177 protein-coding genes, 8 tRNA genes, 1 pseudogene and 1 riboswitch (1 of these 187 only partly in view) are annotated in these 213,196 nt (G+C 40.2%); of the genes and pseudogenes, 107 read left to right on the top strand and 79 right to left on the bottom strand.

Going from position 1 to position 213,196, the window contains the following annotated elements; translation table 11 throughout:
• Nucleotides 1-173: 173 nt before the first annotated feature.
• Nucleotides 174-545 carry a hypothetical protein gene (locus tag AKG98_RS10050; protein ID WP_067045071.1) on the bottom strand — a complete coding sequence of 124 codons (372 nt, stop codon included), beginning with the start codon at nucleotides 543-545 and terminating at the stop codon, nucleotides 174-176.
• A gap of 339 nt (nucleotides 546-884) precedes the next feature.
• On the opposite strand from AKG98_RS10050, the gene AKG98_RS10045 reads away from it, so the two are divergent.
• Nucleotides 885-2,087 carry an EAL and HDOD domain-containing protein gene (locus tag AKG98_RS10045; protein ID WP_198155472.1) on the top strand — a complete coding sequence of 401 codons (1,203 nt, stop codon included), beginning with the start codon at nucleotides 885-887 and terminating at the stop codon, nucleotides 2,085-2,087.
• 628 nt (nucleotides 2,088-2,715) lie between these two features.
• Nucleotides 2,716-4,077: an ABC transporter ATP-binding protein gene (locus AKG98_RS10040; protein ID WP_228140267.1), complete on the top strand. Its 1,362-nt coding sequence runs from the start codon at nucleotides 2,716-2,718 to the stop codon at nucleotides 4,075-4,077.
• Between the two features lie 56 nt (nucleotides 4,078-4,133).
• Here the strand turns inward: AKG98_RS10040 and AKG98_RS10035 are convergent, their stop codons facing one another.
• Entirely contained in the window at nucleotides 4,134-5,312 is a 1,179-nt protein-coding gene (locus AKG98_RS10035; protein WP_198155470.1) for a multidrug effflux MFS transporter, read from the bottom strand.
• Nucleotides 5,313-5,556: 244 nt separating this feature from the next.
• Here AKG98_RS10035 and AKG98_RS10030 point away from each other — a divergent pair, with 244 nt between their 5' ends.
• Nucleotides 5,557-5,853, top strand: a complete 297-nt coding sequence (locus AKG98_RS10030; RefSeq protein ID WP_067045066.1) for a Dabb family protein — start codon at nucleotides 5,557-5,559, stop codon at nucleotides 5,851-5,853.
• 79 nt (nucleotides 5,854-5,932) lie between these two features.
• On the opposite strand, the gene AKG98_RS10025 is transcribed toward AKG98_RS10030, so the two are convergent.
• The gene (locus tag AKG98_RS10025) at nucleotides 5,933-7,111 is read right to left on the bottom strand and encodes a multidrug effflux MFS transporter (RefSeq protein WP_067045063.1); all 1,179 of its coding nucleotides are present in this window, start codon (nucleotides 7,109-7,111) and stop codon (nucleotides 5,933-5,935) included.
• 174 nt (nucleotides 7,112-7,285) lie between these two features.
• Between AKG98_RS10025 and AKG98_RS10020 the strand changes: the two genes are divergently transcribed.
• Nucleotides 7,286-8,068, top strand: a complete 783-nt coding sequence (locus AKG98_RS10020; protein WP_067045060.1) for a helix-turn-helix transcriptional regulator — start codon at nucleotides 7,286-7,288, stop codon at nucleotides 8,066-8,068.
• Nucleotides 8,069-8,146: 78 nt separating this feature from the next.
• Complete coding sequence (locus AKG98_RS10015) at nucleotides 8,147-9,184, top strand: helix-turn-helix domain-containing protein (RefSeq protein WP_067045057.1); 1,038 nt, start codon at nucleotides 8,147-8,149, stop codon at nucleotides 9,182-9,184.
• Between the two features lie 81 nt (nucleotides 9,185-9,265).
• Here AKG98_RS10015 and AKG98_RS10010 read toward each other — a convergent pair whose 3' ends face one another.
• Nucleotides 9,266-10,285: a prolyl oligopeptidase family serine peptidase gene (locus tag AKG98_RS10010; protein ID WP_067045054.1), complete on the bottom strand. Its 1,020-nt coding sequence runs from the start codon at nucleotides 10,283-10,285 to the stop codon at nucleotides 9,266-9,268.
• Between the two features lie 165 nt (nucleotides 10,286-10,450).
• On the opposite strand from AKG98_RS10010, the gene AKG98_RS10005 reads away from it, so the two are divergent.
• Nucleotides 10,451-10,870 (top strand): hypothetical protein, encoded by a 420-nt coding sequence (locus AKG98_RS10005; protein ID WP_067045051.1) that lies wholly within the window; start codon nucleotides 10,451-10,453, stop codon nucleotides 10,868-10,870.
• 89 nt (nucleotides 10,871-10,959) lie between these two features.
• Here AKG98_RS10005 and AKG98_RS10000 read toward each other — a convergent pair whose 3' ends face one another.
• Together AKG98_RS10000 and AKG98_RS09995 are read right to left on the bottom strand one after the other, a co-directional pair.
• A complete protein-coding gene (locus tag AKG98_RS10000; protein WP_067045176.1) occupies nucleotides 10,960-12,201 on the bottom strand; it encodes an SGNH/GDSL hydrolase family protein in 1,242 nt (413 codons plus the stop codon).
• A 428-nt stretch (nucleotides 12,202-12,629) separates the two neighbouring features.
• Nucleotides 12,630-14,282 (bottom strand): response regulator, encoded by a 1,653-nt coding sequence (locus AKG98_RS09995; RefSeq protein WP_067045048.1) that lies wholly within the window; start codon nucleotides 14,280-14,282, stop codon nucleotides 12,630-12,632.
• Nucleotides 14,283-14,580: 298 nt separating this feature from the next.
• Here AKG98_RS09995 and AKG98_RS09990 point away from each other — a divergent pair, with 298 nt between their 5' ends.
• Nucleotides 14,581-15,069, top strand: coding sequence for a type II secretion system protein (locus AKG98_RS09990; protein ID WP_067045045.1), 489 nt, complete (start codon nucleotides 14,581-14,583; stop codon nucleotides 15,067-15,069).
• Nucleotides 15,070-15,203: 134 nt separating this feature from the next.
• On the opposite strand, the gene AKG98_RS09985 is transcribed toward AKG98_RS09990, so the two are convergent.
• The 5 genes from AKG98_RS09985 to AKG98_RS09965 form a co-directional block, all read right to left on the bottom strand.
• Nucleotides 15,204-15,288: transfer RNA gene (locus AKG98_RS09985), tRNA-Tyr, on the bottom strand.
• A 99-nt stretch (nucleotides 15,289-15,387) separates the two neighbouring features.
• A tRNA-Tyr gene (locus AKG98_RS09980) sits at nucleotides 15,388-15,472 on the bottom strand.
• 137 nt (nucleotides 15,473-15,609) lie between these two features.
• Nucleotides 15,610-15,694: transfer RNA gene (locus AKG98_RS09975), tRNA-Tyr, on the bottom strand.
• 138 nt (nucleotides 15,695-15,832) lie between these two features.
• A tRNA-Tyr gene (locus AKG98_RS09970) sits at nucleotides 15,833-15,917 on the bottom strand.
• Nucleotides 15,918-16,024: 107 nt separating this feature from the next.
• Nucleotides 16,025-16,109, bottom strand: a tRNA-Tyr gene (locus AKG98_RS09965).
• A gap of 159 nt (nucleotides 16,110-16,268) precedes the next feature.
• Here AKG98_RS09965 and AKG98_RS09960 point away from each other — a divergent pair.
• The 9 genes from AKG98_RS09960 (at nucleotide 16,269) to guaD (ending at nucleotide 27,582) form a co-directional block, all read left to right on the top strand.
• Complete coding sequence (locus AKG98_RS09960; RefSeq protein WP_369814923.1) at nucleotides 16,269-16,784, top strand: VC2046/SO_2500 family protein; 516 nt, start codon at nucleotides 16,269-16,271, stop codon at nucleotides 16,782-16,784.
• 55 nt (nucleotides 16,785-16,839) lie between these two features.
• A riboswitch (Fluoride riboswitch) is annotated at nucleotides 16,840-16,906 on the top strand.
• 122 nt (nucleotides 16,907-17,028) lie between these two features.
• Nucleotides 17,029-17,721 carry an iron-sulfur cluster assembly scaffold protein gene (locus AKG98_RS09955; protein ID WP_067045039.1) on the top strand — a complete coding sequence of 231 codons (693 nt, stop codon included), beginning with the start codon at nucleotides 17,029-17,031 and terminating at the stop codon, nucleotides 17,719-17,721.
• Between the two features lie 15 nt (nucleotides 17,722-17,736).
• Complete coding sequence (locus AKG98_RS09950) at nucleotides 17,737-18,726, top strand: GGGtGRT protein (protein ID WP_067045036.1); 990 nt, start codon at nucleotides 17,737-17,739, stop codon at nucleotides 18,724-18,726.
• Nucleotides 18,727-18,935: 209 nt separating this feature from the next.
• On the top strand, nucleotides 18,936-19,661 hold the full coding sequence (locus AKG98_RS09945) for a GntR family transcriptional regulator (RefSeq protein ID WP_067045033.1): 726 nt from the start codon (nucleotides 18,936-18,938) through the stop codon (nucleotides 19,659-19,661).
• A gap of 151 nt (nucleotides 19,662-19,812) precedes the next feature.
• Entirely contained in the window at nucleotides 19,813-21,075 is a 1,263-nt protein-coding gene (locus tag AKG98_RS09940; protein WP_067045031.1) for a heparin lyase I family protein, read from the top strand.
• Nucleotides 21,076-21,436: 361 nt separating this feature from the next.
• On the top strand, nucleotides 21,437-22,882 hold the full coding sequence (gene xdhA / locus AKG98_RS09935; RefSeq protein ID WP_083543926.1) for a xanthine dehydrogenase small subunit: 1,446 nt from the start codon (nucleotides 21,437-21,439) through the stop codon (nucleotides 22,880-22,882).
• Nucleotides 22,875-25,289, top strand: coding sequence for a xanthine dehydrogenase molybdopterin binding subunit (gene xdhB, locus AKG98_RS09930; protein WP_067045025.1), 2,415 nt, complete (start codon nucleotides 22,875-22,877; stop codon nucleotides 25,287-25,289). Before xdhA ends, xdhB begins: the two co-directional genes overlap by 8 nt.
• Nucleotides 25,290-25,348: 59 nt before the next feature.
• Nucleotides 25,349-26,185: a xanthine dehydrogenase accessory protein XdhC gene (gene xdhC / locus AKG98_RS09925; RefSeq protein WP_067045022.1), complete on the top strand. Its 837-nt coding sequence runs from the start codon at nucleotides 25,349-25,351 to the stop codon at nucleotides 26,183-26,185.
• Nucleotides 26,186-26,274: 89 nt separating this feature from the next.
• Nucleotides 26,275-27,582 (top strand): guanine deaminase, encoded by a 1,308-nt coding sequence (gene guaD, locus AKG98_RS09920; protein WP_067045019.1) that lies wholly within the window; start codon nucleotides 26,275-26,277, stop codon nucleotides 27,580-27,582.
• Nucleotides 27,583-27,656: 74 nt separating this feature from the next.
• On the opposite strand, the gene AKG98_RS09915 is transcribed toward guaD, so the two are convergent.
• Entirely contained in the window at nucleotides 27,657-28,820 is a 1,164-nt protein-coding gene (locus AKG98_RS09915) for a glycosyltransferase (RefSeq protein ID WP_067045016.1), read from the bottom strand.
• 210 nt (nucleotides 28,821-29,030) lie between these two features.
• On the opposite strand from AKG98_RS09915, the gene AKG98_RS09910 reads away from it, so the two are divergent.
• A complete protein-coding gene (locus tag AKG98_RS09910) occupies nucleotides 29,031-29,963 on the top strand; it encodes a glycosyltransferase family A protein (protein ID WP_067045013.1) in 933 nt (310 codons plus the stop codon).
• A gap of 2 nt (nucleotides 29,964-29,965) precedes the next feature.
• On the opposite strand, the gene AKG98_RS09905 is transcribed toward AKG98_RS09910, so the two are convergent.
• Nucleotides 29,966-30,601, bottom strand: a complete 636-nt coding sequence (locus tag AKG98_RS09905) for a TetR/AcrR family transcriptional regulator (protein ID WP_067045009.1) — start codon at nucleotides 30,599-30,601, stop codon at nucleotides 29,966-29,968.
• A gap of 375 nt (nucleotides 30,602-30,976) precedes the next feature.
• Nucleotides 30,977-31,879, bottom strand: coding sequence for a LysR substrate-binding domain-containing protein (locus tag AKG98_RS09900; RefSeq protein WP_067045006.1), 903 nt, complete (start codon nucleotides 31,877-31,879; stop codon nucleotides 30,977-30,979).
• 97 nt (nucleotides 31,880-31,976) lie between these two features.
• Here AKG98_RS09900 and AKG98_RS09895 point away from each other — a divergent pair, with 97 nt between their 5' ends.
• Both AKG98_RS09895 and AKG98_RS09890 read left to right on the top strand, forming a co-directional pair.
• Nucleotides 31,977-32,972 carry a TDT family transporter gene (locus tag AKG98_RS09895; RefSeq protein WP_067045004.1) on the top strand — a complete coding sequence of 332 codons (996 nt, stop codon included), beginning with the start codon at nucleotides 31,977-31,979 and terminating at the stop codon, nucleotides 32,970-32,972.
• 89 nt (nucleotides 32,973-33,061) lie between these two features.
• Entirely contained in the window at nucleotides 33,062-34,240 is a 1,179-nt protein-coding gene (locus tag AKG98_RS09890; RefSeq protein ID WP_067045000.1) for an HD-GYP domain-containing protein, read from the top strand.
• A 52-nt stretch (nucleotides 34,241-34,292) separates the two neighbouring features.
• Here AKG98_RS09890 and AKG98_RS09885 read toward each other — a convergent pair whose 3' ends face one another.
• The 6 genes from AKG98_RS09885 to puuE all read right to left on the bottom strand — a co-directional run bounded on the left by AKG98_RS09885 (nucleotide 34,293) and on the right by puuE (nucleotide 39,164).
• The gene (locus tag AKG98_RS09885; RefSeq protein WP_067044997.1) at nucleotides 34,293-34,865 is read right to left on the bottom strand and encodes an undecaprenyl-diphosphatase; all 573 of its coding nucleotides are present in this window, start codon (nucleotides 34,863-34,865) and stop codon (nucleotides 34,293-34,295) included.
• A 142-nt stretch (nucleotides 34,866-35,007) separates the two neighbouring features.
• Nucleotides 35,008-36,159 carry a urate hydroxylase PuuD gene (locus AKG98_RS09880; protein ID WP_067044994.1) on the bottom strand — a complete coding sequence of 384 codons (1,152 nt, stop codon included), beginning with the start codon at nucleotides 36,157-36,159 and terminating at the stop codon, nucleotides 35,008-35,010.
• Between the two features lie 15 nt (nucleotides 36,160-36,174).
• Nucleotides 36,175-36,711 (bottom strand): ureidoglycolate lyase, encoded by a 537-nt coding sequence (locus AKG98_RS09875; RefSeq protein ID WP_067044991.1) that lies wholly within the window; start codon nucleotides 36,709-36,711, stop codon nucleotides 36,175-36,177.
• Nucleotides 36,711-37,706 (bottom strand): allantoicase, encoded by a 996-nt coding sequence (alc, locus tag AKG98_RS09870; RefSeq protein ID WP_067044988.1) that lies wholly within the window; start codon nucleotides 37,704-37,706, stop codon nucleotides 36,711-36,713. Before alc ends, AKG98_RS09875 begins: the two co-directional genes overlap by 1 nt.
• 14 nt (nucleotides 37,707-37,720) lie before the next feature.
• Complete coding sequence (uraD, locus tag AKG98_RS09865) at nucleotides 37,721-38,248, bottom strand: 2-oxo-4-hydroxy-4-carboxy-5-ureidoimidazoline decarboxylase (protein WP_067044985.1); 528 nt, start codon at nucleotides 38,246-38,248, stop codon at nucleotides 37,721-37,723.
• Between the two features lies 1 nt (nucleotide 38,249).
• On the bottom strand, nucleotides 38,250-39,164 hold the full coding sequence (gene puuE / locus AKG98_RS09860) for an allantoinase PuuE (protein ID WP_067044982.1): 915 nt from the start codon (nucleotides 39,162-39,164) through the stop codon (nucleotides 38,250-38,252).
• Between the two features lie 388 nt (nucleotides 39,165-39,552).
• On the opposite strand from puuE, the gene uraH reads away from it, so the two are divergent.
• Nucleotides 39,553-39,906, top strand: a complete 354-nt coding sequence (gene uraH / locus AKG98_RS09855; protein WP_067044979.1) for a hydroxyisourate hydrolase — start codon at nucleotides 39,553-39,555, stop codon at nucleotides 39,904-39,906.
• Between the two features lie 72 nt (nucleotides 39,907-39,978).
• Complete coding sequence (locus AKG98_RS09850; protein WP_067044976.1) at nucleotides 39,979-41,343, top strand: NCS2 family permease; 1,365 nt, start codon at nucleotides 39,979-39,981, stop codon at nucleotides 41,341-41,343.
• 117 nt (nucleotides 41,344-41,460) lie between these two features.
• On the opposite strand, the gene AKG98_RS09845 is transcribed toward AKG98_RS09850, so the two are convergent.
• Nucleotides 41,461-42,720 carry a dicarboxylate/amino acid:cation symporter gene (locus AKG98_RS09845; RefSeq protein WP_067044973.1) on the bottom strand — a complete coding sequence of 420 codons (1,260 nt, stop codon included), beginning with the start codon at nucleotides 42,718-42,720 and terminating at the stop codon, nucleotides 41,461-41,463.
• A gap of 498 nt (nucleotides 42,721-43,218) precedes the next feature.
• Between AKG98_RS09845 and AKG98_RS09840 the strand changes: the two genes are divergently transcribed.
• Nucleotides 43,219-45,438, top strand: coding sequence for a transporter substrate-binding domain-containing protein (locus tag AKG98_RS09840; protein WP_067044970.1), 2,220 nt, complete (start codon nucleotides 43,219-43,221; stop codon nucleotides 45,436-45,438).
• Between the two features lie 135 nt (nucleotides 45,439-45,573).
• Nucleotides 45,574-46,440, top strand: a complete 867-nt coding sequence (gene menA / locus AKG98_RS09835; RefSeq protein ID WP_067044967.1) for a 1,4-dihydroxy-2-naphthoate octaprenyltransferase — start codon at nucleotides 45,574-45,576, stop codon at nucleotides 46,438-46,440.
• A gap of 96 nt (nucleotides 46,441-46,536) precedes the next feature.
• On the opposite strand, the gene AKG98_RS09830 is transcribed toward menA, so the two are convergent.
• From AKG98_RS09830 to AKG98_RS09820, 3 genes are read right to left on the bottom strand one after another with little or no spacing between them, the layout of a single operon-like run.
• Complete coding sequence (locus AKG98_RS09830) at nucleotides 46,537-46,995, bottom strand: LPP20 family lipoprotein (protein ID WP_067044964.1); 459 nt, start codon at nucleotides 46,993-46,995, stop codon at nucleotides 46,537-46,539.
• A gap of 9 nt (nucleotides 46,996-47,004) precedes the next feature.
• Nucleotides 47,005-47,691, bottom strand: a complete 687-nt coding sequence (locus AKG98_RS09825) for a FlgO family outer membrane protein (protein WP_067044961.1) — start codon at nucleotides 47,689-47,691, stop codon at nucleotides 47,005-47,007.
• Nucleotides 47,692-47,730: 39 nt separating this feature from the next.
• Nucleotides 47,731-48,000, bottom strand: coding sequence for a hypothetical protein (locus AKG98_RS09820; protein ID WP_067044958.1), 270 nt, complete (start codon nucleotides 47,998-48,000; stop codon nucleotides 47,731-47,733).
• 207 nt (nucleotides 48,001-48,207) lie between these two features.
• Here AKG98_RS09820 and AKG98_RS09815 point away from each other — a divergent pair, with 207 nt between their 5' ends.
• The 12 genes from AKG98_RS09815 to AKG98_RS09760 all read left to right on the top strand — a co-directional run bounded on the left by AKG98_RS09815 (nucleotide 48,208) and on the right by AKG98_RS09760 (nucleotide 59,529).
• Nucleotides 48,208-49,371 carry a flagella assembly protein FlgT gene (locus AKG98_RS09815; protein ID WP_067045173.1) on the top strand — a complete coding sequence of 388 codons (1,164 nt, stop codon included), beginning with the start codon at nucleotides 48,208-48,210 and terminating at the stop codon, nucleotides 49,369-49,371.
• Between the two features lie 244 nt (nucleotides 49,372-49,615).
• The gene (locus tag AKG98_RS09810) at nucleotides 49,616-50,698 is read left to right on the top strand and encodes an alpha/beta hydrolase (RefSeq protein ID WP_067044955.1); all 1,083 of its coding nucleotides are present in this window, start codon (nucleotides 49,616-49,618) and stop codon (nucleotides 50,696-50,698) included.
• A gap of 92 nt (nucleotides 50,699-50,790) precedes the next feature.
• The gene (locus AKG98_RS09805) at nucleotides 50,791-53,124 is read left to right on the top strand and encodes an amidohydrolase family protein (protein ID WP_067044952.1); all 2,334 of its coding nucleotides are present in this window, start codon (nucleotides 50,791-50,793) and stop codon (nucleotides 53,122-53,124) included.
• A 50-nt stretch (nucleotides 53,125-53,174) separates the two neighbouring features.
• Nucleotides 53,175-54,011 (top strand): YbaY family lipoprotein, encoded by an 837-nt coding sequence (locus AKG98_RS09800; RefSeq protein WP_067044949.1) that lies wholly within the window; start codon nucleotides 53,175-53,177, stop codon nucleotides 54,009-54,011.
• Between the two features lie 322 nt (nucleotides 54,012-54,333).
• Nucleotides 54,334-54,753 carry an organic hydroperoxide resistance protein gene (locus AKG98_RS09795; RefSeq protein WP_067044946.1) on the top strand — a complete coding sequence of 140 codons (420 nt, stop codon included), beginning with the start codon at nucleotides 54,334-54,336 and terminating at the stop codon, nucleotides 54,751-54,753.
• 1 nt (nucleotide 54,754) lies between these two features.
• Nucleotides 54,755-55,159, top strand: coding sequence for a DoxX family protein (locus tag AKG98_RS09790; protein ID WP_067044943.1), 405 nt, complete (start codon nucleotides 54,755-54,757; stop codon nucleotides 55,157-55,159).
• Nucleotides 55,160-55,442: 283 nt separating this feature from the next.
• The gene (frdA, locus tag AKG98_RS09785) at nucleotides 55,443-57,230 is read left to right on the top strand and encodes a fumarate reductase (quinol) flavoprotein subunit (protein ID WP_067044940.1); all 1,788 of its coding nucleotides are present in this window, start codon (nucleotides 55,443-55,445) and stop codon (nucleotides 57,228-57,230) included.
• Nucleotides 57,230-57,982, top strand: a complete 753-nt coding sequence (locus tag AKG98_RS09780) for a succinate dehydrogenase/fumarate reductase iron-sulfur subunit (protein ID WP_067044938.1) — start codon at nucleotides 57,230-57,232, stop codon at nucleotides 57,980-57,982. Before frdA ends, AKG98_RS09780 begins: the two co-directional genes overlap by 1 nt.
• Before the next feature lie 59 nt (nucleotides 57,983-58,041).
• A complete protein-coding gene (locus tag AKG98_RS09775; protein ID WP_067044935.1) occupies nucleotides 58,042-58,431 on the top strand; it encodes a fumarate reductase in 390 nt (129 codons plus the stop codon).
• Between the two features lie 9 nt (nucleotides 58,432-58,440).
• A complete protein-coding gene (gene frdD / locus AKG98_RS09770) occupies nucleotides 58,441-58,818 on the top strand; it encodes a fumarate reductase subunit FrdD (protein WP_067044932.1) in 378 nt (125 codons plus the stop codon).
• A 146-nt stretch (nucleotides 58,819-58,964) separates the two neighbouring features.
• A tRNA-Ser gene (locus AKG98_RS09765) sits at nucleotides 58,965-59,055 on the top strand.
• 376 nt (nucleotides 59,056-59,431) lie between these two features.
• Nucleotides 59,432-59,529 (top strand) — tRNA-Ser (locus AKG98_RS09760).
• 92 nt (nucleotides 59,530-59,621) lie between these two features.
• On the opposite strand, the gene AKG98_RS09755 is transcribed toward AKG98_RS09760, so the two are convergent.
• Nucleotides 59,622-60,509 (bottom strand): GyrI-like domain-containing protein, encoded by an 888-nt coding sequence (locus AKG98_RS09755; protein WP_067044929.1) that lies wholly within the window; start codon nucleotides 60,507-60,509, stop codon nucleotides 59,622-59,624.
• A 208-nt stretch (nucleotides 60,510-60,717) separates the two neighbouring features.
• Here AKG98_RS09755 and AKG98_RS09750 point away from each other — a divergent pair, with 208 nt between their 5' ends.
• A complete protein-coding gene (locus AKG98_RS09750) occupies nucleotides 60,718-61,869 on the top strand; it encodes a PLP-dependent aminotransferase family protein (protein WP_067044926.1) in 1,152 nt (383 codons plus the stop codon).
• Between the two features lie 128 nt (nucleotides 61,870-61,997).
• Nucleotides 61,998-63,104 carry a conjugal transfer protein TraF gene (locus AKG98_RS09745; RefSeq protein ID WP_067045169.1) on the top strand — a complete coding sequence of 369 codons (1,107 nt, stop codon included), beginning with the start codon at nucleotides 61,998-62,000 and terminating at the stop codon, nucleotides 63,102-63,104.
• A 69-nt stretch (nucleotides 63,105-63,173) separates the two neighbouring features.
• On the opposite strand, the gene yegD is transcribed toward AKG98_RS09745, so the two are convergent.
• Nucleotides 63,174-64,526, bottom strand: coding sequence for a molecular chaperone (yegD, locus tag AKG98_RS09740; protein WP_067044923.1), 1,353 nt, complete (start codon nucleotides 64,524-64,526; stop codon nucleotides 63,174-63,176).
• Between the two features lie 225 nt (nucleotides 64,527-64,751).
• On the opposite strand from yegD, the gene AKG98_RS09735 reads away from it, so the two are divergent.
• The 5 genes from AKG98_RS09735 to AKG98_RS09715 all read left to right on the top strand — a co-directional run bounded on the left by AKG98_RS09735 (nucleotide 64,752) and on the right by AKG98_RS09715 (nucleotide 68,745).
• The gene (locus tag AKG98_RS09735; protein WP_067044920.1) at nucleotides 64,752-65,603 is read left to right on the top strand and encodes an alpha/beta fold hydrolase; all 852 of its coding nucleotides are present in this window, start codon (nucleotides 64,752-64,754) and stop codon (nucleotides 65,601-65,603) included.
• 63 nt (nucleotides 65,604-65,666) lie between these two features.
• The gene (locus AKG98_RS09730) at nucleotides 65,667-66,563 is read left to right on the top strand and encodes a DMT family transporter (RefSeq protein WP_067044917.1); all 897 of its coding nucleotides are present in this window, start codon (nucleotides 65,667-65,669) and stop codon (nucleotides 66,561-66,563) included.
• An 80-nt stretch (nucleotides 66,564-66,643) separates the two neighbouring features.
• The gene (locus AKG98_RS09725) at nucleotides 66,644-67,882 is read left to right on the top strand and encodes a hypothetical protein (RefSeq protein WP_067044914.1); all 1,239 of its coding nucleotides are present in this window, start codon (nucleotides 66,644-66,646) and stop codon (nucleotides 67,880-67,882) included.
• A gap of 179 nt (nucleotides 67,883-68,061) precedes the next feature.
• Nucleotides 68,062-68,529 (top strand): DUF1456 family protein, encoded by a 468-nt coding sequence (locus AKG98_RS09720; RefSeq protein ID WP_067044911.1) that lies wholly within the window; start codon nucleotides 68,062-68,064, stop codon nucleotides 68,527-68,529.
• Nucleotides 68,530-68,541: 12 nt separating this feature from the next.
• A complete protein-coding gene (locus AKG98_RS09715; RefSeq protein ID WP_067044908.1) occupies nucleotides 68,542-68,745 on the top strand; it encodes a DUF2986 domain-containing protein in 204 nt (67 codons plus the stop codon).
• 75 nt (nucleotides 68,746-68,820) lie between these two features.
• On the opposite strand, the gene AKG98_RS09710 is transcribed toward AKG98_RS09715, so the two are convergent.
• The 9 genes from AKG98_RS09710 to AKG98_RS09670 all read right to left on the bottom strand — a co-directional run bounded on the left by AKG98_RS09710 (nucleotide 68,821) and on the right by AKG98_RS09670 (nucleotide 79,571).
• On the bottom strand, nucleotides 68,821-69,777 hold the full coding sequence (locus AKG98_RS09710) for a GGDEF domain-containing protein (protein ID WP_067044905.1): 957 nt from the start codon (nucleotides 69,775-69,777) through the stop codon (nucleotides 68,821-68,823).
• Nucleotides 69,778-69,849: 72 nt separating this feature from the next.
• Nucleotides 69,850-70,929 (bottom strand): response regulator, encoded by a 1,080-nt coding sequence (locus AKG98_RS09705; protein WP_067044901.1) that lies wholly within the window; start codon nucleotides 70,927-70,929, stop codon nucleotides 69,850-69,852.
• Between the two features lie 166 nt (nucleotides 70,930-71,095).
• Nucleotides 71,096-71,530 carry a universal stress protein gene (locus AKG98_RS09700; RefSeq protein ID WP_067044899.1) on the bottom strand — a complete coding sequence of 145 codons (435 nt, stop codon included), beginning with the start codon at nucleotides 71,528-71,530 and terminating at the stop codon, nucleotides 71,096-71,098.
• 82 nt (nucleotides 71,531-71,612) lie between these two features.
• Nucleotides 71,613-74,195 (bottom strand): TRAP transporter permease, encoded by a 2,583-nt coding sequence (locus AKG98_RS09695; RefSeq protein WP_067044896.1) that lies wholly within the window; start codon nucleotides 74,193-74,195, stop codon nucleotides 71,613-71,615.
• 311 nt (nucleotides 74,196-74,506) lie between these two features.
• A complete protein-coding gene (locus tag AKG98_RS09690) occupies nucleotides 74,507-75,490 on the bottom strand; it encodes a TAXI family TRAP transporter solute-binding subunit (RefSeq protein ID WP_067044893.1) in 984 nt (327 codons plus the stop codon).
• Nucleotides 75,491-75,941: 451 nt separating this feature from the next.
• The gene (locus AKG98_RS09685; protein ID WP_067044889.1) at nucleotides 75,942-76,889 is read right to left on the bottom strand and encodes a biotin-dependent carboxyltransferase family protein; all 948 of its coding nucleotides are present in this window, start codon (nucleotides 76,887-76,889) and stop codon (nucleotides 75,942-75,944) included.
• On the bottom strand, nucleotides 76,889-77,584 hold the full coding sequence (locus AKG98_RS09680) for an allophanate hydrolase subunit 1 (RefSeq protein ID WP_067044886.1): 696 nt from the start codon (nucleotides 77,582-77,584) through the stop codon (nucleotides 76,889-76,891). Before AKG98_RS09680 ends, AKG98_RS09685 begins: the two co-directional genes overlap by 1 nt.
• Nucleotides 77,585-77,587: 3 nt before the next feature.
• Nucleotides 77,588-78,328, bottom strand: a complete 741-nt coding sequence (locus tag AKG98_RS09675) for a 5-oxoprolinase subunit PxpA (RefSeq protein ID WP_067044882.1) — start codon at nucleotides 78,326-78,328, stop codon at nucleotides 77,588-77,590.
• 499 nt (nucleotides 78,329-78,827) lie between these two features.
• The gene (locus AKG98_RS09670; RefSeq protein WP_067044879.1) at nucleotides 78,828-79,571 is read right to left on the bottom strand and encodes a YciK family oxidoreductase; all 744 of its coding nucleotides are present in this window, start codon (nucleotides 79,569-79,571) and stop codon (nucleotides 78,828-78,830) included.
• A gap of 113 nt (nucleotides 79,572-79,684) precedes the next feature.
• On the opposite strand from AKG98_RS09670, the gene sohB reads away from it, so the two are divergent.
• The 9 genes from sohB (at nucleotide 79,685) to AKG98_RS09625 (ending at nucleotide 93,561) form a co-directional block, all read left to right on the top strand.
• Nucleotides 79,685-80,764, top strand: coding sequence for a protease SohB (gene sohB, locus AKG98_RS09665; protein WP_067044877.1), 1,080 nt, complete (start codon nucleotides 79,685-79,687; stop codon nucleotides 80,762-80,764).
• A gap of 321 nt (nucleotides 80,765-81,085) precedes the next feature.
• Nucleotides 81,086-83,770 (top strand): type I DNA topoisomerase, encoded by a 2,685-nt coding sequence (topA, locus tag AKG98_RS09660; RefSeq protein ID WP_067044874.1) that lies wholly within the window; start codon nucleotides 81,086-81,088, stop codon nucleotides 83,768-83,770.
• Nucleotides 83,771-84,412: 642 nt separating this feature from the next.
• A complete protein-coding gene (locus tag AKG98_RS09655; protein WP_067044871.1) occupies nucleotides 84,413-85,309 on the top strand; it encodes a porin in 897 nt (298 codons plus the stop codon).
• A gap of 274 nt (nucleotides 85,310-85,583) precedes the next feature.
• Nucleotides 85,584-87,950: a mechanosensitive ion channel family protein gene (locus AKG98_RS09650; protein WP_067044867.1), complete on the top strand. Its 2,367-nt coding sequence runs from the start codon at nucleotides 85,584-85,586 to the stop codon at nucleotides 87,948-87,950.
• Between the two features lie 117 nt (nucleotides 87,951-88,067).
• A complete protein-coding gene (locus AKG98_RS09645; RefSeq protein WP_067044864.1) occupies nucleotides 88,068-89,246 on the top strand; it encodes a glycosyltransferase family protein in 1,179 nt (392 codons plus the stop codon).
• 48 nt (nucleotides 89,247-89,294) lie between these two features.
• Nucleotides 89,295-90,446, top strand: coding sequence for a glycosyltransferase family protein (locus AKG98_RS09640; protein ID WP_067044861.1), 1,152 nt, complete (start codon nucleotides 89,295-89,297; stop codon nucleotides 90,444-90,446).
• An 85-nt stretch (nucleotides 90,447-90,531) separates the two neighbouring features.
• Nucleotides 90,532-91,761: a glycosyltransferase family 4 protein gene (locus AKG98_RS09635; protein WP_067044858.1), complete on the top strand. Its 1,230-nt coding sequence runs from the start codon at nucleotides 90,532-90,534 to the stop codon at nucleotides 91,759-91,761.
• Entirely contained in the window at nucleotides 91,754-92,983 is a 1,230-nt protein-coding gene (locus AKG98_RS09630; RefSeq protein WP_067044855.1) for a glycosyltransferase family 4 protein, read from the top strand. The genes AKG98_RS09635 and AKG98_RS09630 overlap by 8 nt, the downstream gene beginning before the upstream one ends.
• Nucleotides 92,980-93,561: a histidine phosphatase family protein gene (locus AKG98_RS09625; RefSeq protein WP_067044852.1), complete on the top strand. Its 582-nt coding sequence runs from the start codon at nucleotides 92,980-92,982 to the stop codon at nucleotides 93,559-93,561. The genes AKG98_RS09630 and AKG98_RS09625 overlap by 4 nt, the downstream gene beginning before the upstream one ends.
• Before the next feature lie 75 nt (nucleotides 93,562-93,636).
• Here AKG98_RS09625 and AKG98_RS09620 read toward each other — a convergent pair whose 3' ends face one another.
• From AKG98_RS09620 to AKG98_RS09580, 9 genes are all read right to left on the bottom strand, one after another.
• A complete protein-coding gene (locus AKG98_RS09620) occupies nucleotides 93,637-94,929 on the bottom strand; it encodes an OmpP1/FadL family transporter (RefSeq protein WP_067044849.1) in 1,293 nt (430 codons plus the stop codon).
• A gap of 113 nt (nucleotides 94,930-95,042) precedes the next feature.
• On the bottom strand, nucleotides 95,043-96,338 hold the full coding sequence (locus AKG98_RS09615) for an outer membrane protein transport protein (protein WP_067044846.1): 1,296 nt from the start codon (nucleotides 96,336-96,338) through the stop codon (nucleotides 95,043-95,045).
• 548 nt (nucleotides 96,339-96,886) lie between these two features.
• Nucleotides 96,887-97,903 carry a class 1 fructose-bisphosphatase gene (gene fbp / locus AKG98_RS09610; RefSeq protein ID WP_067044844.1) on the bottom strand — a complete coding sequence of 339 codons (1,017 nt, stop codon included), beginning with the start codon at nucleotides 97,901-97,903 and terminating at the stop codon, nucleotides 96,887-96,889.
• Between the two features lie 331 nt (nucleotides 97,904-98,234).
• Nucleotides 98,235-99,968 (bottom strand): BatD family protein, encoded by a 1,734-nt coding sequence (locus AKG98_RS09605; RefSeq protein ID WP_067044841.1) that lies wholly within the window; start codon nucleotides 99,966-99,968, stop codon nucleotides 98,235-98,237.
• Nucleotides 99,962-101,803, bottom strand: coding sequence for a VWA domain-containing protein (locus AKG98_RS09600; RefSeq protein WP_067044838.1), 1,842 nt, complete (start codon nucleotides 101,801-101,803; stop codon nucleotides 99,962-99,964). Before AKG98_RS09600 ends, AKG98_RS09605 begins: the two co-directional genes overlap by 7 nt.
• A complete protein-coding gene (locus AKG98_RS09595) occupies nucleotides 101,796-102,770 on the bottom strand; it encodes a VWA domain-containing protein (RefSeq protein WP_067044835.1) in 975 nt (324 codons plus the stop codon). Before AKG98_RS09595 ends, AKG98_RS09600 begins: the two co-directional genes overlap by 8 nt.
• Nucleotides 102,770-103,249: a DUF4381 domain-containing protein gene (locus AKG98_RS09590; protein ID WP_067044833.1), complete on the bottom strand. Its 480-nt coding sequence runs from the start codon at nucleotides 103,247-103,249 to the stop codon at nucleotides 102,770-102,772. The genes AKG98_RS09595 and AKG98_RS09590 overlap by 1 nt, the downstream gene beginning before the upstream one ends.
• 5 nt (nucleotides 103,250-103,254) lie before the next feature.
• Nucleotides 103,255-104,202, bottom strand: a complete 948-nt coding sequence (locus tag AKG98_RS09585; protein WP_067044830.1) for a DUF58 domain-containing protein — start codon at nucleotides 104,200-104,202, stop codon at nucleotides 103,255-103,257.
• Nucleotides 104,203-104,215: 13 nt separating this feature from the next.
• A complete protein-coding gene (locus tag AKG98_RS09580; RefSeq protein WP_067044827.1) occupies nucleotides 104,216-105,172 on the bottom strand; it encodes a MoxR family ATPase in 957 nt (318 codons plus the stop codon).
• 339 nt (nucleotides 105,173-105,511) lie between these two features.
• On the opposite strand from AKG98_RS09580, the gene fadI reads away from it, so the two are divergent.
• Together fadI and fadJ are read left to right on the top strand one after the other, a co-directional pair.
• The gene (gene fadI / locus AKG98_RS09575; RefSeq protein WP_067044824.1) at nucleotides 105,512-106,822 is read left to right on the top strand and encodes an acetyl-CoA C-acyltransferase FadI; all 1,311 of its coding nucleotides are present in this window, start codon (nucleotides 105,512-105,514) and stop codon (nucleotides 106,820-106,822) included.
• A complete protein-coding gene (gene fadJ / locus AKG98_RS09570) occupies nucleotides 106,822-108,954 on the top strand; it encodes a fatty acid oxidation complex subunit alpha FadJ (RefSeq protein WP_067044821.1) in 2,133 nt (710 codons plus the stop codon). Before fadI ends, fadJ begins: the two co-directional genes overlap by 1 nt.
• Before the next feature lie 83 nt (nucleotides 108,955-109,037).
• On the opposite strand, the gene AKG98_RS09565 is transcribed toward fadJ, so the two are convergent.
• The 6 genes from AKG98_RS09565 to nrdD form a co-directional block, all read right to left on the bottom strand.
• Nucleotides 109,038-109,385 (bottom strand): hypothetical protein, encoded by a 348-nt coding sequence (locus AKG98_RS09565; RefSeq protein ID WP_067044818.1) that lies wholly within the window; start codon nucleotides 109,383-109,385, stop codon nucleotides 109,038-109,040.
• 10 nt (nucleotides 109,386-109,395) lie between these two features.
• Entirely contained in the window at nucleotides 109,396-109,725 is a 330-nt protein-coding gene (locus AKG98_RS09560) for a hypothetical protein (protein ID WP_067044815.1), read from the bottom strand.
• A gap of 176 nt (nucleotides 109,726-109,901) precedes the next feature.
• Nucleotides 109,902-110,342 (bottom strand): GspH/FimT family pseudopilin, encoded by a 441-nt coding sequence (locus AKG98_RS09555; protein ID WP_067044812.1) that lies wholly within the window; start codon nucleotides 110,340-110,342, stop codon nucleotides 109,902-109,904.
• Nucleotides 110,343-110,470: 128 nt separating this feature from the next.
• The gene (locus tag AKG98_RS09550; protein WP_067044809.1) at nucleotides 110,471-112,468 is read right to left on the bottom strand and encodes an SDR family oxidoreductase; all 1,998 of its coding nucleotides are present in this window, start codon (nucleotides 112,466-112,468) and stop codon (nucleotides 110,471-110,473) included.
• Between the two features lie 833 nt (nucleotides 112,469-113,301).
• A complete protein-coding gene (nrdG, locus tag AKG98_RS09545; protein WP_067044807.1) occupies nucleotides 113,302-113,817 on the bottom strand; it encodes an anaerobic ribonucleoside-triphosphate reductase-activating protein in 516 nt (171 codons plus the stop codon).
• Nucleotides 113,818-113,913: 96 nt separating this feature from the next.
• Entirely contained in the window at nucleotides 113,914-116,049 is a 2,136-nt protein-coding gene (nrdD, locus tag AKG98_RS09540; RefSeq protein ID WP_067044804.1) for an anaerobic ribonucleoside-triphosphate reductase, read from the bottom strand.
• Nucleotides 116,050-116,356: 307 nt separating this feature from the next.
• On the opposite strand from nrdD, the gene AKG98_RS09535 reads away from it, so the two are divergent.
• From AKG98_RS09535 to AKG98_RS09515, 5 genes are all read left to right on the top strand, one after another.
• Nucleotides 116,357-116,460, top strand: a tRNA-OTHER gene (locus tag AKG98_RS09535).
• 147 nt (nucleotides 116,461-116,607) lie between these two features.
• Nucleotides 116,608-117,123 carry a TlpA disulfide reductase family protein gene (locus AKG98_RS09530; RefSeq protein WP_067044801.1) on the top strand — a complete coding sequence of 172 codons (516 nt, stop codon included), beginning with the start codon at nucleotides 116,608-116,610 and terminating at the stop codon, nucleotides 117,121-117,123.
• Between the two features lie 21 nt (nucleotides 117,124-117,144).
• A complete protein-coding gene (locus tag AKG98_RS09525; protein ID WP_067044798.1) occupies nucleotides 117,145-117,357 on the top strand; it encodes a DUF4266 domain-containing protein in 213 nt (70 codons plus the stop codon).
• Nucleotides 117,348-118,616 (top strand): DUF3570 domain-containing protein, encoded by a 1,269-nt coding sequence (locus AKG98_RS09520; protein WP_067044795.1) that lies wholly within the window; start codon nucleotides 117,348-117,350, stop codon nucleotides 118,614-118,616. The genes AKG98_RS09525 and AKG98_RS09520 overlap by 10 nt, the downstream gene beginning before the upstream one ends.
• A 36-nt stretch (nucleotides 118,617-118,652) precedes the next feature.
• Nucleotides 118,653-119,594, top strand: a complete 942-nt coding sequence (locus tag AKG98_RS09515) for an FAD:protein FMN transferase (RefSeq protein ID WP_067044792.1) — start codon at nucleotides 118,653-118,655, stop codon at nucleotides 119,592-119,594.
• 17 nt (nucleotides 119,595-119,611) lie between these two features.
• Here the strand turns inward: AKG98_RS09515 and AKG98_RS09510 are convergent, their stop codons facing one another.
• Nucleotides 119,612-120,004, bottom strand: coding sequence for a hypothetical protein (locus AKG98_RS09510; protein WP_067044789.1), 393 nt, complete (start codon nucleotides 120,002-120,004; stop codon nucleotides 119,612-119,614).
• A gap of 159 nt (nucleotides 120,005-120,163) precedes the next feature.
• Nucleotides 120,164-121,117 carry a D-2-hydroxyacid dehydrogenase gene (locus AKG98_RS09505; protein WP_067044786.1) on the bottom strand — a complete coding sequence of 318 codons (954 nt, stop codon included), beginning with the start codon at nucleotides 121,115-121,117 and terminating at the stop codon, nucleotides 120,164-120,166.
• A gap of 252 nt (nucleotides 121,118-121,369) precedes the next feature.
• On the opposite strand from AKG98_RS09505, the gene trpS reads away from it, so the two are divergent.
• The 5 genes from trpS to AKG98_RS09480 all read left to right on the top strand — a co-directional run bounded on the left by trpS (nucleotide 121,370) and on the right by AKG98_RS09480 (nucleotide 124,411).
• Nucleotides 121,370-122,428: a tryptophan--tRNA ligase gene (trpS, locus tag AKG98_RS09500; RefSeq protein WP_067044783.1), complete on the top strand. Its 1,059-nt coding sequence runs from the start codon at nucleotides 121,370-121,372 to the stop codon at nucleotides 122,426-122,428.
• Between the two features lie 13 nt (nucleotides 122,429-122,441).
• A complete protein-coding gene (locus AKG98_RS09495; protein ID WP_067044781.1) occupies nucleotides 122,442-122,753 on the top strand; it encodes a cupin domain-containing protein in 312 nt (103 codons plus the stop codon).
• A gap of 20 nt (nucleotides 122,754-122,773) precedes the next feature.
• Entirely contained in the window at nucleotides 122,774-123,334 is a 561-nt protein-coding gene (locus AKG98_RS09490) for a dienelactone hydrolase family protein (protein WP_067044778.1), read from the top strand.
• 78 nt (nucleotides 123,335-123,412) lie between these two features.
• Entirely contained in the window at nucleotides 123,413-123,871 is a 459-nt protein-coding gene (locus AKG98_RS09485) for a GNAT family N-acetyltransferase (protein WP_067044776.1), read from the top strand.
• A gap of 30 nt (nucleotides 123,872-123,901) precedes the next feature.
• Nucleotides 123,902-124,411: a GNAT family N-acetyltransferase gene (locus AKG98_RS09480; RefSeq protein ID WP_067044773.1), complete on the top strand. Its 510-nt coding sequence runs from the start codon at nucleotides 123,902-123,904 to the stop codon at nucleotides 124,409-124,411.
• Here AKG98_RS09480 and AKG98_RS09475 read toward each other — a convergent pair.
• Entirely contained in the window at nucleotides 124,404-125,075 is a 672-nt protein-coding gene (locus AKG98_RS09475) for a LysE family translocator (RefSeq protein WP_067044770.1), read from the bottom strand. The genes AKG98_RS09480 and AKG98_RS09475 overlap by 8 nt on opposite strands.
• A 240-nt stretch (nucleotides 125,076-125,315) precedes the next feature.
• Here AKG98_RS09475 and AKG98_RS09470 point away from each other — a divergent pair, with 240 nt between their 5' ends.
• Nucleotides 125,316-125,660 carry a hypothetical protein gene (locus AKG98_RS09470; protein ID WP_067044767.1) on the top strand — a complete coding sequence of 115 codons (345 nt, stop codon included), beginning with the start codon at nucleotides 125,316-125,318 and terminating at the stop codon, nucleotides 125,658-125,660.
• 138 nt (nucleotides 125,661-125,798) lie between these two features.
• On the opposite strand, the gene AKG98_RS09465 is transcribed toward AKG98_RS09470, so the two are convergent.
• Nucleotides 125,799-126,626, bottom strand: a complete 828-nt coding sequence (locus AKG98_RS09465; protein WP_067044764.1) for an AraC family transcriptional regulator — start codon at nucleotides 126,624-126,626, stop codon at nucleotides 125,799-125,801.
• 266 nt (nucleotides 126,627-126,892) lie between these two features.
• Between AKG98_RS09465 and AKG98_RS09460 the strand changes: the two genes are divergently transcribed.
• The gene (locus tag AKG98_RS09460) at nucleotides 126,893-128,590 is read left to right on the top strand and encodes an acyl-CoA synthetase (RefSeq protein ID WP_228140266.1); all 1,698 of its coding nucleotides are present in this window, start codon (nucleotides 126,893-126,895) and stop codon (nucleotides 128,588-128,590) included.
• A 299-nt stretch (nucleotides 128,591-128,889) separates the two neighbouring features.
• Nucleotides 128,890-130,152 (top strand): aromatic amino acid transport family protein, encoded by a 1,263-nt coding sequence (locus tag AKG98_RS09455; protein ID WP_067044761.1) that lies wholly within the window; start codon nucleotides 128,890-128,892, stop codon nucleotides 130,150-130,152.
• 109 nt (nucleotides 130,153-130,261) lie between these two features.
• On the opposite strand, the gene queC is transcribed toward AKG98_RS09455, so the two are convergent.
• Nucleotides 130,262-130,990 (bottom strand): 7-cyano-7-deazaguanine synthase QueC, encoded by a 729-nt coding sequence (queC, locus tag AKG98_RS09450; RefSeq protein WP_067044758.1) that lies wholly within the window; start codon nucleotides 130,988-130,990, stop codon nucleotides 130,262-130,264.
• A 261-nt stretch (nucleotides 130,991-131,251) separates the two neighbouring features.
• Here queC and AKG98_RS09445 point away from each other — a divergent pair, with 261 nt between their 5' ends.
• On the top strand, nucleotides 131,252-131,878 hold the full coding sequence (locus tag AKG98_RS09445) for a tetratricopeptide repeat protein (RefSeq protein ID WP_067045164.1): 627 nt from the start codon (nucleotides 131,252-131,254) through the stop codon (nucleotides 131,876-131,878).
• Between the two features lie 191 nt (nucleotides 131,879-132,069).
• Here AKG98_RS09445 and AKG98_RS09440 read toward each other — a convergent pair whose 3' ends face one another.
• Nucleotides 132,070-132,951 (bottom strand): LysR family transcriptional regulator, encoded by an 882-nt coding sequence (locus tag AKG98_RS09440; RefSeq protein WP_067044755.1) that lies wholly within the window; start codon nucleotides 132,949-132,951, stop codon nucleotides 132,070-132,072.
• Between the two features lie 110 nt (nucleotides 132,952-133,061).
• Here AKG98_RS09440 and AKG98_RS09435 point away from each other — a divergent pair, with 110 nt between their 5' ends.
• The 4 genes from AKG98_RS09435 (at nucleotide 133,062) to AKG98_RS09420 (ending at nucleotide 135,988) form a co-directional block, all read left to right on the top strand.
• Nucleotides 133,062-134,435, top strand: coding sequence for an MFS transporter (locus AKG98_RS09435; RefSeq protein WP_067044752.1), 1,374 nt, complete (start codon nucleotides 133,062-133,064; stop codon nucleotides 134,433-134,435).
• An 11-nt stretch (nucleotides 134,436-134,446) separates the two neighbouring features.
• Nucleotides 134,447-134,830: a DUF4440 domain-containing protein gene (locus AKG98_RS09430; protein ID WP_067044749.1), complete on the top strand. Its 384-nt coding sequence runs from the start codon at nucleotides 134,447-134,449 to the stop codon at nucleotides 134,828-134,830.
• A gap of 83 nt (nucleotides 134,831-134,913) precedes the next feature.
• The gene (locus AKG98_RS09425) at nucleotides 134,914-135,108 is read left to right on the top strand and encodes a DUF4250 domain-containing protein (RefSeq protein ID WP_067045161.1); all 195 of its coding nucleotides are present in this window, start codon (nucleotides 134,914-134,916) and stop codon (nucleotides 135,106-135,108) included.
• A gap of 103 nt (nucleotides 135,109-135,211) precedes the next feature.
• Entirely contained in the window at nucleotides 135,212-135,988 is a 777-nt protein-coding gene (locus AKG98_RS09420; RefSeq protein WP_067044746.1) for a M48 family metallopeptidase, read from the top strand.
• A gap of 35 nt (nucleotides 135,989-136,023) precedes the next feature.
• On the opposite strand, the gene AKG98_RS09415 is transcribed toward AKG98_RS09420, so the two are convergent.
• Nucleotides 136,024-136,779, bottom strand: coding sequence for an MBL fold metallo-hydrolase (locus AKG98_RS09415; RefSeq protein ID WP_067044743.1), 756 nt, complete (start codon nucleotides 136,777-136,779; stop codon nucleotides 136,024-136,026).
• A 170-nt stretch (nucleotides 136,780-136,949) separates the two neighbouring features.
• Between AKG98_RS09415 and sbcD the strand changes: the two genes are divergently transcribed.
• From sbcD to AKG98_RS09320, 19 genes are all read left to right on the top strand, one after another.
• Entirely contained in the window at nucleotides 136,950-138,188 is a 1,239-nt protein-coding gene (gene sbcD, locus AKG98_RS09410) for an exonuclease subunit SbcD (RefSeq protein WP_067044740.1), read from the top strand.
• Complete coding sequence (locus AKG98_RS09405) at nucleotides 138,188-141,859, top strand: AAA family ATPase (RefSeq protein ID WP_067044737.1); 3,672 nt, start codon at nucleotides 138,188-138,190, stop codon at nucleotides 141,857-141,859. The genes sbcD and AKG98_RS09405 overlap by 1 nt, the downstream gene beginning before the upstream one ends.
• A gap of 149 nt (nucleotides 141,860-142,008) precedes the next feature.
• The gene (locus AKG98_RS09400) at nucleotides 142,009-142,449 is read left to right on the top strand and encodes a YtoQ family protein (RefSeq protein WP_067044734.1); all 441 of its coding nucleotides are present in this window, start codon (nucleotides 142,009-142,011) and stop codon (nucleotides 142,447-142,449) included.
• A gap of 245 nt (nucleotides 142,450-142,694) precedes the next feature.
• Entirely contained in the window at nucleotides 142,695-143,075 is a 381-nt protein-coding gene (locus tag AKG98_RS09395; protein WP_067044731.1) for a VOC family protein, read from the top strand.
• A gap of 833 nt (nucleotides 143,076-143,908) precedes the next feature.
• Complete coding sequence (locus AKG98_RS09390) at nucleotides 143,909-161,218, top strand: LamG domain-containing protein (RefSeq protein WP_157534099.1); 17,310 nt, start codon at nucleotides 143,909-143,911, stop codon at nucleotides 161,216-161,218.
• A 73-nt stretch (nucleotides 161,219-161,291) separates the two neighbouring features.
• Nucleotides 161,292-161,696, top strand: coding sequence for an NUDIX domain-containing protein (locus AKG98_RS09385; RefSeq protein WP_067044725.1), 405 nt, complete (start codon nucleotides 161,292-161,294; stop codon nucleotides 161,694-161,696).
• A 175-nt stretch (nucleotides 161,697-161,871) separates the two neighbouring features.
• Nucleotides 161,872-162,735: a formate/nitrite transporter family protein gene (locus AKG98_RS09380; RefSeq protein WP_067044722.1), complete on the top strand. Its 864-nt coding sequence runs from the start codon at nucleotides 161,872-161,874 to the stop codon at nucleotides 162,733-162,735.
• A gap of 84 nt (nucleotides 162,736-162,819) precedes the next feature.
• Complete coding sequence (locus AKG98_RS09375) at nucleotides 162,820-164,076, top strand: hypothetical protein (protein WP_067044719.1); 1,257 nt, start codon at nucleotides 162,820-162,822, stop codon at nucleotides 164,074-164,076.
• Between the two features lie 47 nt (nucleotides 164,077-164,123).
• The gene (locus tag AKG98_RS09370; protein WP_067044716.1) at nucleotides 164,124-164,717 is read left to right on the top strand and encodes an HAD-IB family phosphatase; all 594 of its coding nucleotides are present in this window, start codon (nucleotides 164,124-164,126) and stop codon (nucleotides 164,715-164,717) included.
• A 27-nt stretch (nucleotides 164,718-164,744) separates the two neighbouring features.
• Nucleotides 164,745-165,056, top strand: a complete 312-nt coding sequence (locus tag AKG98_RS09365) for a cupin (protein WP_067044713.1) — start codon at nucleotides 164,745-164,747, stop codon at nucleotides 165,054-165,056.
• Between the two features lie 76 nt (nucleotides 165,057-165,132).
• On the top strand, nucleotides 165,133-165,438 hold the full coding sequence (locus AKG98_RS09360; protein WP_067044711.1) for an NIPSNAP family protein: 306 nt from the start codon (nucleotides 165,133-165,135) through the stop codon (nucleotides 165,436-165,438).
• A 33-nt stretch (nucleotides 165,439-165,471) separates the two neighbouring features.
• Nucleotides 165,472-165,876, top strand: coding sequence for a VOC family protein (locus tag AKG98_RS09355; protein WP_067044708.1), 405 nt, complete (start codon nucleotides 165,472-165,474; stop codon nucleotides 165,874-165,876).
• A 28-nt stretch (nucleotides 165,877-165,904) separates the two neighbouring features.
• Nucleotides 165,905-166,396, top strand: coding sequence for a GNAT family N-acetyltransferase (locus tag AKG98_RS09350; protein WP_067044705.1), 492 nt, complete (start codon nucleotides 165,905-165,907; stop codon nucleotides 166,394-166,396).
• A gap of 104 nt (nucleotides 166,397-166,500) precedes the next feature.
• Nucleotides 166,501-167,094 (top strand): DUF1287 domain-containing protein, encoded by a 594-nt coding sequence (locus AKG98_RS09345; protein WP_067044702.1) that lies wholly within the window; start codon nucleotides 166,501-166,503, stop codon nucleotides 167,092-167,094.
• A gap of 217 nt (nucleotides 167,095-167,311) precedes the next feature.
• Nucleotides 167,312-167,479: a hypothetical protein gene (locus AKG98_RS22225; RefSeq protein ID WP_157534098.1), complete on the top strand. Its 168-nt coding sequence runs from the start codon at nucleotides 167,312-167,314 to the stop codon at nucleotides 167,477-167,479.
• A gap of 129 nt (nucleotides 167,480-167,608) precedes the next feature.
• Complete coding sequence (locus AKG98_RS09335; protein WP_067044696.1) at nucleotides 167,609-168,961, top strand: SPFH domain-containing protein; 1,353 nt, start codon at nucleotides 167,609-167,611, stop codon at nucleotides 168,959-168,961.
• Between the two features lie 90 nt (nucleotides 168,962-169,051).
• Nucleotides 169,052-169,330 carry a peptidylprolyl isomerase gene (locus AKG98_RS09330; protein WP_067044693.1) on the top strand — a complete coding sequence of 93 codons (279 nt, stop codon included), beginning with the start codon at nucleotides 169,052-169,054 and terminating at the stop codon, nucleotides 169,328-169,330.
• A 188-nt stretch (nucleotides 169,331-169,518) separates the two neighbouring features.
• Nucleotides 169,519-170,433, top strand: a complete 915-nt coding sequence (yddG, locus tag AKG98_RS09325; protein ID WP_067044691.1) for an aromatic amino acid DMT transporter YddG — start codon at nucleotides 169,519-169,521, stop codon at nucleotides 170,431-170,433.
• Nucleotides 170,434-170,646: 213 nt separating this feature from the next.
• Nucleotides 170,647-171,087 carry a YccF domain-containing protein gene (locus AKG98_RS09320; protein ID WP_067044687.1) on the top strand — a complete coding sequence of 147 codons (441 nt, stop codon included), beginning with the start codon at nucleotides 170,647-170,649 and terminating at the stop codon, nucleotides 171,085-171,087.
• A gap of 80 nt (nucleotides 171,088-171,167) precedes the next feature.
• Here the strand turns inward: AKG98_RS09320 and AKG98_RS09315 are convergent, their stop codons facing one another.
• The 6 genes from AKG98_RS09315 to AKG98_RS09290 form a co-directional block, all read right to left on the bottom strand.
• A complete protein-coding gene (locus AKG98_RS09315) occupies nucleotides 171,168-172,406 on the bottom strand; it encodes a leucine-rich repeat-containing protein kinase family protein (protein WP_067044685.1) in 1,239 nt (412 codons plus the stop codon).
• 111 nt (nucleotides 172,407-172,517) lie between these two features.
• A complete protein-coding gene (locus AKG98_RS09310) occupies nucleotides 172,518-173,357 on the bottom strand; it encodes a siderophore-interacting protein (protein ID WP_067044682.1) in 840 nt (279 codons plus the stop codon).
• Between the two features lie 21 nt (nucleotides 173,358-173,378).
• Nucleotides 173,379-174,140 carry an ABC transporter ATP-binding protein gene (locus AKG98_RS09305; RefSeq protein ID WP_067044680.1) on the bottom strand — a complete coding sequence of 254 codons (762 nt, stop codon included), beginning with the start codon at nucleotides 174,138-174,140 and terminating at the stop codon, nucleotides 173,379-173,381.
• Between the two features lie 37 nt (nucleotides 174,141-174,177).
• Nucleotides 174,178-175,134: an iron chelate uptake ABC transporter family permease subunit gene (locus tag AKG98_RS09300; protein WP_067044677.1), complete on the bottom strand. Its 957-nt coding sequence runs from the start codon at nucleotides 175,132-175,134 to the stop codon at nucleotides 174,178-174,180.
• Nucleotides 175,127-176,062 (bottom strand): iron chelate uptake ABC transporter permease subunit VctD, encoded by a 936-nt coding sequence (vctD, locus tag AKG98_RS09295; RefSeq protein WP_067044673.1) that lies wholly within the window; start codon nucleotides 176,060-176,062, stop codon nucleotides 175,127-175,129. The genes AKG98_RS09300 and vctD overlap by 8 nt, the downstream gene beginning before the upstream one ends.
• 12 nt (nucleotides 176,063-176,074) lie before the next feature.
• On the bottom strand, nucleotides 176,075-176,980 hold the full coding sequence (locus AKG98_RS09290; protein WP_067044670.1) for a siderophore ABC transporter substrate-binding protein: 906 nt from the start codon (nucleotides 176,978-176,980) through the stop codon (nucleotides 176,075-176,077).
• A 277-nt stretch (nucleotides 176,981-177,257) separates the two neighbouring features.
• On the opposite strand from AKG98_RS09290, the gene AKG98_RS09285 reads away from it, so the two are divergent.
• The gene (locus tag AKG98_RS09285) at nucleotides 177,258-177,596 is read left to right on the top strand and encodes a DOPA 4,5-dioxygenase family protein (RefSeq protein WP_067044666.1); all 339 of its coding nucleotides are present in this window, start codon (nucleotides 177,258-177,260) and stop codon (nucleotides 177,594-177,596) included.
• 132 nt (nucleotides 177,597-177,728) lie between these two features.
• Here the strand turns inward: AKG98_RS09285 and AKG98_RS09280 are convergent, their stop codons facing one another.
• The 4 genes from AKG98_RS09280 to AKG98_RS09260 form a co-directional block, all read right to left on the bottom strand.
• The gene (locus tag AKG98_RS09280) at nucleotides 177,729-178,301 is read right to left on the bottom strand and encodes a hypothetical protein (RefSeq protein WP_067044663.1); all 573 of its coding nucleotides are present in this window, start codon (nucleotides 178,299-178,301) and stop codon (nucleotides 177,729-177,731) included.
• A gap of 177 nt (nucleotides 178,302-178,478) precedes the next feature.
• Entirely contained in the window at nucleotides 178,479-179,015 is a 537-nt protein-coding gene (locus tag AKG98_RS09270) for a hypothetical protein (protein WP_067044657.1), read from the bottom strand.
• Nucleotides 179,016-179,233: 218 nt separating this feature from the next.
• The gene (locus AKG98_RS09265; RefSeq protein WP_067044654.1) at nucleotides 179,234-179,839 is read right to left on the bottom strand and encodes a LysE family translocator; all 606 of its coding nucleotides are present in this window, start codon (nucleotides 179,837-179,839) and stop codon (nucleotides 179,234-179,236) included.
• 46 nt (nucleotides 179,840-179,885) lie between these two features.
• Nucleotides 179,886-180,737, bottom strand: a complete 852-nt coding sequence (locus AKG98_RS09260; RefSeq protein WP_067044651.1) for an AraC family transcriptional regulator — start codon at nucleotides 180,735-180,737, stop codon at nucleotides 179,886-179,888.
• A gap of 257 nt (nucleotides 180,738-180,994) precedes the next feature.
• Between AKG98_RS09260 and AKG98_RS09255 the strand changes: the two genes are divergently transcribed.
• The 3 genes and pseudogenes from AKG98_RS09255 (at nucleotide 180,995) to AKG98_RS09245 (ending at nucleotide 182,708) form a co-directional block, all read left to right on the top strand.
• Nucleotides 180,995-181,414 (top strand): hypothetical protein, encoded by a 420-nt coding sequence (locus AKG98_RS09255; protein WP_067044648.1) that lies wholly within the window; start codon nucleotides 180,995-180,997, stop codon nucleotides 181,412-181,414.
• A 73-nt stretch (nucleotides 181,415-181,487) separates the two neighbouring features.
• Nucleotides 181,488-181,649 (top strand): annotated as a pseudogene (locus AKG98_RS21885) (IS6 family transposase); the annotation flags it as partial.
• Nucleotides 181,650-181,766: 117 nt separating this feature from the next.
• Complete coding sequence (locus AKG98_RS09245) at nucleotides 181,767-182,708, top strand: hypothetical protein (RefSeq protein WP_067044642.1); 942 nt, start codon at nucleotides 181,767-181,769, stop codon at nucleotides 182,706-182,708.
• Nucleotides 182,709-182,916: 208 nt separating this feature from the next.
• On the opposite strand, the gene AKG98_RS09240 is transcribed toward AKG98_RS09245, so the two are convergent.
• Nucleotides 182,917-184,086 (bottom strand): FAD-dependent monooxygenase, encoded by a 1,170-nt coding sequence (locus AKG98_RS09240; RefSeq protein ID WP_067044640.1) that lies wholly within the window; start codon nucleotides 184,084-184,086, stop codon nucleotides 182,917-182,919.
• A 176-nt stretch (nucleotides 184,087-184,262) separates the two neighbouring features.
• Between AKG98_RS09240 and AKG98_RS09235 the strand changes: the two genes are divergently transcribed.
• Nucleotides 184,263-185,168: a LysR family transcriptional regulator gene (locus AKG98_RS09235; RefSeq protein ID WP_067044637.1), complete on the top strand. Its 906-nt coding sequence runs from the start codon at nucleotides 184,263-184,265 to the stop codon at nucleotides 185,166-185,168.
• 241 nt (nucleotides 185,169-185,409) lie between these two features.
• On the opposite strand, the gene AKG98_RS09230 is transcribed toward AKG98_RS09235, so the two are convergent.
• From AKG98_RS09230 to AKG98_RS09215, 4 genes are all read right to left on the bottom strand, one after another.
• Nucleotides 185,410-188,418: an Ig-like domain-containing protein gene (locus AKG98_RS09230; protein ID WP_067044634.1), complete on the bottom strand. Its 3,009-nt coding sequence runs from the start codon at nucleotides 188,416-188,418 to the stop codon at nucleotides 185,410-185,412.
• A gap of 790 nt (nucleotides 188,419-189,208) precedes the next feature.
• The gene (gene cfa / locus AKG98_RS09225; protein WP_067044631.1) at nucleotides 189,209-190,357 is read right to left on the bottom strand and encodes a cyclopropane fatty acyl phospholipid synthase; all 1,149 of its coding nucleotides are present in this window, start codon (nucleotides 190,355-190,357) and stop codon (nucleotides 189,209-189,211) included.
• 74 nt (nucleotides 190,358-190,431) lie between these two features.
• Complete coding sequence (locus AKG98_RS09220) at nucleotides 190,432-190,665, bottom strand: GTP-binding protein (RefSeq protein ID WP_067044628.1); 234 nt, start codon at nucleotides 190,663-190,665, stop codon at nucleotides 190,432-190,434.
• Nucleotides 190,666-190,868: 203 nt separating this feature from the next.
• A complete protein-coding gene (locus tag AKG98_RS09215) occupies nucleotides 190,869-191,777 on the bottom strand; it encodes a LysR family transcriptional regulator (protein WP_067044626.1) in 909 nt (302 codons plus the stop codon).
• Nucleotides 191,778-192,096: 319 nt separating this feature from the next.
• On the opposite strand from AKG98_RS09215, the gene AKG98_RS09210 reads away from it, so the two are divergent.
• Nucleotides 192,097-193,299 (top strand): MFS transporter, encoded by a 1,203-nt coding sequence (locus AKG98_RS09210; protein ID WP_083543925.1) that lies wholly within the window; start codon nucleotides 192,097-192,099, stop codon nucleotides 193,297-193,299.
• On the top strand, nucleotides 193,296-193,760 hold the full coding sequence (locus tag AKG98_RS09205) for a chorismate lyase (protein ID WP_067044623.1): 465 nt from the start codon (nucleotides 193,296-193,298) through the stop codon (nucleotides 193,758-193,760). The genes AKG98_RS09210 and AKG98_RS09205 overlap by 4 nt, the downstream gene beginning before the upstream one ends.
• Before the next feature lie 70 nt (nucleotides 193,761-193,830).
• On the opposite strand, the gene AKG98_RS09200 is transcribed toward AKG98_RS09205, so the two are convergent.
• Nucleotides 193,831-194,118 (bottom strand): DUF3622 domain-containing protein, encoded by a 288-nt coding sequence (locus AKG98_RS09200; protein ID WP_067044620.1) that lies wholly within the window; start codon nucleotides 194,116-194,118, stop codon nucleotides 193,831-193,833.
• A gap of 349 nt (nucleotides 194,119-194,467) precedes the next feature.
• On the opposite strand from AKG98_RS09200, the gene AKG98_RS09195 reads away from it, so the two are divergent.
• The 4 genes from AKG98_RS09195 to AKG98_RS09180 all read left to right on the top strand — a co-directional run bounded on the left by AKG98_RS09195 (nucleotide 194,468) and on the right by AKG98_RS09180 (nucleotide 198,554).
• Nucleotides 194,468-194,932 carry a hypothetical protein gene (locus tag AKG98_RS09195; RefSeq protein WP_067044617.1) on the top strand — a complete coding sequence of 155 codons (465 nt, stop codon included), beginning with the start codon at nucleotides 194,468-194,470 and terminating at the stop codon, nucleotides 194,930-194,932.
• Between the two features lie 159 nt (nucleotides 194,933-195,091).
• Entirely contained in the window at nucleotides 195,092-197,179 is a 2,088-nt protein-coding gene (locus AKG98_RS09190; protein WP_198155467.1) for a protein-disulfide reductase DsbD, read from the top strand.
• 78 nt (nucleotides 197,180-197,257) lie between these two features.
• The gene (locus AKG98_RS09185; protein ID WP_067044612.1) at nucleotides 197,258-198,019 is read left to right on the top strand and encodes a DsbA family protein; all 762 of its coding nucleotides are present in this window, start codon (nucleotides 197,258-197,260) and stop codon (nucleotides 198,017-198,019) included.
• 37 nt (nucleotides 198,020-198,056) lie between these two features.
• The gene (locus tag AKG98_RS09180) at nucleotides 198,057-198,554 is read left to right on the top strand and encodes a protein disulfide oxidoreductase (protein WP_067044609.1); all 498 of its coding nucleotides are present in this window, start codon (nucleotides 198,057-198,059) and stop codon (nucleotides 198,552-198,554) included.
• A gap of 148 nt (nucleotides 198,555-198,702) precedes the next feature.
• Here AKG98_RS09180 and AKG98_RS09175 read toward each other — a convergent pair whose 3' ends face one another.
• The gene (locus AKG98_RS09175) at nucleotides 198,703-199,878 is read right to left on the bottom strand and encodes a hypothetical protein (RefSeq protein ID WP_067044606.1); all 1,176 of its coding nucleotides are present in this window, start codon (nucleotides 199,876-199,878) and stop codon (nucleotides 198,703-198,705) included.
• 17 nt (nucleotides 199,879-199,895) lie between these two features.
• Between AKG98_RS09175 and AKG98_RS09170 the strand changes: the two genes are divergently transcribed.
• From AKG98_RS09170 to AKG98_RS09160, 3 genes are all read left to right on the top strand, one after another.
• Nucleotides 199,896-201,323, top strand: a complete 1,428-nt coding sequence (locus AKG98_RS09170) for a hypothetical protein (protein WP_228140265.1) — start codon at nucleotides 199,896-199,898, stop codon at nucleotides 201,321-201,323.
• A 33-nt stretch (nucleotides 201,324-201,356) separates the two neighbouring features.
• A complete protein-coding gene (locus tag AKG98_RS09165; protein ID WP_067044602.1) occupies nucleotides 201,357-201,881 on the top strand; it encodes a hypothetical protein in 525 nt (174 codons plus the stop codon).
• Nucleotides 201,882-202,304: 423 nt separating this feature from the next.
• Nucleotides 202,305-203,399 carry an acyltransferase gene (locus tag AKG98_RS09160; protein WP_067044599.1) on the top strand — a complete coding sequence of 365 codons (1,095 nt, stop codon included), beginning with the start codon at nucleotides 202,305-202,307 and terminating at the stop codon, nucleotides 203,397-203,399.
• Nucleotides 203,400-203,435: 36 nt separating this feature from the next.
• Here AKG98_RS09160 and AKG98_RS09155 read toward each other — a convergent pair whose 3' ends face one another.
• The gene (locus AKG98_RS09155; RefSeq protein WP_228140264.1) at nucleotides 203,436-204,734 is read right to left on the bottom strand and encodes a phosphoethanolamine transferase; all 1,299 of its coding nucleotides are present in this window, start codon (nucleotides 204,732-204,734) and stop codon (nucleotides 203,436-203,438) included.
• A gap of 597 nt (nucleotides 204,735-205,331) precedes the next feature.
• On the opposite strand from AKG98_RS09155, the gene AKG98_RS09150 reads away from it, so the two are divergent.
• Together AKG98_RS09150 and AKG98_RS09145 are read left to right on the top strand one after the other, a co-directional pair.
• The gene (locus tag AKG98_RS09150; protein WP_067044592.1) at nucleotides 205,332-206,723 is read left to right on the top strand and encodes an O-antigen ligase family protein; all 1,392 of its coding nucleotides are present in this window, start codon (nucleotides 205,332-205,334) and stop codon (nucleotides 206,721-206,723) included.
• A gap of 179 nt (nucleotides 206,724-206,902) precedes the next feature.
• The gene (locus AKG98_RS09145; protein WP_228140262.1) at nucleotides 206,903-208,942 is read left to right on the top strand and encodes a UvrD-helicase domain-containing protein; all 2,040 of its coding nucleotides are present in this window, start codon (nucleotides 206,903-206,905) and stop codon (nucleotides 208,940-208,942) included.
• Between the two features lie 38 nt (nucleotides 208,943-208,980).
• On the opposite strand, the gene rsmS is transcribed toward AKG98_RS09145, so the two are convergent.
• The 4 genes from rsmS to dinG are packed head-to-tail and all read right to left on the bottom strand — an operon-like array spanning nucleotide 208,981 to nucleotide 212,648.
• Nucleotides 208,981-209,145: a pleiotropic regulatory protein RsmS gene (gene rsmS, locus AKG98_RS21880; protein WP_083543924.1), complete on the bottom strand. Its 165-nt coding sequence runs from the start codon at nucleotides 209,143-209,145 to the stop codon at nucleotides 208,981-208,983.
• A gap of 46 nt (nucleotides 209,146-209,191) precedes the next feature.
• The gene (gene priC, locus AKG98_RS09140; RefSeq protein WP_067044586.1) at nucleotides 209,192-209,818 is read right to left on the bottom strand and encodes a primosomal replication protein PriC; all 627 of its coding nucleotides are present in this window, start codon (nucleotides 209,816-209,818) and stop codon (nucleotides 209,192-209,194) included.
• Nucleotides 209,806-210,585, bottom strand: coding sequence for a TSUP family transporter (locus tag AKG98_RS09135; RefSeq protein WP_067044582.1), 780 nt, complete (start codon nucleotides 210,583-210,585; stop codon nucleotides 209,806-209,808). Before AKG98_RS09135 ends, priC begins: the two co-directional genes overlap by 13 nt.
• Entirely contained in the window at nucleotides 210,585-212,648 is a 2,064-nt protein-coding gene (gene dinG / locus AKG98_RS09130) for an ATP-dependent DNA helicase DinG (protein WP_067044579.1), read from the bottom strand. The genes AKG98_RS09135 and dinG overlap by 1 nt, the downstream gene beginning before the upstream one ends.
• A 539-nt stretch (nucleotides 212,649-213,187) precedes the next feature.
• On the opposite strand from dinG, the gene AKG98_RS09125 reads away from it, so the two are divergent.
• On the top strand, nucleotides 213,188-213,196 hold the 5' end (the start) of the coding sequence (locus tag AKG98_RS09125; protein ID WP_067044576.1) for a response regulator transcription factor. 690 nt of this gene lie beyond the right edge of the window; only the first 9 of its 699 coding nucleotides appear in the window; the start codon lies at nucleotides 213,188-213,190; its stop codon lies off the right edge, out of view.

Genomic DNA, 213,196 nt, shown 5'->3' with positions numbered 1-213,196 from the left:
ACAAGAATCCCCTTCCTTCCCCGACTTGTCGGGCGCGAAGCGAGGTGGGGGAGCTTCAATAGGATGAACGTTCTAAGACCATATCTACATCACAGTGAGTTAAGTGAGCATAAATCACCTAGCGTATAGTTCAAGGTCTCGAAATCACAGCAGATAACGCATGTTATATTAGATTATGATTGCGTATTAGCAAGCCAGTCCAATGCTAAATGACGGTCACTGAAGATTTTGATATTCCAGGGCATTGGCCTAGGAACGTCCACAAGACTTTCTGTACATTTTTTTGTGACAGAGCTATAAGCAACTACAGCCATTGAACCTATTTGCGCGAGTGTGGCTAAATGTTGTTGAGCTTCAAAGGTATAAGTGTATTGATGGACTTTATTGATTAACAGATTAAAAGGGTATTCAAGTTTGGAGAGTAAAAATTCATGGTATTCTTCAACCATTTCTAAATTCATCTCAACATTATTGTCGACTATCACTTCAGCTAAATTTGGCTTCAGTATAATTATTTCACCAAACGATAATTTATATTTAGACATTGGGATCCATCCCTGTTAATTATTAACAAACAAAACATATAATTTATTCTATTATCATTTTTGTTTACAGCAAGAAAAACAAGACTATTTTTTGAAAAACTGTGACTCAACTGAGAAATAAGAATAATACGGTATAAAATCATCGTTCCTGATTAAAAACGGCGGCATAATAGCGGCGTTGAATCGGTAGAATAGGCAACATATTGACGGTTCCCCCAAGATACGTACACTACAAATAGGTATTTTGATAGTAATATCAAGTAAGATTTAGCTTACTTTTGATAACAACGATACAATACTCATAATATTGTAGGCTTTTGTATAAAAAGGTAATAACGCATGTATTCATACGTAGCCAGACAACCGATCTTAGATACTGATAAAAATACCATTGGTTATGAACTGCTATTTCGGGATGGTCCAAAAAATTCGTTTCCCGATATAGATGCAGAGCAAGCAACCAGTCGCCTGCTATCAGATCAGTTCATGAATTCATGTTGGAATACAACAGGGAATAAACTTGCTTTTATCAATTTTCCATACAGTAGTTTAATTAGGTTAATACCTACCTTACTCCCCAAAGATAAACTTATTATTGAGATTCTGGAAGATTGCGAACCGACGGATGAACTATTACAAGCGGTCGTTATTTTTTATGAAAAAGGCTACAAGATGGCCCTTGATGATTTTATCCCAGATGCTCGCTGGGACAGATTCTTACCTTACATCACCTTTATTAAGTTTGATATCCAACTTTTTCCACTCTCTGAGGCAAAGTCTTTTATTCATAATAATCGCAATTATAAGATAAAATTCTTAGCTGAAAAAGTAGAAACCTACGAAGAATTTCAGCAAGCAAAACAAATTGGATTCAGTTACTTTCAAGGCTATTTCTTTAGTAAACCAGAAATGGTGCAGCAACGGACTATTGAACCATCAGAACTGGTCACATTGCAATTGTGCACTGAAATTGCCACTCCAGAACTGGACTATGATGCGATAGGGAAATTGATAGCCAGCGATGTTACCCTATCTTATAAACTCCTGAAATATGTAAATGCATCGTCTGCTATTAGCAAAACCATTACTTCATTTAAGCATGCTTTGATTTATCTAGGGCAGGATAAGCTGCGCCGATTTATATCTTTAATGACAGTCGCTCATGCCAATCAGCATAAACCTCAGTCTCTCTATGTTCTGTCTATCCAACGGGCGCGAATTTGTGAACAGCTCGTTACTAAAGGATCATTTAAAGCAGAGCCAAACCAAGCCTTTTTAATGGGGATGTTTTCTTTGCTAGATGCTTTATTGGATAAACCCCTGTCTCAGCTTCTAACTAATTTACCTCTCAGTGACGAACTTAAATTGGCATTGAACGAAGGTAAAGGTGAGCTTGGACATCTGCTTAATGCAGTAAAAGCTTATGAGAACGCTGATTGGGAACAAGTCAATAATCATTGTAATGTACTTGGTATTTCGGAAGAACTCTTTGCCAGTCAGTATGCTGATTCGGTCAAATGGGGCGATGACTTCACTGTCTAAGTTTCACCATCGATATCTAATAAATAACCGCTTGATGTAGGTTCCGCTTCTTCTTGAACGGAACTAACTACCTAGTGCTGAGTAAAGCACCAATGGTACGTATCTAATTTGTATTAGTTTTTTTGGAATTAACTTTAAATTACCTCCTATCTACATGATAAGTAAAGTTAAATTTACATGAATGTAGTAATTCTTGTATGTCTGAAAAATATAAATTAATGAACTCACCAAACAACCTAAAATGACTTAAGTAAGTCATAAAAGCCATTGATTATTCTTAAAAATATCATACAGATGGTGTTGTTCACCATGATTAGATCGAAATTACATTTAAACATGCTATATCAATGGTGATGCTAATCATATGGCAATAGCCTATATTTGAGATAAGTGTGTAAAAAATAAGTTAATTATCAATGTTTTGGTACTCATAGTGATGGCTACACCACTGGGAACGACCTTGCAGCTTCTCATGTCGCACAATTTACAAATCATTTAAAGCGGCTATTTCAAATGGACTAAAGTTATAACGTGCCAGATTCATAAACATAGATGTTATCCACTTAAAACATTAAATGGCCTGTAAATGTGTGGCATATCTACTAATCCTGCAAGAGGAGCTCGAAAAATGGAAAAGAGCATTTTTCAATTTATCTGGAAGTATTCAAAAAGAAATCAGTTGGCCCTAACCGCTACCACGCTCCTGACTTTCCCTATTTTGTACGTTTCGCTGGAGTTACCTAAGCGCATTATTAACGATGCTATTGGTGGAACAGGGGAAGACGTTTTTTTGCTGGCCATGAAACTAAGTCAGACCCAGTTTTTGATGCTTCTTTGTGTCGGATTTCTATTATCGGTATTAGCCAACGGGTTATTGAAGATGCACTTAAACACCATGAAAGGTGTGTTGTCGGAACGATTATTACGGCGATTTCGTTTTCAACTTGTCGCCCGGATGTTGAAGTTTCCACGCTCATATTTTCGCACTACAAGTCAAGGTGAGTTGGTCTCTATGGTGACATCTGAAGCGGAACCCATGGGATCATTTATGGGGAATATGCTATCGCAACCTGTCTTTCAGGCTGGGCAGATGCTGACAATTCTTGTGTTTCTATTTGCCCAGAGTTTCTGGTTTGGGATCGCGTCCATAGCGCTAATTCCATTGCAGGCATGGATTATTCCTAAATTACAGCGCCAGATTAATGTGTTGAATAAAGAGAGGATAAAAGAGGTTAGAAAATTTGCTGCTGATATTGGTGAAACCGCAGCAGGTGTCAGTGATATTCGTATGAACGGTGGAACACGTCATAGATTGTCATTGTTTTCTAATCGTTTGGGGAACTTGTTCAGCATTCGTTTTAAGATTTATCAAAAGAAGTTCTTTATGAAGTTTTTGAACAACTTTATCAATCAATTGACACCCTTCTTTTTTTATTCTGTTGGTGGTTATTTAGCGATTAAAGGAGAAGTAACAGTAGGCGCCTTGATTGCTGCGCTTGCAGCTTACAAAGATCTGTCGTCGCCATGGAAAGAGCTGTTAGCTTATTACAACCAGACCCAAGATATGGCACTGCGTTGGGAGCTAGTAACCGAACGTTTCGCACCAACAAACCTGGTGAAAGACACGTTGTTTGATGGCGAGCCAGATACGTTTACGAGCCTTAGTAGAGGCATCGATCTTGTGCATGATAAAGATGGGCATTTGATACTGGAAGATATTAGCTTGACCATTCCAAAAGGCGCGTTTGCTGATATATTAACGCGTGAGGTTACTCCACAGAAGGGAACCGTGAAGATTGCCGGGCATGAGGTGAATAATTTACATCAAACAGTTGTTTCTAATCGCATCGGTTATGCCAGTTCCAAGCCTTATATACTCGGTGAAAATCTATTCATGCCATTTAATTATGACCCTGAGGATATATCGGTTGATGTCGCAGTCAATCAGCGGCTAACAAGTCAATCTCTTCATCGTTATAAACCTTGCTAGAACCAGTACTCTAACAAGGTTTTATCTAAAGTGAGCAGGGGTGTATGGTGTTGTGTTTAAGATTTTGTTCGTTGACCAAGTTCACTGCTTTTTAAGCCACATGTTAATTTTAGTCCTACAAGTATACAGGCGACTAGCCCACATATAAGTAACGTGATAGCGAGGCTGCCAAAGTCACTTGCGGCATGTAAACCGAAACCAATGAGGAGATAGTAAAACAGGCCAAGTAGTGCACCTGCGCTGCCTAAGTGATCACGGTAATCCGTTAATGCGCCACTTAACAGGTTGGGTAACGCGAGTCCAAAAGATAAATAAACCAACATCATTGGGATGAAGAACCATACTGAGTCCTGCAGAAGGTACACACAGATACCACTGAGTAAAAGCAAGGCGGTCCCAAGACTAACGATACGATCATGGCTTAAGTGGTGGCGGATTAATCGCATGTTGATCATTGACCCTACAATAGATCCTGCAGCAAGTAAAAAACCAGTATAACCAAAGTATTCAACACTGACACCAAGCTTTTCAAACATAAATGGCGCAATACTGTAGTATGAAAAAAGCGAAATATTAAAAACAGCGACCATCAGTGTGATATACCAAATATGGCCATCTTTTAACATTTTTAAACCGACCGTTAATAAGCTATCACGACGATTGTTGACTGGTTTCGTTTCTGGCAGCTGAATAAATGCCCATACTAAGAGCGCCGCGACAAATATAACCATGGCAGAAAACACCCAAGTGTATCCACCGTGTGTCGTTAGCCAGCTGCCTGTTAACATACCAATCACTGGGCTCAAACCAATCGAGGTCCCCACGATTGAGAAAACATGTGAAAGCTCCATACCATGGTAGCCATCACGAATAATAGTTTGGGTACAAATAGAACCTACCGCTGCCCCAAAAGCGCAACAAGCAAACCCTATAAGCAGCATGTTGAAACTTGGTGCCATTAACGTAAACACGGCCGCTACAATAAAGACCATTAAGCCTGCTAGTGTTGAGATACGTCGACCAATGACATCACACATACGACCCCAAAAAATAACCCCGACAGCAAAAGCAATAAAAAAAATCGATAGTGCTTGTGCCGCAGCGGCAGCCGAAACACCAAAGCTATCTTTAATGGATGTCAGTGCTGGACTGTACATGGTTTCAATAATTTGCGGAAACATCAGTAATATGACCGCTAAAGGAATTGAAATCTTTTTTACTTCTGTATTCATCATTTTCCTGCTTTTTATTGCCTCTTTAGTGCTAGCGAAAACTAACGTTAGAGAATTTACTTTATTAAAATCAACCTTCTTGTTAGTGCCAAGGTGGTCTTTGCCTGATTTTTGTTTACATAAAAAGTGTTTTTATGCGTCATAAATCACATCAGTTACGATAATGAGGAGTATATAATATATAGGCCACTGTTAATGTTAACATTGGGACAATAAACATCGACTTAAGGACAAGGTGATTCGCGATATGATAAGACATATATTACTTATTAAGTTTAAAGATTCAGCTGAACTATCACAAATAGATAAACTTAGTGCTTTATTTGAGTCAATGCCGAATAAAGTTGAAGGCGTAATTGCAGTAGAGTGGGGGCTGAACGATAGCCCTGAGAATAAGAATAAAGGTTATACGCATTCAGTTGTCATGACTTTCGCTAATGAAGAGGGTCGCCAAAACTATCTGCCGCATCCAGAACATGAAGCATTGAAGGAAGTACTTAGGTCTTTGTTGGAAGATATAGTGGTATTTGATTATCAAGTTTAGATTTGAGAATGTGATGCATTGTGATTGAGTTAAACGAAAAATGCCGCAATATTTACGACATTTTTCGTTTTATAGTGAGTTAGAAATCGATGTCTTTAAGGTCTATGTCAATGTCTATTAAACTGAGTGTCAATTTTAGCCCTACAAGTATACAGGCGACTAACCCACATATAAGTAAAGTGATGGCGAGGCTGCCAGAGTCACTTGCGGCATGTAAACCAAAACCAATAATGAGATAGTAAAACAGACCAAGTAATGCGCCTGCACTGCCTAAGTGATCTCGGTAATCGGTTAATGCGCTACTTAATAGATTAGGTAATGCTAATCCAAAAGACAGAGAAACCAACGTCATTGGGATAAAAAACCATACTGAGTCTTTTAAAAGGTACACACAGATACCACTGAGTAAAAGCAAGACAGTCGCAATGCGAACGATACTATCATGGCTTAAGTGGCGGCGGATCAATCGCATGTTGATCAATGACCCTGCAATAGAGCCTACTGCAAGTACAAAACCGGTATAACCAAAGTACTCAACACTGACACCAAGCTTTTCAAACATAAATGGCGCAATACTGTAGTATGAAAACAGCGAAATATTAAAAATTGCGACCATAAGAGAGACATACCAAACATGGCCATCTTTTAGCATTTTTGAACCGACGGCCAATAAGCTATCACGACGGTTGTTGGCTGGTTTCGTTTCTGGTAGTTGAATAAATGCCCATACTAATAGCGCTGCGACAAATATGACCATGGCAGAAAATACCCAAGTGTATCCACCGTGTGTCGTTAGCCAGCTGCCTGTTAACATACCAACTACAGGGCTTAAGCCAATCGAAGTCCCCACGATTGAGAAAACGTGTGAAAGTTCCATACCATGGTAGCCATCACGAATAATGGTTTGAATACAAATAGAACCTACCGCTGCCCCAAAAGCGCAACAAGCAAACCCTACAAGCAGCATGTTGAAACTTGGCGCTATTAACGTAAAAACGGCCGCTACAATAAAGACCATTAAGCCTGCTAATGTTGAGGTACGTCGACCAATGACATCACACATACGACCCCAAACAACAACCCCGACAGCAAAAGCAATAAAGAAAATAGATAGTGCTTGTGCGGCAGCTGCAGCCGAAACACCAAAATGATTTTTAATGGATGTCAGTGCTGGACTGTACATGGTTTCGATAATTTGCGGAAACATCAGTAAGATGACCGCTAAAGGAATTGAAATCTTTTTTACTTCCGTATTCATTATTTTCACCTACTTTTTATTGCTTCTTTAGTGCTAGTACAAGCTAACGTTAGAGAATTTACTTTATGAGTCAGAAATCACATCTGTTACGATAATGAGAAGTATATAGTACATAGAAGGGTGTTAATGTTAACATTGGTACAATAAACATCGATTTAAGGACAGGGAGGGGAAATGGCTTTTATTTCGAAAGCATCTGACTTCAATGTAGATGAGCATTCAGCTTTAGTCGTTGGCGTTGCATCTATCTTGGGCGATCATGACTCGGGGCGACATACACATACAAAAGATCAATTACTGTTTTCTCAGCACGGTTGCATGGTGATAACAATGGCAGGGATGAAGTGTGTTCTTCCTCCGATGCGCGCCGCTTGGATCCCTGCCGGTATTGAGCATAGTGCTCAAATGACGAACGTGAACCATTATCGGTCACTGTTTTTTAATGAATCGCTACAATCAAGATTATCACGTGAAATGAGGATATTGGATGTTAATCCGTTATTTATAGCCTTGATTGAGAGAATGGCAATGTGGTCATTTGATAAACCAGAAGATGAAATGATTAATTCTCTGAACCTATTTATTGAAGAATTGAATGCCGCTAAAGATACACATTTGAATTTACCTTTACCTTATGATTATCGATTAAAAGATTGGTTACTTAAGGTGAATAACGACGACTTTCTCGCCCCCACGTTGACACAGTTAAGCACCGAAGTAGGAGCCAGTGCTAAGACGATTACGCGTATTTTTACAAAAGAGACCGGGATGCCTTATCAAAGTTGGCGTCAACAATGGCGGTTGCTAGGGGCGATAGAATTATTATCAAAGCAGCTACGTGTTACTGAGATTGCTTATCGTCTCGGTTTTTCGAGCGATAGTGCTTTTATTAGTTTTTTTCGTCAAAAAACAGGATTTACGCCGCTTCACTTTATCGCTAAATCGACAAAAGATTAACGCTAGCATCAAACATCCCATTTTAACAATCGGTGACTTTGCTAACTTGCCTATCTTTAATATCTAAACGGAATTTTAATGATTGCTATTCCACTGCCTTTTATCATGTCACTGTTACTGGTGATCATTGCAATTACTTTATTTGCTAAGAAACCAATTGAGGGAAAAGTACCTTCTTTATTTATCACTTTATGTGCGATAAGTACGGCGGTGGTTGGACTTCGCTGGACCTTTGATATCGCCATTTTTAGGTTTTTACAGCCTGTTTTTGCATCGTTTTTACCTGTGATGGCCTGGTGTTGTTTTTCTAAAACATACAATGCAGGACGTCTTTCATGGTTACATCTTTCTGGACCCCTTGTGATTATTATATGTTCGTGGTGGCCCGAATTATGGTTGAACGCGATAGATGTTATTTTGACTACGCTTTATCTTAGCTATGGCACTTTACTCATTCGTTCCTCATTCGTGATGCCGGACGATGTTCGGCTTTCTCATGTTGAGCGGGTTCTTTTTGCGCAGCGTGTTGCAGGTATCACCTTGCTTGTGTCTGCCTGCATTGATGGCGTACTGTCTTTTGATTTTATGGTGTATGGTGGAGAGCATGCGCTATATATTTTATCGCTCAGCTATCTAATCCTTATTCCGAGCGTCGTTGTTGCTGTGATTATTGTTGGTTTTAGCACACTCAGTACGGAGTCAGAGGCATTGTCAGATGTAGAGGAAAAGTCGTTGCTAGATGCTAGCATCGAGCCCCCTTCGAAAAGGGTTGGATTATCTGAACAGGATGCTAAGGACATCGTGAGTAAAATTGATACCTTGATGAAGGATAAAGAAGCGTTCCGCGATATGAATTTAACCTTGGGTCGTTTGTCGCGAAAAGTCGGCATTCCTACGCGGCAAGTTTCTATGGCTGTAAATCAGGTGTGCGGCATGAATATTTCGAAAGTGCTTAATGAATACCGAATTACTTATGCGAAAAAGCGACTTGTAGACAGTGAAGATAGCATTACTGATATCTATCTTAGCGCTGGCTTTCAGACCAAGTCCAACTTTAACCGTGAGTTTACGCGCATCACAGGCCAAACACCGAGCACATATAGAAATGACGCTTAGTGCTTTGCGAAAAATAACAGTATGATGTCAATGCAGGGCACTATCCGGTGAAGAGAGAGCCCTGTATATTAGACTACTTTACTATGCATGAGTGAGGAAGCTAAAAATATCCTTAAACATTTGCTGATGGAGCTTGAGTCGACTTGTACCTGAACCATCCTTACATACAATACCATCACCCGGCACTTCTTCTTCTATGAGCGTTATCGCTCCCGGTTTGCACACCTGTAAGAAGCTGAAATGCATTGCTTGTTCATACACCTTATAATGACGATTAAATAATGGTAGATGTTCGGCCAGATAACCAGATTCCATTGCTTGAGGCAAGTCTCCAATATCGATCCCTGCACCTAATATCAGCACGGGTGTCTCCACTTTTGCCATACTTTTTAAAGAGAAGCTACGTGCACCACCGAGATCTAAAATCACCGCTTTTTTGATTCGTGGATCATAGAAATTAAAGAATTTTGGTTCTCCCGGTTGTGATGATGTGAGTCCCAGTTCGTCTGCTAGGCCACATGTTTTGGGATTGGCATACAGCTGACACTGAGCTTTAAATGCGTCTCGGTCAAGTTGTGCGCCGACTAATTGCATAACACTCCAGCCTCCTAAAGAGTGACCGATAGCAGATACGTTTTCTGCATCAATCGAGGCGCGCCAAATCGTATCTTCGAGTAGGTAATCTAATACACGCACCAAATCGTGAGGTCGTTGCCACCACTGCGATGCCTGTAGTCTAGAATGATTAAATGTTGTGGTTCCAGGATGATTGATAGCTGCGACCACATAACCTTTTAGTGCCAACGAATTTGCAAGCCAGCTTTGGTTTCTCCAGTTTCCGCGATATCCATGTGAGAGTAATACAAGAGGATGCTTTGTGGGTAAAACCGAAGCATCTTTGATCACTTCAGTTCCAATAAACGCTAAATTTTCGGCAACTGATTCTGAGGGGCTATTTTGTGAGGTGGGATACCAGAGGCTGACTTTTAATGGGCGGCTGGTATCACTAGCTAACTGAAACTGTTGAAATCCAACAGACTCTGCGAAGGCTAACTTACTAATACATAAAAATAAAACAGTAAGGACGGCGGATAATTTCATTTAACGATTCCTGATTTAGGCTAAAAAGTGACGCTAGTATGTCAATAAGCATGAGTGTAGACGCCCTGGAATATGATTTAGGACGACCTAAAACAGGTTTTAGTACCTATTTCCTTGCGTTTAATATACAGAACCATAGAATCCGTCTGATATTTAGGTTCGTTGATGAATACAACAGACTTAAATCGTGTTTACTTTAATTTATGGTATATCAGAATGAAAAGTTTAGTTTTAGCAATTATGGTTTTAATGTCTTTCGGGAAGGTAAGTGCAAGCGAAGTTTCCGATGCTGCTGCATTTAAGGATCTAAAAAAAGAAGTGCGGATGCTTAGAAAAGACATTCGAAGATTAGAAACGTTAATTATAAGGTTATCAGATAAAATTGATGACGATGAAGATGACACTGTTCCTACTCCAACGAAGAAAGATGTATGGGGATGCTATATCAAGGATATTTCTGCTGGTGCGGTATATGGTACAGGTCGTACAGAAGCTGAAGCTAAAGGTAAAGCATTGGAGAAATGCGAGTTAAAAGGTGGAGCGTGTTGGGAAAGCAATTTGAAATGCTCTTCTGATAATTCGTAATATCGAGACAAGCGCTATATAACTATTTTGGCGCTTGTCTAAATTTATTATTTTCAATAAGTGCTGACGATCATGTTCACTGACGCCTATTAGAACTTAAATTGTTTCAGTTTAGAGCCTGATATTTGTTCGGCAATTACCTTATGAGTTTTTGTTGTCGGGTGAGTCACCCCCCAGAAAACATAATTATCAGAGCCATCCGAATCGCACTCACTTGTTAATGCATGACTTGTAAAATAATCGGCAGTTGATGACCTGTTGATGTTTAAGCAGGCATCTTTAGCATTGCTAAAGCCATATTTTTCAGGTGTATTAATTATGTTTTTAATTAATGTATTTGTATCAAATAGGACTATATTTACACCTTTATTTTGATATTCATTAATTAATTTTTTAATAAATAGGTTAAAACTTGTGATCTTTTGTTTTACTATTTTTGCATGTTCCTCAGTACTGTATTTAAATTGAGGAGATTTTGTCGCGTCAGGTAAGTTGAGAATAAGAATGTTCTGTGCACCATTATCCGTTAGTACCTTCAATGCGTAACTAAAGTCATTACTTACATCGATAACTGAACGGTCATAGTTTACAAAATCATTAAGCCCGAACTCGAGTGTAAATAGGCTGTTTTCCGGCTGATAATTTTTTGCCATAGCTACATAGTTAAGATATGAGTCTATTTGGTCATGGATACCTGACAGTACTTTTTTTTGTGTATTTCCTGCAGCCCCACCAACAGCCCATGTGTATAGAGGTAGCGCTTTTTCTTTTGCAAGGTACTCTGTCCATACAAAACCGTTAGTGAAGTGACCTAAAAACCATGAATTTTTATTTGGAGCTTGCCATTGTGCGCCATTAAAGAAATTCCCTGTATCTGAGATACTATCGCCAAAGCTCACAATTTTATTGATCGCATCTGGTTGTGCATTGATGTCATTTACCCAAATTGAGTGATTATAAGAGTACTTATTATCAGCGGCGAAATACGTAATATCTGCGGTGTCGTGAGTAACATCTAAAGTTTCTGCGCATTTCTCCATAATTTGTTTTTGAGGTGATGTCGTATAGAACATATTCATAAATGAAGTTGACGAGTACCAGTAACCAGATATGGTGTAATAGCTGCCATTTTTATTTAATGCCCATTTCCAATCTGTTGCTGGATCGTCATGGTTATAATGAGGACGATACCAGCACCTCACATAGGTATAAGTCTCAGAGGATTGAACATATTTAATGTCTTCAGGGGTTATGCTTTTAATTAGTTCATTGCCAGATGCAAAAGCAGCAACGGGCAAAAGTAATAATGTGGCAAGTATTATTTTTTTCATATTGGTATTTCTCATATTATATTTGTGGTTAAGCATATACAGAAACCTAAAGATTTTTTGTAATGCTCAATTATTGGTAAATATGTTCGCTAAGAATAAAGTACCTTGTAAACATGCCTATGTTAATACAGTAATTAGTATGCCGATCAAAATTAATTAATAATTAAAAATCAAATAGTTAGATGTTCTTAACAAGGTGGGGGGATGTTAGGTGATATGGTTCACGTAATGTAGTGTTTATAATTGGTTAAGCATGTAATTGAATGATATATCGCTAGCTTAAAAGTTATATCTAGTGGTAACACGTCGCTTTCTAATTAAACCTTAGATTATATGTCTTTCGCCTCAGGGCGGGAGTGGCTATGGCAGGTGTTCCTGCCTGAAATAGACTGTAGTAGATGCAATTGTGGTTAGATAAGTCTTCAGACTTAGATTTTGTTTGCTCTTTTCTTCTCTTGCATACGCTGAATATTGAACTCTTTTCTCAATTCTGCTTTACGCTCTGCTTGTTGTTCAGACAGAGGGAAGTTTTCTAGTTCGGTAAAGGTATCTGCTATTTTCTTGGTTACTTCTGGCCATGGTCGCTCGACTTTGACGAGTAGCGCGATACACACTTGCACTTTATTCAGCGCTGCACCAGTATTGAGTGGCGCGATAGAAAGTGCGGTTTCAAAGTGCTGTAATGCGACGTCAAGATTGCCTTCAGTAAATGCTTCAATACCCAGTTTGTTGTGATGCTGAAATTGAACCTCTTTACTGTCTTCTTCACCACTGATACTCGCAAGTAACTTTTCGCCGTGTACGTTGGAGTGTTGAATATAAGGCTGTAGTTTTTCAGCAAATTCAAATTCTTCTAACTCGACAAGTAGATTTACCAGTTGTGGCCCTAACCATTCTGGTGTGCCTTCGGGTTCCATTAAGTATGCTTCATTACTTTTTAGCAAGGTGTGTTTCGCTTTAACTTGGTTGCCTTTCACATTATGAATAGACGCTAAACTGTAACCTTCCAATGCCAATAACTCATCTTCTTCAACATAGGGGTGTTGTTGCGAAGAACGGTGAAACAAACCGCTAATCTCTTGTAATAAGCGGCCTTGTTTAAACTTGTCTTCTTCGTTTTTCGCGACAAGAATAATAGCTTGAACATAATTAATCAGATGTTGGGGATCTTGATGTATGGTGTTTTTGGTCTGCATTAAAATAGCGAAAAAGGCTTCTTTGGCTATCGTATTCATATGTGTATCAAGTGCCAATTCTGCGAGTAGTCCTTGACGGTCTAATGACAAGTGGGAATGTTTGATCGCGCGTTGCACAATTTGCAGTGCTTTTTCACTGTCGCCACCGTCCCTAAAGCAATGTGCTAACCAATCATAACCATCTAGCAGCATTGGATTATATTTAATGATCTCGGATAACAGTGGAATCGCTTGTTGGTAATTTTTCTCTAGATAATATACTCGACCTAACAGCAGTTGTGCTTGGGTATGCGGATGGTCCTCTATAAATTCTTCTAAGATAGTACGCGCTTCAGCGTACTTTTCCTTTTCAATTAACAGCTCTGCTTTAAACAAACGACAGAAATTACGATGGCGTGCTGAATAGATTATTGCGTTATCACATTCTTCCATTACCTGAGCAAAATCGTCATTCTTAATTGCTTGGTAGATAGGTAGCAGAGCCTCTTTTTTATTGAATGCTTTTTGAATACGTAAATTAAGTTCGTTTTGTGAAAACGGCTTCATTAAATAATCATCGGGTGTCATTTGAATTGCGCTTAATACAATCGCTTTCGAATTATCACCTGTTACTAGGAAAAACACGGTGTGGATAGGTAATAGGTTATTCACTTTTAATGCTTCAAATAACTGACGCCCATTAAGGCCAGAGCCAAGATTGTAATCAACTAACAGTAAATCATAGGTATTGTGGCGGCACAATTTTAATGCGTCTTCGGCACTACCCACATGCGTGACATCTTTCGCCCCAAAGTTAAGCAACATGGTTTTGAGCATGATCTGAAAAGCACGTTGGTCATCAACAATGAGTACGCGTTTTTTTCGATAGTCAAAATTATGATTCATGTTTATTGAGTGCTCAAGGGTGATGGATAAATTTAGACGTTAATGATTAGCATTAACAACAATAACAGGTATGCATAATACTGTCTTGAGAGGAACACCATTTTGTTAATCAGAACTGTTAACTGAGTGTTTTTTGTGCGAAAAAATAAGAGTCTTAATGCATTGGAATAGCCTATTAATCTAGTCGATAGTAACAGACATAAACTACTTTATGGTTTGCGGTAGGTGAATTATAATACTGCCACTATATGGGTAGTTGATACCATGCGCTAAGTTATTAGTTTAAAAAAAGGTTTATATGCAGTCTAGAACGAAAGGTTTTACCCTTATTGAGATGGCGATTGTGATCGTGATCCTAGCGATTATGTCGGCAGTTGCAGTACCTAAGTTTATTGATCTTTCGAGTGATGCGAAAAAAGCTAAAATCGCTAGTGTTGCGGCAGACCTGCGTATTGCTATTGATTTGATTTATTACAAGGCGCTTATCTTAGGTGTTGATAATCTTTGTTATGAGGAAAATAGTGATCATGAATCTAAGGTTGAAGGTTACTATACTTGTCATGGTTACCCAGTCGCTTATATCAGTTCTATTCAAAGGCTATTAAGTTTGGAGAATTCGGATGGGTTCATTTTTAATAATTATGAGGATAACGCTGGTTATCGGACATTAATTATTTCATTAAATGAAGATTATACTAACAATGAACTTGTGGCAGGTGCTTATTGCCAATTGATTTATCAGCCGCATAAAACGAATCAGATTGTGGTGTTTGATAGCGGTTGTTAGTAGGTGGCATTTTTGTGTTGGAATTGATGTTATATGAAATATTCATTTGGTTAGAGAAAGTATTGATATAGAAAAATAGAAGAGATTTAAGTATGGGAATAATGACGTAGTATATTCTGAATTGAAATAGAGAGTGGTGGAGGGAGAAGGATTCGAACCTTCGAAGGCTGAGCCGTCAGATTTACAGTCTGATCCCTTTGGCCACTCGGGAACCCCTCCACATTTTTCTCTATTTTTGTCATCTATTGCTAGATGGATCTTTTACGATGATGACTGCTTTTACATTGACCAGAATGTAAAATCATCAAAGTAGAATGATGGTGGAGGGAGAAGGATTCGAACCTTCGAAGGCTGAGCCGTCAGATTTACAGTCTGATCCCTTTGGCCACTCGGGAACCCCTCCACAAGTAATGCTTTTTCATCTACTCGCAATGGTAGATGTTGTCTTCATTTTGTTGATTACTTTAAGTTCATATTTAATACATACTACATTGGCCACAATGTACTGCTTTTATATAAGTAATCAGCAAAACTAAATGTTGGTGGAGGGAGAAGGATTCGAACCTTCGAAGGCTGAGCCGTCAGATTTACAGTCTGATCCCTTTGGCCACTCGGGAACCCCTCCACAAGTAATGCTTTTTTCATCCACTCGCAATGGTAGATGTTGTCTTCATTTCGTTGATTACGTTAAGTTCATATTTAATAAGTAGTAAATTGGCCACAATGTACAGCTTATATATAAGTAATCAGCAAAACTAAATGTTGGTGGAGGGAGAAGGATTCGAACCTTCGAAGGCTGAGCCGTCAGATTTACAGTCTGATCCCTTTGGCCACTCGGGAACCCCTCCACAAGTAATGCTTTTTTCATCTACTCGTAATGGCAGATGTTGTATCATGTCGACCTTTTAATTCATTTTAAAAATGAGTTTATGCAATCAACATAATTTAAATATTGTGGTGGAGGGAGAAGGATTCGAACCTTCGAAGGCTGAGCCGTCAGATTTACAGTCTGATCCCTTTGGCCACTCGGGAACCCCTCCACAAGTACGAAACGGATAGTATCAGAAAATTTCTGTATGTGAATAAAAAATTCGAATAAACAGCTAAATATTTATAAAAACAGGTCGATAACTTACTAGTTGATTATTTCGCGGCAAATTTTGGTTGTTCTGCGCGCAATATTGTTCAAGAGGTAACTTATTTACGTTCAATCGATACGACAACATGCCTTAATTGATGAGCTGCAACTTGGCCAACAGTTAAATAAATGTACTTTAAATGGTGATAGAGCTAAGTTTTCTCTGTTATTGAGTATGTTGTCATCTGATATTACAGATCAGAAACAAATCGAAATTAAGCACACTGCCGTTGATACGTCAGCGTATGATGCTGCGCGAATGGCAAGGTTAAATGAGTACGCTGCAAACAATAATATGGCCGCATTGCGTTTAGAGATCTGCTTTTCACCTGAAGTCGGTGCTGGGGTGGGTGATGCTAAATATGTTGCAGAATCAGTACTACAAAACAGTTCCCACTTATTACAGCAAAAATTAGCGCACGGTTCGCTAATTAAACCAACGGCGAACGAGCGTGCTCAAGCAGCGCAATCTTCCACATCCCCTCAAGATCTTGTATTACCACTGGAAAGCCAATCGAGTACGGCAAGCTTATTAGATGTATTAAATAGTTATGATGCTTATATAAGAAAGGTTTAATATAAAAAACGAGTCTAAAGCAAGGCTTGCTTAACATTATGATTAAGATCTATTATGGTTTCAAGGTGATGGGGTGCCACCTACTTAACCGCCAATTGTTGGCTGATGACTCCTATTAAATTTGAAAACAAGTGAATCTGTAAAATAACATGAACTGAATAGTGGCTGTATGTATGCTATTTGTTGATACTGTTATTTATGCCTCGATGACACCTTGTTTTCCTAAATCTAATAGGAAAATTGTATGCACTACTCTTCTGAAATTCAATCCATGTGCCCGATTCAACGCGGCGATCTCCATGCATCTTCTCCTATCCCTATTGAAGGTCGAATGATCAATCCTAAAGAAGTGATTGCGATTTCAGGCTTAAGTCACGGTGTCGGAACTTGTGCGCCTCAGCAAGGTGCTGCCAAACTCACTCTCAATGTTAAAGAAGGCATTATTGAAGAAGCCTTAATTGAAACAATTGGTTGTTCAGGCATGACTCAATCAGCCGCGATGGCTGCGGAAATCATAACCGGTAAAACAATTCTTGAAGCAATGAATACTGATTTGGTGTGCGATGCGATCAATGTTGCAATGCGAGAGATCTTCCTCCAGTTTGCTTATGGTCGTAGCCAATCCGCGTTTTCTGAAGGTGGACTAGAAATAGGTGCAGCTTTAGAAGATCTTGGCCAAACTCAACGCAGTCAAGTTGGTACTAGTTATGCGACAAGCGCAAAAGGCGTTCGTTACATGGAAATTGCGGAAGGTTATGTTACTAAGCTAGGGTTAGATGAAAATAATGAAGTGATTGGTTATGAATATGTAAACCTCGGGAAAATGATGAAAGCCGTCAGCAAAGGTGCCCAAGCAGATGACGCCATGAAATCTGCTGCAGGTACATATGGTCGTTTTGACGAAGCAGTTAAAACTATCAATCCACGTGAAGCTTAACCTGAGGATACTATTATGACTAATCGCACTATTACAAACCCAATTACAGCAGTACTAAACGAAATGAACTTGTCTTCAATTGAAGATGCTTATCAATATTGCCTCGCTAAAGGAATCGACTCTAAGTCGGTAGTGATGGACACGCAGCCTATCGCATTTGATAGTGCCGCTGAAGCTTATACTGTTGGCACTGCATTGGCGTTATATCGTCAAGCAAGTTCAGCTGAAGAGGCTGCTAATATTATAGGTGAAGGACTGCAATCATTCACCAAAGAGGGGAGTGTTGCTCGACAACGTCAAGTCGGTATTGGGCATGGTGCACTTGCAGCTCGATTATTGAATGAAGAAAGTCAATGTTTTGCATTTCTTGCTGGTCATGAGTCTTTCGCTGCAGCAGAAGGTGCGATCAAAATTGCGCTGAATGTGAATAAATCTCGTCAATCACCCCTTAAAGTTATTTTAAATGGTTTGGGTAAAGATGCCGCATATTTGATCTCTCGTATCAATGGGTTTACGTATGTCAGAACTCAATTTGATTATCAAACGGGTGAGTTAAAAGAAGTTAGCCGTCGTTCATTTTCAACGGGCCCTCGTGGTGACATTCTTTGTTATGGCGCTGATGATGTACGTGAAGGTGTTGCTATTATGCAGGCCGCTGGCGTTGATGTGAGTATTACGGGTAACTCCACAAACCCAACTCGATTCCAACATCCTGTCGCGGGTATTTATAAATCAGAGTGTATTCGTTCGGGTCATCCTTACTTCTCGGTAGCCTCGGGTGGTGGTACGGGTCGTACTTTACATCCAGATAATGTTGCGGCAGGACCTGCGTCATATGGTATGACAGATACAATGGGACGTATGCATGCCGATGCGCAATTTGCTGGTAGTTCGTCGGTGCCATCTCACGTTGCTATGATGGGGTTTATTGGTATGGGTAATAACCCAATGGTTGGTGCAACGGTAGCATTAGCTGTTGAGGTTGATCAGTTACTAAACCGATAAAAATAGATAACGGTAAACGTAAATCTATCTATCCTCAACACGGAATGTCAGGCTAAAGATTGTTTTCAATTTTTTTAAGATGGTATACAAAATAAGGCTAGATTGTTACACAGCGTTAACATATTATGACTTTATATCAATAAACATCAGGTTATAGCGATACTTAGTTGTATTGAGATAACCAAATTGGATTAACAATGGTGAAAATAATGTCTGAGCTAAGTAGTTCTGTAGAAACAGAAGGCAAGTCAGGCTCAATGGCTCAAGACGATATCGTCTATGCGCATATCTTTGATGCCATTCTTGAACGTCGTCTTCCGCCTGGAACAAAGTTAAACGAAGAAGCATTGGGTGATATTTTTAGTGTAAGTCGCACTATTGTACGTCGTGCATTATTACGCTTGTCACACGAACAAGTGGTGGTGATCCGTCCTAACCGCGGTGCTATTGTTGCATCGCCTTCTGTTGAAGAAGCAAAACAAGTCTTTATTGCCCGACATACACTCGAAGATGCTATTACTAAGCTTGCTGTTGAGAATGCATCAAATAAGCAGATTACGCATTTACGTCAATTAATAGTGGAAGAAAATGAAGCTACCAAACAAGGTGATTTAGGTAAAGCGATCCGTTTATCGGGTGAATTTCATCTAAAACTGGCTGAAATGTCCGGTAATGTGCCTTTATTTAATTTCCAGCGTAGCTTGGTCTCGTTAAGCTCGTTAATTATTGCGCAATACGAAGTCGCGACCAGTACGCATTGTGTATTGGATGAGCACAGTGAGTTACTCGATGCGATTGAAGAAAAAGATGCTGAAAAAGCCTGCTTATTAATGCGTGAGCATTTAAAACATATCGAGTCTAAACTGAATTTAGATGGCGAGACCGTTTCCAGCGATCTGCATGTTGTCTTTTCTAATGTGTTAAATAAAAAATAAAATAACGTTAATTTTTATAATGTTGTATACAAACAATGCCAAGTTCGATGTAACTTGGCATTGCTATTTCTGCCTGCCACACCTATTGTCTTATCTAACCTTTCACCCAACACCAATCTAATTGATTATGCTTATTAAAAGGGAATTTATTATGCTTAGGAAACAGGGTTCAACATTATACTTATTTGTACTTATTTATATTACATTCATAACAATGTTACACGCTGAAAGTATGGCTGTGGATAAAGATTATTATTATCTACAGCCTGAGTCTCATGATATAGATATTGCCGTTGAAGCTGAATATGAGGTTGCTTGGTATGCGGTGGTTGATAAGGACAGTCAATGGCTAACAATTACACATCAAAAAAATAAAATGATTGTGGCTCACATTCAAAAAAATACAGCGGGCCCAAGACAAAGTAAAATTAATATTATTTCAGATAATGACGAGTCCATTTTAGCCTCTATCGTTTTATCTCAGTCACCTGCAAAAACATATAGTAATAGTAAAGGAATAAATGATTTAACAACGTGGCAAGATTGGGAAGATAAGACGGGATGGATTATGGAGTATGAAGCACATACATCAAAATCTAGAAATTATACACATATAACATCTATGCTAACTGATTCTCCAATACGTTATGGATCAAACTCAGAACATTTTAAATTAACATTCGATGATACGAGTAATGAAGAGTGTGATGTAGAACATGAAAGTTGTAACTGTAAAGGACGTGACTGTGAGAGAGGATACGAACGAGCTGAAAATGTGCAAATATGGCGTCCAACTTATCAGAAAGAAGGGGATGAATTTTGGTATTCATTCTCATTCTATGTATCTAAAAAATATACTTATGAACCTATAGATAGCGATATAAATAATAATGGGATTGAGGATCAAATAGAACCTGAACTCGATGATGAGACAAAACAAGAAATGTATCGTCGGGCAGGGTGCTTGTGCATTAGTTTATTCCAATTTCATCAAGTTCCCGAAGAGGGGCATGCTTGGATACCTGCCTGGGGATTTAATAAATCTTATGGCGGTGCCTTTTTTGTCCGTCAATTTCCAACATTAAAAGGGGCTGAAGAGAGAACTCATGAGCTAATTGATAATGAATCGTTTACAGGACGGTGGCATGATATTGTCATTAATGCGCATTGGAGTACAAATGCACATGAGAATGAAAATGAAAATAAAGGATTTATGAAAATATGGGTCAATGGTGAGTTAAAACTTAATTACGTAGGTAAGACTCGTACAGAGAATAATCAGTCTGTTTATTTTAAATATGGACTTTATAGGACAATAAGTGCGTCAGATGTAGAGATATATATGGATGAATTATATCGAGGGACGAGTAGAGAGGATGTTGACATACGCATGAGAGAAATGGCGATAAATTAATTAGAAAATACGACTCTGTAAATGATTCTGTGTAATTACCATTTTAGAGATGGTCTTTTAATCGGTCTTCAAATTCAATGTTGAAACGATTCATAGCTGCTTTCCAGTTATGGATCGGCATCGACCAAAGTTAGCTCCTCAGTATAGCCTTATTTAATCTTCACTATAATTGTATATATAATCCTTAAATTATTTTATTAAATTGTGTCTCAATTGTTATTTTTATGTAACAATAAGTTGACTTTAGAGTCAGGTTTCTAATCTAACAGGCTCGATTAGTCAGTCAAAACACAGCTAATAATAAAAAATAATAGCAATTAATGTCAATGTCAATGTTACGGAATAACGCAGGAGGTACGACTTGATTAAGTTTCTACTTAACCAAAAGATGTGTCAGGTATCTGACCTTTCACCCAATACCACGGTACTTAATTTCTTACGCCAGGAAGAAGCGAAGAAAGGTACTAAAGAAGGTTGTGCATCAGGAGACTGCGGAGCGTGTACCGTTGTGCTTGGTGACGTTGTCGATGGGAGGATCCGCTATACATCAGTAAATGCGTGTATTACGTTTATATCCGCGTTGCATGGTAAGCAACTGATCACGGTCGAAGATCTTAAATCAAAAGACGGTGCCTTACATCAGGTGCAACAAGCACTTGTTGATTTTAACGGTACCCAATGTGGTTATTGTACCCCTGGGTTTGTCATGTCTATGTTTGCATTAAGCAAGAATACACCGTCAGCCGACAAGCATGCCATTTTTGAAGCATTAGCAGGTAACCTATGTCGTTGTACGGGTTATCGCTCTATTATTGATTCGGCAATGGCGTTGGCAGAGCAAGACCATATTGTTGATGCGTTTGAACGCCTAGAAAGTGAAACTGTTGCGAAACTTAATACGATTGAGCGCAGCGGGACACAAGAATTAACGGGTAACGGTCAATCATCTTACTCGCCTGATAATGTGGCTGACTTGGCGGCGTTATTAGTGAAGTACCCTGATGCACGTATTATTGCCGGTGGTACAGATTTAGCCTTGGAAGTAACCCAATTCCATCGTCCGATTAATACCTTGATTTCGGTTGGTAACGTGGCGGAAATGAAAGACATCAGTGTGACTGATACCCATATCGAAATTGGTGCTGCACGCAGCTTAACGGATAGTTACAGCACCTTGGCATTATACTTCCCTGATTTTGGTGAGTTATTACATCGCTTTGCTTCGCTGCAAATCCGTAACCAAGGCACGATCGGTGGCAACATAGGTAACGCATCGCCAATTGGTGATACACCGCCAGCGTTAATCGCGCTGAATGCACAAGTTGAATTGCGTTGTGGTGATGGTGTGCGCTTAATGGATTTAGAAGACTACTTCATTGGTTATAAGCTAACAGCGCAGAAAGCAGCGGAGTTTATTACCAAAATTATTATTCCATTACCGACGCCAGAACAAGTATTCGGCATTTATAAACTATCAAAACGTATTGATGATGACATTTCAGCTGTGTTAGCGGCATTTAATATAACCCTGGAAAATAATGTTATTACGGATGTGCGTTTAGCATTTGGAGGTATGGCTGCGACGCCGATGCGTGCGCAACTTGCTGAGAAAATATTGCTGGGTGCAGCGTGGGAATACGACAGTATTTATGCGGCGATGCAAGCGTTAGATAAAGACTTTTCACCCTTATCCGATTTTCGGGCAAGTAAAGAGTATCGTTCACTAGCCGCCAAGAATCTACTGAAGAAATTTTATTTAGAACAGCAAGATACAACAATTGAAACGCGGGTAACGTCTTATGTCTAATCACAATAAAGTGCAACTATCACAGCAGCAATTGTTAGCGCAAGCGAATCGTTCAATCAAGACTGGTGTGGGCAAAAATGTAAAACACGACAGTGCCGGTATTCAGGTGACGGGCGAAGCGGTTTATGTCGATGATCGTCTTGAATACCCTAATCAGTTACATGTGTATGTACGCATGAGTGATGTAGCACATGCCAACATTACGAAAATTGATTTAACGCCGTGTTATGAATTTGACGGTGTCGAATTAGCAATTGAAGCCAAAGATGTTCCGGGCGAACTCGATATCGGTGCTATTTTACCGGGTGACCCATTATTAGCTGACGGCAAAGTAGAATACCTTGGTCAGGCTGTGATTGCAGTCGCGGCCAATTCGATGGAGATGGCACGTCAAGCTGCACAAGCGGCAATCATTGAATATGAAGAGCTACCAGCGATTTTAGATGTGGAAGAAGCATTAGCCAAAAAGAGCTTTGTGACGGAATCGCATCAACAAAAACGCGGTGATTCGGCTGCGGCATTGTCAGCAGCAAAGCACATTTTAGAAGGTAGTATTCATATTGGTGGCCAAGAGCATTTCTATTTAGAAACGCAAGCGGCGTCAGTGATGCCAACGGAAGATGGCGGCATGATTGTATATGCATCAACGCAAAATCCCACCGAAGTACAAAAGCTGGTCGCCGAAGTGATTGGCGTACCTATGCATAAAGTTGTTATTGATATGCGTCGTATGGGCGGTGGTTTTGGTGGTAAAGAAACCCAAGCCGCAGGACCTGCGTGTTTATGCGCCGTGTTTGCTAAGCTAACGGGACGACCAACTAAGATCCGCTTACCACGTGTTGAAGACATGATGATGACAGGTAAACGCCACCCCTTCTTCAATCAATACAAAGTGGGCTTTAATGATGATGGCCAAATCAACGGTATTGAAATTATCGTGGCGAGTAACTGTGGTTATTCACCGGATTTATCAAGCTCGATCACTGACCGTGCGATGTTCCATTCAGATAACGCCTACTATTTAGGTGACGCGACAATCACTGGTCACCGCTGTAAAACTAATACCGCATCAAACACCGCATTCCGTGGTTTTGGTGGCCCTCAAGGCATGATTACGATTGAACATATTATGGATGAAATTGCCGGTAAGTTAGGTAAAGATCCATTAGATGTGCGTAAAGTGAATTTTTATGGTATCGAAGACAGAAACATTACGCATTATTATCAAAAAGTAGAAGATAACTTTATTCATGATTTGGTTGCCGATCTTGAAGCGACAAGTGAGTATGCGGCGCGCCGTAAAGCCATTAACGAATATAATAAAAACAGCCCCATTTTGAAAAAAGGTATCTCGTTAACACCGGTTAAATTTGGCATTTCGTTTACCGCTACCTTCTTGAATCAAGCGGGGGCATTACTGCACGTTTATACTGATGGCAGTATGCAGTTAAGTCACGGTGGGACCGAAATGGGCCAAGGGCTTAATACCAAAGTGGCGCAAATTGTCGCACAAGAATTCCAAGTAGATATTGAGCATATTCAAATTACCTCGGCGAATACCAGTAAAGTACCGAATACTTCACCGACAGCGGCATCGTCAGGCACCGACTTAAATGGTAAAGCGGCACAAAATGCAGCACGCACTATTAAGCAACGTTTGATTGATTTCTGTGTGGCGCACTTTGGTGTGACAGACGAAGAGGTTGTCTTTAGTAATAATACGGTGACGATCAGGGAACAGATCATGACGTTTACTGACTTGATCCAACTCGCTTACTTTAACCAGATTTCGCTATCGAGTACTGGCTTCTATAAAACGCCTAAAATCTATTATGATCACGCGACAGCGAAAGGGCGTCCGTTTTATTACTTCGCTTATGGAGCATCGTGTTCCGAAGTGCTGGTAGATACCTTAACTGGTGAATATAAAACCCTGCGTGTGGATATTCTGCATGATGTTGGTGCGTCACTGAATCCAGACATTGATATAGGCCAAATTGAAGGTGGTTTTATTCAAGGCATGGGTTGGTTAACCACCGAAGAGTTAGTCTGGAATGACAAAGGTAAGTTAGCGACTAATGGCCCTATGGGTTATAAGATCCCTGCGATTGCAGATACGCCAATTGATTTTAGAACGCACTTGGTTGAAAACCGCAGCAACCCAGAACAGACCGTTTACAACTCAAAAGCGGTGGGTGAACCGCCGTTTATGCTAAGCATGTCGGTGTGGAGTGCATTACGTGATGCGGTTGCGAGTGTGACTGACCATCAGTATGTACCGCATCTTGATACGCCAGCAACACCAGAGCGTGTGTTATGGGCAGTACAGGATGCAGAGCATTATAAGTTTGATGAGGCTAAACGTACTCAGGTTGTTGAGTCCGAAGTAGTAAGTGTAACTGTGTAGCCTGTTAACCATGTAGTCTTTTAATTATGTAAGAATACGGTTTAGCAAGGAGATTGGTGATGTTTAAAGACAATTGGATTGATCCACTTGCAGAATTAAAACAGCGTGGTGAAGTGTGTATCATGATCACGGTACTTGAACATCATGGTTCGACTCCGCGTGATGCTGGTACCAAGATGCTGATCACGCAGGATCAACAATATGCCACCATTGGCGGAGGTCATTTAGAGCATCTCGCGACTAAAATGGCGCGAGAAATGCTCACTGAAGGCAAAGAGTCACTGGTCGTAGAGCGCTTTGATTTAGGCGCTCGATTAGGTCAATGTTGTGGTGGTAGTGCGACTTTGATGTTTGAACCGATTGGGCAATCACTACAGCATTTAGTGGTGTTTGGCGCAGGACATGTGGCGAAAGCTTTATTGCATGTTGTGGCAACCTTGCCATTCCGCGTTACTTGGATTGATGAGCGTGAAGAACAGTTTCCGGCGCAGTTATCTGATAATGTCACTAAGTTAGTCAGTGATGATCCGGCGGGGGATGTGCTTGATATGCCCAAAGATAGCTACTATTTGGTGATGACACATAATCATCAACTGGATTTTGATTTAGCCAGGGCAATTTTAAAACGTGGTGATGCTAAATATTTTGGCATGATAGGCTCGCAAACCAAGAGAAAACGTTTTCAATATCGGCTACGGGCGCGTGATTTCACTGATACCCAGATAAATCAAATGATTTGTCCTATTGGGATTAGTGCGGTGGTGGGCAAGCATCCCGCAGAAATCGCGATTTCGGTTGCTGGTGAATTAATTGCAACCTACCAAGGTCGAGCGTTAGAAAACAAACAAAAACCTAACTTGGTTCAGGTAAATACTGAGATCGCTAAGTTAGCCTAATATAGGCAACGTATTGTTATAGACACGCTATCACCAGAGTATTAGGATAGCGCGAGATACGATGCAGTAGCATAATGAAGGAAGTTTAAATGAGTACAATTCGAACCGCATACCGATCAGCAATATTACACAGCATTGGTGACCCCGATAAAGTCGGTATGGAAAATTCGTACGAATATTTTGCTGACGGAGCCATGATTATTGAAAATGGTATCGTGCAAGCAATCGGTAACGCAGATGAAATTCTAGCGAATGAAAACAGTGATATCGATATTAAAGTGTATGAAAATAAGATCATCACATCGGGTTTTATCGATACCCATGTGCATTACCCACAAACGGGTATGATCGCGTCGTATGGTGAACAATTACTGGATTGGTTAAATAATTATACTTTCCCTGCCGAGGGTAAGTTTGATGACCCAGAGCATGCGACTAAAGTTGCTGAAATTTTCTTACAAGAGTTAATGAGTAACGGTACCACGACAGCGTTAGTATTCGGTACTGTGCACAAACAATCGGTTGATAGCTTCTTCACTCAAGCGCAATTACGTAATTTACGTATTATCTGCGGTAAGGTAATGATGGATCGTAATGCGCCTGATTTCTTAACTGATACCCTTGAAAGTTGCTATGAAGACAGTAAAGAGCTAATCGAGCGCTGGCATCTGAAAGGGCGTTTACACTATGCGGTTACGCCTCGGTTTGCACCGACAAGTACCCCTGAGCAGCTTGATGTAGCGGCGCGTTTGTTAAGTGAATATCCAGATCTGTATATGCACACGCACTTATCAGAAAATTTAAAAGAGATTGAGTGGGTTAAAGAGTTATTCCCTGAACGTGCTAATTACTTAGACGTTTACGACCATCATGGCCTGCTAGGTGAACGTTCGGTATTTGCCCACGGTATTCATTTGTGTGACAGCGAATGTCAGCGTTTGGCTGATACGGGGTCGGCGGTGGCATTCTGTCCAACGTCAAACTTATTCTTGGGTTCAGGCCTATTAGATTTACCACGCCTAGAAGCGTTTGGTATTAATGTGGGCATGGGTACGGATGTAGGCGCGGGTACGTGTTTCTCATTATTATCAACAATGAATGAAGCGTATAAAGTATTACAGCTGCAGGGCAAGGCGTTAAGCCCGTTTAAATCATTATTTTTAGCGACATTAGGCGGCGCGAAAGCATTACGCTTAGAAGACAAAATTGGTAACTTGGCAGTCGGTAAAGAAGCTGATTTTGTGGTATTAGACTTGGCGGCTACGCCGTTACTTAAGTTCCGCATGGAAAACTCGACGTCATTAGAAGAAACCTTGTTTGCATTAATGCTAATGGGTGATGATCGCGTTGTATGCGAAACTTATGTGTATGGTGAGAATCGTTATAGTAGTCTTTAATCGCTAAGCATAAATATTTAAAATGAAGGTACAAGCGTATACTGAAAGGTGTGCGCTTGTATCTTATCTTCAGGTTATCTTGCACAGTTTTCAATCCAATACGACAGGCTTTTTGCTTGATTCAATGCATCAAAATTATTTTCTATATTTAATCGCGCCAAGCGTCCCATGTCTTGACGTTTTTCTGCTGGGTAATTGATAAATTCGGTAATCGCTTGGCTCAGCGCTTGGGTATTTTTTTGTTTTACTATCAGTCCTGTTCCCGGTGCTACAATCTCTTTACAGCCCATTAGGTCCGTTGTTATTACTGGAATGCCAACTGCCATCGCTTCTTTGAGCACGAGAGGTCCTGTATCGACACAGCCCGATCGTGAAATACAAAATGGTGCAACTAAACAATCAAACCTAGAGAGATTATGACTAACCCAACGCGGTGATTTCGAACCAAGGAAATGTACAAGTTTTGATAAACCTAAGCGTTCTACTTGCTGTTTTAAATTTGATAATTGATCCCCATCCCCAACAATATCCAATGTGACTGAGTAATTATGATGTAGCTCGTGCAGGCTTTGAATAAGGTAATTAATGCCTTTTTGCTCGACTAACCGGCCTAAAAAAATCAATCGTAATGGACTAAGTTCATGTTGTTTTTCTGAAGGGGGGAAGGGGGGCTTAAATTCATTCGTTTTGACGCCGCAGTGTAATAGTCTAATTTTATCGTGGTTGATTTTTTTTAGATCTTCTGCCATGTCTTTGCAAACGGCAACAACAAAGTTACTGTTGTGTATTTTTAAATTTACATCATAAGGCGTTTCGTAAATATCGTGACCATGGGCAACAAAAGAGCAGGTGATATCCATCATTTTGGCTGCCACTATTGCGTGGGCGCAGGTGTGCTGAGCAAAGTGTGCATGAGCATGACTGACGCCTTCTTTACGCATTTGAAGCGCGAGTCTTAAGCTGTATCGAAATAAGGATAATTTGGGCATTGCACGTTGCTTCGCAATAAAGTGAAGGGCTCTCATTATACCGATTGGACTAAGTGTGGAGATTAGTGAGAAATAAGCTTTTGCACCGATAACATGAATATCATATTCAAACTCGCCGCAGTCGTGGTATTTGGTAAATGTCATGACACAAACTTCATGGCCATATGCACTTACCGAGTCAACTTCGGTACGAATAAATGTTTCAGTGAGCACTGGGTATGAAGGGGCTAAAAATGCCACTTTTTTCATTCTAATACCCCTACCTTTTGCATTTAAACGCCCTTACTTTTATTCCAATGAATGTAATACTGCTGTTTTGCATTCAAAAATAAATTTCTTAACTACTCTTAATTTGATCGCCAAAGTAAAGCCTATACCGAATGATAGTCTATATAAATGCGATTGTTTCTTTAGTGAACTGAAAATAAGGCGTTGGCAGATAGCATAAGGAGTGGTGTTATGATGTATACAGTCTCTGTAATTATTCCTAGCTATAACTGTTTGGAATACTTGCCGAAAGCGATAAGTAGTATTTACCAGCAAAATAGAACCGATATTGAAATTATCATTATTAATGATAATAGTAGTGATGGTAGCGCAGAATATCTTGCCGCGTTAAGTCAGAAAGAGCCTTGCGTTAATGTGATTACGGCTCATGGTGTGGGTGCCGCTGGGGCGCGAAATCTTGCAATAGAAGAAGCGAGTGGTGAGTACATCGCTTTTTTAGATGCCGATGATTATTGGTATCCTAATAAATTATTAGCCCAGCTGGCATTGCATGCGGAAAATCCGAACGTTGCCATGTCGTTTACTAACTATGATCATGTTGATGAGCAATATCAATATACTGTTGATTGCTTCGGTTATTGGAATCAATTTACTGACATTAGCACGCCGACTTATCATATCAGTCAACCGTTAGCGCAAGTATTAGGCCATAATGTTGTAGGTACATCGACAGTGATGGTTAAAGCCTCTGTATTTGAGACTGTCGGGTTGTTTGATACCAGCATGAGTTATTGTGAAGATTGGCAATTGTGGCTAAAGATATGTGAGAACTTTGAAGTCGCGGTATTAACTAAAAGCTACACGGGTTATCTTGTGCGTAGAGACTCTATTACTCAGACAGATAGTAAACGTTTACAACACCTTGAATGTATAGAGCATATTATTACAGGTTATAAGCAACGTGATATCGGATTAAGTCGGCATACATTTGCCTTGGCGGATGCAAAATTGAAAGAAGGCTACGCAGACTATTACCGTACGCAAAAAAAATTCATCAATGCGCTGTGTTATGAGGGTTATGCTTTTTTGCTTAACCCTCAAATTAGACGCATTAAAAATGGCTTGGGAGACATTAAAAAACTAATTCTTAGCCCAATTACTTAGTGTTACTTAGTCTGTGCCGTCACTTCGTCACAAGACTTCACATTGCAGCCTTTTAGTACAAGTTGACTAATCAGCTGTGCAGCATCGTCATAGTCACTTGCAGTCAGTGATGTTTTTCCCATTACAGCATTGATCTGCCAACTAAAGTCAGCATAAGTTTGGGTCGAAGACCAGATCATGAATAACAGATGGTGTGGCGATACATTGTCCATTTGACCAACTTCAATCCACTGCGTAAATTTATCAAGTAAAAACGTACTCTGATTCATTAAACGCTGTTTTATTTCAGGAGAAAGCAATGGCGAACCTCGCATGATTTCATTCGCGAATACTTTGGAAGCATAAGGATAATCTCGAGAGATGGTTAGCTTTGTTTTAATGTATTCGGTTAATGCGACTGCGGGGTTATTGATGGTTTCGATAGGGAGGGTTGCACTGAGTAATGGTTCGATGATTGTTTCCAGTACTGCAGAGTATAAAGTCTCTTTATTACCAAAATAATAATAGACGTTGGCCTTAGGCACACCGGCAAGTTTCGCGATATCAATAGTTTTTGTTGCTGCATAACCTTCACTGGCAAACACTTGACTGGCAGCCTTTAAAATCTTTCCTTCGTTTTTCTTCCGTATGGTAGACATTCTTATATTCATCCCTTCGCAGTTATTTTATAGAAAGTTATAAAAATTAACAATAACGCCACAAGTAACTTGACCTTTGGGTTAGCTTTTTGTTTAATAGTCTTGGCACGAATACTCAAGCTTTGCAAGGGCTTTGAGTATTATGTTTACTTATTTGGCAACGGTATTTTATTCCTTTCTACCGATTGCCTAGCTATCGCTATTTGAATTTTTTATCAAAGAAGTAAGTATACTTTATCCTGTAATTTCCAGCTAGCTTGGATATATAGTGGGCGTAATAATTTGATTAAATATTACGACAGGAGTAGCAATTGCTACTCCTTTTTTTTACCTAATATTAGGGACTAAAAGTACAGTTATTGATTTTATGCCATTTTATTTACGGATTAATTGGCTACTATCCCACTGCTGGCTGAACTCGATAAACGCTGTAATTAATTCACTTTTGAATTTTTGTTTATGCATAATGATTTTGTATTGGCGTTCTAGTTTCGTATTGAGTGATAATATTTTTACCCGGTTGTTTGCTAAAGCGTGCGTCGCACTGAATTTAGACACGCAGGCGAGTCCGAGTCCCGCTGCGACAAAATTGAGTTGTGCTTCAATTGAATTAAGCTGGTAAGCGAGTTGCCATTGTTGAACCGCTGGTGCAATATGATTATCAAAGAATGCGCGACTGCCTGAGCCTAATTCACGTAACACCCAAGCATTGTCGGTTAAGTCTGTTAACTGCAATGCTGTTTTTTCTTGTAGTGGATGATTTGATGCTGCAATGATACACATTTCATCTGTTATCCAAGGCGTTTTTTCAATGTCATTGTGCTTAACATCACCTTCGATAAGGCCTATATCTAATTGATAACTTAATATCATTTTAGCAATGTTGGCGCTGTTACTGATATGCAACGTTTGCTGAGTATGTTCTGTTTGTTGCCTAAATTGTGCAATTAACCAAGGACATATCTGGTTACCAATCGTCTCGCTTGCACCAATGGCGAGATTGCCAATAAGCTGCCCTGATTGCTGAAACAAGGTATCAATACTGGCCGCGCGGTGCAGTAATTCATCGGCGATAGGTAATAAACGTTGACCATATGGATTGAGGTGTAGCCGGTTATTGGTACGATCAAATAATTGTTGACCTAATTGATTCTCAAGTTCACTTAATGCCATACTTACGGCTGCTTTGGTTAAGAATAAGCTTTTTGCAGCGTGGGTGATACTTTGCTGCTGGCTGACAGCAACAAATACACGTAATTGTTTTAATGATAAATTCATATACGTTCAACTTTTATTAACTATATGTTAAAAACATACAGGTTTAATTAACGTATGGCTATGTTTATAATGGCTGCATCAACGAGAGAGGTGCATTATGTTAAATCAAATTAGAATTAACTTTAAGTTATTACCAACCCCAGTCGCTGGCCTTGCCTTAGGCATATCGTCATTGGGGGCTCTATGGGAGTCGGTGTATGGTTTTAATGGTTATCTTCAGACTGTAACAGCGGTTGTTGCTGCTGGGATCCTACTCTCTTTGTTATTACGTTTTATTATTCATCCACAAACGTTATGGAATGACCTTTCTCATCATGTTGTTGGTAGTGTGGTTCCAACGTTTGCAATGGCGACTATGGTGGTATCAAATTCGTTAATTACGTCGTCATCCGCGTTATCGACAATCATATGGTTGACTGCAATCGTCGTTCATTTGGTATTTTTAGTCGTGTTTCTTTATCATCGTGTTAAAGATATGCAATTACAGCATATGGTGCCGAGTTGGTTTGTGCCACCAATTGGTTTGATTGTTGCTGTATTTACTTGTCCTCAACCAGAAAAATTTGAATCTCTTTGTTATGCAATTTTGGTTTTTGGTATGGTTAATTATGCACTGTTATTGCCCGTGATGCTTAATCGCCTTATTTTTGGTGAAAAAGTTCAGACTGGCGCTAAACCGTCAATTGCCATATTAGCGGCGCCAGCGAGTTTATGTCTAACTGGATATTTAGCCTTTATGTCTGAGCCATCACCAATTATTGTTGCTGTTTTATTAGGTATAGCAGTGTTGATGACTGTGGTTATCTATATGGCGCTTCTACATTTATCTCGCTTAACTTTTCACCCTGGTTTTGCTGCCTTTACATTTCCGTTAGTGATTAGTGCTAAGGCTTTATATAGCATTGGTGATTGGCTTGAAAAAGTCGGTATTTCTGAGCATTACATCTCTCAATTACATGTTGTTGCTTTATTTGAATTAGGGGGATCAACCGTAGTCGTTGCTTGGGTTAGTGCATGTTATATAAAATGTTTGGTAGCTAAATTACAAAGTATGTATATTGCGCATAAAACGCAGATAGTAGTAACTGTATAAATAAGTGGTTTGTTATTTGGTGTATTTACACGTTATATGGTGATAGAGTAGCTTTTGCTAAAACGGTTCCCTTTCTTGAGTTACACATTATGCTTATAGAGCAAGATATTACCTGTATCACTATTGGTGCTTACATCGAAAGAATAACCCTTCAAACAGGTAATTTCAGGCTTACTCAACCTGAATGGGTGAAAAACGAAATAGTGCTTAATAAGCTTATTAAGCTGGGAATCAAGCGCGTATTAGTTAATACTGACAAATTTGATGCGAAAATGGCGGCTGCAGCTGTCTCTGCGACTTCAATAACGACGAAGCGAAAGCAAGCGTTTAATGTGAAAATGATGCAAGCTAAAGCGCTCATTTTAACGTCTAAAGATATACAGAGAAAGATATTTCAGCATATTGAAGAGGGGTCTCAAATTGACCTTTGTTCAGTAAAAAGTCTCACCACAGAATTAATCGATACCCTATTTACCAATTCTGATGCGCTAATGTGCGCGATAAATATTCGTAATAAAGATGAATATTTATTAGAACACTCCTTTGCTGTTTCTATGTTAATGGCGTTATTTTCTCGTTATCTTGGTATTGAAAAAACAGTGATCAGAGAGTTGGCTATCGGTGCTTTTTTACATGATATTGGTAAGATCCGAACACCTGATCATATTCTTAATAAACCGGGTAAATTGACACCCGATGAGTTTGGAATTATGAAATTACATGTCAATCATTCTATCGATATTATTAAATCAATCTCTGGTATTTCTAAAATCAGCTTGGATGTTGCGGCCATACACCATGAAAAATTAAATGGTGAAGGCTATCCATATGGTTTGATGGGACAACAAGTATCTCGATTTGGCCGTATGCTTTCTATCTGTGATATATACGATGCACTAACTGCAAACCGCTGTTATAAAAAAGGTTTAACCCAGCTAAAATCATTCGGTATTCTGCGTAGTCTGGCTCAAGATGGACAATTGGATTTGAACTTAGTCCATGCTTTTATTAAATGCATGGGAATCTATCCCGTTGGCTCACTGGTCAAGCTAAACTCTAATCGTTTAGCGATTGTCGAAGGTTATAACAAAGCAGATCCGATTCGACCTAAAGTGAATTCGTTTTATAGCTTAGATAAACGGGATTTTGAGCTAACGAATCAGATTGATTTGTCTATGGTTGATGATGAAATTTCAGAGTCGGTGAGAGCGGATGATTTTGATTTAGATATGGAAGAGATCATGCGATTTTTAGTCAGTGAAGCGTAACGACCAGCAACCGCAACGTGCTGCTGGTTTCATTATTAGCTTCTTATTCTTATTATAGAACTCGCCCTGTTAAACGATCACCAGTGGAAATAATAACGTTATAACAGACGACTAATTTATCTCGGGCAGCATGTACCATCATGGCTGAGAATGCTGCGACAACGGATGCTGCGGCAATGTCGAAAGGAAAATGCACACCAATATACACACGAGATAACCCACCTATCACCGCTAATACCGTTAACCCAAGCGCCAATTTTCTTGTTGCTCGATGAAACAATAAACTAAATGCAATGCAAAACATAAATGTGGTGTGATCAGAGGGAAACGACGAATTTGCAGCGTGTTCAACAAGTGTTGTACCCAAATCGTTCATAAAAGGGCGAGGGTGGAAATAAACCTGAGCAATAAGTGTATTAATCGTGATACCAACGACAGAAGTCAGCGTCGCACCAATAAGATAACGCTTCGATTGCTCTTTACTGCGAAACCATAAGGTTACGACCAATACGATAAATACATAAGGCATCGCTTCTGCTAAGAAAATGAAAAGGTAGTCAAAGAATTGGTTTTGGCCAGCGAATTGATTAATTGCAGAAAAGAGTAGATTGTTTAATTGTTGCATGTAGAGGCTTATCTAAATAAAGTATTAAAGGTAAGACCTTTATTTTGATGAAATGTTCAATCTAAACATAAAAACCTATATGAAAGGGAGTACTCAGTTCATTCATCATCAACTGAGCACTCATCGTATTATTGGTTAGCGCTTATATTTTTGCGCCCTGGTTTATCCAGTTAATCACGACGGTACGTTCATCATCGGTCATTTTGGTGATATTGCCTTGGGGCATAACGCGGTTACGCACTGCCGATAACACTCTGTCTGAATTGAGCTTAATGTTTTCAGCTGTATCAAGGTGTACACCAGCCATAGGAGCAACACCTGCGGTTGCATGACATACGGCGCAACGTTCTGCGACAATACTTTGTACTTCACTAAACGCGACTTGTGGTGCGCTGTTATCTACAGTTGGTTTAGTGACAAATGCTAACGTGATCATAGCAAAAGCGGCAAACGGTAATGTCCATGCGTATTTCTGATGCTGGTGACGCGTATTGAAATAATGACGTACTAACACACTGATAATTGACACTGCGGCTAATATTAACCAGTTGTACTCGCTCCCATAGGTACTTGGGAAGTGATTACTGATCATGATGAATAACACAGGTAATGTTAGGTAGTTATTATGACGCGAGCGTAATAGTGCTTTTGCAGGATCTTTCGGATCGGGTTGTTCACCTTTCGATACTGCCGCAACCATTTTTCGTTGACCCGGCATAATCACAAAAAACACGTTGCCGACCATGATCGAACCTATCATCGCGCCAACATGGATATAGGCTGCACGGCCTGTGAATACCAGTGATAGACCATATGCCACGGCAATGATCATTAACATCAGTACTGCGCCCATTAATACGGGTTTCTGCGCTAATGGTGATTCACATAATAAATGATAAACAATCCAACCAACCACAATGGTCGCGATTCCAATCGCAATACCTTGCCATTCAGTTAAGCCTGATTCGGGTGCGATAAGCATCGATTGCGCATTAAAGTAATATACGACGGTTAACAGTGAGATACCGCTAAGGAAAGTTGTGTACGCTTCCCATTTAAACCAATGTAGTGTTTCAGGCATTTTTGCTGGCGCAAGTTTGTACTTCTCTAAGTGGTAAATACCACCGCCATGAATAGCCCAAAGATCGCCGGCGAGTCCTGTTTTGGGATTGATGCGATTAAGATGGTTTTCTAGCCATACAAAATAGAATGAGGCACCGATCCAAGCGATACCAAAAATCATATGCATCCATCGAATCGCAAGATTCAGCCATTCCGTAATATGCGGATCCATAAATACTCCCTGTTATTATAGTTGCGTACCGAGTACGTCTTTATGAAATATGCGTGTTTCAGCATCGGTAAAATGTACTTCTTCGCAGTTATTACCCGGTCCAGCGCGATCGACGATCAAGAATTGATCTTGATCTGTTAACGCGAGGATGGGGTGGTGCCAAACACCTTTGTGATAATTAATACCCTGTGACCCATAGCTGATAAAGCCACGAATGGTTTGACTATCTAATCGTTCTTGCTTTAGATCACCGGTTGGCGCGGCTACTAAAATTAAATACGTATTGCCAAATAAAGGAATAAACGCCTGTGAACCTAACGGGTGGCGCTCCATCATGCTTACCGACAATGGATAAGTTAATGGTGTTGCCTGAAAGATACTGATGATTGTACGACCACCCTCTGTTTCAGTGTCTACATCGGCAAGCTGATGGTAGCGACGCGTAGAACCATTGTTGATCATGAAATAATCACGATCCGTAGTTGCGATCACATCCCCGTAAGGCTTAAACGCTTCTGCTGTTAATGGTTCAAGTGTAATAATGTGAGTCATTATTTCGACACAGTGCCGAACAGTCGTACTCGGCTAATGCCACCATCAGGGTAAATATTTACACGAATGTGAGTAATATCACCCAGCGCATTCACTTGTTTTTGGTAATGATGAATATTATCTGCAGATAGTTTTTGTGCTGGTAACAGTTCGCGCCAGAATAAGCTTTGTGCTTGGATCTGTTCTTCGGTACCGCCAGCCACACAAGCAGCTTGAATGTTGACTGAATCTGGGAAGTTACCTTTAAAGTGCGCAGTATCAATTTCGATACGATTAATACTGCCTTTATTACCTAATGCGATAATTACCCAGTCATTACCCGGCGTACGACGACGTGCAGTTTCCCAGCCATCACCCATGTTCACACCACGACCTGGGTTTAATAAATTACCCATCACACCAAAGTGTTCATCGTTACAAGCAATTGCACGGCCACCGTTAATCGTTGCCGCTAAATCAATTTCTTGGTCGGATCCGATAGTGTCCCAGTTAATGCTTGGCTTACCGTAAACGCGTAAACGTGCAACACCACCGTCTGGATAAATGTTAAGACGTACGTGGGTATAAACAGCAGTACCTGTTAGGCTAAACAAATGTTCGCTATCACCTTGTAATGATTCTGAAGCTAGAATCTCTGTCCACTTTGTTCCTGCTTGTGGATCTTGGCCATCAGCAACAAAGCATGCGTCAACGGACGCCGAAGGCGCATAGTTGCCAGTGAAGTTTGATGTATCAATATTCAGACCTTCAATTGAACCTGCTAGACCCAGACGTACGATACAGTAATCATAACCTTCATGGCGTTTACGACGAGATTCCCAACCGTCCATCCATTTACCATTGTCATCATATAGATCAGGTATAAATACGGCTGCTTCTGTTTTTAGCATACGTTGCTTATCAGCAAAAAAATCATCCGTTGCAAAAATGGCTTCTGCACCAAGCTTTTCATCAGCAAGGTTAATATGGCGGTCAAAGTTTAATTCAGTAGTCATTGTAGTCGTCCTTGTTATAAATCGTTTAAACGAAATGCGGCGATTTTGTTTATTTCTAATAATGCTTGTTTGAACTCGGTGTCGATATTATGTTGAATACGACGTTTAAAGTCCGCTAAGATTAAAAAACGGTTAGCGCCGCGCACTGCTTTGATGAAAGGGAAATTAAATTTCGCTTTATAGGCATCATTGAGCTGTGTGAAATGGGCAAATTCATCGGCGGTACATTGATCGATGCCTGCACCAGCTTGTTCAGAGGTTGATGCGGTGGTCAGTTCACCATTAACGGCTGCGCGGCCTGCTAGATCTGGGTGGGCATTGATTAATGCAAGCTGTTGATCCGGATTAGCTGCAAGTAAAATGTCCGCCATGCATTGCTGTAATGTGGCAATGTCATTGATATCGCCATCGATACCTTGATGTTGGTATTGTTGATAGGCTTCTTCTGCTACCCAAGGGCTGTGCTCATAGATATCAGCAAACATCGCCACAAAATCGGATTGCGATAGTTGACTTGGGATGCAGGTATTAAAACGTGTCATGTTACGCGTCCTTGTATGGGTGATGTTTGATCCAGTGATTTGCTATTTGCTCTCGTGTACATAGCCACACATCATCATGCTGTTTTACGTAATCTAAGAAGCGCTTTAGTGATGCCACACGACCCGGACGGCCTATTAAGCGGCAATGTAGCCCGACTGACATCATTTTTGGCGATGTTATACCTTCAGCATAAAGGGTGTCGAAGCTGTCTTTTAAGTATTGAAAGAATTGCTCACCACTATTAAAACCTTGTGGTGTAGCAAAGCGCATGTCATTGACATCTAGGGTGTAAGGGATCACTAGGTGCGGTTGATTGTTGGCTTTAACCCAATACGGTAGGTCGTCATCATAAGCATCTGAGTCATACAGAAATCCCCCTTCTTCAGCCACTAAACGTCGAGTATTAGGACCTAGTCTACCCGTATACCAACCCGTCGGACGTTTTCCTGTTAGCGTTTTGATAATGTCGATAGCTTTATGTAAGTGTTCACGCTCTTCGGCTTCATCGGTATATTGATAATCAAGCCAACGATAACCATGGCTGCAAATCTCGTGGTTTGCAGCAACAAATGCTTTGGCGACATCTGGGTGTCTTTCTAAGGCCATTGCGACGGCAAATATAGTGAGCGGTATTTGATAGTCTGCGAATAAGCTTAATAAGCGCCAAACCCCCGCACGGCTGCCATACTCATAGCAAGACTCCATACTGAGATTACGCACACCTTGTAAGGGTACTGCGCCCGGCATTTCGGATAGAAAAGCTTCTGATTCACTATCCCCATGTAATACGCAACGTTCGCCACCTTCTTCATAGTTAAGGACAAATGAGATCGCTAAGCGTGCTTTGTTAGGCCAGTTGGCATTTGGTACATTTTGGCCATAACCAATCAGATCTCTGGGATAGGCAACAGTCATCATGACTCCTTATTCTGCGTATATTTCGATAATCACTCTTTAAATTATAGATAAGCAATCACGTTGTTATACAATTATTACAACTATTGTATACAAAATCCATATAAATATGTAACAAGTTTGTAATTGTTGGTTTTGTACCTAAACGGGGCTGGTTATTGGTATATTCTTGTTTTTTTCTATTCATTAGTGATTATTATGGAATTAATTAGGCATTTTTTTGTGTTTTAAAAACAAAAATAAGATTAATAATTTAACTTTTGAGTGTTTTTCTGCAATTATGTGATACATAAGTTTAACATTTTGTATTAATCTATGTATTGAATTTGTCGTTTAGACGATATTGTAAGCCGTGATATTTATGTGTGACAGTAAGGTATTTTTGATTATGAGTGGACTCAGTACACATGTACTTGATACAGCCAATGGTGTTCCAGGTGCAGGTATCAGTATTAAATTATATAAGGTAGAAGCAGATCAATTAGAGTTAGTCGCTTCAGCTATCACTAACAGTGATGGGCGAACTGATTCTTTATTATTAACCAGTAATGAATTGCGTGTTGGTAAGTATCAACTGCAATTTGATACGGCAGATTATTTCCGCGCACGTGGCGCGATGGTGCCAGAAACTGCTTTTTTAGATGACATTGTTATCCGCTTTGGTATTAGCGATACACAAGCGCATTACCATGTACCGCTGTTGGTATCCCCGTTCAGTTATTCGACTTATCGTGGGAGTTAGTTGAAACGAATAATAAAATTAATATTATAAAAACGTAAAATCGGTAAACCCGAATACAATAAGGGAAGTATGATGGATAAAACACAACAAGGATCTGAGTTACAGGGATCAGCTAAAGGTGGCATATTAGAGCGGTTATTTAAACTCTCTGAGCATGGCACTACGGTGAAAACTGAGCTTATGGCAGGTTTAACAACCTTCGTTACTATGGCTTACATTATTTTTGTAAACCCAGACATTATGGCGAAGACTGGCATGGATAAGGATGCGCTGGTCGTTGCTACCTGTATTGGTGCTGCAATTGGCTGTATGTTGATGGGACTATACGCGAACTGGCCAGTGGGACTTGCGCCGGGTATGGGCCTTAATGCTTTCTTTACTTATACAGTCGTATTTGACATGGGTTACACATGGCAGGTCGCGATGGCGGCTGTGTTTGTCTCGGGTGTACTCTTTGCGTTAATGAGTTTTTATAAGATCCGAGAATGGATATTAGACAGTATTCCGCAGAGCTTACGCTATGCGATGACAGCAGGCGTGGGTCTGTTCTTAGGCATTATTGGTTTTAAAAGTGCGGGTATCGTCGTTGCTTCTCAACCGACCTTAGTGACCATGGGGAATTTTACAGAGCCGAGAGTATTACTTGCCGCATTAACCTTCCTTATTATTGGCTCATTATTCCGTCGTAATCTATTTGGTGCGGTATTAATCGGTATGTTAGTGACAACGCTTGCTGGCATTCCACTGGGCCTGGTTTCTGCACCTGCGTCAATTATTTCTATGCCGCCAAGCATTGCGCCATTATTCATGGAAATGGATTTTGAACATCTGTTTTATAATGCAGAAGGGCTATTTAATGTCGGTATGATCAGTGTCATTATCTCGTTCTTATTTGTGAACATGTTTGATACGGCAGGCACATTAATGGGGGTTGCGGATAAAGCAAATCTGATTAATGAAAAAGGTGAAATTGAGAACCTGAAAAAATCACTGAAAGCGGACTCTGTATCAAGTGTATTGGGCGCATGTGTGGGTTGCCCACCAGTAACGTCTTATGTTGAAAGTGCGTCTGGTGTTGCGGCTGGTGGCCGAACGGGTTTAACTGCGGTGACGGTTGGTGCGTTATTCTTAGCGGCGACATTCTTCACGGATGTGGCGTTAATTATTCCAAGTTATGCGACTGCCGGTGCACTTATCTTCGTTTCTTTCTTGATGATGAGTGGTCTGAGTAAAGTGAACTGGGATGAGTTTACCGATTATGTACCAGCCTGTATTACGGCAATCATGATGGCTTTCACGTTCTCTATCGCGAATGGTATTGCACTTGGTTTTATCGCTTATACTTTCTTAAAAGTAGGTTCAGGTAAAGCAAAAGAAGTATCGATTAGTATCTGGGTATTAACGGCGGTGTTTGTTGCTAAATTAGCATTTATGTAAACACGAGTTTAAACTAATAAAAAAGCCACTGATATTGTCTCCAATAATAGGATACTTATCAGTGGCTTCTTTGTTTGTACGGTTTAGGTATAACCGTACCGCTATATCACGTTATCACTATTTTGCGTTATAAATCGAGGTATCTAATTCTTTTTCTGATTTAGCAATGATCACCGATGCGGCGATGTCACCAGAAATATTAACGGTGGTACGTGCCATATCCAGAATACGGTCGATACCAGCAATCAGTGCGACACCTTCAACAGGTAGGCCAACAGTAGTAAGTACTAACGTTAGCATGATAAGACCCGCACCAGGCACACCGGCAGTACCAATAGATGCTAATGTCGCTGTTAAGATAATAGTGATGTATTCAGGCATGCCTAAATCAATACCGAATGCTTGCGCGACAAATAATGTTGTTACACCTTGATAAAGCGCCGTACCATCCATGTTGATAGTGGTACCTAGTGGCAATACAAAGCTTGATACGCCTTTCGATACACCGAGGTTCTCACGAGCACATTTCATTGATACTGGTAACGTACCTGCACTTGATGTCGTGGTGAAAGCAACAACTTGCGCATCAACAATACCGCGGAAATATTGTACTGGGCTTAGTTTTGCAATAAATAGGATCAATGCGCTATAAACACCTAACACATGCAAGATGCTACCAAGGTAAACCGCACCAATTACTTTCATTAGTGGTAATAGTAGCGCTAAACCAAATTTACCTGCCACCCATGCCATTAACGCAAATACACCGTACGGTGCGAGTTTCATCACTAGATCCGTTAGCTTGTACATTGCTTCTGCAAGGCTTTCGAAAACCGCGATCGCTGGTTTTCCTTTTTCACCAATCAGGGTCAGTGATACACCAAGTGCCACGGCAAACACGATGATTTGTAGGATATGACCTTGAGCTAGCGCACCTACTGGGTTAGTTGGTACTAACCCAACAATTGTGTCAGCTAAGGAAGTTGTTTCTTTTACCGCTTCTGCTTGTTGGGCTACGAGCCCTAAACCTGCACCAGGCTGTAATAAATTACCTAATAATAGGCCGATGGAGATAGCAACCGCAGTAGAGATAAGATAGAACATCACTGCTTTAAAACCAATGCGTCCCATTTTACTGGTATCTTGCATCGAGGTGATACCAACAATGATTGAGCAGAAAACCAGTGGCACAATTAACATCTTAATGGTGTTAACAAATAATGACCCGATTGGTTTTAGAATGACAGCATCTTCACCAAAGGTTATACCCACGGTAATACCGAGGATCATACCGATAACAATTTTCTGCCAAAGGGGTAAGTTAAACCATAGTTTTTGGCTTAAAGTTGGGGTACCTACTGATTCAGTATTACTCAAAATTGACGTCCTCTACTTTTTCTATCGTAATGTGGAGCATAACCTGCTGTGAATTCATTCATTCAGCACAGTTGAGAGCGGTCAGTTTATCGGTCATGTTGTAAATGTAAAGCCATTCATGCTTTCCTTTTGGTAATACTTAGTTATATGCACTATATCATGCGTTTTTATTGGTTTTCTTGTTGGTAAAGTGAACTTTACATAACCAAAATGAGTTACTGTTGACGATTCTATTGTTACTGTGTAATTATTTCATTATCTTTTTAACATCAGTAATCAGTGATTTATAACCATCGGTAATTAACATAACTATCGTATCTTTTGAGTTTGGCTTGAGTGCTTTTTGCTTAATGTAAACAACCAAGGTAACACCAACAAAGAAAGAAATAAGCATAATTAGAAAGCCCTATATAGAGTGTGAGTTAGGTTATCGATAATAACATAATCAGATAGCCACGAAATACTCGAGTGGTACTATAAACATTATAAAGGAATGTAATGTATAAATTTTTAATAACCAAGACAGCCCAAAAGATTTACTTTGTGCTGGTTACTATGCTGATTATTGGTACGTTTGTCGTATTTTTACAGCCAAATACAGTAGCAAATTCAAATCCTACAATCAGTATCGAGTCTGCTATTCAGTCGATTGTTGCTAACAATTATTCTGTAGTGGCAACCAATGGCGTGACACCTGATGTCGCCGTTGTACCCGTTCCACTTGTCGCCGTGCCAGCTCAGAAGGTATTACGTGTGTTAACGTGGGCGGGCGGTGAAATTATTTTCCCTCGTCGCGGCCACCCACAAAATATTGAATTAGAGTATCTGCAACGATTTGCTGACGAAAATAATTTAAAGATTGAAAAAATTCGTGTCAAAAAGTTTGTTGATCTTATTCCTATGCTGCTAAATGGCAAAGGCGATCTTATTGCTGCAAATTTAACGAAAACACGTGATCGGGCCAAATTGATTAGTTTTACAGACCCTTATTTACTCACTAAAGAGTTTTTGGTGATGGGCAGTCAAAGTCAAAACTTAAATTCAGGTAACGATTTGAATGGCCGTGAAATCGTTATCCAAAGGGGAAAGAGCTACGAGTCGACAGCGTTAGGATTACAAAAAATATATCCGAAGCTTAAAATTCGTTTAGTTGATAGTGCGGTTAGCCACGAAGCCTTATACGATAAGCTGGCCAGTGGTGAGTATGATATTACCATCCAAGATAAAAATTTAATTCAGTCAGCAAGTGCTTATCGTGATGACATTAAAATTAGCTTACAGGCAAGTGCGACGCGTTATCTTGGCTGGGGCGTTGCCCCGAGTAACAAGAAATTATTAATAGAGCTAAATCAATTTTTAAAAGAACAAAATCTAGTCGCTAAAATTAAGAAAAAATCAAAATATCGTAATAAAACCCAATGGCAGAAAATTCAAGAGTCGAGAACCGTCCGCTTTGTATTACGTAATAACCTTTCTTCTTATTATATCTGGCGTGGTGAGTTACTTGGTTTCCATTATGAGTTAGCGAAACGCTTTGCCAAAGAGCATAAGCTGCGATACGAAATTATTGTTGCGCCGAACAATGTCGCTTTACTTGATTATTTGCTTGAGGATAAAGCAGATATTGCGTTGGGATTTTTAACCCCGACGGCACAGCGACGAGATAAGGGTATCGCTTTCTCTCGCCCTTATCATTATGCCTCGGAGTTAGTGATTGCCCATAAAGATCACCCTGAAATTAGTTCTGCCGTCGATCTCGCTAATAGTAATATTTATATTAGACCATCGAGCTCGTATTGGGAGAGTGCTGTGGAATTGAAAAAAACGGTCAAAAATATTAATTTGATTGGTGTGCCAGAAAGTCAGGAAACAGAGTCGATCATTGATAAAGTGGGGAGGAAAGAATATGAAATGACGATCGCAGATAGTCATATTGTTGATATTGAAATGACTTTTCGTGATGATATTCAGTCGTTAATGGCATTAGGTGCACCTAAATCCCAGAGCTGGGCGGTTGCATCGGGAAATAATAAGCTATTAGAAAAATCGAATGCCTTTATTAGAAAACATTATAAGGGGCTATTTTATAACGTTATTTACAACAAATACTTTAAGAATCAAAAACGTTTAGATACCCATTATAAAGATTACGTTCGCCAAAATAATTCGGGTGTATTATCCCCTTATGATGACATTGTTAAGCAATATGCGAGCCAATATGATTTTGATTGGCGTTTGTTAGTATCACAAATGCATCAAGAAAGTCGTTTTAATCCTAACGCTAAATCAATGGCGGGCGCGAAAGGCTTGTTCCAATTAATGCCGCGTACAGCGAAAGAATTAGGGATCCTTAATGTGCATATTCCTAAGCAGGGTATTAAAGCCGGTGTTTTGTATATGAATTGGGTGCGTGAACGTATGCGTAAAGATGAAGTTAAAGATAATCAGTTAATCTGGTTCACGTTAGCGTCATATAATGCCGGGGCTGGGCATGTTCGAGATGCAATGCGTTTAGCTAAACAAAAAGGGTGGCGTGATGATGTCTGGTTTGGCCATGTAGAGAAGGCCATGTTATTGCTGTCTCAATCTAAATATGCAGCTAAAGCACGTTATGGGTATGTGCGCGGACAAGAGCCTGTGCATTACATTCGTGAGATTAAGCGACGTTTTGAAACGTATGATAATATTTTTAGAAAAGAGCGATTTACGAGTAATTAATCGTCTATTATTACACTTAATATTGCGTAAGGTCATTCCATTTGGGATGACCTTTTTTATCCCCCTAATAAAAGTGGACATCACTAAAGGGGTATTTTATGCTAGTTTCATTCCCTTTTTACGTCGTTAAATACTATGAATTCATTATCCTCTTGGTTTCTTGTTACACGTCCAAAAACGTTACTGGTCGCACTGGCGGTTATTTTACTTGGGCAAACGCTAGCTTGGGTCGACTCCCCACATAATTTCAGTTTTTATATCGCCATTCTTTGCATGATCTGCTGCATGACATTACAAATTGCGGTTAACCTTTCTAATGACTATTTTGATGGCAAAAATGGTGTCGATGGTGATGATAGGCTAGGCCCTGATCGTGCGTTACAAAAAGGACTCATATCGGCTGAACATTTGCGCGTTGGTATCATTACTATGTGTATTCTGGCTATTGTTAGTGGTTGCTATCTTATCTATGTGGGTGGCTGGATTTATGTTTTGTTAGGGTTGCTATCATTAGTTGGCGTGTATATTTATAGCGGTGGCCCTAGACCACTGGCTTCGCATGGACTTGGTGAAGTGGCTGTTTTTCTTTATTTTGGTTGGCTAGCCGTTGTCGGAAGTTATTATCTGCAGGCACAAGTGCTGACTATCGATGTCTTTATTCCGGCTAGTCAGATAGGCTTTCTCGTTGTCGCAATCATGCTGGTGAATAACATTCGTGATATTACTTCCGATCGTCGCGCGAAAAAATTTACCTTAGCAACCCGTTTGGGCGTGAAAGCAAGTAAGCACCTTTATTGTATAAGCATGCTATTACCTTCGTTATTAATGATTGTGGACCGTTACTCTGTACTCATTATGATTTTAGTATTGCCAGTGCAACTCGCATTGTGTATCGCGATTTATCAACGTAATGGCAAACAGTTAAATTTACAGCTAGCGCAAACCTCGATGACGGTATTATTGTGGGGGGGATTGTATTCGGCGGATTTGGTCGTTGGTTAATGCAGAATAGATGGGTTATTCATTGAGTGGAAAAAATACCGAGTTGGGATGTAACTCGGTATTTATATTTTAGGTTGTCTTCAAATATGGATGTACTTAATAGCGTGTTTTTTGCACGCGAGTTGGCATTGACGATGTATTCTTATATAACTCAAAAACGCGTTTAAAATCGAGCTCTAGCTCTGTTGCGTATACATCTTCATTAATTGGGTAAGTTTGCACCACCCGTGCACCACGGATGATACCAGATACTGATGCTTCCATTGTCTCGCCTTGCAGCGTTCGCGATCTATAGTTGGTATCACTATAAATTTCTTGGCCACTGACTTGCTCTGCTAACTCTCGATAAGCATCTAATTTAGATGCACGCATTGCATTAAGCATGCGTTCACTTTCACTATTGCCTGGCTGAGAGCTCAACGCAGCATAGCCAACTGCTTTGAGTACAGGGAAGGATTTCGGTTCTTTGATATCATAAACCGTGTTTTTTTCTAATAGTGTACAACCTGTTAAACTAACCAGAGTTGCAAGCATAAGCAAACGCAGATATTTCATTGATAAACCTTAATTAGTAATACGAACAGAAGGCGCTGAACCAGTACGATAAATATAACGACCACGGCCTTTGAGTGGCCCCATGCTATTTGAACCACCAATCACCAAATGGTTAGGGATAATGCCTTGCGCTGTTGACTCAACAAAACCTGATTCCATATTAATGACACGCATATTAACGATCACACCTTCACTGTTACGTGACATCGTGCCAGTTAAGATGCGTGATACAGGTAATTGACCGCGTAATTTTTTCCAATCACGGGTGAATACAAAATCCCCCTGGCCAGTCACACTGATAGTACCTGTGGTTTTATAATCAATCACTGGAATACGACGAATGGTTAATTCGTGAATAAAGGATTCCGATAGCGTTTGGCCGAGCCAATTTGTTGTCGACAGATCGTCAAGATTGACGAAAGAAGTGACGGCAATCGGTTCATTATTGGGAATAATAGACAAATCATTGACGATCAATTGATCCGCTAAACCACGGATGATAAAACTTAACTCTTGGGTATAGTTTATCGGCTGGTTTGGTAACAAACTTCTTGGATATTTTGGCTCATAAGAATTACCGCCCCAAGTTGAATGAGGCGGTGTTTCTTTATCCGCATTTGAGGTACTAGGTGGCTGCTTTAATGCACAACCGTTGAGTAAGGTAATTAGGCTGATAGCTATGACTGCCTTTTTCATATTACTTCCTTAAGTGCTTTAATTATTGTCGTTAAACCGTTATTTATCGCTGGTTGAGATGTCTCGGCGGTAAGGATAGGTATAAGGACTTCTGAATATATTATTGTACTGTTCTTTAGTAAGCACACTTTGTGCCATGTTGGCGTTATAGCCATTTGGCTGGTAAACAGGTTGAACAATAATTTGTTTAATAACGACAGGTTGTACTGTGGTATTTGAGCCCGTTAATAAAACATGTCCAGGTTCTTCTATCACGGTGCATGCTGAAGTCAACACAACCGCTAATGACGGTAGTAAAAAACGCTTCATATTTGTTCCTAAAGTTGCGCGATACGTGATTATAGATAAATATAAGCAAATTACTTGCCAATAAGATAGGTTCGGTATTATTTATTATTATAATAGCGTTTTTATCTATTAAATTAACCTCGATACTGTTTTATTTTTATAAAAATTTGATCTGGTACAAATTTTGCTTTTAAAATAGACATATTCAGAATTCATATGCGATTAAAAATGAAAAACGTTCTCCTACTATTATTGGTTTGTTGTTCTTTCACTCTACATGCTGAATGGTATGAGGTTGAGGGTGAGGCTATTATTATTGATGGTGATGTTGATATTGCTCGCGAGTTAGCAGTACGTAATGCATTGAAACAAGCACTGTTATATGCTGGCGCATCGGTCTCAAGCTTACAAACCTTTAATGGCGGTAGAATATTATCTGATCGATTTCAGATCCGTATGGATGGCGAAGTGAGAGATATTCGCTTAAAAAGTGAGTCGGTAAAATTAGATAAAATCACCGTTCAGATTGTCACTGATATTGTTGCAGACCGTAATAAATGCTTGAGTGCAGGGTATCAAAAATCTGTGTCTTTACTGCGTTTTGGTATTAGGCATCGTGAACAAGCCAGCTATGGTGGTATCTATAACATAAACGAATCTTTCAGCCGTTTGTTGTACCAAAGTTTACGTAAAAATAGTCAAACATTTGATGCGCGTGAATTCATTAATCAAAATATTGGTTTTAGCGGCAGCGCTTTGCCGCTGCGTGGTAATTTAACAGCACAAGAAATTAAGCAAATTAGTAAGTCAGCAGATAGCCAATATATTATTTTGGGCTCGATTACCGACTTATCGACATTTAAACCAGTTGTGAATGGTATCGCGAAGATATTTGCCGGTGATTTACCGGAACGTAATTTTCGACTGAATATACAAGTTTTTGATGGTTTTAATGGCAGTTTATTGTTTGATCGTAACTACAGTAAAGTGACAAAGTGGGAGTTTGCTAAACACCGTATTGTGGATACGGATACGTTAAAATTTTGGCGCTCTAAGTTTGGTGTATCTTTACAACTAATTATTGACGATGTATTGTTTGATTTAGATGCAAGTTTGCAATGTAAATTGGTGGAAGCACGAGTTATTGCTGTTGATGGTAATGAAGTGAACATTAATATCGGTCGTAATAATGGCTTAAAATTAGGTGATCAATTTATGATTAAACACACCGGCAGTTATGTTGATCAGTTTGGTATCAGCCGTAAAAAAGAGACCAATAGTAGTAGCCAGGTTGAAGTAACCAAACTGTATGATCAGCAAGCAAGTTTGATGACGGTTGATAGACAACCTACTGCCAATGTACAAATAGATGATTTGGTGATTTTAAACTAGTTAATTTAGTGGTTGTGACGGTTTGTCTACAACCACTTTAGGTAAATGCTATTGGCTTACTTGACTGTAGCTGATCGTAGGGTTTGTGATATAGCGCTATATTAACGTTAATATTTTGAGGCTAATCTTGTGTTATTGTTATATTTTTTATACGGCCTGATTACTTTTTAAAATAAAACTGCTATTGCTTTTATTCCAGTTTATTGCTTGATTAGTGGTTGTTCAAACACGGGATATTATCATTATGTGGTTTTTGGTTGTTGCTATTACTGTTTTAGTTCTTTTTCTTTTTATTCGTAATCTGTATGGCGAAGATCTTCGTCAATACGATAGTGCGGATTTAAGTGCGACGTTTTATCGTCCGACACCTTCGTATAAATACCCTCAAGCGCTAGAGCTGCTCGAAAGTATTCAAGAGCCAATCGATTTTATTAAACCGAATAAATATCTTTATGCATTGCGCAAAAATATTGATCGTTTAGGAGATGTTGAATTAGATTGTAAGATCATTCCTGTCTCGACTAGCTTTCAAGGCCATAACATTATGGGCGAGTGGATTATGAATAAAAAAAGTGATGTAAATAAGCGCTTACTTTACATTCATGGTGGTGGTTTTGCGGTGGGCAGTGCGAAGAGTCACCGGGTGGTCACAGAGCGTTTAGCACGTGAACTTGGTGTTGTAGTGTTTGCTGTGAATTATGCAATGATCCCCGATGGTAAGCGTGAACAGGGGATCTATGATTGCCGTTATGCGTATCAATGGCTACTCGCCAATAACCCAAATAATAAACAGGCATGTCATCGTATTTATGTGGCTGGAGATTCTGCAGGTGGTAATTTAACATTATCCTTAATTGGCTGGCTAAAGCATCAAAAAATCCGTCAGGTTGATGCTGCCATTGCGATATGTCCTTGTATTGATAGTACCTTTAGTTATGACAGCTTGAGCTATAATGCTAAAACTGACTTTTTGCTTAATCCATTCATGGGTAAGTTTCACCATTTCCCTCAATTAATATTACTTATCTGGATCGCTATTCTTTTCCGTATGAATCCTAGCGATCCGAGAGTATCGCCAATTTTTGGTGATTTATCTGGTTTACCGCCAATTTTGATTCATGCAAGTGATACCGAAATGATGGTGGATGACTCGCGACGTTATATGAATAAAGCGTGCTCGCAAGGTTCTGATGTACGCTTGCAAACATGGTCTAATATGTTGCATGTGTGGCATTTATTTGATTTAGAAGAGGCCGATGAAGCGTACGCTGAAATCCGTCAATTTGTGCAACAATGTGAAGATGAGTTGGAGATGATGGCAAGTTAGCTATCCGGTTAACGCAACGTGATCTTATGGTTTTATAGCGTCTGTTATGTTATTTTATTTATAATTTCGCTGACTTATAAAGGAGTGGCTGAATGTCAACTCAAGGCTTAGCTAGCCCTATCCGATTGTTTTCTGTTTCTGTGCAATGGTTTATACAAATTATATTATTGTGCGGCCTACTGTTCAGCATGCACGTTAATGCCACAGTGGCGGCATCGGCGATCACTGTGTCGGATGAAATGATAGCCACTCAATTAACAGACAAACAATCACAGCCCGTAGATATAGCCCATGTGACTGATAGCGCCGCGTTGAAAACACCTGTTTCTAGTGATTTACCAATACAGATTCCCACTACTTTACCTGTAAAGACATTACCTATCATTGCTGATTCTATTTATTTTGGTGGTGATATTTTGACGATGGAAGGGCTTGCGCCGACTTATACTGAATCAGTTGCAACGAAAGATAAAAAAATCATTTTTGTTGGTTCTAAAATAGAAGCAATGAAATTCAGTGGAGATAATACCAAGCTAATTAATATTAGCGGGAAAACCATGTTACCTGGTTTTATCGAACCGCACGTACACCCTTCAATCGCGGCTGTTATTTTGCCGAATGAGATTATTGCTCCTTATGATTGGGTGTTACCTAACAAAGTTAAAAAAGGGGTATCTGGTCATTTCGCTTACCTTGAACGTTTAAAGCAATCAATTGATGATAATGCCGAGAAAGATAGCGTCTTTTTTGTGTGGGGTTATCATCAACTTTGGCACGGTGAATTAACACGTGAGATATTAAATGAACTGGCACCAGACAAACCTGTTGCTGTTATTCACCGTTCTTTCCACGAAATATTCTTGAACGATGCTGCGATTAACAAATTAGGTCTTAAGCAAGGCGACTTTGCTGACAATCCGCAAGTTGATTGGGACAAAGGTCATTTTTATGAAGGTGGCTGGTTAGCATTATTACCTAAGATTACGGCTGATTTAATTAATCCTGAAAGTTATAAATTAGGGTTAAATATCATGTCTAAATTAGTGCTTAAAAATGGCATTACAACGATAGCTGAACCGGGTTTTCCTAGTTCTAATTTTGATTTAGAATATCAATTATTAAAATTAGAAATGGATCAAAAACCACCTTATGATGTCTTTCTCATCCCGAGTGGTACGTATTTATATAATGCCAATGGGCAGAGTAATCAGAAAGCATTAGATTTCATCGAAACCTTGGAAGAGGAATATAATACCGAGAATATTAAATTTTTGCCTAAGCAAATTAAGCTGTTTGCGGATGGTGCTATTTACTCTCAGCGGATGCAAATGCAAGATGGTTATTTAGATGGCCATGAAGGTGAGTGGATGACGCCATTGGATTTATTCCAGCAACAACTCAGTTTTTATTGGAAAAATGGTTATCAGATCCACGTGCATGCTAATGGTGATTTAGGTATTCAGAAAGTATTGGATTTTAATCAAGCTGATCAAGTTCAATTAGCGCGAAAGGACCATCGATTTACTTTGCACCACATGGGTTATTTCACCAAGAAACAAGTAAAAAAGATGGCTGAATTAGACATCGAAGCATCTGTGAATCCGTATTATTTATGGGCCTTAGCGGATAAATATTCGGAAGTTGGGTTAGGCAGTTATCGTGCAGAAAACTTGGTGCGTGTTAATAGTTTGATGAAGAAAAATATTCCAGTTTCATTTCATTCTGATTTTGCTATGGCACCTATGGAACCCCTAACACTTGCTTGGACAGCGGTTAACCGAGAAACATCGGAGCTTAACAAAGTATCGCAAAAAGAACGTATTACTGCCTATCAGGCGATGCAGGCTATTACCATTAATGCAGCCCATACGTTAAGACTGGAAGATAAAATTGGCTCTATCGTTGTGGGTAAAACGGCTAATTTCACCTTGCTTGAGCAAAACCCATTAAAGGTTATGCCAATGCAGATTAAAGATATTCCTGTGTGGGGCGTGGTCTTTGAAGATCAGGTCAATAGGGTCGTGTCTGTGCCAAAAAAGAAGCATCTAGAAACACGTGTTATCTATTTAGAGCGTCAGAGCTTACCGCCATCTTCAACGGTGACGATTACGTTGGAAGATATCTCTAAAACAGATATTAGCAGTTCAATACTCGGTCAAAAAACGATCGTAGCCCATACGCCCCCCCCTTATAATATTTCGTTACAATACGATCCCGCATTATTTGATAACAATGGTCAGTACGTTGTAAGAGCGAGAATTGAACATAATGGTAAGCTACTGTATTCAGCTACTCTAGATTTACCTGAGTTGGATAAGCTGTCAGGACAGTTATTTGAATTGCTGCTTAAGCCTATTTCTATTCCACAGCAATCTGACACCGTCAGTGATACTGTACAGACGCCTCAATCAACGCCTGCGCAGTAAGTTTGTAAGCTGATGATTAATATAAAAATTATTTTAAGGTAGTTATTTACATGCAAAAAAATAGACGTCTGCTAAATCGTAAAATGCTTTTAACCACCGCGGTTATTACTAGCTTGTTAATGGGCTTGAGTGGCTGTGCAATTACCGAGCAGGGAAGTGCTAGAGTTGGGAGCGGGGCCACTATCCAGCAACACAGTATTGCTGCGAACGTATTCTACCTACAACGTATTGCTTTACCACCGGGTGCACAAGTGAGCTTGATATTGGAAGATATTTCGAAAATGGATGTGGCAGCGGAAGTTATTGCTCAGCAAACGATCACTGCTGTCGGGTCTCCACCCTATAAAATGGATTTACGTTATAACGCTGCGAAAATAAAGCCGCAGCATCGTTATGCGTTACGTGCGCAGATTGAGCTGGATGGTCAATTATTATTTATCAATACAGAGCAAGTTGATGCGTTTACTAACCAGAGTGCGAAACCAACCGAAATTTTGGTGTCGCAAGTACGTGCTGGAATCAACGGTGATGGACAAGTACGTTTAACGGGAACGCACTGGCAGTTATCTATGTTAGGTACAGAGGCGATTACTACAGATGTTACTCTACACACACCTTATATTACATTCAGTCAAGATGATAATAAAGTGATGGGGTTTGCGGGTTGCAACCGTTTTAGTGGTAATTATGACAGACAGGCGAATAACGTTAATCTGACGCAATTATTAACAACTAAAAAGCTATGTTTTCAACAAATGAATTTAGAAACGCAATTCTTAACGGCTTTATCAGAAGCTGATAATTATAGCGTAATTGATAATACTTTAACGTTATACAGTAATAGCGGTCTTGCGTTAGGGCAATTTACAGCCCAAAAAAAGAAGTAATAATGTAGCTTTCTATAACGAAGGTTGGTTAGTTGCTGTTGCCGATAACCAGCAGTTATTAGATCATCTAGCAAGCATTTAGCCCCTACTTTCTTTCTGATTATATAAGCACTGTCATGTTCCTCGTGATGGTGCTTTTTTTTATTCATGATTAATTAAATTTAAATTGCGCACAATCTAGTTGTAATTTATCGTGTTCAGGATTATAGTGAATGCAACTGAATTGCGCGCAATGTAATTTGGGTTTTTTACACGACACTGCGCAGCAAGCACTGATACATGATTTATTGAACAGCTATTTTGGCTAATGAAGGAATTTATGATGACAACACTTTATACAACAACTGCAACAGCATCAGCGGGTCGTAACGGTCAAGTAGCGACTGATGATGGCATGTTATCGCTAGAATTAAGCTATCCAAAAGAAATGGGTGGTACGGGTGCTGCAACCAATCCGGAGCAGTTATTTGCTGCTGGTTATGCAGCTTGTTTTTCTAATGCTATCTTGCATGTTGCGCGCGAAATGAAAATCAAAATTACAGCTGCACCTGTAGCTGCAGAGGTTGGTATTGGCCCTAACGCGACGGGTGGTTTTGCGTTAACAGTAAGCCTTGCTATTGAGTTAGCATTACCGCAAGCGGAAGCAGAGATGTTGGTGGCTGCGGCACATCAGGTTTGCCCTTACTCAAACGCGGTACGCGGCAATATTGATGTTCAACTTAGCGTAAAGGGTCAAGCATAAGATGAATACTGTGCTACTTACCACTGGCCGCATCATGTTGGCGCTGTACTTCTTAATTCCTGGCATCATGAAGTTTGTGTCTTGGGACATGCACATTGGCTTAATGGAAAAGCATAACATGCCATTTGTGCCTGTATTACTCGCGGCGGCAGGCATATTTCAGATTGTTGCTGCGCTCTTACTGATTGTTAATCGTTATACCGCTATCGTTGCTTTACTGCTAGCAGGCCTTGTGCTGGTTATTAATGTTAATTTGCATGATTTTTGGAACTTAGCTGGTCTTGAAGGGGCGCATGAAATGCAAAACTTCATTAAAAACCTCGGTATTTTTGCAGGGTTATTGGTGTTATCAGGCCATTATTGGCCATCATTTAAAGTGGTTAACACTGATAGTACTGAAAAGTAACGTCGTTATTCTTTGATAACTCATGTTGTCGAGGGATGACAGTCCTGTTATTTATTATGTTGAAAGCACTAAATCTGAAAAATAGCTTTAGTGCTTTTTTATAACCTCTATTTAATAATATTAACGCTCAAAACTAAAACTAGATCACAAAATATAATTCAATTTATATACTTGAATATTTAGGTATTGTTATTGATTCACATCAAACGGCACTGTCACAATTCACATTAAAATACCTCTTAATGGCTACTTGTTTGTGAGCTGACTTTTGATGTGAGTGAAAATGCATAAATTTAAAATAATTAAAACAGATGTCGCCATTATTGGTGCCGGGGGCTCGGGATTACGAGCTGCAATTGAAATAGCTGAAAATCATCCAAATCTTGATATTGCACTTATTTCCAAGGTCTATCCGATGCGCAGCCATACCGTCGCAGCAGAAGGCGGTGCCGCGGGTGTAGCACAAGATCATGATTCTTTAGAAAACCATTTTAACGATACGGTTTCCGGTGGTGATTGGTTATGTGAACAAGATGTGGTCGAGTACTTCGTAGAGAATGCTGCGAAACAACTCACGCAATTAGAGCATTGGGGCTGTCCATGGAGTCGTAAACCAGACGGTTCAATTAATGTTCGAGCCTTTGGCGGCATGAAAATTGAACGCACTTGGTTTGCAGCCGATAAAAGTGGATTTCATATTTTACATACACTGTTTCAAACTTCGATACAGCACCCTAAGATAACCCGATTCGATGAACACTTTTGTTTAGACTTAATTGTTGAAGATGACAAGATCCAAGGTGTGGTGATTCTTGATATCGCTGAAGGTGAAATCAAACTGATCCAAGCCAAGTCGGTGATCATGGCCACCGGTGGTGCAGGGCGGGTCTACAGCTACAATACTAACGGCGGCATTGTTACTGGTGATGGTATGTCACTGGCTTATCGTCATGGTATTGCATTGCGTGACATGGAGTTCGTGCAGTATCACCCAACGGGCTTACCGGGTAGCGGCATTTTAATGACAGAAGGTTGCCGTGGTGAAGGCGGTATCTTAGTGAACAAAGATGGCTATCGCTATTTACAAGATTACGGTTTAGGACCTGAAGTACCCGTAGGCCAAACAAAGAATAAATACATGGAACTCGGCCCCCGTGACAAGCTCAGTCAATGTTTCTGGCAAGAACAGCAAAAAGGCAGGGTAGTCGAAGGTGAACGTGGTGATTATATTTATTTAGATCTGCGTCACCTCGGTGAAGAGAAAATTAATGAGCGCCTGCCATTTATCCGTGAATTAGCAAAAGCCTATGTCGGAGTTGACCCCGTGTATGAACCAATACCAGTACGACCAACCGTACATTACACCATGGGTGGTATTACCACGGATGCTAAAACCGCAACGTCTCTAGCAGGCTTATATGCCATCGGAGAGTGTGCTTCGGTCGGTTTACATGGTGCGAACCGTTTAGGTTCTAATTCATTAACAGAGCTGGCAGTATTTGGTCAATTAGCAGGACAGGAAGCGGCTAACTATGCCAGTAATAATCAACATCAAGATATTGCGCCACTTGAAGCACAAACTGAAGCGGTGATTAAACGCATGGATGACCTGTTGCACAGTGATGGTACCGAGAAGGTGGCTGTGATTCGTCAAGAGATGGGTGATTGTATGGAAGAGGGCGTTGGTATCTACCGTACTCAGGCATCGATGCAAAAGACCATTGATAAATTAGCCGAGCTAAAACAGCGTTATAAAAACGTCAAGGTCGAAGATAAATCCAGCGTATTCAATACTGACTTCTTATACACAATTGAATTGGGTTATCTACTCGATACTGCCGAAGCCATGGCGCACAGTGCGATTCAGCGTAAAGAATCTCGTGGCTCACATCAACGAATTGATGGTTTTGAGCAGCGTGATGATGAGAAATTCTTGAAACATTCTCTGGCTTATTATCAAGGTGATAAAGCGCCTAAAATTGAGTATAGCGATGTGAAGATCACCAAGAGCCAACCTGCCGTCCGTGCTTATGGTGCTGCGGGTGAACAGTTAGCGCAGGAGGCAAAATAATGACTCAGCAAAGTATCAAAATAGACATTATGCGTTATCGCCCAGAGATGGACGATAAGCCTTTTACCCAAACGTTTGAACTGCCTTATAGAGCCGATATGTCTGTGTTAGAAGCGTTGCAATATATTAAGGATAACCTCGATAGCACGCTTAGTTTCCGCTGGTCTTGCCGTATGGCTATTTGCGGCAGTTGCGGCTTGATGGTTAATGGCGTACCAAAATTGGGCTGCAAGGTGTTTCTACGTGATTATTATCCTAAGACGATCAGCTTAGAACCACTGGCTAACTTTCCTATTGAGCGTGATTTAGTGGTGGTGATGGATGACTTTATTCAAAAATTGGAAGAGATAAAACCTTACATTATCCCAGATAAAACCGGATCTAAAGAAAATAAATGTTTATCCGAAGGTACTTATAAGCAAACGCCTGAGCAAATGGAAAAATATAAAAAGTTCTCAATGTGTATCAACTGCGGGCTTTGTTACGCTGCTTGTCCGCAATATGCGTTAGATACTAAATTTATCGGACCTGCTGCCCTTGCATTACTGGCGCGTTATAACCGTGACAGTCGTGATGCCGGTACAGCTGAACGCATGAAAATAGTGAATCAAGAAGAAGGCGTTTGGGGTTGTACGTTTGTTGGTTACTGCTCCGTGGTTTGTCCAAAAGGGGTTGATCCTGCAGGAGCAATTCAGCTGTTAAAAGTTGAAAGCAGTAAAGACTATCTAATTGGTATGTTTAAACCTGAATAGTCGCGGTGAATAGTAGTCGTAAATAGTAGCAGTACAGCAATACATAGTGAGGAGTAGCAATGAGTAAACGTAAACCATATACAAGAGAACTGCCTATTGACTGGTGGATGAAACAACTTTTCTATACTAAATATATGATCCGCGAAGGCAGCAGTGTGTTCATCACTATTTATAGCTTGATACTTGCGTGGGGACTATTGAGATTAAGCCAAGGTGAAGTCGCTTTTAATGCGTGGATGACGTCATTACAAAGTCCGCTTGCAGTCGTTGTGCATGTAATCGCATTAAGCCTAGCGCTGTATCATACGATTACCTGGTTTTCTTTAGCGCCTAAAGCCGTTGATTTATGGGTCAAAGGCAAGCGACTCGATGACAAGGTGATTGTCTCGGGACATTATGCGGCTTTTATTGCCGCGACTGTTTTTTGTCTATTAGTGATTATGCTGTAAGGAGCCGTTATGTCTGAGATGAACAAGAAAACCTACATACGATCTCATGAACCTGTTTTTTGGGGATTGTTTGGTGCTGGAGGCATGCTAACGGCGTTTTTAACGCCAGTGATGATTTTAATTACTGGGTTGTTAATTCCGTTGGGGGTCATAGGTCAAGGTAATTTCAATTATCAAACCTTGCATGGTTTTGCGACGACCTGGTATGGCGCGGCAATTATCCTCGTGTTAATTGCGCTACCACTATGGCACACCTTGCACCGAATTTTCCATGCATTACATGATTTAGGCATTAAACGTGGTCGAGATTGGCAGCAAGTACTAAGCTATGGTTTTGCTTTTGCGGTGAGTGTGTTTGTGTTTACCCTGTTATTACAGATGTATTAGTTATTACGGATGTACGAATAGCTAAATACATTGTGCTTTTTATACAAAACGTTCGTTATTTATCATATTAGATTTGGTTGTGAGCGAATTAACAAAACAGTATTTACATGTCACTGAACTTACTCTATTATTCGCTCCATTGCTGCGGAGGGGTGGCAGAGTGGCCGAATGCACTGGTCTTGAAAACCAGCAGGGGTTAATAGCTCCTCGAGAGTTCAAATCTCTCCTCCTCCGCCATCTATATAGAGAAGCCGGAACTTATTCATTTAAGTTCCGGCTTTTTGCTTTCTACTCGTTTATCCATTTAAAATCATTCTGTACTGAGTGTTCAATTTTAAATTCCATCGACATCCATATCCAAGCTTTAGCATCCAATATCAATATCAATGACAATGACAATTATCCTCGTGCTTATGTGTATATCAGTACAGCGGGATTAGGAATGGCTGGCGCAGAATTTAGTGGCTATATTTAGATGTGGCACTAAAGATGGCTAGTCGCGTTGTTTTCATACAATTGGTTGTTTATTTAACTCTTTGAAATGAATTTATAATTTATTCTGTGAGGTGTATTTACAAACCACGGTGTTTACCCTATTATTCGGACCTGCTGCGGAGGGGTGGCAGAGTGGCCGAATGCACTGGTCTTGAAAACCAGCAGGGGTTANNGGTTAATAGCTCCTCGAGAGTTCAAATCTCTCCTCCTCCGCCATCTATTAGAGAAGCCGGAACTTATTCATTTGAGTTCCGGCTTTTTGCTATCTGGGTTTTAATAATGCAGAGCAACGTATGAATGATAAAGCATTAAAAGAAGGTTGATACGGGTAAACAAAACTGTAATTCGAATTGCTCATCACCGTTTAAAAAGTGATTCTTCTGGTAATGCACATAAGCCGGTGTTGATTGCATTTTAAATCCAGATGATGGTAGCCACTGTTCAATTATCTTACTTAAATACGGCAGTAATTCACCATACTTACCCGTTAGTTTAAACACTGCGTGTAAGCCTCCAGGGATCACCATACTGTTCACCATTCCACGGCGCAGCAAAGGTTTATCTATTGCTAGGCATGCCACATAGCGACATTGTTCTAAGCCGACAAAAGCGGGGTTGGAATGATGCAAGCCAAACTGTTGTTGATAACTTCTACCTTCTACATTTGCCCATGCCACCAGTGTTTGCCAAGCGAGACGAATGGATCGGCCATAACCTTGATGGCGGACATAAGCCACATGCCTTTCGGGTAATTCAATAATTTGGACTCGTGGCAATATGCGGCTTTGAATTCGTGAGTAAGCTGCTGCAATTTCTGGATCGCGTAAATAAGGCGGAGTGCTGGTGGCTAAGTCTTTACTGCGCCATTCTCCCGGTGACATGGCAAAGGTGGCTTTAAATGCACGGCTAAAAGAGGATACCGAGGCAAAACCTGATTTTGTGGCGACAGTGACGACCGAACTTCTGGTATCAAACATGAGTTGGTTAGCGGCAAACTCTAAACGGCTACGGCGAATGTATTGGTGGACGGATTCGCCGACAACACTTTTGAACACGCGATGGAAGTGTTGTTCAGAATAAGCGGCGATCTCAGCCAGCTTTCTAGCAGGCAGTTCAGCACTAATATCACTATGGATAAAATAGAGTACATCGTTTATTCGCGATGTTTGATGATTTAAAGATGGGCTTATCGACATAGTGATCTTATAAAAGCATAAATGGACATCTATAAGCGCATAAATGGACATGCCATGTCAAATTTATCTCCGTACTATAATGGATAGCTATTTCGTTATTAATCACTTTTTTATCAGTTTTTAAAGTTAATTTAACTAAAAAACTATATAACATGTGACTAGTTAGCGATTAAAACCAATAAAAATAAAATAACCAGAGAGATACACTATGCAGTTAGCGAAATCATTACAAGCCATTAAACCGTCTTATATAAGAGAAATTTTGAGTGTCGCTAACTCTGCAGATGTCATCTCATTAGCAGGGGGACTGCCTGATGGTGATCATTTCCCTTTAGCGCTAATGGAGAAAAGTATCCAACAATTGAGTACGCGTGCAGAATTATTCCAGTATGGCAGTACTGCGGGTTATGGGCCGTTATTAACTTACTTCCGTGAATGTTATCAATTATCTGAGCAGCAAGATGCGTTGGTTTGTACGGGATCGCAGCAAGGACTTGATTTGATTGCGCGTGCATTTTTAGACGCTGGCGATAAAGTGGTAATGGAAGCGCCAAGCTACTTAGGTGCTCTGCAAGTATTTGGATTAGCACAGGCAAGTATTGAGAGTATCAAACAATGTGCTGACGGCCCTGATTTACAAGAACTAGAGAAATGCTTTGCGGATAAGACAATCAAGATGTTTTATGCAGTACCTGATTTCCATAATCCAACGGGTGTATGTTGGTCACTTGAGGTGCGTAAAAAAGTCGCGCAACTGTGTCAGCAATATAATGTTGCACTGATTGAAGATGCCCCTTATCGTGAGTTACGTTTTGCAGGGACTGAATTACCTTTGGTATCAAGTTTTTGTCCTGAACAGACAATCGTATTACGTTCATATTCTAAGATAGCAACGCCTGGCATTCGCTTAGGTTTAGTGAGTGGTCCTAAAGCGTGGATCTCGGCACTTGAACGTGTAAAACAAGGTGCAGATTTACATTCAAGCCAACCAATGCAAGCGGTATTATTAGATCTGTTACAGCATGAAGACTTTCCTAAGCACTTAGATGGACTGCGTAAGTTATACCGCCAACGGTATCAATACCTAGCGGATCTATTAACCGCGCAATTACCTGATGATTGTCAGTTTGAACAAGTTGAAGGTGGCATGTTTATTTGGTTACGCTTACCAGAGTGTAATGTTGATAAGCTTGCCAAAGACATGCTTGCGGTGGGTGTTGCTGTCGTCCCTAGCTCTGTATTCTACCAATCAGAAGCAGGAAAGGGCGCTGCATTTAGGTTAAATTTTACCAATGCTTGTGATTCAGACTTGGCATTAGCAGTTAATCGATTGGTACAAGTATTGAAAAAAATTAAATAGTGCTTCCAATGCTTTTGTATTAATTATTTTGGATGAAGTTTTTAACTAAAGTATTAATATTGCTGCCATAAAATGAATTCATGGATTACAATGAGCCTAATTTAAAATACATAGGCAACGCTGTTAATATGTCGAAAAATGGAATTTCACTCGGTCTCGCACTCGCATTCACGTCTTTTGCATCATCAGCAGCGAGTTATGCTCCTGATGGTCGAACTAATGCGATGGGTAATGTCGGGGTGGCGACAGCTGATTATGTAACCGCACCACTTTATAACCCTGCATTAGTGGCTGTGTTTCATAAATCGGATGATATCGGTATTTTGTTACCAGCCATTGGTGTTAATGTAAAGAATATAGACCACTCGTTAAAAACAATCATAGATTTACAAGGTGCGATTGATGATTTTGAGAGTAGTCGATCTCAAGATGATTTAGATAAAATTGATGCTTATCTTGCTGAGTTAGATGGTAATGCCCCTATCAATGTAACAGCTGGTATTGCGTTTGCTATCGCGGTTCCAAGTAAAAATATTTCGGTTAATCTATATGGCCGTGGATATGTTGAAGCCATCGCAAGTGTTGATATTAAGTCTGACTATCAATCATCAACGGTTAGCGTTACAGGCTTTGGTTATTCTGAACTGGGACTTGCATTGGCTAAGCAGTATAAAGTTCACGGTGAATCATTCTCATTTGGTATCACACCAAAATACCAAATATTACAGACCTATTCATATTTAACGAGTATTGAAGATTTAGACCTTGAGTTAAAAGATGCCGATTCAGAATTAACAACGTTCAATTTCGATTTAGGTGCCGTATGGATGAAAAACAATTTCCGTACAGCATTAGTAGTAAAAGACGTATTATCACAAGAGATCAAGTCTACAGCGACAGGTTATACGTATGAAATGAATCCACAAGCGACACTTGGTTTAGCCTATGCTGTGGAGTATTTCACTTTCGGTGTTGATGTCGATTTAACAGAGCAAACACGTTATGTTGAATTAGAAGATAATACACAGTTTGCACGTGTTGGTGTTGAATTGAATGCATGGCACTGGGCGCAATTACGCGCAGGCTTCGAGCATGACATGCAAGGCTCTATAGAGGATGCTTTAACCGCTGGTATCGGTATTAGTCCCTTTGGTATACTACATCTTGATATCGCTGGTTCTTACGCGAGTAATAATCAAGTAGGGACTTCAGCTAGCTTAAGCTTCACTTTCTAAGTAAGGTTATAAACCCAGCATAGTTTAGCGTGAATAAACGAAGGGCTGTATCACACTGCCCTTCGTTAATTAAGAAAAAATCTTATCAGCCCAGCGGGTTAGGCCTTTAGTTACACTGCCAAAATGATCACCAATAATGATTTCACAGTTTGGATAGTGCTGTTGGATATATTGGAAGATGATCGGTGATTTGGCTGTACCACCCGTCACAAAGATAACATCCGGTATTGTTTGTGCCTGGGTAATTGTCTCATCCATTAATGCTTTTATTTTTGTTAACTGTGGCGCATTGGCGAGTTCCAGCGCTTGACGTTCTAGCGCTAAAGTTAATCCGTTTTCAACAAAGCCTAAATCTGCGATTGTGCTAGACGCTTCTGATAGTTGCTTTTTCATTTGTTCTGCAAGATTCACCACTTGATACGTCTGTTTTTGTTGTTGTACCTTGAGTAAACGGGTAATTAACTGTTTTTGTTCCGCATTTTTATACAGTTCTTTTAAGCCGATAAGGCTACGCTGACTATAAAAGTCGGTTTGACTGCCGATGTCATTAATCGCAACCGCATCCCAGAAAGGTTTAACAGGCATAGGCAGGCCACTTATTAAGTGCGAGCCTAGACCGAAAAGTGGCATTAATGATTTTTGTGCAAAATGAATATCAAAATCATTACCACCAATACGTTCACCTGAGTAACCTAAAACATGTTGAAAGCGATCACTCAGACCGCAATTATCGGGTCCCATTTTAAGTAATGAACAGTCAGTTGTACCACCACCGATATCGACCACAAGTACGGTTTTTTCTGTTGTTAGACTTTGTTCATAATCAAAACCTGCAGCAAGCGGCTCATACAGAAACTCAATATCTCGAAAGCCTGCACGTTGCGCTGCTGTTGTTAATAGTGATAACGCTTGTTGGTTACTCTCTTCGCCTCTAAGGCCTTGGAAGTTAACTGGCTTACCCATCACAACTTGGGTTATTTGCTTATCTAACTGTGTTTCAGCTTTATGCTTGATATTGCAAATCATCGCGGTGACAACATCTTCCATTAAGGCAAGTTGTAGCGGACTTAAACTGGTCGCACCTAAGAATGATTTTGGTGATTTTATGTAATAGCCTTCTTCGGGATCTTCTAGGTAAGTATCAAGCGCTTCTTGGCCAAAAAATAATTGGTCTTCATAGCCATCATTAATCAAGTTACGGCCAGCTTGGATAGGACCGCGGCGTAATTGCAGATAATTTGGTTTTGCTACTGAATCAGGTAAGTGACGCGCGAGCCAGTTAGGGATCATATTTCGATGCGAAGCATATAGCGTAGATGCTAGATAAGAACTGTTCTGGCCAAGAGAAACAAGTTCTGGGTTGGCATTATTAACATACCCAACAGCACAGTTAGAAGTACCGTAGTCAAAACCGACAAACATAAATCTTTCCAATTAAATCACTCAGCCGCGCATTGTACACTGCTGCGATAAGCGAAACCAGATTGAAATTAGATCTTGTTTAATCGGGGGCTGATTAGCCATTTTGCGTCAATATAAGGCAATGATGTTTAAACGTTATGTTGTCATTTAGGCGAATGTAAATAGGACGTAAATATGGTTAAATTTCAACTTTATGAATTTATTTTTGTTTAATGGATTAAGATCATGATAAATACAGTTGAGATTAATACTGCTGATGGTTATCAGCTTGTTGCGAGCGAATTCAAACCGAGCCATAATAATGGCCGCGTTGTTATTATTAATGGTGCAACGGGGGTACTACGTAAATATTACCAAGCATATGCAGAATTTTTATGTGCACGGGGTTTTACGATTATTACTTACGATTACCGAGGTATTGGAGATAGTAAACAAGCGAGCGTAAATGCTAAGCCGGCAAGTATGATGCATTGGGGACAGCTTGATATGGATGCAGTGTTAACTTGGACGCAAGCTTGCTATCCCGCTATGAAAATTTCAGGTGTTGGTCATTCTATCGGTGGACAACTACTTGGTATTACTCCAAATAATAATCGTTATGAATCTTTTCTAAATATTGCTGCACAACAAATCCACTGGAAAAACTGGGAACGTAAAGATCAACCATTATCTATGTTGTTCTTTTATTGTGTTTTACCTTTGTTTTATAGTGCGAACAAAGGGCTACCAAAATGGGTGCTTGGCGCTGAATATTTACCGCAACAAGTCATTCGAGATTGGAGTCGTTTTGGGCGTAAACCATTCTATACTGATGAACAAGGTAACGAACTGCACGATGGTTATCATCAGTATAAGGGCAATATGCGATTTTATGCCATGGCAGATGACAATCGATTTGCTCCTCCAAGCTGTGTTAAAGCGCTGCAACGTCATTTTAAAAATGCAGCATCGGATATGGTGATCATTGACCCTAAACAGGTCGGCATGAAATCGATTGATCACTTTGGTTTTTTTAAACGTTCGATGACAGAATCAGTATGGCAAGATACATCAGATTGGCTACTCATATCTTCATAGCGTTGGAGTTAGTATTGCTTGCGTGCTAATCTTGCCGAAAATACCATTTATTAAGGCCTAGGCTTGGCACAATCTAATATAAAATTTCACCTTCTTGTCATGCTTGCTACTACATTGGTCGCAGGATCATTTCTGGCATCGGCAAATCTTGCAGGTCTTGTAAACCCATTCTCTCTCACCTTATTACGATTTACTGGCGCGGTTAGTCTATTGTTACCGTTTATTCTGGTGACTAAAAAATGGCGTAATAAGGTATTACGAACGTTACCGCGGTCGATGGTGATCAGTTTATTTTATTCTGTGTTCTTTATTTTCCAGTTTGAAGCATTAAAAATAACGACAACGTTAAACACGGGGACTTTATATACTTTAGTGCCATTTATAACTGCGATGCTGTGCGTGTTGGTATTTAAAGATAAAATCAAAGTTAAGCAGTTGATGATTTATTTACTTGGTGCCTTGGGGACTTGCTGGGTTATTTTTGGCGGTGACTTGTCTCGATTGGTCGATTTCTCTTTAAACAGTGGTGATCTGTTATTTATTGCGGGTTGTTTTTCCATGTGTTGTTACTCTATTTCGATGAAACGTCTTTATCGAGGTGATGAGCTAATTGTGATGGTATTCAGCACGCTACTTGGTGGTTGTATCTGGACGGGGCTAGCTCTGTGGTTATCTGGATTACCATTAGAATGGCATTTGATCCAAGGTGAATCTGTATTTTACATGGCATATTTGGTTGTGGGTGCCACACTCATGACAGTATACTTATATCAGAAAACAACGGTTGCATTGGGGCCTACACGGGTAATGGCATACATCTATATGAACCCTGCCGTTGTTGCTTTGTTATCGCTATTGGTGAACGGACAAAGCATTAGTTTACAAGTTATTCCTGGTATTTTGTTGTCAGCCTCTGCGACCTTATTATTGCAACGTCAAGCAAACGCCAACAAAACCTAGATTGTGTATTCAAGTATTTCGCGTTACAACAGTGCAAAGATCTTAATTCGTCGCTAACGAAAACTAGAAAAAGGTACTGTATGTTTAACACACGCAGAAAAGCAAAAAAGTTAGAAATCCAAGCGTCGCCCTCGGATCGCGCAAATGATATGCGCGGTATTAATCAGCTTGCGGTTGATGCCGTAACTGGTTTAACAGATATCGTGGAAGCGCTCCATTACACAATTTTAAGTTTGGGTCTTAATGACCAAAATACACAACCAAGAACACGGGGTGTTACAGGGTTTGTATATCGAAACATTCGAACGGTTACCGCATTCGTCGGTGACAAAATAGATTTTTCTTTATCTCAATTAGGCACTGCACTTGGACAGCATGAATCGTCGCTAAGCCGTGAAGTTGCGATCTCTATGCTGAATGGTGTATTGGGGGACTATTTACTCGAACGTGAAAACCCGCTGGCGGTGATCATGCAATTAAGGCGTGATGGTAAACCATTATCTGATGTGGCCTTACGCAATTTGATTGAGAAATCTAACGGCAAGATATTGTTGATGGTACATGGGTTGTGCATGAACGATTTACAATGGCAAGTTGATGAGCATAATCATGGTGTTGAATTAGCACGTGATCTTGGCTATGAACCAATTTATTTACACTATAATACGGGTCGACATATCTCGGAAAATGGCCGTGATCTATCAGCATTATTAGAATACTTAGTGGGAATATCTCCGCAGCCTTTATCCTTGTCTATTCTTGCTCATAGTATGGGAGGCTTAGTGTCTCGCAGTGCTTTTTACTATGGTGAAAAAGCGAAACATACTTGGTTAGAACAAGTAAATAAAATGGTGTTTTTAGGTACACCGCATCATGGTGCTGCGCTTGAAAAGGGTGGTAATTTGATTGATGTATTACTTGGCTCAAACCCGTTCAGCAAGCCATTCGCTAAGTTAGGGCAAATCCGTAGCGCAGGGATCACCGACTTACGTTATGGTTCGATTATTGATGAAGATTGGCAAGGCAAAGATCGCTTCAGCTATGCAATGGATAATAGAGGCACGTTAGCCTTACCTAATGGTGTGCATTGTTATACGCTTGCCGCTGTAAAAAGCAAAGAATCAACGGTTGTTGGTGATGGTTTAATTGGTGATGGTTTAGTGAATGTTGATAGTGCGTTAGGTCGACATAATGATGATTTACTTCATCTTACGTTTCCTGAACACCATCAGTGGATTGGACGCGATATGAATCACATGGATTTGTTATATCATCCCGATGTCTATAGAAAAATTAGACAGTGGTTACTGGATCCTTAAAAAGGTTAGTTGTAACGTAGTCGGTATAGAAGAATAATGTGATTGATGTCGGGATATAATGTTATTGGTCCCGAGGATAAACTTGCATGTCATCAATCCTCGGTTATCTGCTATACTGTGCGCCATAACTAAAATTGTGAGTCATAACGACATCACGCTAGCCTTATTAGGACTAATTAATGACCAATAACGATATTCTACGCCGTATTCGCTACACTTTTAATTTCAGTGACGACAAGATGATTGCTTTGTTTAAACAAGCTGAAGCTGATGTTACACGTGGCGAAATCAGTGATTGGTTAAAAAAAGATGACGATCCAGCATATGTGAGTTGTAGTGATACGCAGATGGCGACTTTTTTAAATGGTTTGATTAATGCAAAACGCGGTAAAAAAGACGGTCCTCAACCTGAACCTGAACACGCGATCAATAACAACATTATTTTACGTAAGTTAAAAATTGCTTTAGATCTTAAGAATGAAGATGTTCTTGAATTATTAGAACTTGCTGAATTCCGTTTAGGTAAACACGAACTAAGTGCATTTTTCCGTAAACCTGATCACAAACACTTCCGTGAATGTAAAGATCAAGTATTACGTAACTTCCTTGCAGGCATGCAAGTAAAATATCGTTCTGAAGACAAGTAATAAGATTAAATAATGAATAGAAAGAAAAAAGTTGTTTCGACATTAAAGAAAAAAGCTAAAAAAGCGAATGCTAAATTGGCTCCTCACTCTAATAAACCTCGTTATATTTCTAAAGCCGAACGTGAAAAAATGGCTTTAGAAGCAGACGTTATTCAGAAGGAAGAGAGTATTCAGCAAGCTGGGAAGACTCAGGAAGAGCAAATTTCGGCAGGATAAATTTTCTTAGCTGAAATGTAAGAATGATAAATATAAACAGGTATAGCATTTCGCTATACCTTTTTTGTTTTTAGCTTAATATTTAAATATAGAGTACTGGTTTCGTCCATTTTCTTTACTTTGATACAATGCGCTGTCGGCATTCTTCGTCCATGTATCAACAGCGTCTGTAGTAGGGGTAAATTCAGCCATACCAATCGATATTGTTACTTTAATCGTCTTACCATCATCTATGATAGAAATATCCTCAATCGCTTTACGAAGACGATCTGCTAATATCACCGAATTTATTGCGGAGGTGTTAGTCAAACAAATTGCAAATTCTTCACCACCATATCGCGCCGCAAAATCAGTTTCTCTGACATTATCTCGCATTACTTTAGACACGGCAGCAATCACCTTATCTCCGGCAACGTGGCCATAGGTATCATTTACATTTTTAAAATGATCAATGTCTAACATCATCAATGTTGATACTTGTTCGTAGCGTTTAACACGCTTAAATTCGTGATCAATCAGGCTATTCCAATGATGACGATTATTTAACTGGGTTAGGGCATCTGTTTGACTCAGATGTGCTAGCTTTTCATTTGCTTTATCGAGTTGTAAACGGTTAATCGCAATATCGGTCACATCATAAATAATCAAACTTACGTGTGTCACTTCACCTGTGAGGGATGCTAACGGTATGATGGTCATATTCTGAAACATAAATTCAGAAATACCAGTCACCGGGCGGTAATTATTAAAACGGAAAATATAAGGGCGTTGTTCCCAGCTGGTGAATGCGTTATTTTTTAATAAAAATACGGACTCTATTTTACTTCGTAACCATGTTTCAGGTAACTCGGAAAAATGCGAGAACAGATTTGAGTCTTGAACAGTCCTTGAACTCAGGCCGCTGTGGTTACTCATAAAGCCATTCCACAGTTGGACTTTGAAGTCTTTATCTAGAACCACGAGACCCGCATCAATGGTTTGTACCATATCCATGATCCAATGAAACTCATGCAATGAATGTTGATTATCCATGTTAACAATTCCTTGTAACTGTCTGGTCATTTGATCGGTTTGACGTTAAGTAAACGATCAAAAGACAATCAGTTAATCGATGAGGTAAGAAAGACTATTAAGTAAACTCGGTAGTGATTTCTCAGTAAAGAGTAATAACAGGTCACATTGCACATTATGGTGCTTAATTTGATAATTAATTTCAATTGCGACCGTTTTTTGTTTACGGAAGTTATTGGCGTTAATCATTTCTTTTACTGTACTGTGTTGACCCAGAACAGAAGGGTGACCTTGACTAAAGCTAACGTTTAACTGTTGGCTAAAGCCTTGTAAAAATGCACCGATCAGGATATTGGCGGTATCCATGAGAATTTCTTTCTCTTGGAAATTTGAGTCTTGATTTTCAAGGCCCATTAGTTTCGCCATGTCATCAAAGCTTGAATCATGGAATAGCAGTAATGCTTCACCAGAAATACCAGAGCAAATAAAGCCTTGGCACACGGTTGAGATAGACGCTTGTTCAGATGCAGCTGATAATGCCATGGTTAATTCACTGGCTTCAAAGACATTTACATTCGGTACGGGTAACAGTACAAATACATCAAGTAAACGTGCTAACAAATCGGCAGCTTGACCCATCGCTACATTGGCTACTTCCTGCAGTGCATCACGGAATTCAGCGGGTAACTCTAGTTCATTACTTAATGTAGGCAAGCTGTCCGGAATTGATTGTATTAAATCGTGCTGTCTTTTTTCAGCCGATTGTTGGGCAATTAATCGTGCTTCTGTTTGAGATAATTCATCTTTTTCGACAATACCATAATTAATCAGGATGGTTTCTATTTGCTGACTTGTTACCGGTTTTTTGATAAAAGCAAGTGCACCTAATGCAGTTACGCGTTGGTGCGCTTCAGCTTGAATATCACCCGATACGACAATCACAAGCGCATTAAGTTGCTCTTTTTGAATGGCTTCTAAAACTTGATAACCATCCATCACTGGCATGTTAAGATCGAGAAATACGATGCTACCTTTACCAGCCTTGATTGCATCAATACCTTCGGCGCCGTTAGATGCAAAACTCACATCAACATCCCAATAAAGAGGCAGTGTTTTGGCCATTTGTTTACGAGCTAGGTTTGAATCATCACAGATTAGTATGGAGACTGACATGAATATCCTTTTTCATCTTCAGTGAAATAGCAAAGATTTATTACGCAATAATAACGAAAAAAGAGGGGAAGTAAAAGAATTAGAAGGGATATTCTTAAAAATAATAACAGCTAAACATATCGACTTGTGATTTATGAGCAGTGAATTACACTGCTCATAAATCTGTTTATTGTGGTTTAACAACCATTACACTCATTGAGGCTGAGCTGACAACTCTTGCTGCAACAGATCCGATAACGGCAAGTTCTAATTTAGCTCGTTTATGGCTAGGCATTACAATTAAATCTGCCTTGTATTTATTTGCAGCTTTGATAATTTCTTTTGACGGTTTGCCTTCCATTAGATGTAATTGCACTGGTATGTCGCCTGCAATGTGTTTTTTGGCAAATTGTTGCAGGGCTGTTTGAGTTGAACTACGAATTTGTTGTAAGACCGACGTTGGGAAGTGTGCAGATACCATTGGCATTTGCGTGGTCGGTAGTACATTAAGCAAATGAATCGTTGCGCCAGACATTTTTGCGAGTGCGCAAGCGTGTTCGGCAGCCACGTGGCTAAAGCCTTCTTCGTTAAGGTCAACGGGTAGTAAGATTATTTTATACATAATGAGTTACTTATTTAAAGTGGTTTGGGTATATATGCAGTGTGGATAAACACACTGCATATATGTTTTTTACCGATGATGATTACTTATTACTAGCAATACGACGGCGTTGACCAACTGCGATACCTGCAAGTAACAGTAACGCCGGAATAAACAGAAACTCTTTAGCTGGGCGGTCTAATGGACGTTCTACCATTAGGATATTCCAGTCAAAATCAATGCCTGATTTTTCGGCTGGAGAACCAAAACCAATCATATCTACGATAGTTTTGTCATCCTCAAAACGTAATTCTAAACCAGTACTCAATAATCGTTCTGCACCTGTGATCGCATCTTCAGCAAAAGGTAGTTGTACAATCTTGGTTTGGAATGCACCGTCTAATGTTTCACCTTCAACACGTAAACGCACGTTACTACCGTTTGGTAATTCAGCAAGTACTTGCTCGATATGTTGTGGGGCAACCTCTTCAATTGGTGGATAAACCATATCCCACCAGAAACCGGGACGGAACAGTGTGAACGTGATTAATAATAATCCGATCGTTTCATACCATTTTGATTTAGTGAACCAGTATCCCTGCGTTGCGGCTGAGAATACTAACATCGCAGTTGTTGCAGAGAAGATAGTCAGTAATAAGTGACCCCAAGAATCCACTCCAATCAATAATAGCTGGGTATTAAAGATAAACATGAAAGGTAAGATCGCGGTACGAATATCGTAGGTGAAACCTTGAATACCCGTCTTAATTGGATCTGCTTTAGCAATGGCTGCGGCTGCAAACGCGGCGAGACCTACGGGTGGGGTATCATCGGCGAGAATACCAAAATAGAATACAAACAGATGCACTGCAATTAATGGTACGATCAAGCCATTTTGAGCACCAATTTCAACAATAACAGGTGCCATTAAGGTAGATACAACGATGTAGTTAGCTGTTGTCGGTAAACCCATGCCCAAGATCAAGCTGATCAAAGCAGTGAATACTAACATTAGCATGATGTTACCGCCGGAAATAAACTCAACAAACTCGGTCATCACTAAACCGATACCCGTTAAGGTTACAGTCCCTACAACAATACCTGCAGCAGCTGTGGCCACGCCGATCCCGATCATATTGCGTGAACCCGTGATCATACCGTCAAACAGTTCGATAAAACCTGTTTTAACCGCGCCTGATATTGATTTATTTTGTTTGAAGTATGCTTGTAATGGACGTTGTGTTACCACAATGAAAATCATAAACATCGTTGCCCAAAACGCGGATAGACCAGGTGAAAAACGTTCAACGGTTAAGCACCATACTAGTACCACGATCGGCAATAGGAAGTATAAACCTGCTTTCGCTGTGGGACCTGGTTCCGGTAATATCAGCAATGGACTATCTGGATCATCAATTTCCAGTTCAGGGAAATTAGTGGAGTATTTTACTAAGCCAATATAAATAGCAATGGTAATAATACCAAGCACCCAAGTTGCATTACTGCCAAATACATCTTTCGTCCAGCCGATACCGTAGTAAACCGCAAGACTTAAGACGAGGATTATTATCGCAACAGTCATAAACGAGAATAAGCTTTCTGCCATCGTCGGCTTATGACGGCGCGGTAAACCTTCCATACCCGCTTTACATGCTTCTAAATGCACGATGTAGATCAGGGCAATATAAGAAATAAGCGCAGGTAAAATAGCGGCTTTAATTACTTCGATGTATGGGATGCCAACATATTCCACCATCAAGAATGCAGCTGCACCCATAATTGGAGGTGTTAACTGACCATTCGTTGATGCTGCAACTTCTACTGCGCCCGCTTTCGTTGCGGAGAAGCCAACGCGTTTCATTAGCGGAATCGTGAATGTACCTGTTGTCACCACGTTCGCAATGGATGAACCAGACACTAAGCCACTTAAACCTGATGCAACCACCGCTGCTTTTGCAGGACCGCCACGCATGTGACCAAGTAGCGAGAATGCAACTTTAATGAAGTAGTTACCAGCACCTGCTTTATCTAATAGCGAACCGAATAGTACAAATAAGAATACAAATGATGTTGATACACCAAGCGCAACACCAAATACACCTTCGGTTGTTAACCACTGGTGAGACATTGTTTTCGTTAAACTTGCCCCTTTGTGGGCAATAATGTCTGGCATGTGAGGACCGGCAAAGGTATAAGTCAAAAATACCAGTGCCACGATCATCAGCGGTGGACCTAATGAACGACGTGTTGCTTCAAGTAGCATCAACATACCCGTTACTGCAACCGCAGTATCAAAGGTAGTTGGTGCGCCTGAACGACCAGCCAATTCATTATAAAATAGGAATAGATAACCAGCACTGAATGCACCTGCGAATGCAAAAATCCAATCGGTCAACGGCACATGGTCACGCGGTGACGATTTCATTGCAGGGTAAGCGGTAAATGCTAAAAATATAGCAAATGCTAAATGAATAGAGCGAGCTTCAGTATCGTTAATAATACCAAAATTTAAAACGAACGGCAGAGGAGAGGCATACCATAATTGAAATAGCGCCCAAATAAATGGCACAATTAACAATACTTTTTTAGCAAAACCTTGGGGATCGCGCGCACCAGTATCTGATTGTGCAAGCATTTCCTGCAGTTCAGCATCCATGCTAGTGGTTTGATTTTCTGTTTTAGACATTTGTCCTCCATCATTCTGCGATATTTTAATCACAAGAAGTGGCTCGGTTATTCGTTAGTAGAGTAATTAATAATTACTGAACTCTTAATTTCAGAAAGGGTGTACTGCTTATTGCTTCACTAATCCGTAGTGTAAGAATAGTCAGTAACTTGAGTAAGAGTAGTAAAAATTAAATAATGATTTATACCCAAGTTACTTCAAAATGCTGATTGTGTATCTTGAAGTAGCTTGGTTGTAAAGCTAGGTAATGTAATTTTCTTGAAAAATTAAGGGGACAATGTCCCCTTAATTTTTTTTAATGAAAAGTCGACTTATCTTAGGCCAACTTCTTTGTAGTATTTTAGTGCGCCAGGGTGAACAGGTGCACTAAGCGCTGCATTCGCCATATCTTCTTTCGTTAGCGATGCAAATGATGGGTGTAGACGCTTAAATGTATTGAAGTTTTCGAATACAGCTTTCGTTACTTCATATACGATCTCGTCAGACATTGATTTTGGTGTAACGATTGTTGCACGCGCACCAAATGTTACAGTGTCTTTTGGTGTACCAGTGTAAGTGCCACCAGGGATTACAACTTGGCTGTAGTAAGGGTTATCAGCAACGAGTTTTTGTACTGTTGCATCGTTAACCGTTACAATAACAGCGTCACACGTTGTTGTTGCTTCTTTAATTGAACCGTTAGGGAAACCAGCGAAGAATACAAATGCGTCGATTTTGTTATCACAAAGTGCTTGAGATTGTTCGTTCGCTTTTAGTTCTGATGTTAGTGAGAACGCGCTGTTATCCCAGTTGTAAGCTTTCATTACAACGTCCATTGTGCTGCGTTGACCTGAACCTGGGTTACCCACGTTCACACGCATACCTTTAAGGTCTTTAAAGTCTTTAATGCCTGAATCTTTACGAGCAACAATTGTTAGTGCTTCAGCGTGTAGTGAGAATACTGAGCGTAGGTCAGTGTAAGCACCTTGATTTTTGTATTGGTTTAAACCGTTGTAAGCATAATACTGTTGATCAGATTGTGCTACACCGAAATCAAGTTCACCAGAACGCATCGTGTTGATGTTATAAGCTGAACCACCAGTACTTTCTACTGAACAACGAATGTTGTGCTCTTTACGGTTGCGGTTTACAAATTTACAAATTGCACCACCGGCAGGGTAATAAACACCTGTAACACCACCAGTACCGATTGTAATAAAGTCACTTGTTTTCGCTGTTGCGATACTTGGCGCAGCAGCTGCTAGTGTTAAACTTGCTACAGCAAGTGATTTTGCAATTGTTTTTGTAATAGACATGTTATGTTCCTTTTTATTAGTCATTAGTCGCTTGTTTACTTCAGGGCATTCTATGGCCATGAAATTAAATCCGTAAATTCAAGAGGGTGTATTTAATCAGCAAAAATAAATAATGCAATACTTATGATACAGCAAAATAACCCATCATTATCTGTTTGGACCATACTTTGTGACACTGGATTAACAAAAAACAAACATCCACTTGTTTTGTGCGAATTTAAGCTGAATTCTAGTACACACTGGGCTTTAAGATGGATTTATTTTTATAAAAATACGCATTTGTAAATTCGAAAAGCGCGTTTTTTGACTGATATTATATTTTGTTAAATCTTCATAACATAACGCAATTATTTTTACTTATGGTTAAATACGTGAAGTTCATCACTGAATTGATTGACTGTTTTATGTTCATTTCATGAGTTTGTCATTATTAAAATGGTTTTATTCATAACTAAAAGTCGAAAAAATGTTTGAAAGCTTGCATTTTATAGCGTGAGATAAGGGGGTTTTCGAGTTTGAAAGATATTTCTTCCCCCTGTTGGCGTTGCGATAACTGACTGCAATCTAAAGCCGAAATAATACCTGCTTTCGGGTATCCGCCAATCGTTTGCCTGTCTTGAAGTAGAACAATTGGCTGTCCATCTGCAGGGAGTTGTACACTGCCTAATGCAACCCCTTCTGACGTCAATGTTGCTGGCAAATCGGCAATCATGTTACCTATTAGTTGATAGCCCATACGATTGGCTTGCGGACTTATTTGATATTTATTGGTGAGTAGTTGCTGCTGTTGTTTTGAAGTGAGTAGCGGCCATTGATAACAAGGTAATAACCCGAGGGTTAATGGCGCAGAATAATTTGGAATATAATGTCGAGGAACCGCGCGTTGTACTTGTGATTGTGCTGCTTGTTGTGCAGGGGTTTGGGTTGTTATAGGCAAGCGCTGTCCTTCATATAATGATGAACTCGTTATTTCACTGAGTTCATCACGTATGACGGTACTTCGACTATGGTGGCTCATTTCTGTCTGCAGACCACCGACAATGGCCAGATAACCACATTTACCTGTTCTTGCTCCACCATACTGAATAATGTCACCCGTCTTAACGTTATACGTTTGCCAATTAAAAGCGGGGTTGTCATTAATATTCACCCCAAACTCGGCACCACAAATCGCAATTTTTGTATCCGTTAATGCACGTAATGTCATTAATCCATAATGTATTTCAAGGCTGGCCATATTGCTGTCATTACCGAGTATCTTATTTGCCCATAGATAAGCATGAAGATCGGCTGGACCACCGGGCGTGATACCTAAATGTTGATATCCAAAACGCCCTAGATCTTGAATTAAAGTATGAACGCCTGGTTTGATAACGTCGAATGCAGGAGTAATATTCATTATGCGTCAGCCTTTTGGTCGTAACGATTAAACTCATCCAGTGAGATCGCACTAAATTTGACTTGGCAGCCAACAGATAATGTATTCAGTGCTGCAGGGCTCTGACCTATGATTTGCCAACCACCAGGACTGGATTTAGGATAAATAGCAGTTTGGTTATCTGCAATGCCTAGACTACCCGCTGCGACTTGGTCTTTTGGCTTGGCATGCCTTGGTATTTGTATCCGTTTATCAACATCACCCAAATAGGCAAAGTTAGGCATAAAACCAATTGCATAGCAGCTATATATAGTAGAAGAATGGATCTGGATGATGTCATTGATACTCAGTGCTGAGTATTGTGATAAGGATTCAAGATCCGGCGCAAGACTTTCGTGGTAACAAACAGGAATAGTGATTAAATTAACGGTATTGGGAGAGGCATGATTAGATTTTGGTGATGCTGTATTTAATAGTCGCTTAACATAAGCGTGAAGTTTATCTGCCAGCTGATGCTGTTCCATATTGAGTATATTAAAGCTGACAAGTAATGTTTGATATGAAGGGATAATATCAATAATCACTGTGCTTAAATTTGGGGCACTTTTTAGTTGTTGATTTAGGGTGTAAATCACCGGTAATAGTTGAGTATTATCGGTATCGGTAAAGCGAATCATAATTGCATCATAACCGATCATATCGAGCTGATATTGCATACCTCACTCCTTGTTTTCTGTAAGTGCTAACTTTATCTGTGCGATGGCTTCGATGGATTGGGCGTTATCGCCATGTACACAAAGCGTATCAACTTTTAACTTAATTAGATTGCCGTTATTACTTGTCACATTACCGTGTTGCGCGAGCTGTATTGCTTGGTTAATAATTTGGCTGGGCTCGGTAAATACCGCCCCAGGTAGATTTCTAGGTTGTAATAATCCGTCATCGGTATAACAACGATCTGCAAATGCTTCAAACAGTAGTGGTACATTAAATTGTGCAGCAAGGGCTTCGCTGCGACTGTTGTCTGCTTGTGCCATTAGCATCAGGGCTAAATCGGGACTAAAAGCAGCTACTCCTTTTAAAATAGCAATTAGAATGGCTTCATCTTGCATCATGTCGTTATAAAGTGCACCGTGAGGTTTAACATAACTTAAGGGAATATGTTGCTGATCGCAGAAAGCGGCGAGGGCGCCAACTTGATATAATATAAAGGCTTGGATTTCATCAGGTGTGCAGCGCATATGGCGACGACCAAAACCAACCAGATCGGGATAACCAGGATGAGCGCCGACGGCTACATTATAGTGTTTAGCCAGTGCCACTGTTTGCTGCATGATCAGGGGATCGGAAGCATGGAAACCGCAAGCGATGTTCGCCATATCAATATGTGGCATCACCGCTTCATCCATACCAAGCTGCCAAAGGCCAAAACTTTCACCCATATCACAATTCAATTTCACTGGTTAATATCCTTATTAACAAAGTCTTTCTATATATAGAGAAGTATATACCCAAGCTACTTCAAGATGCGCAATCAGCAAACCGAAAGGAGAGGATATTCAAGGCATGGAGTCGAGGATTTAGTTATTCTAAATCAAGACTTCATAACGCCGAAGATTCCTTCGTTCGGCTTGCCCTACGGGAGGCGAGCAGGAATAGCAGCACAGCGTTACAATATTTGAAAATGGAATAACCATTCTCTACATATTGCGCCTTGTTCTGTTATCCCTGCACGTCTCTGATATAGCATCTTGAAGTAACTTGGGTATAGGCATTAGTTATTGCAGTAATTATTTACGATAGCAAGTTTTTTATAGGGAAGAGGGCGATCAAAGATACAAGTAGGTGAGTCGGCAGAGCCAAATAGAGCAGGAAAAGTAGGAAAGAACTGAAAATATAGGATAACAATTCCCAAATAATGAAGAACAGCATTATTTGGGACGTTATGTAGCTAACCGATTATCTGTTTGGCTGAGCTTTAAATGTTTTACCTGTTTCAGCAACGCTGTCATTACCCATCAAATAAAGGTAAAGCGGCATAATATCTTCTGCTGTAACAAGGGTATTCGAGTTTTCACCAGGGAAGGCTTTTGCACGCATACCGGTACGCGTTGCACCTGGGTTAATGCAGTTCGCACGGATACTGGTATTTTCAAATTCGTCTGCAAGGGTTTGCATCATGCCTTCGGTCGCAAATTTTGAAATTGCATATTCAGCCCAGTAAGCACGGCCTTTTACACCGACACTTGATGAAGTGAAAATGATAGATGCTTTATCTGCTTTTTTCAGTACTGGTAATAACGCACTTGTCATGAATAACTGTGCTTTTACATTGACCTGCATAACTTCGTCATAGCTCTTTTCATCAATTTGATGAAATGGACCCAACACGCCTAATTGACCAGCATTGTTCAATAAACCGTCTAGTTTACCGAATTGCGTATCAATGGTGTCAGCCATGTCTTTATAGTTTTCAACAGTCGCACCTTTCATATCAAGCGGAATAATCGCAGGCGTCGGTGCTCCAAGTGCTTCAATTTCGTCATAAACAGCTTCAAGTTTAGCGACCGTTTTACCCAGTAATATCACTGTCGCGCCATGTGCTGCATAGGTTAGTGCAGCTTGACGACCAATACCGTCACCGGCACCGGTTACTAAAATAGTTTTGTTTTCTAATAGATTTTTTTCTGCTTGATAATCCATTTTCTGGTTCCATGTCGACTTATCTGGCAATATTGTAACCTGCAAAGCTTGTAGATGCGATGTTGTAAATGATATAAAGGGCAAAATCGATATAACCGACCGAGGATTAGGATTTGGAATTTTTAAGTGAATACGGTATTTTTTTAGCAAAAACGGTAACATTCGTTTTAGCGTTATTATTTGTAGTGGTCAGTATAATCAATCTTACGTCTAAGCAAAAAAAGAGTAATGGACGTTTGGAGATCACCAATTTATCAGAGCAATTTAAAGACGTTGAAGATGAACTTCAGTTACACCTTGTGTCTGAAGATGAAGCGAAAGTATTAGAAAAAGAACAGCACAAAGCAGAAAAGAAAAAACATAAAGAAGAATTAAAAGCATTTAAAAAGGCCCATAAAGATAAAGCCAATGATAAAGATGCAGCTACAAAAGAAGACATTGAACCACGTCTTTTTGTACTTGATTTTACCGCCGGTATTGATGCCAAAGAAGTTGCATCATTACGTGAAGAGATTACCGCTATCTTGTTTGTTGCTAACGAGCATGACGAAGTCTTAGTGCGTTTAGAAAGTGGTGGTGGTGTTGTGCATGGTTATGGACTTGCAAGCTCACAGCTAGAACGTTTAAAACAAGCTAATATTAAGCTAACTATCGCGGTGGATAAAGTGGCGGCAAGTGGCGGTTATATGATGGCATGTATTGCTGATCATATTATTGCGGCCCCATTTGCAATCGTTGGTTCTATTGGTGTAGTGGCTCAAATACCGAACTTTAACCGTCTATTGAAAAAGAACAATATCGATGTCGAACAACTGACCGCGGGTGAGTTCAAACGTACATTAACGATGTTTGGTGAGAATGATGACGCTGGACGTGCAAAGTTCCAACAAGAACTTGAAGAAACGCATGTGTTATTTAAAGACTTTGTGAGCGCTCACCGACCGGATATGGATATTGAAAAAATAGCCACTGGTGAGCATTGGTTCGGTACTCATGCACACGAACGTGGGTTAGTGGATACCTTACAAACCAGTGATGATTACTTATTAAAAGCGAATAAGTCGAAAACGATTTACATCGTTAAATATGTCGTGCGTAAAAAACTGGCTGAAAAATTAGCCCAAGCGGCATCACTGGCTATTTCGACAAGCCTAAATAAGTTTTTACAGCAGAGTAAGTACCCACAATTATAGAATTGTAGGTTCATAACTGTAAAATATGCATTGAAACATAAACCACGTATTTCAAGTGTATGTGGTTTATTAGTTTGATTTTTATGTTTTTTGTGAATAATTATGTCAGATAGTTATTGCTATTCTTATGTAATATTTTTGTATGAAATATAGACATAAAAAAAATAATTAAAAAATTATTGACTACTATAAGTGTATTCAATGTATATATATAAATAGAGTACAAATATAAGATGATGCTTTTTGACTATCCTTAAGCGATAAATTATCAATTGTATTCATCAATTTCATATTATTCATAAATTAAAAGAATCCGTCTGTATGGGAAGATCTCTGGTAATTGTGGAATCGCCAGCAAAAGCGAAGACCATTAATAAATATCTCGGTAAAGACTACATTGTTAAATCAAGTGTGGGACACGTACGTGATTTACCGACAAGTGGTGGAGCAGCCAAAAAACGAGCTGGTGCACCGACGCTTGCGCAACAAACTAAAGGCATGACGCCAGAAGCTAAAGCTGCATTTAAAGAAAAACGTGATAAAAAATCGTTATATTCGCGTATGGGCATAGACCCAGAAAATGACTGGGCAGCAACGTATCAGATTTTACCTGGTAAAGAAAAAGTCGTTGCTGAATTACAACAACTTGCTGAAAAAGCAGATGTTATCTATCTCGCAACCGATTTGGACCGCGAAGGGGAAGCTATTGCATGGCACCTGCGGGAAATTATTGGTGGTGATGATTCACGTTTCCAACGTGTAACGTTTAACGAAATTACCAAAACAGCGATCCAAGAAGCATTTAAACAACCGTCAGAATTGAACATTGATTGTGTGAATGCACAACAAGCGCGTCGTTTCTTAGATCGTGTTGTTGGCTATATGGTATCGCCGTTACTTTGGCAAAAGATCGCGCGTGGCTTATCTGCTGGACGTGTTCAGTCGGTAGCGGTACGTTTAATCGTAGACAAAGAGCGTGACATTAAAGCGTTCATTCCAGAAGAATTTTGGGATGTCCATACAGATTTAGTGACGTCACTGGGTGAGCCATTACGTGTTGAAGCGGTTAAATATGCCGGTGAAGCATTTAAACCTGTTAATGAAGCACAAGCGACCAAAGCGGTTACTGACTTACAAAACGCAAGTTATTCGTTATTAAAACGCGATGACAGAGCGACAAGCAGTAAGCCTAAAGCACCTTTTATTACGTCAACACTACAGCAGGCGGCTAGTACGCGTCATAGCTATGGTGTTAAACGTACAATGGGTCTGGCACAGCGCTTATATGAAGGCGGTTACATTACCTATATGCGTACTGACTCAACAAACTTGAGTAAAGACGCTGTAGAAAGTGCCCGCGGTTTCATTGAAGCAAAATACGGTAAAGATTACTTACCTGCAGAACCGAATTTATACGGCTCTAAAAAAGGCGCGCAAGAAGCCCATGAAGCGATCCGACCTTCTGATGTAAATATTATGTCAGGCGATTTGAAAGGCATGGATGATGACGCTAAGAAATTATACGAACTAATTTGGCGTCAGTTTGTTGCTTGTCAAATGGTGCCTGCACAATACGATTCAACGAAATTGACGATTGCTGCTGGCGAGTATCAGCTTACCGCGAAGGGACGTACTATACGTTTCCCTGGTTGGACTAAAGCGTTACCACCAATGAGCAAGAAATCTGAAGATGAAAGTAATTTACCCGTACTGGAAGTCGGTGAAGCACTTGACCTGATTACTGTTGATCCTTTGCAACACTTCACTAAGCCACCTGCGCGTTTTAATGAAGCGTCATTGGTTAAAGAATTAGAGAAACGTGGTATTGGTCGTCCATCGACATATGCTTCGATTATTTCAACAATTCAAGATCGTGGTTATGTAAAAGTTGAAAACCGTCGTTTCTTCGCTGAAAAAATGGGTGAGATTGTTACTGAACGTCTGACTGAAAGTTTTGAAGAGTTAATGAACTTCGATTTTACCGCAAGCATGGAGTCTCAACTTGATGGCGTTGCTGAAGGCAAGCTGAATTGGATTGATGTACTTAATGACTTCTTTGGTGACTTTAAGAAGCAGCTGCTCACAGCCGGTGCTGAAGTGTCTGAAGGCGGTATGCGCTCGAACGAAATGGTTATCACGGATATCGAATGTCCAACATGCCAACGTGAGATGGGTATCCGTACTGCGACAACGGGTGTTTTCCTCGGTTGTGCGGGTTATAATTTGCCACCAAAAGAACGCTGTAAGAAAACCATTAACCTCGTATCAGGCGAAGAAGCGATTGATTTGCTGAATGAGGACGCTGAAACTGAAGCGCTGATGGCAAAACGTCGTTGTCCTAAATGCAGTACTGCAATGGACAGCTACCTGATTGACGAAACACGTAAACTGCACGTTTGTGGTAATAACCCTGAATGTACGGGCTACGAAGTCGAGAAAGGTGAATTCAAGCTAAAAGGCTATGATGGCCCAGTGGTTGAGTGTGACCGTTGTATGTCTGATATGCAGCTTAAAAATGGCCGTTTTGGCAAATACATGGGCTGTACTAACGAAGAATGCAAAAACACCCGTAAGATCCTGAAAAGTGGTGAAGTTGCGCCGCCAAAAGAAGATCCTGTTTTCCTTCCTGAATTGGAATGTGAAAAATCGGATGCTTACTTTGTGCTACGTGACGGTGCTGCGGGCATCTTCTTAGCGGCGAATACTTTCCCTAAATCTCGTGAGACACGTGCTCCGCTGATTGAAGAGTTAGTTCGCTTCAGAGACCGTATCTCATCGAAATTTTATTACTTAGCAGATGCGCCAGCGCAAGACCCTGCAGGTAATAAAGCGATAGTACGCTTTAGCCGTAAGACCAAAGAACAATATGTAATGACGGAGGTAGAAAAGAAAGCTACTGGTTGGACTGCGCATTATATTGATGGTAAATGGGTTGAAGAAGAGAAGAAGAAAGCGGTGAAGAAAAAGCCTGCTGCTGAGAAGAAGAAGCCTGCTGCTGAAAAGTAGTTAACGATTCTTTCTAGCGCTCAACCTATGCCTTTATAGGCAGCTATGTGGTTATAAGATACCTCAGTATTGCTGGGGTATTTTTTTACGTATTTTTCGACCTCTATTTTGCTGCCTATATATAGATAAAAGAAATTAACCTTGCCGAAATTTTATATTCTCCTATCCTAGAAACTAACCCTAAATCATTATCGGCATATTAAATTGAACTTTAGAGCATTTTATCGTTCTGAATAGTTAGCAGATTGAATGGAATATAGTAGTTAGAATAGTAAACTTAACATACGTGTTCTTTTTAACCATTTAGCTTGAAAAAAGCTCTCCTTAGGGGTGTCTGTAATTCCAGCTGTCAAGAAATTTCTAGATGTCATACCTTTTTTTGTGTCCATGATCTTGTTTTTGATCTCCGATTGATTTTCCTTATAGTTTTCAAAAATATATTGTGAGTATAATCTATACCAAGTTTTAAGCGTAGTTGTTAAATCTTATTCAAATGGTTTAATCAGATGAATTATTGGTTTAACTCGCTACTTGTTAGAGTACATTAACTCTTGGTTTAACCGATCATTACCAGATAAAATCATCTCAGTGAGAGATTTAAGTAATGAGTGAGTTAACTTATAAATCATAAAGGATTTCAAAATGAAAAAGACTATTCTTGCTACTGCAATTTTACTAGCTGGCGCTGCAAACGCTGCTGAAGTTTATAACAACGAAGGTACTTCAGTTTCTCTAGGCGGTTCTTTCCGTGGCCACGTTCTAGTTAACGATAAAGATAACGTTAAATTTGAAGATGCTGGCTCACGTTTCGATATTAAAGCATCTAAAGAATTAAGCGAAGGTGTTAAAGCATTCGGTCAGATGGAAATCAAATATAAAGACGTTAATTCTCTTGATACTTTATACATCAACAATGCTTTCGTTGGTTTCGAACATGACGTATACGGTAAACTTGTTCTTGGTAAAAAACTTGGTCTAAATGATGACTTAGTAATGAACGATTTCTCATACGAGAATGGCGTTTATAACCACCAAAATGCTGAAGCTGGTTCAGATACACAAGATCAACTTGAATATACTAAAACATTCGGTGGCGCATCAGTAGTTGTTGGTCTAATGGACAAAGATACTTACTCTATCGGTGGTACATACGATGTTGCTGGCCTATCTCTTGGTGTTGCTTACAACATTAAGAACGATAATGCAGCTACTAATAACTCAGATAATTCAGCTCTTATCGTTGGCGCACAATACTCTCTTGACGCATTAACGTTAGGTGCTCAGTACCAAACATTAGAAGTTGACAACGTTGATACTTCTGCATACGGTTTCGGTGTTCATTACGCACTAGGTCAAGCTGGCGTATACGCTATGTACGATATCCTAGAAGTTGCAAAAGTTGATGGTTCAGAACTTGTAATCGGTGCTGACTACGAAATCGTTAAAGACGTAAAAACATTCATAGAATTTAATTCTTCAGACACTGATACAACATCTTCAGATCAAAAAGTTGCTATCGGTGGTCGTGTATACTTCTAATCAACCCTGTTGATTCGTTGCTATAAACAACACTGACTAATGAAACCGCTCACTGCTAAAGTGGGCGGTTTTTTTTCAGCTATTGATTGTACTACTGTATTGTATTAACGAATTTTACAGCCAAATAATTTTACCCTATCTATTACTACCTACTTATTTTATCAATCAAATTCGATATTCATGAAATGAATTAGTAATGTGCGGATCTCATATCATTCGTTCATAAAGTTTTGATACTATAGTTATTCTTATCAATCAATATTTGGTTATTACTATGCCCAAACGTATTACCTCAAGCGTCTTTAGTCGCACACTCGTCGCTACAATATTGATCTATATGCTCTTGATGCTGAGTAATACAAGTTTTGCTTATGCGCAAGAGGCCGAGTTATCACTGACAAAAGAAACGGTTGATATAGTAAAGACCAGCCCAGTCAGTAACGAGAGTGATTACCTGTCAGCTGATTACCAACCTGTAAATAATGATAATGACCCTTTCGTTGCAGATAGAAAAAACGCGCGTAAGGCGAAAAACTGGCGTGTTACAGAGGCGTCGGCACAACGTGGGAGTAATAAAGAATACGGTTATCGAAATGATGAAATGGCTCGTTTTATTTTTTTAATGGATGCCAGAGATCGTAAAGCAAAATTATTAGCCAGTTTAGCGTTGTGGCCTCAACACCAAGCGCAATTAATTAATAATCTGACGAATGAAGAAGGTGTAGGGCGTTTCACCTCTTTGTTTACTATTTTTGTGTTGATGCTTGTTTCTGGTTTTATTGTAGAGCGTGTTGTTAGTCTGAAAATGGATTCTTTTTCTGAGAGTGTTGCGAAAGAAAAAGATTCGAGTTTTAAAGACAATCTTGATTACATACTCATGCGTGGATTTTTTCAATATGTAGGCATTGCTATTTTCGCCTTAATTGCCGCGCTGATTGCGGTTTACAACTATAATGAAACCGACCCATTTCGTGTACTAAGCCTGCATGGGCTAGGTCTTGTTGTTAAAATACGTGCATTAATGATTATATTACGACTTATCTTTGCTCCCTATGCTAAAGGTAATCGATTGTTTAAAATTGACTGTTCGTCGGCGACTCGACTGTATTGGTCAATTCTTATTTTTATGTCGATATATCTTACTATTACAACACTCTGGTATGTCCTCATATTATTCTCGTTAGACACGATCCTATTTGCACTGATTATTCCAGCAACAGGGATGATCTTAAATATTTTATCAATTGCCTTTATTTGGTTTAATCGTAAAACCATTGAAGGTATGTTTATTGATGCAAAAGAAACCAGTTCAGCATTTACCCGATTTTTACGTCAAACCTGGGCGACCATTTTTACTATCTGGTTGTTTGTGGCTTGGGTATTCTGGGCTACGTACGAATTTTTAGGCTATTACGAGCAAGCAGATAACTTTACGCCTATTTGGTGGCTGACGTTTACCTATCCTATATTAGACCGGTTGATCTTTGTTCTGCTTAACCAGCTTAAGCGTATCACATGGTTGCAAAGCCATTCTTTTGAAATGCGTTGTGATAAATTTATCCGCAGAGTCATTATTGCTTTCCGCATCATATTCGTCGCTGTTATTTTCTATCACATTGATGCCAGTTTTGATCATAACGCCTGGGAGAAATTAGCGAATAGCCTTGGCGGTTTTATTCAAATGTTTGTAGATATTATCGTTGTTGTTATTATCGCATCCGCTGTGTGGGAAATTATTCAGTCTGCAATTGAGCGTCACCTTCCTTACGATGCGTGCGTGAATAATGACTCAGGTACTTCAACGCTTGAAGGTGAAGGTGGTGGCGCTGGTGCATCTCGTTCAGAAACATTGCTACCGCTTGTCCGTTCATTTTTATTAGTGTTCTTGTTTTCATGTGTTGTATTGATGATTTTGAGTATTATGGGTGTCGAAATAGCACCGTTACTTGCTGGTGCGGGTATCGTCGGTATCGCCGTTGGTTTTGGTGCTCAGAAACTCGTACAGGATGTAATTTCTGGTATCTTCTTTTTACTTGATGATGCATTTCGCCGTGGTGAATATATTGAGGCTGCAGGCTTACGTGGTACTGTTGAACGCATTTCTATTCGTTCAATTACATTACGTCATCACCTTGGCGCAGTACAAACGATCCCTTTTAGCGAAATGGCAACCGTCAGTAACTTATCCCGTGATTGGATCACTAAGAAATTAGAGTTTAGATTAGATTACAAAACTGACGTTGAAAAGGTACGTAAGTTGATCAAAAAAGTGGGGCAAAAAATGCTGTTGCATCCTGAATATGGGCAACATTTTTTACTTCCATTGAAATCGCAAGGGGTGACGAGGGTTGAAGAGTCCGCGCTTATCTTCCGGATGAAGTTTACGTGTGTACCTGGTGAGCAATGGGTCATTCGCCGTGAAGCATTTAGACTTGTACAAGAATCATTAAAAGCCAATGGTATTGAGTTTGCTCATCGCTCTGTACATGTGTTAACTCAGCATGCAGGTAAAGACAAAGAAGACCTGAAGGATATGATTGAAAAAAATGATGAACTTGCTGAAACATTGGGTGCTGCTGCCGCATTAAGCGTCTCTACAGAGATAAAAAAGAACGACAAAATAGACTCTGATTATAACTAATCGAGTGTTTATTTTTAATAAAATGAAAGGTTTATTAAGTGAGTAGTTAGCTATCTTAGCCAACTCTTTTTTGATAACCTTATCCATCTTAATAATATTTAGTTAAAGAGAATTCAAGTGCGCAGTAAATTAAATAATAGCCGTTTGCTTATTTATAGTCACGACTCTTTCGGTCTTGGGCATTTGCGGCGCTGTAGAACCATCGCGCATGAGCTTGTTGACCGATACAAGGGCTTATCTGTTTTAATTATTACTGGTTCACCGATTATTGGTCGCTTTGATTTTAAAGCCCGTGTTGATTTTATTCGTATTCCAGGCGTTATTAAGCTTCACAATGGTGAATACACCTCACTTGGCTTACTTATCGATCTTGCTGATACTCTGGCATTACGTGAAGCCATCATTTTGAATACGTCTAAAGTCTTCAAACCGGATATTTTCCTTGTCGATAAAGAGCCGGGTGGATTGAAAGATGAAGTCGTTAGTACGCTAGCCTATTTTAAAGATACGAATACCAAATGTATTCTCGGTTTACGTGATGTGATGGACTCTCCCGAGCTTTTAAAAAAAGAATGGCAGAAGAAAAATGTGATGCCATTGCTTGAAAATCTTTATGATGAGCTTTGGGTTTATGGTCCAGCTGAGGTATCTAATCCATTAAAGGGGCTAGATATAAAGCAAGTCGTCACAGATAAAACCTTATTTACTGGTTATTTGCCAAGGCAGTTACCACAAAAAGTCGATACTGATGCCATTAATTTTCCTGATAGGCCTTATATTTTGGTCACCCCTGGTGGTGGCGGTGATGGTGTTGAAATGATTGACTGGGTGTTACGTGCTTATGAGAGTAGCTCAACACTGATGCCTGCCTTGTTTGTACTTGGTCCTTTTATGCCTGCTGCGGATCGTAATGCGTTTTTGCATCGTGCAGAGTTGTTACCGCATGTCGATGCGATCACATTCAGTAATCATCTCGAGCATTTGATGAGCGAAGCTGAGGCGGTGATTGCCATGGGTGGCTACAATACGTTTTGCGAAATACTGTCGTTTGATAAGCGTGCATTAATTTTACCTCGTAGCTACCCACGCAAAGAGCAGCTAATTCGAGCAAGTAATGCAGCAGACGTTGGCCTGTTATCTATGCTTGATTTGGAGTCTGAACGTTCAGTTGAAGTGATGCGCGACAGTATTATTAAATTATTGCTACAAGATAAACCGAGTACACATAGACTTGATAACTTGATGAATGGTTTAGACTTTGTTGCTGATCGATTTGGTGAGTTGGTATCAAAATAATCTAATTTAGTTCTTTTTAATTTGTGTTTTTAGTAAGGAATTAGGCATATGTCAGCGCCACGTATTATGTATTATGTGCAATATTTATTAGGTATTGGCCACGTTCGTCGCTCTTCTCTTATTGTTCAAGCATTGTGTGAGAAGGGTGCTCATGTAGATGTTATTTTTGGTGGTATGCCTGTTCCGAGCATGTCTTTTGGTGATGCGACGATGCACCAGTTAATGGCGGTTAAAAGCGCTGATTCAGGTTTTAGTGGTTTAGTTAAAGCAGATAACACTCCTGTTAATGATGATGATAAAAAAGAGCGTACACAGGCTCTATTAGCCCTTTGCGAGACCTTGCAACCTGATTTAATTGTTACTGAAACGTATCCTTTTGGTCGCAGGCAAATGCGCTTTGAGTTGTTACCGCTCCTTAATTGGGTTAAGTCACAAAGTAATCCCCCTGTACTGGTTTCTTCTATCCGAGATATTTTGCAACGTCGTTCAACAGTAAGAGAACAAGAGTACGTTAACCTTGTAAAAACGTATTACCAGCATGTATTAGTGCATGGAGATAAAAACTTTTACCCATTAGAAAAAAGCTTTCCAGTTGCCGGTATGATTGCCGATAAAATCAGTTATTCCGGATATGTTTGCCCGACCATGGCAAATGGTGATAAGTCGCAGAAAACACGGGATACGATAGTTGTGTCTGTCGGAGGCGGCAGTATCGGTAAAGATATTTTAGTTGCAGTGATGGCGTTATTTAATAGTGGATTTGCAGCGGATAAAAAGTGGTTATTGATTACAGGTCCAAATATGGACAGTGCCGACAAAGCTTATTTTAAAGCGCAGCAACAATCAAACTTGCAAGTTGTTGATCTCGCAGATGATTTTTTAAAAGCATTGAGTAATGCGTATGTGTCTATTTCAAGAGCGGGTTATAACACTGTGATGGATCTGTTATTGACTGCGGTTCCTGCAGTGGTAATACCGTTTGAAGGTGAAGGCGAAACAGAACAGTTGGCGCGAAGTGAAGTGTTAGCACAAAGCAATGTATTACAATTAGTTAAGAATAGTGAATTGAGTATCGAGACGTTAAAAACTGCGATTAATAAAGCATTAGCCAGTCCTGCAGAGACGATTAATATCGACAATCAGGGCGCCCATAAAAGTGCGGAACTGCTTATTGAATGGGCTTCCTCAAGACATTCGTAAGTCATTAAAGTAATGCTCAAGCTCGATATATGTTTTTATGACGTCTCATCGCGTTTTAATTATCAAAGTTTAAGGTAAGTCAGTAGTGAAAAAAATTGCATTAGTACTTAAAGGTTATCCACGCCTCTCTGAAACATTTATCGCTCAAGAAATTCGCGCATTGGAGTTACGTGGGTTTGATATTACATTAGTTTCATTACGTCATCCGACAGATACCAGCACGCATCCTATTCACCAACAGATTGAAGCGGATGTATTATATTTACCTGAATACTTACATGTTGAACCATTACGGGTACTAAAAGCGTTTTTTCATGTCGTCAAACGCTATTCATTAACCAAAGTGGTTAAGCAGTTTATTCAAGATATTAAGCGTGATACTAGCCGTGGACGGGTTCGTCGCTTTGGTCAAGGCATCGTACTTGCAGCCGAAATGCCAGACGGTATCGAGCAAATGTATGCGCATTTTTTACATACTCCGGCATCGGTAACACGCTATGCCGCATTAATTAATGATCTGCCTTGGTCGTGCTCGGCACATGCCAAAGATATTTGGACATCAGAAAAGTGGGATCTTGCCGAAAAACTGACAGAGTTACAGTGGTTGTCTACGTGTACCGCCGCGAACCATCAGTATTTACAATCCCTTGCTCAAGATCCAAGTAAGGTACACTTGGTTTATCACGGTTTAGACTTTACCCGTTTTCAACATGTAGAGCGTCTATCTCGCGCCAATGTTAACGGCAGTTTGGCAGATAACCCGGTTAAAATTATCAGTGTTGGTCGAGCGGTTCCGAAGAAGGGGTACGATGATTTACTGAATGCGTTAGCTAAGTTACCAAAAGATTTACATTGGCAGTTAACGCATATTGGCGGTGGCGGTATTTTAAAGAGTTTGCGACAGCAGGCGAAAGCGTTAGGTATTGATAAACACATTGAGTGGCAAGGCGCACAGCCACAACTAACAGTACTTGAAGCTTACCGAGAAAGTGACCTATTTGTACTGGCAAGTAAAATTGTTGCCGATGGTGACAGAGATGGGATGCCGAATGTGTTGATGGAAGCACAAAGCCAATCTGTATGTTGTCTGGCGACGGATATTTCAGGTATCCCAGAGCTAATTGATAATGGTGAAAATGGCGTACTCGTTGAGTCGAATAATGTTGATCAATTAGCGTCTGCATTAGATGATTTATTACGAGATGGTGAAAAACGAGAACGTCTAGGATTAGAGGGGCAGAAGCAACTTCACCGACGCTTTGATGTTAAAATTGGTATCGATCAATTAGAAAAGCTTTTTGATAGCCGTGACTGATACAAACGTAAAAACAGGCATCGCATTTTATGCGCCGCTTAAATCGCCCTTACATCCGATACCCTCGGGTGACCGAAAAATAGCGCGTTTATTTATACGTGCGTTGGAGCAGGGCGGTTATCATGTTGAACTTGCGAGCCAGTTGCGCACTTTTGATAAGCGAGGTGACAGTCATCGTCAGCAACGCTTGATTATTATTGCTAAAAAAGAAGCGACTAGAATTATGCGCCGCTGGAACAAGCAAGGCTTTAGACCGCATGCTTGGTTTAGTTATCACCTGTATTACAAAGCACCAGACTTAATTGGTCCAATCATTTGTCAGGCGCTTCATATCCCTTACATTGTGGCTGAAGCTTCATGGGCAGAGAAACGTGCCAAGGGGGGCTGGGCTCTGTATCACCAGCAAGTGGCTACAGGATTAAAACTAGCGAGTAAAGTCATCTGTATTAACCCAAGAGATAAAGTAGCACTTGTTGACTTTTATTCTCAGCGGCAGAAACAAAGTCATTCTCCACTTGTGTCACTTAATGCTTTTATCGATGATCTCCCTGTTAATCATGACGGTTCTTATGTAAACAGTGAGCATTCTCAGGTAAGCAAAGATAGCGGCGAATTAACTGCGACTTTAACGCGAGAAGGCATCGCTGCTAAATACGGTTTAGATAGTCACTTACCTTGGCTTATCACAATAGCAATGATGCGCAGTGGTGATAAGCACCATTCTTATCAGCAATTAAGTTCAGTGGTCAATTTTTTACAACAGCCTCACCAGTTATTGATTATCGGTGATGGAATAATGGAAGCAGAAGTCCGAACTCTTTTTGTTCGGCACAGGCAAGTCAAGTTTGCAGGTGCACTTGAAAACAGCCAAATACGACAACTATTACCGCATTTCGAATTACTCGTTTGGCCTGCGATAAATGAAGCGCTTGGCATGATCTTCTTAGAAGCCCAGCAAGCGGGTGTTGCCGTTGTTGCAGGTGATCAGGGGGGCGTGAGCTCAATTGTGAATAACAATGTCACAGGCACCTTGGTCGATGCGTATAATGCGCAAGAAATGTCAGTAACAATTGACGGTTTACTGAAAAATAATGAAAAATTGAAAACAATGAAACACGCGGCCAAGCAATACGTTACTCAGCATCATTCTATCGAGGCCAGTGCTCGGCAGCTTAATTGTGTTATCCAAGATGCGATATCAAATCCGTTGGATAATATATGATCCACGTTTATTTTATCCGTCATGGGCAAACGCAATGGAACTGTGAACGGCGTTTACAGGGGCGTACAGATATTCCGTTGAATGAGGCGGGAAGGCAACAAATTAGCGCTTATCAGTTACCGTCGAATTTGTCATCGTTGCGATGGTTTCATAGCCCGCTGTTAAGAGCCCAACAAACGGCCGAATTACTCTGCGTTGATGCACAGACGGAAATGGCTTTGATCGAAATGAGTTGGGGTGAGTGGGAAGGTAAAACCTTACAACAATTAAGATCCCAAGATCCCTGTTATTTTGCGAAACAAGAAGCGCTAGGGTTAGATCTAAAACCGCAGAATGCTGAGTCGCCAAGGTTGGTTGCTGCGCGAGTAAGTACTTGGGTTGAGTCACTGGCCATTGATAACGAAGAACATTATATAGGCTGCGTCAGTCATAAAGGTGTTATCCGTGCGATATATGCGCTCGCGACGAATTGGAACATGTTAGGAAAAGCACAGCATAAAATGGACTATCATTGCGCTCAACACTTTTGTTTTGATCGCGGGCGCTGGTCTATTGTTGAGCTTAATATTCCGCTATAAGCGTATATCTTCAAGTTGGTTTGTGTAAGGCTCCCAATTGTTAAGGGAGCTTGTTATTAACATTGTGATAATAGATTAATCTATTAATTGGTAATTGAGTTGAAACCCAAGCATAGTACTATTGCCTTCGGTACTTATATCGAAGCTATCTTGGCCAACTGTATCTTTAATTCGCGTGGATTCATATTTTGCATAGGTAAGGCCGATATCGAAACTTAATGAGCGACTTGCATAATAGGATAACCCAAAACTGAAGTTTGTTTTTTTATCAAAAGGTATCGAGAAGGTTGCGCTTTCAGTTGACTTTTCTGTTGACGTCCCACTTCGTAACCAGACAACATCATTTAATTTATAGTTAACGGCGAATGCAACTTTCCAACCATCCTCTGCGTTAACAGACTCTGTCAAGCATTGACCTTGTGGTAGATTAAACCCCGAGTTAGCAGGACAATCTGGATGTGATACTGAAATGGAATCTAGGCTTCCCCATCCATACCAGGCTAATGAATACTGTACTGATAGTCGCGGATCAAGTAGGTGAAAGCCTGAAAATGTTAGCTCACTCGGAATTGCCATCGTCAGCGTTGTCGTATCTTGAAATACTAAATCATTATTACCCGCCAATGTGGTAAATGGACCTTCTGTTTCAATGTCACTCGCAGAGCGATAGGATAGCCCAAATTTATGGTGTGTGTTTAGTTGATAAAGTATGCCGATATTAAACCTAAAACCGATATCCGTACCATTATAATCTTGATAAATCTGACTTGGGTTATTGGTATTTTGTGCGCCATAGTTTGTTGTTAATTGATAGTTACCATAAATAGCACTTACACCCGTACCAAGATAAAAATAGTCAGTTAATTTGAGGGCTATATTTGGGCTAATTTCATAGGTGAATAAAGAGCGCCGCCCAGCAAGAAGACCTACGGGATATTCAGTATCATAGTTGTTACGGACGTTATAATTAGAAAAAGTAGCAAACCCAAATGACCATTTCTTATTAATGGGAAATGCAAAGTAACCAGAAGGAACGACATAATCGCCACCGATTCCAGCGTTATCTAATGCTTCAGGATCACCATTGGAATAATATTCACCGATAATGTCTTTTTCAGATTGAACTAAGATACCAGCGATAGCCATACTCGGATATGAAAACGCAGCGATGATCGCGGGGTTAACTGCTATATTTGCTAGGTTAGTAGAGTCTGCTGCTGCGCCTGCACCTGCATTGCTGAGTTCGATGGCTGAGGTTGTTGAGGATTGATATGATGCCGCGTAGATTGAAGGGCTGTAATAAGATATGAAGCTAAGGAGAGCGCTTAGGTAGACGATGGACGAATCACTGCGACAACTTTTTTTCATATTTATTCCCTTAAAATAACGTTTATCTTAAGGTTAGCCGAAAATAAAAATAGCGCCATAAGGCGCTATTTTTATTACTGTATTTAAGTATTAAGTTACTTATCTAAATACGCTTAGAAACGGTAGTTTGCTTGTGCTGATACGAGGATCGCATCACCTGAAGATTTAAAACCGTATTCCATATTTGGAACTGGCGTTTCTGTAAATTCAACTTCTTCTACATAGATATAAGCAACACCAAAATCAAGGCTTAGATTACTACTTGCATTATATGTTGCACCTACTGTATACCAAAATCGATCTGATTCGGGGATACTTAGTGTTGTTTCACCTGCTGACTCGTCTAAAGCGAAGCCTGCGCGTAATATTACTTTATCTATCGTATATTCAGCACCAATAGCATAACGCATACTGTCATCAAAGCTTTCTTCTTTTAAGAAACACTCGCCACCTTTGCAAGATGAACTTGTTGCTCGAAGTTCTTCAAACTTGCTCCATTCTGTCCAAAGTACGCTATAAGATACGGCAAATGACTCATTTAAAGCATGATAGCCAGAAAATTCAGCGGTGGCAGGTAATGGAAGGTCAAGTGATGCTTTAACTTTATTACCGCCGCTTGTTGCACCGGTAAAGTCACCTTCAAAGTCAAGATCTACTTGTGAGCGATAAGCTAAGCCAATGCGGTTATTTTTATTGATTTCATATAATGCACCCGTATTCCAGCCAATAGCCCATGCATCACCTTCTAAAAGGAAGAGTTCTTTACTTGGATTATTTGCAGCTCTTGCTGCTGCGGCACCAGCACCAGCAGCATAAGTTTTAGCAGCAATGATATCACCATAGTTACGCTTGATTGTCGCTTTGCCATAAACAGCGCTAACACCAAAACCTAAACTTAGTTGTTCAGTTGCTTTAAAAGCAATATTCGGATTGATATTTAATGTTAATAAGTCAGTTTTACCAGCCGCTGCACCCGCAGCATAGTCATCCTCAAATTCTGTTGTTACACCGTAGCTTGAGAAAATTCCAAGACCAACAGTAAATTTGTCATTGATTGGTTGGATAAAATAGGTAGCAGGAATAAAAGCACTATGTACCATATCATTAGCATTTAGTTCGTTTACATCACGGCCTAAAACTGTACCGACGCTAGTATCTTTCACACCTGTAATATCAACATTAGGATCAACATAAGAACCAGCGAAAGATAATTCAGCTTGTTTAAAGCGTGTCATTGCAGCGGGGTTACGTGCAAGTACTGATGCGTTATCAGCAACGGCTGCTTCACCAGCAAAAGCTCGTCCAAGACCAGATGCTGAATGTTCGCTTACTTGGAAACCTGCCGCAGAAGACTGTGCAGTTACCAGCAGTAGGGCTGTAGCAAGCGTTGTTTTTTTAAATTTAGACATAGTTAATTACTCATCTTTATAAGTTTTATTTTGTTTAACTCGTGACTGGTTTAGATCTCTGAATAGAAAAACAAAGTTCCTTTTGTTTATCCTTTAAACACCCAGGTCAGACCAGTTGTCGATAGTATGAATAAATAATAACTGCTTGTTCATGCTTTGTAATTAAGAATAATTACAGTGTGTAATGTTTGGTTATTAAGGCTTGACGTTTAATTGAAAAAATAGTGGAGGGTAAGAGGATTGCTAAGTCATTGATAAGCAGCTATTTATTTCAGCGTACACGTGTTGTTATTAAATTGTTATCGCTACCAAATAAATTAGAGTAGTTGTTCTTATAGTTATCAAGTCAAAATCAATGTTTGAATTTGTGATCTGTATCATATAACTGTGTCAATCTTTTTTGAGACAATTTTTTATTAAGTGTCACGTCTGTCACGTTTTACTATGTTGTTGTTTATAATACACACACCCTTGATAACAAAAAAGCCACGTCACCTTCTCGAATAGAAGATGACGTGGCTTAATAGGGGTAGTTAAAGAGGCTTGAATTACGCTTCTTCTTTATGCTCTTGCATGAACTGGTGTACTGTATCCATCATATCCACAGAACCTGTAAAGAAAGGTACACGTTGGTGTAACTCTGTAGGCTTAAGATCTAGGATTGGTGTATAACCATCTGTCGCTAGTGCACCCGCTTGTTCAGCAAGGAAAGCCATTGGGTTGCACTCGTATAATAAGCGTAGTTTACCCGTTGGTGCTTGTGCTGTTTGTGGATAAATGTAGATGCCACCCTTAAGCAGGTTACGATGGAAATCAGATACGAGAGAACCAATGTAACGTGAAGTATAAGGACGGTTCGTTGTTTCGTCTTCTTCTTGGCAATACTTAATGTATTTCTTCACACCAAGTGGGAATTTGCTGTAGTTACCTTCATTGATCGAATAGATTTTACCAGATTTAGGGAAGGTTAATGCTTCATGAGATAAGCAGAATACGCCAATTGATGGGTCGTAAGTGAAACCATGAACACCATTACCAGTTGTATATACCAACATGGTTGATGAACCATATACAACATAACCCGCTGCAACTTGTTTACGGCCAACTTGTAAGAAGTCATCTATTGAAACTGGACCACCAACAGGTGATATGCGACGGTAAATAGAGAAAATAGTACCAACTGATACATTTACATCGATGTTTGATGAACCGTCTAGTGGATCCATTAATACTACATAGTTAGCATTACGGCTGTTTTGGTTGTCGAAAAATACATAATTATCTTCTTCTTCAGAAGCAATACCACAAACTTCACCACGTGCAATCAACGCATTTTTAAATACTTCGTTCGCATACATGTCTAATTTTTGTTGCTCTTCGCCTTGGATATTTTCAATGCCACTTGCACCTGTTATGTCAACTAGGCCTGCTTTATTGATCTCGCGGTTTACAATTTTAGCCGCAAGTTTGATTGCACTTAGTAGTGCAGTTAATTCACCTTTCGCATGTGGAAAATCAGATTGATTTTCAATGATGAACTCACCAAGAGTTTTATGTATTAACATTCCAATTCCTTAATAAAGCAATAATTAAATCCGATAGCTGCCACTATTTTGCGCTTTTTTAAGGTGGAGATCTAGTGTGGGCTAGTAGATAAATGTATGTAATTTGTAAAATCAGTTGTTAACTTTCAGTTAATGCTGGCAGGCTTTCAGTTGAAAGTGCTAAATGCTCATATGAATCTTTGATTTTCATACTAGAGATATATTGTTTAATGTTCGAGCATTATTTAGCGGGGTTTATATGTTCGAAAGCGAACTTTATGGGCGTGTTGTTATTTTCTTAAACGAAGTTGGCGCTATGTTAAAGCGCCAACTTTGTATTTTTTAGTGAAAACTATGGGTTAAGTTGAGTTTTTATCTCGGATTGTTGTTTTTTTGTTACTGCGTTTTTAGCGTTTTTAAGTTTGGTTAATTGTGCTAATAATACGTGTCCATTCCAATTCGTTATGTCCGCATTTTTACCGTAAGTAAACGTAAATAGAGCCTGGCAAGCTTGCTGGCATTCTTTATTCATCGGCAGTGAGGTTAGCTGTGGGTCTTTGATCTCAGGCCAGTACTGTTTAAACCACAAATGTAATAATTGGCTACTTTGGTTCGCATCATTATTTTTCAGTGCGGTTTGTAATTGCGGCCAGATATTACCTGTTTTAGTTGCAACGGTTATTTCGGGGCTAGGCGATTGATGGTTGCGTTTACGTAAGATAAGCCAAGCTACACAGGTTAATATCCATAAGCCCGCAAAAATAAAGGTTAACCAACGCCATACTGGTGATTCAGTTGGTGCTGCCGGTAGGGTTTGTATATTATCCTGATTACTACCATTAGATGCATCAAGTGGAGTTTGGTCGTTTGGATTCGCTACATTATTTTCACTCGGTAGTATGGTCACTGTTTTAGCGGGTAGCGTCGTCCATTCTTGTTGTTGTGTTTTACTATTAAACCAAGGCACTGATATTTCTGGTAGTGTTAGTTCACCAAGTTGATTAGGGATAATGGCAAAACTTAATACCTGTTGCGCGAAGTAACTTTTTTGTTGTGCAAAACTAGCCAACTGTGGTTTATCCGGGTAGACCTTGACGGTTTGTGGCCAGTTAACAGCTAAGTCGGGTAGAGCGGACTTATTTACATTTGCAACGGTTAGTGTGATCGTTCGGGTTATTGGCTCACCTTGTTGATAGCTGTTTTGCGATGGTTGAAACTCTTCGTCGAGTTGCACAAAATCACTGACTAACCAGTCACCTATATAGTCCGCTGGTTGTTGCTTAATATTTAAATCTAAAGTATCAGCTTGGATAATTACTGGCGTAACCGACCCAAAACGATAGCCAGGTTTAACTGTACTCACTTGTCCTTCAAATCGACTTGGAGTAATCGTGGTTGCTCCTGCTGTGTTGATGGTAATAGCATATTGACGTGTAATTGTTTTAAAGCGTCGGCCGTTAATGATTTGGTTCGCATTTTCATCTTTACCTACTTGTTTTACTACGCCGTCAATCACTGTCGGCTCGATTAGATTACCAGCTTGCATCTGGGTATTTTGCGCAATATATAAGGTTGTCGTATAGATAAACTGCTGATCAACATAAATGTTTTTCTCCGAAATATTTACTTTTAATTCGATATTTCGGTTATTGAGACCGCGACTATTTGCAGTCGCCGATGAGATGACATTTATTTTAATTGGTTGTGTTGTAGCCCCATCAATCGTAAAGGCAGGAATGGTATAAGCACCTATATTTCGAGCCATTAATACGGTTGTCAGGGTTGTTATATGTGTTGTCTTGCCATTGAAATAACTGCTTCGACTATTGCTCGATGTTCTACCCACGACAAAATTAGCCAGCAGTGCAGAATTATCCCAGTCACTGGCGCTAATACTCTCATTAGCGCGGATTTCAAGGATAAAGCTACTGCCTTGTACAACGGGGCTCTGGTTGATAGATGCTGTCATCTTTAACGCAGCATTCGCCTGAAAGCTAAGTATAAATAACAAGCTTACAAGAATGAGAAAATTCGCCATTAGTGAGAATTTAGAAACCCGGCGATGTGTCTGAATTGCCTTTACCATATTTGCTCCGAACTATTTTGCTGATTTGATTCAGCTTTACGTTGCTGACTTTCTATGTACATTTTATTTCTTAATAACCGCGAAGGATCATCGGGGATATTCCGAAGCCATTTTTGTAAGCGTTTTTGTTGCTCTTTTTCTAATGGCGTCTGTTGTGCTGCCGACAGCCCTTGGGTATTACCTTCATCCGAATTATCGTCGGTTTCATCTTGTCCTGCTACACCCGCGTTATCTTGACTGTCTTGCTGGCTTTGACTGTCTTGCTGGCTTTGACTGTCTTGTTGGCTTTGACTGTCTTGCTGGCTTTGACTGTCTTGCTGGCTTTGACTGTCTTGCTGGCTTTGACTGTCTTGCTGGCTTTGACTGTCTTGTTGGCTTTGACTGTCTTGCTGGCTTTGACTGTCTTGCTGGCTCTGACTGTCTTGTTGGCTTTGACTGTCTTGCTGGCTTTGACTATCTTTGCCTTTGTCACCTTGCTGCTGTTTCTGTTGCTGCTTCATTTTTTTAGCGAGTGCCAAGTTACCTTTCGCATCGTTATTTTTAGGATCTAGTTTTAACGCTTGTTCGTAGGCTTTAGTGGCTTCATCAATATTACCGAGCTGCATTAAAGCATTACCTTGATTATAAGAGGAATCACTGCTTGGCTCATTCGCCCACAGATCGATAGCTTGTTGGTATGCTCCCGCTTCATATAATGCGCTGGCCTGCCATTTTTCGTCAGAGAAAGTATCAGCAGCTTGTTGGTATTGCTTATCTTGATACAGCAATGCACCATTTTCGTTACTGTTATTCCATATAGAGGGTTCGGCTGCATAGCTTGATTCTGGCTGTAGTAAAAACACCAAGAAAAAGCTGAAAAATAACTCTTTCCGAAAACTAAAGGCAGCTAACAATGCGATTAAGGGTAATAGCCAAATACCATCGTCATTACGTTGAATCGTGGTTAGATCTGTTTTTTGGTTATTTTGGAAATTTAAAGGATGATTAAATAAATCGGCTAACGCTTGACTGCCGTGGGTTATTACTTGCACTTGCCCTGAATTCGATTGTGCCGTGTCTTTTAGTAAAGCTGCATCAAGCTGAGGCACGACGATTGTCCCTTGGTTGTTTTTAAGTAACTGGCCATTAGGCATTTTAATCGGTGCACCTTGAGCGGTACCGATACCAAGAATCGATAAGCTGTAATCCGTGTCTGTTAATAATGCATTGATACTATCTGCTTGCGTTGAATTAATACCGTCGGTCACCAGTAATATTTGTCCTTGCTGATAACCTGCGTTGGTGAGTAATTCGATTGCCTGACGAATACCTGCTTCTGGCTTAGAGCCTCTTACAGGCATAATTTCAGGAGACAGATTTGGTAACAAGTTTAACAAGGTGCTTGTGTCTGTGGTTAATGGTGAGATAACAAATGCATCACCCGCATAAGCGACTAACCCTATTTCACCTTCTTTAACATCGTTCAGAATATCCGTGGTTTTAAAGCGAAGTTGCGCTAAGCGATTGGGTTTAAGATCAGTTGCACGCATAGACAGCGACATATCTAATACCATGACTTTTGCTTGCGAGATACTCGCAACAGGACGTTCTGTATAGCTAAAGCTAGGGCCTGATAATGAAATTGTGGTGAGTACCCAAATACTGGCTAATGGTATAAAGAAATGCTTGGATTTTGTTGTTGGTTGATGCTGCGCTAATAAGAACTGCGCGATCTCAGGTGAAAGCATTGTATGCCAGCCTTTAGTCTGGCTGTTTTTACGGAAGTACCAAGCAAGGGCGATGAGCGGTAATAGCGCCAGTAACCATAATGGCCGTAATAATATAAAATCAGACATGGTTCGCTCCTTGGCGTAGGTAGCATGCGAAAATTGACAATAATAACGCGATTGATAATGGCCAATGAAATAGATCGGTTTGTGGTCTAAATTGTTGCTGAGCTTGCTCTACTGGTTCTAGTTTATCAAGTTCGGTATAGATAGCCGCTAAGCTACTCGCATCACGCGCGCGAAAGTATTGGCCTCCTGTTTGTATTGCGATTGTCTTTAAGGTGGCTTCATCGAGATCCCGTGAAGGATCTACTTTCTGATTACCGAATAACGTGCGTTTATAATAAGCATCGGCACCGACACCTATTGTGTAGATTTTAACACCTTGCTCTTGTGCAAATTTAGCGGCTTCTAGCGGTTTTACTTCACCGGCGTTATTCTGACCATCGGTGAGTAATATCAATACTTTTTGGGGATTGTCTGCAGCATCAAAACGTTTGAGTGCTAAACCAATACCTTCACCAATCGCGGTTTGTTCACCGACAAGACCAAGTACGGCTTGTTGCATGTAGCCACTAACGGTTTTCAAATCGAAAGTGAGCGGTGCTTGTAAATAGGCATTATCAGCAAAGAAGATAAGTCCGACACGGTCGCCTTTACGTTGTTTAATAAAGTCCGCTACAACGTTTTTCACCAGTGATAAACGATCAACCATACGGTTATTAATTTGCATATCTTCAATCTGCATTGAGCCTGACAGATCTACTGCAAGCATCATTTCACGACCTTGTTGTGGAATTGACTGCGGTTCACCTATCCACATTGGACGGGCAGAGGCGATAACCAGGCATAGCCACATTAAGATTAATGGCCAGATTGCATGGGGCTTTTTGGTGGCAGTGCCCGTTGCTGTCTCTATATAAGGTAAGTTAGGTAATACTAATGGGGTTTGTGCTTGACCCGCGCGGCTAAAAAAGCGAATAAGCAGAGGTAATGGCAATAAGAGTAAAAGCCAAGGCCAATTAAATTCAAACATTACTGTTTCTCCACAGGCATAAGCGGGGTTCTCTTGATCCAGTCTTGGCACGTTTTAAAGTGTGAGGATTCGGCAATCATATTGGGTTTAGCGCTATACAAATCGAGAGTCCATGCTGCGTTATTATTTGAGAACGCAGTGAATTTCCGCTTGCTCGAACTGGCTTGTTGATCGAGGAAACTTAACCATGATTCACCGTGTAAAGAGGCCGCTGCTTCACGTGGGAAACTGGATAAAACGATGCGTTTGAGTAGATGGTGTAAGTCGTTTATCTCACAACCCTGCTGCTGTAATTGTGTTAATTCAGCGAGGGCTAAGCGGGTTAATTTAGTTTTTTCGATGTAGCGAAATACACCGTAAATAGTCAATCCAATTATCAATAATACAGCGATAATAACTAGCCACCAATACAGTGACAGTGGCCACGTCGATACTGGCGCTGGTAAATGAATATCTTTTAATTGTGCTAACGGATCCATGCGCTTTATTTACCCTTACCTTTAATTTGACTCAATAATGACTCGCCACTGCTGATCCTGTGGTGACGAATACCGTATCGGTTCATTATTTGTCTTAATGCTTGTTGTTTAATGTCTGCATGTTGTTGATATTTTTGACGACTCTTTGCGTTACTCGGGTTAACAAAACCATGTTGTTGGCCATTTGATACCGCGAGACGGACATTACCAGAGATGCTAGGAAGAGCGAGTTCTAAAGGATCATAAATTTGCCAAGCTTCAACTTCATTATGGCGTTTTAATAACGCTAATTGTTTTTGTGCGTTGTCATCAAGATGAAGAAAATCGCTGATGATCATGATATGGCTACCGGTTTTACACAGTAAGCGTAAACGGGTGAGGGCGCTGGTCAGCGACTCTTTCAGAACTGTATTTGTGTTCGTTACATTAGCTGCATTAATACGATCGGCTTGAGATAGGGTCAGTTGCGTATTATGTAAGGTTACTGTTTCACTGAGTAATTGCATAATACCGCGTTGTTGCCGTTGTGGTTTTAGTTCTTTGTGCCCAAAATCCCCAATGATAATACCGCCTACACGATCACTTTTATGTTTTGTTGCCCACGCCAGTAATGCCGTCAGGTGACAGGCTTGTACTGACTTTAGTCGGTATTGACTGCCAAAATACATGCTTGATGACAGGTCAAGTAAGATATAAACAGGCCGCTCTTTCTCTTCACTGAATAGCTTGCTGTAGGTTTTACCTGTACGTGCGGTAATACGCCAATCAATACTCCGAATGTCATCACCGGGTTGGTATTGACGACACTCACTAAACTCCATACCGCGGCCTTTGATTGGCGAAAGGTGACCACCAGCCAGCCGTGCTCTGGCTAAGGTTTTGCTCGCTAACAGGCTATTGGTTTGGTAGCTGTATTGTTGTAGCTCTTTTATCGTAACGTCGATTGCTGACATAGACTAACTCAGTTTACGAAAATGCAATTAATGACAAGATTCGGTCAATAACTTGGTTTGCAGTAATGCCGTCAGCTTCCGCTTCAAAGCTCAGTAGTAAACGATGACGTAGGATAGGGTAGAGGCAGGTTTGGATATCTTCGGGTAATACATGATCACGACCGTGTAACCAAGCGCGAGCACGTACGCAACGGGCAAGAGAGATAGTCGCACGTGGACTTGCACCAAAGTTGATCCAACTGGCGAGTTGAGGATCTAAGGTATCAGGATTTCGTGTGGCCATGATCAAATCGACAAGGTAATGCTCGAGGGCAGGGGCAAGGTGAATATTAAGTACTTCTTTTCGCGCTTGCATGATCGCTTTTTGACTGATTTTTGTAATCGGTGCAGCCGTGTCTTGCTGTGCTTCTTGCGTGGTTAAACGTAAAATTTGTAATTCTGTGTCTTTATCTGGGTAGTCAATTTCTAGATGTAGCATAAAACGATCAAGCTGCGCTTCGGGTAATGGGTACGTACCTTCTTGCTCAATTGGGTTCTGCGTTGCCATTACCATAAATAGCGTTGGTAATAACATGGTTTTGTTGCCAACCGTTATCTGCTGTTCGGCCATAGCTTCTAGCAGCGCAGACTGTACCTTAGCTGGTGCACGGTTAATCTCGTCCGCAAGCACAATATTGTGGAACAGAGGACCGGGTTGAAAATCAAAGGTGCCGGTTTCGGCGCGATAGATATCAGTACCGGTTAAATCTGCAGGCAGTAAGTCGGGTGTAAACTGAATACGATGGAAGTTGGCATCTAAACTATCGGCAAGTGCTTTAACTGCACGAGTTTTGGCCAATCCGGGTGGACCTTCTACTAAGATGTGACCATCTGCGAGAAGCGCGATTAATAAATTGTCGACAAGTTTTGCTTGCCCAAGAATTTGGCTGTTAAGATAGCCGCGTAATTGATTAAAGTTTGATTTTGGCATAATTATCTATCGTATAAAGTTAATATAAACACTACTTTACCGACAATACGTTGACTGTAAAAGTTCAAAACTAAATTTTAATTTTTTTTACAGAACTTTACTGGTAATGACTATTTTATAGTGCAGATGGTGAGTAATATACCTACAGATATTTTATCTTTAGGTTGATATGACTACTATTAAGCATTATTTTTTCACACAATATTTTCTTTTGGGTCACAGTTCTAAGATGAAAGACTCAATATTCAAACTAATGTTTGAATATTGTGACTAAAAGGTTAATATTGACTTAATTTTATGAGGTCTGACCTCTTTTACTTAACGGAATGAGGATAAGTGATGGCTAAACCACAAAGCCTAACCACCCGCAACGGCGATCGTATCGCGGTGGTCACTGGATTACGTACCCCGTTTGCTAAACAAGCAACAGCGTTTCATGGGGTTCCAGCATTAGATTTAGGCAAAATGGTTGTTAATGAGATGCTTACTCGTAACGACATTGATCCTAAGATTATTCAGCAAGTTGTATTTGGACAAGTTGTTCAAATGCCTGAAGCGCCAAACATTGCGCGTGAAATCGTATTAGGCACTGGCATGGACATCGGCACCGATGCATACAGTGTATCGCGTGCATGTGCTACAAGTTTCCAAGCTATTACAAATGTTACCGAGTCTATTATGGCTGGCTCGATTGACTGTGGTGTTGCTGGTGGTGCTGATTCATCTTCAGTTGTGCCAATCGGCGTATCTAAAAAGCTTGCTCATCAGTTAATTAACTTAAGCAAAGCAAAAACGACGGGTGATAAACTCAAGATCGCTCGCCAACTAAGCTTGAAAGATTTACTGCCTGTCGCACCTGCTGTTTCAGAATACAGTACCGGTATTACGATGGGACAAACTGCGGAACAAATGGCTAAGTCTTATAACATCTCGCGTCAAGCGCAGGATGAATTAGCGCATCGTTCACATACTCTTGCAGCTAAAGCATGGGAAGAAGGTAAGTTAAAAGATGAAGTAATGACGGCTTATCCAGAGCCAATGAAGTCATTTATTTCTGAAGATAACAACATTCGTAAAAACTCATCAGTTGAAGGTTACGCTAAATTGCGTCCTGCATTTGACCGTAAACACGGTACTGTGACTGCTGCAACAAGTACGCCACTAACAGATGGTGCTGCTGCGGTATTATTAATGAGTGAAAGCCGCGCGAAAGAACTTGGTCTTGAAGTACTTGGTTATATTCGTAGCTATGCTTATGCTGCTGTTCCTGCTGATGTTGATGGTCTAATTGGCCCGTCATATGCGATACCTGAAGCGTTAGACCGTGCAGGTATTAAATTTGATGACTTAGCGCTATTTGATATGCATGAAGCATTTGCTGCACAAACATTAGCAAACCTAAAATGTTTAGAGTCAGATACGTTTGCACAGGAAAAACTAGGTCGTCCAGAGCGCGTTGCTAATATCGATCAAAGTAAGTTCAACGTACTTGGTGGTTCACTTGCATATGGTCATCCATTTGCAGCGACTGGCGCACGAATGATCACGCAAACATTGCATGAATTGAAACGTCGTGGTGGTGGTCTAGGGTTAACGGCTGCATGTGCTGCTGGTGGTCTAGGTGTAGCAATGATTGTGGAGAGCGCGTAATGAGTCAGCAAGATAAAACATTTTCACTTGAGATCCGTGAAGATAAAATTGGCGTTCTAACAATGGACGTACCCGGCGAAACGATGAACACTTTACGTGCAGAGTTCGCTGATGAAATTTCTGATTTGATGAAAGAGATTAAATCTAATTCCGATCTACAAGGTCTAGTACTGATCAGTGGCAAGAAAGATAGCTTTGTTGCTGGTGCTGACGTTACTATGATTGATGCGTGTGAAACGGCTGCAGATGCAGAGAAGTTATCACTGGAAGGTCACCGTGTTATGGGTGAACTGGAAGCATTAAATATTCCTGTTGTTGCTGCTATTCACGGCCCTTGTTTGGGCGGTGGTTTAGAACTCGCACTTGCTTGTCATATCCGAGTCTGTACAGAAAGCACTAAAACAGTATTAGGTGTACCAGAAGTGATGCTAGGTCTATTACCTGGCAGTGGTGGCACACAACGTTTACCGCGTCTTATCGGTGTGGCTAAGTCGCTTGACCTAATGTTAACAGGTAAACAAGTACGTGGTAAACAAGCGCTTAAAATGGGCCTTGTTGATGATGTTGTGCCTGAAACTGTATTACTTGAAGTTGCAGTTAAGCTAGCGAAAAAAGGTAAGATCCAGCGTAAACTAAAACTAGATCTGACTGGTAAGCTATTAGAAACAAATAAAATTGGTCGTAAGATCATGTTTGACCAAGCTAAAAAACAAACACTTTCTAAAACGCGTGGTAACTACCCAGCACCAGAAGCCATTCTAGAAGTGGTTAAAGTTGGTCAAGAAAAAGGTTTTGAAGCAGGTTTAAAACTAGAAGCTAAACGTTTTGCAGAACTTGCAATGACATCTGAATCAGCATCACTACGTGGCATTTTCTTTGCGACAACAGAGATGAAGAAAGAAGATGGCGTTGAAGGCGTTGCGCCGAAAAAAGTGAAAAAAGCGGTCGTACTTGGTGGTGGTTTAATGGGTGGCGGTATCGCTAACGTTACTGCAACGAAAGCGAAAGTACCTGTGCGTATTAAAGATATTGCACCACAAGGTCTGCTTAACGCACAAAAGTATACGTATGATATTCTAAACAAGAAAGTTAAACGTCGCTTTATGTCTAAAGCTGAAATGCAAAGTCAACTTGCTATGATCACCGGTACAACTGAGTACACTGGTGTGAAAAATGCTGACATTGTTATTGAAGCGGTATTTGAAGATCTAAAATTGAAGCACCAAATGGTGGCTGATATTGAAGCTAACTGTAACGAAAATACTATTTTCGCATCAAACACGTCTTCTTTACCAATTACACAGATTGCTTCTGAAGCGAAGCGCCCTGAAAATGTAATTGGTCTGCATTACTTCAGCCCAGTGGACAAAATGCCACTTGCTGAGATCATTACGCATGAAGGTACGTCTGACCAAACTATTTCGACAACGGTTGAATTTGCCCGTAAACAAGGCAAAACACCTATCGTCGTTAAAGATGGTGCTGGTTTCTATGTAAACCGTATACTTGCGCCTTACATGAATGAAGCTGCACGTATCATCTTAGAACAAGAGCCTATCGAAGCGGTTGATAAAGCGCTTGTTGATTTTGGTTTCCCTGTTGGTCCTGTAACACTTCTTGATGAAGTTGGTATCGATGTTGGTGCTAAGATCGGTCCAATCTTAACGAAAGAGCTAGGTAGCCGTTTTGAAGCACCTGCAGCGTTTGATAAGCTATTGGCTGATGATCGTAAAGGTCGTAAGAACGAGAAAGGTTTCTACCTATACGGTAAGAAAGCGAAGAAAGGTAAGAAGCAAGTTGATGAATCAATTTACAAGCTATTTAACCTGAAGCCTGAAGTGACAATGAAGCCTAAAGCACTTGCAGAGCGTGCAGTATTATTAATGCTGAACGAAGCGGCGCGTTGTCTTGATGAAGGTATCCTACGTAGTGCGCGTGATGGTGACATCGGTGCAATCTTCGGTATCGGTTTCCCTCCTTTCTTAGGTGGTCCATTCCATTACATGGATTCAATCGGTATTGCTGAACTTGTTGACAAGCTAGAACGTCATCAAGATAAATACGGTGAGCGTTTTGCACCGTGTGAATCGCTTAAAGCGATGGCGAAAGAAGGTAAAAAATTCTATAACTAATTGCGTAATGCATTAGCTTATATAATTTAAAGCGGCGTTAGATGTAAATCTAACGCCGCTTTTTTATGTTAGTTGGTGCTTCATTATTCAACATATAAAAAGTAGTAAATGCCCATAAACGAAAACATAAGGAAACTCGATATATGCAGTAAGCATGCTAAAACGATATCTTTTTTTCGTGCAATTCGTTGAGCATCTATACCAAAATAAGCATACATAGAACGGCTAATTCGTGATTTAGGTATCAATAATACTATCGCATAATTAATTTCAATCGACCCCATAGCCCGTCGTGGTGGTAAAATACAGCCGTCTTTAACCATTTTCGATTCAATGTAACGCACCGAAATAAGACCAAAAACCTTTAACATAATGGCCCAAAATAGGAATGCAAAAAAACCACCGAAACCTAATATCGCTTGATTATCCATATATTATCCTCTAATCAAACCATCTTATACTTGAACTTGTCTCATATGTTTTTCCTGCTACATATTGACCTATACCATCACCAAATTTAGATGCCCCATAACCGGCCGTGATACCTAGGCCGATTAATATAATCCATCCCGCAGGCGTACTCGCAAGAAATACACCAACAGCAGAACCAATCACATACTCACCAGCGGCAATTCCTGCTGCGGTTCCTAATCCAAAACCAGCAGTTTCCTTCACCATGGTTTTTTCCCATTCTTTACCTTGTTCTTTTGCCTTTAGTACTTTGCTAACACGAAACCCTGCATCAAGCGCAACGAGACTATTGCCTATCACCTTGATACCTGTCCGAGCCTTTTTAGTTTGGCGACTTCTTGTGTGTTAGTCAGGTTAATTGGCGCATCACTTCTCGCACCCCTCGCTAATATTCGTCACTTTATCACAGGGAGGAAAAGTAAAAGTATGGTTTTATTCTTTGAATCTATTTATAGAAATAGAAGACTTATCCGTGACTAGCAGGTGACGGAGGTCGTGACAGCATCACCATTTAATCCGATAGCTATTTCAATACCTGAATCACCGGTGCAGAAACTAATCGTATTGCCCGTAGCGACAGTGCCATTAGCACGAAAGGTGATGGGGGTATTTGGCGTAGTAAACGATAAGATTGAGCTCGTGTCAGTCGTGATTGTGGTTTTATTAATAATTTCAGCCGTAGTACTTGTGGCTAAAGTAAGTGTGTTACTCGATATCGTCATATCCAAAGGACGGTTATGCGCAATCGCGGTGTTTTTAGCATAGCTAAGCGCGCTATTAATCAATGTGGTCGCATCGTCTATGCGGCTTTGTTGTATGGTGTTTCGGTAACTGGGAACGCCAATGCCAATGAGTATGGCAAAGATCGCGATTGTGATCATTAATTCGATGAGTGTGAAACCCAATGATTTGTTCATTCTTATACATCCTTGTTAAAGAAAACAATAGATTAACATGATAAGAACGATCAAAAAAGGGACCACTTTTAGTATATAGAGTGGTCCCTTTTTATTATCTTATTAGCGTCTGTTCAAGACTGGTTAGATTACCAATGCACACCGCGCATGATAGCTGCAAATGCAACTTGTTCAGTGCTTGCTTGTGTCGGTTCATCTTTATCTTCTAGTTTACCTTTAGCCGCTGCTGAATCATTAAACATACGGTAGCCCGTGTTCATTATGATCTCACTTACTTTAGGGAATAGTGAGTAAAGTACTTCAGACATAATACCGACTTTCGTCGCGATACGTTTAGGCTTACGAATAATCGCTTGTACAATTAAATCAGCCGCTTCTGACGGTGCAAGTGTTGGTACATTTTCATATACTTTTGTTGGACCAATCATAGGTGTACGTACTAACGGCATGTTAATCGTCGTCATGTTTACGTTACGGTCAGAAAACTCGGATGCTGCACAGCGCGTAAAGGCATCAAGTGCTGCTTTTGATGCAACATAAGCAGAGAAACGCGGCGCATTTGTTAACACACCAATTGAAGAGATGTTAATTACATGCCCTTTTTTACGCTCTAACATACTTGGTGTGAAGCCCATGATTAAACGAATTGAACCAAAGTAGTTTAACTGCATCGTTCTTTCGTAATCGTGGAAACGGTCAAATGATAAATCAATTGAACGACGGATTGAGCGACCTGCGTTATTGATTAAGATATCCACAAATTCATGTTCAGCAAGTACTGACTTAACTAATTCATCACATGATTCCATGTTTGAAATATCACATGAATAGATGTGTGCTTCACCACCAAGTTCTTGGATTTGCGCCTGTGTTGCTTCTAATTTTGTGACATCACGTGCGACAAGGATTAATTTAGCGCCTGTTGGTGCGAGTTTTAATGCCGTTGCCTCACCAATACCAGAACTTGCACCTGTGATGATAATTGTTTTACCACTGACATTACCTTTCAGGGTCATGTCATTGATTAGATCATCATTTAGGTTACGTTCCCAATAGTCCCATACCGCAGGTGCGTATGCGTCTAAGCGAGGCACTTTGATATTAGAACCTTCTAGAGCACGTGCTGTTTCACGGTCATCGAAGCTCGTTGGGTAGTTAAGGAAGTTCAATACGTCTTTTGGAATACCAAGGTCATTTAATACCCCTTCAGTAAGCTGTTTTACTGCGGGTAAATGGGTGATTGCTTGGCGAACAGAAGCCGGTAAGAAATTAGCGATTCGAGAATCAATTCGGAATGCCGTTCTTGGTGCGTTCCCTGCTGTTGCGAAGATATTAAGTACTTCGCCCACTTTAAATGGTTTTGGATCAACAAGGTGGAAGCAGTTACTGTGTACTTCTTCTTTATGGCTAATGTAGTCAATCGCATCTGCAACATAGTCGACAGGGACAATATTCAGACGACGGCCTTCAACACCTATCATAGGCATCCACGTTGGAATTGTCTCACGGATTTTTTTCAATAGTTTGAAGAAATAGTATGGACCATCTACTTTATCGATTTCACCTGTTTTAGAGTGGCCAACAACCATCCCTGGACGATAAATACGGAAAGGAATTGAGCATTCATCACGCACTACTTTTTCAGACACATGTTTAGTGCGAAGATATGGGTTATCCATATTTTCAGCTTCTTCAAACATATCTTCGTAGAAAGTACCATTGAACAAACCAGCCGCTGCAATCGAACTTACATGATGGAAGCTTTTTGCTTTAATCTTTATAGATGCTTCAACGGCATTACGTGTACCAACAACGTTTGCCGTTTCTTGTGACTCAGCATCAGCCTTCATGTCATAGATTGCAGCAAGGTGGTAAACATTATCAATTTGGTCCGTGTGTTCTGCTAACCATTGCTCATCAATCCCTAAATTCGCTTTAGTGATATCACCAGTAACCATTTTGATACGACTTTTAACACTTTTATGCACTCGATCCTTTAATGCATTGAACTTGTGTTCTGAGCCTTGGCGAGTTAATACATAAACTAACGCATCTTCTCTCTCTACTAGACGTTCAATTAAGAATCGACCAATAAATCCTGTACCACCGGTAACTAAGTATTTCATTCCATTATCCTCAATTAAACTGTGTTTGCTTTTTGTTAAATAAAAACGACTTTTCGATTTTATAACAATGAGTGTATATCACTTATGTAGTAGTAATATCATCGATTTGAAAATAAATGTCAATGATGTTCCCTTAACGTAACTGGATATTTAACTTTTCTAACAACACCTTGTCAGTATTTTATGACGCGTTGTTAGGTTTTTGTGTTGGTAAGTTCTGTTAACTAAATATTAACGTTTAGTGTAAAAGCTCTGTTTTTTCAATCGTCATTATGCTTCGTTTCTACAACGTAAAAGTTTACTTTTTTACGTGTTATTGACAAGTATTGACGTGTGAAATTAAAAATAATGCTTATTTTGGATGGTATATTCTAAATATTGTTGTTAGCTATTATTTGGTGGTAGGGTATTAGCATAAATTTAATCATTTAAAATAAAAACAGGTAATTATCAACGGCTTACTGTTTGTTTTATATTTTATATTTATTTATAGGTAGATTGGTGGACTTTTTCACTAATACTTTTGCGTTAGATTTTATAAAACCTAACCGTTTTCAACCTAGATTATTGATGATTTTGGTGTGATTTAAGTCAAAAAAATTAATTTTAGATGACTTATTTTGGTAAGGTGTTTTGACCTTGCAACATATATTATTAATTAAGTAATAGTACATCGTAGGACTTTAATATTAGAATATTTATTCAATAGCCCAGATCTATCCCAAAAGTATTAAATTCTGAAATTAACCTTTTCACAATTAATAATTTTTTAATTGTGTTTCTGTAATTGATAGCGCTATCATTTGTGATGCGACTAATTTACTTGTGGTTGTTTAATATTTTCCTTCGTTAATAATGTGCTCGACGTCGCCAATCTTTTTACTTTTTGTGATTGTGATGATTCGTTGATTTCTGCTACCTCTAAATTTTAAACTTGGGTCTACTTGTTGCTGTTCAAATTTACCGTCAACAAGGCAATCAATGTATTGAACTATGCATCTTTGCTGAGGTGTTAACTGCTCTATGGTATAACCAGTCCATAGCCATATATCCTTGCCAATACATTCTTTTTTAACTCTTTTTACTAGTTTTAATACAGCGTTTAAGTTTGCTGGGTAGAGTGGATCACCGCCGCTTAAGCTTAATCCTCGGCGATGTATACGCGTATCATTTAAATCATTAATTATCTTGTCTTCTATCTCTTGATCGAATGGGGAACCATTGCGTGGAGACCAAGTCGATTGGTTATAGCAGCCTTTGCATTGGTGTTCACAACCACTGACAAATAAGGTGACCCTTGTACCTGGGCCATTGATGACATCAAGGTTAAAATATTGAGAATAGTGCATCTTTACTTCTTAAACGCTAGCCAATAAGCAATTGGCTAGCTAGTTAATTAATCTGAATATGGTTTTTTATAAATGTTTTGTAAAAAATTGAATAATTTATAAATGTTTAACGCGGCGTTTTACTTCTTCCTGTTTACCTTCATTAAAAGGACGCGCATCCGGACTGCCTAAGTAACCACAGACTCGACGGGTAACAGAAACTTTCGCAACATCGTGATTACCGCACTTAGGACAGGTGAACCCTTTACTGGTACATTCAAACTCACCGGTATAACCACAGGCGTAACATTCATCAATCGGTGTATTAGTGCCATAATAAGGAACCCGTGAATAACTGTAATCCCAAACGTTTTCTAATGCCTCTATGTTGTGCTGCATATTCGGGTATTCACCGTAGCAGATAAAACCACCGTTACTAATCGCAGGATAGGGCATCTCAAAATCAATTTTGTCATATGGATTCACTTGCTTCTCAACATCTAAGTGGAAACTGTTGGTGTAATAACCTTTATCTGTCACATCCGTGATATCACCAAAGGTGATTTTGTCTAATTTAGCAAAACGACTACACAAATTTTCACTCGGTGTTGCATACAAACTAAATGCGTAACCAGTTTCAGCAGTCCACAGCTCTGTAATAGCTTTCATATGGGTAAGCATGGCAATGGCTTTTTGTTGCAATGTTTTACTATCAAAAGGGTGTGTTTGATTGCCAAATAGTGCATTGATTGCTTCGTGTAAACCTATGTAGCCTAAAGAAATAGATGCACGACCATGTTTGAAAATGTCTAATACGTCATCATCTTCTTGCAGACGAACACCGCAAGCACCTTCCATGTACAAGATTGGCGCAACACGCGCTTTGACACCTTTAAGGCGAGATATTCGAGTTTCCAGCGCGCGTTTACACAGGATTAAGCGTTCATCGAGTAATTGATAGAATCGCAATTCATCACCGTTTGCTTGAATGGCGATACGCGGTAAATTTAGGCTGACAACACCTAGGTTATTACGGCCTTCATGTACTAATTCACCTTGCTCTTCATAGTTTCCTAAGAAACTACGGCAACCCATGGGTGTTTTAAATGACCCCGTAACTTTTACTACTTGGTCGTAATTTAAAATATCTGGATACATACGTTTACTTGCGCACTCTAGTGCAAGTTGCTTAATGTCGTAATTTTCATCGGCGGATTTATGGTTTAAACCATCTTTGATCGCAAAGACCAGTTTTGGAAAAACAGCCGTTTTATGATTCTTACCTAAACCCGCAATACGGTTTTTAAGAATAGATTGCTGAATTAGACGTGCTTCCCAAGTCGACCCTAAACCAAAACCAAAGGTGACAAAGGGCGTTTGGCCATTGGCGGTGTGTAAGGTATTAACTTCATATTCCAACGATTGGAACGCATCGAAACATTCTTTTTCTGTGCGTGAACGAGCAAACTTCTCTTTATTCGGGATATCCCATTCTTCTGCTAATAAGGTGTTTTTGTTAAAACTTGCGGTGACATATGGCGCTAAGATCTCATCAATACGGTTGATCGTGGTACCACCATAAATATGGCTGGCCACTTGTGCAATAATTTGTGCGGTAACTGCCGTTGCTGTGGTAATTGATTTAGGTGTTTCAATCTCAGCGTTACCCATTTTAAAACCATGCGTTAACATGCCATCAAGATCGATCAGCATACAGTTAAACATCGGGAAGAAAGGTGCATAATCAAGATCATGATAATGAATGTCGCCAGATTCATGCGCATGAACAATATCACGTGGCAAGATATGCTGCTTGGCATAATGTTTCGCGACAATTCCCGCCAGTAAATCGCGCTGAGTAGGGATCACTTTACTATCTTTATTGGCATTTTCATTAAGCAGTGATTCGTTACTTTGTTCAATAAGCCCTTTGATCTCGTTGGTTAGAATACTTTGCGTTTCACGGGCTATATCGCGCTGATGACGATACTCGATATAAGCGCGGGCAATGGGTTTGTTGCTTTCTTGCATCAACACATCTTCAACGGTGTTTTGAATCGTATGAATCTCGATAGCATGTTCGCTGGAAACATCTTGCTGGATGAGGGCTTGATGAACCTTATTTGCCATTTCTATCGCATAACAACGGCTTTCTTGTTGCACTGATTTAGCTGCTGCGAAAATGGCGTTTTGTATGCATTGAATGTTAAACGGCACACGACAACCATCTCGTTTAATGACAAAAAAATCCACAAAATACTCCTTCAGTTTAAAATATATATTAGTGTGTGATACCACATATAGGTGTTATTTAAACAAGTGGCACAACATGTAGTATATTAGGCTTTAAATTTATTGTTGGCGCATTGATTTTGATCAACAATTATCACGCCAAAATATTGGATTGATGAGGGATGTATTCTCGATCAATAAATAGCACTATTGTGCTTGTAAGTTTATTTTTGAACGATATTTAAACGTAAAGTGAGCAGCAAAGTGCTTATGATGAATAAAGCTTTACAACTTCAAGTGCTTGCTCTAATATTCGCTCCATTGCTGCGGAGGGGTGGCAGAGTGGCCGAATGCACTGGTCTTGAAAACCAGCNNTGAAAACCAGCAGGGGTTAATAGCTCCTCGAGAGTTCAAATCTCTCCTCCTCCGCCATCCATTCAAGAGAGCGCTAATCGATTACTCGTTAAAAGTAGTCGGTTAGCGTTTTTTTATATCCAATTTTCGACATTTTTTCACTAATCCTCTGCTAACTTCATTACTATAGCCACACACTTACTCATCCTCTTGGGATCTAAGCTTATGAATCCATGTATCTACAATCGAATTCGTTCTTTTTTTATTGCTGTGTCTGTTGTTACCTGTCTACTTTTTTCCACGACCATTTTTGCTGAAAACAAGGTTAGCCAAGCACCGACATTTGTATTACCCGGTATCGATAATACCCAAGTGAACCTTGAAGACTATCGCGGTAAGGTAGTATTAGTGGATTTTTGGGCATCCTGGTGTACGCCCTGTATTCGTTCATTTCCGTGGATGGATGAAATGGTTGAAAAGTACGGTGAAAAAGGCTTTGTAGTGATCGCGATTAATATGGATCAAGAATCTATTTTAGCGACCAAATTTTTGCAACGTTACCCAAACAAATTAACTATCGCGTTTGATCCGCAAGGCGTTGTCGCTGAGCAGTATGAAATAATGGGATTGCCTAATTCGTTTATACTTAATAAGAAGGGCGAAATTGTGTATAAGCATATCGGCTTTAGATTGGCGGAGTTAGATAAATACGAAGCTGAGATCTTGTCGCTATTACCTTAGGCTTAGTTGTGGAGATGCCTTATGAGACGGATTTTATTATTGGCCAGTGTATTGAGTTTAACTGCGTGTTCATCACTTGGCGTTACGCCTTGGGAACGAGACTTGTTAGCGAAACCTGAAATGCAGCTTGCAGATAATCCGATGGAAATTGGGTTTGACGACCACACTTATTTCAGTAAAGAAGGCTCGAGTGGCGGCGGTAATTTTGCGGGTGGGGGCTGTGGATGCAACTAAAAAGCAAAGGTAAAACCTTCACCAATATCTCGATAACACTCGCGGCGGCCACCTGTGTACTTGCTGCGCCTGTGACCGCTCAGCCGTCAGAATTCGACAGTTGGGATGTTGATGCTGGTCTGTTAATTTATGCTGAGAGTGATAGTCAAGTGCAAGCCTATGAGGGGGCACTTTCTCTCACTAAGCAAATTGATGACGAGCGCAGTATTAATCTTAAAGGCATTATTGATGTACTTACTGGCGCTTCACCTAATGGCGCGGTTGCACAAAATAAAGCGCAAACATTTACCCGTCCGTCAGGTAATGGCAGTTATATTACGGCTGCAGGTGATACTCCGCTGGATGATACTTTTCATGATACGCGGGTTGCACTGAGTACCCAATACCAACAACAATTAAGTCGCCTTTGGTTGTATTCTGGCGGAGCATACCTGTCTAAAGAATATGATTACCTTGCCTTGTCGATCAATAGTGCGCTGGCGCGTGATTTTAATAATCGTAATACCACTGCATCTCTCGGCTTTGCTTATGCCAACGATACTATTGAACCAGAAGGCGGCATCCCAGATCCAGGTGTTTCGGTTGATGATCCTAACAACCGTTTAACGGACTCTGATACCAAGCAAACCCTTGATTTACTCTTTGGTTTAACGCAAGTCATTGATCGTCAAACATTGATGCAATTAAACTATTCGATTAGTGATGTGAATGGTTATCAAACTGACCCCTTTAAAATTTTGTCGGTGGTTGACTGTAATGGGTGGGCGAATGATTATGTTTATGAAAATCGTCCTGATCAGCGCACTAAACAAAGCCTATTTTGGCGTACCAAATACAATATACAGCCATCTGGCCAAGTGCTTGATGTTAGTTATCGTTATTTTTGGGATGACTGGGGAATAACTTCACATACCATTGACAGTAAATGGCGAGTTCAACTTTCAAACCAACATTTTATTGAGCCGCATCTTCGTTATTATAGCCAGCAAGCGGCTGATTTTTATCGTGTCTATCTTGATGAAGACCAGCCAATACCGAAATATATGACTGCCGATTATCGTTTGGGTGAGTTACAAACTTATACCATTGGGCTTAAATATGGTTTCCCGATTGCGGGTAATGAGTTCAGTGTGCGGCTTGAATATTACCTTACTCAGGTCTCAGGTGATGATTCTCTGGCTAAAGGGGCTGGTATGGCGGGATTAGATCTTTATCCAGATAAAAGCGCCATCATACTGCAGAGCTTCTATCGTTTCTAATACCGTTTTTAATGTTTATATGAGTAGGTATAAGGTTTGAAAAAAGACGATCTATTAAACAAAGACAGCGCTTTACAGCAAGGCGGTACTTCAAAAAAAGCCTTTACCTTAAAACGAAAAACGGGCTATTGGCTCGGTGAGTTCACCGTCATGGCCAGTCCTTGTCAGATCTTATTAGATAACGTAGATGAAGCTCAAGCGGATAGCCTTACTGCGCAAGCATATGCAGAAGCAAAACGCATTGAACTAAAATACAGTCGTTTTCGTGATGACAATATTATTGCCCGCCTTAATAGCTCTGCTGATGAAACCATTTCGGTAGATGAAGAAACGACACGGCTTATTAATTTAGCTGATTTATGTTTCCAACTCAGTGGAGGATTGTTTGATATCAGCTCTGGTGTATTAGGTAAACTCTGGCACTTTAAGCAACAAAACCAACTCCCCAATGACGCTGATATTAAAGCGCTGTTACCGAATATTGGTTGGCAAAAAGCAAACTGGAATGAACCGTTATTACGTTTACCAAAAGGCATGCAAATAGATCTGGGTGGTATTGGTAAAGAATACGCGGTCGATAAAGTTGCTCAGCTATTGCTGCAACAAACTGATAACGCATTTTTGGTTAACTTTGGGGGGGATATTTATACCAATCAATTACGCAGTAATGGTGACGCTTGGCAAGTCGCGATTGAAGATCCTAAACACCTTGGTGAAAGTAAGCTTATGATTAGCTTAGCCCAAGGAGGCCTTGCAAGTAGTGGTGATAGTCAGCGCTATATTGAAGTCGATGGTCAACGTTATGGTCATATCCTCAACCCCAAGACTGGCTATCCCATTACTGGTGGCCCTGCTCAAGTTACTGTCTATGCCCAAAACTGTGTGCAAGCGGGCATGCTGGCAACCATTGCGTTATTACAAGGCGAGTCTGCTGAAGACTTCTTGAAAGCGCAAGATTGCCGATATTGGTTATCATGATTTAACTTGGTTTCTGCCTATATGTCTTTTACTCTTGATTTTTTAGCGACGACTAAATGAATAAGGAGAGTAATCAGACCTGTAAATAAAAAAATGAATGACCCTGTTAGTGTTTGCATGCCCTCCCTTTTTTCACTATTTTTTGCGATTGCAAATAACGCTACACGTTTTGCTGTTAGTTCTTTTTCTGATGGTCTATTTACTGGTGTTGTGTCATCTGCATATTGGTAATTATCTCTAGCCCAATAGGCATCATTTGTTTGGTATTGATCGTATTGATATGAGCTCATTGTTAATTCTGGATTTAAAACTCGAACAAAAGCATATCCGCCAATACCAGAAGATATGACGACGCAGATCATCGCGGCAAAGCACACAGATAAAGCGTAGATCTCTAATTTTGATTTCATAAATTGCATTTCCTTTGATGTTTAATATCTTAATTACCATTAATACAATATAAATGTTAGCCATTAATATTTTAAATTACAATGGACTAGTGGTTTATTCGTCTTTAAATCATACTTTCATAATGCGTCAGTTTTGTTTTTTATATTAGCTGAACTATATTAAACAAGATTTTTCGGATCACCTGCAATAAAGGCATCTATATTATCAATAAGCTGATTGGATAATGTCTGAATAGCAGAGTCTGATCCCCAAGCGATATGCGGCGTTAATATAAGATTCGGCAGATGTGCATTAGCGATTAAGGGGTTACTGGTATCAGCAGGCTCTTGGGTAAATACATCAACACCTGCGCCAGCAATTTGTTGGCTATATAATGCCTCCACTAACGCCACCTCATCAACCAGACCACCACGTCCCGCGTTAATCAAAACACTCGTACTTTTCATTAGCTTAAATTCGTCACTGCCGATGATATTGTGCGTTTGCTCTGCAAGTGGGCAATGCAATGTCAGTACATCCGCTTGTTGTAAGACGAATTCAAATGGGCTGTAGTCTTCACGACACTCATTCGCACCTTTACGCTCAGCAAAAAGTACCGTCATGCCGACGGCTTTGGCCAACGCTGCAACAGCATTACCGAGACTACCTTTACCAATAATACCTATCGTAGATCCCGCTATATCGGAAATGGGATGGCTAAAGAAGCAGAATTGTTTTTGCTGCTGCCAAACACCGGCTTGAATATCTTGATGGTAACCGACAAGATTTCGCTTTAGTGCAAACATCATGGCTAATACATGTTCAGGTACGGAGTTGGTGGCATAGCCTTGGATGTTACTGACGGTGATGTTGTGCTGACGACAATAATCTAAATCAATGTTGTTGGTGCCAGTCGCCGCTACGGCAATCATTTTTAATTGTGGGCACTGACTTAATATCTGCGTATTTAAAATGACTTTATTGGTAATGACAATGCTTGCATGTTGCAGACGTTCAATCACTTGCTCCGGTGTTGTTGTCGCATACTCTTGCCACTGACAATCAGTATTAGGTTGAGGGATGGTGATGTGTTCAGGGATTGTAGAACGGTCGAGAAAGACGATAGTTTCCATGCAAGCAAGTCCAATTTGATAGTTAAGATTAATGGTTAAGGTTGAAAGTAGGTTGAAATATCGCTTGCGCTAATTTGCGCAGGCTGATATTTTGAATACATGAAATTAAAACCTATTTTTACACTTATCACAACATCTTGGTGGCACTCTCTTTTATAAGAGCGGTGTTGAATACTTTTGTTCACAGATCGCCGGATGGCAACTGATGAATAAAGTATGTATGTCTCCGGTAATCTATTTTGGAGATATACAATGGAAAATAACCTATCACTACACTTAGACCAAACATCTAATTCAAATCAAAATAACGCGACCAAAGAAAAGATCCTCACGGGTGATCGTGCAACGGGTTCTTTGCATCTCGGCCACTTTGTCGGTTCATTGCAGCAGCGTGTAAAGTTACAGCATCAATATGAGCAAACTATCTTAGTTGCTGACATGCAGGGCCTCACTGATAATGGTCATAATCCACAAAAAGTCTCGTCGAATATTTTAAATGTTGTCGCGGACTATCTTGCTGTCGGTATCGACCCATTAAAAACCACTATTTGTTTACAGTCCGCCATTCCAGCCTTGGCTGAACTCACAATGTATTACTCCAATTTAGTGTCTATTGCTCGTTTGGAGCGTAATCCGACGGTTAAAAATGAGATCAACAGTAAATCATTTGGCCGCTCTATTCCTGCTGGTTTCTTAACATACCCGATAAGTCAGGCCGCTGACATCACTGCATTTAAAGCCACATTAATACCTGTGGGGGAAGATCAATTACCTATGCTTGAACAGACCAATGAAATAGTAAGAAAGCTAAATAACATTGCCCAACAAGAGATTTTGGTTGAGTGTAAGCCATTGTTAAGTAAAGTTTCACGTTTGCCTAGTGTCGATGGTAAAAGTAAAATGTCTAAATCCATGGGTAACACCATTATGCTAAGTTCGAGTGAAAAGGAGATCTCCAAAGCGGTTAAAGCCATGTATACCGATCCGAATCATTTACGCGTGAGCGATCCGGGACAAGTTGAAGGGAATGTGGTATTTACTTATTTAGATGCATTCCATCAAGATCAGGTGTACGTTGCTAATTTAAAAGAACAATATACAGCTGGTGGATTAGGAGATGGCACCGTGAAGAAGATTTTGGAAGAATGCTTACAGGATCTATTAAAACCAATCCGACAGCGTAGAGCTGAGTTTGTCGCTGACCGCTCGCAGCTAATTGCAATATTGAAAGCAGGAACTGAACGTTCTCAAGATGAAGCGAATGATGTATTACGTCAGGTGAAGGGTGCATTTGGCTTAAACCTATTTTAAAAGGATTGTTAAAATGAGTAATATTTTTGATTCGATACCCGCAGACCTCAGCAGTGAAGTATTTGAAGATTTGGTGAGTAGTGATAAAGTTAAAATAGAGCGAATTATATCAAAAGGACACTCCTCACCGGATTTTGGTTGGTATGATCAAGAGCAAAGTGAATGGGTGATCGTTATTGCAGGTAGTGCAATTATTGGTTTTGATGATAAGCCATCGATTACGCTGAAAGCGGGTGATTACCTTAATATCCCAGCGCATCAAAAACACAAAGTCGCATGGACGGATCCTGATCTAGAAACCGTTTGGCTAGCTGTACATTATTAATGTTGTAGGATAAATAACGCATGCAAATAATTATAATCACTGATATTTTTGGTCTGACAACGGATATCGAATTACTTGCTGCGTCTTTATCAATTGAGCTAGCTAGCGTGACGGTAATCGACCCTTACGAGGGTTATAAGCAAACATTCATTAATGAGCAAGCCGCTTACGATACGTTCATGACTCAATGTGGTCATGAGCGGTATATTACGGCCGTGTCATCAGCGATTGAATTATCAGAAGGTGAGGTGGTATTACTTGGTTTCAGCGCAGGTGCATCTGCTGCTTGGAAAGCCATCGATCGACACTCGAATCCATTAATCAAACATTGCATTGGTTTCTATCCAAGTCAGATCCGAAACCATCTGGATGTAATCCCTTGCTGCCCTGTGACATTAGTCTTTCCTTGTGAGGAAAAACACTTTGAGGTTGATAATATACTCTCAGCCTTAGCACCTCTAAAACAAGTCCACTGTATTAAAACCAATTTTTATCATGGTTTTATGAATTCATTGTCAGAGAATTATTCATTAAGCGGGGCAACATTTTTTAATGATAAAATACGTAATGAAATTGGATAACATGGATATATTAAAGTAAGCTATTGATGTTAAGATACTTATTACTTCGTTGTTGGTTCATTATAAAGGATAGTTGAAATGGAAATTCGTATAGATGATTTAAAAGGTAAAGAAGTTGCCCTTTTATTACAAGAACATCATGAAGATATGTTGGAGCATACCCCTGCTGAAAGTGTACACGCGTTAGATTTAACTGGACTAAAAGCGCCAGAAGTGACCTTTTGGAGTGCGTGGATAGATGGTGATCTTGCTGGCTGTGGCGCGATGAAAGTCATTGCAGCGGGTCATGCGGAGATAAAATCAATGCGCACAGATCGCTCTTATCTTCGACAAGGCGTTGCTCGACAATTATTAACCCATATTTTGGCGACAGCAAAAAATCAAGGTATTACTACTGTTAGCTTAGAAACGGGTACACCTGATTCGTTTATACCCGCTCAAAAATTATATCGAGATTTTGGTTTTAATGAATGTGCCCCTTTCGCTGATTATCGTGAAGATCCGTACAGTTTATATATGACTAAAGAACTCGGTTAATGATTTTAAATACTTGTTTAGGAAAAGCAGATGTCGATTAGAACGATTAAAGAAACTGATTGGGATGCAATTATGCAAATTCAGTCAGATGCCTATGCAAGTCATTTACATGAAGATCTAACTGTATTAAAAAGTAAATGGACTGCCTCTCCCACGAGCTGTTTTGTGTTCACTAACAGAGATTCTCGCGTATTAGGGTATTTATTGGCACATCCATGGTCGGGGGAACAAGCGCCGAAGCTAGGTGAGGCTGTTGTGATTGATACTAGCTATAGCGAAGTATATTTACATGATCTGGCTATTTCTGGTGATGCGAGAGGTTTAGGCATTGCCAGGCAACTTATTCTCCATTTTATCATCGCAATGCAAAATTTTGGCTGTCAGCGACTATTATTAACTGCGGTACAAGACTCGGCGTCATTTTGGCACCTATATGGTTTTAGTAGCCTTGAGCATATCTCGGTATGTCCAAGTTACGGTCAAGGCGCTAAATTGATGGTATTAACGATACAAGCCCATTCTAAGCTTCACTCTAAATAGCACTTTCACTAAGTACCATAGCACCTTTAAGCACGTTATATATTATGGCACTGGATATCACGGTGAATAATATTCCGGTAAATAAGCTGATTGCTGGTGCTGCTTTTTTCATACGTTGTTGAATAACTGGTTTCGATAGCATCAATGCGATAAATACAAACCATATTAATGATAATACCAGAATGATAATCGTAGCTGACAATTTAGTCATTAGGTTAACATCTGGGGTTATCATTGCCGAGAATAAAACAATGAAAAACACCATCGCTTTTGGGTTTAGTAAATTAGTCCACAAGCCTTGCATAAAACCTTGTTTGGGTGTCAATTGGTTTAATTTTAGCTGATTATTGTCAATCGAGACACTCGTTTTCCAATGCTTTGACGCATCTTTTAATGCACAGAATCCCATCCATCCTAAATAAGTTGCTCCGATTATTTGTACTATTATATACAAGGATTCTGAACTTTTAATTATCAGACTCACCCCTGTTACACCTAAAGTAGTATGAATTAAAATCGCAATAGAAATACCGACAGCAGAGGCAATGGCAGTTCTTCTTGATTCCTGGCTAGCTAGTTTGACTACTAAAGCAACGTCTGGACCTGGGCTAGCTAATCCGACAGCGTGAATAATAGCGAGTGATAACAACAGTTCGATGTTCATAGAGCAATCCTTAAATGTAAATTCTGCCGCTATATTGCTGTTTAAATGAGGTGGATTATAGGAAAAAATTGCAGAGTAGATACCAGTCTTGATTAATCAACATAATAACAGCCTGTTAATACATCTAAATTAGTTATGTCTATTTGTGATAATGATCAAGTTAATTAATCAATATCGTATCTAATGATAATGAATCTCATTACCATTAGTATCTGTTAGGGAAAATAATGGATATCAGTAATGACTAATACGACAAGATGTAAATTATGCAAAGAGGAATTAGAGACCAACACAAATATTTGTGAGGGATGCAATCATGACAGTGAAAATGAACCCTCTCGTGAAGACCGTCGACAATTAATGCTTCAATATTCTTTTATTATTTTTGGCTTATTATCTATACCTCTCATGTTAATTAATGATTGGCTAGGCTGGATTGATATTAAGAGAGAATGGTCAACATACTTTTTTGGTTATATTGTGCTGTCTTCAGCGGTCATATTTATCTCATTGATTACTTTCTTATGTTGGAATAAATTTGTGAACACTGAAAAATGTGAGAGCGGTACTCGTGCAGTTAAATAACACGTAGCAGAAATAGAAACGTACTTAAATCAGTCTGTGCTGTAAGCCGTTACATATTCGGCTATCTGGAAGTCGGCAACATCGGTAATGTGGTTGTTCTTTCAGCTTATCCTAGAACACAGCTTGTGTCTTAAATAACTAAAGTACACGACGTTGAAAGTGGGATGGGGTAATAAGGTAGGCATTCTTGAACGCTTTATTAAAATGGCTTTGATCGAAAAAACCAACCTGATAAGCAACATCTGACACATTACCGCCTTTCATTAACGCCTTTTTCGCATACTCTAATCGTACTCTTTTTAAATATGCATGCGGTGTTATTCCCATCGATTGTTTAAACTGACGTAGGAATTGAAATTTACTTAAATCAAGTTGCAGTGCTAACTCATCTAACTGAAATGACTGTCCGGGTTCATCGTGGAATAGCGCTTTAATATAATCGAGCTGCTGCGCTGATAGCTGTTTGATTGATACGTGCTGCTGTGTCGGAATTCCACCATTGTGGATAAACAATTCTGTGATGAACGCCATCATAGTTGCTTCTATGTGTAGCTGTACAGAAACATCTTGCTCTGTGGTTAAGAGTTTATGTAGATGTAAGAAGGCATGCGATAGCGTCGGATTGTTTATAAGTGGCGCATTAAAAAAGGTTTCTGCCTGATTCATTTCTCGGCTAATCTCGTTAACATAATCAACGGGTAATGCCATTACATGTGATTGATAACCACCAAGCGTAATGTTCTCGCCATTGTGTGCTTCGTCTGGGTTTAGCGTAGATAGAAAACCAGGTGCAAGGTGATATTGTGTACCCTTATGCAGATATTGCTGGCAACCACTGGTTACAATCCCAATGTGATAATCAAGATGAATGTGCGGTTCGAAAGAAAAATTTTCAACATTCGCTGAGCTTAGTTCTATATTGGGTAATACAGGGTTATGCCAGTATTCAATTTTTTCTTGTCCCATCGTGTTTACCTATTCCACCAACCTACATCACCTTAATCTGCATATTAACAGCGCGGTGTTGGCGGTGATAGTAAATAATTGCATAAATATTATTTTTGTATAGACCAAGATTAATCTGTGTTTAAACGTTGAATATCACAGATATAACCTTTGCTTTAAAATTGCGTTGTAATTGTTGTGCAACTGTCTCGTTTTGCTGTCATGGTCCTTATTAAGGGGCTGTAGGTATTACAGCCTCATCATAAATAATAGAAGGAACGCTATTTATGTCAACATCTGAAGTTACGCGTAATCAACTGCAACGGAATATGCAATCAAATAATATTTTCGAACAAAACCTACCTATGACCCATGCGAATTATGCAGCATTAACCCCCATTTCTTTTTTAGAACGTTCTGCATTTGTTTATCCCAACCATACTGCGACGGTGAATGGTGACATTCGTCATACTTGGTCAGATGTATACCAACGCTGTTGTCATTTTGCCAGCGCGTTGAGCAAACGCGGGTTCGGTAAAGGGGATACCGTGTCGATCATCGCTCCGAACATTAATGAGCACTTTGAAGCACATTTTTCTGTACCTATGTCAGGTGCGGTATTGAACTCGATTAACACACGTTTAGACGCTGAATCAATAGCATTTATTCTTACACATGCGGAAACCAAGGTGTTGATCACTGACCGTGAGTTCAGCACTGTTGTCCAGCAAGCAATAAATAAGTTGGTTCATAAACCTTTGGTGATTGATATTGATGATCCTGCTTTTGATGGCGGTGAATTTATCGGTGACTTAACTTATGAGCAATTCTTAGCGGAAGGCGATGATGACTTTACTTGGGTAAGACCTGATGATGAATGGGATGCTATTTCACTTAATTATACCTCGGGCACAACAGGTGATCCAAAAGGGGTTGTTTATCATTATCGCGGTGCATATTTAAATGCGGTCAGTAATATTTTATCGTGGGAAATGGGTGCTCATCCTGTGTATTTATGGACGCTACCCATGTTTCATTGTAATGGTTGGTGTTTTCCATGGGCGATTGCTGCCACTGCAGGCGTGAGTATCAGTGTCCGCCATGTACGCGCAGATGCTATTTATGATTTAATTAGAGCTGAAACAGTGACACATTTTTGTGGTGCTCCAATTGTATTAAACATGCTTAATGGCGCGGACAAATCACTTAAAACGGGTATTGAACACGAAGTAAAAGTGATGACCGCAGGTGCGCCACCACCTGCGTCTGTGATTGAGGGCATGGAGGCATCAGGTTTTAAAGTGACCCATGTTTATGGACTAACAGAAACGTATGGACCTTCTGTTGTTTGTGCATGGCACGATGAATGGAATGATAAAACCAGTGAACAACAAGCGCGTTTAAAAGCGCGCCAAGGTGTTCGTTCACCTTTGCTTGATGAACTAATGGTCGCCGATCCCATTACGCTAGAGCCAGTAGTAAAGGATGGCAAAGCAATAGGCGAAATTTTTATGCGAGGTAATTTGGTAATGAAAGGTTACCTGAAAAACCCAGCGACAACACAAGCGGCTTTTGCTGGAGATTGGTTCCACTCGGGTGATTTAGCTGTATGGCACGAAGATGGTTATGTCGAGATTAAAGATCGATCTAAAGATGTAATTATTTCTGGCGGCGAAAACATTTCGAGTATTGAAGTTGAAGATATTCTTTATCGCCATCCAAAAATACAAGATGTCGCAGTTGTGGCAAAAAAAGATGAGAAGTGGGGTGAAACACCTTGTGCTTTTATTACCCCAATGCCAGATGTTGATATCACATCGCAAGAAATCATACTCTTTTGTCGTGATAATATGGCGCATTTTAAAACACCAAAAACCATTGTATTTGGTGAGTTACCAAAAACATCGACAGGTAAAGTCCAAAAATTCCTATTACGAGAACAGGCAAATAATTTGATTATGGAAAATGAGAATAGCCCTGCATAAAAGTCTATTGTGTTATCTGTAGCCCCGCCATGATCGATACCTGAACCATTTTCCCCAAATGTTGCGCGTGATAGAAAAGCGCGCCACTTGCTCATGGGATATCCTTATGTGTGTTTATACCCATAAATATGTAAATTTGGTGTGACCTATGTTGTATTATGGTTAACAATACTTTACATCGGTATGAAGCCTATGTATTGTCCATACCACTGATTTTCAAGGTTTAAGTAGTTTAGTTATCTGTATTCTAGTTATAACTTGGGTAAATAAACTGCTTTCGATATATCAAGGATTAATGCGTGTTAAATATTAAGAATAGTCAATCTCATTCTCAAATCGATTTAGATGCTAGCAGTTGGAGTGCACATGATACCAAGTGGACAATTAGTTTATTTGGTACTGCTGTAGGGGCTGGCATATTGTTTTTACCTATCAATATAGGTGCTGGTGGATTCTGGCCGCTTATCATAATGGCATTGCTTGCGGGCCCGATGACTTTTTTCGCGCATAGGGGCTTATCTCGATTTGTACTGTCATCGAAGAATCCCGAAGCTGATTTTACCGATGTTGTTGAAGAACATTTTGGTCACAATGCGGGTCGTATTATCTCTATTCTGTATTTTTTATCTATTTATCCTATCTTACTAATTTATGGTGTAGGGTTAACCAATACAGTCGATAGCTTTATCGTTAATCAGCTTGGTTTAGCATCTCCTTCACGTGTGTTGTTATCCGGTATATTGGTTGCTGGCATGGTGAGCGTGATGATGGGGGGAGAGAAGTTAGTACTCAAAGCGTTTGGGATCATCGTTTATCCATTGGTGCTTATTCTTGCTGGACTGTCAATTTACATGATCCAAGATTGGCAAGTGCCTGACATATCAATGGCAACGGATATGGGTGAATTCTCGCGTACATTATGGTTAGCCGTACCAGTCACTGTATTTGCGTTTAGTCATGCCGCAGCTATCTCTAGCTTTTCCACGGCACAAAAGCGCCATTATGGTAAACAAGCTGGGGAAAAATCAGAACAGATCCTTAAACGTACCTCAATCATGCTTATTTCGTTCGTCGTATTTTTTGTTTTCTCCTGTGTGTTTAGCCTAACACCTGCGCAGTTGTTGGAAGCTAAAGTACAAAATATATCTGTTTTATCGTATCTTGCAAATGTGAAAGATAATGCGTTAATTGCTTCTTTAGGTCCGTTAATTGCTTTCATTGCCATTACATCTTCATTTTTTGGGCATTTCTTAGGCGCTCGTGAAGGCTTAAATGGTTTGATACGTAAACAAGTAAACATGACGCCTGCAGCGACTAACAAGCTGACTATTTTTATACTGTTTATCAGTATCTGGATTGTGTCAGTAATGAACCCAAGTATTTTAAATATGATGGAAATATTTTCGGGACCGGTTATTGCGATGATCTTGTTTGTGATGCCTATGTACGCGGTATCTAAAGTTGAAGCATTGGCTAAATACCGTGGTGCCTTAAGTAATATTTTCGTTACCATCATGGGGTTGATTGCAATCTCTGCGCTTCTATTTAGCGTCTTTTTGTAGAGGCTACGTAATTATAAGATAAAGCGTTTTTAGTTTCGTGGAGAGGGACTCAATTGTATGTGCTGAAATGGAACATACAATTGAGTTCTGGCTTACTTATTAAGCGCTATTATGACGTGGCTTGAATACCCGCTAAACGTGGTAACTTGCCTTTTAGTGCCGTAATGTGCACAGTTTTATTGGTGAGATAATCATTTAAACCATTATTACGTAATAGACAGGCTGGGCAGTCGCCACAACCTTTACCCACAACACCGTTATAACACGTCAGTGATTGGTGAGTCACGAAATCAAGTTCATTATGCAAGTCTGCAAGCGCCCATGTTTCTGCTTTGTTCAACCACATTAATGGCGTCTCAAATTTAAAGTCTTTAGCCATACCTAGGTTACAAGCTTGATTAATTGACTTGATAAACTCATCTCGGCAATCAGGGTAGCCAGAAAAGTCAGTTTCACATACACCGGTAATCACTGTGTTAGCACCGACTTGGTAAGCGTAAATGCTCGCCAGTGTCATGAATAAAATATTACGGCCCGGTACGAACGAATTCGGTAAACCATTGTCCATTAACTCGTGAGAAACAGCGATATCGTCACTAGTCAGAGAGCTAATTGCCAATTCACTAAGCAGATCAACATTGATGATTTTATGATTTTTCACACCGAAATAAGCCGCTGTTTTTTTCGCTACCTCGATCTCTTGGCTATGGCGTTGACCATAATCAAAGGTAATACAATCGACGCTATCATAACGTTGTAAGGCATCAACTAAACAGGTAGTACTATCCTGACCACCACTGAATACTAATACCGCTTTGTTTGCTGTCTGCTGTGACATTTTTTGTCCTTTATCTATTTTAATGAGGCGATAATAGCACAGGTATATTCAAACAAGGTTAAATCGGTTGTTAAAATCGCTTAAACAATTACCTGCCAGTGGTTAAAAAAAAACGGCGTAATAGCACCTATGCAGGAGGATTTTGTTTCGGTAGAATGTGATAACTGCTGTATAAAAATATAGTGATATTTATATACAGTATTCAATTTTATGTATAAGTCGGCTGTTGCTGGCTTTTTGTTTTTATTGGTAAGTACAAGCATGTCAGACAATATTGAAAACGCGCGAGTAGAACCGCGAGAACCGCGAGATCCTCGTTTACAAATCGTTTCGGAAGCCGAACAAGGCAGTCCTTTCTCTCAGCTGGCTGCTGCGGATATGTTTTATGCGCGAGGTACTTATGAAGATGCTTTTTACTGGTACAGTATCGCAGTGCGTTCGTTTACCAGTAATCCAACTGCTTTTTCTGCCGAAGTGATTAAATACGAAATGTCAGCAGCAGAGTATAATCTCGCGGCCATGTTTTTTAATGGTTTAGGCACTGATTCAGATAAAAAACAAGCATTTAAATTATATGCAGAAGCGGGACGCAAGCGACATTTAGCAGCGCAAGTACAATTGGGCATGATGTATGTTTATGCCGAAGGTATTCAGCAACATTATGGTTTAGGTTATGCGTGGCTTTATGCTGCAGAATTAAATGGTGAAAACAGCAAAGACGTGAAAAAAGTGCTAAAAATGATCGAAGGTAAAATGGATCGTAAATCGCTTGATAACGCACGTAAAATGTCGGAACAATGGATCGATGAAGCTGTTTTAGAAAAATTAGCGCAACGTAAGAAAACGCGTTTTGCTTTTATTAGTAATTGGTTTAAGAAATCAGTCTAGCCTCTGCTTACGCCGATTTAAATGACTGATATTTTCTAAATATCCCTTAATCAGTCCTTTCATGATAAGGGATAAAGCTTAATATTTGTTGATCAAATACTGTCGACGATAAATACCCCAATGTTATCCCTTCGCGGGCCTTACCTGTTATCTAGATATCCCGTCCCATGGTCAATAGCATACTTTGGTACCTACCACTCTCGTAAAAAATCAATAAAAGCTCTCACTTTTTCAGGAACGTAACGAGTATTAGGATAGATTGCATAAATATTCTGTAATGGAAAAATATACTCAGGGAGTAAATGAATGAGTTGGCCTTGCTCTAATGCTGGATGTACAAGCCATTCGGGTATTAGTGCGATGCCCGTCCCATTTAATGTAAAGGCTAACAGTGCGCTAGCGCTATCAGCAGTGATGGTTGAAGGACTTTTGACATTGAGTAATACAGTTTCTTTTTGTGGTGTTGTTACTTGCCAACTCAGTGGCGATTTTAAGCGACTGTTAGTGATCCAATTAGCTTGCGCTAAGTCAGATAACGTATTTATGTTATTCGTTGCGAGATAATTTGGAGAGCTGACAGGAAAAATAGCAAAATTATCAATATATGCCGCGTGATAATTTGAATCGGCCAATTCACCCAAGCGAATAGCGATGTCAAAATATTCGGCAATTAAATCAGCATGCTTGGATGATGAAATGTAATTAATATGTAATTTAGGGTGTTTTTTTGCGAATGCAGCCAGCGCTGGTACAACTTTGTGTGCACCATACTCAGGAGTACTTGTAACACGTAGCACACCACTTAAACCATGATGATCGTGACGTACATCGTTCAAAATGTGCTCTGCATCCGCTAATAAGCGCAGGCTATTTTGATAGAAATGTTTACCGGGTTCTGTGAGTGAAATTTTTCGCGTACTACGCCTCAATAAAGAAACGCCCAGTTCAGCTTCTAGTTGTTTGACATTGAAGCTAACGACAGCCTTGCTCTGATCCAACACCTCTGCCGCTGCAGTAAAACTTCCGGCTTCGACCACTGCAGTGAAGATCTTCATCCTTTGTAAGTTAAGCATGTGCCTCTCGTTAACTGTCAAATTATTTTTGACAGTGTAAGTGACTATACCCTATTTATCCACTTTGATTTCAGATTTAGACTACATATCTTTCGTGTGTAGGAGGTTTTATGCAATATCGTACTAAAGTTGCCATTGTTTATTTACTGGGGTTTTTTATCGATCTCATTAATATGTTTATTACTAATGTAGCTTATCCCGCGATAGGCCAGGCACTGAATACGAGCGTTGATCAATTGACTTGGGTAAGTACGAGTTACATTTTGGGATTGATATTAGTGACACCAATTAGTGCTTGGTTAGCACAGCGTATTGGCGGGCGTCGAGTATTTTTGTTATCGCTCACTTTATTTTTTGTGACGACAACACTGGCTGGTTTTGCTAACTCTATCGAACTTCTGATTGGATTACGTTTACTTCAAGGTTTAAGTGGTGGTTTGTTAATTCCGATAGGGCAGACTCTCACCTACCAACTTTATGCGAGTCATGAACGCGCACGTCTTTCTTCTATCATTATGTTAGTCGGTTTATTAGCGCCGGCCCTTTCTCCGGCTCTCGGTGGCATTATTGTTGATCAGTTAAATTGGCGGTGGGTATTTTTTGTTAACTTACCACTGACATTGATTGCTTTAGTGCTTGCTTTTGTATGGCTGCGTAGGGATAAAGTGTCATTTTCGAAAGATAACCACTTTTTTGATGCTCGAGGACTCGTTATTGCAAGTGTGGGATTAACGCTGTTACTACTCGGTTTAGACTGGTTAGCCGCCCCCAATAACCGACTAGGTGCACTTATATTGTTAGTGACAGCTGTTGTGGTATTGGTTTATTACGTGCGCCATAGTTTCCGTCATCCTAAGCCATTACTTGATTTGGGATTAATTCGTAATCCATTACTTCGAATTTCGATGATAATTTATTTATTTATTCCAGGTGTATTTATGGGCGTTAATTTAATCGCAATGATGTACCTTCAAACGCAGTTGGGTATGTCAGCGTCATCGGTTGGTGTACTGATGGTACCGTGGTCACTGTCAGCATTTTTAGCCATTATGCTTGTAGGCAAATTATTTAATTATTGTGGTCCTAAGCCTTTATTTATTTTGGGGTGTTTGGTTCAAGGTATTGGTATTTTATGTTTATCTCAAATAACCACGGTGGATCAACCGCTGCTATTGTTGGTTTCTTTTTCATTAATGGGTTTTGGTGGTGCTTTATGTAGTAGTACTGCCCAGAGTTCTGCTTTTTTAACTATTGATGGTGCATCGTTGGCTGATGCTAGTGCAATTTGGAATATTAATCGCCAGTTTAGTTTTTGTTTTGGGGTGGCATTGATGAGTTTGATGCTGCAGCTACTACAAATAACAGTTGATAGCTTAAGTGCTTATCGAATCAGTTTTTATATCGCGGCGGCTGTTACTGCCGTGCCATTTTTGCTTTGTTTATATATTGATAACAGAGCTGTCTTGAAAAAAATAAACGCTTAAAAGGAAATAGTATGAACCGTTTTTTTAATGAACTTGTCGATACACATGTAAAAATCGAGAATTGGCTTGGGCAAGGTAAAGGTGATCTTGAAGCGTTACTTTCACGTTTTGATAGGAACTTTACGATGATCACCACCAATGGTAATAAGTTAGATTTTCTTACTTTGGAAGCATTTTTTCAGAATAATTGCGGTACAAAGGATGGGCTCAAAATTGTTATGGATAAAATGGAGATATTAGCAGAGTGGTCACAAGGGGCTTTGGTGAGTTATGTTGAACGTCAAATTTTGCCTAACAACATCGAGTCATTGAGGCATTCAACTGTTTTATTGACGCTCGAAGGAGATGAAGTTTTATGGCGTCACCTTCATGAGACACCTGCGTCTGAATCATAGTTACAGCGATTGAGGCTAAGCCTGTTAAAATGACTTAAGTCTTCTAAACTTAACTTATCAGTACTAACATGATGGGTGATGAAGTGGACTTAAGTAATTTTGAAAAAATGGATACCGCGATCTTACTCGGTATTGTTAATGAAAAACTGCGATTAGAATGTACCGATCTACATGATCTTTCTGCATGTTATGAAATGCCTACCGAAGCGCTCGCAAATAAATTAGACACACTTGGTTATCATTACGATACAAAAACTAATCAATTTAAAAATTTTTAGCCAAGGGACGATTGTTAGTATTTTACTATTTGTAAGCAGCTCCTTATACTGGCTTGATGATAATTAGTTTGTTATCAAATCAAATAGCCAATTAGGAGGGCGCATGTTTAAACAAATTTTACCTTTAGTCGTATTATCATCCTTAGTTGTAGGGTGCACGGCATCGCCAACGGGCCGTAATCAGATGTTATTGTATTCATCGAGTGATATGACGCAACTTGGTGCGCAATCGTTCGATCAAATTAAACAGCAAGAAAAAATTAATACCGATCCTAAACTGAACAATTACGTGCAATGTATTGCTGATACCTTGACGCATTATGTCGATCAGCCAACCAATTGGGATGTGGTTATTTTTGATAGTCCACAAGTGAATGCCTTTGCCTTACCGGGTGGTCATATTGGTGTGTATACCGGCTTATTAAAAGTAGCGAAAACACCGTCACAATTAGCGGCTGTAATGGGGCATGAAATTGTTCACGTCACTGCAAACCACAGTAACGAACGACTATCACAATCAAAAATAACCAATTTTGGCTTACAGGTGACTGATTATGCGTTGCAAAATCAAGCGTATAAAGACACTGCAATGCAAGCGTTAGGCTTAGGGCTGCAATATGGTGTGGTGTTACCGTACGGACGTACCCAAGAATCGGAAGCCGATATCGTTGGATTAGAATTGATGGCGAAAGCGGGATTTGATCCAGAAGAAAGCGTGGTATTGTGGCAAAATATGGCTGCTGCATCAGACGGTAAGCAACCGCCAGAGCTATTATCAACGCATCCATCACACGATACGCGTATCAAAGATTTACGTAACGCAATCGCAAAATTACCTGCTGAATATCGCCAACCTAAAGAATTGAGCTGTAAATATTGATAGGCAAATAAGTCATGCTTCTAACACAATAATATTTACGTTTTTTTATTGAAAATGAGGCTTTTAAATTTGTGCTTAATTACTTTTTCTACCGTTAATGGTCGGTTGGTACTTTTTGTAATTAATTGCTGAATGTCTTTAGGCGTGATTTCAGAGAAACCATCATGTGCCATTAATATCTTACTGATGTTAAGTTGCAATAGTTTGTTGAGTGATTGCTTGTAGGCCTTAGGCTGATAAATAGGGAAGGGTGAGGTGAACTTGTTTTTGAGTTTTAAGATCATATCCCCCACATACATTTGTCGTGTTGGCTGATGTAAAAAAGATAAATCCCGATCGGTATGCCCAGGGGTAAAATGTACCATCCAGTCGCTAAAACCAGGTACACAAGTTTCGTGTTGTAAAATAATATCGGGCTTAAGGTCGGGGTGATAATAAATGTTACGGATATTTTTACCTTTACGATGTGCAACATATAAAGACAGCATGATATCAATAGTATGCGCGACTCGGCCATTAAATCCTTGATACCACTGACGTTCAAATCCAACTGACGCAATTTTACAGCCAAATTTTTTACGTAATAAGTGTGCACCGCCAGCATGGTCGGGGTGCATATGTGATACCAACACTAATGTTAAGTCATTCATTTCACGTTGCAGTGTTTCGGTAATGAAGGCTTTGATCACGGGTACATCACATCGACAGCCGCCATCAAGTAATAATAACTTGTCAGGATACTCGACTAACAGAATAGTTTGAATATAGCCTTCAATATGATGTATTTGCATAAACAATACTTCTTTTTTAAGTGTTTAGTTATTTGGCTATTCTCGCACAAATCCACTGTTATGTTAATTTTTTGTAACTTAAGTGATTAGGGCTAAAACAACTGGAAGTAAAACCAGTATTTATCTACACTAGCGGTAGCTTACATTTACCGCTAGGAAACAAACGTTTCATGAAAATACTGCACACCTCCGATTGGCATCTTGGCCAGCATTTCATCACAAAAAGTCGCGCTAACGAACACAGCTGTTTTATGGCTTGGTTACTCGAACAGGTAGAACAGCATCAAGTAGATGCAGTTATTGTCGCGGGTGATATTTTTGATACCGGCACACCGCCAAGTTATGCGCGTGAGTTATACAATAGTTTTGTTGTTGCCATGAGTAAAGTGCAGTGTCAGTTAATTATTCTAGCGGGTAATCATGATTCTGTGGCGACGTTAAATGAATCAAAGCAATTATTGTCGCAGCTTAATACCCGAGTTATCTCGAGTGTGTCACTTGATTTAGAGCAGCAGGTGCTAGAGTTAAAGGATCGCCAAGGTGAAGTGGGGGCATTGCTTTGTGCGGTACCGTTTATTCGCCCCCGCGACGTGATGCAAAGTGAAGCATGGCAATCAGGCGCTGAAAAACAGCAGCGTTTAGGTGCGGCAATTACCGAGCATTACAGTAATTTGTATCAACTCGCTAAGCAAAAGCGTGAACAACTTGGGTTCGCAGTGCCGATTATTGCCACGGGTCATTTAACTGCGCTGGGTGTATCGGTCACAGAGTCGGTGCGCGATATCTATATTGGTACACTGGAAGCATTCCCTGCGAATCAATTTCCTGCCGCTGATTACATTGCCCTTGGTCATATTCACCGTGCGCAGAAGGTCGCAAAATCAGATCATATCCGTTACAGCGGTTCACCAATCCCCCTTAGTTTTGATGAAGTAAAAAATTTGAAGAGCGTAAACTTAGTGAGTTTTGCTAAAGGGGCGTTAGAGGATGTTACCGAACTGACCATCCCACAATTCCAACCGATGCAAGTACTTAAAGGCAACCTTGAAAGTATTGAAGCACAATTAGCCGAGTTTAAAACACACGATGATGAGCTTCCGGTATGGCTGAGCATTGAAGTGCAAGAGCAAGATTATTTAACCGATTTACAAACCCGCATTGAAATGATGACCACAGACTTGCCTGTTGAAGTCTTACAAGTGCGCCGAGCCCGTAAAGACAGAGAGCAGCATTTGCATAGCCAAGTTAAAGAAACCTTATCAGAATTGTCTGTGAATGATGTTTTCCAACGTTGTTTAGAAGGCGTTGAGTTTACGACAGATGCGGAAATTGCCCGTAAATCACGTATTGAACTCGCCTTTAGCCAAATCGTTGAGCAAGTAGAGCATGCGACACAGGAGGACAAATAATGAAGATCAAACGTCTTTCCTTTAAAAATATTAACTCGTTAAAAGGCGAGTGGCAGCTTAATTTTGACCAAGAACCGTTTTTAAGTAATGGTCTATTTGCGATCACAGGTCCTACAGGTGCCGGTAAAACCACCATCCTCGATGCGATCTGTTTGGCCTTGTATCACGAGACGCCACGCTTAGCGATATCGAAATCGCAAAACGAGGTGATGACGCGTAATACCGCAGAGTGTGCCGCAGAAGTTGAATTTGAAGTGCAAGGTAAAGGTTACCGCGCCAGCTGGAGTCAGCGCCGAGCTAAAAACAGTCCGCAGGGCAATTTACAAGAGATGAAGGTAGAACTGGCTGAAGTTGTATCGGGTAATATTCTGGCAAGCCAAGTGAAATTGAAAAAGCAGCTGGTGGCGGAAATCACCGGACTCGATTTTTCACGTTTCCGTAAATCTATGCTGTTGTCACAAGGTGAGTTTGCCGCGTTTTTGAATGCGCCCGCTAACGATCGTGCCGAGTTATTAGAAGAACTGACAGGTACAGAAATTTACGGTCAGATCTCACAAGCGGTATTTGAAAGTCATAACCTAGCCAAAGCGGAATTAGATAAACTCCGTGCGAAAGCAGACGGGGTTAACTTACTCAGTGACGAGCAACGTACTGAGATCGTCTGTGAGCAAACTAGGGTAGAAAGTTTAGTGACTGACCTTAGCCAACAGCAAACCAGTTTACAGCAGAAAAAGCAGTGGCGCGAGCAGCTTGAAAAAGCACAAGTCAGTGCTACAGAAGCACAACTCAGCTTAGCGAATGCAGAGCAAGAAACAGTAAACCAACAGCTTGAATTAGAACAATTAGAAAAGGCTGAACCAGCGGAAGCGTTGCGTTTACCTTTTACTCATTTAACGCAGGCAAATACCAAGCTAGCGGAATTAGAACAAAAGCAACACGCATTGCAAGCGTCAGTGATTTCTGCTCAAACAGCTGTCGCGGATAACCAGCTGAAACTGCAGTCTAGCCAAGCACAACTTGATGCCAGTAAACAGCAAAACCAAGCTCAAGAAATATTAATCAATGAGCAGATCATACCATTGGATAATGAGTGTGCGCAGTTGACCAAAGAACAACTGCAATTTAAGTCGCAACAGCAACAACAAAATAGTGAACTGCAGACCACGCAACAGAGTCTAGCCGCATTAACGCAAACAGCCGAAACCGCTAAAGCGACAGTCAACGCATGCCAAGCGTATCAGCAACAACATGCACAAGATGCGCAGTTGAGTACCCGATTACCGTTATGGCAAAGTCAGATACAGCAATGTAATCAACAACAAGCTAATGTCGCGACACTGCAGCAGCAAGTGATTGCTAACCAGCAGTCGCTACAGCAAAGTTTAACAGCGCAACAGCAGCTAGCGAATAACGTGACGGCCAATATTGAACGTGAGCAGTCGGTGAAAGAGGCCGTTAATCAAGCGCTGCAGCAAGTCTCTAATTTACTCGCGGGTGATGATTTAGCTGATCTTGAACAGGCCTTTAGTCAGCAATCACGCTTACAGGGTATTGTTGAGCAGTTACCCAGTTTACAACAGCGTTACCTGACTGAGTCGCAAGAGTTTGATGTTAATCAAGCAAGTATAACGGGACTACAGCAACAACTTGCCGATATTAATGTCGAGATCACCGCCAAGCGCGACTTGTTTAAAACCAAAAAGAACGAGTTAAATGATGTTCAGCGTTTATTAGAACAAGAACAGAAAATTGCCAGTCTAGAACAATTACGCAGTCAGTTAGAACCGGGGCAAGCGTGTCAGTTATGTGGTTCGACAGCGCATCCGCTAGTGGAAGAGTACCAGCATATTGCCGACTCGTTGACAGTACAGCGTAAAATCCAATTAGAGCTGGACTTAAAACAGATTGAAACCGATGGCGGTGAGCTTAAAAACCGTTTGGTCGAAGCAAATACCAAACTTGAACACTGTCATCGTCGTAACTGCACATTACAGCCGCAACTAGCATCTTTGACTGCCCAATGGCAGGATTATACTCAGCAACTGAATACCAACCTTATGATTGAGGATAGCGCCAATACGCAGGCATTTATCCAGCAGCAAGGCCTGCAATTAACGCAGTTGTCACAACGTATTCAAGCGTTGAAAACAGTGAACATGCAATTACAAAGTGCGCAACAGGGATTGACTGAATTTGATAAAAACAGTGCACAGCTACAACATCAAATTGAATTGGTAAATCGCGATGTAAAGGCAACACAAGACGCTGAGCAGAAACTAACACAAGAAGTGCAGCAACAAGCGCAGGTATTAACCGAATTACAACAAGCGTTGACCAATAGCGTGACAGAGCTAGGACTTACATTACCGGAATGGAGCCAACTAGATCACTGGTTAGTTCAGTGTCAGCAAGCACTACAAACCTGGGAACAGCAAGCGCAGTTGTTACAGTCAGCGAATGAGCAGTATGTCGCGGCAGAAAGTCAGTTAACGCCATTACGTGAACAGCTGGCTAAATTGGAATTAGCGATAACGCAGACCTTAGAAACTTTGTCTAGCTTGTCTGAGAACCTCACGGCTAAACAGCAGCAACGTCAGCAGTTATTTGGTCAGCGTAGCGTAGCAGATGCACGACAAACGATGCAGCAACAATTAACTGCCGTAGAACAAGCACATCAGGCATGTTCAACGCAAGATCATGCGTTATCGAATCAGTTGCATGCACAGCAAGGTGAGTTAACGACATTACAACAAGGTTTGACGCAGCAACAGCAAGAATCGAGTGATTGTTTAGCGACATGGCAGCAAGCGTTAGCGACGAGTCCTTTTGCCACAGAAGCAGAGTTTAATCAGGCGTTACTGCCTGCAGAGGAAAAGCAGCGTTTATTGGCGCTTAAATCACAATTGACCGTGAACTTAACACGTTGCCAGGTGTTATTTGAGCAAGCCAGTGAGCGTTTGCTAACACTGCAACAGACACAATTAACTGAATTGGATATTGCCACTATTGTTACTCAGTTAGACGAGATCACGACACAGTTAAATCAAGGTTTACAGCGTCAAGGTGAGTTGAAACAACGTCTTGCCGATGATACCGCACGTAGCGCTGATTTAGCTGACTTTTATCAGCAGATCAAAACCTGTGAAGCAGACTACGATGACAAAGCTTATCTACATAGCTTGATTGGCTCGAAAGATGGCAGTAAGTTCCGCCGCTTTGCTCAGGGGTTAACGTTAGATCATTTAGTGACTTTAGCCAACCAACAATTAAACCGTTTACACAGCCGTTACCAGTTGCAACGTAAGCTCGCATCAGGCAGCGAAGCCTTGGCTTTACAGGTGGTGGATACTTGGTTAGCCGATGCGGTGCGTGATACCAAAACCTTATCCGGCGGCGAAAGCTTCTTGGTTAGTTTAGCGCTGGCACTGGGTTTATCTGACTTGGTTAGCCACAAGACCAGTATTGACTCGCTATTCCTTGATGAAGGCTTTGGCACGTTAGATGCGGAGACTTTAGACATCGCCTTGGATGCGCTAGATAACTTGAATGCGTCAGGTAAGATGATTGGCGTTATCAGTCATGTTGAAGCCTTAAAAGAACGCATTCCAGTGCAAGTTAAAGTGAACAAGGGCAGTGGCTTAGGCCTGAGTTCATTTACTGTTGTGAGTTAGTTTAAGTTGTATTGATAGATGATGACATGAATGGCGACGGGCTTTGTACTATCGCTATAACCCCCTTCATTATCAATCGCGCCGTTTACCTTATTGTTTTAAATTGTTAGGGTATTGTTACTATATTTTCAACACAATAGGTAAAATTAATGAAATACGTTGTTTATTTGTCAGGTGAAATTCACAGTGATTGGCGCGAACAAATTATCAGTGGCTGCGAACAGAAAGGTCTGGATATTCAATTTACGTCAGCAATAACAAATCATGAAGCAAGTGATGCTGCTGGCGATTGTTTAGGTGAAGAAAGTACGTCATTTTGGCGAGATCATAAATCATCAAAAGTGAATGCTATTCGAATTCAAACGGCTATCAAAAATTGTGATCTTGCGGTCATACGCTTCGGTGAGAAATATAAGCAATGGAATGCTGCCTTTGATGCTGGTTACTGCGCTGCTTTAGGTAAACCTTATATTACCTTACATGACGAAAGCTTGATCCATGCTTTGAAAGAAGTTGATGGTTCCGCGCAATCTTGGGCAACAACACCAAATCAAATTGTGGAAATATTGACATACTTGGTCGCTAAGTAATAAATCTAAAATTCAACATATTAGGTTTGTCTGTGCCTACCGGTCGATGAGCGAATATATGGCCCTTTGTCTGCTATTTATCACCTTTGACGTACTCGGGGTGGACTATATGTGTACGATATCGTCAATTCAAAATATGTAGGTATTGTAGTGGTACAATATTCATCTTGCTATCTTAAATTGGTAAGGTGTTTTTCATAAATAAAATCGTTGTTGTGTGAAAAATACCACATAGGAGAATATGAATGATTGGATATGTAATGTTAGGGTCACAAAACATCGACGTTTCGCGTTATTTTTACAGCGCTTTAATGGACATGATGGGCGCTAAAAAAGTAGCCGATTCAAAAACATTTTTAGCTTGGAGTTTTGGTGAAGGAAAACCTACGCTAGCAATCGGTAACCCCTTTGATGGTGAAGATGCAAGTTATGGTAATGGCACTATGGTTGCTTTAAGTGTTTCTTCGACAGAAGAGGTCGATAAGCTGCATAAAAAAGCATTAGCCTTAGGCGGGCAAAATGAAGGCGACCCTGGTGTGCGTTCTGGTGGTTTCTATTGCGCCTATTTTAGAGACCTAGATGGTAATAAACTGAACTTTCATTGCAAACCTGAGGCAAGTAACTAACAAATTAAATAGGTGGCTGCCAATAGACTAAGATAGGTTCTAGTACCTATCTTAGCAATAATAACTTTTCTTTAGCCCCCTGCTATATATCACTACCACACATTATACTTGAAGGCAGTATTCTTCAGTTGTCGGATCTTATAAGCACGTCATTCTAAGTCTAAATTCAGTCGTTATTAATTATCACTTCTTCTTCAGCATTCACAAATATGAACGACCACGTTGTTTCTGAAACAAATACTGGGCACAACGTTGATCTAGTGATTGATTTTATAACAACTTCAGACGGGTCGATTATTGTCGAGAGCATTGCTGCAGGAAAGGTATATATTAATGTTGCATTTAATGAGGTTTGATTTGCTACCTTAGATGCATTAGATAACTTGAATGCGTCTGGTAAGATGATTGGCGATAGGCTTGGTACTGTCGCTATAATCCCGCCCCGTAATAATCCTTTTCAATAATCCCCCACTAATTGCTACTTAACAAAAATCAAATCTAAAGAGTGATCTATCCCTGATTTATAGGGTTTATATATTTACAATTGAGTACCTATTATGGAGTATGTTCGGCGTGAATTTACATATATTTACGTAAATTTACGTATGTTGCACTTTCTGTGTTTGTGTTACTTTCGCTTGTGGACCTAAATAATTATGATATCTCCGAATTCGCTTACCCGGATAAACAAATTAACGAGAGTTGCAGTACCTCTGTGTGTTGTGCTCCTGATTTCTGTTTATTTATACAACTTCAGCTCTGACGTTAGTTCAGTTCCATCTTCACCAGATCGGAGTTCGGACGATATTACTATTATGCCGGGGCTGATTGTGGTGAATAGCAATAACGAGTCAGCTTTGAATGAAGCGATTGAAGCGGCGATTTCAGACCGAAACTGTGGTGATGGTTGTGTTATTGATATTCGTGAAACAGGTAAGATTTCGCTAAGTCGTGCCTTAAACAAGATTGGGGATCTTAATCATCCGATTTGGTTACTAGGTAATAACAGTAGCAAAACTACAATCGACGCAGGTAGCTATGATCAGCATTTGTTTGTAGATAACAGTAAAGACGGTTTTTTCGCACTGCAAACTGTGGAACTAAACAATGGTTACGTAAAAGGTGGTGATGCGGCGGTTGGTGCTGGCGGAGGACTGGGTGCGGGTGGCGCCATGTTTGTCAATAATGGTCTAGTGATTTTAGAACATATAGCGGTAACTGATAATATTGCGAAAGAAGGTCTTTCAAGTGGGAGAGCGGGTAAAGGTGGCAATGGTGATGACAACGGACAATCACATCCCGGAAATGCAGGCTCTGATGGCGCACGTATGAACAGTGGGGCGACCTATGTGCCGAGCGACTCTGGCGGTGGTGGGAAAGGCCGTGGTGGTGACGTATGTGATCATCATGGTGCAAATCGCTGCCCAGCGCAGGAGAAGCAGCACGGGGGTAGTGGTGAGTTTGGACATGGTGCTGGCTCTGCCGGTGGTGGTGGTGGTGATCACGGCGGGACGCCTGACTCAGCACGTCATGGTGGAAATGGCGGTAAAGGCGGCTTTGGTGCTGGCGGCGGTGGCGGCGGTGGCGGCGGCCAAGATGACTGGGAGTTTGCTTCTAAGCCGGAACATGGTCGCGGTGGTGGTGGCGGATTGGGTGGTAAATTTGCTGGTGAAAAAGGGAGTGGTGGCTCAAACGGCAGCGACTCTGGTGGTGGCTCAGGCGGTTCCGGCGGTGATGGTGCTGGCCTAGGCGGTGGTATTTTTGTACGGGGTGACAATGGCGCGGAATTAATCGTTAATAACGCCAGTTTTAGCGGTAATCGTGCAGCTAATTCAGGCAATGCTATTTTTGTCTGGGACGGCTCAATAGGTACAGACCAAGATAATAACACCATTAACAACAATTCACCTACACTGAGCTTGTCCGTTGTAGACCTTTATGGTGCAGATCAAACACGCTTTGTAGAAGGTGAACGCGCTAATTTAGTCATTACTATTGATGGCAGCCTACCTAACCAAGGTGGCGCTAAAGTTCCAGTGTATTTATATCTCTCAGACCTTGATGGCCTAGCGGAAAAAGGTTCAGGTAATATCGAAACCGATAAGGGCGCAGATTTCGCTTGGAATGGCTCTAACTTAATCAAGCTTATGTTGCCAGCAGGTCAAGTTGGCAAATATTACGTGAGCTTGCCAGATGCCAGCGCCACCAACGAACTTGGCGTCTATAGCGGTATACAGTTGTATCTAGATAAAGTGCTAGAGGGCGACGAAAGCTTTACAGTGTCACTATTAGCAGGGCCTGACTATCAACTCGCCAACGATAACATCTCGCAAACAATTATTATCGAAGACGCCAACTATCAGGTGGAACTACTGCAAGACGCAGCGATGAATCACACCGCTATCTGTGATGCGGCAGATGCGTTAGAACAGCGTGCGCAAGCTCCAGAGATGGATTGTAAATCGGGCGGTCGAGCAAGTCGTATCGACGTGGATGACCTTAAAGGTTTAGGTTATGTGACCGTGCAAGCCAAGCGTCCGGTTAATTTCTTTCGCGATGGAAAAACCAGTGCCTTACCGGAAGATTGGGCAACTAACGTAAATAAGTATACAAGTTTTATTACTGGTGAATTATTTAATAATGCATTAGCGGGTGGTTTAACTGTACATTACAGCATTGTGGACAAACCGAGTGATGTACTCAGCAATCAAGTCAACTATAACAATGAACGATATGAAGGCATTGCAGGCGAATTGCCAGGTGAAAAAGGTGCTCAGGTGTTTAATGCCGTGGTTATTCCTGTTACGTCAGTTGAGTCGAAAGAAGAACAGGCACTACCACCGGGCTCCGCGCGTATTTATTTTAGCGCATTACCAGATGCCGTGAAAGACGCTACACAGACCTTTGCTTTATCGCTAGAGGCATTTCCTGAAGATCCTAGCTATGACCAGGATAATTTCTGTAACGACGACAATCAATCGGTCTGCAAAGTGTTATTTAACACGCCAGCGGGGAATTACCAATTTTATACGGTGACAGACGACAATACCGCCAATAATGTTAAATTAGCTGTGCACGATAGTGGTGAATTTACTGCAGAAATAGTGATTATCGACGCGATTAATGGCGAACCAGTGACGGATGATAATGACCTTCACAACCCGTTATTAATCGATGAAAGTGGTGGTTTGGCTTTTTGGGTTAAACTCGGCAGTCAACCCACTGCAAATGTAGTGGTTACGATAAATAACCAGGAACTAGCTTTTGGAGCCAAAACCTGGCATTTATATCAAGCTGTTAGTATTGCCGATGGTAATTGGGAACACTCAATCTCGGTTGCCGTAAGTAGTAGCGACAGTGAATATAGTGAGGAGCTTAACCGTACGTTGACACCAAGCGACAACCCAACTCGCTTTAAAATCAAAGAAGCGGCTATACCGCAAGTAAGTGCACGCCAAGTGCAGGTAGGCGTGCAAGCCACCATGGAAGACTATCGGGAAGGGTTTTTAGATTACCCACTCTTCAATGTTGTGCTGAGCCAGCCTTTACCTGTCGCCGTTGTGGCGAATGTTACGTCGGTCATAAACAGTAACACCAAAACCTATAAAGTTGCCATTCCAGCGTGGCAGCAAGTCGCGCAAGTGGCTATTCCTGTGGCAGACGATAGCTTAGTGAATGGTGATCGCGTACTGAGTGTTACCGTTAATTCGGTGGTAGACCAAAACGACGCTGTGTTAAGTAATATTCAAGTCAGCAGCATGCACACGGCGAAGATGCAAGTACAAGATGACGAGCAGGCGCGTATTTTAATCAGTCAGCATTTACCGGATTCCGCTTCCAAAGGCGACATGGTGCGCTTGCTGCCAGAGGTCGAGATCCTTGGGATCACCCCATCGGGTAACTTACAAGTACAGCAAAACGACAGTCGCATAAAAAATATTGTGATCACCCAAGTTAAGGACGGCCTTAATAATGAGGGGGGCAATATCACTCAGCATGGTTTGTTATACGAACTTGTGGCGAATAATCCGGGATCAACAGGCCAAACATTGGAGTCTGCACCTTCTGAAAATTTCAAGTACATAGTGTTACCAGAGCAACCTTACAAAGCACAAATCAACGACAGTGATGATCCGCTGACATTAGCTACCATTCCATCTAATCATATTGTGCGCCAGCGCGGAAGTATTACTGTCGATCAAACTGGCTGGTATATTTTCAGTTACCAGAAGCAAGGTAATCAGCGTGTTGAATTATGGATGAATACTATCGATGATTACAGTCAAAACAAAGGCTTGATTCTTCCTTATTTCAAAGATACAGATCACAATGGAATCCCTGATGAGAAACCTGTAGCAGAATCGGCATCCATTGAGCTAAAAGCGAATACGCGTTATTACCTCGAAGCCCTGTATGAAGCGCCAAGCATTGGGCCATTTCAAATAGTGCAAATGAACTATTCATATTCAGTCTCGGATCCAAATCAAACACGACAAGCTGGAGTGACACGCAACACTGCGACACCGATTCCAGTGGAATGGTTGTCGCCTGCGACGGTTGATGGAGGGTTTGTGGTGGAAGTGTATGAAAATATCGATACAGAATCCCTTGATGTATTTATGCAATCAGAAGCATTCACTCAAGGTGTGCCGAGTCGCATGGATATTCTGACGGACAAATTGGAGATCCCGGCAATAGATTGGAGTTCAAAGATTGGTCGACGTATTACGGTCAATATTACAGCACCGGAAAGTGGCGAATATCAGTTTGCGTTAGCATCAGATGGTGACGCAAAAATGTATCTGCTTGATGCTGACGGTAAACGTGAGGAGATCAGTTGGATTAAAGGCGTTGAAAAGTACGGTCGTTACAACATTGAAACTCAAAAAAATAATTATGTAGGTAGTCCAATGACTCGTGCCAAATTTACGTTGGAACGTTTTGGCGACAATATCTATGCCGATACCGAGTGGGAAATTGAATACACCATGGCAGATACTTCAAAAGGTACCCTGCCAAGGGGGAACCATAATACTGTCAGTATTTTCAAGGGTATGATTGATACTGACCATATTTGTCAAGATGATAACTTAACGTATTCTTCAGGTGGTGTAACATGGCAGGGAGAGGGCTCTGCGGTGATGGAAAATTCGTTGACGTTCAGTAATCCAGGCGATTGTGATCCTTTTTTTGATGGTTACGATGGTAAATCACTAACTCTGATTTTCCAAGATTTTCCTGACTATTATGCCCCGAAGGATTACACCAATATTATTCTCGATGGCCAGCAGTTGGACAAAGATCCTGATTATCCCGGTATCCGAGATTGGTATTGGGATGATGTAGCAGAAGGCGACGGAACTGCCGGCCAGCAAGCATCTCAGCAGCGCTCGGCGCTATTGACATTCACCCAAGGCAAAGAATATACCCTAGAAATAGTGCAAATTAACTCACGTGATGATGACCATTTGTCCGTGGCGTGGAAGCGCCCCAGTGCCGAAACTCTGGAAGTTATTGATGCCGCGAATATTTCATTCACGCGCCTTACCTTGCCTGTTACTTTGCTCGAAGCCTCTGGCGCGGGCGTTGAAACAAGCAGTAATGAGATTGAGCTGCGTTTGAGTGCCTCACCTTTCCTCTATAAAGGCGGTGAATATCAGGTAAGCTCGGTCACCTTGGCAGGTGATCCGGAAGGTCAAGCTGAAGGTGTTACGCCGCACCAAGCACCGGGTTGGTTGGAGTTCACCTCTGGTTTTTCGGCAAGCCTAGTCACAGACAGCATTCTGACTGTCGATAGTACGAGCAAGGTGGCGATTACATTGCAAGATCGCCCAACCGATCCTGCGGTTGTCAGTCTAAGCGTGGGCCAAACGCAGCGAATCGGCTTCCAGCTTGCTGGTAAGCCCGCAAACAATGCCAATATTGTTATCGATGTTACTATTGAATATCCAAAAACTAAAGCAGGTAACACCGCAGAATTGGGTCTTAAGTGTCAAGCTGGTGAGGGTGACAATTGTCAGCAGTTCACATTCACTTCGGATAACTGGTCTATTCCACAATACATTAATGTTACCGCAATCGCGGCAGGGCCTGTGGCAAATGTTGACTATGATCCTAGCTTGTCAAAAGCGACGGTGACTGCTACGCAGCGAAGCGAGTCAGAGACAGTTGATCAATTCAATACTGATACGATCACTATTCAAATTTACCCAAACACGACACAAAACGACACGGTTTATTTCGCTAAAGCCCGTGGCGAAGCCATCAAGAGTATTGGTTTTACCAATAAGACGCTGGAAAGCATTAAAATACATGATGCCCAAGGCAATGATCTTGGCTGGTTCTGGCGTTTGGAAAACGGTAAATTGCTGGGTTCAAAAATTGAAGATGGTGACTACAGTATTATCATTAGCGCCATGAGCGATGAAGAAGCTGCTGGGCTAAACATAACATCTGTTCCAGTGGATATAGATCCAGTGACGTTCACCGCCGCTGTTGAGCTTAATGAGCAATATTATACTGACATTGGTGATATTCGTGATGTGGTTACTGTGTCGGGCATTCAGTGGGTGATCAATACAGACCAGCAAGGTGCACTTGGCACTTTGGTTATTAACGCCGGCCAGCCAGGGCTAACCTTAGCCAGTCAGTTAGTTAGTACAAGCGTTGAAAATTTCGCCGACCTGGAGTATTTTAGCTATCAGCCCCAAGGACGCGAACCTGTGCGTGCGGCACCAAATGAAGTGCTAGTCACTGAATTCGGCGAGATTACACTGGTTAATAAAGAAGGTGGTATTAGGTGGCGTTTTGAACCTAATCCACGCCCGCAACCACAAGGACTGAGTTTTAGTCTACATTTATCAACCAATGTGAATATACCTCAAACAATTGATTTGAGTGACTATAACAAGGCTCCGGCGCTGGCAACCAGCATGAGCGCGTTACCAGATTTCACCAAACCGCGGGTCGTGCTCAGTGGTTTTACTGTCGTGCAGGAAAATGCTGGCGAACAAAAGTTAACGGTGACGCTTAAATCTGCAGATGGCAGAGAAATTATTAACGCGAGCGAAAACATCAACGTGTACTACACGGTCGCACAGCTCGGCGTAACCGATCCAGGTAACAAGGCCTTAGATCTCGCGCCGCAGCCCAAAAGTAATGACGCCTTCCTGCAGAGCGCTCGGGCGCTACAGTTGGCAAAGCCAATAGTGTTGCAAGAACAAAATAACGATCTATTTACTCTAGAGGCGTGGATCTACCCGACAGAGAACAATTCAAAACAGGGTATTTTTGCAGGTACTGCTACAGACGGGGAAACGATAGATTTACTGTTTTTGTCGAATGGTGAGCTACAGACATTTGGTGGATTGTCGGCAGCGTTGCCAAGCAAACTAGCGGCCGGTATTGGTTTTCATATAGCGTGGCGAGTGGGAGACTTAGGTCAAGCACTATTTGTTAACGGTGAAAAAATTAAGCAAAAAGATACGCTATTTCACGACAAAGCACCGTTAACACTCACCGATATTGGCAAAGGAAAAACAGATTACCTGAACGGCTTAATAGATGAAGTTCGGGTGTGGGGCGAAGCGCGTTCAGACCTAGAAATTGCGCAAAACTATTACACTAGTTTAGTCTCTCTAACTGACAGAGATAATGCTGGCTTACTCGGATATTGGGGGTTTAACGATTTCACCTTACAAAAGACTGAAAACGAACTGCTATTGCTCAACAAGGACGGTGAAATTATCGATACCAGCTTGCAAGCCAATCAGCAAGCATTATGGAAAATCCAGCGTTCTGCCACGGTGAACCTGGATTACGAAGGTTTGAGCAGCCATGCATCGAAAATGCAAAACATCTTTGATCTAACGCCTGAAATGACCGACGGACAAAGCACGTTCGCTATCGGTGATCTCAATAATGACCAGCGTAATGATGTGGCGATTGTGAATCGTCGTGGTGAGTTGAGCTTTATGCTTTCAACGCCAGCGTCTAAAGGTGCGCGTGAAGTTAAAGCTGAACATTATCAACGGATAACCACAGATATTAACCTAGGTTATGCCGCGCCGCTGGCATTGGGAGATATTGACGGTGATAAAGACCTTGATCTCGTTGCGGGTTTGAGCTCTGGCAAAGTCGCATTATTGCGTAATATCAGTAATGCCGCGAATATTCGTGCTGCTGGTGGTTTAGCGGATAGTGCAGTGCAATTCGCTGGATTACAAAGCGTTGAGGTACAATATCTCGCGCGAGGGGGAAACCAAGAAGATCCACAGATATTCGCGCCTGCTTTTGTGCCGACTAGTAGTGGAAAACCGCGATTGTTGCTCACCGCCAAAAACCAAATATTGAGTTTTGATGTACATGCGGATAACCAACAATGGCAACTGCGCCAACGTGAGCGAGATAGTTCATCATTTGCGCAGCTATCACTCAGTAAGCGCCTACAGCAGCGGAATATTACGCCGCAATATGTGGATTTAGACCGCGATGGCGATCATGATTTAATCCTTGATACTTTGCGTAATTTACCAGGACAAACGCCTGGCGCGCTGACTTATTACGAAAACTTTGGTAGTGACGCAGCACCTGTATACTTTCCTGCGCCTCGCAGCCATATTGCGCGCTTTTTAAAGCAAGCCGCGCGTTATCTTGCTCCTGAATATCGTCGAGTCAACATCAAATATCATCCGTTTGATCAAGTCGCATATGCGCAATTGGCGGATATGGATAACGATGGCTTTGACGATATATTAGTCAGCGATAATGCTGGGGAAATTCACTTGTTCACATCGCAAGGTTATGATTTTGTTACCATTCCAAAAGGTAGCAGCAGTGCGGATATCCGTGTCACGGTACTTGATGATGCGTATGTTGAAACCTCTGAAAGCATTGTGGTGCAATTGGTGGAGGGTAAACCTGAGCAAGCGCAGTATCACTACGCTGACGGAGAAGACCGCGCCATTATTAAAATTGAAGATAATGATCAGCCAGGGCTAGTATTACTCGATGCTAATGACGCAGAAGTTACTGCTGCAGTAAGGGTGTCAGAAATTGGTGATGCGACCGCCTACAAAGTTAAGTTGCGGAGTCAGCCAACACGTGAAGTATCTATTCGTGTGGCAAGCAGTAACCCGATTAACGGCGGATTACTGGCGTTGGGAAGTGACTTGAAGACTGCGCCTGCGGACAGCGGCTTTACCGATACTATTTTCATGCAATTCACTGCTAATAAGAATGACTGGCAGGAGCCAAAAATATTCTGGATTAAAGGCATTGATGATCAAGTGGATGATCCCGATGAAGCGTTTGTGATCGCGGTCGTCGCAAGCAGTGGTGATATTACTTACGACAAACAAGCCGCGGTGCTGCCGGCAATAAGTAGCGATAATGACGACCAAGCCGTGGTAAACCTACAGTTTGCTAGCCTACCGAATGTTGATGCGATGGGCGTCGTAGTATCGAGTGAAGGGCAAGTGAATGCATTAACCGTGAGTTTAGCTGCCCAACCTAGGGCACCCGTTGCACTGACATTACAACCGACAGACAAGGAGCTTACACTTTTCCCACAGCGCAAACTTGTGCGCGCGCTAACAACCAATGATGATAGCCAACAAATTCGTCGTATTTATAGCAGAAGCATTCACCGCGAAGCTAACATCCTAGACTGTACATTACCAAGCGGTGCCGCAGGCATTTCCACTAAAGGCGATTACGGTAACTGGTGTTGGCATGAATCTGGTGAATATGAGTTCCAACAAATGCGATATGCAGAGCGTAACAAGCCGCTAGAGCAATTGTCATTTATGGTAGACAATAGTTATGGCAAGCTTAGCACCGAGACGATCAGTGCACGTTTATCCGCTGCGGATGTTAGCAGCAAATCGCCTGCCATCGAAGTAATTGATCTGTTAACGGGTGAAATTATTGGTAACAGTGCTAGCGCTGTGCAAGAACTCCTGCATAAAAATAAACTGGCTCAGGACCCTGTTGTGAGTTTTGGTGTGCGTCCAAGTACGAAGATTAGCGGCGATGACCGAATCACTATCACTAGCATAGGTACCAGTATCGAGCATCAACTGAACTTTACTGCGCAAGACTGGCAACAGTGGCAGCGCATCGACGATGAATCTCTAAGCACTGGCAATACCGTCAGTTTATCTGCCATGTTCACCAGGGAAAGTGTACGTTCAGTTTATGGTGAACCTCGAGATCTAACTGTTGTAGATAGCCCTGCGCAGCGCCTCGTGTTGCAAGATTGGCGTATGGCGCTTACTAAAGGTGGTGTTCAACTGGCGGATAATGATGATGTGGCTGTATTCGCCGATGAAGCGGGCAAGGTGATCCTCAATGTGCGCTTGTCTGCAGCTCCAGCGGATAGCGTGGATGTTGGCGTTGTGGGTGACTCAAGTATGACAGTGAGCTTCACCAAAGATAACTACCTGCAGTGGCAAAAACTGCTGGTAAATGCTGATGGGCTAGATTCGATTCAGGTGCAAAGCAAAGAGCATAATAACAGCGACTATGCTGCGACCCGTTCTCTTACTGTAGTTAAACAAGCAATGGGCAAGAGCCTTGGTAACTTCTTCGAACATGCCGGTAATTTAGCAGGCGACAGCTTAACCTTGTACTTCACGCCAGATGATTGGCAATTGGGACAAACCTTTACAGTTAGTGCTATTGATGACCAAAAAGTGGAATACACCAGTATTTCCACCATCGACATGTTATTGGCAAATCCCGAGCAAGCCTTGTCTGGTGATATGGGGCAATTGCGCTGGGATTTAGGTGGCGCACTTAGTTATACTTTACGACCTGACCTCAATGAAGGTTTCTATGTGGAACAACGCTTCTACTTTACCGACGATGATGATGCTTACGACAACCATACCTTAGATATCACAGTGCGTATGACAGAAACCTCAGACCAAGGTGAGTCAAACTTTAGCTATGAAGTTCTGGGTTATGTTGATGCGCCAACTTGCGTTCGAGTTAACCAAAGTTGTGCGGATATGCCAACGTCAATCAACTTCACGCAAGTGGGAAATAGCTTTGAAGCCAATCTTGATTTAATAAATGCTAACTTGACTGGTGTGGCACAGCAGCCATTAGCAGCGGCCTTCCTTGCTCGCTTACAAGACCCAATCACAGTAAGCATCGAAGACAACGACAAACCTGTTGTACGTGCAGGGGTTGATCTCAACGCTAGCGAAAATACCCATCCTGGCTATTTCACCTTATCGGTATTAGATCCTGTGGGTATTCCTGGTGGCTTAGGTGTGCATTATCGCGTTATTGGCGTTGAAGAGGGCGCTGCATTTGGCGCAACCGCGGAAACAGTACCACCATCGGGTGGAGGCTTGAACGATCCTGGACCCGATTTTCAAGCTTACGATGTGATCAAGCAAGGCACCTTGTTTATTCCACAAGACAAAACTCGTGTCAGTTTACCGATCTTCCCAATCGATGACTTCACACCGGAAGAAAGCTTAGCGGCCCGCTATGAAAAAGTGGTACTTATTATTGAACCGCCAGTCGGCAACGGTGATTACGACGGCGATCAATATCTGTTGGATGAGGGCAATCCGCAATATAAAACTGCTGGGGTGCGCATTATGGACAACGAAGAAGTTGGCCTGAAATACGTACTTCCAATGCAGGGATTGACCGTGGACGAAGGCAACTTCAATGGCTTTAAGGTTGGTTTGATGTCCCAGCCGCAAACGCAAGTAAGTTTAGATTTCTATAATACCAGTGTGCGTCATAAAAATGCCTTTGATGGTTCCTTCTTCAATGTGTCTAGTGTGACTTTTGATAATACCAATTGGAACCAATGGCAGACGATTGATGTGCAGCTGTACAACAACCAAATGGAAAATTACGACAGTAAATCGCCACGCTTCAGTGACCTGTATTTCACTCTGCTAGATAGCAGCTCGGGTTGTGCGAACAACCCGACGGACCTAAGTAAATGTGAGCCGTTCTACAACAGTATGAAAGGCGCACTGAATATGACGTCGCCAGATAATGAGAATGATGGTGAAGCCAAAGTGGTGGAAATTAGTGACGTGACTATGACACACCAGGAGTCAGACTTCGGTACTCTGACACCACTTAAAGGTACGGATAATATTTTTTCGGGCGACTTTGTATATGTGCTCAGCAATGGTGACTATGGCAGTGCGGATAACAGCCAAGACATGCTGAAAGCGATAAACCAATCAGCCAGTGGTGAAATTTACGATGTGTTTGATTACACCATGAAACCATTGCAAGGCAGCGTTATTAGCCAGCAAGTGGCAGTGCAAATCAAAGCTTTAGAGCGGATTGAATTTGCTGACGTGACAGATCAAACCAGCATCAACTTCCCAGCGGGAAAATTCGGTAACCTGACCTTCACCTTTGATGGCAGCCACGGTACCTATACCTATACCTATATGTTTAATACCGACACAATCGAAAGCGCTTTGCAGTACAGCGAGGAGTGGCGCGTGACAGACTCCTTTGTGTTTGAAATGAGTAGTGGCGTGGCAGGCGGTGAATTGCAGCAGGAGTTTGTCGCTTTCAATATCGAAGTCAATAAATACCAGCAGGATCACAATGGCACTGACAAAACTTATTATCAAGCCCTGATCAATGGTAACCCGCCAGCCGTCTGTAAAGGATCCGCCGAGCAAACCGTATGTGAAGTGTCTGGACCGAAACGCTTCATTAGCGGTAACGTGACGCCAAACACCATAGGTGGTTCGGTAGCGGATAGTAGTGTGAAGTACAAGATCATTAAAGCTGGTCGCCCCGTGCTGGAACCCGTCGTTACACGTGTTAATTTACGCGATAGCGAGGGTGTAGATTTATGGGCCGGTAACCAGCTGGTCCATACTAATCCGCTCTTTGATGCCAATAACATCAATGGTACCGACAGTCTGGTGAAAGTAGGGGAAAAATTGGAGGGGAATTATGGCGAACTGACCTTAACTGCTGATGGCAGCTTCCAGTATCTAGTGGATTTCAACCTGCTGAATAATGGTCTTGATCCTACGGATATGCGTCAAGTTAATGATACGTTTGTGGTTCAGTTTAGTAATCATGCACGGGTTGCCATGACTTTTGTTAGCACCCTGCAAGTGGATCAAAACGCAGAAAAACTGGTTGTCACCATGAACGACGAGCTACTGGCATCGGATGCAAACAATGCTGTGCAGTTTAGTGGCGTGTTATTGTCAGCTGAGGACGAACTGCATGTTGTGCGAGTCGGACGTTTACCACATACGGTGCGTTTACGCGAGCAAGGTTTGCCGCCGCAAGTGTTGGCACAAGGGCTTGCCGAAGCACTGAATTTTATACAGCAGCGTTTTTATGATACCAGCGTACCTGTGTTTGGCCGTATGGGTGGAGGCCCAACTTCTGACACTACAGGTAACAGCGAAGAAGCCAAAGTGCCAAGCTTTATCGATCGCATGCTGCCGCTGTTAATCGCAAAAATCACCGCGCAGCCGCATCTAACTACTGAAGGCCTTGCCAACGTGATTAATGCTGTGCTGCAATCTACGTTCGCTCAGTACAACGTGCCGCTGCAAGTGTTGAAATTCGACAGCGAAAAATTGATCATGCGATTGTCATATACTGCGGGTATTAGCATTGCCACCAATGAACTTAAAACTGATTTAGGTATGCCGAGTATGGGGCACTTCTCCGGTTCGGCAGCGGGTACGGCTAAATTTACCGCAGACTTAGTGTTTGGCATAAATTTCCGCTCTGTTCAAAGTGGTGATGACGGTAACAAGATGACCCCAAGCGTGTTTGTGGTGACAGAGCAAGAAACACTCAATGCATTGCTCGGCGCGCCGCAAATGGAGCCTGTGAATATCTACGAGTTGAAAACCTGGGAAAGTACCAGTGTTGGTAATTCAGGTGTATCGTTTGTCACCCGTGACGGTAGCTTATTTGATAAGCAAGCGCTAGCAATCGAGCCGGGAAATATTAAAGCTATTAATACGGGACTTAAGGATAGTTACTGCGACGTTTACACTATTTGTCCGGAATTGCGATGGAAATGGCTGGAAGAAAACCAAAGCATGAATTGGGACTTAAATGGTTGGAAGAAAGGCTCACATGGTGGGGTAAAGGATTTCGGCACCTTGGTTGGCTATGTGACTAACCCTACAGTTGAAGGCAATCGTGTAATAGAGTATGGCGATGTGATTGCAATATCCCTGCGTCAGCCTGACTCGATTGGACCGAATAAAGTTACTCAAATCCAGCTAGGTGTTACCATCGATCCTGGTAATGTACTCGCTTCTAATCGTCAGTCAGACTCCTTGAAAAAAGAGTATATACGCGGGGTGTTGGAATATTTGAGTAGCACTAATACTAAATTAACTTATGCAAATGAGTATATTCGCGTATTTGATATCTACTCGCAAAACTACGGCCCTAACGATAAATCTATGACTGCCCACTCGTCTCAAACCTTGAATTTAGGCTTTAGTGTTGGTGTACAGCGAGAGGGCTCAAGTGACCCGTTAGGTTACTTTCACCCAGATAGCTATGTAGCGAAAGCCAAAGTCAACAAGGCTGAACCCGTTGATAAGGTAACTGTCGGTGACATCATAGTGCCAGTGAATAGCACCTATTCCGACAAAACCAAATCGGTGACGACTGAGTGCCGCAGTTCCACAAGCAGTAGCAGTTGGAAATGCAATATCAGCTCTCGTTTAGAAGTGAAAGCTACATGGCAGCAAGGTGGCAGTGCGTCGAAACGATACTTTCCAAGTGATAGTAATGCGTTTAAAACCAAAACCATTTACAAAGAAACTTTGGCAGTGGCCAATGGTAAGTTGAAAATCATAGGTAAAGTACAAGGTAAGGACGGTAGTAAAACTGTGAAGTGGACGTGGAAATTTTCGTCGCTTCCAGCTAAGTCGCAGAACTTCCCGCCAAATTCGAGTTTGATTGATGTGCCTGTTATCGAAATAGCTGCAGAAGACGCTGTTTCGTCTAAAGTGGTTGCGGACTACACCATCACGCGACACATGCTGATGTTTGTCGAAGATCAACCAGGTGACGATAGCAAAAAAGCCAATGCTCTATCTAAATTGACCGGAGAACTGGCTGCTTCGATTGAATTCCGTGGCGACATGCAATTCTTCTTACTCGGCGGTTCCATCAACCAAGCGCGACGTATTCCAACCGATGTGGATGCAACTAGTATCATCGCACCCGATGAAGTGTTTGGTCGCTTAACTGGCGCTATGAATGCTAAAAGCACCATCGTCAATGTTGAAGAAAGCAATACGGCCGATGTCCCTGCTTATGTTGTCGGCCAATACGGGGTGCTGGCCATAGCCAAAGACGGAAGTTACAGCTACTACCGTAAGCCAGAGCTTGAATTAGAGAGTTGGGTTCTAAGTTGTGGCAACTATGAGCAAACTCCTGTTGACCCGGCCGATGCCAGCTTAAAAGCCTTCTGTAAAGATTTACTTGCAGTTGATGAAGAGGGTAATGCCTTGTATTGGGATAATGAAACCCAAGCACAAAATGACATTCTGATAAAAGGCTATCATGTTGAAAGCTGTGGCAGCTACACAGAAGTAGCCGCTGGTACTGCTGACTGCGAAGTGCAAAACCCGAATGTGATATATGTGCCAGAAGATGCAAAAGTGTTGACTGAGGACGGAGTATCGTCTTTGGAGAGCGCCATTAATGTCGAGCTAGTGGACTTAACTGGTTGGCAAGATACAGCTAACTTAGTGAACCGTAAAACCTTAAAACAGGTATGGGAGCTCATTAAAACGTCCGATCCTGGTGGCATCATGTACGGACAAACTCAATTAGTGGACGACTTCTTTATCTCTGTTACTAGTGATACGGCTTTTCGTAAACTTAGCTTTGAACTGGGTAATGACGGCGTCATTCAAGCCACCTTTGAAAATGTGCCGTTTAATGGGTTAATGTCCGACACCATATCGTATCCAGCAGATGGCAAGCTTGATGCCAAAGGCTGGACTGGTGGACGCATCAACTACCACGAATTTGGCTTTGGTGAAGTATTACAAGCATCATCGCTGGCTATTCAACCTATGGCGGAGGCAAATATTTACCTGAGTGTCGCGCTTCGTGACCCGCGTAATGGTACCGAAACGGGTAAACTTCAAGGCTTGGTTTATTTGACCGACTTTGCGAATCCAAAAGATCTGGTATCCTATTCGCTCGCTGGTAATGCGGCGCTGTACGCGAAAATTAACGCAGGCATTGACGCCAATCTATATAAAGAAACCGATGATGATGAAAACTACCAAGGCTTCAGTATTCCCGGGCCGTCGGTATCTACTAATATTGGACTGGTGTCGAACTACCAGTTTGAAGGTAGCTTTTCGGATGTGTCTAGTCACGGTGGTGAGTTTATGTTTGGTGCCTTTAATTTGGAACTAGATATTGGTGAATTTATTTCCGATAAATTGGTAGAACCTTTGGGGGCAATGAGCAACTTCTTAGATCCTGTTCAGCCGATTGCCAATGCGCTAACCGCCGACATGAAGATCTTTCAGTCGCTGAACTTAACGCACGTATTTGATGCTAACTACGACGGTAAAGTCACGATTTTAGAAGTGCCAACGCCATTTTTGCGTAGCGGAGGCCCGAAAGCTGAGCGTTTTCAGAAGCAGCTGAAAAGCGTCAATCGTTTCTTGGAATTCATTGGCAGCATGGTGCAGATGATCAAAATTGCCGGTGATCTTGGTGACGAACTATCTGGGGTGCAAGCTCTGGATGAACGAGTGATTTCACTGGATGGTTACCAGCTATCACCTGAAGTGATTCGCATCGTGCCTTATCAAACCTCATCGGATTTCACTAATATCAACCTATCTCTGGTGCCTTATGTAAATCAGCTGGGGCATATAGTCTTAGGTATTGATAAAAATTACCAATACATCAAAACTTTTGGTGGCACACTTACACCATCTACAGTTAAACCTATGGAACCTGTGAAGCCGCCACCGGGCAAACCAAGCACACAGAAAAACACCAGTATGAGTAAGGTCAAATCACGTTATGCCGATTTACAACAGCGCGGCGTGATCAGTTTCCCAATTCTGTCAAATCCAATGGATGTATTGAAATTCGTCTTCGGTGACCCAGCTGATTTAATGCTCATCGATATTCCAGATCTCCACTTTGGCTTTGAGGTTGAAAAAGGTTGGCGTCCACCACCAATGCCAATCTTTAAAGGCAAGATATCAGGCAAAATGCAGATTGTCTCAGATACCATGGTCGGCATTGACACTGCGGGGCTTCTCTCTGCTGTTTGCGGTAGTGACGCGCCGGGGGTTGTGTGGGATTGTCAAGGTGAACTGTCTGCTGGTGATCGGTCAATTCGCTTACTGAATAGCGTATTCCTGCGCGATTGGAACGAGCAAAGCTACTACGCTGGTGGCGATACTAGCGCCAACAAAGTGTTCTGGAAAGGCGCTGAACGCCAATTGCCGGGTATCACAGTGTGGGATAAATACGAACTGGCTGGTAACGCCGAAGTGGATATTGGCGCAGGCATAGATCTTGGTGTGTTCGGTGCGTTCTTCCAAGGTGGACCGGGAATAGGCGGTGGTATCGATGTGGTGGATTTATGTGAACCAAGCACTCCAGACTCGTGCGACCCTATCCAAAACCAAAATGGTGATTTCACCGCGGGCGGCGTTTACGACGGTAAAATCCGTGCCTATGATTTCGTGATGCAAATGATCAACGACCCAATAAGCACCTTCGATATCGGTTTCACCTTCTACGTAGATTTTGAAGCCTATATCGAAACCTTCAAAGTCAAAGTCTGGGAAGAGCTTATAGGCTACTTCCCATTGTTTGAATTTGATAAAGACGGTGCGCATTGGGCTGGCGGGGCTAAATCAGGTTCAGGTGTAGCGCTAGCAGGCGCAATACTATACTTCGACGCCAACAATAACCTACAGCTCGACCCTGGTGAACCCATGACCTTCACGGACGCTAAAGGTCTTGCCAATTTAGATATTCCGTACCACTTATACGACCGTAATCGCGATGGCCGTATCAGTAATCAGGACGGCACCATCCGCCACTTTGGGGGGATGAATATAAAGACTGGATTGGGAGAAGTACAGCGAGTGAACTGAGATAAGTAAGTTGAAAGTAAATGATAAAGCGACACTGGGAAGTGTCGCTTTTAGTACCGTTTAAGGATAGATAATGGCTCAAAGTATAGTCCAAATTATTTTCATCAGAGATTCTCTGATTCTGCTTGGTTTTCGTCAAAATACTAAATCTTACGATCAGTTATGGGGCTTTCCTGCTGGTCGAATTGAACTTGGCGAACAGCCTCAAGCAAGTGCACTTCGTGAGTCATTGGAAGAGGTTGCTGTTGAACCAATCAATCTCAGTTTCTTAACTCAATTATCTGATCCTAATGTGGATTGTCAGCATTATGTTTATGTGTGTGATGATTGGAAAGGTGAAATTAAAAATGCAGAGCCTTATCTATGCCGAGAGGTGTGCTGGTTCGACATTGAACATCTGCCTACCGATTGTACTCCCACCACCCAGTCCGTAATCGTTGAATTAAGAAGATATTTAGCCACCGCTTATTTAATCTAAGCAATATACCTACCTAATTTATGAGCGAAAAATATATATTCATGCACTTAAATGGTGCTTTTTATATACTGAAGTGGGTACCTCTATGGTGTAATTGGTTGAATATTAATATATTTTATGAATTGGCATGAAAGTAGCTACTTGTAGTTTAATTAACACTACAGGGAGTACGACAATGTCTTATATTGAACCGAAAGAATTTGTGACCAAGATGGTCGATGCGGGTGAACAAAAAATATTTATGTCCACCAAGGATACGTTAGTCCGTGCTTTTATGGCTGGCGCTATTTTAGCTTTAGCAGCCTTTTTCGCGATAACCGTGATTGTAAAAACGGGACAACCCTTACTTGGTGCAATTTTATTCCCCGTCGGCTTTATAATGCTGTATTTAATGAAGTTTGATCTGTTAACTGGGGTGTTTACACTTGTGCCGTTAGCTGTAATAGATAAGCGGCCTGGTTGTACCAAAACTCAACTTTTACGTAATTGGGGATTGGTATTTTTAGGTAATCTTGGAGGTGCGTTAATCGTGGCTTTTTTTGCTTCTTTCATTTTAACCTACGGTTACAATACCGACGGCGGTGCGTTGGCGGCAAAAGTGGGCAGTATTGGTGAAGCGAGAACACTGGGTTACCAAGAGTTTGGCACCGCTGGTTGGTTTACTATTTTTATTCGCGGTATGCTATGCAACTGGATGGTGTCGATGGGTGTTGTCGGTGCCATGATCTCGACATCCGCAACGGGTAAAATGCTGGCGATGTGGATGCCTATTATGCTGTTCTTCTTTATGGGCTTTGAGCATTCGATTGTAAATATGTTTTTATTCCCGTTTTCGATGATCATGGGCGGCGAGTTCACTTTAATTGATTATCTTGTCTGGAACGAAATTCCAACCGTATTGGGTAACTTAGCTGGAGGCTTTTTATTAGTTGGTTTACCGCTGTATATCACCCATGTTAAGACTTCTGCACAGCGTAAATTATCTGGTCAGTCGACTCGCAGCATGGATGCGTCGCAGTCAAACACTATTGCCAAGTAGTTGGTTTTGGAAGGTCGAAATGCCTTGGAGAGTAAGGGGCAACCCGTTTATATTTAACCGACTATACAAGGTGTTATAAAAACGATGACTAAAAATATTATTTTAGACAATATAAATAATCCGGAGGTGTTGGAAGCGTCATATCAGAGTTCTCCGAGTGAATTTATAGGGGATTTTAAGCAGGCACTTGAGACCCATAATGAGTCAGAAACCCTAAAAGTTTGGCATGCAAGGCTGAATTACGGTAACTCGACTACAAATCCTCGAACAAATCCTCGAACAAATATGCCTATTGGTATATTAATCGTATTATGTTTAATCGCTGGTTTTATTGCTAAATTGCCTACATTCTTTCATATCGACGATAACTGGTATTTCCCAAGATTTATCCCATTAGCTGTTATAGGGACTGTAATTTTTTATTTCCTTAATATGATGAATAGTCAGAAAATAAGAAAAGTAGTTGCAGGGGGATTATTAGCTTGTACCGTATATGCTGTACTTTTACCAAATAATACGAGCTCCGCCTCTATAGCAATGGCACTAATCCACCTACCGCTTCTTTTACTGAGTCTATTGGCTGTTAGCTTTATGTCAGATAAATGGGAGTCTGTTCAGTCTAGATTATCTTTTATTAAGTACATAGGAGAAGTTGGCATATATTCAGTGCTTATTCTCTTAGGTGGTATGGTGTTAACCGGAATTACACTTGGCCTGTTCAGCTTGATCAACTTATCGATTGAGGAATGGTATGTAGAGTATATTGTTGTACTGGGTCTTGTTAGTACCCCTTTGGTAGCAACATATTTATTTGATGCTATTCAAAAGCGACAAAGTAAATTCTCGATCATTTTATCAAATGTATTTTCCCCTTTGTTTCTTGTCACTATTTTAGTCTACTTAATAGCGGCTATTTATCAAGGTGAGAGCCCGTATAGCAACAGAGCCTTTCTGATTATCTTTAATGGACTATTAGTTGTCATTTTGGCGATAACCATATTTTCAATATCAGGAAGAGAGCGAAAAAATACAACACACATTACAGATTTTATTAATATGGCTTTAATCGGCGCAACTCTCATGGTAAATATTGTTGCACTATCGGCCATCATATTCAGGTGGGCAGAGTACGGCGTGACGCTTAATCGTGTCGTGGTAACAGGTGCCAACCTTTTGATATTCATTCATCTTGCACTGCTACTTAAACAATATATAAAACAGGTTTGGTATAATGCTGACCCGCTAGAGCTTGAGGTAACCATTACAAAATACCTACCTGTATATTCAGTATGGTCGGTTATAGTTGTCGTTGTTTTACCTATAGTATTTCAATATAAGTAAATGTTGTTCATAAATATAACGAAATATTCAGCTTTAAAGGAAACGAAGTGAACATAGCTTTTTTTGATTTTGACGGCACGATAACCAACGAAGATGCCTTTACCAAATTCATTTTCTACGCGACCCCAAAATATCGCTTAATTTCGGGCATGGTACTACTATCACCCGTTATATTTTTACACAAAATAGGCTTGTTTCCTGCCGCTAAAATTAGACCTCTATTAGCTAAATTCGCATTTTGGAATCGCAGTGAAAAATCGGTGTTTGAGCTGGGCAAAAAGTTTGCTTTGGAGTATTTACCTTCGGTATTAAGACAAACGGCAATGGAGCAGATTAATTGGCACAAAACCCGAGGTGATAAAATTGTTGTTGTCTCTGCGTCGTTAAACCCATACCTTTATTTCTGGTGTCTACAACACAATATAGAATTGATATGTAGTGAATTGGAATCAAAAGGTGCAGTACTTACCGGTAATTACGTACACGGTGATTGTGGTGGTGATAACAAAGTCTCTTTAATTAATCATCATATTGATTTATCAAAGTTTGATTCAGTGTTTGCATATGGAGATACCAAAGAGGACTTACCTATGTTGGAATTAGCTCAAACAAAGTTTTATCAATGGCGTGAAGTCGCTTAGCTGTAAGAATTAATAATAGGAAACGCAGTGAAAATAATTAGAAGCAAACAATTCAAAGCCGAGCGCGCTTGGGGTGCACAAGATATCGCTAACATGAATGGTATTACAACGCGTTTACATTGGACTGACCAGCCTTACAAATGGCATGTGAACGATGGAGAAGAAGTTTTTGTTGTTCTAGATGGTGTGGTTGAAATGTTGTTTAAAGAAAATGGTATTGAGCAATCATCTATTTTAGAAACTGGCGATATATTCTATGCATCAGTCGGAACTGAACATGTTGCACATCCAAAAGGTGAAGCTCGAATTTTGGTTGTCGAATCGGAAGGCAGTGTATAACAATTATTTTTTAAAACTTAAATGGTGTTAAGTACACTGGATAGCATAAACATTACTAAAAGGGAGTTTGATATAAATGGTTACTTGTTATTTGAGATATGTGATTAACGCTTCAAAGGTTAAAGAGTTCGAAACCTACGCTAAAATGTGGATCCCGCTGGTTGAGAAATTTGGTGGTCAGCACAATGGCTATTTCTTACCATCGGAAGGTGCGAGCAATATTGCATTAGCGTTATTTACGTTTCCAAGTTTGGCAGCTTACGAGGAATATCGAATTAAATCGTTTGATGATCAAGAGTGTATAAAGGCTTTTAAGTTCGCAGAAGAGACAAACTGTATCGTGAGTTATGAACGTAGCTTTTTTAGGCCCGTATTTGCTTAGATAATTGTAGTGAGATCTCTTGGGGATTTATTGATGAGTTTAAGAGTTGTACCAGAGCTTTATTGTGTTGATATTGATGTAAGTAAGCACTTTTATGTCGATATTCTGGGCTTCAGTATTAAGTATCAACGTCCAGAAGAACAGTTTCTATTTCTAACCCTCGATGGCGTTGATTTGATGTTAGAAGGGTTAAATAGCGCAGGAAGAAAATGGCTAACGGGTGATATGAATGTACCATTTGGCCGTGGTGTTAATTTTCAGTGGGATACAAACGATATTGATAATATCTATGATCGTATTCAATCATTATCACCAAGCTCTATTTATATGGCATTGGAAACGAAAACCTACGAGTGTAACGATCAGCTAGTCACTCAAAAACAATTCATTGTGCAAGACCCTAATGGATACCTGTTTCGGTTTTGTGAAGACAGTTAATTCGACGTCAAATACAGGGATGATATCGATGCTACTCACAGAACGACTCCTATTACGAAAGTTTGTAGAACGTGATAAAGATACTGTCGTTACGCTATTAAAAAATGCTGATTTCATGGCGTACTCTCCGACAGGTGCAATGAGCCAATCACAAGCTGAGTCCCGTTTTGAATTACTCTTAAACGCCTTTAAAAATCACGGCATTGGTAAGCTTGCGGTGATCGAACAATCTACCAATGATTTAATTGGATACTGCGGTATTGAGTCATTTGAATATCACAATAATGCAGCTGTCGAATTAGGTTATCGCTTAAAACTCTCTGCTAGAGGTAAAGGTTACGCGTTTGAAGCCAGTCAAGCAGTGCTAGAGCTCGCAAGGCAGCTTGGCTACCAGAGAATCTTAGCGTTAACGGAACCTGAGAATGCGGCATCTCAGCATATACTTTTCAAACTCGGCTTTGAATCTCGTGAGCAAGGAGTGCATCAAGGAATGCCAATTCAGTATTTCGAGAAAGGTTGATGTATTAAAAAAGTATGGTTTTGTTCTTAAATTTTGTTATTGCGTATAAGTCTTGGTAAGTTGATAGTTATTATCTTAGCATTCCATTTTTTATAGGATAAGCTATGAAACGTTTCGCTCTGCTTTTGGCTTTACTGTGTACTCCTGTTGCTTATGGAAGTACCTTCACATCAAATTTGGTTGCTGCGGCTTTAGAAAGGACTGAACATAGTGTTCGATATGATGGTTCTTATTATCGAATCGCTTATCCTAATGGTGACGTACCCTCTAATATTGGTGTTTGTACCGACTTGCTAATTCGTAGCTACCGTAAGTTGGGTGTTGATCTTCAGTCATTGGTGCATGAGGATATGCGAACTAATTTCTCAAAATACCCTTCAAAGAGAATATGGGGATTATCTCGCCCAGATAGCAACATCGATCATCGGCGAGTCCCTAATTTGCAAGTTTTCTTTACGCGTCATGGTGAAGTGCTACCAATTAAACAGGACGGGGAATTATATCAAGCTGGGGATATTGTCACTTGGATGCTACCTGGAAATCTTCCTCACATTGGCATAATTTTGAATCAATGGTCAGATGATTCTGCAAGACCATTAGTTGTTCATAATATTGGTGGTGGCCCAGTACTGGAAGACATGCTGTTTAATTATAAGATTACAGGCCATTATCGCTATGAGCCGAAAAGGATTATGTAGCCAAAAATATGAAAGGAAGGAACACATGCCACCATGGTTTTGGATAATTGTAGTTATATCAGCCTGCTGTTTGTTTTGCTGGTATATATCACCAGAACGACAAAATAAGCCCTCAAAAGTGCAAACTGTAATAGCTAAAACGTGGATTATACTTCGACGATTTATTTGCTTTAGCGGATCTGCGTTCGGTCTGTTTACCCTATACATTTTATGGGGAATGGCTGAATCAATAGAATATAAACTAACGGGTAGTATCATTATCATTTTCTTATCAATATTTTTTGCTTACGTTGGTATTGTTGGCCAAGGTTGGTATCAATACAGTATTAATGACGATTTTAGATTATATAAGAAAATCAAAGACAAATATGGAATACGCTGGTAAATGGGGGGCGAAGAAGAGGTGACAGCTCAAAAAAGTATGGTTTTTCGCTATTTAATTGTGATTTCTACGTTGTGCTGATAGTTTCGTTTAGATTTTTTACTCAAATAAACGGACAAAGGATACTTCGCAATGGATGCAGAAATAAGGTCGAAAATAGCTAAAGGTACGTTGGGTGGGGTGATTTTATCAACCATGCTATATGTACTTTCACAATCATTTTTTTATGCTGAACCCGGGTATATCTATCATGTACGAACGGTAACGGGTAACGAAGCTATCGTGACCGAAATTGGCTATAAGTTTTATCCATTTGGCCGTTATAACTCTTGGAAGCGAGCGATGACAGTACAGGCTGCTTCGGGTGCGATTAAGCATGCCATTACTGCTGAAAAAGACCAAGATGCAGCTTCTGCAAGTTTACCACCAATGAGTATCATGTTTTTAGATCAAGTGGATGCCAAAGCGGAAGCCACTGTGCGATTTTCTATACCCACTGATGAAGAAGGGTTCCTCAAGTTAGCCCATGAGTATCGTTCTCCTGAAAACTTGTTACGAACGGCGTTACTGCCTGCGTTTAAGGAAACATTACAAGCCAATGCTTCATTAATGACTGCCGAAGAATATTATGCTGGTGGACGTACTGAGTTTAATGCTGAATTTGAACATCAAATGAATAATGGTATTTATTTAGTGAAACGTGAAGAAGTGGTTGTTAGGTCTCTGAAGACTGCTTCTGCGTCTGCTAACGCTGCATTAGGTAGTGAGCAGGAAGAATATGGTAAAGATACAAAAACGATATTTGTGGTTCGAAAAGTACTTGATGCTGGTGGTTTACCACAGCGTAAAACCCAACGGTTTACCGATTTTGGTATCACGGTAGTATCCGCATTAATTACTGACATGAATCCAAATCAAAAATTTATCGAGCGTATGCAATTGAAACAAAAAGCATCGGCTGATAGAGCGATTGCGCGCGAACAGCGTGTGCAAGAAGAGGAACAGCGTTTACTGGTTATCGCACGTGGTGAGCGTGAAGTGGCTGAACGACAAGCACAAGCAAAAGTCGATCAAATCCAAAAGACCACAGAAGCTGAAACCGATAAACAATTGGCTATTACCGGAGCTGAAAAGTTAAAAGCTGAAGCCGAGATCCATCGCGAAACAGCACAAATCAATTTCGAAAAAGCCATCATCGAAGCTAAAACGCAGCGCACACTGGCCGACGCAGAGGCGTATCAAAAAGAAGTGATCTTACAGGCGGATAATGCATTAGCGCAAAAGTTAGACGCAGAAATTAGAATCCAACAATTGTGGGCGCAAGCTTATGCGAAACGACAGGTCCCAATGAATGTGTTTGGTAACGGTGGTAGTGCTGGGGGAGCGCCTGTCGGTAATGATTATGAGACCAAAGCCTTTATGCAAATGCTTACGTTGGATGCAGCAAAAAGGTTAAATTATGAGCGTGATGTAGTTAAACAGTAGTGGTGGATATGAACCATTCCTCGCCTTTTTTATTTTTTTGTCTTACACTGATTTTAATTTATACCCCCCAGTAAAACAAAGGAAAAAAACATGGCTGTAGCAACTGCACGACACATTTTAGTAGACGACGAAGCAAAGTGTAATGAACTAAAAGCACAAATCGAAGCCGGTGCTGATTTTGCTGACGTTGCGAAGAAAAATTCAAATTGTCCTTCAGGCGCTAAAGGCGGTGATTTAGGTCAGTTTGGCCCTGGTATGATGGTTCCTGAGTTCGATAAAGTTGTATTTTCAGCGCCTATAAATACAGTTCAAGGTCCAGTGAAAACACAATTTGGTTATCATTTATTAGACGTTACTAGCCGTAGCTAATAACCAATTATGTTTCTCGTATCTTTCGTGATACGAGGAATATCCCTGCTATTCAAACCAAGATTTAATGCCACCCGATATATATTACCCCCTGTACCAAGAAAAGTAGCTTAGATTCAAATAATAAGTACATGCTTGTCATTGTTTGACTGTACTATCCACTACTGAATTATTTTAAAGGTATTCACTTGATTAATAACCACAAATTCACTATTGCAGGTTGTCTCGCGATTTTACTTTGGAGCACTATCGTTGGGCTTATCCGTAATGTTGCCGAGCAGTTAGGTCCGATTGGCGGTGCTGCGATGATTTACACTGTCAGCTCTGTATTTTTGCTGATTGTTTTAGGCGCTCCTAAGCTTAAAAGCTTTCCGCCTCGCTATTTACTCATTGGCGGTGGACTGTTTGTTAGTTATGAAATTTGCTTATCTTTGGCATTAGGGATGGCAAACGATCGTACACAAGCGGTTGAAATGGGCGTGATTAACTACTTGTGGCCTTCGTTAACGGTCTTGCTCGCGGTATTTATCAGTGATAAACCCGTTAACAAGCTGCTTTACCCCGCAATTGCCCTGTCATTTTTCGGTGTTGCATGGACCGTGGGCGGTGATGACGGTATTTCGATTAGTCAATTAAGCAGTAATATAGCGACTAATCCCGCCAGTTATTCAATGGCATTCTTTGGTGCGTTCATTTGGGCATTGTATTGCAACATAACGAAGAAACTCGCCAATGGTATGAATGGTATTACTTGGTTCTTTATTGGTACTGCGATTGCGCTTTGGATTAAATACTTGATAAGCAATGAACCTACCATGGTATTTACGACTGAAGCGACGTTTGACTTGTTACTCGCGGGTATCGTGATGGGCAGTGGTTATGCGCTGTGGAATATCGGTATTATCGGCGGCAACATGGTGTTTTTAGCCACGCTATCTTATTTCACGCCAATTTTGTCGACCTTCTTTTCTGCAATGATATTAGATATCGAGTTGACGACTAAGTTCTGGGAGGGCGTGATCATGGTGACTATAGCCTCGTTAATTTGCTGGTGGTTGACGCGTGAAAAGTCTGTAATGAAGACGCGGTCTGAATCTAATTAATGGTCAGAATCCTGGTGCCAGTCAGTTGCTATCAAAAAGCGGGATTGCAGGATACTGGAGAGTTATACCTTGGAGGTACTGCCGACCCTCAATATATAATGAAAGCTAAAATTATATAGGTTAGATCATAAATCTTGAATTAAAGTGTTTTTTTGTAGTCCAATGCCTGATGTACTGTAATTAATTTAGTTTAAGTGAATATAGGGCGATAAGATGAGAATAATTGGCAACATAATCTGGTTTCTGTTTGGTGGTGCTGTCATGGGACTTGCTTGGGTTTTATTCGGTCTATTAGCGTTTATCAGTATTGTAGGCATTCCTTGGGGGCGATCTTGCTTTGTTATCGCGGGTTTCTCATTTTTCCCATTTGGTAAAGAAGCAATATATAGAGATGAATTAACGCGCGCTGAAGATATAGGTACCGGTAGCTTTGGTTTTGTCGGTAATGCGTTGTGGTTCATCTTTGCGGGTGTTTGGCTGGCAATCGGCCATGTGATGTCTGCAGCAGCATGCTTCGTTACGATTATCGGTATTCCATTTGCCCTACAGCATTTGAAATTAGCGGTTATCTCACTTGCACCAATAGGGCAAACAATTGTGGATAAAGACGTGGCGGCAATGGCGCGTTATAAGAACGCTAAGTTTAAGCTATAAATAATCGTTATTATCATGATAGCCCGTTTAACATCAGCCAATTTGTTATCTTGATGCTGGGTAAACGGGCATAATAATCTTTAATTAGTACGCTGCTTAAGGCGTTTAAACTTGTCACTTTCTTGGTCTTCTTTAATACAAACACTTAATAAATCATCAATAAAATGCAGTAGTGCACGGTGTTCAATTTGTTTCACTTGCGCTTGTTGCGTGTCTGTTAGCATGTGATACATAGTCGCTGCACCAAAATCACCAAAGATGATATTAGCATCCACATCAAACAGCGTATTGTGCGCGTAAAGATCGCCGTGACAAACTTGGTTATCGTGTAAATGAACAAATACGTCTTCCATCTGCGTTACTATCTTGTCAATTTGAGTAATAGACAAGCTAAAGTCTGTTGGGAAGGTATCTCGTGTACAGCTGTTAAAGCATGGCGGTAGACCTAAGTTTGCATAGTGCGCAGGAATCAAGTTCATGATCAGGGCTAAGTAACCGTCTTCTTTTACCTGTGCAAGCGATTGCACTAGGCTAGGATGGTTACCGACTTTCAAGCAAGCTTGTAACTCATCTTCAGGATAACCATCACTGGTTACTTCACCTTTGAATACTTTAACTGCAATCTCATCAGGGAATTGCGTTTGTTGTTCATTCCAAATGGCTTTTGAGATCACGCCTGATGCGCCTTGTCCCAGTACGTTTTGTAACTTATAGCTTGATGATGCTAATTGCGGCACGTTATCAATCGATACATCAGATTGGCAAAATGGGTTGCCTGAGAATGCAAACCAAGCCAGTTTAGGCAGGCCAAACAACTGTTCTGGACATGCTGTTAGGCGGTTAGCTGAAATACGTACCAGTTCAAGGTTATGACACTGAGACATAGTCTGAGGTAACTCAGTCAAACAGTTACCCGCAAGCGCTAATTTTTGTAAGCGCGGACGTTCGCCTAATGAATCTGGCAATACTTCAATTCGGTTATCCGTTAAGATCAACCAACGTAATTTTGTTGGTAGAGAGGCTTCTGGTACTTGGTTAATTTGGTTTGATTTAAAGCCAACCATTTCTAAATTAGGACACTGGCCAAGTACTTCGGGTAGCGTTACAAATTGATTGTTTGATGCAAACAAAATTTTCAATTTCGTTAACTGGGCAATCTCTGCTGGTAAGCTTGTTAACTGGTTATTTGATAAATCGAGGATCTCTAAGCTGTCAGCCAATGACAAGATCTCAAGTGGGAAAGCAGTTAGGTTTTCTGATAATGATAAACGCTTAATACCTGTTAATTCACCAGATTTTAGCTGAGATAGAGTATGCAAAATAATTTAGCCCGTGTTAGAAAGATACAAAACCGGGCCAGTTTACTCGAAAATGACTGAAAAAGGGGGATTTCAGCGATATTTAGGCAAAGATAGTATGGGGAAACCAGACTATGACTGTAGACGTTCTTTAGCTAAAGAGTCTTCAGCTTCGTTGTCATCACGTTTGGCAATTTTATGCCCATCTTCAGTGCAACCTGTTTTCCAATAACTACTGATATAGATATTATCTTTATCGACGGATTTTTCATTTCTAAAGTAAACACGTAGCGCACGCATATCTGAAAACTCACAAGCGCACCAAACCGACACCTCGCCTTGCTGCCACGTTAACGCTTTCACTTGAGTCAGTAAGTTTGTCTTAGCTTCATTAGCAACAACCCAAATAACGTCGATACCCTCGGGTTTGACTAAGGTTTGCTTGTCATCTTGATGGTTAATTTCGATAACAGCATAACCACTGGCTGCTCTTGGTAGCTTAGTGAGTTGCGCAGACAAGGCTGGGAGAGCTGTCATGTCTGCGACTAAGAAGTACCAATCGGTATTAATATTGGCGGGTTTAATCATCCCTGGTCCAGCAATCGAGATCGTATCACCGGTACTTACAGACTGTGACCACGCTGCGGCAAAGCCACCAATGCTATTGTTACAACCCTTGCTATTATCACTCATGTTTAAGTGTTCATGACGAACAAAATCAACATCTAATTGATTGATCGCTTGGCGTAAATGGCGGATGGTATAAGTGCGCATTTTAGGACGTTCATCTGTTGCTAGTTGTGAAATGTCAGTGTTACCTTGTTCGGTAAAAAGTAGCTTAATGTAGCCACCTGCTGCATCGGAGGGGAAGTCAGACAAGTCGTCAGCCTGAAAGCTAATGCGCTGCATGTTAGGCGTTAATTGCTGGGTGTCTATTACGGTTAATACTCTGCTGCTTGGTTTCTTACTCATCTTTAATCCTTAATAATTCGGTTATTGCCCGTAGTACATACAAATACGCTTACCGTTGATTTCGTGAATATCAAAATCAGTGTCGTAAATCGCTGACAATGTTTCTTGGTTAATGATCTCTGCGACTGACCCGTTCGCGACAACCTTGCCTTGCTTAAGTGCCACGATATTGTCTGAATAACAAGATGCGAAGTTGATATCATGGATCACAATAACAACAGCTTTACCTAATTCATGAGCCAAGGTTTTGATGTTTTTCATGATCTGTAATGAATGTTTAATGTCGAGATTATTCAGAGGTTCATCTAAAAATACATAATCGGTATCTTGAGCCACGACCATGGCAATAAAGGCGAGTTGACGTTGACCACCGCTGAGCTGGTCAAGGTACTTGTTTTCGATTAGTGTTAAATCTAAATAGCCAATCGCTTTGTCAATCACGTCATTGTCGTTGCTTGTTAGCTTCCCCTGACTATAAGGATAGCGCCCAAAAGCCACTAATTCTCGCACTGTAAAGCGCATATTGAGATTGTTAGACTGGCGTAATACCGCGAGCTTTTTCGCCAGTGCTTTGGTATCCCAATCTAATATGTCTTGGTTGTCGATAACGACACTACCACTGTCTTTATTTAATAAGCGACTTGCCATCGACAATACGGTACTTTTCCCCGCGCCGTTCGGGCCAATGATTGCCGTGACTTCACCTTTAATGAAAGAGGCGGAAGCTTGATCGACGACTTTGTGCTGGCCAAAGGCTTTGGATAAATTAGTTAATGAAATCATAATTTATGTGTCCTCATTATTTTAATAAATAGCGACGCTATTGAATTTTTTGTCGAATAAGCAGTGATAAAAAGTACAAACCACCAACGAAATTGATCACCACACTGAGCGTGGTTGAAAAGCTAAAGATGTTTTCGACAATCCATTGTCCCGATAACAATATCGACATCGCCATTAAACTGCTGGCAATAAGCAGAGTGTGATGACGATAAGTATGGAAGAACTCTTTAGTTAAATTTGCCACGAGTAAGCCAAAGAACATCACGGGACCGACTAAGGCTGTGGATAACGAGATCATGATTGCCACCAGTATTAACACTTGCTTGGTGATACGACGAGTATCAACGCCTAAGCTAATCGCATTGTCATTGTCTAGCCAAAATACATCTAACACTGGGGCTAATTTGAATAGCAAAGCACTGACCACAAACAATGGCACAATACATAAATAAACCAGTTCTTGGTTCACATTGTTAAAACTTGCAAACATGCTTGATTGAATAGTTAAGAAATCATTGGGATCAACCAACATCATGAAAAATGATGAAACATTGTTAAACAGCTGGCCGAAGATAACCCCGAGCAGTAATAACGTGATGACGTTACCCTGGCCATTATTACTGCGGAAATAAAAGCCAAACAGTAATAACGAAAACCCCACCATGATTGCGACTGATAAGGCAAAGTTAACAAAGGGGTTTAATAGCAATACACTAAAACCACCAAAGATAACCACAACCAGAACTTGGGTGAGTAAATATAAGGCATCAAAACCCATAATACTCGGGGTCAAAATACGATTATGGGTAATGGTTTGAAACACCAATGATGATTGCGCAATGGCAATACTGGCGATGATCATGGCGAATACTTTCGGCACGCGGCGTGATAAAAAGTATTCATAATTAGAGGCATCTAAACCAATACCGATGAATAAAAAGGTAAAGACAACGGTGATAACAGCCAGTCCGGCTAGCTTCATTGAATCAGACATTTTGCTTCCCCTTTACAATAAAGAAGATAAATACTGCGCCACCAAGCATGCTGATGATCATCGAAATTGGGATCTCGTAAGGGAAGATGATCACGCGACCAATCACATCACAAAGTAAGATTAAAATAGCGCCGATAATAGCCGTTAGTGGAATATTTTTACGTAAATTATCACCGTAGAATTGCGCCACTAAATTCGGTACGATCAGACCTAAGAAAGGCAATTGACCGACAATCATGACCACAGAAGCTGACATCACAGACACAAGCAGAATACCGATGAAGAGTACTTGTTTGTAATTCAGCCCAATATTGGTGGCGAAATCTTTGCCCATGCCCACCGCGGATAAACGGGTTGCATACCAATAGCTAATAATAGAAATAGGCAGGGCGATATAAAGCAGTTCATAGTTACCCTGCAGGATGCTAGCAAAGTTAGCCACCGTCCAGGCTGACAGATTTTGCACTGCATCATATTTATAGGCGATAAAGGTAGCAGCAGAAGACACCACATTACCAAAAATGATACCGATTAATGGCACATAGACGGCATTTTTAAATTGAATGCGATGGATGAACTGAATAAACAGCAATGTACCGGCGATCGCCATGCCAAAAATAAGCAGTAAGCTGTCACCATGGCCGAGAAAGACTAAACTTAATACATAGCCGAGCATGGCACATTCAATGGTGCCAGATGTCGACGGTGACGCAAATCGGTTTTGACTGATCTGCTGCATGATAAGCCCAGCAATACTCAGCCCAGCCCCCGAGAGTAAGATAGCGAGTAAGCGGGGGAGGCGACTGATTAACAGCAGCTCAATGGCATCAGTATCACCCGCTAAAATGGCAGATAAAGACAAATCTGCCACGCCAATAAATACCGATGCTATGCTGAGTAATACCAGCACAAATAATAACTTTTTCAAGGTGATCCTCAATTACAGTGCGCGTGATTGCTGCATATCTTGGATCATTTTATCGGTTGCTGTGACACCCGAAAGGGCTATGTACCAGGCGTTAATATCAAGGTAATTTAGGTTGTCGTCTTTATAGGCGTCGGTTGATTTAACCAGTGGATTGGCAAATTCTTCACGGGTACGACTTTTATCTTTATTAATCAGTTTGTCTTTGTCGATAATGAATAGATTAGCTGGATTGACGTTGCTAATAAATTCATATGAGATCAGATCGCCATGACGAGATTCTTTAATGTTCGGTACTGCTTCTTGGAAACCAAAATCACGGTAGATGGCAGAGAAACGAGACTGTGCACCAAACGTGGTGATATTACCGCCTGCACTCATTACCGTTAATGCTTTAACCTGGTTGGTTTTGTTGTAGTTGGCAATTTCGGTGATCTGAGAATCAACACTGGTAATCTTTGTTTCTACTTTAGGTTGGATTTCAAAGATGTCAGCGAGCATACGCCATTGTTTCTGGGTGCTTTGCCAATAACCGTTCGATTCAGGTGCGAACATCACTGTTGGGGCAATTTTGGATAATTCTTTATAAGATTCGGCAGCGCGAGAACCAATAATAATCACGTCTGGTTTTTGCATGTAAATGGTTTCGAAATCAGGTTCGTTTAAGCTACCTGACGAGGCGAACTCTTTCGCTTTATATTTCAATAAATAATCTGGCATTGTTGTCGCTTTACTTACCGCAACTGGCTTAATACCAAAATAATCTAGAGCGTCTAATGTACCCGTGCCAATCACGACCACACGCTCAGGTTTCGTTTCTAATGTTGTTTTACCGAGTTGATGAGAGACTGTGATCGTTTCAGATAAAGCATTAGCTGAGAATAATAAACCAAATAAAGTAGCTACAACTGTTCGTTTCATATTAATGTAAATCCAAATGATAATTGTTCGTATTCGCTATATTATACTAAAACAAACACTGATGACCAGTAAATTAAAGGTAAATAATGTAAAGCAATGATTGAATGTAAAGCATTGTAAGTAAACGTAATTTAGTGAATGTAGGCGCTGTGTTTTTCTGCGCTATTTACGTCGAATGTGAAGAAAGTAAAGGTCGTATTCAGCAATGTAGTAATTGTGTTATGTTGAATTTTTTGTTTTGTAAGCCAACTTTATAGCACTATTTTATGAGGTATTTATGGATATGCCCGTTAACAGTCATACAGACTATCATGCACATTTTTATTTTGATGAATCATCACGAGTACACGCACAAGCATTACGAACAAGCATCAATGAAGAATTGGGTTTATATGTCGGTAATTTCAATACCAAACCAGTAGGACCGCATCCACAGTGGAGTTTTCAAGCCTCTTTCACTGCAGACGATTTTGATGTATTTGTACCTTGGTGTATTGAACATAGGCAAGGGGTATCAGTATTGTTACATGCAGTAACAGGCGATGACTTGCTCGACCACACCGAATATGTGCAATGGTTAGGCGCTCCCATTACACTCGATTTATCTCGTTTTTAAAAATTATTTAAGGTGTGAGGGTTACTTACCTAACGCATTAATGGAGATGACTGCGTTAGGTTCATATTTAGTCTAACCTTTCGGATAAATATCACTATCGTAAAAAACTGAAATATACGTGCATAATTGATATCACGTATAATCCGCTACAATCTCACAGGTTTTAAGGAAATCAGTTAATCTTTCTTGAGCTACCTGTATAGAAGGTTCCACCATATCGGTAGTAATATGAAGGTCACCAAAAAATATTTTGTCGTCTTTTACGATCATCCAAAAAGCAAATGTTTCATTCACAGTCGAATTATCAAAAGTGGCATCTATTATATACCCACTACCAGAAAGTGTTGAAATAGATACTGGAAAAGACTCTCTAAGATGCGTAGTGTAAAACATTTTATCTTCAAGCCGATTTATATAATTACGGAGTGCTATTGTTATAATGGCTTTAGAGTCAGTTAAATTATTCATCCCCTTTAGGAGATACAAATTTTCTTTTTTGTGTAATTCATACGCAGCCAAATGCCAATAATTATTATCATCATCCATAAATGATGCGCTTGTTTTCTTGATATCCGGAGCATTAGCCACCGTAATTTCTACGTTCGGTACGTGGAATTGATCTACTTTACACTCTAATTTACTATTCGCGAGTGCGCTTTCACAAAAGATTAATAAGATCAGTGCAATATATTTAAGGTTTTCCATCCAATTTATCCTGAAGTTTGATTATTTTAAAATTTAAATAAAAAGCTTGAACGTTAGCAAATATAAACACAGCATAGAAAAGATATATTTTGTGTTCTGGAGTAGCAGAATTAAATAGCCATATCCCACCAATTACATTTATTAGGTAAATTACGATTGCAAAGAGTCTATTCATGATTAATATAAAGAAGAGGTGTTCAATGTTGTTCGGTTTGTTAACTCAGTATTGACCTTACTAAGTTCAGAGCTATTAAATATCACTGCTCCCCAAATGATTAGAGTAACCCAACCTCCCTTGGATAATTTTTTATTTTTCCAAACTTCTTGTAGTACACTTTTAGTACCTGCTGCTGATGCTGTTACACCTAACCCACTTGCATATGTATTAATTATTTCGTGAATTTTTTTATCAGCTAATAATTCTTCATTCGTCATTGACCACATCCCCCATTGAGGGTTGGTTTTTGTATCTAAAACCTTATCAACAAGCTTTCCAGTTAGCGGGCGACTATCAAGGCCTCGTATTAATTTCCACGCTTCCATTTGCTGAATTCGGTTTAAATGTCGGTACATAATAGTTGCAGTCATAGCTTCAACTTCTTGCTGTCCACCACTGGCCACAAATGAGTAAGGGATATTAATTATTTTAGCTAAATACCTAAGTTGCTCTTTTGGGGACTTCGGCAGGTTGTAAGGAAGTACAGTATGTTCCATTTCTAAATGTCCTTTTTGTCGTTTGAAGATATACAGCTTGTAAGTGTCTTACAGTCTCCAATTATAACAACAACGCAACGGTGTTACGTACTATAAAAGTACTAAATACATGGTCGTAACAGTGGGTTAGTCCTGCTCTGGAAAGTGTATCTTTAAGCCATTTTGAATCGCGCTCCAGTTTACTCGACGCTTTCAAGCTTAAGCGCATAGGTTATTTATCACAGTGTAAACATAGCCGACAGCACAGATAGCAAAAGTAAGACTGCAAGTATTTTGTTGATGATATCGTTTTGCTTTGTGCTGCTTAATATTTTTCTTGTTAATTGTCCGAGTAATGTCCAGCAAACAAGCGTATTGCAAGCAACGAAGAAGAATATTATTGCTAAGGTTAGATTGTGATTGAAGCTATGAGAGTCAGCAGTATTGAATAAGCTGCTGACGGTCATGGCCATAAACCATGTTTTAGGGTTAATGAATTGCAAGCCTGCACCTTGAATCCAACTCGGCCTTGTAAAGGCATCGCTTTTATCTGCTGTTGCTATAGAGGGTGTCCAATACAGTTTCCAAGATAACCAGATTAACCATGTACAACCTATCCATGCCATTGTTTGTTGTAGTAGAGGGTAGGTAATAAATATATTGGCAATACCTTGTGCTGTTAATAAGAGAATTAACGACGCAGCACTTGCAGCACTAATGATAAAAGCGAAAGCAGAATTAATACCGTATCGATGACCAAGGGTTAACGCGATAAGGTTTGTTGGACCTGGAGTGATAGAGATAACAACAGCAAATAACAAAAAGTTTAAATATAAAGTAGTCATAACAAAATACCATTAAATTGACGATGTAATGAGTATCTCGGTATTGTCAGCGATAGTCTGGATGATTTGTGCAGAGCTGCTGATAATTTGCAGGTGTTAATTTATAGACCCGGCGAAACCAACGACCTAGATGGCTTTGATCGGCAAAGCATAGCTCGCTAGCAACATCGATAGGTTGATAGCCCTGAGAGAGTAATTGGCGCGCTTTTACCAAGCGAAGCTGAATCAAATAAGTATGAGGGGATAGGCCAAAGGCAGCTTTAAATGCTCGGTTTATTCTAAACCGATCTGCATCAACCGCACGAGACAAGGCTTCTAAGCCTATATCGGTATAAATATTGGCATGTAAGAAATCTTGTGTTTTAAGCGCAATAGCATCAACTTCAACTGATTTAGACTGTTTTTTTCTCCAGTCTAAATTGATGGTTAGCTTTTCTAACATCTGATCTAAGCACGCATCTTTCACTATCTTCGGGTCTTGATGGTGTAACGATAAAAATGCAGATGAAATACTGGCTGACAGTGCTTTGTTATTCGATAGCGTGGTATCAAAGTTAAGCTCAAAACTACTGGGTATATTATCGAATAGGGTTAAAAATTTGTCCTTTATCCAGTCTTGTGGGATGTAGAGCATTCGATAAGTAAAGCCACCATATTCAGGTGCTTTGCCATCGTGTATTTCCCCTGGTTCAAGTAGAAAGCTACCACCAGATAAAGATGTGTGGGTATTACGTCTGCAGTTAAACTGTTGAACACCTTGTTCAGTGATACCGACTAAATAACTGTCATGCCAATGCGGATCGTATGCATGACCGTTAAAATGAGCTCTGATTGTTTCAATTCCAGTCTCATCATCTTTACTTAATTCAAGCCAATCCTTAGTCGCTAGCTCTGCCATTTTAATACTTCCTTGTAAACGTAAATACACACTCTACTTAGTTAAATATAATATGAGATCTAAATCTAGAATATTTGTGCGTTTTTAATAAATTATTTAAGTTACATGCATTCCATTAATCCCTATCTGATTTAAACTTGCGTCTCACTTTTGCACCCCTTAGGTGGTATTCTTTTGCAAGTTTGTATTTTACATGATTTAATTAATTTCGAACTAAGATATTTAATTATAAAGACGTTTTAATAAAAGGACAAAAAATGAAATTTACAATTCCACTATTACTATCAGCGGCTGTATTGTTACCTAGCATTAGTGTTGCAGCCAACAATGCTATTACCCCCCCAACTTTAACAGGCATGTCGGCCACGGAAGTTCCGATCACTTTCCCGGAAGAAAAATTACCAATTGCGATTGTCGGTGGTTATCAAATTGAAAATTCTATTTTGACAGCAAGAACTTACAGCTGTGGTATTAACGTCAGTGATCTTGAAATTGAAGCTAAATTGAGATGGGATGGTGCTACACCTAAAATTTTGCTTGTAGGAATGAACCTTATTATGTGTCGTTCTGGGGTTACCAGCCCATTTTCAGTTGACCTATCAGAGTTTATTACCAACGTACCTGTACATGTTTTAGATAGGCTTGAAGTCGCGAATAACGTAAGTCTTGGCCTGTGAGCGATTGTGTCGAAAAATTGACTAGGTAAATCAAAATATTGATAATTTTCAACATTCGAAGAGGCATTATAATATGAAAATCAATTTTTCAGGACGACATTATCCATCATAATGGCGCTGCGTTATTATCTTGCTTATAAACTCAGTTATCGTGAAATAGAAGAAATATTTGCTGAGCGAAACATGCATTTTGACCACCCAACGATTAAATCGTTGGGTAATAGAATATGTACCATGGGAACTGCTTTATTCTCTCGTAGCATAATTGTATCTGAGAAACAGTATGTTATTAATTTTAAACAACTAAATTTTAGTTTCCGACACAACCACAATTATATAAAGGAAATTATTCATGAATTTAAATAAAACACTTATTGCCATTGCCATTGCCATTGTATTTACTTTTAATGCATATGCTTATGATAACTATTCACTTTTTTCTGACGGAATCGATCAGAATTTGGTTACGGCAAATTCAAGCCGTTTGGTTAAATTAACCAAAGGGGATGAAGTAAAGGCGGCTTATATTTATGATGATAATGGTCGTATTACTCAACGTGATTATACAGACAGTACATTTGATTATACGTATAACTCAGACAGTACTATAAAATCAGCCCGTGCGTTGATGAAGCGAAACCCTAATAGTTTTATAAGACATACCAAAGAAAACTTTATCTCTGAGTATATGTACGATAATGAAGGTAAAGTGATTCGTGAAGATAAGAGGGTTTTTAATGATTTAGATACTAACTTTGAGGGGGTGCCTAAAGCTACTTATCAAATTATGTATTTGTATGACAATACTGGACAATTGATAACGCGTAACCAAGTTTTACAAAGTGGTGAATTAGGTGTGAATCTCAAGGTAAATTATACCTATTATGATAATGGCCGTCTGAAAGACATTCAGGAAATAAAAGCCTCGTTAGAGTCCCATAAGAACACTCTACTGTTGAAATATTACGAAAATGGAGAGATAAAACAAGCCATTCAAACAATATTCGGTAGCGGGATTAAGACATTTGATATCGAGTATGTTAATGATTTTTATATGATTTATGGCGTGTATTATGTCGATCCGCTTAAAGAGTGGAAAGTCGATATGGACTTTTTTGGACTTTCATTTCATCCAATTAAGAAATTAACTGAGACAGTTGGTGATAAGATAAAAAGTTATGATTATACCTATCAAAATGATGATAGTGATTTTCTGGCAGATAGCCTATCGTTGGAATTTTTGTCAGGAGATTTCAAACTAAATGGTGAGTATAAAATGATTAATCAGCCATAATTTGAAAAAAAATCGCGATCATAAAATTAGAGTGTTAAGTGGCGTTGGTTTTTGGGTTAATACTTTGCGGCGTCACCAAATTGTCCGGTACAGCCGCTTGTTAGTCATTTACTGCTTTATCACTACCCATGTATCAGCAGCATCATCAACACATCTAGTTTTAAGTGAACGAATAATATTTGGATTAACTAACCGAAAATTGACAGTGCTAGACGCCGATAGGTAAGCCGTTAGTCCAGAGTTTAGCGATACCAATAACAGTATTTTTATGATCCATATTTTTACTCGCTAAATTCCTCTGTTCACAAAATGCTTTATCTTGGTTGAAAATGGATGAGGCAACTTGGCGACCACCCATTGTAATTTTTGACGTTTTAACCGCTCTTAACTCGGTAAATTGCTTAAATACCTTAGATATATCATTCACATTTTCTTTTAAACAATGAACAAAGTGCCATGCATCTTCCAGCGCCTGACAAGCTCCTTGACCAGAAGTGGGTAAAGCAGAATGCGCAGCATCACCGAGTAATATGACATTATTTTTATGCCAGATTTTTATTGGGTTATGATCATGAACATAAATTTTATTAATTCGGGATAAAGGTGTTTCATTGATTATCTTATTAATAGGATCTGGCCAACTAGCAAACAGCGAACGGAGTTCGGATTTATACAAGTCAGGGTTTACCTCTTCTATATTTTGAGATGCGACACATCCAGCCCAATAAGCTTTTGTTTTTGATACTGGTACTATTCCGAAACGTTCTCCAACTCCCCAGTAATCTGAAACCGAAAGGTCAGTGAAAATATCATCTTTACACTCAAATACACCAATCCAATTAACAACACCCTGATAAACAGGATCGTTATTACTATTTACATACTGTCTAGTAAATGAATTCATACTGCCATCAGCGCCAATAATGATATCTGGTTCGATATTTTTACCATTGGTAAATTGCACACAAACTTTGTTGTTATCGTTATTCGAAAGTGAAGTTACATCATGTTGATAATGTATATTGATACCTAGTTCAAGAGCCCGTTGGGTCAGTATAGCCATCAAATCTTTACGAATAACAGAATAGCTAGGATACGCGATTAATTGATTTAGTTGAGTTATGTCTAATGAGCCTAGTGGTTCGCCATGACTAGAAAAACGGTGCATATAGTTGAGCGAACCAGACACTTTGGCCACCTGGCTTAACACTCCAAGTTGGTCTAAAACAAATGAAGCATTCGGCCAGCATACAATACCGGCACCAATTTCGCTTGGTCGACTATGTCGTTCATAGACATCTGCCTCAAAGCCTTCTAGTTTCAATGCAATCGCAGTACTTAACCCGCCAATACCACCGCCTAATATACCTATTTTCATAAATGAGTCCTTTTCTAATAATGTAGGGAAAACGTGCATTCCAGCTAATGTTGAGTCTTGTCAGTTATCTCTTTTTGAGCTGAATCGTTATTAATAACAAACAATATAATTCATATCATTTATGATTGTTAGGTGGTATAAATTGGACTTATTGATATCAATAACGGGATAGTATAATGGATAACATTGATTTCACTTCGCTCCGGATATTTTCTTCTGTTGCAGAGAAAGGCAGCTTTATCGGTGCAGCAAAGGCATTACAAATGCCATCTTCAAACGTGAGCCGTACTATTTCTCAATTGGAAGCTAAACTACAAGTCCGCTTAATTGAACGCAGTACACGACATATGAGGTTAACCGAATCAGGTGCGCTACTTTATTCTCGGTCTGGTGCATTACTCGACGCCTTAGCGCAACTCGAATCTGACATCACATCCAATAAAACGCAACTTAAAGGCCCGCTAAGGCTCTGTATTCCGAGTGAAATGGGCCCCAAATTATTGGGGGATTCTATTATTGATTTTTCATTAAAATATCCTGAAATCAGTATTAACTGTACGACGAACTTAGCCGGATTTGAGTCCTTAATTGAGGATATCGATATTGCAATTATTGTAACTAGGGGGGATCTACCAGACAGTGATTATATTGCACAAAAACTAGCTGAGTTCCCATGTTGCATTGTGGCAGCACCCAAAGTCATTAAGCAATGGGGTAAACCCAGTAACATCAGTGATTTTAGTGCATTACCTTGCATCACCACTGCAACTGCACTCCAAGGGAAAGCTTGGCAATTTATTAAAGACAATGGGGAGTTTCATCATATAAGCGTGTCTAGTAACTTTAAAGTGAACAGCGGCGAAATGGCTTTTAAGGCAGCCTTATCGGGGGTTGGCTTTGCTATCCTTTCTCGTCATGCTTGTGATGAACATATAAAAGATGGCAGTCTCATTGAATTAAATTTTGCATCCAAGGCCGCACCGTTAAACCTATACGCAGTATACTCTCATCGAGTATTTCGCCCTGAAAAGTTCAGGGTATTTATTGATTTTTTAAAAGCCGATTTAGCTCAATTCAAATGACGTTAACTTTCGGGTTTCCCATTAACTCTTTACCAGCTTAGCTCATAGGCAGCATTTGTTTGTCTAATAGAGAACACCGAAAAGCTATCGACTATAGAATCCGATGAAGAAATTCGTTAGGATTCTGTTTTACTGAATTGATGGCCTTATTAATTAAATTATGCGCATAAAAATGCCGCTCATTTTAATTGAGCGGCATGACATACATTAACTTTTATCTATGTTGATTAATGACGACGACTTAGTTTATTGAGACGCAGCTGACATATCCTAAGATATCATTTGGGCGGTTTTTCTTGACCGGATGATCATTTTCTCTGTTCAAATCCACCATGGTATTAGTATCGGTCGAGTTGGAAAAATAATCACTATCTTTTAGTGTCTTATCGGATGATGGGGCCGATCTCAACGCTAGCAATTCTTTAACCGATGCGAGTTTCCAATTATGGCGACCGTCGAGCCCTGCATTCGATAGGTTTTCGCAGAATTGTGTAGCAGACCTATCCTTAGAATTAAAGTGTTTAAATTGTGGATGGCTACCTTGTCCCTCATAAATGATATGATCGGATTCGGCTCTTAGACGTCCTATATTCGCTTTGTTTAAAGGGTTAAAATCCATCATACGCAATAGCGCTTTCGAAGGTGTTAAGCTAAAGACAGCACTGCCAGTATTTGAGGTGATACTTACGACACTTGGTTTTTCAACGATAACATTGATGTTGCTAATAAAGAAATTTGCGGTATTTTGAATATCACCTAATTTAGCAGAAATAGTCGTATTAGACGAGGCGCTATCGTCTTGCGTACGAGCAAGAGCAATACCATTCTTGTCAACCGTTATTACCTCCGATTTACTGCTCCACTCTACTTGATCACTAATGTTATTACTTGTGTCGTCAGTGTATATACCCGTTGCACCAAGCTTCATATCAGTACCGTAAATTAGATCAAAGGAAGTAGCATTAATCTGGATAGCTTTTAGCGCTTTAGGACCCACCTGAATATACATAGAATACTTTATTGATGAGTCAGTTTTATCGCTCACTGTAACTTCGGTGCTGCCTTCTTTCATCGCTTTGATTTCACCATCCGAAATGAAAGTCACGATTGAGTTATCAGCAGTGTTCCAATTAAACTTGTTTACATCTATAGAAATCTCGTTGTCTAAACTATCTATACCAATGCCCGATAATGTATATGTTTGACCGAGAGGAATATCGTCTTGTACCTGATTTAGTTTAATCGTTTCTAATTTGGCATTGCTAATCGTAAGGCTAGCGCTCTTTGTAAACGTACCGAATGTTGCGCGAATGGTTACCTTACCAGCATGTTTGGTATTGAGCGTATTACCTGTAAAAAATGCTTTTTGAATATCAGAACTATGCCATTTAACTAGATCAGTGACCTCGAGTTCTTTGTTGTCAGTGTATGTCGAAAAAGCGTGATATTTGACAGAATATCCTGCAATAGTAGTCTTTTTTTCTTGGGTAATACGTAAAGACTGAGCTTCAGCATCCGTGACTATAACATCAAAATGTTGACTCTCTAAGCCATCTAAACTACACCATACTTGGGTGGTACCTGGTAACTTACCGACTAATGATTGCTTATCAACAGAAACGATGGCAGGATCCTGACTATGCCAAGTAACGTTCGATGTAACCGGATGAATAATACTTTCACCAGCATCATCATTATCATATTCATAAGTCCCGTAAACATCGAGTTTAAGGTTTAGGCCACTCGCGACTGGTAATTTAGGTCCCAGATCGACCATTAATTTTGTTAGCTTAGCCTTTGTTACCGTCATGGTAATCGGGTCACTGAATATCTCGCCTCTAGATGCGGTAATTGTCGCGATACCAGGATGCATTCCGATGATTTTTGCGTCCCTATAGTTAAGTCTCACATTGTGATTGTCCCTCTCTGTTCTGAGTAACGAATCGTTTGTTAAATCTTTTTTGGTACCATTATCATATTGACCTATGACTGTATAACTTGTCATCTGGTTTGGGACTATATTAGGTGTATCTACTGTTAGAGATAGTGTTTGTAATCTTGCTTTTATTACCGTAATGAGGATCGATTCACTTTTTACGTTACCGACTTGTGCCCAAACGTGTACACTACCCTGTCCAATCGCAGTAGCCTTTCCTTGAACAACGGTTAAAATACGAGAGGCGTCTAGCTGGTCTGTGCTTTTTACAAACCACTTGGCTTTACCTGTGAAGGACAGTTGTTTCTTATTGGTAAATTCACCAGTAATCTTAATCTGAGTGTTTAGGCCGTTAATGATGGTTTCATCTGCACTGATCACTAATGTTGTTAATTTTTCTGCGGTAATGACCACAGTAATAGATGGTGATTCTATAGATAAATATTCAGCATGCAAACGAGTGCGACCTTCTTTGAGGGCAACTAGCTTTCCCTGTTTATCGAGATAAGCGATGCTTTCATCATCAATAACCAATTTCGCTGCGTTGCTCAGATCCTTAAATTCTTTGTTACTATAAAACCCTTTGACTATAAGTGTTTTCGTTAAGCCTTTCGGTAAGTTTATTTCATTAGATTTGACTTCAACTTCAAGTTCGCGTAGTTCTGCAGGTTTTACCACTAATTCTATGCTTGAAATTAAACCACGATAAGATGCTGTTAGGTTTGCACTGCCTGCTTGGGTTGCGACTAACTGACCTTCGCTATCAACCTTAATCCCATCCGAAGTTTCCCAAACGATATCATCAGTGACTCTACTCGCGCTGTTATCAGATAATTTTGCGGTTAATGATATATCTTGTTTTTGACCGAGGAGCATCTCATGTTCTTTCAGGTCAATATTAATTGATAAAGGAACTGCATCTGTGATTTCCAGCCTTATTTCTTGGCTGAACACATTGCCTTTTGAGGCTGTGATCATTACAAGCCCGGACTTAAGTCCTTCGACTTTACCATTTGTAATAACTGCAAGTGCTTCATTATCGACTTGCCAAGTTACGTCATCAGTTATGACCTGTGTAGCACCATCGCTATAATAACCGACGGCATCATATGACTGGGTAAGCCCTACTGCAATAGCTGGTTTAAGGAGGCCAAATGTCGTCGCTTGCTTAATATTGACCTGAATTGATGTCAGTGTTTTTTTATCTGAAGGCTTTGGTGCTTCGCCAGTACCATCGCTGCTACCGCCGCCACCACATGCTGTTAATATACCTAATGTACAAAAGAGTAATAACCAAGACGTAAAACGTATCATTTTCTAACCTTTTTCGGAATAAAGTAATATATATAGAAATGTTAAATAACTTAGTCCGTCCTGGAAGTAATGCTTACTGCTTTTTAGCTAATAATTGCATGTAAGTTTTTAATCTATTTCTGCAAAACAACATACTAAAAAGTGTTTAGTATGTTGCGGTGTGTCGACATCTTAACTTTTCGACGACACTAATTTGAGGCGGGATATTATCACAAAAAATTTAGATGACACCTTGATTTACGTATCTTTACGCATCTAAGTTTAACCAATTAAGTTGTTAAATATCAACAACTTGTGATTTTAAACTGGAGTTGTACCACTAACGAGTAGGCTGATGAAAATAGAGGTTTTGATAGCAATAAGGATATGATTTAAATTCAAATGTCTGATATTTACTCTATCTGATATTGTGTTTTTTGCGTTAAAAAAATGATAGCCATTGGTGAATGAATTATTAAATATACAGGCCTCTGATTATGGTATGACCAATTCGCCCACAATCTCCGTCAGAGAATTGCATCGATAATCATCACCCAGCGTTGTTTTCATTTTGTACCATCCAATAACAATTTTTGCTGCCAAAGGTAATGCACTTTGACAACTTATCTCATTATTGGATGAACCAAGATACGGGGACGAGTGCCCAGTAAGCAAACTGTTTGGATTTGACTGGTAGCAGGAGTTTTTCAAACGCAGATAGCGACTCGTCGCTACACCTCATGAAATTTCCGGAATGTTTTTAACATAACCTAATGCACCTTCAACTTCAGTTGCGACTTCGTTAATATAGTTATGATACTCGACGTGTTTCTGGAATTTCAGTACCCAATTTTGTCAACATAATTTGCCATACATTTAGATCTCGACAACGAAATGCACCTGCACAACTTAGAAGATAATATTTCCACATTAGATAAAATTTTTCACTATAATTACTTGCAATATTTGTCCAATTATTTTCAAAATTTTCGTACCAAGCCATTAATGTTTTATCATAGTCTGGACCAATATTATGCACACCTTCAATGTTTAACTTGTTCTCAATAGCGCCTGATATTTGAGTCATAGAAGGAATAACGCCATTAGGGAAAATATATTTTTGGATCCAAGGATCACTTTCATTAATTGTTCTCGAAACTGAACCACCTATAGTATGGCAAAGGAAAATAGCATCATCTTTCATAAATCTTTTTGCACATTCAAAATATTCATTGTAATTTTTAGGTCCAACGTGCTCTAACATCCCAATAGATACTACACGGTCATAGGTTTCAGAGGGGTGGTAATCACGATAGTCTTGTAAAACAAAAGTAACATCTAGCCCTTGAGCATTAACCCTATCTCGACCTAATTTTGTTTGTTCTTTAGATAAGGTTAAACCATCACAAATAACACCGTAGTGCTCAGCTGCATATATCATAAAACTGCCCCAACCACAGCCGATATCTAGCACTCGCATACCTTTTTTTAGATCTAGTTTTCGACATACCAAGTCTAATTTAGCTTCTTGTGCCTCGTCGATATTACTTGAATCTTTCCAATAAGCACAAGTGTAAGTCATTCTTTTATCTAGCATATTCTCAAATAAATCATTTCCTGTATCATAATGAGATGAGACATCTTCTTTTGAACGTTCAATCGTTTGAGGATTAAAAAATTTACGTAATTTATTCTTACCGACTTCAACGCCAATACGAAGCTTTAATAAGCCATCTAGTTTTGACTCTATATCCGTGCGTAAAATTTTACTCATTAATTCTGATATATCATCACATTTCCATTTCCCGTCCATGTAACCTTCACCAAAAGCGATAGAACCTTCAGTTAGTAAATTAGTATAAAGCTCTTCATCATGAACTTGGATATCCCATGGACGATTACCATTAATCTGAATATCAGCTTTTAATAAAATTGATTGGAATAAATCTTTATTAGACATAGCAACTCTCTTGAATTTAATAAGAAATTAAATAGATATAATTTAAGGCTCTAAAAAAAAGGGGGGGGGCGATATCAACCGTTCAGCCCAAGCGTATCAATAATATTAATTCGGGGCCCGTTCCAGTTAATGTCTGTTACTTTGGAAAGTATTGTTATGTCTCTTTCCTGTTCATTGCAGTCTATTACTAGATGTTGAGAGCTTTCTCTGCGCGATAATGCATCCGATTGTCGTAATAGTTGATCGACTAAAGAGGTTTTTCCATGAGCGACAATGGCAATATTTCGAATGTTTTTAGTTTCTAACACTTGTCTTTCCTACATCGATTTGAAATCGTAAATAGTAATAAACATTGCAAAATATTGTTATCAACAAAAGGACAAATAACATCATTTTAAGGACTATTTATTTATTTTCTCTTATCGACTCACTGTCGTAACTTTTATCTGCAATGACAAATTTGCTTTGTGGCTACTTATCTATAAGCTCATTGCAATTTATTCTGGTACGGTTAATCATCGGTTAGGTAGTTTGTGGTTATTTCGTTCATAAAAGAAAGCATTGTTTTTAATCGAGGTGATGAACTTTTTTTACTGGCATAGACGGCATAAATCGTCACATTTGGGCTGACCTTTATTTCGGGTGCAATTCTGATAAGTTTCTTTTCTTTCACTAATTTACGACAATAAATATCAGGTAATAGGGATATTCCTGCACCTGCTACGACCGAGTCGCGTACCATCAGTACATCTTCGAGTTGGTTTGCCATAGGGAAGGTCACTGGATATTCATTTCCATCGGGTGCGAATAAACAAAAATTAGCAGGATAATTTTCTTGGCTATGATAATAACGCACATGTTTTTGTATTTCTAACCAACTGGAGTTGATCAACTCTGGATAAGCAGATAAATAGGCAGGGGAACTCATCCAGCAAAGCTCAATATCTGCGAGATGTTGAGCATAAAATCCCGAAGGAGCCAATGGACCAAGTTGGATCGCTAAGTCTAACTTGTCTTCATACAAATTCAAGATTCGAGTTGTACTTTTCATGTTTAAGCGAATGTCTGGAAAACGCGTAACAAAGTCATTTAAATGTGGTGCCATGACTTCTCGTGAAAATGCCAAGGTGACCGCGATATTTAATTCTCCTGCAAGCCCTTTTTGGCAGAGTTCATCACCAGCAAGGTTAACCTGTTCGAGTAATGGTTTTAGTTGCTGATACAGTTGCGCTCCATCAGAAGTCAGACGAAGATAACGATTGTTACGTTCTAGGAGCTTTACATTAAGCCGCTCTTCTAAGCGAGCTATTGCACGACTAATACTTGATTTTTGTATGTTTAATCGTACAGCTGCTTTTGAAAAACTGTTGCTTTCAGCTACGGCAATAAATAAAGGTAAGTCATTCAAATTCCAATTCATAGCTATCCTAAATGTAATACATAAATCAGAAAAATATTATACGAGTATAGAATATTTTTTATCATAAATAACCATTCATAAGATATTGAGTTTTCGCTCACCTACCTATTAATCCCGAGTTTATTTTAACTATTTTATTCCATTAAGCAACGTTGAAAATAAGCAACGCAGTGTTGCTTTATTGAGACTATTACGGTGATGACGAAACTCATATACTGCATGAAAGAGAGATACCTACCAATATAAAATTAAACAATGATATTAAATAAATTAGATTTATCTCTCTGATTATTCTGATTTCAATATAAAGAGAGAATCAATGCCTACGTATAAATCGAATACCTTAATGAAAATTTGTTTATTATTGGGGAGTAGCTTACTTGTCATGGGGAACGCTGCGATAGGCCCTTCATTGACACAGATTAATCAGGTGTTTAATGACCCGTTCTATGTGTCATTACTCATGACATTACCTGCAATCGGGGTGGTATTATCGGCGCCATTTGTTGACAAGCTAATGAGGCTCGTCGGAGAGAAAAACGCGTTACTTGTTGGACTATTTATTTATGGGGCCGCTGGTAGTAGTGGTCTATGGCTTAACTCAATCTATGCGCTATTATACTTTCGTTTGTTATTTGGTGTTGGTATTGCGATATGCATGACTGTCATCAATCATATTATAGGAAGTGCATTTCAAGGTAAATCGCGTACAGACTTTATCTCTTTCCAATCAATCGCAGTTAATCTGGGGGGAGTTGTGTTTGTGCTCTTAAGCGGTAGCTTAGCAGAATATAATTGGCGTTTTCCATTTTCCCTATATTTACTGTCCTTTGTCATTTTAATTATGTCGGCAAAGGCGATTACTATACCCACACATAGGGATGATGAGATAAAAAAACGTTTAACACTATCTGATATTAAAGGGGTCTTTCCTTCCTATGTAATGGGCTTAATTGGTATGCTTTTTTACTATATGATCCTTATTAATTTACCTTTTACACTAGTGTCATCGTTATCTTTAACAAGTAGTATGATCGGCATAGTTATGGCCGGTATGAGCGTAATTTCAGTGATTGTCGCTTATTTATTTAGGCATATGTTGTCAACGTTGGGTGAGCGATGGTTATTGGTTATTTGCTTCAGTTGTTATGCAATTGCATTAACTTTTCTTGCACTAACTCAATTCGAATGGCGGGCTTATGTCACGATTGTATTTTCAGGAATAGGTTTTGGATTATTACTACCAACGTTAAGCCATATGATCATGTCGTTAAGTACTGCGGTACTGCGTGCTCGTTTAATGAGTGGGTTTGTGATGTCTTACTTCTTGGGGCAGGCGCTTAGTGCATTTGTTTTACAGCTAAATATGTTACTACCAGAAGGGCTCGTTTTTCTTATCTTTGCCATGATTGCGGCTATTACGGCATGCTTGTGCGCTCGTTTTCTCGATATAAAAGAGCCAAAAGAGGAGACGTTAAAGGTAAAAGAGAATGACGTCTGCTTTGAGAAGGACTTCTCATGAAATTAGTACCTGTTGTTAACTTAGTGCCTCATTATATGAATGATCCAGGGTCTCTGACCAAGCGACTTAAAGCTCGGTGTGACAATTTCCATATTATTGAGCAAGAAAAAGGTAAGTTGGATCCGAGTACGTTTTTTCGTCAAACTATATTGATGAACAACCAGTCTAGTTTAATATTAGCGCGATCGTCTTTAATGTCAGAGGACTCTGTGATAGTGAATAAATTTTGTGAGCTTGGAGATAAATCTTTGGGTGAACAATTATTATTTGCAGAGCAGAACGTAAAGCGTAGTGAGTATTCTTTTTTCCAAGTTAGTCAGCTTGATCGTGACATGATAAATCTAGATAGAACGGAAATAGTGTATGCAAGACGTTCTTATTTTAGATGGCAGAGCAACCAGCTATCATTGCTTGAAATATTCTTACCTGATGCACATGATATATTGAGAGGGGAACGCTAGTATTGAGTGACCATCGCTAATTAAGCGTAATTAGCGATGGTAGTAAGGCGTTGCTTATATCTGGGGGATATTAAGCGTCGTCTTTTTCTGATTCGTCAGACTCTTCAACACTCTCTTCTGTATTCTCTTCAACGCTTTCTGCAACGAGGCGAATACGACGTGCGTTACGTTCGATTTGGTTTTGTAAGAAACCTTTTAATTCAGTTTCAGCCCAAATTTGTGCTTCTGCTTCTGAAGCAAAACCTGCTTGGCTTTTTGATACAACTGTTTTTTTAGATGTGATTTTTCTCACGATCTCAGCAGTCCAAGAACCGTCTACTAGTACCAAATTAAAATCGTACTTTTTACCTTTTGCCATGTGTCTATTTCCTAGCGATTATTCAGTGTGATGATATCCCCAAACTACTTTTGGATGCTTTATCAGAGACTAGCTTGGATATCTTATTTGTGCTTTTTCATTCTACTTAATCATCGCGATACGTTTTGTTATCAACACTGGATAAAGAGAAATGAATTAGAAGGCGGGATTCTAGGCTAAAATGACAAAAACACCAGCAGTTAATGAAATTCATCGCAACATTTTATTGTATTACGTCGATTTTCAGCTGAATTTGCGTAAAGAAGGGTAATTTTAATTAGCCTTACTTGTTATATTTCATGATTGTCGGTAAAAAGAAGTCCTATGATTAATGACAACGTAAGAATGTATGCGCATCACTAAACCAACAAACAACGCAAATATAAGCCTGCTGTTAATAGTAGCGTTTTTGATTGTTTGTATGGTTAACAATGCTTATTCATTTAATCAGCCTGTGTTAAGCAGTGCTCAATTAGACAATGCTCAATTAGACAATGCTCAATTAGACAATACTCAGTTAAATAGCCAGACTCGTGCTAATGAAAGTGTGAATTATAGTGCTAACTTAAGCACAGTCGCGAACACTGAACTTACAGATGCCAGTTATCTTGATAACAGTGGCGGTGTCTGTAAACTGACTGAGAAATTATTACAAAAAGCCAGTACGCATATGGACGAGCTAGTCATGGTCATTTTAATGATCATCCTATTTAGCCATTACTTTACGCGTCAGCCACTCAACTTTACTTATCTAGCAAATACATTTGTCCCTTCTCGACGCCGTCACCTTATTTTGTGTAAATTCGAAGAGTAATATATCGTAATATACCTCTGCGATAGCTTAAAATACAAAATTTAATCACCGTTTTATATTAAATAGTATTTAATTCATCTTTATAGCTCGGGTATATTAAAGAATAATTATTTTTATCGACGCCCCATTAAAAGCAATTGGTATTGAAGCATCAGCAAGATGACTTTAATTACTTTTTGGAGACATAATTTGAAGACAATAAAAACCTTATTTGTGAGTTGTTTGCTGTTTATATCCGCGAGTATTTCTGCACAAACAACAGGCTGGTTACAAGATCCATCACATCCACCAATTCAGTTACGCTTTATGCTGACAGGGCAAGTGGATAAAACCAATAATACAGTGCCCGCTGTACTCGAAGTAAAGCTTGCTGATGACTGGAAAACCTATTGGCGTTCACCGGGTGAAGGCGGTATCGCACCAAGTATTGATTGGCAAGAGTCGACAAATCTTGTTGACAGTGACTGGCAGTGGCCAGTACCAAAACATTTCTCATTGCTTGGGTTAGAGACTTATGGGTATACCGATGCGGTTAGCTTTCCAATGCAGTTACAGTTCGAAGACATGAATAAACCACTGGTATTGGCGGGTAAATTAACCTTATCTTCGTGTACGACTATTTGTGTATTAACGGATTATGACATTAACATGTCGGTTGATATTCAAAATTTGAAAACCGATGCTGACGCGATGTTTTTATATAATAAAAGCATCACTCAAGTACCGAGAAAAGTGGATGATAATAACGCGATTCAATTAGTATGGGATCACGCTAACAGTCAAATACAAGCGACAATATCTGGCTATAACTGGGGCGAAACACCGAGATTATTGATTGATGGAGACTTAGACACGACCTTTAAACTAAAGACGGTAGAAGAGTCAGTTGATCATTTAATTGCGGTCTTTGACGCCAGTAGTTGGTTGGGTGACGTTGAATTAATCGATAAAACGTTAAACTTAACCGTCATCACTTCAGATCAAGCGTTAGAGTTTTCGACGCCTGTTATTGCGGGACAAGTCACTATCGCAGGTCAGTCTCTAATGGGAATAGTACTGTTTGCTTTATTAGGTGGTTTGATCCTCAATATAATGCCGTGTGTATTACCGGTTCTGGGCATGAAATTGAGTACTATTATCGATGCGCCAAGTGTCGAGAAGGGTAAAATAAGGCAACAATTCCTTGCTTCTGCGGCCGGTATCATCGTGTCGTTCTGGTTACTTGCCGTCTTCATCTTTGCATTAAAAGTATCAGGTCAGGCAATAGGTTGGGGTATTCAATTCCAAAGTCCTTGGTTTATTGCGGCCATGGTTGTTATAACCGCAGTGTTCTCATTAAACATGTTAGGCGCATTTGAGTTTAGTTTATCGTCAAACTTACAAACGAAATTAGCCACCGCGGGTGATGATAGTAACCGTGGGCATTTCTTGCAAGGTATGTTCGCTACGCTACTCGCAACGCCTTGTAGTGCGCCATTCTTGGGCACTGCTGTTGCTTATGCGCTGGGTGCTGATACGTTAAGTTTATTTGTCATCTTTACTGCCTTAGCCATTGGTATGGCTCTGCCTTGGTTGTTCGTTGCAACTTTCCCAAGTCTTGTCAGTTTATTACCTAAACCTGGCCGTTGGATGGGGTCGGTGAAAACTGTTTTTGCTGGTTTATTAATGCTGACTTGTTTATGGCTAGTGACCTTGCTGTCTAGTTTCTTACCTACATTTGCTATTTATGGCCTGTTTAGCCTTGTTAGCTTGGTATTTATTGGTTTTATGATAAAACTTAAAGGTAAGCGCGCAGTACTTATTAGCGTTAGTGTTGGTTTGTTACTTGGTAGTGCTGGTATGTTGGCTGCGTCGTTAACGACAAGCAAATGGTCAAACGGTTTGCCGGATGACTTAGTATGGCAGGATCTAGATACTGTGCGCATCGAGCAGCAAGTAAAAGAGGGTAAAACGGTATTTGTGAATATCACTGCTGATTGGTGTATTACGTGTAAGGCCAATAAGATAGGTGTCATATTACAAGATCCTGTGTATAGCAAACTGCAAACGGAAAACGTGGTAACGATGGAAGGTGATTGGACCATTAGATCTGAAAAAGTGACGAATTACTTACAAAATAACGGTCGTTTTGGTGTGCCATTTAATATTGTTTATGGGCCTAAGGCGCCAAACGGTATACCACTGCCTGTCATTTTAAGTGACGATGCTGTGATGAATGCAATTAAGCAAGCAGCGAATAATAATTAATTTTTCCCTGCGTATATGCGTGGGGTATGACGATTCGTAACATAAATACAGAAATAAATTTAATAAATAGGAATAACAATGAAAACGAAATTATTAACACTTTCCACCACTATCTCAGCCGCTATTTTAGCGACGCAAATGGCGTGGGCAGCACCTGAACAAATAGATATGACGGCTGTACAACAAGACAAGTTTAACCAAATGGTGAAAGAAACATTGGTAAACAATCCTGAGATCTTAAAAGAAGCGATTATTGCGCTGCAGGCACATGAAAAGAACAAAATTAAAGTCCAGCAAGCGCAAAATTTAGGTGATAATCACGGGGCCTTGTTTAATAACAAAATGGATCCGTGGATGGGCGCTGAAAACCCAGAGTTAACCATTGCTTACTTTACTGACTTCAACTGTCCTTACTGCAAGAAAATTGAGCCGTTATTAGATCGATTAGTCGAAGAATTTCCAGAAATACGTGTTGTTTATAAGTTGGTACCAATCTTAGGTCCAAGTTCGAAAGAAGCAACTGATTTAGCCTTAACAGTATGGGCAAATGAGCCCGCTAAATTCGCTGAATTACACAAAAAATTAATGTCACGCCCAAGTCGTTTAGACAGTGGTGCTATCGCTAAAGTGGGTAAGATTACCGACACTAATGAATGGTTAGACAATACGGCTGAGAGTGTTGAAACGACAATTAAAGGTAGTATGACGTTGATGCGTGAGTTTGGACTGAGTGGAACACCGGGTCTTATCTTTGCCGATCAAATTATCGGTGGCCTAGTGCCTTACGGGCAGCTTAAGAAGCAAGTGAAACGTGCATTAGAAGCCCAACGTCAGAAGTAGTGTTGATATTAATGTCATTATCAAAGGAAGCAAGTAAATGAAACAACGGCTACTTGGTTGGACTAAGCAATTAGTTATATTTCTATTGTTAGCACTTGTTATTACTGCGGCTGTGGATGTATGGCGTGGGAAAGATTTTCCGAAACATAATATCCCAGTATTAGCAGGGACGACATTGGCCGGAGAACCGATTGATCTTGCGGAGTTAAGTAAAGATCAAGCTGTGGTTGTTTATTTTTGGGCAACGTGGTGTCCTGTGTGTCGTTTTGTTAGCCCTGCGGTTGATACATTATCGGAATTCTATCCGGTGGTGACAGTCGCCTTAAGTTCTGGTGAAGAGATAAGGGTGAAGAAATACTTACGGCATCATGAGTATGATTTTGATGTAGTGAATGATGAAAACTATGACTTGGGTCGTGATTGGAATGTGAAGGTCACCCCAACGATCTTAATTGTGAAAGATGGTGAGGTGAAATGGTTCACCACCGGATTCACTAGTTTGCCTGGGATCTGGTGGCGATTAATGTTGAGCTAAAATTTATCCCAGCTTTCGTTATTTGATAATGCGGCTATCGCCTTGTCATTGGATCGCCTTTTCTGCGCAGTTATTGGCTGTGCAGTGAGTTGCTGTCCATGGTGGTAGTTCGCATTATGACGACGTTGTCGCTGTCCTTGTGGTAACGTTAAGCAGATAACAGCTTAACCCCTTTCAACACCGAGACCGTATAGCCGTATTGATTTTGATAAAATTTAGAAATAAAGCCACTAATATAAATATATGACTTTTCAGTCATGGCTTGGCCGTGATTGAACTGAACAACACGGCCGGTATCATCTTTACCACGTATATCGTAGCGTTTGGTGACGATTTGGTATTTACAGCTATTTATCGTAATACGACAACGTACATAATCACCTAGCTTGCCTTTTAAACGTAATGCCTCACTAATATTGCTACCGTCATTATGTAATGCGAGTTTTTTGTCGGTTGCTAATGGTGATTGATGGCTTAACAAACCTTGGTTATTCACGATATAGTTCGAAATAATTAAAGCGGCTGTTGCCAGTTCATTTTCTGCCAGTACACTTTGTCCACACAGTTGTTTTAACTTGTCGTTTAAGCTGGTGGATTTCATTTGTTTGGTATACAAAATCGCTTTTTCAACAAACTCAAAACTGAGGTCTTTAGGATAAGCGGATTTTTGATAGCGTTGGGCTGCTTTTTTATAAGTTGCGTGATTAAAGTTATGATGAAATTGGATTGCATCCTGTTTACTGACAAAGCCGTGTTGGCGTATTTCATCTTCAACAATCGCTAAATATAAGCGTAGTGGGGCACCGGATGAATACACTTGGCTAAAGACACTGCTTTGCAGTTGCTCGAGATGATTAATTAATGCGGGTAGTTTTTGTAAATAATTAACAAATGGCATTAGTTCGGGCAGGCGTTTTTTTACACAGGCTAGATGTGCACAGTAATCACCTTGTTGCGGATGACTGAAGATAAGACCCTGACTGCGATTAGTCGTGGTATTACAGATACTACAAATACGGGTAAAACTCGGATTTTTTAATAAGTTGATTGGTTGTGCGTATTCATTTATCGCATAGATATTTTTGTTATCAGTGATATCATAATACGCTTCGATAATATATCGCTCGTCACTTTGCTCTAAAAGATCTAATGTAATTTCATAACCTTGAGCAGTCACCAGTTGGTCTGCTTTTTTTACTGTCAGCGCAGATACAGGGTTCACAGTAACAAAGTCTGAAAAAGCAAAGGAATCAAAAGGTGCAAGTAAGTCTTCTATGGTAGACTTTAGATTAGCGTATTGCTCAGTTGTAATTAAATATGGCATTGTGGTGTTAAACAGTTATGAATAGAAAAATGGAGAGCACATATTTTATCGTGCCTGATTATATCGTGCAATCATCATCACTTTCTGATGCTGCATTTCGCTTATTAGTATGGATGTTATGCAAAAAGAATAAAGATCGCATTGCGGATTTTTCGCGTTTCTCATTGCAATCAGACAAACAGCATAGCATTACTGAACTGATTAATAAAAACTATCTTCAGCAAGATAATACTGGTTTGTACATCAACAACGCCATTATGTATGAAGACTTTAAAGAACAAGTTGAAGTGCCTGTATCTGCGCCTGATCCAAGTCTACAATATTTCCAGCAAGTATTTGATTTGGTGGCTGAGTACTCTCAGAAACGCTTGAATTTTAATAACGGTAAATTCCGTGTGCGCTGTGATGAATTTATGCGTCAAGGTTTTACTATCGAGCATATCAAGGTGCTCTGTATTCAACTTAATAGCCGTAATCCTGCCTTTGATTGGTATGAGCTTGATAGCACTGAATTACAACATATTAAAGATGTTTCAGCGGTCAATAGGGTAAATGCCCCAGCCCGTATTCAACCCGTTAATAATCCTGCGTCTGCAGCGCGTCAGCCTTTTCAGCCAACGTTAAGCCGTCAAGGGGTTCGTCATATCCAAAATCAAAGTGGGTTCATGCCGAGCTATCATCAGATTAGGCAAGATCCACAAAAGATGGCGGACATTAAGCAAGTTTATGACTATTGGTTTAGTTCTAAACGCTTACAGATGTCGCAATATATTGCGCCAAAACAAGCGCATTTTGAGAAACTGTATAGTTTGCTAATGTTGCATTCGATTATCGAACTTAAGCGTGCGGTCGATGGTGTTGATCATCGCCGTGACTTGGTGAATAAAGGCCGTAATTTTAATGATATTTTTACTAACTCCGGCAACATTGAGAGCCTGATTAGCTTAGCGGATAGCATGGAAGTGAGCCAAGCTGATTCTCCTGCGTTGCGCATCTTTAATTATTGGCTTGAACGCACACAAACGGCTGTCGGCATTAATTTACGTATGACCGCAGAGCAACGAGATAAGTTACTACTGCGTTTGGAAGTCTTTACTGAAGCCGACCTTAAATTAGCGATTGATGGCTCGCAAGTTGACCCGTATTATCAATCAGTTAACTTTGCTTTTGGATTATTATTTAAAGATGATACTAGCGTGCATAGCCTGATATCGCTCGCATTGAATGGTAAACAAAACTTTAATAGATCAAACTCTAAAGAAGATGATTTAAATGAAGCATTCGCCGTTCTCGGTATTAGCAAACTAACGGTGGGTATAACTCCGAAAAACGGAGGTGTTTCAGTACCACGTAATAGTAATGTTATTGAGCGAATAGAAGATAAGAACTTGCCGCCACACTTCATTGATCCTGGTTTTCAAGATGGATATGATGACGAACAGTAGTATTGATATATGGAATTTAATTAGGAAGGTAATATGGAACAAAACGTTGAGTTAACTGAAGCCCATGCAGAAGCTGTAACCACTATGTATACTATGTTGGCAAGTAGTTTTCCATCATCATGGAATCATAAACTTAATTCCCATCTTTTTAATATTTGGAAGCTGACGTTGGCTAATTACCCGCCAAATGCAATAATTAAAGCTGCAGAGCAGATCCCAACACTGCGCCGCAGCAATGGTTTACCTTATGACTTCCCGCCTAGTTTACCTGTGGTTGCGGATATGATCATGCGTGAGTCTATCGTATTAATGGGGCATTCTGATCACGATAAAGCCTACGAGCGTTTGTTTAAATTTAAGCGTAAGAGCCCCGCGGAACGTGCGGCTACCGGTGATAACTTTGTGTATACCCTATATCGCCAATTAAACAATTATATGGCGATGGACGCCGATAAATTCCGCCCTATTTTTACCCGCGAATATTTGAAACTGGCTGATGGTGTAACTAAAGGCAGCATTACGTTAGACGAAATACCACTGGCGATTGAGAGTAAATAAGCGTTGCTGGCTCATAGACGAACTGACTTTGATGTAGGTAGTACGTTAATCAGATAAGGAGCCTGTCGTGAACAGGCTTCTGTTAAGTCAGAAATGGAAAGTATTTAGATAATAATCAAGCACACCTGTATATAGCTTATCCGACCCACTAAAATCCACCGAAAATAGCCTTAATTCTAGTATTAGGGATAAAACTCAATAGTTTCTCAATCATATTAAGTCCCCCCAACTTGCCAGCGTTCGGTATTCAGTATTACGAGGTAATATTTATTATGTTGTAAGAACAGAAATGATCTATCATTTTAATATAGCGTAATGATAAATCAGACTAAACGAATATTTAAAGCGACGGGTTATTCTATGCAAGGGTTATGATTGTGATTTTATAATTCGACTCGTTATAATTATAAAAGGAATAAATATATGATTTGGAATGGCATCACTAAGGTAGATTCGAATATTTTAAAAGGTTTGGGTATCTTAATGATTGCGATTCATAATTTCATGCATCGCTTTCCTACCCCTAGCGAAAATGAAATGGAATTTACGTCGGGAAAAGTGTTCAATTTATTTGATATTTTATTAACTGAGCCCGCAGGTATTATTCGTGCACTATTTAGCTACTTTGGTCATTTTGGCGTGCAGATATTTATCTTTTTAAGTGCTTATGGCTTAATGAAAAAATACGCAAAAAATGAAAATAAGCTGTTATATATAAAATTTATTATCACTCGCCTTGTGAAAATTTATCCGATGTTTTTACTCGCAATCGTTTCATATTTTATTTTTATGTTCATCTTTAATGTTGTTTATAATGGTATGGGGTTTACCGAATGGTTAATCCCTCTTTCAAAACCACTTATTTTAAAATTATCGCTGCTATATAACTTTTATCCATATCAAGGTCTATCGTTAGTTGGCCCTTGGTGGTTTTTATCGTTTATTTTTCAATTTTACTTAATATTTCCATTTATGTTGGCTATGTTCAAACGATTTGGAAATATATTTTTAATCGCTATTAGTTTAGTCAGTATCGCTATTTCGTTGCTGACTAACGGTTATCTATATAGCAATGTCAGTGTTTTTATTACCGTTATCGGCCACATGCCAGTATTGTGTTTAGGGATTTATTTAGCGCAGGATAAGCCGGTTAACTTACCAAATTGGTTGTTTGGCGTGTCAATTGCAGCATTCGCCGCTGGTAATTTTAATGAGTATGCCTTCTTCGTTAGTCATTTCTTTTTTTGTATTATCTTGCTCTTTATTTTTAGCTTCATATTAAAAAACATTAAAGAGGGCAGTTTAGTGTTCAAAATATGTATGTTTTTTGGCACGATCTCAATGCCGTTATTTTTGGTTAATGGATTCTTAAGAACGCCTTGGGAAAGCATGGCCCGTGGGATAAACAATGAATTAATAACCATAGCATTGTGTTTATTGTTTTTGACAATCGCTTCGCTTTATTCGGTGTTTTTGTTGAAGGTCAATAATAAATTGCATCGTTTATTAAAACGGTAGATCAACAAGTATCGTGATGACATGGTTTAAATATCTCTATTCGGTAAAGTATATTATTTCTGAAGAGTCATTCAACGCATATTTTTCTTGCTTAATGTCTAGATTGAAAACAGATTTAGTATAATCAATTTGTGTTGCTGTAACACCTAACCATTCTGCGAAAGTATGCGGAAAATCTCTCATGAAATATGTTGTATTTTGCATGTGACTGCTGGTTTTGCTACTTGAAATAAATATAAGTGGTACTTCAAGTGCTTTTCTCTGAAATAAACTTCCCACACCATGAGATTTATATGGTTTTCTTTCTATATCCACGAGTCCGTGATCTGAAAAATATATGACTTCATAGTCTAAAGAGGTAGATTCGAGCAGAGAAACTACTTTATTTATAAAAAGACTGGTGTTTAGGATAGTATCATCATAACAGTTTTGATCATCTTTCAATTGATCTCTATAAGCATCTTCTAATTTTATTGTGTTTTTTGTTCTTTCACAAAAATCGAAATGAGAACCAATCATATGAAGAAAGTATACATTATTTGAATTACCATTTAGATGCGCTTCTAAATCCTCGATTAAAACGAAATCAGAATTTGCTTGTTCATAACTCTTATTATGAAATATGGTTAAATCTGTTCTTTTCGCAATATTAGTGATGGGGCTATCGTATATCCCAATCTGACCTTGATTAGAAAACCAGAATGTATTGAAACCAGAAAGTTTTGCTAAGTCGATAATGTTTAAGTTGTTATTGATATTTAGCTTATTATTGATGGCTAAAATTCTACTTAAGGCCATTCCGGTTTGGGGGGCTGGCGCAATTGGATCTGAAATTAACGTCATACCATGTGTTTCTTTTAGAGATTTAGTCGTCTTTCTATGATATCCATATGAAAATAAAGATGATTTTTGCACTGACTCACCAATAATAACGACATAATTTTTCTTGTCGGATGAATTTGAAACTATGATATTTTCCCATTCTGCTTTGATCGGACTATTTTCAATTTTTTTCAACTTTGAATAGGATTGTGATAGGGCAATTGGCTTTAATAAAGGCATATTGAATAAAATGTAATAGGCTCTACTCATCGGGACTAGCACAACTTCTCCCGTTGGGGAAACTGAAAATATTGAATTATTCTTGGCTTGTGATGACGATAAACCAATTAATAAAATTAGGGACGTAATTAGAACTAAATTTATTTTAAAACCACCTAGGGATTTATTTAGTCTAAATAAAATAAACGGAGTTATAATTAATTGTAACAATACAACTGATGGAATATCAATAGAATAAAATAGTTCTATAGTTTCTTTAGTATTTGTTTCCATGATACTGATGTAACTACCAAGTTCAAAGCTACCATATTGAATTTTAACAAATAGAATGACTGATGAAATTATACTTATAATGATAAATAATAATATATTTAGATATTTGGATGTAAAAACTGAAGATAAAATCAAAATGAAGAGAGTGCTAATACTGGCTTTAAGTAGAACCCCAATCATATACTTAATATTAGAATAATTTAAAATGTTACCTAAAGACGCTATATCTACAATGATGTAAATATAATATGTATAAATTAAAAAAATAGAAGCAGTTAAGTATATTCGTTTTTTAGATAAACTAAACGGTATTTTATTTAACATTAAATATATAGCCAAGTTAGCAATAACTATATCAAATATTAGACTATAACAGTTGAAGTGAAGCTCAGAATATGATCTTATTTAATCACAACAAAAGTTAACAAATCCGTGTGTAGTGGTTTATTGAAACAGGCTTCCAGTGCTAACACAAAAAGGGAACATGAGGTAAGGGGCCTATCAGATCCAAAAAAACGTATTTTTATACTTTGTTAACTTCATTTTTTTATATTCCTGCTTTACTTAGACAATGAGGTCAATAAGCAGGGATGTTTAATGATAGATCTGCATACGGTTAATCCGCGTTTACAAATATTTTTAAGCTTCATGTTAACCCTTGTTACTGGCCTATTATGGTATCAGACTAAAACTTGGTTGGTGCCTGTTGCATTTATTTTAGCGCCACTTTTTTTGATGCTTCTATTAAAGTTCCCATTTTATATTGTAATTACCTTTGTTATTTTTTCCTATTTTCGTATACACGAAGCCTTTCCGGTACTGATCCCGTTGCGTATTCCGTTGGCGTTTTCTCTCATGTCATTTTTTGTTTTGGGTTGGCATATCTATTTGACTAATAGCATCAAGGTTTATTGGTCAACGGAGCTGACATTTGTATGCTTGTTTTTGGGGTGGACTGCATTTGGCATCGCATTTGCGTATAACCGTCAGGCTGCATTTACGCTTTTTTCTGATGTAATCATTAAAGTTTGGGTCATGACAATTGCGATCTGCTGGTTGGTTCGTACTATTCACCATTTTCGTATTGCGACTTATTTATACGTGGTGGCAGGGGGTGTTGTAGGGCTAAAAGCGATTAGTAATAAGTTACAAGGTATTGGTCTGGTTGAAGGTACACGGGTGACAATTTCACGGGAATTTGGCTCATTAATTGGTGATCCGAATGACTTAGCGTTAGTACTTCTGTTCCCCATGTCTTTTACTTTATCAAACCTGTTGCAATCTAATATTGGTAAATTGCATCGGGCATTACTCGCAATGGCTTACGTTATTTTATTTTGGGCGATTATTGCTACACAAAGTCGTGGTGGGCTGATGGGGATAATGGCGGTGACTGGGTATTTTGCGGTTAAGCGAATTAAGAATAAGGTATATGTATTCGCGGGTGGTGTACTATTACTACCCATCTTAGTGATGATGGCGGGTATTTCAGGTCGTTCCTCTGGAGGTGCGGTAGAAGAAGGCATTGGTGAATCAACCATGGGGCGGATTTATGCGTGGATCGCATCATGGGAGATGGCGGTAGAAAACCCACTTACAGGGGTCGGGATAAATAATTTTTACCTTAATTATTATTTGTTTAGTCCTTTCTGGGATGGTAAAAACCACGCGGTACACAGTACGTGGTTTCAGGTTTTAGGTGAAACTGGATTTGTAGGACTAGCACTGTTCATTGCACTTATTGCTGTGATGTTTAGACAATTATGGCGGACAGAAGTGAGTAGTCGAGTGTTACTTGTGAGTGAACGTAATACGATTGTAACGTGTAATGATGGTATTTTTGCTGGGTTAGTTGCGTTTTGTGTGGCTGGTACCTTTTTGACTCAGAGCTTTACTTGGCCTTTATATATTTTATTGTCGATGAATGTGGCGCTCGCTAAGATTCTATCTGAAAAATTGGCGGCGGGCGATCTTAGTCACGCTGGTTAATAAAGTTGAAAATTTTCGATAAAGTTAACCCTACGTATTAAATAATACCAATGATTGTGCTATGTTTTCTCTATTATCTTTTATCGAGTTCATCTGCATTGCCTGATTATTCTTTTTCTACTTTTGCTCAGTTATTTGGTGCAAATTGCCGTACATTATCGTTTTGTCCCGAGGGTGCTGTGTTTACTACTAAACAGCAACAAACCTATCATTATTCTTGGACTACGTTTGAACCTAAATTGAAGCATTTCCGTGGTTCATTTTTTGATACCTTAGTACTTAATTGGGAAAGTCAGCGTGTTCGTTTAAATGGTATTGATAAGGCTGAGGTTACAGGGCTAATTGATGAGCTGTATTTTCGTGCATTAGAGGGGAAAGAAACCGAGATCCTCGAACTGTATCAACAGCTCACACAAGTGATTGAGCAGGGCTATATTTCCCATTCAAAATGGTTGGCTTTACAGACACGGTTATTACCTTGGGCTGATTGGTTTGAAATGTTACCGCAAATTAATAAGATCCCTACATCGCTTAAATTACCCTTAGCGCATTTACGTTTTTGGCAGCAAAGTAAGACCGAAAATTTAGATAAATATAATCAAGCTGTAATGAACAAGCAAAAACAAAACTATAAAACCCTATTTGATAGTCTTGAAACACACCCACTTACCGAGAAGCAACGCGATGCCTGTATTGTCGCTAATGATGCGAACTTGGTATTAGCGGGCGCTGGGTGTGGTAAAACCAGTGTCATGTTAGGGCGCTGTGCGTATTTATTAGAGTCACAGCAAGCAACGGCTGATACGATCTTAATATTGGCGTTTGCAAAAGATGCTGCACAAGAAATGAAAACGCGTTTAAAACAGCGATTGCCAAATGCGAGGGTCACAGTAAAAACATTTCATGCCTTGGCGTTGGATATTATCAAGCAAGTTGAAACGAATAAGCCGCAAGTCAGTAAGCTGGCGAACAGTGATAATGCGAAACAACAATTTTTTAAGCAAAGTATAACGACGTTGCTGATTGATGCTGACTTTAATGCATTGTTTAGTGAATATTGTTATGCCTATGTCGCTTGGTTAGGCAAGTTACCGAGTGAAAAACATGAGCAAGAAGTCGCGCGATTATTAGCAGGCAAAGGTGGGTATAAAAAACTGCTAAGCCAACTTGTCGAATTAACGATGCAGTATAAAAATACCCGCACAGTACGCGCTAAAAAAAGGCTAAATGCGTTACCTGATGCAGATTTCGCGGCATTAACACATGAAGTCGTCGTTATATTACTTGAACACTATCAAATGCATTTAGCGGAAAATAATGAGATTGATTTTGATGAGATGATCACCAAGGCAAGTGATTATGTGAGTAATGGGCAGTTTAGTTCACCTTGGCTACATATTCTTGTTGATGAATTTCAAGATATATCTCAAGCGCGAGCGAACTTAGTCAGACATCTACAGACGCAACACGACGATAGTAAATTATTCTGTGTCGGTGATGATTGGCAGGCTATTTATCAATTCGCGGGCAGTGATATCGCGGTGACAACACGCTTCAGTGATTATTTTGGTATGACGAGTACATTACCACTCGATACGACATTCCGTTTTAATGACCAGATTAGTGCTGTTGCGAGCGACTTTGTGATGGCAAACCCAGAGCAAATGAGTAAGCAAATAACAACATACAGCAAAGCAAAAAAAGCCTGTGTACAGGTTAACTACTATCAGGTTAGTGATAATAAGCGCAGCGACAATAAACAAAATGATGCGGAAACATTATTGTTAGAAAAGAAATTAAAACAAATAGCGGCGAGTGTTAAAGGCGAAGGCAAGCAAAAGTCAGTGTTATTGCTCGCTCGATTTAATTTTCAATTACCGGATAATAAGACGCTGACAGTGTTGTCCACGCAATACCCTCAGTTAACCATCAAAGCCATGACGGTGCATAGTTCGAAAGGGCAAGAAGCCGATAATGTAGTTGTATTAGCGATGGAAGCAGGCGAGTATGGTTTTCCTTGTCATAAATTCCGTCATCCCTTTGCGATGATATTACAGCCTGATGTGTCTGGTTTTCCTGATGCAGAAGAGCGCCGGTTATTTTATGTGGCATTAACACGGGCTCGTCAGCAGGTATATTTACTTTGTAATAAAAATAATCCGTCGAGCTTTGTGGAAGAATTAGTAACAGGGGACTACGCCGTTACAATTGCAAAATAGAGTGGGACTTTGTTTGATAATAAGTGCAGCTTGCAGCTCTAGCTAACGCTGCTTGTTGTTTCAGTTCCAAGTTTACGCTGAAAATCTTGCTGTACGATTGCCAATGCTTTGATCACTGTTTCTGTCGGTAGTTGGTTTTCTTCAAGTAGTTGGATGAGGTCAACGGCAAGTTTTATATGTTTTGGCGCGTTTTCTAGCGACATGATAAAGAATCCTTAATTATTTTTTAATTGGTACTGAAATATTTTATTACATAATATCTTTCTTTTGTTCATAGCGTTGTAACTGCTGGCGGACTTTTGCTGTTGCCGCCTGACAACGCTGTAATCTTTGCTTAGTTTGTTGCAGTTGAAGTGGATCGTTTTGTTGATCTATCATCGTTTGCAAACGGCGTTCATACTCTATTTGTTGTGCTAGTTTTTGATATAAATAGTGAGATTTCTGCAATAACTTCTTCGCAATAACAGCATAATTTATTTGCTCATCTTTGACTTCCCCACGCTTAAAATGACACTGCTGTAATACCCCATTAATTGCTCTAAATTGATGTGCTATTTTTTCTAATAGCACGTCTTCTATCGATAATGCATTTTCTGACGATGAACTTAGCTGCTTAGTGCTGGTTGTCTGTTTATCAAACCTCTTATCCAAATAGTGTTGTAAACGCGTCATACTCTTTTCTAATTCAGCCACATATTGCTGAATATCATGACTGTTACCGATAAATAAGCCCGGGTAGAACAAGGCGCGATCGCGTAATTTATACTTAATGGTCGTGGTATGACTGGAGTTGACTTGCTTACTCAACTCACTCAACTGTTGAATACGTTGAGCGAGTTGGTTGAGCTGTTGCTGTTGGCGAGTTATTGTAGCCATGATTGATAAGCCAGTTTACAAGCAATAATGATCACCACCGTAATAAATAATGGGCGAATGAATTTAGCGCCAAAGTGAATGGCTGTATGTGCACCAATGATCGCACCAACCATAATGGATAAACCCATGCTTAAACCCAGGTACCAATTGATGTGGCCAAGGTAAATAAAGGTCAGTAGGGAGGTGAAGTTACTGGTAAAGTTCATTGCTTTAGCAACACCAGAGGCAAACAAGATATTAAGTTTATACAGTGCCATTGTCGATACAGTCCAAAATGCACCGGTACCCGGGCCTGCTACACCATCATAAAATCCGATAATATAACCTTGAAATCCCTGCTTTTTATGTAGTGCCGGATTATCATCGGGTAAGGTTTCACCTGTGTGTTCTTGGGTCTTGCTAAAGATAGAATAGATAGCCGTAAAGATAATAATGACGGGTAATAATTTTTCTAACCAAGCGGTGCTAATGACGCTGACTACGAAGGTACCACATATGGCTCCGATGGCAGTAAACAGAAATGATCGCCACCAAAATTTAGGATTAAATAAACGCTTCTTATAGAAAGTAATTGCCGCAGCGCATGAACCAAAACTGGCAGCCAATTTATTAGTACCTAATGCAAGGTGTGGTGGTAGACCTGCACTGAGTAATGCGGGGACTGTTAATAACCCACCGCCGCCAGCAACAGCGTCGATGAAACCTGCAACCAGTGCAACGCTGCATAAAATTATAAAAACCGAAGGTTCTAAACCAAGTTCTAACATCAAAATTCTATATTTCTTTTATAAGGGGGAAGCGAATTAAGTAATGCTGGTCCATAGCGTTTACTAATAACTCGACGATCAAGTAGCGTGATTCTACCAGAGTCTTTCTCTTTTCTCAGTAATCGGCCACAAGATTGGATCAATTTTTTACTGGCTTCGGGAACTGAGACCTGCATGAATGGATTTCCACCGGATTTAGTGATCCATTCTGATTGCGCTTCTTCAACGGGTGAGGTCGGCACTGAGAATGGGATTTTAGTGATAATTAAATTTGTGAGTAGATCGCCGGGTAAATCAAGACCTTCAGATAAACTACTGGTTCCAAATAAGATACTGGTTTTATTCGCTTTCACATTTTCTGCATGTTTTTGTAATTGTTCGGTACGTGAACTTTCTTTTTGTACCAATAGCTCTAATTTTGTTGTATTACGAATAATTTCAGCGACTTGATTCATTTGACGGTACGAACTAAACAATACCAAAGATGCTTTTTTGTCCGGCAGTAAACTTGGGAGTTTTTCTGCTAATAACTCAGTGAAACCGGGCTCATTGGGTGCGAGTGCTAAGTTCGGTATATACAGCTCTGCTTGTTCAAACTCAAACGGTGAGTCGAGTCGCAGGTGCTGCGTTGATTCATCATTCAATAAGCCTACTTGGCGGCGAAAATAATTAAAGTTGCCGAGTGAGGTTAATGTTGCAGAGGTCAAGATTGCAGCGCCACATTGTGACCACAGCATGTGCTCTAGTTTACTATCAACATCAATCAAGCTCGCAGCAAAGATATGGTCGTCTTGGCGGCTGCCACTTTTCTCTACCCATTTTGCCAGTGGTGTGCCTTTTGTTTCTTTAATCAACATATTCCACACTTGATGCAGGTTCTCGATGCGTTGTAGGTAGAAGCCTACTTCGGCAATGAGTTTATTCGCTTTAACTTGTGGCAGCTGATCTTGTTTTACTTGTTCGGCAAGAATATCAACAATCTTTGCTGTTTGGCTAACGCCACGTTTGGTTTCGTGGTTCATGTTTGCTGCTAGTTCTGCTAACGCTTCTGGTAGTTCACCATCAGCAAAGCGCCAAGAATCATCACTAAATTGGCGATCATTAGCGGACATTAAACTGTGGATCTTGGTGAGTTCTTTACTGATAGTATTGATTGAACTGAGTAGTTTTGTGACCGGATCGGATATCTCACTTGAGGCGATCGCTTGCGTGAGTTGGCGCATTGATACCGCCATGGTCTGTAACCAGGCTTTTGCGCCGAGTACCGAAGCATGCGCTGACGAGAAATCACGGGTAATGCGTGGTAAATGATGCGCTTCATCCAGTACGTAATAACAGTCTTCTGGTTTTGGTAGAATAATGCCACCACCAAGCTCTAAATCAGCTAATAATAACGCGTGATTTACAATAAGTACGTCACATTGGTCTAAGGCTTCACGTGCTTTATGAAAAGGGCAATTACGGTGTGCGCTAAATGATTTACTGCAACTGTGACGGTCTGAAACAATTAATTGCCAAATATCGTCGGGGATCTGGGTTGGCCAACTGTCGATATCGCCTTTCCATTTACCTGCAGCGTAAGCCGTAAACATGCGCTTGATAAGCTGTAAATCACGTTTTTTAGGGACGGTTGCTAAGTCAGCAAGCAGTTCTATTTGGTCATCTGCTTGCGAAAGCATGGCGAGTTTTTGTTCACAGCAATAACGCTGACGACCTTTTACTAATGCAAACTCAAATTTAAGCCCTGACTGACGGCGAAAGAAAGGCAGCTCTTTGTGCAAAAGCTGCTCTTGTAATGCAATGGTGGCGGTTGAAATGACTAGGGTCTTTTTCGCTTCGGTGGCGAGTGGGATCCCTGCAATCAAATAAGCTAATGATTTACCTGTACCAGTGCCAGCTTCAGCAATAATCAAACGACGATTCTTATCAAAATTACCCGCGAGGGTTTTTGCCATTTCTGCCACCAGAATATTTTGTGATCGTCGGACAGCAAAGTCAGGTAGTGAATCGCGGATGTTCTGATAAACATCACGAATAGCTTGTTTACTCTTATCTGAAAGCATGTTTACTCTTATCTGAAGCATGCTTACTGTTTCTGCAAGCACTATTTAAAGCCAAGGTTATTAGTATGCATTTTAGCGCAATTATTAAATCTGTATAGATATTAAGTAGAGGAACACTGATAAATTTACAGTAGTTTATAAAAATATCGATTAGCTGCTTGATTACTACTGACAAAACTGACAAAACTGACAAATTATAGACTGAAATATTATTTTTTTTTTAATATGATTGCGTTGTTATTAATACCTCATAGTGCACAGGCGTTCATATGAATAAATTAGTTAGTATCACAGTATTGTTAGGGTTATTATTTGATCGCTATACTTGGGTTATACCGAAAAATAACAATATTTGCAGTCGATACGTTTAACGGGTACAAATAATAGCCATATCTTAGGAAATAACCGCAATGGTACTGATAAACTGATGAATATTCATACTATTGAATTTAATGATAGTGAACTAAACTTACCTAACGCTTAAGCGTTTTCTTATCTTGTATTTTACTTATTTATAATGACATAAGGTTTCTTTGAACATGTTAGAA

Source organism: Moritella sp. JT01 (assembly GCF_001574435.1).
GTDB lineage: Bacteria > Pseudomonadota > Gammaproteobacteria > Enterobacterales > Moritellaceae > Moritella.
The sequence above is the reverse complement of the archived record's forward strand: the minus strand, read 5'-3'. Positions and strand labels throughout refer to the sequence as shown.

Excerpts from the sequence above, each read along its gene's own strand:
- nrdG (WP_067044807.1), bottom strand. The coding sequence starts at position 113,817 with ATGCACTATTCTCAATATTTTAACCTTGATGTCATCAATGGCCCAGGT.
- AKG98_RS09615 (WP_067044846.1), bottom strand. The coding sequence starts at position 96,338 with ATGTCTAAATTTAAAAAAACAACGCTTGCTACAGCCCTACTGCTGGTA.
- AKG98_RS09190 (WP_198155467.1), top strand. The coding sequence starts at position 195,092 with ATGACTTTAATTACTTTTTGGAGACATAATTTGAAGACAATAAAAACC.
- yegD (WP_067044923.1), bottom strand. The coding sequence starts at position 64,526 with ATGTTTGTCGGTTTTGACTACGGTACTTCTAACTGTGCTGTTGGGTAT.
- AKG98_RS09895 (WP_067045004.1), top strand. The coding sequence starts at position 31,977 with ATGTTAAATCAAATTAGAATTAACTTTAAGTTATTACCAACCCCAGTC.
- AKG98_RS09525 (WP_067044798.1), top strand. The coding sequence starts at position 117,145 with ATGAGACGGATTTTATTATTGGCCAGTGTATTGAGTTTAACTGCGTGT.
- AKG98_RS09600 (WP_067044838.1), bottom strand. The coding sequence starts at position 101,803 with ATGTCTGATTTTATATTATTACGGCCATTATGGTTACTGGCGCTATTA.
- AKG98_RS10010 (WP_067045054.1), bottom strand. The coding sequence starts at position 10,285 with ATGAAATTATCCGCCGTCCTTACTGTTTTATTTTTATGTATTAGTAAG.
- AKG98_RS10005 (WP_067045051.1), top strand. The coding sequence starts at position 10,451 with ATGAATACAACAGACTTAAATCGTGTTTACTTTAATTTATGGTATATC.
- AKG98_RS09880 (WP_067044994.1), bottom strand. The coding sequence starts at position 36,159 with ATGGATCCGCATATTACGGAATGGCTGAATCTTGCGATTCGATGGATG.
- AKG98_RS09595 (WP_067044835.1), bottom strand. The coding sequence starts at position 102,770 with ATGTTTGAATTTAATTGGCCTTGGCTTTTACTCTTATTGCCATTACCT.
- AKG98_RS09775 (WP_067044935.1), top strand. The coding sequence starts at position 58,042 with ATGAGTAAACGTAAACCATATACAAGAGAACTGCCTATTGACTGGTGG.
- AKG98_RS09890 (WP_067045000.1), top strand. The coding sequence starts at position 33,062 with ATGCTTATAGAGCAAGATATTACCTGTATCACTATTGGTGCTTACATC.
- AKG98_RS09350 (WP_067044705.1), top strand. The coding sequence starts at position 165,905 with ATGCTACTCACAGAACGACTCCTATTACGAAAGTTTGTAGAACGTGAT.
- AKG98_RS09755 (WP_067044929.1), bottom strand. The coding sequence starts at position 60,509 with ATGTCGATAAGCCCATCTTTAAATCATCAAACATCGCGAATAAACGAT.
- AKG98_RS09360 (WP_067044711.1), top strand. The coding sequence starts at position 165,133 with ATGGTTACTTGTTATTTGAGATATGTGATTAACGCTTCAAAGGTTAAA.
- AKG98_RS09210 (WP_083543925.1), top strand. The coding sequence starts at position 192,097 with ATGCCTACGTATAAATCGAATACCTTAATGAAAATTTGTTTATTATTG.
- rsmS (WP_083543924.1), bottom strand. The coding sequence starts at position 209,145 with ATGTCGCTAGAAAACGCGCCAAAACATATAAAACTTGCCGTTGACCTC.
- AKG98_RS09995 (WP_067045048.1), bottom strand. The coding sequence starts at position 14,282 with ATGAATCATAATTTTGACTATCGAAAAAAACGCGTACTCATTGTTGAT.
- AKG98_RS09555 (WP_067044812.1), bottom strand. The coding sequence starts at position 110,342 with ATGAACAAATCATTGGGTTTCACACTCATCGAATTAATGATCACAATC.
- fbp (WP_067044844.1), bottom strand. The coding sequence starts at position 97,903 with ATGTTAATACATAAAACTCTTGGTGAGTTCATCATTGAAAATCAATCT.
- AKG98_RS09385 (WP_067044725.1), top strand. The coding sequence starts at position 161,292 with ATGGCTCAAAGTATAGTCCAAATTATTTTCATCAGAGATTCTCTGATT.
- AKG98_RS09510 (WP_067044789.1), bottom strand. The coding sequence starts at position 120,004 with ATGAAATCAAAATTAGAGATCTACGCTTTATCTGTGTGCTTTGCCGCG.
- AKG98_RS10050 (WP_067045071.1), bottom strand. The coding sequence starts at position 545 with ATGTCTAAATATAAATTATCGTTTGGTGAAATAATTATACTGAAGCCA.
- AKG98_RS09355 (WP_067044708.1), top strand. The coding sequence starts at position 165,472 with ATGAGTTTAAGAGTTGTACCAGAGCTTTATTGTGTTGATATTGATGTA.
- AKG98_RS09440 (WP_067044755.1), bottom strand. The coding sequence starts at position 132,951 with ATGCTTAACTTACAAAGGATGAAGATCTTCACTGCAGTGGTCGAAGCC.
- menA (WP_067044967.1), top strand. The coding sequence starts at position 45,574 with ATGAATTCATTATCCTCTTGGTTTCTTGTTACACGTCCAAAAACGTTA.
- AKG98_RS09585 (WP_067044830.1), bottom strand. The coding sequence starts at position 104,202 with ATGTCAGCAATCGACGTTACGATAAAAGAGCTACAACAATACAGCTAC.
- AKG98_RS09810 (WP_067044955.1), top strand. The coding sequence starts at position 49,616 with ATGTGGTTTTTGGTTGTTGCTATTACTGTTTTAGTTCTTTTTCTTTTT.
- AKG98_RS09400 (WP_067044734.1), top strand. The coding sequence starts at position 142,009 with ATGAAATACGTTGTTTATTTGTCAGGTGAAATTCACAGTGATTGGCGC.
- AKG98_RS09695 (WP_067044896.1), bottom strand. The coding sequence starts at position 74,195 with ATGTCTAAAACAGAAAATCAAACCACTAGCATGGATGCTGAACTGCAG.
- AKG98_RS09795 (WP_067044946.1), top strand. The coding sequence starts at position 54,334 with ATGACAACACTTTATACAACAACTGCAACAGCATCAGCGGGTCGTAAC.
- AKG98_RS09205 (WP_067044623.1), top strand. The coding sequence starts at position 193,296 with ATGAAATTAGTACCTGTTGTTAACTTAGTGCCTCATTATATGAATGAT.
- AKG98_RS09915 (WP_067045016.1), bottom strand. The coding sequence starts at position 28,820 with ATGAAAAAAGTGGCATTTTTAGCCCCTTCATACCCAGTGCTCACTGAA.
- AKG98_RS10040 (WP_228140267.1), top strand. The coding sequence starts at position 2,716 with ATGGAAAAGAGCATTTTTCAATTTATCTGGAAGTATTCAAAAAGAAAT.
- AKG98_RS10045 (WP_198155472.1), top strand. The coding sequence starts at position 885 with ATGTATTCATACGTAGCCAGACAACCGATCTTAGATACTGATAAAAAT.
- AKG98_RS10020 (WP_067045060.1), top strand. The coding sequence starts at position 7,286 with ATGGCTTTTATTTCGAAAGCATCTGACTTCAATGTAGATGAGCATTCA.
- AKG98_RS09910 (WP_067045013.1), top strand. The coding sequence starts at position 29,031 with ATGATGTATACAGTCTCTGTAATTATTCCTAGCTATAACTGTTTGGAA.
- AKG98_RS09490 (WP_067044778.1), top strand. The coding sequence starts at position 122,774 with ATGCAAATAATTATAATCACTGATATTTTTGGTCTGACAACGGATATC.
- AKG98_RS09435 (WP_067044752.1), top strand. The coding sequence starts at position 133,062 with ATGCAATATCGTACTAAAGTTGCCATTGTTTATTTACTGGGGTTTTTT.
- AKG98_RS09150 (WP_067044592.1), top strand. The coding sequence starts at position 205,332 with ATGATAGATCTGCATACGGTTAATCCGCGTTTACAAATATTTTTAAGC.
- AKG98_RS09405 (WP_067044737.1), top strand. The coding sequence starts at position 138,188 with ATGAAGATCAAACGTCTTTCCTTTAAAAATATTAACTCGTTAAAAGGC.
- AKG98_RS09950 (WP_067045036.1), top strand. The coding sequence starts at position 17,737 with ATGACTAATCGCACTATTACAAACCCAATTACAGCAGTACTAAACGAA.
- AKG98_RS09495 (WP_067044781.1), top strand. The coding sequence starts at position 122,442 with ATGAGTAATATTTTTGATTCGATACCCGCAGACCTCAGCAGTGAAGTA.
- AKG98_RS10035 (WP_198155470.1), bottom strand. The coding sequence starts at position 5,312 with ATGATGAATACAGAAGTAAAAAAGATTTCAATTCCTTTAGCGGTCATA.
- fadJ (WP_067044821.1), top strand. The coding sequence starts at position 106,822 with ATGAGTCAGCAAGATAAAACATTTTCACTTGAGATCCGTGAAGATAAA.
- AKG98_RS10000 (WP_067045176.1), bottom strand. The coding sequence starts at position 12,201 with ATGAAAAAAATAATACTTGCCACATTATTACTTTTGCCCGTTGCTGCT.
- alc (WP_067044988.1), bottom strand. The coding sequence starts at position 37,706 with ATGACTACTGAATTAAACTTTGACCGCCATATTAACCTTGCTGATGAA.
- AKG98_RS09565 (WP_067044818.1), bottom strand. The coding sequence starts at position 109,385 with ATGGATAATCAAGCGATATTAGGTTTCGGTGGTTTTTTTGCATTCCTA.
- AKG98_RS09470 (WP_067044767.1), top strand. The coding sequence starts at position 125,316 with ATGACTAATACGACAAGATGTAAATTATGCAAAGAGGAATTAGAGACC.
- fadI (WP_067044824.1), top strand. The coding sequence starts at position 105,512 with ATGGCTAAACCACAAAGCCTAACCACCCGCAACGGCGATCGTATCGCG.
- xdhC (WP_067045022.1), top strand. The coding sequence starts at position 25,349 with ATGTTTAAAGACAATTGGATTGATCCACTTGCAGAATTAAAACAGCGT.
- AKG98_RS09605 (WP_067044841.1), bottom strand. The coding sequence starts at position 99,968 with ATGGTAAAGGCAATTCAGACACATCGCCGGGTTTCTAAATTCTCACTA.
- AKG98_RS09330 (WP_067044693.1), top strand. The coding sequence starts at position 169,052 with ATGGCTGTAGCAACTGCACGACACATTTTAGTAGACGACGAAGCAAAG.
- AKG98_RS09420 (WP_067044746.1), top strand. The coding sequence starts at position 135,212 with ATGTTTAAACAAATTTTACCTTTAGTCGTATTATCATCCTTAGTTGTA.
- AKG98_RS09445 (WP_067045164.1), top strand. The coding sequence starts at position 131,252 with ATGTCAGACAATATTGAAAACGCGCGAGTAGAACCGCGAGAACCGCGA.
- AKG98_RS09900 (WP_067045006.1), bottom strand. The coding sequence starts at position 31,879 with ATGAATTTATCATTAAAACAATTACGTGTATTTGTTGCTGTCAGCCAG.
- AKG98_RS09260 (WP_067044651.1), bottom strand. The coding sequence starts at position 180,737 with ATGGCAGAGCTAGCGACTAAGGATTGGCTTGAATTAAGTAAAGATGAT.
- AKG98_RS09680 (WP_067044886.1), bottom strand. The coding sequence starts at position 77,584 with ATGCAATATCAGCTCGATATGATCGGTTATGATGCAATTATGATTCGC.
- AKG98_RS09725 (WP_067044914.1), top strand. The coding sequence starts at position 66,644 with ATGTTTAACACACGCAGAAAAGCAAAAAAGTTAGAAATCCAAGCGTCG.
- AKG98_RS09745 (WP_067045169.1), top strand. The coding sequence starts at position 61,998 with ATGTCGAAAAATGGAATTTCACTCGGTCTCGCACTCGCATTCACGTCT.
- cfa (WP_067044631.1), bottom strand. The coding sequence starts at position 190,357 with ATGTCTAATAAAGATTTATTCCAATCAATTTTATTAAAAGCTGATATT.
- AKG98_RS09620 (WP_067044849.1), bottom strand. The coding sequence starts at position 94,929 with ATGAAAAAAAGTTGTCGCAGTGATTCGTCCATCGTCTACCTAAGCGCT.
- topA (WP_067044874.1), top strand. The coding sequence starts at position 81,086 with ATGGGAAGATCTCTGGTAATTGTGGAATCGCCAGCAAAAGCGAAGACC.
- AKG98_RS09940 (WP_067045031.1), top strand. The coding sequence starts at position 19,813 with ATGCTTAGGAAACAGGGTTCAACATTATACTTATTTGTACTTATTTAT.
- AKG98_RS09800 (WP_067044949.1), top strand. The coding sequence starts at position 53,175 with ATGCAAAAAAATAGACGTCTGCTAAATCGTAAAATGCTTTTAACCACC.
- AKG98_RS09255 (WP_067044648.1), top strand. The coding sequence starts at position 180,995 with ATGAAATTTACAATTCCACTATTACTATCAGCGGCTGTATTGTTACCT.
- AKG98_RS09735 (WP_067044920.1), top strand. The coding sequence starts at position 64,752 with ATGATAAATACAGTTGAGATTAATACTGCTGATGGTTATCAGCTTGTT.
- trpS (WP_067044783.1), top strand. The coding sequence starts at position 121,370 with ATGGAAAATAACCTATCACTACACTTAGACCAAACATCTAATTCAAAT.
- AKG98_RS09590 (WP_067044833.1), bottom strand. The coding sequence starts at position 103,249 with ATGGATCCGTTAGCACAATTAAAAGATATTCATTTACCAGCGCCAGTA.
- AKG98_RS09750 (WP_067044926.1), top strand. The coding sequence starts at position 60,718 with ATGCAGTTAGCGAAATCATTACAAGCCATTAAACCGTCTTATATAAGA.
- AKG98_RS09905 (WP_067045009.1), bottom strand. The coding sequence starts at position 30,601 with ATGTCTACCATACGGAAGAAAAACGAAGGAAAGATTTTAAAGGCTGCC.
- AKG98_RS09265 (WP_067044654.1), bottom strand. The coding sequence starts at position 179,839 with ATGACTACTTTATATTTAAACTTTTTGTTATTTGCTGTTGTTATCTCT.
- AKG98_RS09580 (WP_067044827.1), bottom strand. The coding sequence starts at position 105,172 with ATGCCAAAATCAAACTTTAATCAATTACGCGGCTATCTTAACAGCCAA.
- AKG98_RS09380 (WP_067044722.1), top strand. The coding sequence starts at position 161,872 with ATGTCTTATATTGAACCGAAAGAATTTGTGACCAAGATGGTCGATGCG.
- AKG98_RS09705 (WP_067044901.1), bottom strand. The coding sequence starts at position 70,929 with ATGTCAGTCTCCATACTAATCTGTGATGATTCAAACCTAGCTCGTAAA.
- AKG98_RS09990 (WP_067045045.1), top strand. The coding sequence starts at position 14,581 with ATGCAGTCTAGAACGAAAGGTTTTACCCTTATTGAGATGGCGATTGTG.
- AKG98_RS09170 (WP_228140265.1), top strand. The coding sequence starts at position 199,896 with ATGAATAGAAAAATGGAGAGCACATATTTTATCGTGCCTGATTATATC.
- priC (WP_067044586.1), bottom strand. The coding sequence starts at position 209,818 with ATGGCTACAATAACTCGCCAACAGCAACAGCTCAACCAACTCGCTCAA.
- AKG98_RS09505 (WP_067044786.1), bottom strand. The coding sequence starts at position 121,117 with ATGGAAACTATCGTCTTTCTCGACCGTTCTACAATCCCTGAACACATC.
- AKG98_RS09955 (WP_067045039.1), top strand. The coding sequence starts at position 17,029 with ATGCACTACTCTTCTGAAATTCAATCCATGTGCCCGATTCAACGCGGC.
- uraD (WP_067044985.1), bottom strand. The coding sequence starts at position 38,248 with ATGACACGTTTTAATACCTGCATCCCAAGTCAACTATCGCAATCCGAT.
- AKG98_RS09700 (WP_067044899.1), bottom strand. The coding sequence starts at position 71,530 with ATGTATAAAATAATCTTACTACCCGTTGACCTTAACGAAGAAGGCTTT.
- AKG98_RS09780 (WP_067044938.1), top strand. The coding sequence starts at position 57,230 with ATGACTCAGCAAAGTATCAAAATAGACATTATGCGTTATCGCCCAGAG.
- AKG98_RS09475 (WP_067044770.1), bottom strand. The coding sequence starts at position 125,075 with ATGAACATCGAACTGTTGTTATCACTCGCTATTATTCACGCTGTCGGA.
- AKG98_RS09240 (WP_067044640.1), bottom strand. The coding sequence starts at position 184,086 with ATGAAAATAGGTATATTAGGCGGTGGTATTGGCGGGTTAAGTACTGCG.
- AKG98_RS09335 (WP_067044696.1), top strand. The coding sequence starts at position 167,609 with ATGGATGCAGAAATAAGGTCGAAAATAGCTAAAGGTACGTTGGGTGGG.
- AKG98_RS09270 (WP_067044657.1), bottom strand. The coding sequence starts at position 179,015 with ATGGAACATACTGTACTTCCTTACAACCTGCCGAAGTCCCCAAAAGAG.
- AKG98_RS09310 (WP_067044682.1), bottom strand. The coding sequence starts at position 173,357 with ATGAGTAAGAAACCAAGCAGCAGAGTATTAACCGTAATAGACACCCAG.
- AKG98_RS09230 (WP_067044634.1), bottom strand. The coding sequence starts at position 188,418 with ATGATACGTTTTACGTCTTGGTTATTACTCTTTTGTACATTAGGTATA.
- dinG (WP_067044579.1), bottom strand. The coding sequence starts at position 212,648 with ATGCTTTCAGATAAGAGTAAACAAGCTATTCGTGATGTTTATCAGAAC.
- AKG98_RS09175 (WP_067044606.1), bottom strand. The coding sequence starts at position 199,878 with ATGCCATATTTAATTACAACTGAGCAATACGCTAATCTAAAGTCTACC.
- AKG98_RS09345 (WP_067044702.1), top strand. The coding sequence starts at position 166,501 with ATGAAACGTTTCGCTCTGCTTTTGGCTTTACTGTGTACTCCTGTTGCT.
- queC (WP_067044758.1), bottom strand. The coding sequence starts at position 130,990 with ATGTCACAGCAGACAGCAAACAAAGCGGTATTAGTATTCAGTGGTGGT.
- AKG98_RS09945 (WP_067045033.1), top strand. The coding sequence starts at position 18,936 with ATGTCTGAGCTAAGTAGTTCTGTAGAAACAGAAGGCAAGTCAGGCTCA.
- AKG98_RS09830 (WP_067044964.1), bottom strand. The coding sequence starts at position 46,995 with ATGAAATATCTGCGTTTGCTTATGCTTGCAACTCTGGTTAGTTTAACA.
- AKG98_RS09875 (WP_067044991.1), bottom strand. The coding sequence starts at position 36,711 with ATGACTCACATTATTACACTTGAACCATTAACAGCAGAAGCGTTTAAG.
- AKG98_RS09195 (WP_067044617.1), top strand. The coding sequence starts at position 194,468 with ATGCGCATCACTAAACCAACAAACAACGCAAATATAAGCCTGCTGTTA.
- AKG98_RS09375 (WP_067044719.1), top strand. The coding sequence starts at position 162,820 with ATGACTAAAAATATTATTTTAGACAATATAAATAATCCGGAGGTGTTG.
- AKG98_RS09200 (WP_067044620.1), bottom strand. The coding sequence starts at position 194,118 with ATGGCAAAAGGTAAAAAGTACGATTTTAATTTGGTACTAGTAGACGGT.
- AKG98_RS09710 (WP_067044905.1), bottom strand. The coding sequence starts at position 69,777 with ATGGATAATCAACATTCATTGCATGAGTTTCATTGGATCATGGATATG.
- AKG98_RS09520 (WP_067044795.1), top strand. The coding sequence starts at position 117,348 with ATGCAACTAAAAAGCAAAGGTAAAACCTTCACCAATATCTCGATAACA.
- AKG98_RS09720 (WP_067044911.1), top strand. The coding sequence starts at position 68,062 with ATGACCAATAACGATATTCTACGCCGTATTCGCTACACTTTTAATTTC.
- AKG98_RS09235 (WP_067044637.1), top strand. The coding sequence starts at position 184,263 with ATGGATAACATTGATTTCACTTCGCTCCGGATATTTTCTTCTGTTGCA.
- AKG98_RS09135 (WP_067044582.1), bottom strand. The coding sequence starts at position 210,585 with ATGTTAGAACTTGGTTTAGAACCTTCGGTTTTTATAATTTTATGCAGC.
- AKG98_RS09320 (WP_067044687.1), top strand. The coding sequence starts at position 170,647 with ATGAGAATAATTGGCAACATAATCTGGTTTCTGTTTGGTGGTGCTGTC.
- frdD (WP_067044932.1), top strand. The coding sequence starts at position 58,441 with ATGTCTGAGATGAACAAGAAAACCTACATACGATCTCATGAACCTGTT.
- AKG98_RS09885 (WP_067044997.1), bottom strand. The coding sequence starts at position 34,865 with ATGCAACAATTAAACAATCTACTCTTTTCTGCAATTAATCAATTCGCT.
- AKG98_RS09415 (WP_067044743.1), bottom strand. The coding sequence starts at position 136,779 with ATGCAAATACATCATATTGAAGGCTATATTCAAACTATTCTGTTAGTC.
- AKG98_RS09155 (WP_228140264.1), bottom strand. The coding sequence starts at position 204,734 with ATGGAAACAAATACTAAAGAAACTATAGAACTATTTTATTCTATTGAT.
- AKG98_RS09650 (WP_067044867.1), top strand. The coding sequence starts at position 85,584 with ATGCCCAAACGTATTACCTCAAGCGTCTTTAGTCGCACACTCGTCGCT.
- AKG98_RS09715 (WP_067044908.1), top strand. The coding sequence starts at position 68,542 with ATGAATAGAAAGAAAAAAGTTGTTTCGACATTAAAGAAAAAAGCTAAA.
- guaD (WP_067045019.1), top strand. The coding sequence starts at position 26,275 with ATGAGTACAATTCGAACCGCATACCGATCAGCAATATTACACAGCATT.
- AKG98_RS09215 (WP_067044626.1), bottom strand. The coding sequence starts at position 191,777 with ATGAATTGGAATTTGAATGACTTACCTTTATTTATTGCCGTAGCTGAA.
- AKG98_RS09850 (WP_067044976.1), top strand. The coding sequence starts at position 39,979 with ATGGATAAAACACAACAAGGATCTGAGTTACAGGGATCAGCTAAAGGT.
- AKG98_RS09245 (WP_067044642.1), top strand. The coding sequence starts at position 181,767 with ATGAATTTAAATAAAACACTTATTGCCATTGCCATTGCCATTGTATTT.
- AKG98_RS09820 (WP_067044958.1), bottom strand. The coding sequence starts at position 48,000 with ATGAAGCGTTTTTTACTACCGTCATTAGCGGTTGTGTTGACTTCAGCA.
- frdA (WP_067044940.1), top strand. The coding sequence starts at position 55,443 with ATGCATAAATTTAAAATAATTAAAACAGATGTCGCCATTATTGGTGCC.
- AKG98_RS09640 (WP_067044861.1), top strand. The coding sequence starts at position 89,295 with ATGTCAGCGCCACGTATTATGTATTATGTGCAATATTTATTAGGTATT.
- AKG98_RS09480 (WP_067044773.1), top strand. The coding sequence starts at position 123,902 with ATGTCGATTAGAACGATTAAAGAAACTGATTGGGATGCAATTATGCAA.
- AKG98_RS09465 (WP_067044764.1), bottom strand. The coding sequence starts at position 126,626 with ATGGGACAAGAAAAAATTGAATACTGGCATAACCCTGTATTACCCAAT.
- AKG98_RS10015 (WP_067045057.1), top strand. The coding sequence starts at position 8,147 with ATGATTGCTATTCCACTGCCTTTTATCATGTCACTGTTACTGGTGATC.
- xdhB (WP_067045025.1), top strand. The coding sequence starts at position 22,875 with ATGTCTAATCACAATAAAGTGCAACTATCACAGCAGCAATTGTTAGCG.
- AKG98_RS09805 (WP_067044952.1), top strand. The coding sequence starts at position 50,791 with ATGTCAACTCAAGGCTTAGCTAGCCCTATCCGATTGTTTTCTGTTTCT.
- AKG98_RS09180 (WP_067044609.1), top strand. The coding sequence starts at position 198,057 with ATGAAACAACGGCTACTTGGTTGGACTAAGCAATTAGTTATATTTCTA.
- sbcD (WP_067044740.1), top strand. The coding sequence starts at position 136,950 with ATGAAAATACTGCACACCTCCGATTGGCATCTTGGCCAGCATTTCATC.
- AKG98_RS09305 (WP_067044680.1), bottom strand. The coding sequence starts at position 174,140 with ATGATTTCATTAACTAATTTATCCAAAGCCTTTGGCCAGCACAAAGTC.
- AKG98_RS09825 (WP_067044961.1), bottom strand. The coding sequence starts at position 47,691 with ATGAAAAAGGCAGTCATAGCTATCAGCCTAATTACCTTACTCAACGGT.
- AKG98_RS09395 (WP_067044731.1), top strand. The coding sequence starts at position 142,695 with ATGATTGGATATGTAATGTTAGGGTCACAAAACATCGACGTTTCGCGT.
- AKG98_RS09185 (WP_067044612.1), top strand. The coding sequence starts at position 197,258 with ATGAAAACGAAATTATTAACACTTTCCACCACTATCTCAGCCGCTATT.
- AKG98_RS09160 (WP_067044599.1), top strand. The coding sequence starts at position 202,305 with ATGATTTGGAATGGCATCACTAAGGTAGATTCGAATATTTTAAAAGGT.
- AKG98_RS09655 (WP_067044871.1), top strand. The coding sequence starts at position 84,413 with ATGAAAAAGACTATTCTTGCTACTGCAATTTTACTAGCTGGCGCTGCA.
- AKG98_RS10025 (WP_067045063.1), bottom strand. The coding sequence starts at position 7,111 with ATGAATACGGAAGTAAAAAAGATTTCAATTCCTTTAGCGGTCATCTTA.
- AKG98_RS09280 (WP_067044663.1), bottom strand. The coding sequence starts at position 178,301 with ATGGAAAACCTTAAATATATTGCACTGATCTTATTAATCTTTTGTGAA.
- AKG98_RS09690 (WP_067044893.1), bottom strand. The coding sequence starts at position 75,490 with ATGTCTATTACAAAAACAATTGCAAAATCACTTGCTGTAGCAAGTTTA.
- AKG98_RS09840 (WP_067044970.1), top strand. The coding sequence starts at position 43,219 with ATGTATAAATTTTTAATAACCAAGACAGCCCAAAAGATTTACTTTGTG.
- AKG98_RS09550 (WP_067044809.1), bottom strand. The coding sequence starts at position 112,468 with ATGAAATACTTAGTTACCGGTGGTACAGGATTTATTGGTCGATTCTTA.
- AKG98_RS10030 (WP_067045066.1), top strand. The coding sequence starts at position 5,557 with ATGATAAGACATATATTACTTATTAAGTTTAAAGATTCAGCTGAACTA.
- AKG98_RS09815 (WP_067045173.1), top strand. The coding sequence starts at position 48,208 with ATGAAAAACGTTCTCCTACTATTATTGGTTTGTTGTTCTTTCACTCTA.
- uraH (WP_067044979.1), top strand. The coding sequence starts at position 39,553 with ATGAGTGGACTCAGTACACATGTACTTGATACAGCCAATGGTGTTCCA.
- AKG98_RS09790 (WP_067044943.1), top strand. The coding sequence starts at position 54,755 with ATGAATACTGTGCTACTTACCACTGGCCGCATCATGTTGGCGCTGTAC.
- AKG98_RS09625 (WP_067044852.1), top strand. The coding sequence starts at position 92,980 with ATGATCCACGTTTATTTTATCCGTCATGGGCAAACGCAATGGAACTGT.
- AKG98_RS09285 (WP_067044666.1), top strand. The coding sequence starts at position 177,258 with ATGGATATGCCCGTTAACAGTCATACAGACTATCATGCACATTTTTAT.
- AKG98_RS09165 (WP_067044602.1), top strand. The coding sequence starts at position 201,357 with ATGGAACAAAACGTTGAGTTAACTGAAGCCCATGCAGAAGCTGTAACC.
- AKG98_RS09530 (WP_067044801.1), top strand. The coding sequence starts at position 116,608 with ATGAATCCATGTATCTACAATCGAATTCGTTCTTTTTTTATTGCTGTG.
- puuE (WP_067044982.1), bottom strand. The coding sequence starts at position 39,164 with ATGACTGTTGCCTATCCCAGAGATCTGATTGGTTATGGCCAAAATGTA.
- AKG98_RS22225 (WP_157534098.1), top strand. The coding sequence starts at position 167,312 with ATGGCTGAATCAATAGAATATAAACTAACGGGTAGTATCATTATCATT.
- AKG98_RS09430 (WP_067044749.1), top strand. The coding sequence starts at position 134,447 with ATGAACCGTTTTTTTAATGAACTTGTCGATACACATGTAAAAATCGAG.
- AKG98_RS09300 (WP_067044677.1), bottom strand. The coding sequence starts at position 175,134 with ATGTCTGATTCAATGAAGCTAGCCGGACTGGCTGTTATCACCGTTGTC.
- AKG98_RS09460 (WP_228140266.1), top strand. The coding sequence starts at position 126,893 with ATGTCAACATCTGAAGTTACGCGTAATCAACTGCAACGGAATATGCAA.
- AKG98_RS09685 (WP_067044889.1), bottom strand. The coding sequence starts at position 76,889 with ATGAATATTACTCCTGCATTCGACGTTATCAAACCAGGCGTTCATACT.
- AKG98_RS09290 (WP_067044670.1), bottom strand. The coding sequence starts at position 176,980 with ATGAAACGAACAGTTGTAGCTACTTTATTTGGTTTATTATTCTCAGCT.
- AKG98_RS09670 (WP_067044879.1), bottom strand. The coding sequence starts at position 79,571 with ATGGATTATCAAGCAGAAAAAAATCTATTAGAAAACAAAACTATTTTA.
- AKG98_RS09485 (WP_067044776.1), top strand. The coding sequence starts at position 123,413 with ATGGAAATTCGTATAGATGATTTAAAAGGTAAAGAAGTTGCCCTTTTA.